Origin of the sequence: Verrucosispora sp. WMMA2044, assembly GCF_027497155.1 — a bacterium.
Classification (GTDB): Bacteria; Actinomycetota; Actinomycetes; order Mycobacteriales; family Micromonosporaceae; genus Micromonospora; species Micromonospora palythoicola.
On record NZ_CP114913.1, the window covers coordinates 399845 to 628921 of the forward strand.

Here is a 229077-nt window from a genome sequence, read left to right on the forward strand (position 1 = left end):
GAAGAAGGTCACCGCGACGATGTGACGGTCGGCGTGGCACGCTGGTCGGCGTGTCAACGCTGCGCGATCTCGCCGAGGAGCACACCCGCCTGCGCCGGGTCGACATCGACCACCTGCACCGCATCGCCGGTGACTGGCAGTTGCTGTCCGACCTCTCCTTCGCCGACCTGCTGCTCTGGGTTCCGGTCGACGGTGAGGGCAGCTTCCTCTGCGTGGCCCAGGTGCGCCCGACCACCGCGCCCACCGCGTACCAGGACGATCAGGTGGGACGGATCGTCGGTGGTCCGGAGGTGGCGCACCTGGAGGTCGCCTACGGGCAGGGGCGCATCTGGCGGGAGGGTGATCCGGTCTGGTACGGCGACGTGCCCGCCCGGCACGAGGCGATCCCGGTCCGGCTGCGCACGGCCGACGGCGAGTCCGGCGAGGTGATCGCCGTGGTGGGCCGGGACACCAACCTCTCCACCGCGCGTACCCCCAGCCAGTTGGAGCTCAACTACCTGACCACCGCCGACGACCTGGCACAGATGATCGCCGACGGCACCTTCCCACCGCCCCGGCACCCGGGCGAGACCACCTCGGCGCCTCGGGTCGGTGACGGGCTGGTGCGGCTGGACGCCGGCGGCAAGGTCACCTACGCCAGCCCCAACGCGCAGTCGGCGTACCGGCGCCTGGGTCACGCCTCACTCCTGGTCGGCGAGGACCTCGCGGTGCTGCACCGGCGGCTGGCCGGCGATCCCCTGGACGGCACCGACGCCGCCAACGGCATCCTTGCCGCGCTGCGCGGCGAGGCGCCGCCCCGCCGGGAGATCGACGCGCGTGGGGCGACCATGCTCACCCGGGCCCTGCCGCTGATGCCCGCCGGCGTGCCGATCGGCGCGCTGGTGCTGGTCCGCGACATCACCGAGGTACGCCGACGCGACCGCGCGCTGATCACCAAGGACGCCACCATCCGGGAGATCCACCACCGGGTGAAGAACAACCTGCAGACGGTGGCGGCACTGCTGCGCCTCCAGGCCCGCCGGGTGGCCATGCCGGAGGCGCGGGTGGCCCTGGAGGAGTCGGTACGCCGGGTGGCGTCGATCGCGCTGGTGCACGAGACGCTCGCCATGTCCAGCGACGAGGCGGTGGAGTTCGACGGCATCGTCGACCGGGTGGCCAACGCGGCGACCGAGGTGGCGGCGACCGAGGTGACCGTCGCGATGCGTCGTACCGGCACCTTCGGCGTGCTGCCGGCCGAGATCGCCACCTCGCTGGTGATGGTGCTCAACGAGCTGCTGCTCAACGCCGTCGAACACGGCTTCCCGCCGGCCGATGACGACGCGCCGGTGCCCGCCGGGCCGCCGAAGCCCGAGGTGGTGGTCTCGGCGCACCGGCTCCGCCGGATGCTCAACGTCACCGTGACGGACAACGGCCGGGGCCTGCCGGCGGGATTCGACGCCGAGGGCGGCGCCAAGCTCGGCTTGCAGATCGTCCGGGCGCTGGTCACCGGGGAACTGCGCGGCACCATCGAGTTGCGTCCCGGTGCCGACGGTGGCACCGAGGCGTTCCTGGCCCTCCCGTTGGCCCGCAGCGCCCCCGAGGGCCGCGGCGGCGGTTGACCTCCTGCCCGTGCTCCGACAGTTCCGGTTCCGGTGCGTTCGCTGTCGGGGAAGGACGAGCCGACGGTCAGCCGCGTCGGGTCAGCAGCGCGAGCGTGATGCCGGAGTGTGGCCACACCCGGGCCACCGCGAAGCGGTCGCGGAGCGCGTCGCCCTTGACGCCGGGCACGGCAGCCAGTGGCTCGGATCGTCGTCCGGCCAGCACCAGCCAGACCCGGTCGACCTCGGCCAGGCACTCCGTCGGCCGGTCACACTCGGCGGCCCACAGGTCACCCCGACGTTCCTGCCCCTCGACCAGCAACGCGTCCTGCGGGGTCCGGCCGCCGAGGTGATAGCGCAGGCCGAGGTCGAGAAAGAGCCAGCTGTCGCGGGGTGAGTAGACCACCGCGTCACCGGGCCGCCGACCGCTCCCGACGATCTCGGCCACCGCCCGGTAGTCCACGGTCGCGCTGCGTGGCCACTCGTGGGTACGGCGCAGCGCGGCCTGGTCGGGCAGGCCGAGCAGGCCGGTCAGGGCCACCACCGCGAGCGCGGCGGGCAGCCGGGCGGAGGCCAGCGCCGCGCCGGCCAGCAGGCAGCCGAAGGGCACCACGAAGACCAGATAGCGGGGCACCCAGAGGGGGACGACCAGTCCGGCGAGAAAGAGCAGCAGCACCGGCGCCAGGACGCAGCTCACCGGCAGCAGCCCCCGGCGGCCCGCCCGAGCCGCGCCGAGCGCGGCGAGTCCGAGCAGCACGCCGCCGACCACACTGCTCTGCGTCACCCCGCCGGCCAGCGCGGCCAGGTCGCCGGGTCGGGCGGCGTCCACCCAGTCGAGCTGCCGGGCCCGCTGGCCCCGGGCGATCAGGGCCAGCGGCACCACCGCCGCGGCCACCGGCACCAGGGCGGCGAACCACCACCGGACCACCCGGCCCGGTACTGGCGGTCGCCGCTGCCCACCGTCGCTCGACCTGTCACTCCGGCCACCGGGTCCGCCGTCGGCCCGGACCGCCCTGGTCGCGGTCAGCACGGCGACCGCGTGGGCGGCGAGCAGGGTGAGGGCCACCAGGTGCGTGAGCCCGAGGGCGGTGGTCGCTGCCGCGTAGCCGGCCCAGCGCCGCCGGCTGGGCCGGCGCAGCGCGTCGACCAGCAGCAGCGTGCTCAGCACCGCGAGCGCGCCGGCCAGGGCGTACGGCCGCGCCTCCTGGCCGTACCGGGAGGTACCCGGGAGCACCGCGAACAGCAGGCCGGCGAGGGTGCCGACGCGGGCGTCCCACAGCCGGTGTCCGAGTACCGCCGTCAGCCCGGCGGTCGCGGCCATGGCCAGGGCGGAGGGCAGGCGCAGGGCGGCCACCGAGTCGCCGGCCACCGCCAGCCAGGCGTGTACGAGCAGGTAGTAGGGGCCGGTGGCGGCGTCGATGGTGCCGGCCAGGCGGAACAGGCCGCTCAGACCTCGGGTCGCCGCACTCCAGGTCGCCAACTCGTCGCGCCACGGCTGGGCGGCGTCCAGGCCGGCAAGCGTCGCCAGCAGGGTGGCCGTCGCCGGCACCAGCCACACCGGCACCGAGCGCAGTCGCCCGCCGCTCAGCCGGACGCCGATCCCAGTAACCGGAATCGACTTGTTGGACAAATCGCCCACATTGCGAGCCTGCCACACGGTGACGCTCGGGGGAGCCGGCAGCGACCGCCCGTGATGTGGGATCGCGCACGTGACCATTGGCCGGCCCGCCCGAGGTGTGGCAGCATGACGTTCATGACTGCCGCTGTCGTGCGCCGCTTCGTGGCTCGACGCCACGTTGATTACGGCCGCGTGCGTAGCGCCATCTGTCCGGCTCACTGACGACGCCCGACCATCCCTGCCTCGGGCACGCAGCGCGCCGGCCGTGCAGAGACATCGCTGTCCACGGTCCCTCCGGGAACCGGTCGTCGCGCCCGCTCAGCCCCACCGAGGCGCAGCAGACAACGGAGGACGCCGCGATGGCAGTCAGCGAGATTCCGGCCCGCCCGCCGCGGGCGCCCCGGCGCCCCCGTGGGGAGGGCCAGTGGGCGCTCGGGCACCGGGAGCCTCTCAACCCCAACGAGCGGATCAAGAAGGACGACGACCCGCTGAACGTCCGGGCCCGCATCGAGAACATCTACGCCCACCGTGGCTTCGCCTCCATCGACCCGCAGGATCTGCGCGGGCGGTTCCGGTGGTGGGGCCTGTACACCCAGCGGAAGGCGGGCATCGACGGCGGACGTACCGCCGTGCTGGAGCCGCACGAGCTGGAAGACGAGTTCTTCATGCTGCGGGTACGCGTCGACGGCGGCCAGCTCGACCTGACCCAGCTGCGCACGATCGCCGAGATCTCCCGGGAGTTCGCCCGGGACACCGCGGACATCACCGACCGGCAGAACATCCAGTACCACTGGATCCGGGTCGAGGACATGCCGGAGATCTGGCGGCGGCTGGAGTCGGTCGGGCTGCAGACCACCGAGGCGTGCGGTGACTGTCCCCGGATCGTGCTGGGCAGCCCGGTGGCCGGGGTGGCCGAGGCCGAGCGGATCGACCCGACCCCCGCCATCGACGAGATCGTCAAGCGGTACGTCGGCGACAAGCAGTTCTCCAACCTGCCGCGCAAGTTCAAGTCCTCGATCTCCTGGCTGGTGGACACCCCGTACGAGGCGAACGACATCGCCTTCCTCGGTGTCGACCACCCGGAGCACGGCCCGGGCTTCGACCTGTGGGTCGGCGGCGGCCTGTCCACCAACCCGATGCTGGCCCAGCGCCTCGGCGTCTGGGTTCCGCTGTCCGAGGTGCCCGACGTCTGGGCCGGCGTGGTGGGCATCTTCCGTGACTACGGCTACCGGCGGCTGCGCCACCGCGCCCGGCTGAAGTTCCTGGTCGCCGACTGGGGGGTGGCGAAGTTCCGCGAGGTGCTGGAGAAGGAGTACCTCGGCCGGACGCTGCTCGACGGCCCCGCACCGACACTGCCGGAGCGGCCGATCGACCACATCGGCGTGCACCGGCAGCGCGACGGCCGTGACTACGTCGGCGCCGCCCCGGTGGTCGGGCGGGTCTCCGGGACCCAGCTCGCCCGGCTCGCGGACGTGGTCGAGGCGCACGGCAGCGAGCGGGTGCGGCTCACGCCGTACCAGAAGCTGCTGGTGCTCGACGTGCCGCCGGAGCGGACGGAGTCGCTGGTCGCCGGCCTGCGGGAGATCGGCCTGGAGGCCCAGCCGTCGGCTTGGCGGCGCGGCACCATGGCCTGCACCGGCATCGAGTACTGCAAGCTCGCCATCGTCGAGACCAAGGCGCGCGGCGAGGAACTGGTGGCCCGGTTGGAGCAGCGACTGCGCGACTTCGACGCGGACATCTCCATCCACATCAACGGGTGCCCCAACGCCTGCGCCCGCACGCAGGTCGCCGACATCGGCCTCAAGGGGCAGTTGGTGACCGGGCCGGACGGGAGTCAGGTGGAGGGCTTCCAGGTGCATCTCGGCGGTGGGCTCGGCATGGCCGAGGGGCGCACCGCCGGCTTCGGGCGCAAGCTGCGCGGCCTGAAGACGACCGCCGAGGAGCTGCCCGGGTACGTCGAGCGGCTGGCCGAGCGCTACCTGGCCGGCCGGACCGAGGGCGAGACGTTCGCCAACTGGGTGATTCGGGTCGACGAGGAGGAACTGCGATGAGTGGTGAGACTCGTTCCGTGCCGCTGTACTGCCCGTACTGCGGCGAGGAGGATCTGCGGCCGAGTGAGACCGGGCATGGCGCATGGGAGTGCCACGCCTGCGCACGGGTCTTCACGGTCCGGTTCAGTGGCCTGCTCTCCCGGGCAGTGAACCGGTGAGCGCCCTGGTCTCCGCCGCCGGCCTGGGCCTGGTCGGCACCACCGCCGTGGCCACCGCCGATCCGTCCCGACGCGATCCGGACGAGCTGCGGGTGCTCGCCGAACGGGCCGGCCGGGAGTTGGAGGGCGCGCCCGCGCCGGAGATCGCGCGGTGGGCGGCGGAGACGTTCGGGGACCGGTTCTGCGTGACCAGCTCGATGGCCGACGCCGTCCTCGCCCACCTGGTCTCGCGGGTCGCACCCGGGGTGGACGTGGTGTTTCTCGACACCGGGCTGCACTTCCCGGAGACCCTGGCCGTCCGCGACGAGGTGGCCCGCACGCTCCCGGTGAACGTCCGCTCCATCCGGCCGCGACTGACCGTCGGCCAACAGGATGGCCAGTACGGACCGCGGTTGTTCAACAGGTCCCCGGACGAATGCTGCCAGCTACGCAAGGTGGAACCGCTGGAGCGGGCGCTCACCGACTATGACGCGTGGGCCGCCGGCCTGCGTCGCGACGAGTCGCCGACCCGCGCCAACACGCCGGTGGTCACCTTCGACGCGCGGCGGGGGAAGGTGAAGGTCAATCCGATCGCGGCCTGGACGCAGGCGGACGTCGACGCGTACATCGCCAGGTGGAACGTGCCGGTCAACGAGCTGTTCCGGCGCGGCTACGGCTCGATCGGCTGCTGGCCGTGCACCCGGCGGACCGGAGCCGGTGAGGACCCTCGGGCCGGTCGCTGGGCGATGTTCGAGAAGACCGAGTGCGGGCTGCACCTCTGACCGGAGGCGCCGGCCCGGCCTTGCCAAGCGACCCTCGGCCGGCCGGCGCGCCGGGTTCGGTTGGTGGTTCCGGGCCGGTTGGCGAGCCGCTGCTGCTGGTCGCCCATGGCAGCCGCGATCCGCGCGCGGCCGACGCGACCAGGGCGCTGGCTCGGGCGGTCGCCGCCGCGCGCCCGCGGGTGCCGGTGTTGGCGAGTTGGCTCGACCACACCGAGCCCGGCCCGACCGAGGCGCTACAGGGGCTGGCCGCAGCCGGGCATTCCCGGGCGGTACTGGTGCCGCTGCTGCTGACCGCCGCCTACCACCGCCGGGTCGACATCCCGGCGGCGGTGGCGGCGGCCCAGCGATCCGGCCCACCGATCGAGGTGCGGGTCAGCGACGTGCTCGGGCCGGTGGGGGGCGAGGTGGACCCGGCGCTGCTGGCCGGGCTGCGGCGACGGCTGGACGAGGCGGAGCCGGGCGCGTGTGACGCTGTGGTGCTGGCTGCCGCGGGCACCCGTGACGCCGCGGCCCGGGGGTCCGTCGGCCGGGTGGCCGCCGCGTTGGGCGCGGCCCTGAACCTCCCGACCCGGGTGTCGTACGCCTCGGCGGCGCCGCCGGATGCCGGCGCGGCGGTGACCCGGCTCCGGGCGGCTGGCGCGCGCCGGGTGGCCGTTGCCGCCTATTTCCTGGCCCCCGGGCTGTTCCATGATGCGGTGACGGCGTCTGCCCGGGCGGCTGGCGCGATCGCCGTGGCGTCCCCGTTGACCGACGCGCCAGACCTGGTGGACCTGATCCTCCGCCGAACCACCCCCACCTGACCACTCTGCCGCTCGGGGGCCGTGCAACTTCAGGGTTGTTGCCGCCTCATTCCCGTCGAGGCAGCACTATCAGGAAATTGTGGGGATCATGAGCGGGCAGCAGAACGCCCCGGCGGGCTGAGCCGGCCGGGGCGTCTCGCTTCGTACGTGTGTGGTGGTCAGGCGGAGTGAGCGCGCAGCACCCGGAGGCCGCCGCGACGCTTGACGGCGCGCCGCTCCTCCTCGCTCATCCCGCCCCAGACGCCAGCGTCCTGACCGGATTCCAGCGCCCACTGCAGGCACTGGTCGGTCACGGAGCAGCGCCGGCAGACGGCCTTGGCCTGCTCGACCTGCAGGAGAGCCGGACCGGACGTCCCGATCGGGAAGAACAGCTCCGGGTCCTCGTCGCGGCAGACAGCATGGTGACGCCAGTCCATGGCGGCAACACTCCTCATTCTGGATGGGTGGCAGATGTTGCTTGTTGGTGCTTTTCCTATATGCATCCGCATTGCCGATGGTGACGGTTCGCGTCCGCCATTTCGGCAGTGCGTGAGCAGGCTGTTGGCCCCGGGGGCCTGCTGGAAAAGCTCAACGTGCCGAGCATGTCCAGGCAATATCCCGGTAACTCAAGTTCGCTTGTGAATACTTTCACGAACTCACGCGATGTCAAGGGTGACGCTCGGAAAAACTCCGGACGGTGAGCAAGCCCACAACCCATTTGTCCGGGTTCCAGATCTCTCCGGCTACCCGTCGTACCACAGTCGAGGATCAATATAGTACAGTCCGCCGAACATTGCTGACATTTCCGGCATCCGTCCCGGGTGTCGCAGTCGTCGCGCCGGGGGTGCCGCCGACCACCTCACCCCGGTGGTACCGGAGACCTAACAGATTACTCTGAGTGCGGCGGGAACGCTTGTGAATCTGACTTTTTCCCGCTCGCCAAGATAGTCACCGTCGAGCTGAAACGCCTGCGGACGGCTCGCGACCAGCGTGAACTCGGCCACGTCGTGCAGCCGCAGCACCTGGCGACCGCGTGGATCGGGCGTCGGCGAGAAGAATTGCGTCACGGTGCGTGTCGTGCTGGCAACGCCTAGCTGGCGCAGGGCCAGGACGTCGAGCCCCAGATCGAACGACGCGCCCGGATTCGGGTTGACCTCCCGGTCCCCGACGTACGTCCACGGGGCGGTGTTCTGCACGATGATCGTGGCCAGCTCACCCTCGGTCGCCTCGCCCGGACGCTCCAACTGGATCGCCGGATGCCGGCGCTCGCTGCCCAGCAGGAACTGCGCGCTGAAGGCCCGGAAGTAGAGCGAGGGGGAGGAGACCCGGCCCCGGCGGCGCGCCTCCTCGACCCGGTGGATCACCGACGCGTCGAGCCCGAAGCCGGCGCAGAAGGTGAAGTAGCGGTCGTCGGCCCGGCCGAGACCGATCGTGCGGCGCCGGCCCAGCCGCAGTCCCTCCATGATCATGCTGGCGCCTTCCGGCCATTCCCGGGGCAGGCCGAGGGCCCGCGCGAAGACGTTCGTCGAACCGCCCGGCACGGTGGCCAGGGCGGGTAGCCGGTCGGCGGTCGGTTCGGCGCCACCCGCGGTGGTCGCGGTCATCAGGCCGTTGACCACCTCGTTCACCGTGCCGTCGCCACCGAGGGTGACCACCGCGTCGACGCCCTCCTCGGCGGCCTCCCGGGCCAGCGTGGTGGCGTGGCCGCGCTGGCGGGTGTAACGCACGGAGAGGTCGACCTCACTGCGCAGCGCTCGGACGAGGACGTCACGCGCACGCTCACTGGTGGTGGTGGCCTTCGGATTGACCAGCAGGACGGCCCGCATGGGCGGCACAATACCCCGCACCGCCACCGGTATCGTGACCGCGTGACCATCGACTCCGACCCGGCCCCCGTCACGCTCCGTTTGGCGGTGCGGCTACTGCGCGGCCAGGCGGTCGCCGTCGGGCTGGTCGCCGCCTGGCTTGTCTTCGCGGATCTGACCGCCACCACCACCGACCTGACGTCGGCGCTGCTGGTGACGGCCTTCGCCATCGGTGCCGCGGCCGCCCTCTGGGCGCTGAGCGGCGCACTGCTGCGTCGGCGGGCCGGTGCCCGCGCGCCGGCCATCGTGCTTCAGCTCATGCTGTTGCCGATCGGCTGGTTCATGATCCAGGGCGGGCTCGGCTGGCTCGGCGTGCCGCTGATCGCGCTCGGCGTCGGTGTCACCTGGTTGCTGGTCAGCCCGCCCACCACCCGCGCTCTGGGCTTCGAGTGACCTGACCGGACCCCGGTCACCAACCGGAGGCGCGCCGGGTGAGCAGCGAGATGGTCGCCCGGCCGTCGGCCGCCCGCGCCCCCGCCGAGGTGGTCAGCGCGGTGAGCACCTTCCACGCGAACGACGACTCCGCCGGCAGCCGGGCACCGGGCACCGTCGGCACGGTCACCTCGACGGTGAGCGCGTCCTCGGTGACCGAGAAGCGGCAGTCCAGCTCGGCATCCGCGGCGGCGATGGCGAGCAGCATCGCGCACGCCTCGTCGACCGCGATGCGCAGGTCCTCGATCTCGTCCAGGGCGAACTGGAGACGGGCCGCGAGGCCGGCGGTGGCGGTTCGGAGCACGCTCAGATAGCCGCCGTCCGCGGGCACGGTGAGGTGCACGATGTCGTCGTCGGTCGTCGGCTGGCCGGTCAGTTGAGTCACCACTCATCCCCCCGGTCGGGGACTCTACCCGCTCGGGCCGCCATACGGTTGATGACGCCTCAGCGCGGCGTGCGAGCGACACGGGTGAACCACATCGGAGCGCCGTTCGGGAGCGGGGCCGAGGACCAACGCGTCGGCGGTCGACGCGTCCGCGAGGGACACGTCGACCGCCGACGCGATGAACCAACCTCAGGTGCCGTACGCGGGCGACGTCACGCCTGCTTGGTCTCCCAGAAGATCTTGGAGATCTCGTCGATCTTCTGGAGCAGCTCGTCCGCCTTGGTCGGGTCGGTGGCACCCTTGGCGCCGGCCGCGCCGGCCAGCTTGGTGGCCTCGTTGAAGAGCTGGTGCAGGTGCGGGTACTTCTCGAAGTGCGGGGGCTTGAAGTAGTCGGTCCACAGCACCCAGAGGTGGTGCTTGACCAGTTCGGCCCGCTGCTCCTTGATCAGGATGGCCCTGGTGCGGAACTCCGGGTCGGTGTTGGCCTGGTACTTCTCGCAGATCATTTTCACCGACTCGGCCTCGATGCGGGCCTGCGCGGGGTCGTAGACACCGCAGGGCAGGTCGCAGTGGGCGCTGGCGCTCACGCGGGGCGCAAGGATGCGTGGAAGTCGCATCGGGATCCTCCATGGGAAGTTTGCGATGATCCAAGACGACATTACTCCTGGACGGTGGTCCCCGAGGCGGCTGGAGGTGAAACCCGTGCCCGCGCCCCGGCTGCGGTGGCCGCTGTCGGCCGTGCTGGTGACCGGACCCTCCATGGTGCCCACGCTGCGCCACGGCGACGCGGTGCTGGTGCGCCGGGGCGGCCGGGCGCCCCGGCCCGGTGACGTGGTGATCGCGGTGTTCCGCAGTCGACCGGACCTGCTGGTGGTCAAGCGGGCGGTCCGCCCCGTCGACGGCGGCTGGTGGCTGGCCGGAGACAACGGCCTGGTCACCGACGACTCCCGCGCGTACGGCGTGGCTGACGTGCGGGGCCGGGTGGTGGCCCGGTACTGGCCCCGGCCCGGCCGGGTGCTGCCAAGACCGTTATGAACCTGCTCACATACTGGACCCCCGAGCGTGGCTATGCTCGGAAGTGCCCGGGTGACCCCCCGCACCGCCGCCGCTCGCTCGCCTCACCGTGCGCCCGACCGGCCGGCCCAGTTGCTCGATTCTTCTGGAGTCACCATGTCTTCGTCCACCGTGGACCCTGCTGATCCCGTCTTCCAACTGCACCGCGGCGGCAAGATGGCCGTCGTCTCGACCGTGCCGCTGACCAGTCGGGACGACCTGTCCCTCGCGTACACCCCGGGTGTGGCCCGGGTCTGCGAGGCGATCGCCGCCGACCCGGACCTCGCCCACGAATACACCTGGGCCTCGCGCGCCGTCGCGGTCGTCACCGACGGCTCGGCCGTACTCGGTCTCGGCAACATCGGCCCGAGCGCAGCGCTGCCGGTGATGGAGGGCAAGGCCGTGCTGTTCAAGCAGTTCGGCGGGGTCGACGCGGTACCGGTCTGCCTGGCCACCCAGGACGTCGACGAGATCGTCGCGGTGGTCACCGCGCTCGCGCCGTCGTTCGGCGGCATCAACCTGGAGGACATCAGCGCTCCCCGGTGCTTCGAGGTGGAGCAGCGACTCGACGAGGCGCTGGACATCCCCGTCTTCCACGACGACCAGCACGGCACCGCGATCGTCGTACTGGCCGCGTTGCGCAACGCCGCGACGCTGCTCAACCGCAAGCTCGGCGACCTGCGGGTGGCCGTCAGCGGCGCGGGAGCGGCCGGCGTGGCGGTGACCAGGATGCTGGTGGCCGGTGGCGTGGACCCGGAGCGGGTGGTGGTCTGCGACTCCCGGGGCATCATCTCCCGGCAACGCACCGGCCTCACCGGGACGAAGGCCGAACTCGCCGAACTGACGAACGCCGACGGCCGGCACGGTGACGTCACCGAGGCGCTGCGCGACGCCGACGTGCTGATCGGGGTCTCCGGCGGGCTGATCCCCGAACGGGCGGTCGCCGGCATGGCTCCGGGCGGCATCGTGTTCGCGCTGGCCAACCCCACTCCGGAGGTGGATCCGGAGGTGGCTGCCCGGCACGTCGCGGTGGTCGCCACCGGCCGCAGTGACTACCCGAATCAGATCAACAACGTGCTGGCCTTCCCGGGCGTCTTCCGGGGTGCACTCCAGGCCCGAGCCAGCCGGATCACCGACGCCATGAAGGTCGCCGCGGCCGACGCGATCGCCTCCGTGGTGGCCGAGTCGCTCACGCCGGAGGCCATCGTGCCCTCGCCGCTGGACCCACGGGTGGCACCGGCGGTCGCCGACGCGGTGGCCGAGGCGGCCCGCCGGGACGGCGTGGCCCGCGCCTGAGTTGTGAGAAGGGCCCTGTCCACGCGTGCACAGGGCCCTTCTTAACGGGCGCTCAGCTTGTTACGGTGCGGATCATGCGTGCCGCCTTCGCCTCCCGTTTCGACGACGCCGACCCGCTCGCCGCGCTCACCGTCGGTGAACAGCCCGAGCCGAGCCTGCCCGACGACGGCTGGGTGACGCTGCGCGTCACGGCCAGCTCGCTCAACCACCACGACCTCTGGTCACTGCGCGGCGTCGGGCTCCGCGCCGAGCAGTTGCCGATGATCCTCGGTTGCGACGCGACCGGGGTGGACCCGGACGGCAACGAGGTGGTCGTGTACCCCGTCGTGCCGACACCTGGCGACCCGCGCGGGATGTCCATCCTCTCCGAGTACTTCCCCGGCACGCTCGCGGAGCGGGTGGCCGTACCCCGGTCGAACCTGCTGCCGTTGCCGGCGGGGCTGCTGGCGACCGACGCCGCGTGCCTGCCGACGGCCTGGCTGACGGCCTGGAGGATGCTCACCACCAAGGGTCGGGTCGACGACGCCGAGGCCGTCCTGGTCCAGGGCGCCGGGGGCGGCGTGGCTACCGCGGCCGTCGCGCTGGCCGCCGCGATGGGCAAGCGGGTCTACGCGACCAGCCGCGACGCCGCCAAGCGCGAACGCATCGCCGAGCTGGGCGCGACCGCCGTGGAACCGGGTGCGCGGCTGCCCGAACGGGTGGACGTGGTGATCGAGACGGTCGGTGCGGCCACCTTCGACCACTCGCTGAAGTCGGCCGCCCTGGGTGCCCGGATCGTGGTCTCCGGCGCGACCGCCGGCCACGAGCCGACTGTCAACCTGCGCCGGGTCTTCGCCATGCAGCTGGAGATCCTGGGCACCTCGATGGGCACTCCCGACGAACTGGCCGCCCTGCTGGCGTTCTGCGCCGAGCGGAAAGTGCGCCCCGTGATCGACAGCGTGGTGCCGTTCAGCCGCGTCGGCGACGCCTTCGCCCGGCTGCACTCCGGTGACGTCTTCGGCAAGGTGGTCGTCGACCACACCGCGTGAGTTCCTCGGGCCGCCTACAGGTGGTCGTCGAGGGTGGCGATGCCGTCGCGGGAGGCGGCGGTGGGGATGCGCTTTCTGGCTTCGGCGTCGCCGTAGAGCGTCCAGCGCAGGAACTCGGTGGTGGTGTCGGCGACCACCCGCAGCGCGGCGCCCTCACCGCGCAGCAGGGCGCGGCCGTGGTCGCCGTTGGGCAGGCTCAGCATCGCCTTCGGCCACGGCACCTTGTCGTACACGGCCTTGCCGGCGGCGTACCGCACGACCTCGTCGGCCTCGCCGTGCACGAACATCTGAGGGGCGGCGGCACCGGCGAAGGCGGTGCCCACCCCCAGGGCGGTACCGGCGAAGACGACTCCGGCGGCCAGCCGCTCGTCACGACCGGCGGTGAACAGCCCGATGGTGGTCACCGCACCCGCCGAGTGACCCGCGGCGGCCACCCGGTCGGTGGCCAGCCGCCCGCGTAGCGGGTCACCGTCGCGGGCGTCGAGGGCGAGCACCCGGGTCAGCGCGTACGACACGTCGGCCGGCTGGTTGAGCACGTCGAGCACGTTGTTCTCGCCGCCACCGCGGGAGGTCTTCGGAAAGGTCGGCGCGGCAACCACGAATCCCGCCGAGGCCCACCGGGTCAGCAGCGACTCGTAGTCGTCGGGACGGCCACCCAGGCCGTGGCTGAACATGATGACCGGGAACTTCCCGTCTGCCGCCTCGGCACCGTTGGCCGGCCGCCCACCGGCCCGGCCGGCCGCCGGGTACCAGACCGTCACCGGTAGCGGTCGGTCGCCGTCGCGGTTCAGCTTCAGCTGCCGTACGCCGAGTGCGAAGGTGTCTGCCGGGGCGCGGCCGGCGGGAACCGCCGGTGCCGAGGGCGCGGCAGAGGCGGTGGGCTGAGGTGTGGGCGCGCCCGCCCCCTCGGTGGGCTCACGGTCGGTGGAACACCCGACCAGAGCGCTGGCGAGGAGGCTGGTGGCGACCAGAACGGAGGCGACACGACGCGACATGGCTCCGATTGTGCCCGCCCCGATCTCCGACACCGCCGTTCCGGTCGCGCCGATCTTGCACTTCTGGTCGGATGAATGTCGGTTTTGCTGATGATTGTCGAGACGGAAAGTGCAAGATCGCGGGTGGTCCGGGGCACGGAGGGCTGGATCGGTTTCGCTAAGGTTCCCGGCATGGCTGAGAACTACACCGACCCGAGCGGCAACACCGAGGCGTTCCGCGCCTTCGCCAACCCGGAGGCCGCTCCGGCGGAGGCGGCGTCGCGTACCGGTCTGATCATCGGCGCGGCCGTGATCGCCACGGTGCTGCTCGCCCTCGCCACCTGGCTCGCCTTCGGCTGACCGGTCGGGCGTCAGCTGCGGGCCGTGACCACGGCCCGGGCGGCGCGGGCGATCTCCCGCTCCTCGTCGGTGCCGATGACGCACACGGCGACCTCCGCGCCGTCCGGCGAGATGAACCGGTCGCCGCTGCCCTCGTTGCGGTCCGGGTCGACCGTGATGCCGAGCCGGTCGAGCCCGGCCAGCGCCGCCGTGCGTACCGGTGCCGCGTGCTCGCCGACCCCGGCGGTGAAGGTGACCGCGTCCACCCGGCCGAGCAACGCGTAGTACGCCCCCACGTAGCCGGTGATCCGGCGGCAGTAGACGTCGAAGGCGAGCGTCGCGGCCTCGTCGCCGGCCGCCCGGCGGGCGAGCAGCTCGCGCATGTCGTTGACCCCACTGAGCCCGAGCAGGCCGCTGCGGTGGTTGAGCAGGTCGTCGATCTCGTCGACGCCCAGGCCGCCCTCGCGGCGCAGGTGGAACACGATCGTGGGATCGAGGTCGCCACTGCGGGTACCCATCACCAGGCCCTCCAACGGCGACATGCCCATCGAGGTGGCGACGCTTCGTCCGCCGGCCACCGCGCACGCGCTGGCGCCGTTGCCCAGGTGCAACGTGACCGTGTTGATCTCCTCGTACGGCCGGTCCAGCAGCTCCGCCGTGCGTCGGGACACGTACGCGTGGGAGGTTCCGTGGAAGCCGTACCGCCGGATCGAGTACCGCTGCGCGACCTCGCGGTCGATGGCGTAGGTGGCGGCGGAGTCGGGCAGCGTGTGGTGGAACGCGGTGTCGAACACGGCGACCTGCGGTACCTCCGGCAGGGCCTGACGGGCCACCTCGATGCCGGCGAGGTTCGCCGGGTTGTGCAGGGGAGCCAGTGGCACCAGGTCGGTGATGGCGGCCAGTACCGCGTCGTCGACGAGCGTCGGTGCGGTGAACCGCCGGCCGCCGTGCACCACCCGGTGCCCCACCACGGCGAGGCCGGTCAGGTCCAGGCCGTCCAGGATCTGCCGGATCGCGCCGGTGTGGTCGCTCGGACCGCCGCCGGGCTCGCCGATCCGTTCCACGGTGCCCCGGTCCAGTACGCGGTCGCCGTCGTACAGCCGGTACTTGACCGACGACGACCCGCTGTTGAGCACCAGCACCTTGCTCACCGGGGCACCTCGGCGAGCGCGGCGGCCTGGATGGCGGTGATCGCCACGGTGTTGACGATGTCCGGCACGGTGGCCCCCCGGGAGAGATCGTTCACCGGCCGGCGCAGGCCCTGCATTACCGGCCCGACGGCCACCGCCCCGGCCGAGCGCTGCACCGCCTTGTACGTGTTGTTGCCGGTGTTCAGGTCGGGAAAGATGAAGACCGTCGCGCGGCCGGCGACCGCGCTGCCCGGCAGCTTGGTGGCCGCCACGGCCGGGTCGATGGCCGCGTCGTACTGGATCGGACCCTCGACGGCCAGTTCGGGTCGGCGTCGCCGGACCAACTCGGTGGCCGCCGCGACCTTCTCCACGTCCTCGCCCGCGCCCGAGGCGCCGGTGGAGTACGACAGCATCGCCACCCGGGGCTCGATGCCGAACCGCGCCGCCGTGTCCGCCGAGGAGATGGCGATGTCGGCGAGCTGGGCGGCGTCCGGATCACGGTTGACCGCGCAGTCGCCGTAGACCAGCACCCGGTCGGCGAGCAGCATGAAGAAGACGCTCGAGGCGACGGAGACCTCCGGCGTGGTCTTGACGATCTCGAAGGCCGGCCGGATGGTCGCCGCCGTGGTGTGCGTGGCGCCGGAGACCATGCCGTCGGCGTGGCCCGCCCACACCATCATGGTGCCGAAGTAGTTCGGCTGGGCGACGATGTCGTGCGCCAGTTCGGCGGTGACGCCCCGGTGCGCGCGCAGCTTCGCGTACGCCTCGGCGAACTCGTCGCGCCATGGGCTGCTCGCCGGGTCCACCACCCGGGCCTCGCCGATGTCCAACCCGAGCTCCCGGGCCCGCCGGGCAACCTCGTCCGACCGCCCGAGCAGGGTCAGGTCGGCGACTCCCCGGCGCAACAGGATCTCGGCGGCGCGCAGGATCCGTTCCTCGGTGCCCTCCGGCAGTACCAGATGTCGCCGTCCGGCCCGGGCGCGGTCGATCAGGTCGTACTCGAACATCAACGGAGTGACCCGAGCGGACCGGCTGACCCGGAGTCGGCCGGCCAGCTCGACGGTGTCCACGTGCGCCTCGAAGGCGCCCAGCGCGGCCTCCACCTTCCGGGGGTTCCCGGTGCTGGGCCGGCCCTCGATCCGGCTCGACGCGGCCACCGTGTGATAGCTGTCGCTGGTTACCGAGAGCACCGCGAGTCGGGCGTTCAGTGCCTCCACCAGACGCATCGCCCGAGGGTCGGGCGGCACCCCGAGGGTGAGCACCAACCCGGCGAGCGACACCTGCCCGGCCACGTGCGCGGCGCTCGCCGCCACCAGCAGATCGTCCCGGTCACCGGGCATGATCAGCAGTGCGCCCTCGGTCAGGTGTTCCAGCAGGGTCGGCACGTGCGCCGCACCGACGACGTAGTCGAGCACGTCACGGGCGAGCGCGGTCTCGTCTCCGGCCAGCAGCGTGGCACCCAACGCGCCCGCCACCTCCGCCACCGTCGGTGCGGACACGCTCGGCACCTCCGGGATGGCGTACGCGGGGACCGGCAACGGGGGCAGCGACATCGCCCCCGGAACCCGGTTGGCCAGCACCGCGAGCACGGTCGCGCCGAGGTCCGCGAGGTCGTGGTAGGCGCCTCGGGCGGCCGCGGCGATCGCCGACGGCTGCTGTCCGTAGCCGTCGACCACCGGTACCACGACGCTGCCGAACTCGGTGGCCAGCCGGGCGTTGAAGGCCAGCTCGCGAGGGCCGGCGGTGTCACCGGCGGTGGCGAAGTCACTGCCCACCACGACCATCGCCGCGAACCGCCGCTCCACCTCCCGGTAACGCTCGACGATCCGGGAGATCAGTTCCTCCCGACGACCGTCGGCGACCAGGGCGGTGGCCTCGGCGTACGTGGTGCCGTTCAGCTCCGCCACCGGTAGGCCCACCCGGTAACGCTCGCTGAGCAGGGTGAGGATCGGGTCGGGGCGATCCTGCGCGACCAGCGGCCGGAACACGCCGATCCCGCCGACCTGTCGGGACAGCAGCTCGGCGAGGCCGAGGGCGATCGTCGACTTCCCCCCGCCCGAGCCGACACTGGTCAGGTAAACGCTCCGGGCCACGGCACTCACGCTACAAGATCAGGGTGGTTCTCGCGTGGGTCCTCGGACCCGCCCACCCGGGCCGTCCGGTGACCGCCCGTCCGACGAGCGCACGGCTGGCCTCCGGCTCGGCCAGGAAGATCTTTATTTCGACCCGACCGCCCAGGGGCGGACGCCGGACCATCCGGTCGGTACGACCGCCGGCACGAGCGCCGCCGGTACGTTCGACCTGCTCGCGGCCGGTTTCGACGAGCCCGGGGAGCCGGGTCGACGCAACCGGCCGCCCACCGGCGGAGGTGATGCTCACCCTCTGCGAGTCGACGCTCACGCCGGCTCGGGTGCTCGTGCGGTGAACTGGGATGTCCGTCCCACCGCCGGGCTCCCGGAGGAAGCCGAGGATTGTTCACTCCTAGACTCCCGGCCATGACTGCGGACCCTCTGACCAGCGCCGATACGGCCAACGGCGGATGGGGCGTCGAGCGACCCACAGCCGCCGAACCGGCCGCGACGCCAGGGCCCGCGGAGCCGCCGACGATGGCACCGCCCGCCGTGGCAGTGGCCTCGACAGCGGTGCGGCCGGCCGCACCGGAAGCGCCTGCGGCGGTACAGCCGGTCGTGCTGGATGCCCCGACCCTCGTGCAGCCGGTCGTGCTGGAGTCGCCGACGGTCACGCAACGGGTGGTGGACGCACCCACGGTGGAGCAGCCGTCGGTACTGGACGCGGCCACGGTGGTGCAGCCGTCGGTACTGGACGCGGCCACGGTGGTGCAGCCGTCGGTACTGGACGCGGCCACGGTGGTGCAGCCGGCCGTGCTGGACGCGGCCACGGTGGTGCTGCCGGGAGACAGCCCCACCACCGTGATGGCCGCCGTACCCCAGTCGCCGCCGGTCTTCGTGGACCCGAGCGGCCGGCGCCGGCGCCGCTTGCGCTGGATCGGGTACGCCCTGGGTCTGGTGGGTCTGCTCTACACCGGCCTGGTCGTGGCGAGCTTCGCGGGCGGCCCGGTGAACGCCGACAGGGTGCTGCCCTTCGTGGAGCCGACCCGCCGGCCCTGGCAACCGCCACCGGCCCCGTCGATCCCCGCCGCGGAGGCGCCGCCGAGCACGGCCGCCTCCCGTACCACGGGCGGTGGTGCGCCGCGCCCGCAGGCCACCCCGACCCGGGCAGCCAGGACGACAAGCATCCCGGCACCACCCAGCCGTGTCTCGTCGTCGCCACCGGCGTCACCGCGACCCTCCCGGTCGACCACACCGGCGGCCACTCCCAGCGTCGAGCCGTCCACCACGGCACCGGCGTCGCCGAGCGTCGACCCGTCGGATGGTGCCGACGAAGCCGCCCCGGCCGATGACTGAGTTGCCGGCGCGCCGGTCCCGCCGGGCGGTGCGAGGTCGGCGGGTCGTGCCACCGCCGAGCTGGACCCTTCTCGGCGTACTCTGCGCGGTGCTCGCCGCCGTGCTGCTCGTCGGCGCGTACGCCAACGCGTCCTTCGCGCCGGATCGTCAGGCCAGCAACGACGGGCAGCGTGCGGTGCCGACGGCGGTGGTCGCCGGTGGTCCGATCATCAGCAGCACCGGTGGGCTGACCCGGTCGTACCGACTGCCCCCGCGCACCGTCGCGCTCACCTTCGACGACGGTCCCGACCCGGTCTGGACCCGCGAGGTGCTGCGGGTGCTGGCCGCCCATCAGGTGCCGGCGACCTTCTTCGTGGTCGGTTCGCAGGTGGCCCGCCACCCGGAGCTGGTTCGGGAACTGGCCGCCGACGGCCACGAGATCGGTGTGCACACCTTCACGCACCCGGACCTGGCCGTCCTGCCCGACTGGCGACGCCGGATGGAGTACACCCAGACCCAGTTGGCCATCGCCAGCGCGGCCGGCGTCCGTACCTCGCTGATCCGGTTCCCGTACTCCTCCTACGCCCAGGCCATCAACGATCTGGACTGGCCGGTGTTCGCCCAGGCCGGCGAGCTGGGTTACCTCAACGTGCTCAACGACACCGACAGCCGGGACTGGGCGCTGCCCGGCGTCGACCAGATCGTCACCAACGCCACGCCGCCCGGATACTCGGGCGCGATCACACTCTGGCACGACGCGGGCGGCGAACGGGCGCAGACCGTCGCCGCGCTCGACCGGTTCATCCCGCTGCTGAAGGAGCGCGGCTACCGCTTCGTCACCGTCACCGGTGGCCTGAACCTCGCGCTCGCCGAGGCCGGCGTGGACCACCGGGTCGACGCCGGTCAGCCGGCCAGCACCGGGGAACGCTGGCGCGGCCGGATGCTCATCTGGGGGGTGCAGGGCGCGGACCGGACGCTGGGCTGGCTCGGGTTCATCTTCCTGGCGGTGGGCGCGCTGACGGTGGCTCGTACCGTCCTGCTGCTGGTGCTCGCCGGCCGGCACGCCCGGCGACGCCGCGCCCCCGACTGGGCCTGGGGGCCGCCGGTGACCGAGCCGGTCTCGGTGATCGTGCCCGCGTACAACGAGAAGGAGGGGATCGCCGCGGCCGTCCGCTCGCTGGCCGGTGGCGACCATCCGGGCGGCATCGAGGTGATCGTCGTCGACGACGGTTCCACCGACGGCACGGCGGCGATCGTCGAGGCGCTGCGGCTGCCGAACGTCCGGGTCGTCCGCAAGGCCAACGGCGGCAAGCCGAGCGCGCTGAACACCGGGGTCGCGCTGGCCCGGCACGAACTGATCGTAATGGTCGACGGGGACACCGTGTTCGAGCACGACTCGGTGCGACGGCTCGTCCAACCCTTCGCGGATCCGCAGGTCGGCGCGGTGGCCGGCAACGTCAAGGTGGGCAACCGGGACAGCCTGATCGCCAAGTGGCAGCACATCGAGTACGTCATCGGCTTCAACCTCGACCGCCGGCTGTACGAGACGTTGCGCTGCATGTCCACCGTGCCCGGGGCCATCGGCGCCTTCCGCCGGCAGGCGCTGCGCTACGCCGGTGGCCTGACCGACGACACGCTGGCCGAGGACACCGACGTCACCATGGCGCTCGGCCGTGCCGGCTGGAAGGTGGTCTACGAGGAGACGGCCCGGGCGTGGACGGAGGCCCCGGCGACGCTGGGGCAGTTGTGGAAGCAGCGGTACCGGTGGAGCTACGGCACCATGCAGGCGATGTGGAAACATCGGCGTTCGCTTGTCGACCGTGGCGCCTCCGGCCGATTCACCCGTCGCTGCCTGTTGTTCCTGAGCCTGTTCGGGGTGCTGCTGCCGCTGCTGGCACCGGTGATCGACCTCCTCGCGCTCTACGGCCTGTTCTTCCTCGACCGGACCGCGACGGCGGTGGCCTGGCTGGTCATGCTCGCCTTGCAGACGCTGACCGCCGTGGTCGCGTTCCGCCTCGATCGGGAGAAGCTGAGCGTGCTGTGGGTGCTGCCGTTGCAGCAGTTCGTCTACCGCCAGCTGATGTACCTGGTGATGATCCAGTCGGTCACGACCGCCCTCACCGGCGGCCGCCTAGGCTGGCAAAAACTCCGCCGCACCGGCCTGCCCCCCACCCCAACCCCCACCAGCTCTCATTGATCATGAGGTTAGCGGGGCATTTTGTCCGTTTCGCCGCCGCTAACCTCATGATCAACGGGGTTGTCCGGGGTGGGCGAGTGAGATGGCGTAGGTGGGCCAGAACTGGCCGGCGGGGGGTTCGCCGGGACGGCAGTCGCCGTCGGACTCGCCGGGGAACTTGATCCAGAGCAGGGCGTCCACCCGGGACAGGCCTGGGTCGGCGGTGGGTTCCTCGCCGATCGCCCGGCCCGGCGGATTGCACCAGCTCGGCGCACCGCCGACGCGTTCGGCCGGGTAGGGGCCGTTGCCGTTACGGCTGGTGTCGATGACGAACGTGGTGTCACCGCCGAGCGCGTCGGAGATCCGGTGGCCGTAGCTGACGTTGTCCGTGGTGCGGACGAAGTTCGCCACGTTGAGTGCGAACCCGTCGGCCTGGTCCACGCCGGCTTGGCGCAGTGCCGCCGCCAACGCCTCGACGTCGCGGATCCACCCCGGATGCCCGGCATCGAGGTAGATCCGGGCGGTGCCGGTGCTGGCGAGCACGGTGACCGCGTCGCGCAGCAGGGCGAGCCGGCCGGCGGCGTCCCGGACGCAGCCGGCCACCGCGTCGGGCAGCGCACCCGGTTCGAGAACGACGATCACCGGACGGCCGGCGACACCGGCCGCGACATCGCGGATCCACGCCTGGTACTCCGCGCCGGTACGGGCGCCCCCCTCGCCCTGCCGGCCGCAGTCGCGTTGCGGCACGTTGTGCAACACCAGCACGGGTGTCTGGCCCGCGATCGCGGCCTGACCCAGGAACGCGTCGACCTCGTCGCGGGCCGGACCACCGGTGAGCCACTTCGCGCTCGGTCGGCTGCCGATCGTGCGCAGCGTCTCCGCTGCGGCCGTGTCACCCCGGGCCGCGCGTTGTTGCGCCTCCACCTCGGCCGGATTGGCCGGGTCGAGATAGAACACCGAGGGCAGGGGTGGCGCGGAGCCGACCGGGTCGGTCACCCGAGGCGGTGCGGGCTGGTCGGCACAACCAGCCAGCAGCAACGCCAGGGCGAACCCGGTCGCCACGACCCTCCGTCGGCACCCCGGGGCGCCGGTCGGCCTCGACAGCGGTCGACGCCACGACCGGGCGCGTCGGCCGTCCGGCCCGATGGCTGGCACGGTGATCAGTCGTCGTCTTCGTCGTCGAGCCGGGCCAGCCAGGTGGCGAACCGTTCGATCGGGGTCTCGAACTCCGGGTTCAGGTCGACGAAGTCACGCAGCCGCGCGCCCAGCCACTCCAGGCTGACCTGCTCGTCGCCGCGCCGCTCGACCAGTTCCTCGATGCCCCGGTCGGTGAAGTACATGGGTCTGCTCGCTTCCTCACCGGAGCCCCGGTGAAGCCGTCCGGTCCCGTCCCACCCTGGGGCGGGACGGGACCGGGTCAGTTCTCGTCAGGGGCGGGGAAGTGCCGCCTCGATCAGCGCGGTCTGCTCGACCTCGTGCATCTTCGCCGACCCGACTGCCGGCGCCGCGGCGGCCGGACGGGAGATGCGGCGAAGCCGAACATCGTCGAGGTGCTCCAGCAGGTTGAGCGCGACGAACGACCAGGCGCCCTGGTTGGCCGGCTCCTCCTGCACCCAGGCGAAGTCCTCCGCGTTCGGGTACTGGGCGAGCGCGGCCCGGATCTCCTCCACCGGCATCGGGTAGAGCTGCTCCAGCCGGATGATCGCCGTGTTGCTGATGCCGCGCTCCTGCCGGGCCTGGAACAGGTCGTAGTAGACCTTGCCCGAGCAGAGCAGCACCCGCTTGACCCGCTCGGCGTTGCCGGCCGCCGGGTCGGCCAGCACCGGGGAGAAGCCGCCGGTGGTGAAGTCCTCCACCGAGGAGACGCAGAGCTTGTGCCGCAACAGCGACTTCGGCGTGAACACCACGAGCGGCTTGCGCTTGGGCGACAACGCCTGCCGGCGCAGCAGGTGGAAGTAGTTCGCCGGCGTCGTCGGGTTCGCCACCCGCATGTTGTCCTCGGCGCAGAGCTGGAGGAAGCGCTCCGGGCGGCCGGAGGTGTGGTCCGGTCCCTGACCCTCGTGGCCGTGCGGCAACAGCAGGGTCACGGCGGAACGCTGGCCCCACTTCACCTCGCCCGAGGAGATGAACTCGTCGATCACGGACTGGGCACCGTTGACGAAGTCACCGAACTGCGCCTCCCAGCAGACCAGCGCCTCCAGGTTCTCCACCGAGTAGCCGTACTCGAAGCCCATCGCGGCGTACTCGCTCAACAGCGAGTCGTGCACGAAGAACCGGGACCGCTCGCCGTCGGCGGTGAGCGACTGCAGTGGCAGGTAGTCGTCGCCGGTCTCCGCGTCGACGATCGAGGCGTGCCGCTGCACGAAGGTGCCGCGACGCGAGTCCTGCCCGGCGAGCCGGACGGTGACCCCGTCGTGCAGTAGCGCACCGAAGGCGATGATCTCGCCGAAACCCCAGTCGATGTTGCCTTCGACGGCCATCCGGGCCCGCCGGTCGAGCAGCTGCCGGATCCGCTTGTGCGGGGTGAAACCGTCGGGCAGGTTGACGTGCGCCTCACCGATGGCCTTGATGACCGAAGCCTCGGTCGCCGTCTCCACCTGCGGCTCGGGCTCGTCCTGCCGGGGTGGGCGGCTCAGCTGACGTGGCGTGCTGGCCGCGTCGCGGGTGGCCTTGAAGACCCGCTCCAACTGCGCCTGGTAGTCGCGCAGCAGTTCCTCGGCGTCTTCCACGGTGATGTCACCCCGCCCGATCAGCTCCTCGGTGTAGAGCTTGCGGACCGAGCGCTTCGAGTCGATGATCCGGTACATCTGGGGGTTGGACATCGAGGGGTCGTCGCCCTCGTTGTGCCCGCGCCGCCGGTAGCAGACCAGGTCGATGACGACGTCCTTGTTGAATGCCTGGCGGTACTCGAAGGCGAGCCGGGCCACCCGGACGACGGCCTCCGGGTCGTCACCGTTGACGTGGAAGATCGGGGCCTGGATCATCCGGGCCACGTCGGTGCTGTAGAGGCTGGAGCGGCTGTACTCCGGCGCGGTGGTGAAACCGACCTGGTTGTTGACCACCACGTGGACCGTCCCGCCGGTGCGGTAACCGCGCAACTGGGAGAGGTTCAGCGTCTCGGCCACCACGCCCTGGCCGGCGAAGGCCGCGTCGCCGTGCACCGCCAGCGGCAGCACGGTGTAGCCCTCCAGCTTGAGGTCGATGCGGTCCTGCTTGGCCCGGACGATCCCCTCCAGCACCGGGTCGACGGCCTCCAGGTGCGACGGGTTCGCCACCACCGACACCTTGACGGCGTGGTCGCCGTCGGGAGTGGTGAACTTGCCGTTCTGGCCCAGGTGGTACTTCACGTCGCCCGAGCCCTGGGTGGAGCGTGGGTCCAGGTGTCCCTCGAACTCGGAGAAGATCTTCTCGTACGGCTTACCGACGATGTTGGCCAGCACGTTGAGTCGACCCCGGTGGGCCATGCCGATGACGACCTCGTCCAGCCCGCCCTCGGCGGCGTTCTCCAGCACCTCACCGAGCAGCGGGATGAGCGACTCGCCACCCTCCAGCGAGAAGCGCTTCTGGCCGACGTACTTGGTCTGCAGGAACGTCTCGAAGGCCTCGGCCGCGTTGAGCCGGTTGAGCACGTGCTTCTGCTCGCCGGCCGGCGGCTTCTCGTACTTGCGCTCGACCCGCTCCTGGATCCAGCGGCGCTCGGCCGGGTCCTGGATGTGCATGTACTCGATGCCGACCCGGCGGCAGTACGAGTCGCGCAGGACCCCCAGGATCTCCCGCAGCTTCATCCGCTGCCGGCCGGCGAAGCCGTTCACCGGGAAGGTGCGGTCCAGGTCCCACAGGGTCAGCCCGTGCTGGAGGACATCCAGATCCGGGTGCTTACGGATCTTGAACTCCAGCGGGTCGGTGTCGGCCATCAGGTGACCGCGCACCCGGTAGGAGTGGATCAGCTCGTGGACCCGGGCGGTCTTGTTGATCTGCCCCTCGCTGTCGACCGCGACGTCGCGCATCCAGCGCACCGGCTCGTAGGGGATCCGCAGCGAGGTGAAGATCTGGTCGTAGAAGCCGTGCTCGCCGAGCATCAGCTCGTGCATGACCTTGAGGAACTCGCCGGACTGCGCGCCCTGGATGATCCGGTGGTCGTACGTGCTGGTCAGCGTGATGACCTTGCTGACCGCCAGCTCGGCCAGGGTGGCCTCGCTCATGCCCTGGTACGGCGCCGGGTACTCCATGGCGCCGACTCCGATGATCGCGCTCTGGCCCTGCATGAGTCGCGGCATCGAGTGCACGGTGCCGATGCCGCCGGGGTTGGTGAGCGAGATGGTGGTGCCGGAGTAGTCCTCCATGGTCAGCTCGTTGCGGCGGGCGCGCCGGACGACGTCCTCGTACGCCTGCCAGAACTGCCGGAAGTCCATCTGCTCGCAGGCCTTGATGGAGGGAACCACCAGGTTGCGGCTGCCGTCGGGCTTGGTCAGGTCGATGGCGATGCCCAGGTTGACGTGCTCGGGGCGGACCATCACCGGCTTGCCGTCGACCTCGGCGAAGGAGTTGTTCATCTCGGGGTGGGCGACGAGCGCCCGCACCAGGGCGTAGCCGATCAGGTGGGTGAAGCTGACCTTGCCGCCGCGTCCCCGGGCGAGGTGATTGTTGATCACGATGCGGTTGTCGACCAGGAGCTTGGCCGGCACGGCTCGGACGCTCGTCGCGGTCGGTACGGCCAACGACGCGTCCATGTTCTGGACGATCTTGGCGGCCACTCCGCGCAGCGGCGTGGTCTGTGGCCCGCCGGTGGTGGGCGCGGTCCGGGTGGGCTGACTCTTCGTCGGCTCGGCCTTGGCGGCGGCGGGCTTGGCAGCGGCGGGCTTCGCGGTGGTCGACTTGGACGCGGCGGACGCCGGCTTCGAGGTCTCCGCCGCCGCGCGGCGGTCGCCCTTGGCTGCCGGCTCGGCCTTGCCCGTCGGCTCGGCCTTGCCCGTCGGCTCGGCCTTGCCCGTCGGCTCGGCCTTGGCCGCCGGTTCGCTCTTGGTGGCCGTCTCGGTCCTGGCCGGGGTCGCGTCCTTGGCGGCGGTGGTGGCCGGCCGCCCGTCACCGGTGCCCGCTGTGTTCTGACCGGGCCGGTAGTCGGCGAAGAAGTCGTGCCAGGCCGGGTCGACGCTGCGGGGATCGGCGAGGTAGCGCTGGTACATCTCCTCGACGATCCACTCGTTCGGGCCGAAACCCGCCAGTGGGTTCTCCTGCGAAGTCTGCTGGGTCGACACGGCCGGTAATCGCCTCTTTCACGCGGGTTTGTGTGTCACGCGGTGCCCGATGCGCCGGGACGGGCGCACAGGACGGTTCCAGGCTACGCCGTAGCCGACTCCGGGGCATTTCCGCCTCCGTCCCGTGGTCGGATTCACAGAAGATGCCAGAAGTTCGGTTAGCGCTGCGTATTCCCTTGATCGCTGCTAAGGCCGACGGGCCCGGTGCGCCGGCTGTCCACCGGTGCACCGGACCCGTCGGGACGGGGCGACCGGGTCGGCCGCCCGGGTGTCAGGAGATGTCGCGGCGCCGGGTGATGAGGATCCCGGCCACGCCGCTGACCACGGCGTAGCCCACCAGTACGAGTGCGCCGACCCACCACACCGGCAACATCTCGTTCTCGCCCGGCGTGATCATGACCTGGGAGGCGGCGGCCGGCCAGAGCACCTGCCACTTGATCACGGCCATGTTGTCCAGCAAGTTGGCCAACAGCAGGAAGAGCAGCCCCACCACCTGGGTGCCGATCAGGTAGAGCACCGAGGCGGTGATCACCGCGCCCAACTGGTTGGTGATCAGCGTGCCGATGCCCACGCCGAGCACCGTCCAGATCGCGTACGCCATCAGGTTGAGCAGCAGGGCCCGCTGGACCTCCCACTCGCCGAGCTGGGTGCCGTAGTCGTTGAGGGACAGGAACGTCGCACCGGCGGCGAGATCGATGATCGTGGTCACCAGCCAGAACGCGAAGCCGAGCAGGCTGGCCGCGACGAGCTTGCTGACGATCACCGAGGTGCGTCGCGGGGTGGCCAGGAACGTCGTGGTCGCGGTCTGGTGGAAGAACTCGTTGGTGACCATGAGGATGCCGATGAGCATCACGAACATCAGCCCCAGGTACTGCCCCGAGGTGTAGAGGTTCGCCGCCTGGGCCGGTGCGGAGGCGGCGTCGCCGGTGTAGCCGAACTCCTCGCCACCGCCGCTGAGCGTCTCGGTGGCCAGCCACGCGTTGAAGGCGAAGGCCAGGGCGATCGACAGGAACGCCCCGATGGCCAACCACCACCAGGTGCTGGTCGTACGGATCTTGAGTAGTTCGGAGCGGACAAGGTTGCTCATCGGATGCCCGCCTTTCCGGCCGTCAGTTCCAGGAACACGCGTTCCAGGTCGGGTCGTTCAGTGGTCAGCTCGTGCAGTTCCACCCCGGCAGTCAGAGCCGTCCGACCCACCGTCGGCGCGTCGACCCCGCCGATCAGCAGGGCACCCTGTCCGTCGTTCTCCACCGTGGCCGGCCCGCCCTTCAGCGCGGCGGTCAGCGCGTCGGCCTGTGGGGTGCGGACCCGCACCCGGACGCCCTGCGCCATCGACCCGATCACCTGCTCCACCGGACCCTGCCGGACCAGCTGTCCGGCCGCGATGATCACCACGTCGTCGGCCAGCAACTGCATCTCGGAGAGCAGGTGGCTGGAGACGAGCACGGTGCGGCCCTCGGCGGCCAGGCCCTTGAGGAACCCGCGCATCCACCGGATGCCCTCCGGGTCCAGGCCGTTGGCCGGCTCGTCGAGGATCAGCACCCGGGGGTCGCCGAGCATCGCCGCGGCGATGCCGAGCCGCTGCTTCATGCCCAACGAGTAACCCTTGAACTTGCGCTTGGCCGCAGGGGTCAGCCCGACCAGCTCCAACGCCTGGTCGGCCCGCTCCCGCGGCAGCCCGGCGGCCGCGCAGATCACTCGCAGGTGGTTGATGCCGGTGCGCCCCTTGTGCGCGCTGGACGCCTCCAGGACCGCGCCGACGTGCCGCAGCGGGTCGGCCAGGTCGGGGTAGCGCCGACCGCCGATGGTGGCCGTGCCGGCGGTCGGGGTGACCAGGTTCAGCAGCATCCGCAGGGTGGTGGTCTTACCCGCACCGTTCGGGCCGAGGAAGCCGGTGACCCGACCCGGTTCGACCGTGAACGACAGGTTGTTGACCGCGACCACGTTGCGGTACCGCTTGGTCAGACCGGAAACCACGATCTGGGCGTCGTTGGTGGGGCTTGGTCGCCCGTCGGTCATCGTTCTCCTCCCGTGTGGCGCCGGGGTGCGCCGTTGCACAGCGTGACGTTAATGGTCAAGTAATTCAATCGGGCTCGTTCGGGAAATCGTGGTCCGTCTCAGGCAGGAGACGTCTCATCCCCAGGTACGAGCCGATCGACCACCGTGTCTACACGGCGATCCAGGTCGCCCGGGCGTGACCGAGCGGGTGGCCGTCCGGGGCGTACAGGCTGGTGTGCACGAACGCCTTGCGGCCCTCGGTGCCGATCACCGCACCGGTCACCACGCACTCGTCGTCGGGGCGGGGCAACGCCTCGATCCGGGCCGCGATCCGGCCCAGCACGTACGGCCGGCCGGCACCGATCACCGCCCAGCCGCCGGGGCAGTCCAGGGCGGCCCAGACCGTGGCGGGGACGACCTGCCGGGGTGCCCGAACCGGCGCGGCCGTCCGGCCGTCCGGCAGCCGACCCGGAAAGATCCGCAGACCGTCGGTGCGCTGCGGACCACAGACGTAGCAGCCGGGGAACGGGTGCTCCACCAGCCCCGGGTACGCCGCCGACGCGGCCCGGGCGGACGCCAGGTCCACCGGGGGGACGGCCTCGCCGAGGTCGCCTGCCGGGCGCAGCTGCGCGATGACCTCGCCGGCCGGGTCGCGCACCTGTGCGTCGACAAGGGTCAGCGGGGTGTCCAGCGGCGGCGGTCGGCGCAGGGTCACCTCGACCGGACCGTGCCCGCCGTACGCGGTGGCGAAGACCCCGGCGCTCCAGCCGCCGTTGCCCGAGCCCGGTGGTCCGTTGAAGCGTCCCTCGATGATCATCAAGCCCTCCGCCCGCCCGGCCTCGTCGCCGACACCGGCAGCCTCGCACGTCGTCGCCGACGCCCGGCGCGGCGGGTCGGCCACCGGTCGCCGACCGGCGTTCACCGGATCGACACCGCTGGTCACCATGGCCGGCAACCGACCGGGCGCTACACAGAGGGCATGGCCGTTCTGCCAGCCGTGGACGTCGCACTGACGACCAGCGGCTACACCCTCTCGATCGCCGACAACCCCAGCCAGGTCGAGGCCGCGCAACGCCTGCGTCATCAGGTGTTCGCCGGCGAGTTGGGCGCCACCGTGTCCACCGACACGGCGGGCCTCGACCGCGACATCTTCGACCCGTACTGCGACCACCTGGTGGTGCGCCAGGAGAGCAGCGGCGAGGTGGTCGGCACGTACCGGCTGCTTCCGCCGGGGCGGACCAGCCGCCGATACGCGGCGGGCGAGTTCGACCTGAGCGCGCTCGACCCGTTGCGGACCCAACTGGTCGAGGCCGGCCGGTCCTGCGTGCACCCCGCGCACCGCAGCGGGGCGGTGATCAACCTGATGTGGGCGGGCATCGCCCGCTACCTGCACCTGCGAGGGCTGCGCTGGCTCGGCGGGTGTGCCTCCGTGCCGGTGGCCGACGGTGGTCTCGCCGCCGCCGAGGTCTGGGCCCAGGCCCGGGCGAAGCACCTGGCACCGGAGCCGTTGCGGGTCCGGCCGCTGCGGCCCTGGTTCGCCGAACCGGGTGTGCCGACCGAGACGATCGCCGGATCGGCCCGGTTGGTCCCGCCGCTGCTGCGCGGCTACCTGCGGCTCGGCGCGCAGGTCTGTGGCGAACCGGCGTACGACCCGGACTTCGGGGTGGCCGACTTCTACGTGCTGCTCTCGATGGACCGGATCAACCCGCGTTACCTGCGGCACTTCCTCGGCGGGCAACCGTGAGCCCGCTGTGGCGGCCCAGCTCCGGCTGTGGTCCGGCCTGTCTCCCCGGCCCGGGCGAGGCACCCGCCATCCCGGTGTTCCGGCAACTGGGCCGTGCCGCCGGCCTGCTCGGCATGCTCGGGCTCGGCATCGGGCTGGCGGCCCTGCTTCCGGCGCTACCGACCCGGGAGCGTCAGGCCGCGCTACGCGGCTGGGCCCGCATCACGGCCCGCGCCTGCGGAGTACGCCTCGAAGTGCGCGGTCGGCTGCCCCGCCGGCGGGTCCTGCTGGTCGCCAACCACGTCTCCTGGTGGGACGTCCTGGCGCTGCTCGCGGTCGCGCCGGCCCGGCTGGTGGCCAAGCAGGAGGTGCGCCGGTGGCCACTGATCGGGCTGCTCGCCCGCGCGGCCGGGACCGTGTTCGTGGATCGCTCCCGGCCTCGCGGGTTGCCCGCCACGGTGGGCCGGGTCGCCTCGGCGCTGCGGTCGGGCCGCTCGGTCGCGGTCTTCCCGGAGGGCACCACCTGGTGCGGCGGCGCGGCGTCCTGCCGTCCGCCGACGGGTTTCCGGCCGGCGATGTTCCAGGCCGCGATCGACGCCGGGGCGCCCGTCGTGCCACTGCGGATCGGCTACCGGTGCGGAGTGACCGGTGAGACCACCACGGCCCCGGCCTTCGTCGGCGACGAGACCCTGCTGCGCTCGGTGCGGCGGATGCTCGCGGTGCGGAAGCTGACGGTCTGCGTCGACATCGCCGCCCCCCTGCACCCGGGACGGTCCGCCGACCGGCGGGCACTCGCCCGGGTCGCCGAATCGGCCGTGCACCTCGTACCGTCGGCGTCGGTGGCGCTGACCGCTCCGGTGGTCGCCGGGCCCGCGCCCGAACAGCCGGTCCGTGCGCCGGCACGGCCCACGGCGACCGTGCTACCGGTGCCGACCCGGTCTCCGGCCGTGACGTCGCCGGCCGGTGCGGCGGCTGGCTCACCCGCCGGGCAGCCGGAACGGGAGCTGCCGCTGGCCGCCTGACCGTCGGTGCCCGGCGACGGGCCCGGTGGCTGAAGCAGCTCCGACACCCGCCGCTCACAGGGTTTTTCCAGGATCCGCCCAGCGGAGGCGCAGTGTCTGCGCGGATGATGGGCGGTATGGCCGCTACCCAGACCGAGGCGCGACTGCTCGTCGTCGAGGACGATCCCAACATCCTCGAACTGCTCTCCGCGAGCCTGCGCTTCGCGGGATTCGACGTGGCCACCGCCACCAGCGGCAGCGCCGCGCTGAGCGCGGCCCGGGATCATCGCCCCGACCTGGTGGTGCTCGACGTGATGCTGCCGGACCTCGACGGGTTCGAGGTGATCCGGATGATGCGCGAGGGCGGCACCCGTACGCCGGTGGTCTTCCTCACCGCCCGCGACGCCACCGACGACAAGATCCGTGGGCTCACCCTGGGCGGCGACGACTACGTGACCAAGCCGTTCAGCCTGGAGGAACTGACCGCCCGGATCCGGGCGGTGCTGCGCCGCACCAGTACCGGCGAGCAGGCACCCGCCCGGCTCACCTTCGCCGATTTGGAGTTGGACGAGGAGACCCACGAGGTGTACCGGGCCGGTCAGCGGGTGCAGCTGTCGCCGACCGAGTTCAAGCTGCTGCGCTACCTGATGCTCAACGCCAACCGGGTGCTGTCCAAGGCGCAGATCCTCGACCACGTGTGGAACTACGACTTCCGGGGCGACGACAACATCGTCGAGTCGTACATCTCGTACCTGCGCCGCAAGGTCGACACGACCGATCCCCGGCTGATCCACACCCTGCGCGGCGTCGGGTACGTCCTGCGCAAGCCGGCGGCGTGAACGCGGTACAGCAGGGCAAGACCCGACTCCGCGCGGTACCGCTGCGGGTCAAGCTGGTCGCGGCCGTGCTGACCCTGGTCGCCGCCGCGTTGCTGGTGATCGCCTCACTGACCACGATCTTTCTTCGTAGCTACCTGGTCGACCAGGTGGACGAGGAGCTGACAAGCGCGGTCGAAACCATCGAGAGCGATCTGGCCGGCAAGCCCTGGGCGGAGGTCTACATCCCGCCCGACTCGGTCATCCCCACCGACTACGTGGTGGTGGTGACCAGCCGCAGCACCGGGCTGGTCAAAGACTACGGGTTCGACGAACGCCGGTTCGACGCTGCCGACCTGCCGCACTGGCCCGAGGACGCCGCCGGCTTCCAGCAACTGGCCGGGAAACCGTTCGATACCCGGGCGCGAGGCACCGACGTGCGCTGGCGGATGCTCTACACCGAGCTACCCAACGGGCAGTGGGCTGCGATCGGGCAGCACCTCACCGACGTGGAGCAGGCGGTGAAGCGGCTCATCTGGATCGACCTGCTGGTCGGTGGGGCGGTGCTGGTGCTGCTCGCCTCGGTCGGCGCGGCGATCGTCCGGACCAGCCTCAAGCCGCTCGTGGAGATCGAACGCACCGCCGCCGCCATCGCCGGTGGTGATCTCAGTCGCCGGGTCCCCGACCCGGAGGACGGCCAACCCTGCCCGACCTCGGAACTGGGCCGGTTGTCCCGGGCCCTGAACGCGATGCTCAGTCAGATCGAGATGGCCTTCACCGCCCGGGCGGCGTCGGAGTCCGCGGCCCGGGAGGCCGCCGAGGGGGCCCGCATTTCCGAGGCCCGGGCCCGCCGCTCCGAGGAACGGATGCGGCAGTTCGTGGCGGACGCCTCGCACGAACTGCGTACCCCGCTGACCACGATCCGGGGCTTCGCCGAGCTGTACCGCCAGGGTGCCGCCCGCGCCCCGGAGCAGACCTCCGACCTGCTGCGCCGCATCGAGGACGAGGCGGCCCGGATGGGACTGCTGGTGGAGGACCTGCTGCTGCTGGCCCGGCTGGATCGCGAACGACCGCTCTCGCTCGCCCCGGTGGAGCTGCCGGTACTGGCCGCGGACGCGGTGGCGGCGGCCCGCGCGACGGCACCGGACCGGCGCATCGAGCTGGAGATCGAGCCGGGCTCCGGGCCGCTCGTCGTACGCGGCGACGACGCCCGGTTGCGGCAGGTGATCGGCAACCTGATGACGAACGCGCTGCGGCACACCCCGCCCGGTGCGGCGGTGACGTTGCGGCTGCGCGCCGAGCCCGGCAGCCTGGCGGTGATCGAGGTGGCCGACACCGGGCCGGGGCTCACCGCCGAGCAGGCGGAGCGGGTCTTCGAGCGCTTCTACCGGGTGGACGCCTCGCGTACCCGGCGGACCGACGGCAACACCGGCACCGGTCTCGGCCTGGCCATCGTCGCCGCGCTGGTGACCGTGCACCAGGGCACGGTGGAGGTGAGCGAGACGCCGGGTGGTGGTGCCACCTTCCGGGTACGGCTGCCGCTCGCACCGGCCACCGACATCGACGATCAGTGATTTTCAGCCAATCCTCAGTTCCGCCCAAGGCGGGACGCAGAGCGATGGGAGAAGGTAGGGGCATGACCGAGTACGAGTCCGACCCGCGGCGGCCGGCCCCCACCGACGCCGAGCCGTCGCAACCCGAGCTGTCCCGCGCCGAGTACGCGCGGTCCGACTCTCCGTCCACTGACCGTCCCGACGCCGACCCGACGGTCGAGGCGCCGACCGTACCGGTCCGGGCCGTCGACCCGTCCTCGGGTGGACCGGACGCCGCACCGAGCCGGCCGGCCCCCGCCGCCGCCGGCTCGACCCCGGCGGCACAGCCGGTTTCCGGTCAGCCCAGTTGGGCGCCGACCGGCGGCCACCAGCACCAGCATCCATACCAGCCGGGCGCCCGCTACCCCGCAAACCCGTGGTATCCCGGCCAGCCGGCCTGGAGCGGCCAGCCGACCGGCCCGGACGTCGCCCAGTCCGGGTATCCGGGGCAGGCCGGCGGCACGCCGGGTGGTTACCCGGGGCAGCCCGGAACGCCGGGCGGGTACCCGGGGCAGCCGGCCCCGTGGGCACCCACTCCGTCCAGCGGCCCCCGCCTCGGCAAGATCGCCAAGCTTGCCGGAGCCGGCGTGGCGGTGTTCGCCCTGATGCTGGGCAGCGGCGTCGCCGGTGGGGCGCTCACCCTGGCGCTCAGCGACGGCGGCGGCATCACCCGCACCTACAGCGCCGCACCCGTGATCGACGGCGCCGACCTGCCGCGCATCGCCGCGTCGGTGCAGGACAGCGTGGTGTCCATCAGCACCGGCAGTGGTGAGGGCTCCGGCGTGGTGCTCAGTGCCGACGGCTACGTGTTGACCAACAACCACGTGATCGCCGGGGGTGGCGACACGGTCCGGGTCTTCTTCGCCGACGGCACCAGCACCCAGGCCGAGGTTGTCGGTACCGACCCGAAGACCGACCTCGCGGTGCTGAAGGCGAACGGGCTGACCGATCTCCAGCCGGCCACCCTCGGCGACAGCGACGCGATGCAGGTCGGCGACCAGGTGCTCGCCCTGGGCAGTCCGCTCGGCCTGCAGGGCTCGGTCACCGCGGGGATCCTCAGCGCCCGGGACCGCACCATCCAGGCCGGCGGGGGGCAGCAGCTCCCCGGCCAGGCGGTCAGCTCGATCTCCGGGCTGTTGCAGACCGACGCGCCGATCAACCCGGGCAACTCGGGTGGCGCACTGGTGAACACCCGCGGCGAGGTGATCGGCATCAACACCGCGATCGCCACCGCGGGGCAGGGCAACACCGGCAACATCGGCGTGGGCTTCGCCATCCCGAGCAACAAGGCCAAGGACGTCGCGGAGAAGCTCCAGCGCGGCGAGAAGATCAGCCACCCGTCGCTGGGGGTCAGCGTGAACGCGGCGCCCGACGGTGGCGCGCTGATCGGCGCGGTGAACCCGGGCAGCGCGGCCGAGCGGGCCGGGCTGCAACAGGGTGACGTCATCACCCGGTTCGGCGACAAGGTGATCAACGACTCCAGCGATCTGGTGGCCGCCGTCCAGGCCGGCAAGGTCGGTGACCAGGTCGAGGTGACGTACCAGCGAAATGGGGCCGAGGCGACGGCAACCGTGACGCTCGCCGAAGCGTCCTAACGAGACAGGACCTGCTTCCTCCCTCCGGGGCGGCGGGTGGCGTGGCCAAGGGGGTTGGCCATGGCACCCGCCGCCCTTCCTCCATCTCGAGCCCGTTCACCCCGACCGGGTGAACCAACCTCACCCTGCCGGTCGGCAACATCGGCGACGGAGACTGCCGCAGCGGAACCGGAGGGTGTCATGACCACGGCGACGGCTACCCGCAGTGACGACCAGATCCAGCGCGACGTGCTCGCCGAACTCGCCTGGGACGCGCAGGTGCGCTCCACCGACATCGGGGTGAGCGTGCGCGACGGAGTGGTGTCGCTGGCCGGCGGCGTGGACAGCGCCGCCCGCAGGTGGGCGGCGGTGCGCGGGGCCCAACGGGTACGCGGGGTGCGGGCGGTCGCCGACGACATCGAGGTACGACCCACCGGTCCGGTCGACATCACCGACGGCGACCTGGCGATCGCGGCCAGCCGGGCCCTGGAGTGGCACAGCTTCGTGCCGGCCGAGCGGCTGGACCTCACCGTCTCCGACGGGTGGCTGATGCTACGCGGCACCGTGGAGTTCGGTTGGCAGCGGCGGACCGCCGAGCGGGAGTTGCGCCGGCTGCGGGGCGTACGCGGCGTCACCAACCTGGTCGAGGTGCGGCCCGCCGCGCCGGCCGACGTCGACCGGATTCGCAGTGACGTGCAACGGGCTCTGATGCGGGGAATCGGCACGGAACGGGTGATCGTCCAGGTACGCGGCGACACGGTGACCCTGAGCGGGGCGGTGCGGTCCTGGTGGGAGCGGGATCAGGCGGAACGGATCGCGTGGTCGGCCGAGGGCGTGTGCATGGTACGCGATCACCTGCTGGTGGGCGGTTGACCCGGCGATCCGGCCCCCGGTTTGTCCATGCCCGGACCGGGAAGACGCTCGATCCCAGCAGGGGAGCCGATCGGGGTCGACGCCCGCACAGCAACGGGGAGGGCACGTGGCCGACAACCTTGCGCGCGAGCAGCGGTTGCGGATCGCCATGGTCGTGCCGCCCTGGCTGTCGGTGCCGCCGCCGGGCTACGGCGGACTGGAACACGTGGTGGCTGGTCTGGTCGACGCCCTGATCGCCCGGGGGCACGCGGTGACGCTGATGGGTGCCGGCGCGGCGCACGGCACCGCCGCCGACTTCCTCGCCACCCTCGACGAGTTGCAGTTCGACCGCCTCGGTGAGGCGCTGCCCGAACTGGCCCACCTGGCCCGGGTCAACCATCTGCTCAGTCCGGCCGATTTCGACATCGTGCACGACCACAGCACGATCGGTCCGCTGGTGGCCGGGCGACGGCAGGTACCCACCGTGGCAACGGTGCACGGCAACCCGGTGGGCGAGTACGGCACGGTGCTCAGCGACACCGACCGGGGGGTTGGCCTGGTGGCGATCTCACACACCCAACGGGGGTTGAATCCGCAGCTGCCCTGGGTCGGCACCGTGCACAACGCGATGAGCCTGGACGGCTTCCCGCGCAAGGAGGCCCCCAGCCACGGGCCCGTGTTGTGGCTCGCCCGGTTCAGCCCGGACAAGGGGCCGGAACTGGCCATCCGCGCCTGCCGTGCGGCCGATCTGCCGCTGGTGCTGGCCGGCAAGTGCAACGAGCCCGCCGAGCGGCGCTACTACGACGAGGTGATCCGGCCGATGCTCGGGCCGGACGTCACGGTGGTGCTCGACGCCGACCGGAAGGCCGTGCTGCGGCTGCTGGTCCAGGCGCGCTGCCTGGTCATGCCGATCCAGTGGGAGGAGCCGTTCGGCATCGTGATGCTGGAGGCGATGGCGACCGGGACGCCGGTGGTGGCGCTGGACCGGGGAGCGGTGCCGGAACTGGTCCGCCCCGGGGTGAGCGGGCTGATCTGCCAGCGGCCGGACGAGCTGCCGGCGGCCCTGCGGCGGGCTGTGGACCTCGACCCGGAGGACTGCGTGGCGCACGTGGCCCGGACCTTCTCCACCGAGCGGATGGCCGCCGGCTACGAGGAGGTGTACCGCCGCTTCCTCGCGGCCGCGACCCCCCGGGCCGCGGTTCGCGAGCCGGCCCGGGTCACCCCGGCCTGACCGGTCGTGCCGCTCAGACCTGCGCGGCACCGAGCGCGGTGATCGCCGCGTCCAACTGCTGCGCGTACGCCGGGCTCAGACCCTTCTCGCGCAGTCGGATGGAGACCTTCTCCCGGAGCCGGGCGACGCCGGGCCCCAGCTCACCCTCGCCCCCGGTCACTTCCCGGGTCAGGTTGCGCAGTTCGTTCCGCAGGTCGATGCCGACATCGTCACGGATGCCACCGTCGGCGAGACCGGCACCGATCACCTGGTCCAGGCGGTTCGCGGCCTCGACGAGGCTGTCGCCGCCACCCGGGGGCGGATTCGGCGCGCCGGTCGTCGCCGCTGGCGTGGCCGAGGTGCTCGACGGCGCGGGGGTCGGCGGCACGCTGGCGGTGGCATCCGGTGGGGCCGGCTCGGACGTCGCCGTCGGTCCGGTCGTGGGTAGCACGGCGGGCGGTCCGGCGTCATCGTCCGGCAGCAGTGCCGGCACCGTCAGCGCCGCGGCGACCAGCGTGACCACGGCCGCCGTGACGAGCAGCGGGCGCCACGGTCGCCGCCCCCGCTGTGGGTCGTCGCCGGTCACCGGTGCCGGGCGCGGTAACCGCCGCCCCCGCCCCGGATCGACCCCGGAGACCGGGACGGACCCGCCGTCGAGCACCCCGGTAGCGGTCTGTGCGTCGCGCCCGGACGGCTGCCCGGCGGCGCCGTCGACCGTGCCACCGGGAGCGACCGAGGTGCCCGCCGGAGCGCCGGAGACGGCCCCGGCGAGGGCAGGCTGCAAAGCGGTGGGGCCGACGGTCGGTAGGACCCAGGCAGGAACCGGGGCGTCGGCCCGGCGTGTGGTGGGCAGCGTGACGGTGGGCGCGAGCATCGTGTTGGCCTGCGGATCAGCGGGCAGCATCTGGTCACGCAGCACGGTGGCCACCTGCCGCGCGGTGGGGCGGTCGGCAGGGTCCCGCGACAGGCAGCGCAGGCAGATCTCGGCCACCGTGGCCGGCAACCCCGGCACCCCGACCAGCGACGGCGGTGGGCGCTCGGCGAGCGCCACGGTGAGTTCGTCCCAGGTGTCCGCCGGGTACGGCACCCGGCCGGTCAGGGTCTCGTGCAGCAGCACCCCGAGCGAGTAGACGTCGGTCGCCGGTTGGGCCGGCGCGCCGTCGAGCCGCTCCGGCGCCACGTACGCGGGGGTGCCGAAGGTGGCACCGTCCTCGTCGTCGTCGGGGGCACCGATCCGGGTGGCGATGCCGAAGTCGAGCACCTTCGCGCCGACCTGGGTCATCATCACGTTGGCCGTGGTGATGTCCCGGTGCACGATGCCGAGCCGGTGGGCGGCGGCCAGCGCGTCGGCGACCTGGGCGCCGATCTCGACCGCCTGTGGCCACGGCAGCGGACCCTCGGTGAGCCGGAACTCCAGCTCCTCACCGGCGAGCAGTTCCATCACCACGAACGAGGTGATGGCGCCGTCCGGCGACACCGTCTCGCCGTAGTCGTGCACCGAGGTGACGTTCGGGTGGACCAGCTGCGCGGCGGCGCGGGCCTCCTCGCGGACCATGTCGCGGAACCTGGCGTCGGCGGCCAGTGACGGGGCGAGCACCTTCAGTGCGACCACCCGGTCGAGTACCTCGTCGTGGGCCCGCCAGATCACCGACATGCCGCCGGAGCCGATCTGGTCGATCAGCCGGTATCTGGTGGCCAGCAACCGGCCGGGCTGCAGCGCTGGCTTCACGGATCGCACCTGCCTCATAGGTGGGAGCGGTATCAGGTTGCGCGAATGTTGCTCACCTGTCAACGGGCCTCGATGCATATCGGTGGGTGCGACTGGCCGGTGGCGTCGCGTAACGGTGGGGGTGCCACGGGGGCGAGGGCGTACGGGAGGGGACCGTCGGTGCCCGGCCGTGCCAGGATGAACGGCATGGCGCGGGGACCGGTGGCTTTCGTGCTCGGCGGCGGGGGCGTCCTGGGCGCGGTCGAGGTGGGCATGTTGCGCGCCCTGTTCCGGGCCGGAATCCGGCCCGACCTGGTCCTCGGCACCTCCATCGGTGCGGTCAACGGCGCCCTGGTGGCGGCCGACCCGTCCGAGGCGGTGACCGACCGGTTGGTACGGCTGTGGGCCTCCCCGGAGGCCAGCGAGGTGTACGGCGACTCGGTCGCCCGGCAGCTGCGACGCTTCGCCGCCCGTACCCATCTGCACTCGCCCCGGCCGCTGCGGAAGCTGTTGGAGAACGAACTCGGCGCCCAGACCACCTTCGCCGATCTGAAGATTCCGTTCCGCTGCTGCGCGGCGAACATCGAGCGGGCCGCCGAGCACTGGTTCGTCAGCGGGCCGGTGGTGCCGGCCGTCCTCGCCTCCGCCTCGGTGCCGGGACTGCTGCCGCCGGCCCGCATCGGTGACCAGCACTACGTCGACGGCGGGATCGTCAACTCCATCCCGATCGGCGAGGCGGTCGCGGCCGGCGCCGGCCGGATCTTCGTACTCCAGGTGGGCCGGATCGAGCGGGCGCTGACACCGCCCCGGCGACCCTGGGAGATCGCCCAGGTCGCGTTCGAGATCGCCCGCCGGCACCGGTTCGCCCGCGAGATGGCCGCCCTGCCCGACGGGGTGGAGGTGCACGTGCTGCCGACCGGCGGGCTGGAGCCACGCGACGACACTCCGTGGGCGTACCGGGACATGGCGGCGGTGGGCCGACGGATCAGCCGGGCCTACTCGGCCTCCCGGCACTACCTGGCCAACCTGGACCGCTGAAATGCCGTTACCGCCGCGTTGGCTGCGCCGACTGCTGCTGGCACCGGGCGTGGTTCTGCTGGCGATCCTGCTGGTCACCACGGTGCCGCTGTGGGCCCTGCTCGCCCTCGCCGTGTCCCCGTTCGTCCCCGGGCACCTCCGTCCCCTGCGGTTGCTCTGGCTCGGCTGCTTCTACCTGGTCTGGGACGCGGCGGCGCTGCTGAGCCTCTTCGGGCTCTGGGTCGGCTCCGGATTCGGCTGGCGGGTGCGCGCGCCGGCCTTCCAGCGGGCCCACTACGTGCTGGCCGGCTGGTTCCTGCGGGTGTTCTTCTGGCAGGCCCGGTCGATGCTGCGGCTGCGCATCGATGTGGTCGGTACCGACCCGGACACCGCCCTGCCGGGCCGACCGGAACTGGTGCTGTGCCGGCACGCCGGTCCGGGTGACTCGTTCATCCTGATCCACGCGTTGGTGAACTGGTTCCGACGGGAGCCACGGATCGTGCTCAAGGACACGCTTCAGTGGGATCCGGCGATCGACGTGCTGCTCAACCGGCTGCCGAGCCGGTTCATCGCGCCGGGGCACGACGGGCGGGGCTCGCTGACCGAGCAGGTCGGGCATCTGGCCACCGGGTTGGACGAGGACGACGCCTTCGTGATCTTTCCCGAGGGCAGCAACTTCACCCCGAAACGCCGATTGCGGGCCATCGCCCGACTGCGCGACCGGGGGCACGAGCGGATGGCGCTGAAGGCGGAGGCGATGCGGCACGTGCTCGCCCCACAGCCGGGTGGGCTGCTGGCGGCGTTGGACGCCGCACCCGACGCCGGGGTGATCTTCGTGGCGCACACCGGACTGGACCGGATGCTCACCGTCACCGACGTGTGGCGGGAACTGCCGATGGACAAGCGGCTGGTGATGCGGTTCTGGTCGGTGCCGCCGGAGGAGGTGCCGACCGGCCGGCAGGAGCGCATCGACTGGCTCTACGAATGGTGGAGTCGGATAGACGAGTGGATCGCGACCAACCGCGACGACGCGACGTAGGGTGCGCGGGTGGAGCAGATCAGCGTGGTGACGACGGTGGTCGACGCGCGGTCGGTCGCCGACCTGCTGGCCGCCGCCGCGGTGGCCGGGCGGTTGGCGGCCTGCGCGCAGGTGGGTGGCCAGGTGGACAGCACGTACTGGTGGCGGTCGGGCGTGGAGACCAGCACCGAATGGTCGGTGCAGTTCAAGACCGCGCCCGACCGGGTCGATGCGTTGGTCGAGCAGTTGCGGGCCAGCCATCCCTACGAGGTGCCGGAGATTCTGGTCACCCGGGTGGAGTGCGGCCATCCCGGGTACGCCGCCTGGGTCTTCGAGCACACCCGCTCCTGAGTACGCGCACTCTGGTGCCGGCGGCGTCCGGCCGTCGAGGATGACGGCGTGGACAACGCCTACCCCTGCCCGGCCTGCGGAAGCCCGGCGAATCTGACCTCCGGCTGCACCGGCTGCGGCCGACCGCCGCACGAGGCCGCCGCCGAGGTGATCCGGCTCGACCGGGAGATCGTCGCGCTGGGCGGTGAGGTGCAGCGGGCCCGTCAGGCGTACGAGGGGCTGACCGGGCGGCTGGATGCGGTGCGGCGACGGCGGGACGAACTGGCCGCCGCGGTCCGGGCCGAGTTCCCGGTGCCCACCGCGCCGCCGGGCCACCGCGCCCCACCGACCGTCGGCGGGCACTCGGCGCCCGCTCCGGTGTCGACCGGCGGCCGGCCCGCTTCCGTCTCGGCGCGCCCGGGTGGCGCGGAGACGTCGACGCGGACCGTGCAGGGCCTGCTCTTCGTCCTGGGTGGACTGCTGCTCGGCACGGCGGCGACGGTCTTCACCGCGGTGGCCTGGGCCTCGGTCGGGGTGGCCGGCCGGGCGGTGATCCTGCTGGCGTTCACCGCGCTGCTGCTGGCCGTGCCGCTCGTCGCCCGCTGGCGGGGGCTGCGTGGCACCGCCGAGACGTTCGCCGCCGTCGGGCTGCTGCTGGTGCTGCTCGACGGGTACGCCGCCTGGACGGTCGACCTGTTCGGGGTGACCGCCTGGCCGGGCAGCCGGTACGCCGCCCTGGTGGCCGCCATCGCCACGGCGGTGGCGATCGGCTACGCCCGACTCAGCCGACTGGCCGTGCCGTGGTTCGCCGCGCTGCTCGTCGGCCAGCCGCTGCTGCCGTTGCTCGCCGCCGAGGCTCGCCCGGGACCGGCCGGCTGGTCGGTGGTCTTCGTCGGGGTGGCACTGGTCGACCTGGCGGTGGTGGTGGCGCTGCGGCGGCGGGCCGGTGTCGGCGCGGACGAGGGGGCCGCGCCGACACCGGCGATGCGGCTGGCCGGCTCAGCGCTGGCCTGGGTCGGGTTCGCCGGTTGGCTGTTGCTCGCCGCGGGCGGTGCGCTGGTGCCGCTGTTGGTCGGCCGGGCGGGTGGCGTACCGCTGCTGGCCGGTGGGCCGATGCTGCTGGTGGCGCTCACCGCGTTGGGTGCGGCGTTGCTGGCCGGCGGCGGGCCGGCGCGGGCGGTGGCGAGCGGCGCGCTGGTGCCGGTGCTGGCAGCGGCGATTCTCCGTCCGGTGGTGGAGTTACGCGCCTCGGTGTGGCTGCTGGTGGCAGCGCTGGTCGCGGCCGGACTGGCCGGCGCGGTACGCCTGCTCCCGCCCAACTGGCGGCCCGGTCCACGCGTGGGGGCGTTGCTGGTGGCCGGCGGTGGCGGGCTGCTGGCGGCACTGGCGGGACTGCTGTTGGCGGGTGCCGCCGTGGGTCGGTCGTTGCCGCCGTGGCGGGGGGCCACGGCGGGGCCGGCCTTCGCGTGGGGGTGGCAACTGCCGGTGGCGGTGACGCTGACCTCGGCGGCGGTGGCGCTGCTGCTGTCCCGGGCGGCGCGGCCGGCGGTGCTGGCGGCCGCTCTCGCGGCGACCGCGTTCGCCGTGCCGGTGGCCTGGGCCGCGTCGTGGCCGGCGGTGGTCGCGATCGACCTCGTGGTGGGTGCGGTGCTGCTGGTCGCGGCGCTGGTCCGCCCGGCGCTGCCCACGGCGGCGGTGCTGACCTCGGCGGCGGCCGGTGCGGTGTTGCTCGGCCACGGGCTGTTGGTGGGTCTGGCCGACCCGATCGGCGCCGGTACCGCCTGCGCGGTGATCCTGGCCGTCGGCCTCGGTGCGGCGGTCGCCGGCCGACGCGGCGATGCGGTGCGGCGGACGGTGGCCGGCTGCGGGTTGGCCGCCGCGGTGCTCGTGGTACCGGCGGGGGCGGCGATCGCGCTGATCGGCGTCGGTGCCCCGCCGTGGTGGCAGGCCCGGGGCGCGCTGGCCGCCGTCGCGCTGCCGGCCGTGGCGCTGCTCGCGCTGCGTCGGTCCTGGCTCGAACTGGCCGGGTACGCCTCGACCGGGCTCGCCGTGGTGGCCGTGCTGACCGGCCTGTCGCCCCTGACCGTGCCGGGTGCGGAGCGGGTGACGGTGTACGCGGCGGTGGCGGCGTCGCTTGTCGCTCTCGCCGCATTCCGGGCCCGCCCGGTGGGGCTGTTGCCGGTGGCCGGGCTGGTTCTGGCCACGGTGGCGACGGTGGTGGCCCTACCGGTGGTGCTGTCCGCCCTGCTGACGCCGTACGGGCCGCCACCCGCCCCATGGTCCGGCGTTCCGGCGACTCGCCTGTCACCGGACGCGCTACCGGTCGGCCTGACCATGGCACTGCTGGCGTTGGCGGCGGCGCTGGCCGTCTGGCCGGCCTCGCGCACCGGCCCCGAGACACGGCGAGTCGACGCCGGCCGGGCCGGAGGCTTCGGCGCGCAGGCGAGTGCCGTGGCCGGCGCTGCTGCGGGTGTCGGTGCTGGTTCGGAGGGCCGTGGCAGCGGCGACGACGCGCGAGCCGCTGCTGGCAGGGGCGCTGGTGGCGGTGGTTGGCGGGTGGCCGGTGCGGTGCTGCCCTTCGTCGCCGCGGCCGGTCCGGTGCTGCTGGTCGCCGCCGCCACGCCGTGGCCGGTGGTGCCGGCGGTGGCGCTGCTCGGCGGGGTGGCTCTGCTGCTGACGGTCGCGCTGTCCCGCCCGGGCGGACGGTTCGGTGCCGTGGCCCTGCCGGTCGGCCTGGTGCTGGCGGTCGCCGGGCTGCTCAACCTGCACGCCACCCGGGCGGGCACCCTGGGCGCGCTGGGACTGCTGGTGGTGGCGGCGACGGTCGTCGGCGTGGCCGCCCGTGCGGTGCCGGTACGCGTACTCGGCTGGCTGGTGGCGGTGGCGGCGGCGACCGGGTTCGCGGTCACCGCACCGCTGGCCGGCGGGCAGCCGCTGCGGGTGGCTGCGTTCGCGGTGCTCGGTGTGGCCGCGCTCACCCTGGCGCTCGCCGCGATGCTGCCGTCGAGCCGGTGGAACCCGCCGCGACCGGCAGGGCCTCCTCCGACTGTTGCGCCGGCGGCGGGGACCAGCCGAACGGCGTCCGGGACATCCGCCGCCCCCGCCGCGGGGGTGTTGCTTGGCCGGGTGCTCGACGTCGCCGCGCAGGCGGTGGCGCTGCTCGCGCTGCTGCTCACCCTTGGCGCACTCCGGCACGCCGCGACGATCTGCGTGCTGTGGGGCGTCGCGATGGGTGTCCGGGTGTTGCGTCGGGACGAGTCGTTCGAGCGGCGCTGGGGTTTCGCCGGTATCGGCGGGGGCAGTGAACTGCTGGCCGTCTGGCTGCTGTTGGCGGCCGGCGGAGTCAGCGTGCTAGAGGCGTACACGGTGCCGCTGGCCGCGGTGGCGCTGGGTGCTGGTGCGGTGGGGCTGCGTACCCGGCCGGGACTGAACAGTTGGCTTGCGCTCGGCCCGGGCCTGGCCGCCCTGCTGCTGCCCAGCCTGACCGTCGTGCTGTTCGGCACCGACCCGGACCCCTGGCGGCGACTGCTGCTCGGCGTCGTCGCGCTCGCCGCGACGCTGCTCGGTGCGGTCCGCCGCTGGCAGGCGCCGGTGCTGCTCGGCGCGGGCACGTTGGCCCTGCTGGCCCTGTACGAGTTGGTGCGCAGCTGGGATCTGCTGCCCCGGTGGGCCTTTCTGGCCGCCGCCGGGCTGGCGCTGATCGGCTTGGCGACCACCTACGAGCGCCGCCGTAGGGACCTGGTCCGGCTGCGATCCGCCGTCGGCCGGATGAGCTGAGAGTGTCCACGTCAACGGCGTGGCGATGGTTCCGGTCGGCACCGGTAGGGTCTGGCCATGGCAGAGGTGCTCACCGCCGAGGCGGTGCGAGACGAGCTGGGTGGGCTGGCGGGCTGGTCGGGGGACCCCGCCGGGATCACCCGAACCGTGGAGCTGGTCAGCTTCCTGGACGCCATCGCAGTGGTCGACCGGGTCGCCGCCACGGCAGAGGAACTGGACCACCACCCCGACATCGACATCCGGTGGCGCACGGTGACCTTCCGCTGCGTGACCCACTCGGTCGGCGGGGTCACCATGCGTGACATCCGACTGGCCCGGCGGATCGACGAGATCGTGGAGAGTGCCTGATGAGGTTCGAGATCAGCAAGGTGCTGGACGCCATCGAGGGTCGGGTCTGCACCGACCCGCAACTGGCCCGCGCGGTGCTCGACCTGGCCGAGATCATCCGCTACCAGGATCTCGACGGTGGGCGGCCGGCCAGTTCGCTGCGCCTCGGCATGGTCATCGACGCGCTGGCGCGCAGCCTGGAGGAGGACAGCGTCCCGGTCTACGCGGTCGTGCACCGGGGGATGCTCTCCGACGCCGATCTCACCTCCAACGAGCGGATGGTGGTGCGTCGGTGGGCCGACGACGGCCTGGTGGAGGTGCTCGACAACCCCGGTGACCGGATGCTGGAGGTGGCCGACCTGCTCGGCCTGCCGGTGCTCAGCCGGGTCCGCTTCGACGGCCTACGTGGGCGGTTCCCCTGGCTGGTGGAGCAGCCGGGCCGGGTCCTCGCCCCGGTGCCGGGTGCTGGCGGCCCGGTCTTCATCGCCCACGTCGGCGGCGGTCACACCCCGGTCTCCGGCCCGCCCTCACCGGCCGGCGCCAAGCTGCTCTCCCGTGAGTGGCGGTGCCCCGAGTCCGGCTGCACCCTGTTCGGCGGTGCCGGTGGCGGCGGAGCCTTCGCCGACCTGGCCCGGATCGACCGCGCGCCGACCGGGCAGCCGCCGCCGTCGCTGCGCAACGGCGTGCCCACCTGCCCCCGGCACGGTTCGCGGCTGCGGGACGCCGGGCCCCGGCCACGCAGTGAGGTTCTCGCGGTACGCGTCGGTGGCCTGATCCGTCGTCGTTTCGTGCTCACCGAGGACCAGCCGGTGATGATCGGCCGGGCACCGGAGGGTTCCGGCGGCATCATGCTCGGCCAGTGGCTCAACGACGAGGCGCGACGCTGGATCAGCCGCAACCACCTGCGGCTGGAGTTGCGCGGCGCGGACGTCGTCGCCACCGACGTCAGCACCAACGGTTCGGGCGTACGGCCGGGCGGCTCCCTGGCGGAGACGGACCGGCTCGCACTGGCCCCACAGCAGTCCCGGGTGCTCGGCACCGGTGACATGGTGGAGCTGTACCCGGGGGTGCAGATCGGTCGCCCGAACGAGTTCCCGGCGGGAGCGCCGTACAACCCGGACTCGGTGATGTCCGAGGCGCCGACCATGGCGATGCGCCTGCCACGCTGACGCCGGTGGCGCCGGGACCGTCGGCCCGGCGCCACCGGCGGTACGACAGCTCAGCCGGCCAGTACGGCGGTCAGCTGCGCCACCGCGTGGTCGATCTCCTCCTCGGTGATCACCAGCGGCGGCGCGAGCCGGATGGTCGAGCCGTGCGTGTCCTTGGCCAGCACCCCACGCTCCATCAGCCGTTCGCAGGCCTCCCGGCCGCTCATCAGCGCCGGGTCGATGTCCAGGCCGGCCCACAGACCTCGGCCGCGTACCGCGACCAGACCCTTGCCGAGCAGACCACGCAGACCGGCGTGCAGCCGCTCGCCGAGTGCGGCGGAGCGGCGCTGGAACTCGCCGGTCGCCAGCAGCCGGACCACCTCGGTCGCCACGGCACAGGCGAGGGGGTTGCCGCCGAAGGTGGAACCGTGCTGGCCGGGCTTGAGTACGCCGAGCACGTCCGCGTCGGCGGCCACCGCGGAGACCGGCACGATGCCCCCGCCGAGCGCCTTGCCCAGCAGGTACATGTCCGGCACGACGCCCTCCTGCTCGCAGGCGAACGTGGCGCCGGTGCGACCCAGGCCGGACTGGATCTCGTCGGCGATAAACAGCACATCGCGTTCGGTGCACAGCCGCCGTACGCCGGGCAGGTAACCCTCGGGCGGCACCACCACGCCCTGCTCGCCCTGGATCGGCTCCAGCAGCACGGCGACGGTGTGCTCGTCGATCGCCTCGGTCAGCGCGGCCAGGTCGCCGTAGGGCACGATCCGGAAGCCCGGCGTGTACGGCCCGAAGTCGGCCCGGGCGTCGGAGTCGGTGGAGAAGCTGACGATCGTGGTCGTACGCCCGTGGAAGTTGCCCTCCGCGACCACGATGTTCGCCTGGCCGGCCGGTACCCCCTTGACCTGGTAGCCCCACTTGCGGGCCACCTTGATGCCGGTCTCCACGGCCTCGGCCCCGGTGTTCATCGGCAGCACCAGGTCCTTGCCGCACAGCGCCGCCAGTTCCCGGCAGAAGTCGGCGAACTGGTCGTGGATGAACGCCCGGCTGGTCAGCGTGAGCTTGTCGAGCTGAGCGTGCGCGGCGGCGATCAGCGTCGGGTGCCGGTGACCGAAGTTCAGCGCCGAGTAGCCGGCCAGGCAGTCCAGGTAGCGGTTGCCGTCCACGTCGGTCACCCAGGCACCCTCGGCCGAGGTGATCACCACCGGCAGCGGGTGGTAGTTGTGTGCGGTGTGCCGCTCCGAGTCCTGCACCGCGGCGGGGGTCCGCAGCATGTCCTCGATCATCGGTCTGCCTTTCCCTGACGGAGTCGCAACGTGCAGCACTTCGGGCCGCCGCCGGCCCGACGCAGCTCGGACAGGTCGACGCCGATCGTCTGGTAGCCCCGGTCGCGCAGCTTGGCGGCCAGGTCGGTGGCCTGCTCGGGCAGCACCACGTGCCGGCCGTCACTGACCGCGTTGAGGCCGAGCACCTCCGCGTCGGCCATGGTGGCGTGCACCGCGTCCGGGAAGAGCCGGCGGAGCACGGCCTGACTGCCGGGCGAGAACGCCTCGGGCAGGTACGCCACGGTGCGTTCGTCGAGCACGGTCAGTGCGGTGTCCAGGTGGTAGAAACGGGGATCGACCAGCTGCATGGTGATCACCGGGTACCCGAAGACCTCCTGGAGCTGGGCGTGCGAGGCGTGCGCGGTGCGGAAACCGGTGCCGGCGAGCAGGTGGTCGCCGGCCAGCAGGACGTCGCCCTCACCCTCGTTGACGTGCTTCGGGTCGTACATCTCGAAGCCTGCGGCCTCGAACCAGGCGCGGTACGCGGGGGCCTCGTCGGCGCGCTGCGGATCGCGGAACTGCACCGCCATCGCCTTGCCGTCGATCACGGTGCCGCCGTTGGCGGCGAAGACCATGTCGGGCAGGCCCGGTACCGGCGCGATCTCCTCGACGGTGTGGCCCAGGTCCAGGTAGACCTGCCGCAGCCGCTCCCACTGCCGTACGGCGAGGTCGGCGTCGACCGGGGCGGTCGGATCCATCCACGGGTTGATCGCGTAGTCGACGGCGAAGTACGTCGGCCGGCACATCAGAAACCGTTGGCGGGTGGCGTCCATCGTCATGTGTCCTGCTCCAAGCCTCGGGCGCGCCCGGCCACCGTCGGCCCACGGGCTGGCGCCGTGGCTCAACGGTATGCGGGCAAGACCGGCAGGATCCACCGCGAACCCTTGCATTCAGCGGCAGATCGTTGCGTTTGGCACCCGACTGGTGCAGATTCATTGCGTATGGCTCGTGAACAGCGGCGGATCGACCCCGGGCATACGTCAGGGGCGGCGAATCGCCGCCCCTGACGAGCGTGTGCGCCCGGCTGGTGAACCACCAGATCTGATCGGGCTACGGTCGGTTCCGCACCGACCGGCACCGGTGAACCACCGGCGGGGCGAAAAGTGCCCGCTACAGGCGATCCACAAACTGTGAATCAAGCCACTCACGGAAGCGGACCACGGTGTCCCCATCGGTGGTCGGCCAGTCGTACTGGCCGGTCATCGCGAGCACGCCCAGGACCACCGCCCCGAGTCCGAACGCGATGCCCAGCAGCGCGTCGGACTTGCCGGCGACGTGCCGCCGGCGGGTGGCCATCAGACCGAGCACGGCGAGCACCGCCCCGATCGCGCCCAGCGCGATGCCGTACCCGGCGAGGGCGCCGGTGAGCACGAACAGGACGCTGCCGACGCCGACGATCAGGCCGAGCGTGGCCAGCATGCTGGCCCGGGGTCGCGGGCCGACGGGTGCCGGCGGTACGTCTCGATCGGCCTCGCCGTCGGGCGTCCGGTCATCCACGGTGCCGTCCCGCTCGACGGTGTCGGCGATCCGGTCACGGTCGGCGCGCCGGTTCTCGTCGACGATCCGGTCGCCCTCGGCGGTGCGGTGGCCGTCGAGAGTGCGGTCGAGGCCCGTGGTGCGGTGGCCGTCCACGGTCGCGTCGCGGTCGGTGGTCTCGGTGGCGGCGCGGCCGCTCCGGCCACCGTGCACGGTGGAGCGGGCGGTGGCGGCCCGGGCCTCGGCGGCCCGCTCCGCGTCGGGCTGGGGAGTCACCCGGTCGGCGTCCGGGCCGGCGCTCCGGTCGGCGGAAGCCCGCCCGGTGACGACGGTGTTGCCGGTCGGCGTTCGGCGCTGCTCGGTGCTGCCGTCGGTGCCGCCCGTGACGTCGGGTCGCGCGTCGGTGCGGGTGTCGGTGGCGACCGTCCCGCTCCGGCCCCGGTCGTCGTCCGTCGGTGCCGCCGATTCGTCCCGGCGCAACAGCGAAGGAAACTTCATGATCTTCACCTCCTGATCGATGCGTGGACGGCGGCATCAGCCCCGTATTCGCCAGCCACGCCACAACATCTCGGAGTTACCCACCCCTCGCCCCACCGACACCCCCTGCCCCACCCCCCACCCCGCCGACAGGGTTTGTGGGTGGGTCAGTGGGGGCGGGTGAGGGGGGCCAGGGCTGCGGTGAGCAGGGCGAGGCGGCGGGGGCGGGAGACTCGGACGGGGCGGTTGCGGACACAGTGCGCGAGAACCTCGACGGCCCGGTCGACCGGGATCATCAGCGGTCGGAACGTGCCCTTGGCCATCTTGGTGTCGACGAATCCGAACCGCACGGTGGTGACGTGCACGCCGTGCCGGCGCAGGGCCGCCGCAAGACCCATCAGGTACGACGACAGCCCCGCCTTCGAACCGGCGTAGCCGGGTGCCTCGCCGGAGACCAGCCGGTCGGCCAGGCTGGAGATCCCGATCAGGTGCCCGTCGCCGGCGGCGAGCATCTTCGGCACCACCACGGCGGCGGTGCGTACCGCGCCCATCAGGTTGACCTCGAAGGTGCGTGTCTGCGGGTCCAGGTCGGCCAGGTCGACGGGTTCGCCGACGCCGGCGGCGTAGACGCACAGGTCCACCCCGCCGAGTTCGTCGATCGCCTTGCTCAGCACCTCGGGATAGTCGGGCGCGGTGACGTCGACGGTGTGGTGGGCGTACGTCGGGACGATGATCGGGTTGTCCCGCCGGGACAGCCCGGTGACCAGCCAGCCGTCGGCGAGCAGCCGGCGGGTGAACGCCAGTCCGATCCCGTCGCTGTTGCCGACCACCACCGCGCGGCGCATCCGATCCGTCACGACTCACCGCCCCATCGAGTCGACGTGCTGCCCGCCGTGCCGGCGGCCCGACCGGCAATTGAACCAGAATCCCGAGGACAATCCCTACCGTCGAGTAACTGTCAGCTGCCGGGCCGGCCGAGCGGCGGGGGAGTCGAGGGTTGCGTCGGGGCGGGGGGGCGACCCGCCGGGGTGCGGGGCGGAGCAGGGTGACGCCGGCCGGCCGGAGACTGCTGCGCCAACCGCTGGCTACGCTTGGCGCCGTGCCAGAGGGACACACGATTCATCGCCTGGCGGCCCGGCACGCCGAGCTGTTCGCCGGGGACAAGGTGCATGCCGCCAGCCCGCAGGGCCGCTTCGCCGACGGTGCCGCCATGGTCTCCGGGACGGTGCTGGACGACACCGAGGCGTACGGCAAGCACCTGCTGCACCACTACGCCGGTGAGTTGACGCTGCACGTGCACCTCGGCCTCTACGGCAAGGTCACCGACGGTGACGGTGAGCCGCCGGAGCCGGTGGGACAGATCCGGCTACGGCTGACCAGTGACCGGCACTGGCTCGACCTGCGCGGACCGACCGCCTGCGAACTGCTCAGCCCGCCCGAGGTGGCCGCGCTCCGGGCGCGACTCGGACCGGATCCGCTGCGCGTCGACGCCGACCCGGAGCGGGCGTACGCCCGGATCTCGCGCAGCGTGACGCCGCTGGCGGCGCTGCTGCTGGACCAGGCGGTGGTGGCCGGCACCGGTCTGATCTTCGTCACCGAGGCGCTGTTCCGCGCCGGTCTGTCGCCGAGGCTGCCCGGCCGGGAACTGACCCGGGCCGGGTGGGAGGTGCTCTGGGCCGATCTGGTGGAACTGATGACGCTCGCGGTCGGCACCGGCCGGATCGACACCGTCCGCGCCGCCCACCTGCCCGAGGCGATGGGTCGTCCGGCGCGAGTCGACCGGCACGGGGGAGAGGTCTACGTCTACCGCCGCCCCGGCCAGCCCTGCCACGTCTGCCGCACCCCGATCAGCCGAGGCACCATCACCGCCCGCAACCTCTACTGGTGCCCCACCTGCCAGTCCTGACCCCACCGGCGTGAATCTTGGTCCGGAACGGCCCTCCAGGGGGCCGTGCTCGACCAAGATCTGACCGAAATGCCACCTCAGTCGAGGAGCCAGCGGACCACCTCGGCGTGGTCGGTGAAGACCCGGTCGCCGTCGATGCTCCAGGCCATCGTCTGACCGATCGTCCAGCCCACGACCCGGTCCCGGTCCAGCCCCAGCTCGGCGCTGAGCCGGTCCAGCCGGCGACGGACGGCCGCCCGGGAGTGACCCAGCTCGGTGCCGCGCACCATCGCCACGACCGAGAACTCCCGCTCGCCGACCAACGGCTTCGGGTCGATCACCAGCCACGGCTCGCGTTCGGCGCGCAGCACGTTGGCGGCGTGCAGGTCCTGGTTGACCAGGACCTGCTCGCCCTGGCTGCCGGCCAACCCGTTGAGCTGGTCGAGCGCGACCTCGACCAGCCGCCGCTCGAACGGCCGTCCGGCCCGCTCCCATTTGGCCGGCAGCCGGGACGCCCAACCGGCGGCGGCCTCCGCCAACGACAGGAACGGCTGACCGGCCGGTACCCAGAGGCGGGGGAGCAGCGCCACCACGGCGTCGAGCGCCTCGTCGAGCGGTACCGCGTGCAGCGGTGTGCCGGGGTCGCAGCGCTCCACCAGCAGTGCCCGCAGGCCGGGGTCGTGGGCGAGCAGCCGGACGGCCCCGGCACCGTCCCAGCTACGCAGCGCCGTCGCCTCGTGCGCGCTCTCCGCGTCGGGAAACTGCACCTTGAGCACCGCCCGGGTGCCGTCCGGCAACTCGGCCGGCACCGCCAGGGAGGCGCAGGCGTACCCGAAGGGCGACCCGAGCCGCAGCGACCAGCGCCGGGCGCAGGTGGCCAGCCGGTCGGGCAGCCCGGCCAACCACTCCGACCCGCCCGGCATGCCGTGCAGCCAGGTCAACCCGTCGGGGACGCGCAGCACGCCGCTCACCGAATCATGATGGCCGAGCCCGGTCGGCCATCACAACGGAGATCAGCGGAGCCGGCGGATGTCGCCGTACGCCCGGTAGAAGCCGCCCCGGCCGGACTCGCGGACCTCGGTGACCAGGTAACGCGCGCCCGGCTCGCGGATGCCCTTGGGGAACTGCACCGACCAGTCCCGGTGGTAGCCGCCGGAGAGCACGTGCATCCGCAGCCGGCCACCCTGCTCGACACACTCCACCACCACGCCGCCGCCGGTGTCGGCGACCACCTCGACCTGGGTCACCGCCGCCGGTTCCGGCAGTCGGGCCGGCGCCTTGACGTCGACCACGTCGGGCACGCTGCCCGCCTCCGCCGCCCGGATGGCGGGCTCGCTGGCGTCGATGCAGGCCAGGTGGCCGCTGGTGGTCACCACGTAGAGGCGCTGGTCGTGGTACTGCATGGAGTAGGCCGACCCGCAGCCGGTGCCGAGCTTCCACAGCCGGGTGCCGTCGGCGGCGAAACAGTAGATCGAGGACTGGCTGTCCCCGGCGAAGACGTAGCGGCCGTCGGCGGCGGTGGCGCAGGAGAAGACCGGGGCGTCGGCCCGGTAGGTGCGCAGCGCCGACCCGCCGTCCTTGCCGATCCGGACCACCTCGCGGGTGGCGGTGCCGGCGAACACGGCGTCGCGTTCCTGCCAGCCGAAGAGCACCGAGCCGGTGCGGGTGTGCCACAGCTCGCGACCGGTGCGCCAGTCGTAGCCGCTCACTCCCGTCGAGTCGCCGTGGTAGACGGCGTCGGCGTCGCAGCGCACCATCCAGGCCGACCGGCCGCGCCCGGCCCGCCGCCAGAGGAACTCGTCCTCGTGGTCGATGGCGGCGATCCCGCCGTCGGCGTCGGAGACACCAAGCACGCCGTCGTGGATGTCGAGCCAGTAGATGTCGATGTCGGGCACGATCGCGTACGCCACCCGGGGGATCTTGCCGGAGAGGTCGTAGACGTTGCCGTCGTCGCAGCCGGCGTAGATCCAGGCGTCGTCGGCGACGATGCACTTGACCCCGTCGGGCAGGCGGACCTGGTCCACCACCCGGGCATCGTGGTCGAGGGTGGTGATCACTCCCCGCTCGTTGCCCACCATGCAGGTGCGTCCGTCGACGAAGATGCCGAAGGCCGGTGCGCCGGAGTCGTACCGCCAGAGCACCGGGGCGGTGCGGGCGGTGGAGCGGGTGCTGACGATCTGTCGCCGGGAGACGGCCCGCTTCTGGCGTACGCCGGGCACGGCCGGGGCGTACCCCTTGCGGATCTTCTCGCCGATCTTCTTCGCCGCGGCGGCCCGCGCCCGGGCGTTGTCGGGATAGCCGGTGGTCTTCACCTGGCCCTGGTCGCCGATCCGCCCATAGCGCACCGTCATCGTGGTGTCGTCGACCGCCACCTCGTAGAACTTGTGCGCCGCACCGTCCACTTCGGACAGTTCGAGGTAGGTCGTCTCCTGCGACATAAGGTTTCCTCCGAGGGTTCGCGTCGGCCCTGACCGGGCGGCGCGCACACGCTAACCCCCGGCACCGACAGAATCCCGCCCCGGAGCCGTCAGCGGGCGAGCGCGTCCACGGCCTTGCGGGCGGCGACCAGCACCGGATCCCAGACCGGGGCGTACGGCGGGGCGTAGCCGAGGTCGAGGGCGGTCATGTCGTCCACCGTCATCTTGTTCCACAGCGCCACGGCCAGGGTGTCGATCCGCTTCGCCGCCTCGGACCAGCCGACGATCTGGGCGCCGAGCAGCCGCCCGCTCGGGCGCTCGGCGATCAGCTTCACCGTCATCAGCCGGGCGCCGGGGTAGTAGCCGGCGCGGTTCGTCGACTCCGCGATCACCGAGACGAACTCGAACCCGGCCATCCGCGCCTCGCGTTCCCGCAGCCCGGTGCGCCCCACCTCCAGGTCGCACACCTTGGTCACGGCGGTGCCGATCACCCCCGCGAAGGTGGCGTACCCGCCGCCGATGTTGATCCCGGCGACCCGGCCCTGCTTGTTGGCGTGGGTGCCCAGCGGAACGTGCACCGGCATGCCGCTGACCTTGTGCAGGGTCTCCACGCAGTCTCCGGCAGCCCACACCCCGGGCACCTCGGACACCCGCATCTGGCGGTCCACCCGGATCCCGCCGGTCGGTCCCAGCGGCAGGCCGGCGGCGGTGGCCAGCTCCGTGTTGGGGCGTACGCCGAGACCGAGCACCACCAGATCGGTCGGGATCGGCCCGTCGTCGGTGACCACCTCGCTCACCCGGCCGTCGCGCTCCGTCAGGCCGGTGACCCGTACGCCGGTGCGGATGTCCACGCCCAGCCCGCGCATCGCCTCGGTGACCAGCCGGGCCATGTCGGGGTCGACGGTGGACATCGGCTGCTCGTCGCGCTCGACCAGGGTGACCGACAGCCCACGGCGGACCAGCGCCTCAGCCATCTCGACGCCGATGTAGCCGCCGCCGACCACCACTGCCCGCCGGGGTCGCGGCTCGGCCTCCAGCCAACCGCGCAACGCCGAACCGTCGTCGAGGGTCTGCACCCCGAACACCCCGGCGGCGTCGGTGCGCGCCCAGGCAGGCTTCTTCGGCACCGCCCCGGCGGCGTACATCAGGTTGTCGAACGGTTCGCGGACGTCGCCGCCGCCGTCCAGGTCGCGGGCGACCACCTCGCGGCGGTCCAGGTCGATCCCGACCACCTCGTGCCGGATCCGCACGTCGATGGCGTAGTCCTCGCGGTGCGTCTTCGGCGACCGGGCCACCAGCTGCTCCCGGTCGGTCACCAGGCCGCTGATCCAGTACGGGATTCCGCAGGCCGAGTACGAGGTGAAGTGCCCCCGTTCGAACACGACGATCTCCAGGTCGTCCGGGCCCCGGCGGCGGCGCGCCTGGGCGGCGGCCGACATGCCGGCGGCATCACCACCGATGACGATCAGCCGTTCCGTCACACCGTCACCTCCTTCCCTCAGGCCGGGTCCTCGCCCCGGGTCTGGCGTGCCACGTCCGTCACCACATCCTCCAACCGTCCGGTCCGGGCGTACACCGAACGCTGCCGTTGGGCGCCGCTGCCGTGCCGGCGCAGCCCTTCCAGCAGGCTGGTCACCTCGGCGAGGTCGCCGTGGCGTTCCAGCGCCGGCCCGAGGCGTCCGACGAGCTGGTGCAGCAGGTCCCAGGCCGGCCGAAGCTCACCGCTGGACAGGTCGACCGCCTCACCCTCCAGTCCGTCGTGGGCGGCCCGCCAGTGCGCGCCGACCAGCAGGTGATGGTCGGTCGGCAGCGGTGGCCGTCCGGCCGCGATGTCGTCGAGCGCGGTCGCCACCAGCCCACGGACCAGCGCGGCGACCAGGACCGCGTCGTCGACGGTCGGGCAGACGTCACCGATGCGCAGCTCCACCGTCGGGTACTTGGCGGACAGCCGGGCGTACCAGTAGAGCATCCCCTCGTCGAGCATCACGCCGCTGGCGATCAGCTGCCGGATCAGCCGTTGGTAGTGGTCGTGGTTGACCAGGTAGGGCGTCGGCGCGACCGAGGGCCAGCGTTCCCACTCGATCGACCGCCAGCTGGCGTAGCCGGTGTCCGCCCCTCGGGAGAACGGCGAGTTGGCGGTGACCGCGTGCAGGATCGGCAGCCACGGCCGCACGTGGTTGAGCACCTGTACGCCCGCGTCGGGGTCCGGAATTCCGACGTGGACGTGCATGCCGTTGTTGCCCGGCCCGGGGACCAGCAGCCGGAACCGGGCGAGCATCCGGTCGAAGCGGGGCTTGTCGACCACGGCGGGCACCGGACCGTCGACCGGCCCGGTGCCGATCGCCAGCAGCCGGGTGCCGGCCCGCTCGGCGGCGTCGGCCAGCGAGGCGCGGAGCAGGCCGAGGGAGTGCCGGATCGAGGAGAGTTCCAATCCCGGCGGGCTGCCGATCTCGATCTGACTGGTCTGGAACTCCCGCTCGACCTGTCCCCGCAGCTCGGCCGGGACCTGCTCCATCACCGCCTCGACAGCGGGCACCGCGACCCCGGTGTCCGGGTCGACGAGCAGGAACTCCTCCTCGACACCCACGGTGAGCAGATCGGTTGCCTCGACCGGTGAGCCCGGTGCCGGTGCCGCCTGTGTGACCATCAGTACCACCGTCCACTTCTGCCGGGCGGTCCGTCCGCACCGGGTCGGCCGGCAATTACCCCCTGTGGTGGCACCGGGAAACTCCGGCCGGTGTGGCGCGGTGTGTCCGCTGGCCGGACCGGCCACATCGATCGACATTGACAACTGCGCGAGGGCGACGTACAACTCCTGAGAGAGCGCTCTCTCACCCGTCCCCGCAGAGAGGCACGTCCATGACATCTGCCCCGGCGGCATCCGCCGCCCCGCCTGTGCGACGCCGGCTGCCGCTGGCGTTGGTCCTGCTCACCGCCGTCACCACCGTCCTGGCCGGGCTAAGCACGACCGCGGACGCCGCCGTGCCACCACCCCCGTCGGGCTGGAGCCTGGTGTGGAGCGACGACTTCACCGGCGCCGCCGGCACCCTCCCGTCCTCCGGCAACTGGATCATCGACACCGGCACCAGCTACCCGGGTGGCCCGCCCAACTGGGGCACCGGCGAGATCCAGACGTACACGAACAGCACCGCGAACGTCAGCCAGGACGGTGCCGGCAACCTGCGGATCACCCCGTTGCGCGACAGTTCCGGCCGCTGGACCTCGGCCCGCATCGAGACCGTCCGCAGCAACTTCAAGGCCCCGGCCGGCGGGATCCTGGCCATCGAGGGCCGCATCCAGATGCCGAACGTCACCGGTGCCGCCGCGTCTGGGTACTGGCCGGCGTTCTGGGCGCTCGGTTCGCCCTACCGGGGCAACTACCAGAACTGGCCGGGCATCGGCGAGTTCGACGTGATGGAGAACGTCAACGGCCTCAACTCGGTCTGGGGCGTACTGCACTGCGGCGTCGCACCGGGCGGCCCGTGCGACGAGTTCAACGGCATCGGCGCCTCCCGGGCCTGCCCGGGCAGCACCTGCCAGTCGGCGTTCCACACCTACCGCTTCGAGTGGGACGCCTCGGTCAGCCCGCAGCAACTGCGCTGGTACGTCGACGGGCAGCTCTACCACACGGTCAGCCAGAGCCGGATCGGTGAGCCGTACTGGTCGCAGATGACCAGCCACGCCGGTTACTTCCTGCTGCTGAACGTGGCGATGGGCGGGGCCTTCCCGAACGGGGTCGCCGGCAGCGCCACGCCGACCTCGGCCACCGTGCCCGGCCGGCCGATGCTCGTGGACTACGTCGCCGTGTACAGCCGGGGTGGTGGCAGCAACCCGCCGCCCACGACGCCGCCGCCGACCACCCCGCCGCCGGGCGGCACCCGGGACGCGTACGCGACCATCCAGGCCGAGTCCTTCAACGCCCAGAACGGCGTGATCGTCGAGGCGTGTTCCGAGGGCGGGCAGAACATCGGGGCGCTGCGCAACGGTGACTGGGTCCGCTTCGACAACGTGGAGTTCGGCTCCGGCGGGCCGCGCGACTTCGTGGCCCGGGTCGCCTCCGGCGCGGCGTCCGGCGTCAGCGGCCTGGTGGAGGTACGGGTGGACAGCCCGACCAGCGCACCCATCGGCAGCTTCGCCATCGCCAACACCGGCGGCTGGCAGAGCTGGCGTTCGGTGCCCGGCAACGTCTCCGGGGTGACCGGACGGCGCACCGTCTACCTCACCTTCACCAGCGGTCAGCCCAACGACTTCGTCAACGTCAACTGGTTCCACTTCCGCCGCTGAGGCGTGCGGCACGGCCCCTGGCGTCGCCTCCGGCGGAACCGGGGGCCGTGCCGATTCCTCCAGGCCAGCCCTGGACAGAAACAGTTAACACTCTTAATAATAGGCGCCAGGTTGATGTTCATGGATTTTCGTCCGGGCTGGAGGGCACATGAAACGGTCCAGAACCCTGGTGCTGTCGGTGGTCGGCGCGCTGGCCGCCGCGCTCGGCGCGGTGTGGCTGGCACCCGCCGCGTACGCCGCCGGAGTCAGCGCGAGCTTCGTCAAGACGTCCGACTGGGGCTCGGGCTGGGAGGGGAAGTACACGATCACCAACGGCGGCGGCACCACGGTCAACGGCTGGAGTCTCGCCTTCGACCTGCCCGCCGGCACCACGGTCGGCACCTACTGGGACGCGCTGCTGACCTCCAGCGGCCAGCGGTACACGTTCACCAACCGCTCCTGGAACGGCACCATCGCGCCCGGCGCCTCGGTCTCCTTCGGCTTCCTCGGCAGCGGTTCCGGCGTACCGGCGAACTGCCGGCTCAACGGCGCGGCCTGCACCGGCGGCACGACGCCGACCACGCCGCCACCCACCACGCCGCCGCCGACGACCCCGCCGCCGACCCCGCCTCCGCCGACGACCCCGCCGCCGACCAGTCCGCCGCCGGTCACCGGGCTGCCGAAACACATCCTCACCGGCTACTGGCACAACTTCGACAACCCGGCCGTCGAGCTGCGGCTGCGGGACGTGCCCACCGAGTACGACCTGGTGGCGGTCGCCTTCGCCGACGCGACCGGGACGCCCGGCGCGGTCGGCTTCGCCATCGACCCCGGCCTGTCCGCCGCCCTCGGCGGGTACACCGACGCCGACTTCTCCGCCGACGTGCGGACCCTCCAGAGCCGTGGCAAGAAAGTGATCATCTCGGTGGGTGGCGAGACCGGCCGGGTCGTGGTCAACAGTTCGGCGTCCGCGGTGGCCTTCGCCGACAGCGTCCACGCCCTGATCCAGCGCTACGGCTTCGACGGTGTCGACATCGACCTGGAGAACGGGTTGAACCCGACGTACATGGCGCAGGCCCTGCGGTCACTGCGGGCGAAGGTGGGCAGCGGGCTGATCATCGCGATGGCGCCGCAGACCATCGACATGCAGAACCCGGCGGGTAGCTACTTCAAGCTGGCGTTGGACATCAAGGACATCCTGACCGTGGTGAACACCCAGTTCTACAACTCCGGGGCGATGCTCGGCTGCGACAACAACGCCGCGTACGCCCAGGGGACGGTCAACTTCATCGTCGCGCTGGCCTGCATCCAGTTGGAGGCGGGGCTGCGGCCCGATCAGGTCGGGCTCGGCCTGCCGGCCGGTCCCGGCGCGGCCGGCGGCGGCATCGTCGCGCCCAGCGTGGTCAACGCCGCGCTGGACTGCCTCACCCGGGGCACCAACTGCGGCAGCTTCCGTCCGCCGCGCACCTACCCCGGCCTGCGCGGCGCCATGACCTGGTCCATCAACTGGGACGTCACCAACAACAACACCTTCGCCCGCACCGTCTCCCCCCACCTCCGCACCCTCCCCTGACACGCTCAAGATCCGGGCAACTTCCCCGATGCGGCTGTCTCGGGCTCGGCTGGGGCAGCAGCATCCCCGAAGTTGCCCGGATCTTGGGCTTGGCGCAGGGGGTGTAGGGGTGCAGGGGCGGTCAGCGGGAGGGGGTTTGGGTGGGGGAGGAGTGGTGGCGGCGGCGGAGTTTTTTGATCACCCAGGTAGCGAGCATGATGGCGAACAGGGCGAGGATGCCGTAGTCGAACCAGGAGCTGTAGCGGTCGATCTGCTGCCAGCGGGAGCCGAGGGCGTAGCCGAGCCCGATGAAGATCCCGTTCCAGATGCCGCTGCCCAGCGTGGTGAGCGTGACGAACTCGACGAGCGGCATCCGGTTCGCCCCGGCCGGCACCGACACCAGGCTGCGGACCACCGGCGCCATCCGGCCGAAGAACACCGCCCAGCGGCCGTACCGCTCGAACCACCGGTCCGCCTTCTCCAGGTCGTCCAGATCGACAAGGGGCAACCTGTCGAGCCACCGTTTGAGGCGGTCCTCGCCGACGACCGCGCCGACCCAGTAGAGGAACAACGCGCCGAGCACCGAGCCCGCGGTCGCCGCCACGGTCACCACGAGCGCGTTGAACTTTCCCTCGCCGGCCAGGTATCCGGCCATTGCCAGGACGATCTCGCTCGGGATGGGCGGGATGATGCTCTCCAGGGCGACCAGCAGGGCGACCCCCACCGCGCCGCTCGCCTCGATCACCCCGGCGATCCAGCCGGTCAGCCCGCCGACCTGGGTGGGGTCGACGTCCTGGGCGAGCGCCATGATGATGCCTTTCGCGGGTTCGGCGTGAACGGAACTCTTACCCCGCCGCAACCGCGAGACACACCCGTCGAACAGATCACTCCGGCGGATGCAGCGCCTCGTCGGCCGGGCCGACGCGCCATCCGGTGAACCGCACCACGAGCCCGCCCCGGCTGGGCGAGCAGCAGTACGGCCCAGCCGCCGCCACCGCGTCGGGAGCCAGCGGAGCGAGCCGAACCAGTCGCCACGACTCACCGGCGACCCGGGCCCGTACGGTGAGCGCGTCGCCCGCGCGGCTGACCCGTACGCTCACCTCCCGGCCCGCCCAGTCCGGGACCGGTGCCACCGACCAGTCGGAGACGTCCCGGGTCACCACCGCGCCCACCTGGGGCTGGCCGTCGCTGACCTCCACGCCCGCCTTCACCCAGTTCCGGTCGTCCACCCGGACCAGCACGCCGGCCTGGTCGAACTGCCCGGTCCAGGCCAGCCGGAAGTCGACCTCCACGGCCGTACCGACGGGAAACGACGCGAGCAGTGCGGGGGCGTCGTCATGCACGAATCCGTAGCTGGTGTGCCGCCACAGGTCGCTGCCGTGAGCCGGCTCGACGGCCAGCGTGCCGTCCGGTTCCTCGGCCACCCGGACCGGCCGGCCGTGCCAGTCGCCGCCGGACCAATCGATGCTGCGCATGCCGGCACCGTACCGAGTCGGGGTTTGCCGACGTCCCGGCCGGGAGAAGGTACGGGGGCATGTCTGACAGGTGGTACTCGGAGGCGGTCGTCTACTGCCTCGACATTGACACGTACGCGGACTCCGACGGTGACGGGGTCGGTGACATCCGGGGTCTGATCGGCCGGCTGGACTACCTCGCCCGGCTCGGGGTGACCTGCCTCTGGCTGCACCCCATCCATCCGTCGCCCAACGACGACGACGGCTACGACGTGACCGACTTCTACAACGTCGACCCACGGTTCGGCACGCTCGGCGACTTCGCCGAACTGCTGCACCAGGCCAACAACCGGGGCATCCGGGTGATCATCGACCTGGTGGTGAACCACACCTCCGACCAGCATCCGTGGTTCCAGTCCGCGCGCTCCTCGCCGGACTCGCCGTACCGCGACTGGTACGTCTGGTCGGAGCAGGAGCCGGCCGACCGGCACCAGGGCATGGTCTTCCCCGGCGAACAGCATGAGACCTGGACCTACGACCGGACCGCGAAGGCCTGGTACTACCACCGCTTCTACAAGTTCCAGCCGGACCTGAACACCATGAACCCGGCGGTACGCGCCGAGATCAAGAAGATCATGTCGTTCTGGATCCAGCTCGGCGTCGCCGGCTTCCGGATGGACGCGGTGCCGTTCATCATCGAGCGCACCGAGCCCGGCGACCCGAGCCCGGAACTGGACTTCGAGTTCCTCACCGAGCTGCGCCAGCACGTGCAGTGGCGGCGCGGGGACGCGGTCCTGCTGGCCGAGGCGAACGTCGAGCCCGACAACCTGCCCGCCTTCTTCGGCGACAGTGGCGGCTCGGCGAACCGGGTGCACATGCTGTTCGACTTCATGCTCAACGGGCGGCTGATGCTGGCCCTGGCCCGGCAGGACCCGGAACCGGTGATCGAGGCGTTGCGGGACACCCCGGCACTGCCCCAGGGCGGGCAGTGGGCGACGTTCCTGCGCAACCACGACGAGATCGACCTGTCCCGGCTCACCGCCGAACAGCGCAACGAGGTGTACGAGCAGTTCGGTCCCGAGGAGCACATGCGCATCTACGACCGGGGCATCCGCCGCCGGTTGGCACCGATGCTGGGCAACGACCGTCGGCGCGTCGAGTTGGCGTACTCCCTGCAGTTCTCGCTGCGCGGCACGCCGGTGCTGCGCTACGGCGAGGAAATCGGCATGGGCGAGGACCTGTCGCTGGACGGCCGGCAGGCCATCCGTACCCCGATGCAGTGGTCCAACCAGCCCAACGCCGGCTTCTCCACCGCGGAGCCGGAGAAGCTCGTCCGCCCGGTCATCGACAAGGGTGAGTTCGGGTACGAGAAGGTGAACGTCACCCTCCAGCGCCGGGACCGGACCTCGCTGCTGGCCTGGTTCGAGCGGATGATCCGTACGCTGCGGGAAGCCCCGGAGATCGGCTGCGGCTCCACCACCCACATCGACGTGCCGATGCCTCCGGGAGTGCTGGCGCACCGCGCCGACGGGCCGACGGGGACGATGGTCTTCCTGCACAACCTCGGCACCACCGACGCCGAGGTGGACCTCAGCAAGCTTCAGCCGGAGGCGGACCTGCCCATCGACGTGCTCGCCGACCGCAACTACGACGACGTCGGCAAGCTGGACAAGCTGCAACTGTCCGGTCACGGCTACCGCTGGATCCGGCTCTGTCGATCCTGGTCGCACTGAGCCGAAGGCCGGGCCGACCCTCGGTCGGTGACCTCCGGGCCGGCGGGCCCGGTCCGGAGGTCGGGATCGACGGGGGTCAGGCCGTCCCGGCGTGGGTTAGGCTCCTGCCGTCGAGCCAAGTTACCGGGAGGTAGGCATGTCGGAAGGGCAGCGGGTCGCCATCGTGACCGGAGCGGCACGGGGAATCGGCGCGGCCACCGCCAGGCGGTTGGCCGCGGACGGGCTGGCCGTCGCGGTGGTCGACATCGAGGAGTCGGCGACGAAGGAGACCGTGGACGCGATCGCGGCGGCCGGCGGCCGGGCGCTCGGCGTCGGTGCGGACGTGGCGGACCGGGCCCAGGTGGAGGCCGCCGTGCAACGGGTGGCCGCCGACCTGGGCGCGCCGACCGTACTCGTCAACAACGCCGGGGTGCTCCGCGACAACCTGCTGTTCAAGATGACCGACGCCGACTGGGACACCGTCCTGGGCGTACACCTGCGGGGGGCGTTCCTGTTCAGTCAGGCCGCGCAGAAGCACATGGTCGAGGCCCGTTGGGGCCGCATCGTCAACCTGTCCAGCACCTCCGCGTTGGGCAACCGGGGGCAGGCCAACTACTCGGCGGCCAAGGCCGGGATGCAGGGCTTCACCAAGACCCTCGCCATCGAGCTGGGCCCGTTCGGGGTGACCGTCAACGCGGTCGCGCCCGGCTTCATCGTCACCGACATGACCGCGGCCACCGCCGCCCGGATGAAGGTGGACTTCGAGGCGATGCAGAAGCACGCCGAGTCGGAGATCCCGGTCCGCCGGGTGGGCCGGCCCGACGATGTGGCGCACACCATCTCGTTCCTGGCCAGCGAGGGGGCGTCGTTCGTGTCCGGCCAGGTCGTCTACGTCGCCGGCGGCCCCCGGGACTGACCGGCCTCGTTCAGTGGGGCCCCTGCCGGCACACCGGTGTCAGGAAGGGGCCCCTGCCGCCCTCCGTCGGGTGTGCCGGAGCCAGGCCAAGCCGAGGACCGGCAGCACCAGCGGTATGTATCCGTAGCCGCTGCCGAAGCCGGACCAGACCGTCTCGTCGGGAAACAGGTCTGGTCGAGCCAGACTGACGGCACCGACACCGACCACGCCGACCAGTTCCAGCGCGCAGCAGGCCAGGGCGATCCGGCGGCCCGCGTGACCGGCCCGCGCCAGCCCGACCGCCGCCACGACGTAGACGATCGCGGCGAGCGCGGAGAGCAGGTACGCCAACGGCGCCTCGTCGAACCTGGTGGCGATCTGGAGGGCGGCGCGGCTGCTGGCGGCGATGGCGAAGAGCAGGTAGACCGCGATCAGCAACCGTCCCGGACCGGCGTTGGTCCGGGGCCGGGCGGTGCTCAGCTCAGCCACCGAGCACCTGCCAGGTCTGCTGAAGCCGGACCACGACCACCGGCGTCACCAGACACACCGCGCACACGATCGCCGAGCCCCACCGGGTCGGTTCCATCCGGGCCAGCACCGCCGCCAGCGGCGGCAGGCAGACCAGCGTGACCAGGTAGCCGAAGAACGATCCCGGTTCGCCCGGACGCTCACCGTCGGCCAGCGCCACGGCGGTCACCAGCACCAGGCCGAGCAGCAGCAGCTCCAGTACGCCCAGCCCGATCAACTGCATCCGGTCCGGCGGCCGGTGGCGCAGCGCGGCCACCAGCGCCCAGGCCGCGACCAGCAGCGACAGCACGATGGCGGCGACGGCCAGGGCCCCGTCGGCCGGCGACCCGGTGGTGGTCGCGGCGGTGGTCACCCGGTCCGTCCGGTGCTCGTTCCGATCACCGGCCCACTCTACTAACCCCCGTAGTAAGAGCGACGCCGACATGTCCCGGCGGGACGGCGGGCGCGGCCGGTCGGCGGGGACTAGCGTGATCACTGTCGCGGATCAGCCGTGGCCAGGCGAGGACGGCGGAGGTACGGGATGCGGTTCGGGTTGTTCGGCACCGGGCACTGGGCGGCGGAGACGCACGCGGCGGCGCTCGAGGCGCACCCGAGAGCGGAACTGGTCGGCGTGTGGGGGCGCAACCCGGACAAGGCCGCCGCGCTGGCCACCCGGTACGGGGTACCGGCCTTCGACGACGTCGACACGCTGATCGAGGCGTGCGAGGCGGTGGCCGTCGCACTGCCGCCGGACGTCCAGGCGGACATCGCCGTCCGGGCCGCCACCGCCGGTCGGCACCTGCTGCTGGACAAGCCGCTCGCGCTCACCGTGGCTGACGCCGACCGCGTGGTCGAGGCGGCCACCGACTCGGGTGTCGCGTCGGTGGTCTTCTTCACCGGCCGGTACCAGCCGGACGTCGCCGGCTTCATCGCCGCGACCGCCGCGGCCGGCGGTTGGCACACCGCAACGGTGATCCGGTTCGCCTCGATCTTCCAGCCCGGCAGCCCGTACGGGCAGTCGCCGTGGCGGCGGGAGCACGGCGCGTTGTGGGACGTCGGCCCGCACGCGCTGGCCGTGCTGCTGCCGGTGCTCGGTCGGGTGGCCCGGGTCGCCGCCACCGATGGTCCCGGCGGCCTGGTGCACCTGCTGCTCAGCCACGCCGACGGGGCCACCAGCACGGTCTCGCTGACGCTTGACGCACCACCTCGTTCGGTCGCCGCCGAGTTCGTCTTCTACGGCGAGAGCGGCATCGAGCGACTGCCGAACGGTGGTGCCAGCCCGGCGACGGCTTTCGGGGTGGCCATCGACCAGTTGCTGGCCGAGGTCGACGCCGGTACCCGGGACCACCGCTGCGACGTGCGCTTCGGCCGCGAGGTGGTGGCGGTCCTCGCCGCCGCCGAGGCCGCCCGCGCGCAGGGCACCATGGTCGACGTGCCGGCCTGAGCGCGGGCGGTAAAGCGGTCGCCACCGGCCGGAGGAGTCGGTAGGGTCGCCGGCATGTGCGTGCACGCCCTGATCAACGCGGTTGCCTCGCCGGCCGCCTACGGGCCGCTGCTGGTGGCCCGCCCGCGCGTCCGGCGTCCGGCCCTGGCCGGCGCGACCCGCGACTGACGCCTTCCGCGCATCCGCCCGCGTCACCCGCACCGCATCGCGCGGTGCCGCTTCCGCGCCATCTCACCAGGGCCGTCCGAGTCCCGATCGCTCGGACAGGCCCCGTCGACGGTCGCCTGTCCGCTCTCGTCGCCACCCGGCGACAGACAAGGACGACGCCATGGCGCCCCGCCGTACCCGCACGACCGGACGCGACCGGTCCCGTCGCGTGCTCTCGCAGAATTTCCTCGCCGACCCGGCCGCCGTCGCGCGGTTCGTCGACGCCGCCCGCCCCGATCCGCACGGACTGGTGCTGGAGGTCGGCGCCGGCCGGGGGCAACTGACCCGCCCGCTGGCCGCGCGCTGCGGCCGGCTGACGGCGTACGAGGTGGATCCCGTCGCCGCGACGGAACTGGCCCGGGTCTGCGCGACCCTGCCGAACGTGACACACCGCCAGGCCGACTTCCTCGCCACCGTGGCACCGGGGGAGGAGTTCTGCGTGGTCGGCAACATCCCGTGGTCGCTGACCGCGGCGGTGGTGCGCTGGTGCCTGGCCGCGCCGCGACTGCTCGCCGCCACCCTGCTCACCCAGCTGGAGTACGCCCGGCGGCGCACCGGTGAGTACGGCCGGTGGACCCGACTGACGGTGCTCAGCTGGCCGGAGTTCGACTGGCGGCTCGCCGGGCGGGTGCCGCGTACCGCGTTCCGCCCGGTGCCCCGGGTCGACGCGGGCATCCTGCGCATCGAGCGGCGGGCAACGCCGTTGCTGCCAACCCGGGCCCTACCGGCGTACCGCCGGATGGTCGAGCTGGGGTTCGGCGGGGTCGGCGGCTCGCTCGCGGCGTCGCTGGCCCGCGAGCACTCGAAGGGGCGGCTGGCTGCGGCGTTGCGCGCCAGCCGGCTCGACCCGGACCTCCCGGTGGGGCATGTCTGGCCGGAGCAGTGGCTGGTGCTGTACCGCCTGCTGCACGCCCGCTAGCCGGCTCAGGGGAGGGTGCCCAGCGCCTCGGTCAGCTCGGTGGGCGAGCTGAACTGGTCCACCGGCAGCGCGCGTACGGCCTGCAACTGCTCGGTGCTCGCGCCGTTCTCCTGACACCAGCGGATCAGATCCTCACGGGAGACGGGATACTCCAGCCCGGCGAGGTACTCGTGCAGGGCGGCACCGCTGTCGGTCATGCTGTGCGAACTACCCGCGTAGCTGCCCCGGCACACCCCCGGCGGACCACCGCGTTTGCCCGTCGGGGTGCCGGGTAGCCGCAGGCATGCTGGTACAGCGGCTCGGCGCGCCGAGCGACCTCGATCCGTTGCTGGAGCGTGTCCGGGACGCGCGGGTGGTGATGATCGGGGAGGCGACGCACGGCAGTTACGACTACTACCGCATCCGGGAGCAGTTGACCCGCCGTCTGGTCGCCGAGTGCGGTTTCTCCTTCGTGGCGGTGGAGGGCGACTGGCCGGACTGCGACCGGGTGCACCGTTCGGTGACCGGTGCCCCGGGAGCGGCGGCCGAGCCGCAGACCGCCCTGGAGGGGTTCGAACGGTGGCCGACGTGGATGTGGGCCAACGCCGAGGTGGCCCGCTTCTGTCGTTGGCTGCGGGCCTGGAACATGGACCGGGCCGAGACCGCCCGGGTCGGCTTCCACGGGCTCGACGTCTACAGCCTCTGGGAGTCGATGCAGGCGATCTTCGACTACCTCGGTGAGGAGGAGCCGGCGTCGCTGGAGATCGCCCAGGACGCCTACCGGTGCTTCGAGCCGTACGGCAAGCGGGTCGAGGAGTACGGCGCGGCGAGCCGGTTCGTCTCCGCCCGGTGCGAGCAGGAGGTGATCCGGCTGCTGGCGCGTACCCGGGAACACGCCGCCGCCGACGGGCCGGACGCCTTCTCGGCCTGGCAGAACGCGGAGGTGGTGGCCGGCGCGGAGCGCTACTACCGGGAGATGGTCGCCGGTGGGCCGGGCTCGTGGAACGTCCGGGACATCCACATGACCGACACCCTGGATCGCCTGCTCGACCGCTACGGGCCGGGCGCCCGGGGTGTGGTGTGGGCGCACAACACGCACGTCGGTGACGCGCGGGCGACCGACATGGCCGCCGACGGGATGGTGAACATCGGCCAGTTGGCCCGGGAACGCCACGGCCCGGACCAGGTGGCGCTGATCGGCTTCGGCAGTTGGCGGGGCACGGTGATCGCCGCGCCGCGCTGGGGTTCGCCGGCGGAGGCGATGGTGGTGCCACCGGCCCGGCCCGGTTCGCTCGAACATCGGCTGCACGAACTGATGCCGGAGCGGGCGGTGCTCGTCTTCGGCGGGCCGGACCAGCCGGGTTGGGTCACCGACACGCTCGACCACCGGGCGATCGGGGTGGTGTACGACCCGTCGTTCGAATCGTGGGGCAACTACGTGCCGACCCGGCTGGGGGAGCGCTACGACGCCTTCATCTGGTGCGACGAGACAACCGCCCTGCATCCGTTGCCCGCCCTGGCCGCCCCGGGCGAGATGGAGACCTACCCGGCCGGCGTCTGAGCCGGCGTCGACCCGGCCCGCCACCCGACGTGCGGTGGAGGGCCGGGTCGACGTGCGGGTCAGGCGCCGGCACCGACCTTGTCGTCGAGCCGGGCGCGCAGCTTCTCGCCCTCGATGTCGACGTTCGGCAGCGCCCGGTCCAGCCAGCGGGGCAGCCACCAGGCCACCTTGCCGAGCAGCGACATCACCGCCGGCACGATGGTCATCCGGACCACGAAGGCGTCGATGGCCACGCCGATGGCGAGCGCGAAGCCCATCGACTTGATCACCGGGTCGTCGAGGAAGATGAAGCCGCCGAAGACCGAGGTCATGATCAGGGCGGCGGCGGTGACCACGCGCGCGCCGTGCCCCATCCCGTTGATGGTGGCCTGCTGGGCGGTGTCGCCGTGGACGAAGTCCTCCCGCATCCGGGAGACCAGGAACACCTCGTAGTCCATGGCCAGGCCGAACAGGATGCCGATCAGCAGGATCGGCAGGAAGCTGATCAGGGGACCGGGAGTGTCCAGGCCGACCAGGTCGGCGAGGTGCCCCTGCTGGAAGACCGCGACCGTGATGCCGAAGGTGGCGGCGACGGTGAGCAGGAAGCCCAGCGCCGCCTTGACCGGCACCAGCACCGAGCGGAACACCAGCATCAGCAGCAGGATCGACAGGCCGACCACCAGCGCCAGGTAGATCGGCAGCGCGTCGGAGAGCTTCTCGGAGATGTCGATGCCGATCGCGGTAACCCCGGTGAGCAGCACGTCGGCGCCCTGGATGTCACCGACGGCGGTGCGGATGTCGTGCACCATCGTCTCGGTGGCCGGGTCGGTCGGACCGGTCTGCGGGATCACCCCGAGCAGCGCGGTCCGGCCGTCCGGGCTGAGCTGCGGCGGGGCCACGGCGAGCACGTTGTCGGTGCGCTGGACCAGGGCGGTGACCTGCGGGATGGCGGCGGCGGTGGCACCGGCGTCGTCGCCGGCGACAACCACCGCGAGCCGGCCGGTGAAGCCCGGTCCGAAGCCCTCCGTGATCAGGTCGTTGGAGACCCGCGCTGCCGAGCCGACCGGCGCGGTACCGGCGTCGGGCAGCGCCAGACGCATGTCCGGCGCCGGCAACGCGAGCAGTCCCAGGCCGAGCAGACCGACCAGGATCACCGGAATCCGGAACCGGGTGATCAGCCGGGCCCACCGGAAGCCGAACGCCGAGGTGTCCTCGCTGCCGTTGGTGGCGGTCTCCGGTGCCGCGCGGTGGGTGGTCACGTCGCTGCGGCGGGCGGCGTCGTCCGGCAGGTCATCGGCGGTCAGCGCCACCGGCACCGACGAGCGCAACCGGCGGGGCAGCACCCGGCGGCCGGCGAAGCCGAGCAGCGCCGGTTGCAGGGTGATCGCCACCAGCACCGCGACGGTGACGGTGCCGGCGGCGGCCAGACCCATCACGGTCAGGAACGGGATGTTCACCACGGCGAGACCGGCCAGGGCGATGACCACCGTGGCTCCGGCGAAGGTCACCGCCGAGCCGGCGGTGCCGACCGCCCGGCCGATCGCCTCGTCCGCCGGCATGCCGTCGAGCAGGTTCTGCCGATACCGCGAGGTGATGAAGAGCGAGTAGTCGATGCCGACGGCCAGGCCGAGCATCAACGCGAGGATGGGTGCGGTGCTGGTCAGCTCGATGACGCCGCTCAGCGCGAAGAGGCCGGCCATGCCGACGCCGACGCCGATGAGCGCGTTGAGCATGGTCATGCCCGCGGCCACCAGCGAGCCGAAGGTGACCACCAGGACGACGAGGGCCACCGCGACGCCGATCGCCTCGGTGGAGCCGACCTCGGGCTCGGTGTTGAGCACCTCACCGCCGGGCGCCACCTGCCAGCCCTGGGCCTCGGCCTGGGCGCCGAGCTGCTCGTACGCCTCCCGCTGTTCCTCGGTGATCTGGTCGGCACCGTCGTTGAACTGCACCTGGATCAGCGCGTACTGGCCGTCGGGAGAGACCGAGCCGACCTGGAACGGGTCGACGGCGGCGAGCACACCGGGGACGGCCGTGGCCTCCTGGACGATCGACTGGATCGCCGCCCGGCCGTCGGGCGTGCCGAGCTGCCCTGGAGCGGGTGCCTTGACCGCGATGGTGCCAGTGGCGCCGGCTGCCGCCGGGAACTGCTCGTTCAGCAGGTCGAGCGCACGCTGTGACTCCGTGCCGGGCATGGTGAAGTTGCTGGCCGTCGGGCCGCGCAGGGTCGCTGCTGCCAGGCCGAGCCCGACGAGTACGACGAGCCAGATCGCGGCGACGAGTCGCCGCCGACGCATCGATCCCCGGCCAAGCCGGTAGAGCAGGGTCGCCATGAGGTCCTTTCCCTCGGTCGTGGATGGTGGGACGGGTCAGTGGGCGGGCGGTTCGAGCGCCCGGCGCAGCAGGGCCAGCAGCGCGTCGCCCAGTTCCTGGTCGGGCACGTCGGCGAACTGGCCGCAGGTCTCGGCGATGCCAGCCAGCAGCACCAGCGCGGTGATCCGGGCGGCGGCCCGCTCGGGCCGCCCGGCGAGCGCGTCGATCAACCGTTCGGAGATCTGCTGGATGTGGGCGAAGCCGGGCTGTTGCAGCAGTTCCGGGAACTCGCCCCGGAGCAGAGCGATCTCACCGCGGAACCGGACCGCGAGGTCGACGAAGCCCTCGGCGGCGACCCGCTGCGCGGCGGCCGGCCCGGGCTGGTCGGCGATCCGGTCGTCGAGTGACCGCAGCACCTCGATCGCGGGTGCCATCAGCTCGGTGAGGATGGCCTCCTTGTTGGCGAAGTGGTACAGCACCGCCGCCTTGGAACAGCCCACCTCGGTGGCGATGTCCTGCAACGACGTGCCCCGGTAGCCGGTGGCGGCGAAGCGTCTCGCCGCCGCCGCGAGGATCTCGCCGTGCGTCTGCGGGGTGGTGCGGGCCATGACTCTCAGCATGCCTGACCGATCGGTCAGAGCTGACCGATCGGTCAGATCAGTGGCGTTTCCCACAACCGGCGATGCCGAATTGGCTCTCCGGACGGGCGCCGAGTCGGGCCGAGAATCGGGTCATGAGCGACTCGACGGCGGCCCGGGCGGTCGCGCTTCGTGCCCTGCACCGCCCCGGCGACCCGCTGGTGCTGCCGAACGTCTGGGACGCCGGCTCGGCCCGGGCGGTGGTCGACGCCGGTTTTCCGGCAGTGGCCACCGGCAGCGCCGCCGTCGCCGATTCGCACGGGTACGCCGACGGCGAGCGAATCCCGCCGGGCGAGATGTTCGCCGCCGTGACCCGGATCGCCCGCGCGGTCGCCGTCCCGGTCACCGCCGACGTGGAGCGGGGCTACGGTCTGCGCCCGGACGAACTGGTCGCCCGGTTGCTCGACGCCGGGGCGGTCGGGCTCAATCTGGAGGATTCGGATCCGCGTACCGGCGTCTTGATCGATGCGGAGGAACAGGCCGACCTGCTGGCCGGGGTGCGGGCCGCGGCGGAGGACGCCGGGGTGGCGGTGGTGGTCAACGCCCGGACGGACGTCTTCCTACGGCCCGGTGAGGAACCGGCCGACCGGCTCGCCGAGGCGATCCGCCGGGCGCGTCGCTACCTGGCGGCCGGGGCAGACTGCGTCTACCCGATCCTGCTGGCCGACCCGACGCAACTGCGGAGCTTCGTGCAGGCCGTGGCGGCACCGGTGAACGTGCTGGCCCGCCCCGACGGACCGGGGCGGACGGCAGTGGCCGCCCTGGGCGTGGCCCGGATCAGCTACGGCTCCGGCCTGTACGCGGCGACCCGCGCCCACACCGCCCGGCTGCTCGCCGCCGTCGCCGCCGGTGAGCCTCGCGGTGGGCGGTCGGGAACCCTCCTCCCATGGAGCCTGTCGAGCTGACGGCGTCAACGGATCACCTGCGGGTTCCGGTTGACCGCAAGGCGTCCGGCCGGGATGGTGATCGGGTGGGGGCTGACGAGACCCGGGACGGGGTCGCGCTTACCAATCTCGACCAGCCGTTGTTCGACGGGTCGGGCGCGAGCAAGCGCGACCTGGTCGACTACCTCGACGCGGTGGCCGACCGGATCGTCCCGCAGTTGCGCGGCCGTCCGCTGTCGGTGGTCCGGGTGCGCCCGGGACAGCCGCAGTTCATGCAGAAGAACCTGCCGCGGTACACCCCGGACTGGGTATCTCGGGTGTCGATCTGGGCCGAGGCGTCCCGCCGGGAGATCGCGTACGCGCTCTGCGACGACCGCCGTACCCTGCTCTGGTTCGCCAACCAGCGGGCCGTCGAGTACCACCCCACCTTGGCCACGGTCGGGGACCTGAGCCGTCCCACCCACCTGGTGCTGGACCTCGATCCGCCGGAGGGTGGTGGGTTCGCGGCCGGGGTGGCGGCCGCGCTGCTGGTCCGGCAGGCCCTCGCCGACGCCGGGCTGGCCGGCGCGGTGAAGACCAGCGGCGCCAAGGGGGTGCACGTCTTCGTCCCGGTCGAGCCCGGCCCCGACGCCGAGGAGCTGGCCGCGGCCACCCGGGCCCTCGCGGTTCGGGCGGAACGACTGGATCCGGCGCTGGCGACCACCGCCTTCATCCGCGAGGACCGGGGCGGCAAGGTCTTCGTCGACCCCACCCGCACCGGCGGCGCCACCGTCGTGTCGGTGTACAGCCCCCGACTGCGTCCCGGCGTGCCGGTCTCCTTCCCGGTGGCCTGGGATGACCTGGCGTCCGTGACCCCGGCGGACTTCACCATCCGGACGGTCCCGGCGCTGGTGACGCAGCGGGATCCGTGGACCGGGCTGATGCCGCCGCCGCAGCGGCTCCCCGCCGACCTGATCGAGGAAGGGCGGGCCATTCCGGTGCCACGGGTGCAGGCCATGCACGAGGGCCGCCGTCGGGCCCGCGCCCGGCGCGCCGCCGCGGACTGAACAGCACGAGCGCCCCCGCCGGTCTTCCTGCCGCAGGCACGCCGATGGGCCGGACCGTGGCGGCGGTCCGGCCCATCGGCTGGTCGAGCGGATCAGAGCATCCAGCGGTGGCGCTGCACGAAGGGCAGGCGGGCCCAGAGCCGGCCCAGACCCCAGGTGTGCCCGGCGTACGCGGCGGCCAGGGCGACCAGGACCACGGCGTAGATCAGGTGGTAGTCGACCACCGGGTTGGTGGAACCGGTCGGGTCGCCACCGGCGGTGAACCGGGCCAACGGGAACTCGGCCAGCCACATCAGCGCCATCATCAGGGTGCCCGAGGCGGCCGCCACCCGCAGGCCGACGCCGGCGATCAGGGCGAGGCCGATGGCGGCCAGCCCGACCATGAAGAGTGCGTTCGCCCACCAGGTTCCGGCGATCGTGTGGGCCACCGACTGCAACGGTCCGACCTCGACGTTGGCGAGGAACCCCTTGGTCGGCGATCCGCCGTTGATCCAGGCCCGCTCGGTCGGGGTGGCGTAGCCCAGACCGAAGGTCTTGTCGAGGAAGGCCCAGAGGAAGACGAGGCCGGTGGAGATCCGCAGCACGGCGAGGGCCCGGGCGGCGGTCGTGGTCAGCATGGCGCCGGGCAGTTCGGCGTGTTCGAGCGGGCGCTCGATCGAGCGGTGGGTGCCCTGGTGGACGGTCATCGTTGCCTCCGTGGTCAGCTTCTTTACCTGACCACTGTCGCCCCCCGGCGGGTCGTCGCGCGCGGGCCGGAACACCCGAAGCCGCCAGGACCAAGGTCCCGACATGGACAGGCCGCTCAGCTGACGGCCGCTACAACAGAGCCGCGATCGTTCTGGCGCACGCGATCGACTCGGTGTGGGTGGTGTCGACCTCCACGTCGTACACCACACCCCGGTGCACCACGTCGGCCTGTGCGGCGGCCATCCCCCGGACCCGGTCGCCCCGGGCGATCTCGCGACCGGTGGCGACCTCCGCATCGCAGCGGACGCCGGCCCACAGCACGTCCAGCCCGTCGAGCACGGTCCGCCACCGCTGCTGCGATCCAGCGCCGCCGAGGAAGACGTCGTCGATGATGACGCGGGCACCGGCTCGGACAGTGGCAGCGACCCCAGCCATCCAAGCCTGCTGCAGCCGGTCGAACTCCGGCCCGATGATGACGGTGCCGTCGGCTGCGAAGTCGATGCTCTCCGGCGAGCGCATGGTCGCAGGCATCGCCTCGATGAGCCGGTCTACCCCAACGGCGAGCCACGGTTCCGGCAGGATCGCCTGCAGGCACCGAACGATTCCGGACTTTCCCGCACTCGATCCGCCATTGAGCACGATCACCTGCGTTGGCATGTGGTCACGGTACGGCTCGGGATGCGGTCGAACCACTGCAAGATCTTCCAGAAGAAGGTGCCCCCGGCAGGATTCGAACCTGCGCCCCCGCCTCCGGAGGGCGGTGCTCTATCCCCTGAGCTACGGGGGCTCAGCGACTGGAGAAGACTAGCAAACGGCTCTCCCGATCGCCCAATCGGTATCGGCGCGTCAGGCGGCGAGTGCGCGTCCGCAACTGGGCAGCGGGTGCGGCACGATGCGCCGGGGGAGTCGGCGTGGCCATTCGTTGCGGGCCCAGGAGCCGTCCACGATCAGGTGTACGGTGCGCCGCTCGGCCCCGCTGAGTCGGTGCACGAACTCCCGGGGCAGTGGTGGGTCGACCGACGGGGTGGTGACCATGAACCGGACCCGCCCTCGCGAGGAGACCGCCGAGATGACGTCGGCCGCCGGCATGGTGCCCCGCAGCCGGACCCGGCCGACCCAGTAGACCTCGGCCAGGTGTTCCTGGGCCGCCCGGGTGATCGCCGGGTACTCGCTGCGGACCCAGCGCTCGACCGCCCCGACGCAGAGCCCGCAGGCCCGTTCGCGGGGCTCGCGCGGACCCAACCCCCAGGCCCGCAGGTACGCCCCGACGACCCCAACGTCCAGCGTCAGGCCGAACTGCTGCTGGATGAGGGCGTGCAGACTCTGGCGGGTCCACAGCTCCTCGTCCAGACCGAACGCGTCGGGGTGGACGCCCCGAAGGGTGTCGATCAGTTCGAGTTCCTGTTCGCGGCTGAGTGTTCCCGGCTCACCCTGCCGCTGTCCGCGACGGACGGCTGCCACCGCTCCGTCACCGCCGATGGTGTGGCGTCGGCACCAACTGGTGACCGAACGCCGCGCGTCTCTGAGTGCAACCCCCACGTCCCGGACAACGAGTGCACTTCGCTCCAAGTAACCCCTAGAGGGAAAATCGGTCTTATGTCCTCAAGGTGGGGCGGAGAAGGCGAACTCGCTGGCACCTGGATGCCTACGCGCCGCCGCCCCGCTCGGTCGACGAGCGGGGCGGCGAGGGTTGGTCAGCCAGACGAGGGGTCAACCGTCGGCAGGGGTCATCCGGCGCAGCTCGTTGATCTCCTTCTGCTGTGCCTGCTTCGATGCCTCGGCCAACCGGACCACCTCGGGCCGGTCCGAGACCTTGAGCACCCCGTCGGCCATGTGCACGCCGCCAAGATGGTGATCGATCATCAGCTTGATGAAGAGTCGGTCGACCTCGACGCCCTGGGCCTCGTGCAGTTGGGTGATCTCCTCGCGGGTCGCCATGCCCGGCATCAGCCCGTCCGGACCCACCGGCACCGCGTCGGGCATCCACTCCATCGCGGGCCGTGAACCGGTGGGCAGCAACTCCCACTCCTGCAACCAGCGCTGCATGTGACCGATCTGAGCCTGCTGGGTCAGGGCCATGTCGTAGCCCATCTGCCGGATCGCCGGATTCTGCGCCTTGGCGTACGCGATCATCGCCATCTCCACCGCCTGGGCGTGGTGTCGGGACATGTCCCGGGCGAAGCCGGCCTCGGCCGAGTCGTCACCTGGAGCCCGGTCCGACACCAGGGTCGCGGCCGTCCACCCGATGCCGAGCAGCAGGACCGCCGCCATGACCAGGGTCAGGTAGCGCAGCGCCCGGGACGGCCGGTGGAGTTCGGTGCCGTTGCGCTCCGCCGGGGTCGCCTCCTGGATAGCGCTGGGCATGTCAGCCACCCGTCGGCGGAGCCAACTCGCGCGGCTCGGTGCCGGTGCCGGTGGTGTAGTTGCCGGAGGAGCAGGGCACGCCCGGCTCGATCGAGGCGTTCTGCGCCAGGGTGGTGACGAACTCCTTGATCCGCGGGTCGTCGGCGCTGTCGACCTTGAGCTGGTAACCCCACGCCTGGAGCGACACGGCGGCGTCCAGCCCCTCGTACGGGCTCATCAGCATGAAGTCGTTGCCCCGGATCACACTTGCCAACTTCTCGACATCGGCCGCGGGCAGGTCGGGGCGGTAGGTGAGCCACACCGCGCCGTGCTCCATGCTGTGCACCGCGTGCTCGGCCGCGATCGGCGCGTCGTAGACGTCGCCGAGGCAGCGCTGCCAGGCGTTGTTGTGCGCGCCGCCGACCGGCGGGCTGTACTTGTATTCGATCTTGCCGGCCTGGTGCGACTCGTAGGTGAGGCTGTCCGGGTCGTCCTGGCGGTAGTTGACGATGCCCGCGATGTCGGCGGCCTTGTCCTCCCAGGACTGGCTGCCCTTGAAAGTCGCCCAGGCGCCGAATCCGATGATCGACGCGGCGAGTACGCCGACGGCGACGAACAGGGCGATCGGTCCCCACGACCGGCCCTGGCTGACCTTCACCGGGGTGATCGGCTTACGTGGCCCCTTGCCGCCCCCCGCGCGCTGGGCCGAGCCGGCCTTGCCCGGGCCAGCCTTGGCTCCGGTCGCCTTGGCGCCGGCGGCCGGCCGTCCCGCCGCCGGCTTCTTGCCGGTGCTGACCACGGTCGGGCGGCGCTCTGGGCCGCCCGGGGTGCTGATACTCATCGTGCCTCGTCAGGTCGGTCGGTCAGGGGCTCTGGCGGGCCGGGTTCGGTTGCTGGGTCGCCGCCGCGGGGACCGAGTCTACCCCCGATAACATGGATCGGTGACTCCTGCAGAACTCGCCGAAGCTGTCCTCGCCGCCGCTCACGCCGTCTTCGCCGACCGAGAGCTGGACCGTTCCGCGCTGCCGGGGCACACGACGGTCGAGCGACCGCGCAACCCGGAGCACGGCGACTACGCGGCCACCCTGGCGCTTCAGCTGAGCAAGAAGGTCGGCCTGCCGCCCCGGGAACTGGCCGCCGCGCTCGCCGCCGAGCTGGCCAGCACGCCGGGGATCAAGTCGGTCGAGATCGCCGGCCCGGGCTTCCTCAACATCCGACTCGACGCGGCCGCCGCGGGACAGCTCGCCCGTTCGATCGTCGAGGCGGGCGACGAGTACGGTCGCGGCGACCGGCTCGCCGGCCTGAAGATCAACTTGGAGTTCGTCTCGGCCAACCCGACAGGCCCCGTGCACATCGGTGGCGTCCGTTGGGCGGCGGTCGGCGACGCGTTGAGCCGGCTGCTGCGAGCGACCGGCGCGGAGGTCGGCACCGAGTACTACTTCAACGACGCCGGTTCGCAGATCGACCGTTTCGCCCGCTCGCTGCTGGCCGCCGCCCGCAACGAGCCGGCGCCGGAGGACGGCTACGGCGGTGCGTACATCGCCGAGATCGCCGAGCAGGTCACCGCCCGGCGGCCCGACGTGCTGACCCTGGACGACGCCGCCGCCCAGGAGGTCTTCCGGGTCGAGGGTGTCGCGTTGATGTTCACCGAGATCAAGTCCTCGCTGCGGGACTTCGGGGTCGAGTTCGACACCTACTTCAACGAGAAGGACCTGCACGATCGCGGCGAGCTGGAGCACTCCCTGACCCGGCTTCGCGAGCAGGGTCACCTCTTCGACTCCGACGGCGCCACCTGGCTGCGGACCACCGACTTCGGCGACGACAAGGACCGGGTGCTGCGCAAGTCCAACGGTGAGTGGACCTACTTCGCCGCCGACTGCGCCTACTACCTCGACAAGCGGGAACGGGGCTTCGACCGGGTCGTGATCATGCTGGGGGCGGACCACCACGGCTACGTCGGCCGGATGAAGGCGATGGCCGCCTGCTTCGGTGACGACCCCGAGCAGACGCTGGAGATCCTCATCGGCCAGCTGGTGAACCTGGTCCGCGACGGCGCGCCGGTCCGGATGAGCAAGCGGGCCGGCACCGTGGTGACCCTGGAGGACCTGGTCGACGCGATCGGGGTGGACGCCTCCCGCTACGCGCTGGCCCGGTACTCCAGCGACTCGCCGATCGACATCGACATCGAGTTGTGGACCCGGGCCACCCGGGACAACCCGGTCTACTACGTGCAGTACGTGGCGGCCCGCACGGCAAGCGTCGGCCGCAACGCCGCCGAGGTCGGCCTCACCCGGGGCGACGCGGCGTCGTTCCGGCCCGAGCTGCTCGACCACGACAAGGAGAACGAGCTACTCAAGGCGCTTGCCGAGTTTCCCGCCGTGGTGGCCGCCGCCGCCGAGCTGCGGGAGCCGCACCGGGTGGCCCGGTTCCTGGAGGACCTGGCCGGGGCGTACCACCGGTTCTACGACAACTGCCGGATCCTGCCCCGGGGCGACGAGGCCGTCACCGACCTGCACCGGGCGCGACTCTGGCTCAACGACGCGACCCGGGTGGTCATCGCCAACGGGCTGCGCCTGCTCGGCGTCTCGGCGCCGGAGCGGATGTAGTCGTGAGCGCGAGAAGTGAGGCCGCGGGTTCCGCGGTCGCGAATCCAGGGAGGCACTGATGCGGGCGCACGAGGCGGGCGCGCTGCACGGCGACATCGGCAACCGGGGGCCGGCCTGGCTGCGTACCCCGGACGACGTCAACGCCCTGGTGCCGCAGTTGTGGCCGCGCCACGTGACGCGCGGCACCGACGGCGCGCTCACCGTCGCGGGCCTGGGCGTACGCGACATCGCCGCCGAGTTCGGCACCCCGGTGTACGTGCTCGACGAGGACGACCTCCGCTCGCGCTGCCGGGACTTCCAGGCGGCCTTCCCGGACGAGGACATCTACTACGCCGGCAAGGCCTTCCTCTGCCGGGCGGTGGTCCGGATGATCGCCGAGGAAGGCATGTTCCTCGACGTGTGCAGCGGCGGGGAACTGGCCGTGGCGCTGGCCGGCGGGATGCCGCCGGAACGGATCGGCTTCCACGGCAACAACAAGTCGGTGGCCGAGCTGAGTCGGGCCCTCGACGTCGGCGTGGGGCGGATCATCGTCGACTCGTTCCACGAGATCGAGCGGCTCACCGCGCTGGCCCGCGAACGCGGCGTACGGCCCCGGGTGCTGATCCGGGTCACCGTCGGGGTGGAGGCGCACACCCACGAGTTCATCGCCACCGCCCACGAGGACCAGAAGTTCGGCTTCTCCCTCGCGGGTGGGGCGGCCCTGACCGCGGCGCTGCGCGTGCTCGACGAGGACGTGCTGGAGCTGCGTGGCCTGCACTCGCACATCGGCTCGCAGATCTTCGACACCAGCGGCTTCGAGGTCTCCGCCCGTCGGGTGCTGGCCCTGCAGGCACAGATCCGCGACGCCCGCGGCGTCGAACTGCCCGAGCTGGACCTCGGCGGTGGTTTCGGCATCGCATACACCTCGCAGGACGATCCCGCCGCCCCGCACGACCTGGCCAAGCGGCTACGCAAGATCGTGGACTCGGAGTGCGCGGCGGAGCGGCTGGCCACCCCGCACCTGTCCATCGAGCCCGGCCGGGCGATCGTCGGCCCGGCCGTGTTCACCCTCTACGCGGTGGGTACGGTCAAGGATGTCGACGGCATCCGGACGTACGTCAGCGTCGACGGCGGGATGAGCGACAACATCCGGACCGCCCTGTACGACGCGTCGTACTCGGCGACCCTGGCCTCCCGGGCGAGCGCCGCCGGGCCGATGCTCGCCCGCGTGGTGGGAAAGCACTGTGAGTCCGGGGACATCGTGGTGAAGGATGAATTCCTGCCCGCCGACGTGCAGCCCGGAGATCTTGTCGCGGTGCCCGGCACGGGCGCGTACTGCCGCAGCATGGCCAGCAACTACAACCACGTGCCCCGCCCCGGCGTGGTCGCGGTGCGCAACGGCCGGGCCCGGCTGATCGTTCGACCGGAGACCGAAGAGGACCTGCTCGCTTTGGATGTGGGATGACGTCACCTGTACGCCTCGCCCTGCTCGGCTGCGGCACCGTCGGTGCCGAGGTGGTCCGGCTGCTGCACGAGCAGTCGGCGGACCTCGCCGCCCGCGTCGGTGCTCCGTTGGAGATCGCCGGCATCGCCGTACGCCGGATCGGGCGCGACCGCGGCGACCTTCCCGTCGACCCGGCCCTGTTCACCACCGACGCGCTCGGGCTGATCAAGCGGGACGACGTCGACGTGGTGGTCGAGGTGGTCGGCGGCATCGAGCCGGCGCGCGGCTGGCTGGTGGAGGCGTTGCGGGCCGGCAAGAGCGTGGTCACCGCCAACAAGGCGTTGCTCGCCGAGGACGGCGGTGCCCTGCACGACGCGGCGGCGGAGGGCGGCGGCGACCTCTACTACGAGGCGTCCGTGGCCGGGGCCATCCCGCTGCTGCGACCGCTGCGGGAGTCGCTGCACGGTGACCGCATCACCCGGGTCACCGGCATCGTCAACGGCACCACCAACTTCATCCTCTCCGCGATGCACGCCACCGGCGCCGGGTTCGCCGAGGCGCTGGAGGAGGCGACCGAGCTGGGGTACGCCGAGGCCGACCCCACGGCCGACGTGGAGGGCTTCGACGCCGCCGCCAAGGCGGCCATCCTCGCCTCGCTGGCCTTCCACAGCCGGGTCGCCGCCGCCGACGTGCACCGCGAGGGCATCACCGAGGTCACCGCCGCGGACGTGGCCAGCGCCAAGGCGATGGGCTGCACGATCAAACTCCTCTGCATCGCCGCGCGTGGTGCCGACGGGCAGGGCCGGGAGGCGGTGAGCGTCCGGGTGCACCCGGCGATGATCCCGGTGACCCACCCCCTGGCCAGCGTCGGCGACGCGTTCAACGCGGTCTTCGTCGAGGCCGAGGCGGCCGGGCAGTTGATGTTCTACGGACGCGGTGCCGGTGGGGCGCCGACCGCCAGTGCGGTGCTCGGCGACGTGGTGGCGGTGGCCCGCAACCGGCTCGCCGGGGTCCGCGCGGCCAGCGAGTCCGCGTACGCCGACCTGCCGGTGCGGCCGATGGGTGAGGCGCTCACCCGCTACCACATCAGCCTCGACGTGGCCGACCGGCCCGGTGTGCTGGAGTCGGTGGCCGGGGTGTTCGCCCGGCACGACGTCTCGATCGCCACCGTCCGTCAGGTGCCGGCCGCCGGTGCCGCCGGGGCGGCCGGTGACGCCGTCCTGGTCATCGTGACCCATGTCGCGCCGGACGCGGCGCTCGCGGCGACCGTGCGGGAACTGCGTGGGCTGGACATCGTCCGGGCGGTGGCGAGCGTGCTGCGGGTCGAGGGCGGGCTGTGAGCGCCCGGGTCAATCGCGGAGGCGAGGAGAGCGTGATGTGGCGTGGTCTGATCGACGCCTACCGGGATCGGTTGCCGGTCACCGAGGCCACGCCGGTGGTCACCCTGCACGAGGGGAACACTCCGCTGCTGCCGGCGCCGGTGCTCTCCGCCCGGCTCGGCTGCGACGTGTACCTCAAGGTGGAGGGTGCCAACCCGACCGGCTCCTTCAAGGACCGGGGCATGACGATGGCCGTCTCCAAGGCGGTCGAGGCCGGCAACAAGGCGATCATCTGCGCCTCCACCGGTAACACCTCCGCCTCCGCCGCCGCGTACGCGGCCCGGGCCGGGATGACCTGCGCCGTGCTGGTGCCGCAGGGCAAGATCGCGCTGGGCAAGCTGGCGCAGGCGCTCGTGCACGGCGCCAAGCTGCTCCAGGTCGACGGCAACTTCGACGACTGTCTGGCGCTGGCCGCCAAGCTCGCCCAGGACTACCCGGTCGCACTCGTCAACTCGGTGAACATCGACCGGCTGCACGGCCAGAAGACGGCCGCCTTCGAGATCGTCGAGGCGCTCGGCGACGCGCCCGACATCCACTGCCTGCCGGTGGGCAACGCCGGCAACATCTCCGCCTACTGGATGGGTTACGCGGAGGACCATGACGCCGGCAACGCCAGCCGGCTACCGAAGATGTACGGCTTCCAGGCGGCTGGGGCGGCGCCGATCGTGACCGGGCAGGTGGTGCCCGAGCCGTCCACCATCGCCACGGCCATCCGGATCGGCAACCCCGCGAGTTGGACGAAGGCCCTGGACGCGCGGGACACCTCCGGGGGCCTGATCGAGGCGGTCACCGACCGGGAGATCCTGGCGGCGTACCGGCTGCTGGCCCGGGAGGTCGGTGTGTTCGTGGAACTGGGCAGCGCGGCGAGCGTCGCCGGCCTGCTCCAGCAGGCCGCCGCCGGCCGGGTGCCGGCCGGGGCGACGGTGGTCTGCACGGTCACCGGGCACGGTCTGAAGGATCCGGAGTGGGCCATCTCGACCGCTCCCGCCCCCGTCACCATCGCCAACGATCCGCTCGTCGCCGCCCGCTCCCTCGACCTCGCCTGACCCCGGCACCTCCCGCCGGCGGAGAGGGACAACGACGATCCGCCGGTGCAGTCAGCTCGACAGCGCGCGGAGTACCTGGTGATGGAGGCGCCGAGCCGGTGCTGCCGTCGGCGTGATCCCCGCCCGCCCCGGAGATCGGCAGACCGACCGGGTCGGGCACACTGCTCGTACCCCTCGACCGTCTCCCTCAGGAGTGAGCCTCGCGATGTCGCTGCTCGCCAGATTCAGCCTCGCCAACCGAGGGCTGGTAGCCCTCATCGCGGTGGTGACCACGGCGTTCGGTGCGTACGCCGTGCCATCACTGAAGCAGCAACTCCTACCGTCACTGGAGTTCCCCGCCGCATTCATCGTGGCCCAGTACCCCGGTGCCGCACCGGAGGTCGTCGAGTCCGAGGTCGCCGAGCCGATCGAGGACAGCCTGCGCGGCATCTCCGGTCTCGACTCGGTCATCTCGACCTCCCGCGAGGGCCTGACCACCATCCAGGTGCAGTACGAGTTCGGTACCGAACTCGACGACATGGTCAGCAGGATGCAGACCGCGATCAACCGGACCAGCCTGCCGGAGGGCGTCGACCCGCAGGTGATCGCGGGCAGCACCGACGACCTGCCGGCGGTGGTGCTGGCCGCGTCCGGCGACGACGACGAGCGGATCCTCGCCGGCAAGCTACGGGACACCGTGGTGCCGGAACTGGCAGCGATCGACGGCGTACGCGGTGTCGAGCTGACCGGAGTCCGGGACGAACTGGTGGTGATCACTCCGGATCCGGCGAAGCTGGCGAAGGCGAAGGTGCAGCCGACCGCGATCGGCGCGGCGTTGCAGGCCAACGGCGTGGCGGTGCCCGCCGGTGCCGTGCTGGACGGCCAGCGCACCCTGCCGGTGCAGGTGGGCGCCCCGCTGACCACCCTGGACGAGCTGCGGGACGTGATCGTCGCTCCGCCGGTCAAGAAGGCCGGACCGGTCCGCCTCGGTGACGTCGCCACGGTCGAGGAGCAACTCGCCCCGGCCACCGCCATCACCCGTACCAACGGCCGGGAGAGCCTCGGCATCGCGGTCACCGCCGACCCGGACGGCAACGCGGTGGAGATCTCGCACGCGGTCGCCGACCGGCTCGCCGACCTGCGGTCCGCCACGGGTGCCGAGTTGACCGTCGTGCTCGACCAGGCGCCGTTCGTGGAGAAGTCCATCAAGACGCTGAGCACCGAGGGCCTGCTGGGTCTGATCATGGCCGTGGTGGTCATCCTGGTGTTCCTGCTGTCGGTGCGTTCCACAGTGGTCACCGCGGTCTCCATCCCGTTGTCGGTGGTGGTGGCGCTGATCGCCCTCTGGATCGGTGACTACTCGCTCAACCTGCTCACCCTCGGCGCGTTGACGGTCGCGGTCGGCCGGGTGGTGGACGACTCGATCGTCGTGCTGGAGAACATCAAGCGGCACCTGACCTACGGGGGGCCGAAACGGCCGGCGATTCTCACTGCCGTCCGCGAGGTGGCCGGTGCGGTGACCGCGTCGACGTTGACCACGGTGGCCGTCTTCGCGCCCATCGCCCTGGTCGGTGGCTTCGTCGGGCAGCTCTTCGCACCCTTCGCGATCACGGTCACCGTGGCGCTGCTCGCCTCGCTGCTGGTGTCGCTGACGGTGATCCCGGTGCTCGCCTACTGGTTCCTCAAGCCGGTCAGCGCCGCGGCCGACGGAGCGGCGGTCCGGCGGGCGGCGGAGGAGCGCGAGCTGCGCAGCCCGTTGCAGCGGGCGTATCTGCCGGTCATCCGGTTCGCCACCGGGCGGCGGGCCTACCGGTGGGCGACCCTGGCGGCGGGACTGCTGGTGCTGTTCGGCACCTTCGGGTTGGCCCGGCAGTTGGAGACGAACTTCCTCGACGACTCCGGTCAGGACACCCTCAACATCCGCCAGGAACTGCCGGTCGGCACCGGGTTGGCCGGCACCGACGCGGCGGCCCGGCGGGTCGAGGCGGTGCTGGCGGACACTCCGGGTATCGACTCGTACCAGGTCACCGCCGGTGGCGGCGACACACCCTGGGCCGGCAGCGCCGGCAACAACGTGGCCAACTACGCCCTGCGGCTCGGCGAAGAGACCGACGCGAAGGCGATGCGGGGCGTGCTGCGGGACCGGTTCACGGCGCTCGGATCCGAAGCCGGCGAGATCACCTTCCCGGCCGGCCAGGGCGGGGCGTCCGCCAACGAACTGGCGGTCATCGTCCGGGCCGCCGATCCCGAGGTGCTGGCCGCCGCCGCGAAGCAGGCCGAGACGGCGCTGACCGGCATCGGCGGGGTCGAGGACGTCTCGACCACCCTGGCCGAGCGGGTACCCCGGATCGACGTGACGGTCGACCGCGTGGCGACCAGCCGGGCCGGGCTCACCGAGGCCGCCGTCGGTCAGCTGGTGTCGCAGTCCTTCCGGGGTACGCCGCTGGGTCAGGTGACCGTCGACGGCGCCGCCCGGGACGTGGTGCTGCGCCTGTCGGCGGCACCGCCGATGACCGTGGCGGAGCTGCGGGCCCTGCCGGTGGGCGGGGTCAAGCTGGACGACATCGCCGACGTCACCGAGACCACCGGCCCGCAACAGGTGCGACGGATCGACGGTGAGCGCAGCGTCTCGGTGACCGGCACGGTCACCGGCTCCGACCTGGGCGCGATCAGCACCGAGCTGCAGAGTCGGCTCGACGCGATCGACGTACCCGGGGCCACGTTCTCCCTCGGCGGGGTCAGCGCCGAGCAGCGGGAGACCTTCGCCGACCTGGGCCTGGCCGTGCTGGCCGCGATCGCGATCGTCTTCCTGATCATGATGGCGACGTTCCGCAGCGTGGTGCAGGCGCTCATCCTGCTGGTCTCCATTCCGTTCGCGGCCACCGGAGCGATCGCCCTGCTGCTGGTCAGCGGCACCGCACTGAGCGTGCCGGCGCTGATCGGTGTGCTCATGCTGGTCGGCATCGTGGTGACGAACGCCATCGTGCTGCTCGATCTGGTCAACCAGTACCGAGCCCAGGGCATGGGTGTGCGGGAGGCGGTGGTCGAGGGTGGACGGCACCGGCTGCGGCCGATCCTGATGACCGCGATCGCCACCATCTTCGCGCTGACGCCGATGGCCTTCGGGCTCACCGGAGAGGGCGGTTTCATCTCGCGACCGCTGGCCATCGTGGTGATCGGCGGCCTGCTCACCTCCACCCTGCTCACGCTGATCCTGGTGCCGACGCTGTACGCCATGGTGGAGGACACCAAGGTCTCGGTGCGGGCGTGGCGACGTCGCCGCCACGGTGACCCGGCCGGTGCACCGGGTGCCGGCGAGGCCGACGACGCCGACGACGCCGACGGCACCGCGCCGGACACCGACCGGACGCCGGTGGGTGCGCAGGCCCGTGCCGGCACGGCGGACACCGGCCGGCGGGAGAGCCGGCCGGTACCGGCGGCGCCCTCCGGGGCATTGATCGAGAACACCGACCAGTTCGAGGTGCTCCGGCTGCCGAAGACCCGCAACTCGCCGTTCCCGCCGAACGGGTGACCCGGGGGTCCCCGGAGGGTCCTCGGGCCCTCCGGGGATGTCCGCGCTCCGACTCGGCCACCGACGGTGGCCGGGTATGGTCCGCTCCGTGGCGTCCACCCTCTCGGTCCTCACCCGCAACCGGAACTTCCGCAATCTCTTCCTGGCCGAACTGGTGGTCTTCGGTGCCGACTGGTTCGTCATGGTGCCGTTGCTGGTGCTGCTGCCGAAGCTGACCGGCAGCGGGGTGTGGGGTGCCCTGGTGCTCGCCGTGGACACCGGCATCGTGGCGCTGTTGCTGCCGTACACCGGCACCATCGCCGACCGCTTCGACCGGCGCACGATCATGATCGTCTCGAACGCCGCCGCGCTCGTCGGCGTCCTGCTGTTGCTCGGCGTACGCGATGCCGGCACGGCCTGGCTGGCGCTGCTCGGTATCGGCGTGGTCGCGGTGGCGAAGGCGTTCTACTCCCCGGCGGCGCAGGCGGCGCTGCCGAACGTGCTCGATCCGGACGAGCTGGCCGCGGGCAACGCGGTGGCCGGTTCGGCGTGGGGCACGATGACCGTCGTCGGCGCGTCGCTCGGTGGGGTGCTCAGCGCGGCCGCCGGGCCGTACGCCTGTTTCTGGGTCGGCGCGGTCGGGCTGGTGATCGCCGCGGGCCTGGCCACGCTCATCCGCCGCCCGTTGCAGGCAACCCGGGAACGGGGTGCGAAGCCGCCGCAGACCTGGGCGGCGATCCGCGAAGCCCTGGTCTACATCGGGCACCGTCCGCGGGTGCTGGCGCTGGTGACGGTCAAGTCGGCGGTGGGTCTCGGCAACGGTGTGTTGACCGTCTTTCCGCTGCTCGCCGGGGTGTACGGGGTCGGCGCGCTCGGTGCCGGCCTGCTGTTCGCCGTCCGTGGTGCCGGCGCGTTGGTCGGTCCGATCATGATGCGTCGGGTGCTGACCAACCGCGCCTGGCTGCTGCCCGGCCTGGCCCTGTCCATGTCGGCGTACGGACTGGCCTACCTCGGTACCTCCGTGGCCGCCTGGTTCCCGCTGGTGCTGGTCCTGGTCTTCGTGGCGCACTTCGCGGGTGGCAGCAACTGGGTGATGTCGAACTTCGCCCTGCAGGGCGAGGTGCCGGACCGGCTACGGGGTCGCGTCTTCGCCACCGACATGATGCTGGCGACCCTGGCGATCTCCGTCAGCCAGCTGGTGGTGGCCGCGGTCGTGGACATCGTCGACGAGCGTGTCGTACTGGCCGGCTGCGGCCTGGTCACCCTGGTCTACGCGATCGGCTGGCGGATCGCGACGCGGGGCCTGTCGCTCGCCGCGTCGCCACCCGCCGTCGCGGAGAACCGGTAGCGAGGTGCGGTCCGCCGGCCGTCGGTGTTCGGCGTCCCAGGTGCCGGGCGATGCTCCCCATCGGTGGCGGCTGTCCCTAGCATGGGCGGGGTGTCGACCACATTCGTCGCCGAACCGGTCCGGGTCCGGGTGCCGGCCACCAGTGCGAACCTGGGGCCGGGCTTCGACGCGCTCGGGCTGGCCCTCGCGCTCCACGACGACGTCGCCGCCGAGGTGACGGCCGGGGGCGTGACGGTGACGGTGACCGGTGAGGGAGCCGGCGATCTGCCGGTCGACGACAGCCACCTGGTGGTACGCGCCATGCGCGCGACCTTCGACGCGCTCGGTGGGCAACCACCGGGGCTGGCGGTGGAATGCGTCAACCGCATTCCGCAGGCGCGCGGGCTCGGCTCCTCGTCGGCGGCGATCGTCGCCGGGGTGCTGCTGGCCCGGGCGCTGGTGGCGGAGGGCGCAAGTCGCCTCGGCGACGACGCGGTGCTGCGGCTGGCCGCCGAGATCGAGGGCCATCCGGACAATGTCGCACCCTGCCTGCTCGGCGGCTTCACCCTGGCCTGGACGGAGCCGGACGGTTCCCGGGCGGTGTCGCTGCCGGTGGCCCACGGCGTACGCCCCACGGTGCTGGTGCCGGCCGAGCGGGGGCTGACCGCCTCGGCCCGTGCGGCGCTGCCGGCCACCGTGCCGCACGCCGACGCCGCGTTCAACGCCGGCCGGGCGGCGCTGCTGGTGCACGCGTTGACCACGCAGCCGGCGCTGCTGCTGCCGGCGACCGCCGACCGGCTGCACCAGGGCTATCGCGCGACGTCGATGCCGGGCACGAACACCCTGGTCAACGAGCTGCGTGCGGCCGGTGTGGCGGCCGTGGTCAGTGGTGCGGGCCCCACCGTGCTCGCCCTGTCCGAGCTGCCCGTAGAATTCGACGCGGGAACAGACTGGCGGCTGCTGCGGTTGCCGGTAGATGTATGCGGGGCGCAAGTCGAACGGGGTAGACTCGGACACGCGGAGCGGGACCCTGTTGCCGCAGGTCGCAAGAGTTGATTACGCTCTAGACTTAGCACAGCCGCGAAGCATGCGATCTCCCTGCGGGTCGGCGCACCCCCGAAGCTTTCGGCGGTAAGCCCGTCACCCCTGCCTAGGCCCACGCCGCACCGCAGTCTTCACTGGTCGCCGCAGACGGCGAAACCCCGCCCACCGCTCCATCTGGTGGGTCGGGAGACCGACCGGCTGCTGTGTTAAAGACTCCCGCGAAGCGTCATGCGAGGCGGGTGTACCGAGGCCGCCCGGCCACCTGTTGTCGATTCCGGGCAGTCCCGGCCTATCGAGGGAAGGAATCCATTGAGCGACACCACCGACGTGACGTCGGATGTTTCCAACGTCGCTGGCGATGCCACCACCGCTGCCCCCGCCCGCCGCCGGCGCAGCGGCACCGGCCTGTCGGCGATGCTGCTGCCGGAGCTGCAGAGCCTGGCCGCGTCGCTCGGCATCTCGGGGACGGCTCGCATGCGCAAGGGCGAGCTGATCAGCGCGATCACCGAGCGGCAGGGCGGCACTGCCGGGGCCCCTCGACCACGGGCCGAGGTCGCGGCGGCCGCCGCACCGGTCCGCGAGGAGGTGCACGCGGAGGTACGGGACGCCGGCGAGCGGCCGGAGGCCGAACGTCGTGGCGCCGAACAGCCGGCGGCGAGCGTCGAGAGCGAGGGCCGTGGCCGTACCCGGCGGAGCCGGACCGCCGTGGCGGAACCGCGCGCCGAGGAGGCCGCCGCCGAGGGCGAGCGGTCCGAGGGCCGGTCCGGCCGTGACCGTGGCGCCGACCGCGCCGACCGTGCCGAGCGGGGCGACCGTGCCGAGCGCGGTGAGCGTGCCGAGCGGGGCGACCGTGCCGAGCGCGGTGAGCGTGCCGAGCGGGGCGACCGTGCCGAGCGCGGTGAGCGTGCCGACCGTGCCGAGCGCGGTGAGCGCGGTGAGCGCGGTGACCGTGCCGAGCGCGGTGAGCGTGCCGAGCGCGGTGACCGGAGTGACCGAGGCGAGCGCGCCGACCGTGGTGACCGCGGCCAGCGCGGCGAGCGGGACAACGACGGTGACGACGACGGCGACAGCGGCGGTCGGCGCAGCCGGCGCAGCCGTTTCCGGGACCGCCGGCGGGGCCGGGGTGACCGCAACGATTCCGGCGGCGACGGCGGCCGTGAGCCGCAGGTCGGCGAGGACGACGTGCTCGTGCCGGTGGCCGGCATCGTCGACGTGCTGGACAACTACGCCTTCGTCCGGACCACCGGCTACCTGGCCGGTCCCAACGACGTCTACGTGTCGATGTCCCAGATCAAGAAGTACGGCCTGCGGCGCGGTGACGCGATCACCGGCGCGGTCCGGGCGGCCCGCGACGGCGAGCAGCGGCGGGACAAGTACAACCCGCTGGTCCGGCTGGACACCATCAACGGGATGGAGCCGGACGAGGCCAAGCGCCGGCCGGAGTTCTACAAGCTCACCCCGCTGTACCCGCAGGAGCGGCTGCGGTTGGAGACCGAGCCGCACATCCTCACCACCCGGGTCATCGACCTGGTCATGCCGATCGGCAAGGGGCAGCGGGCGCTGATCGTCTCGCCGCCGAAGGCCGGTAAGACCATGGTGCTGCAGGCGATCGCCAACGCCATCACGCACAACAACCCGGAGTGCCACCTGATGGTGGTGCTGGTGGACGAGCGACCCGAAGAGGTCACCGACATGCAGCGGTCGGTCAAGGGCGAGGTCATCGCGGCCACGTTCGACCGCCCGCCGCAGGACCACACCACCGTCGCCGAGCTGGCGATCGAGCGGGCCAAGCGCCTGGTCGAGCTGGGCCACGACGTCGTCGTGCTGCTCGACTCGGTGACCCGGCTCGGTCGGTCGTACAACCTGGCGGCACCGGCCAGCGGCCGGATCATGTCGGGTGGTATCGACTCGACGGCGTTGTACCCGCCGAAGCGGTTCCTCGGCGCGGCCCGCAACATCGAGAACGGCGGCTCGCTGACCATCCTCGCCACCGCCCTGGTGGAGACCGGTTCCATGGCGGACACGGTCATCTTCGAGGAGTTCAAGGGCACCGGTAACGCGGAGCTGAAGCTGGACCGGAAGATCGCCGACAAGCGGACCTTCCCGGCCATCGACATCCACCCGTCCGGCACGCGCAAGGAGGAGATCCTGCTCGCGCCGGAGGAGTTGGCCATCGTGCACAAGCTCCGCAAGGTGCTGCACTCGCTGGACTCGCAGGCGGCGCTCGACCTCCTGCTGGACCGGCTCAAGCAGTCCCGTACCAACATCGAGTTCCTGATGCAGATCGCCAAGTCGACGCCGGGGGAGTAACTCCCGCCGACGAAGACCGACGAAGGGGCGTGGCCGGATCCGGCCACGCCCTTCTCGGGTGGATCGGCCGCAGGAATGCTCGGCCCGGCGGCGGGAATGCGTACGTGAGGCCAGATGTTGCTACCGGCGACCAGCCGACGCGGCCCGCCTCCAGGGCCCACCGAAGCCCATGGCAGACTGGTCAATCGGCCACCGGTTCCGGTTCACGCCCCCATCGGCAGGCAGGCCAGGGGCGACCCGGCGACCACAGACGAGAGGACCGAGGCGACATGAAGCCCAACATCCACCCGGAGTACGTGACCACCGAGGTCAGCTGCTCCTGCGGCAACACCTTCACCACCCGCAGCACCGCCAAGGGCGGCTCGATCCACGTCGAGACGTGCAGCGCCTGCCACCCGTTCTACACGGGCAAGCAGCGCGTGCTGGACACCGCTGGTCGGGTCGCGAAGTTCCAGCAGAAGTACGCCAAGGTTCAGGGCAAGAAGGCCAAGTAGCTCCTCGTCTGACGCCCGCGTCCGGTTCACCGCCGGACGCGGGCGTCGTCCGTCTGTGTCCGGTCTCAAGGAGCGATCCCCAGCATGAGCAGTGAACGCCTGGCCGCCCTCCTCGACGAGTACGCCGAGTTGGAGAAGCGGCTGGCCGACCCCGCGATCCACGCCGACCAGGGCACCGCCCGTCGGGTCGGCCGTCGCTACGCCGAGTTGGTGCCGCTGCACAAGGCCGCCGCCGAACTGGAGCAGGCCCGCGCCGATCTCGCCGCGGCGCGCGAACTGGCCGCCGAGGACGCCTCCTTCGCCGCCGAGGCCGAGACGATCGCGGCGACGCTGCCGGTGCTTGAGGAGCGTCTCGCCGAACTGCTCATCCCTCGTGACCCGCACGACGCCAAGGACGTCATCGTCGAGATCAAGGCGGGTGAGGGCGGTGAGGAGTCCGCGTTGTTCGCCGGTGACCTGCTGCGCATGTACACCCGGTACGCGGAGCGGCGCGGCTGGGTCACCGAGGTGATCGACGCTCAGGACTCCGACCTCGGTGGCGTCAAGGACGTCTCGCTGGCGATCAAGGCGAAGGGTGTGCCGGAGGGCGGCAACGGCGTCTGGTCCCGGTTGAAGTGGGAGGGTGGCGTGCACCGGGTGCAGCGGGTCCCGGTCACCGAGTCGCAGGGACGCATCCACACGAGCGCGGCCGGCGTACTGGTGCTGCCGGAGGCCGAGGAGGTCGACGTCACCATCGACCCGAACGAGTTGCGCATCGACGTGTTCCGTTCGTCCGGGCCCGGGGGACAGTCGGTGAACACCACGGACTCGGCGGTGCGGATCACCCACCTGCCCACCGGCATCGTGGTCTCCTGCCAGAACGAGAAGTCCCAGCTGCAGAACCGGGAGCAGGCGATGCGGATCCTGCGCGCCCGGCTGCTGGCCGCCGCGCAGGAGCAGGCCGACGCCGCCGCGTCGGACGCCCGCAAGGCCCAGGTGCGTACGGTGGACCGCTCGGAGCGGATCCGCACCTACAACTTCCCGCAGAACCGGATCACCGATCACCGGATCGGCTTCACCGCGTACAACCTGGATCTGGTGCTCGCCGGGGAGTTGGACGGCGTGCTCGACGCGCTCGGCGAGGCGGACCGGGCCGCGCGGCTGGCGGGCGACGCGGAGCTGACCCGCCGCTGAGACGCTGCCGTCGGTCAGGCGGTACGCGGCCGGACCTTGGCCCGCAGCATCTCCCGGTCGGCGGCCTCGAAGGCGGCGCCGAGCGCGTCCCGCTGGCCGGGGCCGCCGGCTCCCACCTCGGCGAAGCCGATGCTGACCCCGACCGGAGTGCCCGGTACCAGCGACTCCCAGTCCTCGGTGCGGACGGCCGCGTCGATCCGCCGAGCCACCTCGGCCGCCTCGGTCATCCCCGCTTCCGGCAGCACCACCACGAACTCGTCGCCGCCGTAGCGGGCGACGAAGTCGCCCCGACGCATCACCCGGTTGATGACTCCGGCGACACGTTGCAGGACCAGGTCTCCCGAGTGGTGCCCGTGCCGCGTGTTGACCGCCTTGAACCCGTCCAGGTCGCAGACGCCGATCACCACCCGCTCGCCCCGGGCGACCACGGCCGCGATGTAGCGCTCCAGCCGGCGCCGGTTGGGCAGCCCGGTCAGCGGGTCGGTCAACGCCTCCCCCTCGAACCGGGCCGCCTCACGGCGCATCTCCTCGTGGTCGATCCGGGCGGCGATGCCGTCGATGTAGACGTCACGGAGCCGGTCGTGGCGCTGCGCGGCGAGCCGGAAGGCCAGCCGGTCGGCCCGGTGCGCGGCGGCGTGGTCGCCGGCTCGTCCGAGCGCCATGCTGCGCAGCCGGGCCGGCTCGGCCGCGCCGAGCGTCTCCGCGGACACGTGGACGGTGTCCAGCCGGGTGACCGCCTCGATGGGGCGTCCGCTGGCGATGGCGAGACACACCTGGCCGAGCTGGCGCATGTCGCGGGCCCGGGCACTGTCCGCGCCGCAGCCGAGCAGCCGGGCCGGGTCCAGGCCCGGGACCGGGTCGATGTCGTCGCCGAGGGCGCACCGGCGGGCGGCGGCGTAGCCGTAGGCGGCCAGGCTGCTGGGGCGCAGCCGGTCGGCCCGTCCGGCGGTGACGAACCGGCCCAGGTCGCCGCCGACATCCCGCAGTACGCGCAGACATCCGTCGCTGTCACCGGTGTGGTCCAGGGCGACCGCGTTGCGCAGCCGGATGCCCGGTGCGGCGAACGTCTCCTCGGGGATGCCGGCGGCGGTGCCCAGTTGCCGGGCGCGTTCGATCGCGCCCAACGCGTATCCGTGGAAGCTGAGGTACGAGTACGCCATCGCCAGGTCGTGCCAGCCCCAGGCGGTGTCCCGGTCCGCCTCCTCCACCGCTCCGAGCGCCCGGGCGGCCTTGACCAGGTGCGTCACGCAGCGGTCCAGCGCGCCCTGATGGTGGGCGGCCAGCGCGGCCAGGGCGTTGAGGTGCCCGTGCAGATAGGGCTCGGCGAGGTCGCGTACCGCCGCGGACGCCTCCTCGATGGCGCGGGTGTACTCGGCGGTGCGCCCGAGGTTGATCAGGGCCGAGAGCCGCTGCACGAGCGCGTCGGCGCGGGCGTGCGGGTCGCTGGTGGCACGCAGCACCTGCTCCAGGAGCCCGTACGCCTCGGTGGAACGGCTCACCTCCTGCAACGCCCGCGCCTTCGTCAGGGCGTCAACCTGGTCCTCGACCCGGTCGAGCCAGCCCACCCGCGACCTCCTGTCGGTGTGCCGCTGCACCCGCTTATGCACGTGCACGGCGACGCCTCATGATTATTGCGTGACCACCGCACCGCAACACCCGTCCGAAGGGACGAGACGTCACCGTCCTACGCCCGTGATCGCCGACGCGGCCCGTACTCTCGCCACCGCCGGCGTGACCTCGGCCCGCACGGAGGCCGAGGTGCTGGCCGGGCATGTGCTCGGGATCCCTCGCGGGCGGTTGGCGCTGGCGGACGGCTTCACCGACGAGCAACTCGACGGTTACCGAGCGCTGGTGACCCGCCGGTCCCGACGGGAACCGTTGCAGTATCTCACCGGCACCGCCGGCTTCCGGCACCTGGAGCTGGCCGTCGGGCCGGGTGTCTTCGTGCCGCGCCCGGAGACCGAACTGCTCGCCGGGTGGGGCGTCGACCATGCCCGGCGAATCGCGGGCGACGACGGCGGGCAGGCCGACGGGCGGTCGGAGCCGCTGGTGGTGGACCTGTGCAGTGGGTCCGGGGCGATCGCCCTGTCGGTGGCCTCCGAGGTGCCGCAGGCCCGGGTGGTGGCGGTGGAACGCTCGCCGCGGGCGCTGTCCTGGCTGCGGCGCAACGCGGCGGATCGGGTCGCCGCCGGTGACCGGCCGATCGAGGTGGTGGCGGCGGACGCCACCGAACCGGCGCTGCTGGCCGAGCTGGCGGGTCGGGTGGACGTGCTGCTGTGCAACCCGCCGTACGTCCCACTCGCGGTGGCCGTACCGCCGGAGGTGGCCGACCACGACCCGGCGGAGGCCGTGTTCGGTGGGGCGGACGGGCTGGACGTCATCCGCCGGGTGATCGACCGCGCGGGTTTCCTGCTGCGTCCCGGCGGTGTCCTCGGCATCGAACACGACGACAGCCACGGCGTGGTGGTGCCGGGTCTGCTCGCCGCCGACGGTCGGTACGCCGCGATCGTCGACCATCGCGACCTCGCCGACCGGCCGCGTTTCGTCACCGCGTCCCGCCTCGCGGACCGCCCGCCACCCGGTGCCACCGCGACGTGGCAGACTGGCTCCTCGTGATGCTCTACGACTGCCGGTCGCTCGCCGACCGGGACCGCGGCATCGCTGCGGCCATCGAGGCGGTCCGCAACGGCGAGCTGGTGGTCCTGCCGACCGACACGGTCTACGGGATCGGCGCCGACGCGTTCACCCCGTACGCGGTCAAGGCGTTGCTGGACGCCAAGGGTGTCCCGCACGCCCCGCCGCCGGTGCTCATCGGTTCCCGGCACACCCTCGACGGCCTGGCCTACACCCTGCCCGCCGCGGCGCGTGATCTGGTCGAGGCGTTCTGGCCGGGGGCGCTGACCATCGTGGTGAAGCACTCGGCGAGCCTGCGGTGGGATCTCGGCGACGACAGCGGCACGGTGGCGGTACGGATGCCGCTGCACCCGGTGGCGCTGGAGGTGCTCCGCGAGACCGGGCCGATGGCGGTCGCGTCGGCCAACAAGCTCGGTCAGCCGGCCGCGCTCACCGCCGACCAGGCACGCGACCAACTCGCCTACTCCGTGCGGGCCTACCTGGAGGCGGGGCCGGCGGTGGATCCGGTGCCCAGCACGATCGTGGACCTGACCGGCGACGAGCCGGTGCTGGTCCGGGAGGGCGCGATCGACCTGGCCCGGCTCCGCGAGGTGGTACCGGAGCTGCGTGAGAGCCAGGTGGTGTAGGTGCCTCCCTTCACCGTCCTGCACGTCTGCATGGGCAACATCTGCCGCTCTCCGATGGCCGAGCGGCTGCTCACCCTCGCCGTGGCCGATCGGCTGGCCCGGCGCGAGGTCGACCCGGCCCGGGCGGAGGAACTGCTGCACAGCCACAGCGCGGGCACCGGCGGTTGGCATGCCGGTGAGGAGATGAACCCGCCGGCCGCCCGTCAGGTCACCAACCGGGGCGGCGACACCGCCGGTTTCGCCGCCCGCAAGCTGCGCTCCGATCACATCGACGCAGCCGACCTGGTGCTGACCGCCACCGCGGATCAGCAGGAGTACGTGACCGCGCTGCGGCCCGACGCCGCCGCCCGCACGTTCGTCCTCGGCGAGTTCGGCCGGTTGCTGGCCGCTCTCGACCCGGCCGGGTTGCCGGCGGCCGAGGCCACCGCCGACGCGGTCCACGCCCGTGGCGTGGCGTTGGTCGAGGCGGCGCACGAGGCCCGTCAGGACGCCACCGCGCTGCCCACCGACGACCTCGACGATCCGTGGGGGCGCGGTGACCAGTGCTTCAGCCGGGTCGCCGACGAGATCGAGGAGACGGTGCAGCCGCTCGCCGCGCTGCTGCTCCCCTGATCGGCGAATTTCATCCGGGTTTGGGGGAAAGGCGCGGCAGAAAGGGTGATTAGCGCCATCCTGGGGGAGTCCTGACGGCTCCTGCGGGGAGAGCTGATGACCCGGGCGTTCCTGCCGAAGATGTTCACCGTCCTGCTGGCCGGCACGCTTGCCGGCCTGGTGCTGGCGGTGGCGGCGCTGCCGGCCGCGCTGGTGTTCGGCATCGGATTCTCGGCGCTCTCCGCGCCCTACGCGGAGCTGCCCAACACGCTGCGGACACCGCCGACGGCCCAACGATCGAACCTGTACGCCAGCGACGGCACCACGCTGATCACCTCCTTCTACCAGGAGGACCGGGTGGACGTGCCGCTGGACGAGGTGGCGCCGGTGATGCGGCAGGCCATCATCGCCGCCGAGGACGCCCGCTTCCACGAGCACAGCGGGGTGGACCTGCGGGGCATCGTGCGCGCCTTCACCGCCAACCGGCGCGACGGCGCCACCCGGCAGGGCGCCTCCACGCTGACCATGCAGTACGTTCGCAACGTGTTGAGCACCGACCCCCGGCTCAGCGAGGCGCAACGCGCCGCGGCCACCGAGGTGAGTACCGCCCGCAAGATCCAGGAGATCCGGTACGCGCTGGCGCTGGAGCGGGAGCTGACCAAGGAGCAGATCCTTGCCCGTTACCTGAACATCGCGTACTTCGGCGCCGGCGCGTACGGCATCGCCGCCGCCAGCAAGCGGTACTTCTCCACCGCACCGGCGAAGCTCACGCTGGCCCAGGCGGCGCTGCTGGCCGGGCTGGTCCGCTCCCCGGACAGCGACGACCCGATAAACGGCGACGCCGACAGCGCGACCGCCCGGCGTGGCTACGTGCTGGACCGGATGGTCGAATCGGGCGTGGCCGCGCCGGAGGAGGCGGCCCGGATCGCGGCCCAGCCGTTGAACCTGCGGCCCAGCGAGACACCGAACGACTGCACCGCGGTGCCCGAGGGGCACAACGACTGGGGCTTCTTCTGCGACTGGTTCACCCGGTGGTGGAACAGCCAGAAGGCGTTCGGCGGCAGCGTCGACGAGCGGCAACGCACCCTGCGCCGGGGCGGGTTCAGCATCGTCTCCTCACTCGACCCCGGTGTGCAGCGGGCCACCACCGAACAGGTGCGGCGGATCTACCCGGCCGAGCACCCACACGCCATGCCGACCGCGGTGGTCCAGCCCGGCACCGGGCGGGTGCTCGCCATGTCGGTGAACCGCACCTACAGCGTGGCCGCGAACCCCGGCGGGCAGCAGAACCACCCCAACACCGTCAACCAACTCGTCGCCGGCGGCGGCACCATCGTCGGCTACCAGGGCGGTTCCACGTTCAAGCTCTTCACCATGCTGGCCGCGCTGGAGGCCGGACTGCCCCTGAACACGGTCTACGACGCGCCTCGGCGGATCGTGACCGACTTTCGGGTCAGCGGCACCGAGGCGAGCTGCGGCGGGTACTGGTGTCCGCAGAACGCCAGCGCCTCGATGAGCGGCCGGCACGACATGTGGACCGCCTTCGGCGACTCGGTCAACACGTACTTCGCCTGGCTCACCGAGCGGGTCGGGGCGGACCGGGTGGTGGAGATGGCCGAACGGCTCGGCATCGTGTTCCGGGCCGAGGACGACGCCCAACTGGCCCGGCACGGCGCCCGGGAGTGGGGTCCGTTCACCCTGGGGGTGTCCGCGACCACCCCGCTCGACCTGGCCGGTGCGTACGCGACGTTGGGCGCGGAGGGCACCTGGTGCGCGCCCACGCCGGTCACCTCGATCACCGACGCGGACGGCCGCCGGGTGGCCGCCGGGCAGCCGGACTGCCGGCAGGTGCTCGACGTCGACGTGGCCCGGGCGGCGGCGGACGCCGCCCGCTGCCCGGTCGGCGACCAGTCCATGTACCAGGGCTGCGCCGGCGGCACGGCGACCGAGCTGCGCGGTCAGCTCGACCGGCCGGTGGTGGGCAAGACGGGCAGCTCCGAGCGGTACGCCACGGAGACGGTCGTGGCCCTCACCCCGCAGGTGGCGGTGGCGGCGATGGCGGCCAACCCCGACGAGCCGCGCGACGCCGTCGGCCGGGCGGTGCAGACCGCCATGGTGGAGGCGGTCGGGGAGATCCTCTCCTTCGCCCTGCGCGACGAGCCGGTCCGCGACTTCGTGCCGCCGAGCGAGACGACCGCCTGGCGGGTCACCGGGCAGCGCACCGGCAACTGACCGCCTCAGCCGGTGGCCGGTCCGCGGACCGGGGCGGCCGCCGCCAACCGCTCGGCACCCTCGGCGATGTTGCGGGCCATCCCACCGAAGACCACCGCGTGGAACGGCGTCACCGCAGCCCAGTACGCGTGCCCGACCAGACCCCGGGGCAGGAAGACCGCCCGCTGCCGGTAGCTGACCTGTCCCGCGTCGTCGGTCTGCACCCGCATCTCCAGCCAGGCCCGGCCGGGCAGCCGCATCTCGGCGCGCAGCCGCAGCAGTTCGCCGGGGACGATCTCCTCCACCCGCCAGAAGTCAAGTGCCTCGCCGACCCGCAACTGGTGCGGGTGACGCCGGCCCCGCCGCAGCCCCACCCCGCCGACCAGCCGGTCCAACCAGCCGCGCACGGACCAGGCGAGCGGGAACGAGTACCAGCCGTTCTCCCCGCCGACCCCCTCGATCACCTGCCACAACGCCTCCGGCGGGGCCGCCACCGTCTGCTCCCGCAGGTCGGTGTAGGCGGTGCCGCCGCTCCAGTGCGGGTCGCTCGGCAGCGGCTCGGCGGGGGCGTCCGCACCGGCCGCGTTCGACCACCGGGTCTCCACCTCGGCGTCGCGCACCTTGGCCAGCGCCAGCTCGACGGCCCGGTCGAAACCGGTGAGCCCGTCCGGCGGGTCCGGCAGGTACTCCGCGATGTCGTGCTCGTGCGCGACCGCCTCGTGCACCAGGCTCTCCACCAACGGCCGGGCGAGCGCGTTCGGCACCGGGGTGACCAGTCCCACCCAGTACGACGACAGCGTGGGCGTCAGCGGCCGTACCGGCAGCAGGAGACGGCGGGAGAGCCCGGCGACCCGGGCGTAGCGCTGCATCATGTCGCCGAAGGTCAGCACATCCGGACCGGCGATGTCGAAGGCCCGGTCGACCTCCGGCGGCAGCGCCGCGCAGCCGACCAGGTAGCGCAGCACGTCGCGGACCGCGATCGGTTGGATCCGGTTGCTGACCCAGCGCGGAGTGACCATCACCGGCAGCCGCTCGGTCAGGTAACGCAGCATCTCGAACGACGCCGAACCGGAACCGATGATCACAGCTGCCCGCAGCACCACCGTCGGCACGCCGCTGTCCAGCAGGATCCGCGCCACCTCGGCGCGGGAGCGCAGGTGCGCCGAGGCGACGTCGTCGGGCGCCGGCTCCGGCCCACCCAGGTAGACGATCCGGCGTACGCCCGCGGCGCGGGCCGCCTCGGCGAAGGTTGTCGCGGCCTGTCGGTCGGCGGCCTCGAAGCCGGCCTGGCCGAGCGAGTGCACCAGGTAGTACGCCACGTCGACGCCGTCGAAGACCCCGGCCAGGCTCTCCGGCCGGCTCAGGTCGCCCTCGACCACCTCGACCTGCGCGGCCCACGGCACGTCGCGCAGCCGATTGGCCCGCCGCGCCAGGCAGCGCACCGCGTATCCCTCGGCCAGCAGGCGTGGCGCCAGGCGCCCGCCGATGTATCCGGTTGCTCCGGTCACCAGGCATCTCACGCCTCCAGTCTGCGGTCTCCTAGACTCTGGCGCTGTGGAGACCGCCGAGGGCACCTTCTGGGGGCCGGACTTCGAGCAGCTCAGCACGGCCGACCCGGAGATCGCGGAGGTGGTGCTGGGCGAGCTGGACCGGCTGCGCGGCGGGTTGCAGCTGATCGCCAGCGAGAACCTCACCTCGCCGGCCGTGCTGGCGGCGCTGGGCTCGACGCTCACCAACAAGTACGCCGAGGGCTATCCGGGCCGGCGCTACTACGGCGGCTGCGCGCAGGTGGACCGGGCCGAGGAGCTCGGCATCGCCCGGGCGAAGGACCTTTTCGGCGCCGAGCACGCCAACCTTCAGCCGCACTCCGGCGCGAGCGCCAACCTGGCCGCGTACGCCGCGCTGGTCCAGCCGGGTGACACGGTGCTGGCGATGGAGCTGCCGCACGGCGGGCACCTCACCCACGGCAGCCGGGTGAACTTCTCCGGCCGGTGGTTCAAACCCGTCGGCTACACCGTCCGGCAGGACACCGAGCTGATCGACTACGACGAGGTACGGGATCTCGCCCGCACCCACCAGCCGAAGATGATCATCTGTGGGGCGACCGCGTACCCACGGCTGATCGACTTCGCCCGGTTCCGGGAGATCGCCGACGAGGTGGGCGCGTACCTGATGGTGGATGCCGCGCACTTCATCGGGCTGGTCGCCGGGCAGGCGATCCCGTCGCCGGTGCCGTACGCCGACGTGGTCTGCGCGACCACCCACAAGGTGCTGCGCGGCCCGCGCGGCGGCATGATCCTCTGCCGGGAGGCGGTGGCCGAGCGGATCGACAAGGCGGTCTTCCCGTTCACCCAGGGCGGCCCGCTGATGCACGCCGTGGCGGCCAAGGCGGTCGCGCTGCACGAGGCGGCGCAACCGGCGTACCGCAGTTACGCCGCGCAGGTGGTGGCGAACGCCCGGGCGCTCGCCGCCGGGCTGGCCGCCGAGGGGATGCGCCCGGTCTCCGGCGGCACCGACACCCACCTGGCTCTGATCGACCTGCGGGAGATCGGGGTCACCGGCGCCGAGGCGGAGGCGCGGTGCGACGCGGCGACCATCACGTTGAACAAGAACGCGATCCCGTACGACCCGCAGAAACCGTTTGTCGCCTCCGGGATCCGGGTGGGTACGCCCAGCGTCACCACCCAGGGCATGGGGGAGGCGCAGATGCGTCAGGTCGCCGTGCTGATCGCCCGGGCGGTGCGGACCGACCCGTCCGCCCCGGGTGGCGTCGACGAGTTGGCCCGGATCGCCGCCGACGCGGCCGAACTGGCGGCCGAGTTCCCGGCGTACCCCCGATGAGCGCGCCTCCGGAGGGATCCGGCGGACCCCGGGCGACCGCGCCCCGGGCCGGGGAACCCGGCGCCATCCGGGCCCGGCTGCCGTACCTGCGCCTGCCGCTGCTGGCCTGTGCCGCGCTGGCGGTGGTCGCGGTGCCGGCCGCCGCCGTGCTGCGCGGCCCGACCGGTGCGGCGGGGGTGGCCGCCGGCATCGCCCTGGTGGTCGTCAGCTACCTGATCTCGGGTCTCTCGGTGGCCTGGGCGGACGCGGTCCACCCGCGACTGATCATGTCGGTGGGGTTGGTCACCTACGCCACGAAGATCGTCATCCTGGGGGTGGCGATGGCGGCCGTGGCGGCCACCGGCTGGCCGGGGCTGCCGGACATGGGTGCGGCCATCATCGCGGCCGTGGTGGTGTGGACCGGTGCCCACCTGACCTGGGCGTTGCGTTCCCCGCTGCCCAGCGTGGACCGTCCGTCGGATCACTGACCGTACGGCTGGAGTTTCCCCGGCGTTTCGTCGGCCTGTCCGGTTGGCCGGACAGGAGTAGGCTAACCCCGGCTTGACGCGCCGCACCCGCCGCCCGCACGCTGCTCGCAGTGTGGGGGGTGCCGCACACTCGCGAAACACCCGGCTGATAGTGTTCGCCTCGTCATGGCCGACAACCCACACCGCAGAAGCCCCGACGAACACTCGTCGGAAGGTGTCGCCGGAGCCGTCCTCGGCTACCTGCTCGCCGGCATCGTGGTGTGGGGATTCCTCGGCTGGTTGGCGGGGGAGTTCCTGGGCCTGCCGACCGGCGTCGGAATCGCCGTGGGCATGATGCTCGGCGCAGCCGGAGCGATCTACCTGATCATGAAGAGGCTCAGTGCCTGAGTGCCGGCACGCGCGGGTCTGTCGAGTGCGGAGGATGACACGGTGAGCGGACAGCTTGTCGCCGCAGAGGGCCTTCCCTGGCCCCCCAGCGTCGGAGACTTCTACCCGCCGGATCTCGCCGGCCCGTGGGTCACGAAGTTCACGCTGATGATCTGGCTGGCCGTCGGGCTTCTGATCATCTTCTTCATGGCCACCTACCGGAACCCGAAGCTGGTGCCGAGCAAGGGCCAGTGGATGGCCGAGTCGATCTACGGTCTGGTCCGGGACAACATCGCCCGGGAGCAGATGGGCAAGGACGGCATCCGGTTCGCGCCCTACTTCACGGTGCTGTTCTGCTTCATCGCGGTGACCAACCTCTTCGGCGTCACTCCCGGGTTGCAGATCTCCCCGAACTCGCACATCGCCTTCCCGATCGTGCTAGCCGCGATCACCTACGTGATGTACCTCTACATCGGTGTCCGCAAGCAGGGTCTGGGCCGCTACCTCAAGCAGAGCCTGATCATCCCGGGCGTGCCGTGGCCGATGCACGTCCTGCTGATCCCGATCGAGTTCCTGCAGAACTTCATCAACCGACCCGTCACGCTGGCGGTACGACTCTTCGCCAACATGTTCGCCGGGCACCTGATCCTGCTGGTCTTCACGGTCGGCGGCTTCGTGATGCTCGCCTCGGACAACGTCTTCGTCCAGGTGACCTCGGTGTTCTCGTTCCTGATGGCGATCCTGATGGCCTTCTTCGAGGTGCTCGTCGCGCTGTTGCAGGCCTACGTCTTCGTCACCCTGACCGCCAACTACATCGGCACGTCGCTCGCCGACGGGCACTGATCCACAGACCTCGGCGGGCCGCCCGGCCCGACCAAGCTTCCGGTACGACCGCGTACGCGTGAGGACTCACGCGTCTACTAGGAGGAATACCCGCAATGGACGTTATTGCCGCCATCGATGGCAGCGTCAACACCATCGGTTACGGTCTCGCCGCCATCGGCCCCGGCATCGGTGTCGCCCTGGTCTTCGCGGCCTACATCCAGGCCAGCGCCCGCCAGCCGGAGTCCGCCGGCTACAACCGCACCTGGCTGGTCCTGGGCTTCGCGCTGGTCGAGGCGCTCGCCCTGTTCGGCCTGGTGCTCGCGTTCGCAGTCTGACGTAGCCCGACGCGACCCGGAGGTCTGACATGTATGTCGCCGCTGAAGGTGTAGAGCACCACCCGCTCGTGCCGATCTGGCAGGAGCTCGTCATCGGGTCGATCGCCTTCGCCCTGCTCTGCTTCGTGCTGCTGAAGTTCGTGATGCCGCGCATGGAGGCGATGTACCAGGCGCGGGTCGACGCGATCGAGGGCGGCCTCAAGCGTGCCGAGGCTGCTCAGGCCGAGGCCAACCAGCTGCTGGAGCAGTACCGGGCCCAGCTCGCCGAGGTGCGTACCGAGGCGGCCCGGATCCGGGACGACGCCCGAGCCGACGCCGAGTCGATCCGGACGGAGATCCTGGCCAAGGCCCGGGAGGAGTCCGACCGGATCATCGCCGCCGGCCGGGAGTCGCTGGCCGTGGAACGCCAGACCATCGTGCGCGAGCTGCGCGCGGAGGTCGGCGGCCTCGCGGTCGACCTGGCCAGCCGGATCGTGGGCGAGTCGCTCGCCGACGAGGCCCGCCGCAAGGGCACCGTCGAGCGGTTCCTCACCGACCTTGAGAGCGCGGGGGCCCGCTGATGCAGGCCGCCAGCCGGGAGTCCTACGCCGCCGCGCTCGCGCGGCTGGAGGAGTACGTCGCCGGTGCCGAGCCGTCGACCGTGGCCGGCACCGGTGCGGAACTGCTCGCCGTCGCGGACCTGCTGCGGCGGGAGGTTCGGCTGCGCCGGGCGCTCTCCGACCCGGCCCGCGCCGGTGCGGACCGCACCGGCCTGGTGAACTCGGTGCTCTCCGGCAAGGTCGGCGCGGACACGCTCGACCTGCTCGGGACCCTCGTCGCCGGTCGCTGGTCCGCGCCGTCGGAACTGCTCGACGGCGCGGAGAGCCTCGGTGTGCAGGCACTGCTCGCCAGCGCGGACCGCGCCGACGAACTGGGCGAGGTGGAGGACGAGCTGTTCCGCTTCGGCCAGGTGGTCGCCGCGGATCCGCAGCTGTCCAACGCCCTGTCCGACCCGATGGCGCCGGTGGCGCAGCGGGCCGAACTGGTCGGGATGCTCCTGACGGGCAAGGCCCGGCCGGTGACGGTGCGGTTGGCGGAGGCGGCGCTGGCCGGCTTCGGTGGCCGGTCGTTCACCGCCGCGTTGTCCCGGCTGGTGGAGTTGGCGGCGGAGCGGCGAGACCGGCAGGTCGCGTACGTGACGGTGGCTGCTCCGATCACCGAGGAGGAGGAGCGGCGCCTGGGCGATCGGCTTTCCGCCATATACGATCGACAGGTTGCTGTCAAGCTTACGGTTGACCCGACGATCCTCGGTGGAGTGAGCGTACGGGTGGGTTCGGACCTCTACGACGGGACGATCCTGCGCCGCCTCAACGAGACCCGCAACGCGCTCGCGAAGCGCTGACCAGCACCCGCGAAGCGCCCGGAAAGACAGTCGACCCGAGGACCGGTCGGTACTAGGTATCCCGGGCCCCTGATACTTAAGGAAGCAGAGGATGGCCGAGCTGACCATCTCGACGGAGGAGATCCGCGGCGCCCTGGAGCGCTATGTCTCCTCCTACTCGCCCGACGTCTCCCGTGAGGAGGTCGGCACCGTCGCCGACACCGGCGACGGCATCGCCCACGTCGAGGGCCTGCCCTCGACCATGACCAACGAGCTGCTGGAGTTCGAGGACGGCACGCTCGGCGTGGCGCTGAACCTCGACGTCCGGGAGATCGGTGTCGTCGTCCTCGGCGACTACTCCGGGCTGGAGGAGGGGCAGCGCGTCAAGCGCACCGGCCGGGTGCTCTCGGTGCCGGTGGGCGACGCCTTCCTGGGCCGCGTGGTCAACGCGCTCGGCCAGCCGATCGACGGTCTCGGTGAGATCGCCGACGAGGGCTACCGCGAGCTGGAGCTGCAGGCCCCCAACGTGATGGCCCGGCAGTCCGTCTTCGAGCCGATGCAGACCGGCATCAAGGCCATCGACGCGATGACCCCGATCGGCCGGGGCCAGCGGCAGCTGATCATCGGTGACCGGAAGACCGGCAAGACCACTGTCGCCCTGGACACCATCCTCAACCAGCGCGAGAACTGGGCCTCCGGCGACCCGAAGAAGCAGGTTCGCTGCATCTACGTCGCCATCGGTCAGAAGGCCTCCACCATCGCCGGCATCAAGGGCATCCTTGAGGAGGCGGGCGCGATGGAGTACACCACCATCGTCGCCTCCCCGGCGTCGGACCCGGCCGGCTTCAAGTACCTCGCCCCCTACACCGGCTCGTCCATCGGTCAGCACTGGATGTACGGCGGCAAGCACGTCCTCGTGGTCTTCGACGACCTGAGCAAGCAGGCCGAGGCGTACCGTGCCGTGTCGCTGCTGCTGCGCCGCCCGCCGGGCCGCGAGGCGTACCCGGGTGACGTCTTCTACCTGCACTCCCGGCTGCTGGAGCGCTGCGCGAAGCTCTCCGACGAGATGGGTGGCGGCTCGATGACCGGCCTGCCGATCATCGAGACGAAGGCCAACGACATCTCGGCCTTCATCCCGACGAACGTCATCTCGATCACCGACGGCCAGATCTTCCTGGAGACCGACCTGTTCAACCAGGGCGTCCGGCCGGCGATCAACGTCGGTACCTCGGTCTCCCGGGTCGGCGGTGCCGCCCAGGTGAAGCCGATGAAGAAGGTCTCCGGTTCGCTGCGGCTGAACCTGGCCCAGTTCCGTGAGCTGGAGGCGTTCGCCGCCTTCGCCTCCGACCTGGACAGGGCCTCCCGCGCCCAGCTGGACCGCGGTGCCCGCCTGGTGGAGCTGCTCAAGCAGCCGAACTACTCGCCGTACCCGGTGCAGGAGCAGGTGGTGGCCGTCTGGGCCGGCACCGAGGGCAAGCTGGACGACGTCCCGGTCGGCGACGTACGGCGCTTCGAGACCCAGTTCCTGGAGCACCTGCGGCGCAAGCACAACGCCACGCTCCAGGCGATCGCCGACAACAAGTGGGACGACGAGATCATCGCCACCCTCGATTCGGCCGTCACGGAGTTCAAGCAGGGCTTCCTCGGCCGTGAGGACGAGCGCACGATCAACGAGGCGCCGGCGGCGCCGCTGGAGGGCGAGGCCGAGCACGAGACGGTCACCCGCTACAGCGGCGAGGCTCCGGCCGAGAAGCAGTAGGGCCGGGCCATGGCGGCGCAGGTACGTGTTCTTCGTCAACGGATCCGCTCGGCGAAGGGGATGAAGAAGATCACCAAGGCGATGGAGCTCGTGGCGACGAGCCGGATCGCCAAGGCCCAGGCCCGGGTGGAGGCGTCCCTGCCGTACGCCCAGGCCGTCACCGGCGTGCTCACCGCGCTGGCGTCCAACGCCTCGGTCGACCACCCGCTGCTCACCCCGCGCGAGCGGGTGCGGCGGGCGGGCGTGCTGCTGGTGACCTCCGACCGGGGCCTGGCCGGCGGCTACAGCTCCAACGCCATCCGGACGGCGGAGTCGTTGATCGCCCGGCTCCAGGCCGACGGCAAGGAGCCGGTGCTCTACGTCATCGGGCGCAAGGGCGTGTCGTTCTACCGGTTCCGCAACCGGCCGATCGAGGCCAGCTGGACCGGCTTCTCGGAGCAGCCGTCCTTCGCCGACGCCCGCGAGGTCGGTGAGACCTTGATCAAGGCGTTCACCGCCGGTGCGGACGACACCGACGGCGATCCGGGCCCGGACGGGGTACGCGGCGTGGACGAGTTGCACATCGTCTACACCGAGTTCAAGTCCCTGATGACCCAGAACCCGGTCACCCGCATCATCGGCCCGTTGCAGATCGAGGAACGGCCCCGCTCGGAGGGCGTACTGCCCGCGTACGAGTTCGAGCCGGACGCGGAGGCGCTGCTCGACGCGCTGCTGCCGAAGTACATCAACACGCGGATCTACGCGGCGTTGCTGGAGTCGGCGGCCAGCGAGTCGGCCGCCCGGCGGCGGGCGATGAAGAGCGCCACCGACAACGCCGAAGAGATGATCGACAAGTACACGCGTGAGATGAACTCGGCCCGCCAGGCCGGGATCACCCAGGAGATCAGTGAGATCGTCGGCGGCGCGAACGCGCTGGCCGCGTCGGGAAGTGAAGTGTGATGACTGTTTCCACCGCTGCTGGAGGACCAGCCGAGACCAAGACGGCCACGGGTCGCGTGGTCCGGGTCATCGGCCCGGTCGTCGACGCCGAGTTCCCGCGCGACGCCATGCCGGACCTCTACAACGCGCTCAACGTGAACGTGACGCTGTCCGGTGGCGAGAAGACGCTGACCCTGGAGGTTGCCCAGCACCTGGGTGACAACCTGGTCCGCGCCATCTCGATGCAGCCGACCGACGGCCTGGTGCGCGGTGCCGACGTGCGGGACACCGGCTTCCCGATCCGGGTGCCGGTCGGCGACGCGGTCAAGGGCCACGTCTTCAACGCCATCGGTGAGTGCCTCAACCTGGCCGAGGGCGAGACCATCCAGGCCGACGACCACTGGGGCATCCACCGCAAGGCACCGGCCTTCGCGGACCTGGAGCCGAAGACCGAGATGCTGGAGACCGGCATCAAGGTCATCGACCTGCTCGCCCCGTACGTCAAGGGCGGCAAGATCGGCCTGTTCGGCGGTGCCGGTGTGGGCAAGACGGTGCTCATCCAGGAGATGATCACCCGGGTCGCCCGTAACTTCGGTGGTACCTCGGTCTTCGCCGGCGTGGGCGAGCGCACCCGTGAGGGCAACGACCTCATCCACGAGATGACCGACTCCGGCGTCATCGACAAGACCGCTCTGGTCTACGGCCAGATGGACGAGCCGCCGGGCACCCGGCTGCGGGTCGCGCTGTCCGCGCTGACCATGGCGGAGTACTTCCGGGACGTGAAGAAGCAGGAGGTGCTGCTCTTCATCGACAACATCTTCCGCTTCACCCAGGCCGGATCGGAGGTCTCCACCCTGCTGGGCCGGATGCCCAGCGCGGTGGGTTACCAGCCGACCCTGGCCGACGAGATGGGTGAGCTGCAGGAGCGGATCACCTCCGTCCGGGGCCAGGCCATCACCTCGATGCAGGCGATCTACGTGCCGGCGGACGACTACACCGACCCGGCCCCGGCCACCACGTTCGCCCACCTGGACGCGACCACCAACCTGGAGCGGTCCATCTCCGACAAGGGCATCTACCCGGCGGTGGACCCGCTGGCCTCCTCCTCCCGGATCCTGGCCCCCGAGTTCGTCGGCCAGGAGCACTTCCAGGTGGCCAGCGAGGTGAAGCGGATCCTCCAGCGCTACAAGGACCTGCAGGACATCATCGCCATCCTCGGTATCGAGGAACTCTCCGAGGAAGACAAGATCACGGTCCAGCGGGCCCGGCGGATCGAGCGCTTCCTGTCGCAGAACACCTACGCGGCGGAGCAGTTCACCGGCGTGCCGGGCTCGACGGTCCCGATCAAGGAGACCATCGAGGCGTTCCGCAAGATCAGCGAGGGGGAGTACGACCACTTCCCCGAGCAGGCGTTCTTCATGTGCGGTGGGCTCGACGACCTGGAGAAGAAGGCCGCCGAGTTGATGAAGGGCTGACCCTTCGTTTCCTCCGCGAGACACGAAAAAAGAAGGCCGTCCCGGTAACCCCGGGGCGGCCTTCTGTTCATCTTCGCGACGTACCATCGCCGCTGCCGGTTTCCCGTGCTCGGCGATCACGCCGACTGCGAGATACCGTCGGTGCGATGTCCAGGAAGGCAACCCGAGCCGGGCCGAGGCACGGCCCGGCGCATGTCGTCGGACACCGCACAGCCACGCTCATGCGCCGATGAGCGTTGATTGGTTAAACCATTCGGCCCCGCGCGCCCGTACTTCCCCCCGGGGGCGTGACGAACGGAGATGCTTGTGGGTAAGGCCGGCAGACGCGGCAAGCGTGGTGGGCGCTCGTCGGTGTGGCGGGGCGTGCCCCGCTGGGCGCAGCTCTGCACCATCTTCGGCGTTGTCCTGATGGTGCTCAGCGGGACCAGCCTGGTGGGCGCGGAAGCGCTGATGGCCCGCTACGAGGGCGCAGTCGGCAAGGCGGACCTCTTCGGCGACCAGGCGGCCGGCGCCACTGCCAAGAGCGACATCAAGGGCCCGCTCAACATCCTGCTGGTCGGCATCGACCCGCGCGACAAGGACACCCCGCCGCTGTCCGACGCGATCATGGTGCTGCACGTGCCGAAGGAGATGGACCGGGCGTACCTCTTCTCCCTGCCGCGCGACCTCTACGTGGAGATCCCGCCGTTCGAGAAGGCCGACTTTCCCGGCGACACCACAAAGCTGAACGCCGCGATGTCGTACGGCAGCCGGGTGCCCGGTGGGAAGCCGGACGCGGCGAAGGGCTTCGAACTGCTCGCCATCACCGTGCAGCGGGTCACCGGCATCAAGCGGTTCGACGCCGGCGCGATCATCAACTTCTCCGGCTTCCAGAAGATCGTCGACGCCATGGGCGGCGTCACGATGAAGATCGAGCGGGAGGTCCGCTCGGAGCACCGGGAGCCGAACGGCAAGCACCGCCAGGGCAACCCCAACGGCGAGGGTTACATCGGGCCGCAGGCGGTCTACCCGAAGGGTAAGCAGCACCTGAGCGGTTGGCAGGCGCTGGACTACGTCCGCCAGCGGTACCCGGAGAACGGTGTCCCCGACGGCGACTACGGCCGGCAGCGGCACCAGCAGCAGTTCGTCAAGGCGATGGCCGGTCAGGCGCTGAGCGCCGACGTGGTGACCAACCCGGTGAAGCTGGACAAGGTGCTCCGTGCGGCCGGCGAGTCGCTGATCTTCAGCGGCCGGGGGCACAGCGTGGTCGACTTCGCCGTCGCGCTCAAGGACATCCGTCCCGGCAACATTCAGATGATCAAGCTGCCGGGTGGCGGAATCAAGGAGAACGGCAAGTACCTCGGTGAACAGTTCGCGCCCGAGGTGGACGACTTCTTCGTCGCTCTGGAGCGGGACCTGTTGGACCCGTTCCTGCTCGAACATCCGAAGCTGGTGAACAGGAGCTGATCGTGGCCGCGGGTCTTGGCACCCGCCTGAAGAACAGGTCCCGGGCGCGACTAGAATTTCCCCAATCCGCCGCCTCAGCAAGGAGACAGCGTGGCAGAGCAGCTTAACGTCCAGCTCGTGGCCGTCGAGGAAAAGGTCTGGTCCGGCACGGCCGAGATGGTCATGGCCCGGACGACCGAGGGTGAGCTGGGTGTGCTGCCGGGGCACGCGCCCCTGCTCGGCCAGCTCGCCGAGCCCGGCCAGGTACGCATCAAGCTCCCCGGGGGTGAGCAGCTCAGCTACGACGTGGCTGGCGGCTTCCTGTCGGTCAGCGAGCAGGGCGTGACCGTACTGGCCGAGACCGCCACTCCGGCCGCCGCGGCTTCCGGCAACTGAGCCGACCCGCCGATGGAGATCGTCGAAGGGGTCGGGATCGGCGTCGCCGTGCTCCTCGGCGCGTTCCTGTTTCTCTTCGTCCGGCGGGCTCTGGTCACCCGTAGCGGAGGCATAATCCGGCTGAGTGTCCGGACCTCCACCATGCTCGACGGTCGCGGCTGGTCACCCGGTTTCGGCCGCTTCGTCGGCGACGAACTCCGCTGGTACCGGATGTTCAGTTTCGCTGTACGCCCCAAGCGGGTGCTGTCCCGTGAAGGGCTGGCGGTCGAACGACGGCGACTGCCCGAGGGGCAGGAACGAATGTCCATGCCGGCCGACTGGATCATCCTCCGCTGTACCAGTCGACACGCCCCGGTCGAGATCGCCATGGCACGATCCACCGTCACCGGGTTCCTCTCCTGGCTCGAGGCCGCCCCTCCGGGGGCGGTCTCGCCACGTATGGCCTCCCAAGATTGGCCCGCCGCCTAACCCCAGCCCCACCCCCGCCGCTTCCCGCTACTCACCCCCGCTCCCCGCAGCTCGCCGCCTTCCCTGTTGATCATGAGGTTGGCGGCGTTTTTGATCTCTAAAACTGCCGCTAACCTCATGGTCAACACTGTGGGTGCTGTGGGGTGTGGGGCGCTGCCGGGGGAAGGTTGGGTGTTGTGCCCGGCTTTGGGTGGTCAGGCTTGGCCCCGGGGCCGGGTGCGGCGGTGCGGGTCGCACCCTTCCTTGTCGTGCGGGAGGGGTCAGCGTTTGGTGTGGATCTTGGTGCGGTTGTGCCCTTTGGGGGGCGTTGTCGGACCAAGATTGCGGGTTGTCGGGGGCGGTTGTCGGGGTTTGGGGGTGGGTGTCGGGTTCCGGGCGTGGGCTCGGGGTGGAATGGGTGCGGGCCCGGGGGCGTTGTGCACGGGTGAACGGCCGAGGAAGACACCGCCCGCCAGGGTGGGTGCGGGCCCCCGGGAATGATGGCGGGCCGGTGGTCGTTGGACATGGTCCCGGCGATGCGAAGCGGCGATACGCCCCGCGTGCCGGAGGACTTTCCCCCCTTTTTGTTTGGGCGCCTTTGTGGTGCTTGCGTACGCGCGCCCCGTCCCCCCCTGTGGGTGTGTGTGCGTCGACCCCCGAATGGAGCTTCTGTGATGAACACGATGCTGCGGAAGAGCGTGCTGGGTATCGCGGGTCTGGCGTTCACCGGTGGTCTGTTCGCCGGTCCGGTGGCCGCTCACGCCGACACCACCCCGGTCACGAGCAACCCGGTCGCGGCGGTGCAGGCCGACGTGGTGCGGGCCGACAAGCCGGACATGGGCCGGCTGCTGCCGCACGGCACCCCGTCCAACCAGTCGCACGTCGAGCTGAACGACGAGCAGATCGACAACGTCAAGGCGATCATCGCGGCGACGAAGAAGGCCGGCATGGACGAGCGTGCCGCCGTGGTGTCGATCGCGACCGCGTTGCAGGAGTCGAAGCTGGAGAACCTGGGTCACCTGGGTGACCGCAACGACCACGACTCGCAGGGCCTGTTCCAGCAGCGCCCGTCCTCCGGTTGGGGCACGGTGGAGCAGATCACCGACCCCGAGTATTCGACCCTGGCGTTCCTCAAGGGGTTGAAGCAGGTCGACGGCTGGCAGGACATGCCGCTGACCCAGGCCGCGCAGACGGTGCAGGTGTCGGCGTACCCCGACCACTACGCCCAGTGGGAACAGCAGGCCGCCGACCTCGTCGCCCAGCACTGGACCAGCTGACAACCGACCAGGCGACAACCGAAGACATTCCTCCACAAGGGGGAGCAGAAAACCGCTGGCCGGCACCCGAACCCGGGTGCCGGCCAGCGGCGTATCCGCACACCGAAGCAACCGACCACAGACCGCAGCCCCACCGCAGCAGACCCACCCCGGGCTGGCCTCCGCCCGGACGAGGTCCGACCAGGTCAGGCTGGGGGCGACCGTGCCCGGCGCAGGGATCAAGCCTGACCGCCCGAAGCCGGGCACGGTCGCCCCCAGCCCCACCGCAACCACCCACGAGCCGGACACGGTCAGCCCCAGCCCCAAACAGCAACCAAACCCGAAGACAAGCTCAGCCCGAGGCCACCAACTCCACCTCGTACCCCTGCCCGTCCGCCAGATACCCGGCGTACGTGTCGGGCCCGCCGGCGTACGGGTGCCGGTCGGCGAAGAGCAGCTCCCAGCCGTACGCCGGCGCCTGCTCGACCAGCCGGTCCACGGCGGCGGCCGGGCCGGCGTGGAAGGCCAGGTGGTTGAGGCCCGGCGCGCGCCGGTCGTGCCGGATGCCGGTGAGTGCGGGTGATGCCTCCAGCACCAGGTATGTCGGGCCGAGTCGCCAGGAGTGGCCGACCGGCCACTGCTGGAACGACGTCCAGCCCAACTCGCCGAGCAGCCAGCCCCAGCTACGCATTGCGGCGTTCAGGTCGGGTATCCAGACCTCCACGTGGTGCAGTGCACCGAAGGTCACCGGCCTCCGCCGGGCACCCATAGCACGTCTCCGTCCGGATTTGCCGTTCTTGACAGGATAAAGAGCAGATCCGACAGCCGGTTGAGATACTTTGCCGGGAGGTGGCTGGTCCGGTCGGGGTCGTGGGTGATGAGGGCCCACGCCGACCGCTCGGCGCGCCGGGCGATCGTCCGCGCCGCGTGCAGCAGCGCCGCGCCCGCGGTGCCGCCGGGGAGGATGAAGGAGTCGAGCTTGCTCAGGCGCGCGTTGTACTCGTCGCACCAGCCCTCGAGGCGCTCGACGTACTCCTCGGTGACCCGCAGCGGCGGGTACTTCGGGTCCGGTTCGACGGGCGTGGACAGGTCCGCGCCCACGTCGAACAGGTCGTTCTGGATCGACGCCAGCACCGCGCGGAGCCCGTCGGGTAGCTGGCCCAGGGCGAGTGCCACGCCGAGTGCGGCGTTGCACTCGTCGACGTCGGCGTACGCGGCGATCCGCGGATCGTTCTTCGGCACCTGCTCGTTGTTGCTCAGCCTGGTCATGCCGGCGTCGCCGGCCTTGGTGTAGATGCGCGTGAGGTGGACGGCCATGACGCACAGCCTACGGATACCGGACCTGACGATCCCGGCCCGACCGGACGACGGCGCGGGTTGGCCGGCGGGCGTCGGCCCGGGTGACGCCGGTGACGCCGCGCTCGCCGACGTCGACGTCATCCGGGTGCGCGGTGGCGCCCGGCTCGCCGGCACCGTGCACGTGGTCGGTGCGAAGAACTCGGCGTTGAAGCTGATGGCCGCCGCGCTGCTCGCGCCCGGTCGTACGGTGATCACGAATGTGCCCCGGATCACCGACATCGCGATCATGGGTGAGGTGCTGCGCCGCCTCGGTTGCGGCGTACGGTTCGACGCCGACGATCCGGTGGACCCGATGGTGGCGGTCGGCGGGGTGGCCCGGTCCCGTTCGGTCACCATCGACGTGCCGGAGCAGCCCGGCGTCGAGGCCGATTACGACCTGGTCCGCCGGCTGCGGGCGTCGATCTGCGTGCTGGGTCCGTTGCTGGCCCGACGCGGGTACGTGCGGGTGGCCCATCCGGGTGGTGACGCGATCGGCTCCCGGGGCCTGGACATGCACATCTCCGGGTTGACCCGGATGGGTGCCGACATCTCCGGCGAGCACGGCTTCGTGATCGCCTCGGCCCCGGACGGGCTGCGGGGCGCGGAGATCGTGCTGGACTTTCCCAGCGTCGGGGCGACCGAGAACCTCGTCATGGCGGCGGTGCTGGCGGAGGGCACCACCGTGATCGACAACGCGGCCCGGGAGCCCGAGATCGTCGACATCTGCACGATGCTCCAGCGGATGGGTGCGCTCATCGACGGTGAGGGCACCTCGACGATCACCATCGTCGGCGTACCCCGGCTGAGTCCGGTCCGGCACGCCACGGTGGGGGACCGGATCGTCGCGGGAACCTGGGCGTTCGGCGCGGCGATGACCCGTGGCGACGTGACCGTGACCGGCCTCGACCCCGCGTTCCTGGAGGTCGCGCTCGACAAGGTGGTCACGGCCGGCGGCATGGTGGAGACCCGGGCGGACAGCTTCCGGGTACGCATGGACGACCGGCCCCGCGCGGTGGACGTGGTCACGTTGCCCTATCCGGGCTTCGCCACCGACCTGTTGCCGATGGCGATCGGGCTCGCCGCGCTCAGCGAGGGCGCCTCGCTGATCACCGAGAACATCTTCGACGGCCGGTTCATGTTCGCCAACGAGATGATGCGGCTGGGCGCGGACATCAAGACCGACGGGCATCACGCGGTGGTACGCGGCCGGGAGCGGCTCTCCGGCGCGCCGGTCCGCGCGACCGACATCCGGGCCGGCGCCGGGCTCATCATCGCCGGGCTCTGCGCCGACGGGGTGACCGAGGTGTCCCACGTGCACCACGTGGACCGGGGCTATCCCGACTTCGTGGCCGACCTGCGGGCGCTGGGCATCGAGGTGGAGCGGGCGACCGCGCCGGAGGAACCCGAGCTGACCATCTGAGCGACTTAGCCATCGTTCAGGCTCGCCGACTAGGGTGCAGGCAGACACTCATTCGCAGCGAGGGAGTAGCAGCATGGCGGGTCGACTCGCGGTCATCGGTGCCGGTCTGATGGGTTCGGGCATCGCCCAGGTGGCGGCGCAGGCCGGCTGGCAGGTGGTGCTGCGGGATCTGGACGAGACGGCGACGACGCGTGGTCTGGACGGCATCCGGCGGTCGCTGGCGAAGTTCGCGGAGAAGGGCAAGCTCTCCGACGACGAGGTCGAGGCGACGCTCGGGCGGATCACCACCACCACCGAGCTGGAGGCGGCCGGCGACGCGGACATCGTCGTCGAGGCGGTCTTCGAGAAGCTGGAGATCAAGCACGAGGTGTTCCGCGCGCTGGACAAGATCTGCAAGGCGGACGCGGTGCTGGCTACCAACACCTCGGCGATCCCGGTGACCCAGATCGCGACGGCCACCGAGCGCCCGGAGGCGGTCGTCGGCACCCACTTCTTCTCGCCGGTGCCGATGATGAAGCTCTGCGAGCTGGTGCGTGGCTACAAGACCAGCGACGCCACCCTGGAGCGGGCGAAGTCCTTCGCCGAGGAGATCGGCAAGACCGTCGTGGTGGTGAACCGCGACATCGCCGGCTTCGTCACCACCCGGTTGATCTGCGCCCTGGCCATGGAGGCGGTCAAGCTGGTCGAGGCCGGCGTGATCTCCGCCGAGGACCTGGACACCGCCTGCCGGCTCGGCTTCGGGCACGCGATGGGTCCGCTGGCCACGGTCGACCTGACCGGTGTCGACGTGCTGTTGAACGCCACCCGCAACATCTACACCGACACCGCCGACGAGAAGTTCTTCCCGCCGGAGCTGTTGCAGCGCATGGCCACCGCGGGCGATCTGGGCCGCAAGACCGGCCAGGGCTTCTACTCGTACTGACGCCGCCGTGGGGGAGGGCCCGGCGGGCCCTCCCCATGGCTCAGCCGTCGCGGCGGGTGGTCCACCGGAAGGTGGTCAGGCAGAGCACCAGGCCGATCACGCACCAGACGCCCAGCACCACGGCGACGCGGGTCAGCTCGAACGAGCCGCCGGGCTCGTCCGCGCCGAAGCTCTCCGGCAGGAAGACCGCCCGTAGCCCCTGGCACATCCACTTGAGTGGGAACAGCGCCGCCACCTGCTGCATCCAGCTCGGCAGGTTGGTGAAGACGAAGAACACCCCGGAGATGAACTGGAGCACCAGCGCGACCGGGGTGACCACCGCCGAGCCGCTGCGGGCGGTCCGGGCCAGCGACGAGATGGCGATGCCGCAGAGCGTGCAGGCGGTCACCCCAAGGGCGCTGACCCAGCCGAAGGTCACCCAGGCCGTGGTGGTGGTCGGCAGCTCCAGGTCGAACAGCGTCACCGACACCGCGAGCAGCAGCGCGGTCATCACGACACCGGTCACCAGCACCATGATCACCTTGCCGGCGAACCAGACCCACTTCGGCATCGGCGTGCCCCGGTAGCGCTTGAGCACCCCCCGGTCCCGCTCGATCGGGATCCAGATGCCGAGGTTCTGGAAGCTGACCGTCATCAGGCCGGTCGCGATCATGCCGGTGATGAAGTACTGCGTGTAGCTCACCCCGGGGGCGATCTCCTCGTCGAAGATCGACGCGAAGATCAGCACCATGATGAGGGGGAAGCCAAGCGTGAACACGACGGACTCGCGGCTGCGCAGGAACTGCCGGATCTCCAGCCGCCCCTGCCGCAGGGCGAGGCCGGCCGGACCGCTCCGCCGGGCCGGAGCTGCCGCGGTGACCGGCTCCGCCGGTCTCGTCGTGGTGGTCATCGGTGTCCGATCATCGTCAGGTAGATGTCTTCGAGGGTGGGCCGGGTGACGGTCAGGCCGGGCACCTCGCCGCCGAAACGCGCGGCGAGGTCCGCCACCAGCGCCGTCGGCGTCGCGCTCTGCGCGCTGTCCAGCGTGCCGTCCGGAGTACGCCAGGAGACCGTGGCCAGCGCCTCCTGCCGGTTGCCGAGCTGGTTCGGTGCGGCGACCTCGACCAGCCGGCCGCCGGTGATCACGCCCACCCGGTCGGCGAGCGCCTCGGCCTCGTCCAGGTAGTGCGTGGTCAGCACGATCGTGGTGCCGGCGGCGGCGAGATCACGGATCAACTCCCAGAACTCCCGCCGGGCCTCCGGGTCGAAGCCGGTGGTCGGCTCGTCCAGGAAGAGCAGTTCCGGGCGGCCGATGATGCCGAGCGCCACGTCGAGCCGGCGCTTCTGTCCGCCGGAGAGGGTGTGCGTCCGGGCGCGGGCCTTGCCGGTCAGCCCGACCCGTTCGATCACCTTGTCGGGGTCGTCGGCGTCGGGGTAGAAGCCGGCGAAGTGGTGCACCACCTCGGCGACGGAGAGTTCGTCGAACTCACCGGTGCCCTGGAAGACGATGCCGACCCGCCCCCGCCAGTCACGCGTCGGGTTGGCCGGGTCGACGTCGAGAACGCGTACCTCGCCGGCGTCGCGCTGGCGGTAGCCCTCCAGGATCTCCACGGTGGTGGTCTTGCCGGCGCCGTTCGGCCCGAGCAGGGCGAACACCTCGCCCCGGTGGACGTCCAGGTCCAGCCCGGCGACCGCGGGGCTGCCGCCGTACGTCTTGCGCAGCCCTCGGACGCGGATCGCGACGTCGTCACTCATGCCGTCAAGTGTGCGGCCCGCCGTGACCCGGCGTCCGCACCGGGGGTGGTGGAGGTTGTGTGGTTTTGCACAACCCGTTCTACTGAACGGTAACTTAGACTCCGGCCATGGACGAGAAGGCACTCATGGGCCGGCTGCCGGAGCGGGACCGTCCCTGGGTGATGCGGACGTACGCGGGGCACTCCTCGGCCGCCGCGACGAACGCGCTCTTCCGTCGAAACCTGGCCAAGGGGCAGACCGGCCTGTCGGTCGCCTTCGACCTGCCCACCCAGACCGGGTACGACCCCGACCACGAACTCGCCACCGGCGAGGTCGGCCGGGTCGGCGTCCCGGTGTCGCACCTGGGCGACATGCGGGCGCTCTTCGACGGCATTCCACTGGCCGACATGAACACCTCGATGACCATCAACGCGCCGGCGATGTGGCTGCTCGGCCTCTACGGCACGGTCGCCAGCGAACAGGGTGCCGAACCGGCCCGCTGCGCCGGCACCACCCAGAACGACATCATCAAGGAGTACCTGTCCCGGGGAACGCACATCTTCCCGCCGGCCGCCTCGCTGCGACTGACCGCCGACGTGATCGCGTACACGCTGCGCGAGATGCCGCGCTGGAACCCGGTGAACATCTGCTCGTACCACCTCCAGGAGGCCGGGGCCACGCCGGTGCAGGAGGTGGCGTTCGCGCTGGCCACGGCGGTGGCGGTGCTCGACGCGGTGCGCGAGGGCGGCCAGGTGCCGGCGCGGCGGATGGGCGACGTGGTGCAGCGGATGTCGTTCTTCGTCAACGCCGGGGTGCGGTTCGTCGAGGAGATCGCCAAGATGCGCGCGTTCGGCGCGCTGTGGGACCAGCTCACCCGCGACCGGTACGGCGTGACGGACCCGCGGCAGCGCCGCTTCCGGTACGGCGTGCAGGTCAACTCCCTCGGCCTGACCGAGGCGCAGCCGGAGAACAACGTGCCGCGGATCGTGCTGGAGATGCTCGGGGTCACCCTCTCCCGGCAGGCACGGGCGCGGGCGGTGCAGCTGCCGGCCTGGAACGAGGCGCTCGGCCTGCCCCGACCGTGGGACCAGCAGTGGTCGCTGCGCATGCAGCAGGTGCTCGCCTACGAGTCGGACCTGCTGGAGTACCCGGACCTGTTCGACGGCTCGCACGTGATGACCGCGCTGGTCGACGAGATCGTCACCGGTGCCCGGGCCGAGCTGACGACGGTGCTGGAGATGGGCGGCGTGGTCGCCGCGGTGGAGACCGGCTACCTCAAGAGCGCCCTGGTGGCCTCCCTGGCCGAGCGGCGGCGACGGATCGAGACCGGCAGCGATGTGGTGGTCGGCGTCAACCGGTTCACCGAGACCGAGCCGTCGCCGCTGACCGCCGCCGGTGCCGAGGCGGTCGAACAGGTCGATCCCGCCGTGGAGATCGCCGCCTCGGCGGCCGTACGCGCCTGGCGGGCCGACCGCGACGCGGCGGCGGTGGACGCCGCCCTGGCCCGGCTGCGCGCGGACGCCGCGACCAGGGCGAACCTGATGACGGCCACGCTCGAGTGCGTTCGGGTGGGAGTGACCACGGGGGAGTGGGCGGCGGCCCTGCGCCAGGTCTTCGGCGAGTACCGGGCACCCACCGGTCTGGTGGGCGGGTCCGCGAGCGGCGGTGACGACGGGCTGGCCGAGGTCCGCGCCCGGGTCGCCACCACCGCCCGCGAACTGGGCAACGCGCGGCTGCGACTGCTCGTCGGCAAGCCCGGCCTGGACGGGCACTCCAACGGCGCGGAGCAGATCGCGGTCCGCGCCCGCGACGCCGGCTTCGAGGTGGTCTACCAGGGCATTCGGCTCACCGCCGGGCAGATCGTGGCCGCCGCGGTGGAGGAGGACGTGGATCTGGTCGGGCTCTCCGTGCTCTCCGGCTCGCACCTGGCGGCGGTGCCGGCGGTGCTCGACGGGTTGCGGGCCGCCGGCCGACCGGATCTGCCGGTGGTGGTCGGCGGCATCATTCCCACCCGGGACGCCGATCAGCTGCGCGCGGCCGGGGTGGCTCGGGTGTTCACCCCGAAGGACTTCGCGCTCACCGAGATCATCGACGAGCTGGTCACCGTCATCCGGCAGGCGAACGAGCTGTGACGCGCGGACCCCGGCGGGTGGCCGGGATCCGCGCGGACGGCGCGCTCAGCGGTGGTCGTAGGTCATGCAGTCGGCCATGTCGGCGTCGGGACCGACCCGGATCGCCGGTGCCTGGCACTCCAGTTGCTCGTTGTGCCGGCAGTCGGCGCGCTGGCACGCCCCGACCTGGGCGATCTGCCCGTCGAGACCGGCCCGGACGGCGGGCATCTCGATGAAGGTGTGGCAGTGGGCGTGGTCCAGGCTGCCGATGGTGATGGCGAAGGCGTGGCAGTCGCCGGTGTGGTTGTACGCGCACGCGGCGACCACGCACTCCTGGACCCGGGGCATCTCCATTGCTGCGGTCATGACCCAACCTCCTCCGTTGATTGCCCCAATTTTAGGCTTTAGGGCGGGTTGAGGAGGTGATTCGGTCGAGCCGGCGGCCCGGGCTCAGACGCGGAAGCCCGCCTCGCGTGCCGCCTGCCGCTCCCGACGCCGGTCCGCCCGGCGGCGCAGCAGCCACGGAAGGACGAGCACGAGGCCGACCAGGAACGCCAGCACCAGCACCGGCAGGATGATCGCGACGAGCGACATGACCACGCTCGTGGCATCCTCGGCGGTGCTCGCCACCGGCGCCCCCAGGCCCGCCGTGGTGGCGTTGATGACCGGCCGCGCGGTCGACTTCAGCAGGTGGACGCCGAGCGCGATGAGCACCCCGACCAGCACCGGCAACCACTGGCCGCCACTGGCGAAGAAGCTGTCCGGGTCGCTGACCGTCACCGTCTCGGACGCCGAACCGGCCCCGAACGCCAGCCCGCCGGCCGTCGGCCGGACGACCGTCTGCACCATGTCGTTGACGTGGTCCACCACGGGCACCTTGTCCGCCACGACCTCGACCACGAGCAGCACCGCGAGGATGCCCAGCACCCACTCGTTGCCGAGCCACTGCCACCCGCCAGGCAGGTCTATCACGCTGGTGTAGCGGGCCAGCAGGCCCGTCACCAGCAACGGAATGTAGGCGTTCAGCCCCGCCGAGGCGGCGAGGCCGGTACCGGTGAGCACTTCGAGCACCAGCCCAGCATGGCACCGGCACGCCAGCGCCGCTCGGTGGCGACGGCCGGTGACTCCGCTACCCTGCTCGGGTGCGGTTGGTGATTGCGAAATGCTCGGTGGACTATGTCGGACGGCTCTCGGCCCACCTGCCGCCGGCCACCCGGCTGCTGATGGTGAAGGCGGACGGATCGGTCTCCATCCACGCCGACGACCGGGCGTACAAGCCGTTGAACTGGATGAGCCCACCGTGCCGGCTGGAGGAGGCCCCGGGCGTCTGGCGGGTGGTGAACAAGGCCGGCGAGGAACTGCGGATCACCCTGGAGGAGATCTTCCAGGACACCTCGTACGAGCTGGGTGTCGATCCCGGGCTGCGCAAGGACGGCGTGGAGGCCCACCTCCAGGAGTTGCTGGCGGCCAATCCCGAGACGCTGGGTGACGGGTACACCCTGATCCGCCGCGAGTACATGACCGCGATCGGCCCGGTCGACCTGCTCTGCCGGGATGCCAACCAGGGCACGGTCGCCGTCGAGGTGAAGCGCCGTGGCGAGATCGACGGAGTCGAGCAGCTCACCCGCTACCTGGAACTGCTCAACCGTGATCCGCTGCTCGCACCGGTCGCCGGGGTCTTCGCCGCGCAGGAGATCAAGCCGCAGGCCCGGGTGCTCGCCACCGACCGGGGAATCCGCTGCGTGGTGGTCGACTACGACCGGCTGCGGGGCATCGAGCGCGACGAACTGACGCTCTTCTAGCCGGTCACCGGCCGTAGATCAGCTTGACCGCCTTCACCAGCCGGCTCACGTCGGCCTCGGTGCGCTCGAAGGTGGTCGACGGCAGCAGCGAACGCCCCCGGCGGCGGGTGACCGCCTTGGCCCGGGCGAACTCGCGCAGCCCGTCCTCGCCGTGGATGCGGCCGAAGCCGGACTCGCCGACCCCGCCGAACGGCAGGGTGGACATGCCGGCGAAGGTGAGCGTCGAGTTGACCGAGGCCATCCCGGAGCGCAACCGCCGGGCGATCGCGACCGCGCGCCGCTGACCGAAGACCGAACCGCCCAGCCCGTACGGCAGGGCGTTGGCCCGGGCGAGCGCCTCGTCGGCGGTGCGGACCCGGTTGATGGTCAGGGTGGGGCCGAAGGTCTCCTCGCGTACGGCGGCAGCCTCCTCCGGCACCTCGACCAGCACGGTCGGGTGCGCGTACGGCGGGCGTACCGCGTCCGGCCCGCCGAGCACCGCCCGACCACCACGGGCCACCGCGTCCTCGATGTGCCGCCGGATCACGTCGAGCTGACTCGGCATGGTGATCGGGCCGATGTCGGCGTGGTCGGGGCCGACGGTGAGCCGGCCCGCGCGCTCGACGACCCTGTCGACGAACGCGTCGAAGACCGGCTCCACGGCGTAGACCCGTTCGATGCCGATGCAGGTCTGCCCGGCGTTGGTCATCGCTCCCCAGACGCAGGCGTCGGCGGCGGCGTCCAGGTCGGCGTCGGCGTCCACGATCATGGCGTCCTTGCCGCCGGCCTCCACCAGCACCGGGGTCAACGACTCGGCGCACGCCGCCATCACCTTCTTGGCGGTGGCCGTCGAGCCCGTGAAGGCGAGCTTGTCGACGCCGGCCCGGCACAGGGCGGCGCCGACGTCGCCGAGCCCGTGCACCGCGGTGAGGACCGGATGTTCGGGCACCACCTCGGCGAAGCTGTCGACGAGCCACTGACCGACGACCGGGGTGTACTCGCTGGGCTTGAAGACCACCGCGTTACCGGCCGCCAACGCGTACGCGATGGAGCCGATCGGGGTGAAGACGGGATAGTTCCACGGACCGATCACGCCGACCACGCCGTGCGGCTGGTACTCCAGGTGGGCCGAGAACTCGGCGAGCACGAGCCGCGAGCGGACCCGCCGGGGGCCCAGCACCCGCCGGGCGTTACGGGCCGCCCAGTCCACGTGCTCCACCGTGGTCACGATCTCGACGAGTGCGTCGGCGACCGGCTTGCCACCCTCGGCGTGCATCAGGGCGGCCAACTGTTCCATCCGCTGGGCGAGCAGCCGCCGCCAGCGCAGCAGCCGCTCCCGTCGCCCGGTGAAACCGAGCCCCGCCCACCACTGGCCGGCGGCGCGGGCCCGCTCGACGGCGCGTTCGACGTCGACCGAGGTGGCGACCGGGACGCGCCCGGCTTCGTCGCCGGACGCCGGGCTGGTCGAGATCAGTTGGTTGCCCTGGACCGCTGGGGTGCCGGGGGGTAGCACAGCCGTCATGGCGGAAGTCTAGACGCGAGAATTACTCGCCGGTAGGGGTCGGGAAACGGGCGAATCCTCCCAGCCGTCCGGTCGGTTGAATCGGACGAACCTCTCGTCCCGCCCGGTAGTTCCGTCGCCGGGCGCCGTGGAATATGTGAACACAAAGCAGCCGGACGGTTACCGGTACGCATCCGGCTGGATGGTGGAGGTGGACGCCCGGTGGTGAAACGCTGACCCGGGATCGTCACACGGGTGGAGGGGCTGACCGTCCATGGAGGAACATCCGCAACTGATGCCGCTGCTGACGGTGGCTGCCGGGCCGATGCGGGGGTGGCGCTTCCGGCTGCCGCGCCGGCCGCAGGTGATCGGCCGTGATCCGGCGGTCGACATCGTGGTTCACGACCCGCATCTGAGTCGGCGGCATGTCGAGATCTGGCGGGCCGGCGAGGGTGCCTCTCTGGTGGATCTCGGGTCTACGAACGGCACCTGGGTGAACGACCTCCGGGCAACCGAGGTCGTCCGGCTCAGCGACGGCGACGTGATCCGGATCGGCCGTACCGAGCTTAGGTTCTTCGACCCCGGCGTGGCCCGCACGGATCCGGTGGGCCTGAGCTTCGAACTGCCGCGCCAGGAGCGACGACCGATCCGTCCGTTGCCCGCCACGGTCGCGACACCGGTGGTGCCCGGGCAGGCCGGAGTGCCGGACGCGGCGGCGGTGGTCGGCGTCCACCGCTGACGACCGAGTCCCGGTCCCGGCTGTTGCATGCCGGCCTGCACGCGTGGTTTCCGGCCACAAGTTCCGCCCGGGACGCGTGGGTGTCCGCCACCCGAGGGGGCCCGGCCTCGTGGGTGCCGGCCATATGGACCGGTGGTGTCGATCGTGGCAGCATGCCGCGGATGGAGAGCCAGCAGCGCACCGTGACCGCGAACGGAATCACCCAGGCCGTCCGGGTGGCCGGACCCGCCGACGGCGTGCCGGTGCTGCTCGTGCACGGCAACTGCTCCTCGGCCGCCTTCTGGGAGCCGCTGGTGCGCCGCCTGCCGGCGACCCTGCGGGTGGTCGCGCCGGACCTGCGTGGCTACGGCGCCACGCAGACCGCCCCGGTCGACGCCACCCGGGGCCTGACCGACTTCGCCGACGACGTGGCGGCTTTGCTCGACGAGCCGTCGCTCTTCGCCGAGGGCACCCGGCCCGTGGTGGTCGGCCACTCGCTCGGCGGCGGAGTGGCGATGCGCCTGCTGGTGGACCACCCCGACCGCATCGTCGGGCTGCTGCTCGCGGCACCGGTGTCCCCGTACGGCTTCGGCGCCACCCGCGACCTGGCCGGCACGCCGACCACGCCCGACCGGGCCGGCTCCGGCGCCGGCACGGCGAACGGTGACTTCGTCGCGCGGCTGGCCGCCGGTGACCGCAGCGCGGAGGCCCGGACCAGCCCGCGCAGCGTGCTGCGGGCGGCCTACGTGGCGGACCCCGCCTGCCTCGGCGACGACGAGGAACCGCTGCTCGACAGCGTGCTCTCCACCGCCACCGGCCCGGACAACTACCCCGGCGACGCGGTTAGCTCGCCGAACTGGCCGGGTAGCGCGCCGGGCGGCCGTGGCGTGCTCAACGCGCTGGCGCGGTTCCGGGTCGCCGAGGAGCTGGTGGCCGTGACACCGAAGCCCCCGGTCACCTGGATCCGCGGTGACTCTGACGTGATCGTCTCGGACACCTCACTGTTCGACCTGGCGCAGCTGGGGGCGCTGGGCCTGGTGCCCGGCTGGCCCGGGGCGCAGGAGTGCCCACCGCAGCCGATGATCGGGCAGACCCGCGCGGTGCTCGACCGGTACGCCGAGACCGGCGGCAGCTACCGGGAGGTGGTGCTGTCCGGCTGCGGACACAGCCCACACCTGGAGCGCCCGGCGGAGTTCGTCGCCGAACTGCTCGCCCTCGCCGGGGTCGACCCTCACTGAGCCGGGTCCGCTGCCGACCCGGGCCTGGTCGACCGCCGACCGGGTCGGGCGGGTAAACCGGGACATCGGTGACATGTGCCACGACGCCTCGACAACGGTGCGTCACGTGGCAGACTCGCGCGCATAACCTTAGCGGCCGTTAACGTTCGGTCGTGTCGTTGCGCACAGGGGAGGCCGGGTCGTGACGCGCGAGTTCGCCAGCGTGGGTGTGGTGGGTCTGGGCACCATGGGTGCCGGCATCGTCGAGGTATTCGCCCGCAACGGCATCGACGTGGTGGCCGTGGAGATCTCCGACGCCGCGCTCGACCGTGGGCGGGCGAACCTGACCGGCTCGACGAACCGGGCGGTGGCCAGGGGCAAGCTCGCCGAGGCCGACCGGGACGCGCTGCTGGGCCGGGTCACCTTCGCCGTCGGGCTGGACGCGCTGCACTCGGTGGACCTGGTGATCGAGGCGGTACCCGAGCACCTCGATCTGAAGCAGCGGCTCTTCGCCGAGCTGGATCGGGTCTGCAAGCCCGAGGCCATCCTCGCCACCAACACCTCGTCGCTGAGCGTGACCGAGATTTCCGTGGCCACCGCGCGTCCCAACCAGGTCGTCGGCATCCATTTCTTCAATCCGGCGCCGGTGATGAAGCTGGTCGAGGTGGTACGCACGGTGGTCACCTCCGCCGACGTGGTGGCCGACGTGGAGGCGCTCTGCAAGCGGCTCGGCAAGGTCGACGTCACCATCAGCGACCGGGCCGGGTTCATCGCCAACGCCCTGCTCTTCGGCTACCTCAACCACGCCGTCGACCTGTTCGAGTCCCGGTACGCCACCCGCGAGGACATCGACGCGGCCATGAAGCTCGGCTGCGGACTGCCCATGGGTCCGCTCGCGCTGATGGACCTGATCGGCCTGGACACCGCGTACGAGATTCTGGACACCATGTACCGGCGTGGCGGCCGGGACCGTCGGCACGCCCCGGTGCCGTTGCTCAAGCAGATGGTGACCGCAGGGCTGCTCGGGCGGAAGTCCGGCCGGGGCTTCTACACCTACGAGCGGCCCGGCTCGCCGAAGGTCGTACCGGACGAGCAGACCCCGACCACGACGGAACCGGCGGCGTCCGACCAGGCTGTTACCAAGATCGGCATCGTGGGTTCCGGGACCATGGCGACCGGGATCATCGAGGTCTTCGCCAACGCCGGCTACGAGGTCGTGTCGGTGACCCGGGGCGCGGAGCAGTCGGCCAAGGTCTTCGAGGCGGTGCGGACGTCGCTCAACAAGGGCGTGGTCCGGGGCCGGCTCAGCGAGGTCGACCGGGATGCCGCGCTCGGTCGGATCAACTGGTCGGCGACGCTGGACCACCTGGCCGACGTGGACCTGGTGGTCGAGGCGGTGGTCGAGGAACTCAGCGTCAAGAAGGCCCTCTTCGCCAGCCTGGACGAGATCTGCAAGCCGGGTGTGGTGCTGGCGACCACCACCTCGTCGCTGCCGGTGATCGAGATGGCGATGGCCACCCAGCGCCCGGCCGACGTGGTGGGTCTGCACTTCTTCAACCCGGCCCCGGCGATGCCGCTGGTGGAGATCGTCCGGACGATCCGTACCTCCGCCGAGACCGTCACCACCGCGCAGGTCGTCAGCGCCACGCTGGGCAAGACCGGCGTGGTCTGCGGCGACCGGTCCGGTTTCATCGTCAACGCGCTGCTGTTCTCGTATCTCAACGACGCGGTGCGGATGTTGGAGGCCAGCTACTCCACCGCCGACGACATCGACCACGCGATGAAGCTGGGCTGCGGCTACCCGATGGGGCCGTTCGAGCTGCTCGACGTGGTGGGCCTGGACGTGGCGCTGGCCATCCAGCGGGAGCTGTACCTGGAGCTGCGCGAGCCCGGGTTCGCCCCGGCACCGCTGCTGGAGCACCTGGTCACCGCCGGCTACCTGGGCCGCAAGACCGGTCGGGGGTTCCGCGACCACACCCGCCGCTGACCGGGTCGCGACGGCTCGACCGTACGCTTGACGACGTGAGTCCCCGTCGTAACCGTCCCCGCCGCGACGACGCGGTGCGCCTCGACGCCGAGCGCGCCCGGCACGGCGTCGCCGCGGTCCAGCAGTGGCGGGACGGGGAGTGGCAGGTGCGCGGCATCAGCGGCGGCGCGTCCACCAAGACGTACCGCTGCCCTGGTTGCGACCAGGAGATCCGGCCCGGTGTGGCGCACGTCGTGGCCTGGCCGGCGGACGGCCGGGGCGATCTCACCGACCGTCGGCACTGGCACACCGGTTGCTGGCGTGCCCGCGACCGTCGGGCCCCGGTGATCCAGCGGGGGCGGCGAAACGGGAGACTGGAGGCATGAGCGCACCGATCCGTGCCTCCTCGATCCTGCCCGGGCATCGAGAGGACATCGAGCTGCACACCGCGGACGACCTGCGGTTGGTCGGCGAGTTGGCCCGCCCGGTCGACCGGGAACCGGCCGCTACCCTGGTCTGCCTGCATCCGTTGCCCACCCACGGCGGAATGATGGACAGCCACCTGTTCCGCAAGGCGGCCTGGCGTCTGCCCGCCCTGGCCGACCTGGCCGTGCTCAGGTTCAACACCCGGGGCACCAGCAGTGTGCGCGGCACCAGCGAGGGCAGCTTCGACTCCGCCGTCGGTGAGCGCTTCGACGTCGCCGCCGCCATCGAGTACGCCGAGTTCCACGAACTGCCGAACGTCTGGTTGCTGGGTTGGTCGTTCGGCACCGACCTGGCGCTGCGCTACGGCTGCGACCCGGCGGTGACCGGCGCGATCCTGCTCTCCCCGCCGCTGCGCTATTCCGGCCCGGCCGATCTGGCCCAGTGGGCCGAGTCGGGAAAGCCGGTCACCGCCCTGGTGCCGGAGTTCGACGACTACCTGCGCCCGGAGCAGGCCCGCGAGCGGTTCGCGGCGATCCCGCAGGCGGAGGTGGTCGGTGTGCCCGGCGCCAAGCACCTCTGGGTCGGTGACGCCGAGACCGCGCTGGACGAGGTGGTGCGGCGGGTCAACCCGGCGGTGCCGGTGCCGCTGCCGACCACCTGGGACGGCCCGATGGAGACCGGCGACGCCAGCGCGTACGCCGACCGGACGGTCGCCGCGTTCGCCGACGTCCCGGTGTCGGGCCCACCGCAGCGCCAGGCCGACTGAACCGCGCTGGCGGGCCTCTGCCGGTCCGCCCTGGCCCGGCAGGTCAGCGGGCGTCCTGGCGGGGGAGGACCACCTCACGGAGGATGAGCTGGATGGCGGCGACCGTCGGGATGGCGATCAGTGCGCCGATCACCCCCACCAGCGAAACCCCGAGCAGCGCGGCCACCAGCGCGGCGACCTCGTTCACCTGCACCGACCGCCGCATGATCTTGGGGTAGATGAGGTAGTTCTCGACCTGCTGGTAGACCACGAAGAAGATCACGCAGGCGATGCCGACCGAGGGATCGGTGGCGAAGCCGACCAGGCTGACGATCACCGCGCCGAGGGTGGCGCCGATCTGCGGGATGAGGTCGGTCACCGCGACGACCACGGCCAGGGCGAACGGGTACGGCAGGCCGACGATCAGCGCGAACACGAAGGTGCTCGCTCCGGCCAGCACGGCGATGGCGAGCGCGCCGACCATGTACGCCCCGACCTTGGTCAGGACCTCGTCACCGATCAGCTGCACCCGCTGCCGACGGGAACGCGGCACCAACGCGTACGCCAGGTTGCGGAGCCGGTCGAAGTAGACCAGGAAGTAGATGGTCAGCACCAGCACGGTGAGCACCCGGAAGACGGTGCCGAACACCAGTTGGGCACCGCCGAGCACCCCGCCCAACGCCCGGCCGACCATGTCCGCGCTGGTCGCCTCCTGGGCGCGGCGCATCAGGTCGAACTGCTCGACCAGGTCGTTGACCGTCTCGTTGCGGCGCAGCGACTCCAGGTAGCTCGGCAACTGCTCGACGAACTGCCCGGACTGGGTCACGATCGGTGGCACCAGCGCCAGCACCCCGGCCGCCAGCAGCGCCAGCACGATCAGCACGACCGTCGCCACGGCCAGCCCGCGCGGAAACCCCCAGGACCGTAACCGGACCACCGCCGGGTGCAGGCCCACCGCGAGGAAGAGCGCGATCACCACCAGGACCAGGATCCCCGCGGCGTTGCGCACCCCCAGGTAGACCGCGTACGCGAGCAGTACGCCGAGCGCACCGGTGAAGCCGACCAGGAAGCTGTTGCGCCGCAGCGGTCGCCCGGGGATGCCGAAGCGGCCGACGTCGGCACCTGCCGGACGCTGCTGCGTCGCGTCGGTCGCGTCGTCGGCTCCCGGCGCTGCCCCTGGCGGCTTCGAGTCGTGCTGTTCCCGCTCGGCAGGTCTCGGCGCGGCCTCATCGGGTTCGTGTTGCGCCATCCGGTCTCCCCGTCGGCTGTTCCGGCGGTGCCGCCGGGTCGAAATGAGCCCGCCGGGCCGGCGAGCCGGCGGCCCTGTTCGGCAGGGTAGTGCCGTTGCCTCGTGGTGATGATGCGGGCACGCTGTCGAGCTGAGGGCGTGGGTGGTTCAGCGCGAGCCGCCGCGGCGAGTCAGGTCCGCTTGAGCGTTGCGACGAAGGACCGCCAGGTCGACGGGGTGAACGCCAGCACCGGGCCCCGCCGGTCCTTGCTGTCCCGGACGGCCACCAGGCCGGGCAGGTTGTCGGCCACCTCCACGCAGTCGGTGTTGCCGCTGCGGGTGGAGGTGCGCCAGGTCGCGCCGTTCAGGGCCATGACTTCACCATCTCGTTGAGGAGTGCGATCGACTGCTGGCGGGACAGTGCCTCGTTGCGCACCGTCTCCCAGCGCGCCAACAGGGTAGCCAGATTCGCCTCGTTGTCGGTCGGCGCAGCGGTCAGTTGGGTCTCCTGGCTCGCCACCCAGCCGCCGTCCGCGCCCCTGGCCAGCGAGAACGGCCCGGACAGGCCGATATGCAGCCCGACGCTGAGCGGTACGACGTGGACGCTCACGCTGGGGCGCTCGGCGCAGGCGATCAGGTGCTCGATCTGGTGCCCCATGAGCGTCCGGAAGCGCTCGTCCCGCCGGTGCAGGATCGCCTCGTCGACGACCGCGATGAGCTGCGGCGGGTCGGGCTGGTCGAGGATGGCCTGCCGGTCCAGCCGGGCGGCCACCCGCTGCTCCACCTCGTCGTCGCTGAGCAGGTCGTCGCAGCGGATCACCGCGCGGGCGTAGCCCTCGGTCTGGAGCAGCGCGGGGACCAGCGTCGGCTGGAAGACCCGTAGCTGCCGGGCCTGGCGTTCGGCGTCCAGCCAGGGCAGAAACCAGGACGGCTGCCCCTCCCGCTCGGCGATCCGCAGCAGCGACCCCAGCAGCCCGTCCGAGGTCAGCACCTCGTCGGCCCGGGCCAGGAGCTGGCGATCGTACGGCCGGGCGCCGGTCTCCACGGCGGAGACCATCGACGCCGAGTAGTGCACCAGTTTCCCGAACTCCTCCTGGCTCAACCCGGCGGTGACGCGTAGCCGGCGTAGCTGGGACCGGATCAGGTCCGCCGTGGTCTGCTCCACACTGCCTCCACAATCGCCGGCCGAGAACCACTCGGCATTCCTCGGCGGCCTCCGCATCCCGCACCAGGGCCACCACCAGCCTCGATGCCTTCCGACAGTAGTGGTCCCGTCACCAAACTGTCAGCCATGCCGGATTCGTTCGTTGCCCGGAGGGCGCGGACGGGTTCAGGCGGGGGCCGCCCGCAATCCCCCTGCGGGCGGCCCTACCGAACCCGCTCCGGGTGCGTCTGTCGTCGCCAGGGCAGCGACAGACGCACCCGGGAGCCGTCCTTGCGGAGCTTGCTGTGTCACCTGAGCGCGCGGTCCGACCAGGTCGACCGCCACACACGCCGTTGCGGCCGACCTGGTGCTGCCGTACCGACGGGCAGCCCTGGCCCTGCGGGGAGGCGCGACTGGTGCTGCGGGCGGAGTACGAACACAACCCGACCGGTCTGTCCGTCTACCTCGCCGGCCTGATGTACGAGGCCATGCGCGACCTCTATCACCTCAACCCGTACGACGCCCCCGCGCCGCAGGCCCTCTTCGCCCGCTTCCTCGCCTGGACCAGACCCCGCCACCACCCCCCACCCACACGCCGATCATGCAGTTGTGGCAGGTGATTTGTCCTCAGTAGAACGCTTTGTAACCGCCACAACTGCATGATCGCCGCTGGGTGGGCTGCGGGGCGTTGCGGGTCACGGGTGTGGTGGTGGCGCGGCTGAAGGTGGTCGGTGGGAGGGGCGATGCGTTCACGCTCTCAGCTCGACAGGCGGGGACACCATCAGCATCCCGTGCGGGGACAGGCTGGTCACTGCCAGGACGGCTGTCACCGCACCGGGGGAGCCAGCCGCGAGCGAGCCGGTGCCGCCTACGAGGCGTCAGTCGGAGGTGACCTTGCTGGGCTTGGCGGTGCGCTCGTCGGTGGTCGGCTTGGTGGGGCGCTTACCGTTCTCGCCGGTGCTGGTGATCTTCGTCGGGGTGGCACCTCGGCCGCCCTCGCCGGGAACCGCAGCCACCGTCGGCTCGCCGTCCAACCCTTCGCTCGCCGTGCCGCCGTCGGCGCTCGTCGGCTCGGCCGCCGGGCGGGTCGGGGCGGGATCCTCCACAGTGGTGACCGGCTCCGCCACCGGCTTCGTCGCCGGCCGGGCATCGTCCTCGCCCGGACGGTCACCGGTCCGGCCGCCCGCCGCCGGGGCATCGTCGCCGGAGGGTCGAGCACCGTTCGCTGAGACGCCGACGGGGCGTGCCCCGTTCGTGGCCGAAGCTGCCACCGCAGGCGCGGCCGACGCGGCGGGAGCCGAGGTGGCCTGGAGCCGCAGGCCGAGCAGCTTGCGCTCCAGCTCGTCGGACTCCTGCCGGGACTTCCACGTCTCCTGGCGCAGGTCGGCGAGCTGCTGCTGGGCCTTGGCGATCTCCAACATCACCTGGGCGAGCTGCTGCCGGCTGGCCGCCGCCTCCTGCTGGGTGGCAGCGAGGTGCTGCTGGGTGGTGGCCAGGTGCTGCTGCGTGGTGGCCGCGTACTCCTCGAACTGGCGGCGGGACGCCGCGACGTGCTCGTCCGCCTCGCGCCGCACGGCGGTGACGTGCTCGTCGGCCTCCCGCCGGGTGGTGTCGGCGTACTCGTCGGCGTCGCGTCGGACGGTGGCGACGTACTCGTCGGCCTCGCGTCGCTTCGCGGACGTCTCGGTCTCCGCCTGGCGCAGCAGCTCGCCGGCCTGCTCCTCGGCCTGCCCTCGGACCGTGGCGGCCTCCTGCTCGGCGGCCTGGCGGATCTGGTCGGCGCCCTGCTCGATCTCGTTCTTCCGCGCGGTGTACTCGGACTCCAGCTGGGATCGCCGGGCCTCGAAGCCGGACTCCAGCTCGGCGGTACGGGTGCGGATCCGCTCGTCCAGCTCGGCGTTGCGGGTCTTGTACTGCTTCTCGAGCTGATCGCGGCGGGCGGTGAACTCGCGTTCGACGGTGGCCTTGCGCTCGGTCAGCTCCCTGTCGGCCGCCTCGCGGCGGCTGTTCACCTCCTGCTCCACCCCGGCCCGCCAGGCGCCCAGCTCCTGCTGCGCCTGCGCCCGGGCGTGCTGCACGTACGCCTCGGTCTCGCCGCGCATCCGCTGGGCGTACGCCTCGGTCTCGGCGCGGGTGCGCTTGGCCGCCTCGGTCGCCTGGGTGCTCAGCCGCTCGGCCTCCTTGCGGGCCTTGTCACGGGCGGCCCGGCCGGCCTCGGCGGCGTCGTCGATGATCTGCTTGGCCTCCTGTTGGGCCTTGGCATGGGTGGCCCGGCCCGCCTCGGTGGCCTGGTCGACCAGCCGTCGCGCCTCCTGCTGGGCGTTCGCGTGCACCTCCTTGGCGGCGTCGCGCAGCTGGGTGGCCTCCTGCTGGGCGGTGGCGAGCGCCTCGCGGGCCGCGTCGCGCAGCTTGGTCGCCTCCTGCTGGGCCCGACTGTGGATCTCCTTGGCCGCGTCCCGGAGCTGGGTGGCCTCCTGCTGGGCCCGGTCCAGGGATTCCTGGGCGGCCTTGCGCAGCCGGGCGGCCTCCTCCTTCGCCGACTTCGCGGCGGCTTCCGACTCGGCCCGGCGAGCGGTGGCCTGCCGCTCCTCCTCGGCCCGGCGGGCGGCCAGGGCGATCTCGAAGTCCTTGAGCGCGGTGGCCGCCGAGACGCGGGCCTCCTCGATGATGTGCTCGGCGGCGGCGCGGCGGGCCTCGATCTCCTCGTTGGCGGCGGAGAGGATGTCCTCGGCCTGCTCCTCGGCCAGCGTGAGGATCTGCTCCACCCGGGGGCCGAGATGCCGGAAGGCGGCCCGGTCGACGACCGGCGCATGCTTGCGCAGCTGGGCCAGGTCGCGTTGCAGCACCTCGACCTGACCGGCCAGCTTGTGGATCTGGGTGTACGCCTGTTCCCGTTCGGCCGCGAGCGCGGCGATCTCGTGCTCCGCACGAGCGACGTATCGGTCGACCTGTCGTTTCTCGTACCCCCGCAGGGCGGACTCGAAGCTGGGCTCCGTGGTCACGTCCCCGCCGAGCGCGAACAGTTCCTCGCCGTGCGACATGCTCCCATCCTCACACGCATCGGGCCCTCCTGGGGCGATACGGACGCCGTGGATTGGAGGTACTTCACACGGATCGCAGCGGGTGTGGGACGCATGACGGCGTGAGGTGCCACCGGTGTCCCGGTGTTACCTCACGCCGTAAATCATGCCCCGGTACGGGAGGCGGCTCAGCTGGCCGACTCGGCGGCGACGGGCTTCTCGGAGCCCTCCGCCTTGGTGTCCTCCGCCTTCGTGGCCTCGACCTTGGCGACCACCGCGTCGGCCACACCCGGCACCAGACCGGCGAGGCCGGCGAGGCTGGAGCGGATCTGGACGAGCTGGGCGGTGACGGCGTCCTTCTGCCGGGTCAGGTCCTCGACCTCGCGGCTGGCCGCCTGGGTGGTCAGCTCGGCCTCGGTGCGGGCCTCGCTGAGCAACCGCTGCGACTCGGCGCGCGCCTCGTTGAGCGTCCGCTCGGCCAGGGCCTTGGCCTTCTCCACCGTCTCGGTGGCGTTGCGCTCCGACTCGACCCGGCGGGCCTCGGCGCGCTGCTCGATCTCCTTGGCCCGGTCCTGCGCGGCGCGGGCCCGCTGCTCGGCCTCGTTGACCAGCTTCTGGGTCTGCGCGACCTGGGCGGCGTGCCGCTCCGACTCCTCGCGCTCGGCCTTCTCCCGGCGCTCCGCGAGCTGCAGCTCCAGGGCCTGGAGATCCTTGTCGCGCTTGTCGCGGGCGTCGGTGAGCAGCTTGGTCGCCTCGGCGCGCTTCTCCTCGGCCTCGCGGGCGGCCTTGGCCCGCTGCTGGGTGATCTCGCGCTCGGCGGTGGCCCGCAGGGTGGCGACCTCGCGCTCCACGGTGGACTTCAGCTCGGCGACCTCGTGGGCGGTCACCGTACGCAGCTGCTTGGTCTCCCGATCCGCGTCGGCGCGCAGCGTGTCGGCCTCGCGTCGGGCCTGGACGCGCACCTCGGCGGCCTCGCGCTCGGCGGCGGTCCGGACGTTGCCCGCCTCCCGCTCGGCGGTCGCCTTCATGGCCGCGGCCTCGGCACGCGCCTTGTCGGTGATCTCCCGCGCCTCGAGGCGGGCGGCGGAGAGGATGCCCTCCGACTCGCGCTTGGCCTCGTTGCGGTGGTCGTTGGCCTGCTCCTCGGCGAGCCGGAGGATCTGCTCGACACGGGTGCCGAGGCCGGACAGCGTGGGCCGGCTGTTCTCCTCCAGCTGCTTGCTGGTGTCGGTGAGCTTCTGCTCAAGGGCGGTGAGCCGCTGCTCGGACTGCCGGAGCCGGCGCTGCGCGTCGTTGAGCGCCTGCTCGGCGTCGGCGCGGTCCTTGTTGGCCTGGCTCAGCGCGGCGTTGAGCCGGCCGATGAAGTCGTCGACCTGACCGGTGTTGTATCCGCGCAGGCCAACCGTGAAATCTGGCTGCGAGTTCGCGTTATCGAAGAACGCGAGAGGGGAGGACTGCTGCTGGGGCATTGGGACATACTGGCAGACCCCCTGGGGTGCTTCGCAAGAGCGTGCCGCCCTTTGCCGTCCGCATTACATGGTCAACTCCGGGCGGTGATCGACCACCCGGGCGACAGGCGATCTTGCCAGCTCCGGGGCGAGCCGGATGGTACGGAGCGTGACGTGGAAAAGGACCGTGGCGGGATCGCGCACGGCCCCTTTGTTTCCGCGTCGCTCTCTCACACGAATGGGCCTCAGGCCGCCCGTGTGTAAAGCCAATCGGCGATCACCGAATGGCCACCGGCACCTCGGCCGTCAGGTCAGCGCCCACGGAACCGGTTGATGGCCTCGACGTGGCGGGCGCGTAGCTCGGGGTCGCGGACACCGAGTCCGTCCGCAGGGGCCAGACAGCGCACACCGACCTTGCCCTGGTGGGCGTTGCGGTGCACCTCGTAAGCGGCCTGGCCGGTCCGCTCCAGCGGGTACGTCCTGGACACGGTGGGGTGGATCCTTCCCAGCGCCACCAGCCGGTTGGCCTCCCACGCCTCGCGGTAGTTGGCGAAGTGACTGCCCACGATCCGCTTCAGGTGCATCCACAGGTAGCGGTTGTCGTACTGGTGCAGGAAGCCACTGGTGGAGGCGCAGGTGACGACGGTGCCACCGCGCTTGGCGACGTAGACGCTGGCACCGAAGGTCTCCCGGCCCGGGTGCTCGAAGACGATGTCCGGGTCCTCGCCGCCGGTGAGTTCCCGGATCCGCTCGCCGAAGCGGCGCCACTCGTCCGGGTTCTGGGTCTCCTCGTCCGACCAGAACCGGAAGCCCTCGGCGGAGCGGTCGATGACCAGCTCGGCGCCCATCCGTCGACACAGCTCCGCCTTCTCCGGAGAGGAGACGACACAGACCGGGATGGCGCCGCCGTTGAGCGCCAGCTGGGTGGCGTAGCCGCCCAGGCCGCCCGAGGCGCCCCAGATCAGCACCACGTCGCCCTGCTTCATGTTCGCGCCGTGGTGTGACACCAACTGCCGGTACGCGGTCGAGTTGACCAGCCCGGGGCTGGCCGCCTCCTCCCAGCTCAGGTGCGCCGGCTTGGGCATCAGCTGGTTGGCCTTGACCACGGCCAGCTCGGCCAGGCCACCGAAGTTGGTCTCGAACCCCCAGATCCGCTGCTGCGGGTCGAGCATCGTGTCGTCGTGGCCGGCCGCGTCCTCCAGCTCGACCGACAGGCAGTGGGCCACCACCTCGTCGCCCGGACGCCAGCGGCTCACCCCGGCACCGACCCGGAGCACCACCCCCGCCGCGTCGGAACCGACCACGTGGTACGGCAGGTCGTGCCGACGGGCCAGCTCCGAGGTGCGGCCGTAGCGGGTGAGAAACCTGAAGGTGGACAGCGGCTCGAAGATGCTGGTCCAGACGGTGTTGTAGTTGATGGCGCTGGCCATCACCGCGACAAGTGCCTCCCCCGGGCCGAGTTCCGGCGTCGGCACCTCCTGTAGGTGCAGAGCCTTGCGGGGGTCCTTGTCCCGGGTGGCCATGCCGTCGAATATCCCGGTCTCCTCGGCCCGGACGACCACGCCCCGGTAGCTCTCCGGTACCGGCAGCCCGGCGACGCCGGCCAACTCGCGCGCCGGGTCGGCCGACCCGTCCGCGGCCATGATGGCTTCGAGAATCTCCTGCACGGTGACCTCCGGTTCTCGCCGCGCCAGCGGCGGGCCTGGGCTGCCATCGTCGACGCCGTTCGGCGGCCGTCACCATGTCGGCCGCCGCCACATACCGCGCCATCGGGCTACCTGTGAGGCCGGAGGTTACTGAACGGTAGCTAAGGCTGGAAAGCCTCCTGTGAGAAAGTGCATCGGCCACTGCGCGGAGGTGCATGCCTGCCCGGGCAAGCGCACACCTCCGGGCTCGCGGCTTGTCAGGTCGGGTGGGCGCGGGTCGGGTCAGTGGGACGCGGCCGGTTGCACCAGTTCGATCAGCACGCCGCCGGCGTCCTTCGGGTGCACGAAGTTGATCCGGGAGTCGGCGGTGCCGCGCTTCGGGGTCTCGTAGAGCAGCCGTACGCCACGCTCGCGCAGCGCCGCGCAGGCCGCGTCGATGTCGGCCACGGTGTACGCCACCTGCTGAACGCCCGGGCCGTTGCGGTCCAGGAACTTCGCGATCGTCGACTGCGGGGTCAGCGGTGCGAGCAGTTGCACGCAACCGCCCTCGGCACTCGGCCCGACCGTCAACATCGCCTCCCGGACACCCTGCTCGGTGTTGGTCTCGGTGTGCACGCAGCGCATTCCGAAGGTGCGCTGGTAGAAGTCGATGGCGACGTCGAGGTCGGGCACCGCGATCCCGACATGGTCGATGCGGCGCAGCCCGATGTCTGTGACATAGTCGGCAGCGGGCTCGGCGGGGGAGTTCTCAGGCATGACGTTAGTCTGGCCGAACATTCGTTAAGGCGTACAGTGCGGCATCCCCTCGGAGGCAGGTATGGCTTCGGTGATCGTCAGCGGCGCGCGGACCCCGATGGGGCGCCTGCTGGGCAACCTCAAGGACCTACCGGCGACCAAACTCGGCGGCATCGCCATCTCCGCCGCGCTCGAACGGGCGGGAGTCGCACCCGACCAGGTGCAGTACGTGATCATGGGTCAGGTGCTCCAGGCCGGCACCGGGCAGATCCCCGCCCGGCAGGCGGCCGTCGAGGCCGGCATCCCGATGTCCGTACCGGCCCTGACGATCAACAAGGTCTGCCTCTCCGGCCTCGACGCGATCGCCCTTGCCGACCAGTTGATCCGGGCCGGCGAGTTCGACATCGTGGTGGCCGGCGGCATGGAGTCGATGACCAACGCCCCGCACCTGCTGCTCGGTCAGCGTGCCGGCTACAAGTACGGCGACGTGGTGATCAAGGACCACATGGCGCTCGACGGGCTGACCGACGCCTGGGACTGCTGCTCGATGGGTGCGTCCACCGAGCGGCACGGCGGCGCCCGCAGCATCACCCGCCAGGAGCAGGACGAGTTCGCGGCCGGCAGCCACCAGCGTGCCGCCGCCGCCCAGAAGAACGGCCACTTCGCCGAGGAGATCACCCCGGTGGTCATCCCGCAGCGCAAGGGTGACCCGCTGGTGATCAGCGAGGACGAGGGCATCCGGCCGGACACCACCGCGGAGTCCCTGGCCAAGCTCCGTCCGGCGTTCGCCTCCGACGGCACCATCACCGCCGGCAGTTCCTCGCCGATCTCCGACGGCGCCGCCGCCGTGGTGGTGATGAGCAAGGCGAAGGCCAAGGAGCTGGGCCTGCCCTGGCTGGCCGAGGTGGGCGCGCACGGCAACGTGGCGGGTCCGGACAACTCCCTGCACTCGCAGCCGTCCAACGCCATCCAGCACGCCCTGCGGAAGGGTGGCCTGGCCGTCTCCGACCTCGACCTGATCGAGATCAACGAGGCGTTTGCCCAGGTCGGCATCCAGTCGATCCGCGACCTCGGCGTCAGCCCGGACAAGGTCAACGTCAACGGCGGCGCGATCGCGCTCGGCCACCCGATCGGCATGTCCGGCGCCCGGCTCGTGCTGACCCTCGCGCTGGAACTCAAGCGGCGTGGCGGCGGCACCGGCGCGGCCGCGCTGTGCGGCGGCGGGGGCCAGGGCGACGCGCTCATCATCCACGTTCCCGACCCCAGCGAAACCGATCTGTGAGCGAGTCGAACACCCGCGTCCCGACGGCGGCCACCGGCTCGGTGCGCCGCAGCCGGGACGTACCGATGCTCGTCGAACGGGCCCGCGACGGTGACCCCCGGGCGGTCGCCCGGCTGATCACCCTGGTCGAGTCGGGCGACGACACCGTGCCGGCAATCGCCGCGGCGCTCGCCCCGTACACCGGACGGGCCCAGGTGGTCGGCCTGACCGGCTCGCCAGGGGTGGGCAAGTCCACCACCACGAACGAGTTGGTCCGGGCCCTACGGGCCCACGGTCACCGGGTGGGGGTGCTGGCCATCGACCCGTCCAGCCCGTTCACCGGCGGTGCGATCCTCGGTGACCGGGTGCGGATGCAGGACCATGCCACCGACCCCGGCGTCTACATCCGCTCGATGTCCAGCCGGGGGCATCTCGGTGGGCTCTCGGCGGCCACCCCGCAGGCGGTGCGGGTCCTGGAGGGCGCCGGCTGCGACGTGGTGCTCGTGGAGACCGTCGGCGTCGGGCAGGCGGAGGTCGAGGTGGCCTCCCTGGCCGACACCACGCTGGTGCTGCTCGCGCCCGGGATGGGCGACGCGATCCAGGCGGTGAAGGCCGGCATCCTGGAGATCGCCGATGTCTTCGTGGTCAACAAGGCCGACCGGGACGGCGCCGACGCCACGGTCCGCGACATCCAGGGCATGATTGCCCTCGGCGAGCGCGCGCCGGGTCAGTGGCGTCCGCAGGTGGTGCGGACGATCGCCGCGCGCGGTGAGGGCATCGACGACGTGGCCGCCGCGATCGACAAGCACCGCGCCTGGCTGGTCGAGCACGACGAGCTGCGGCGGCGGCGCGAGGCGCGGGCCGCCGCCGAGGTCGAGGCGATCGCGCTGGGCGTGCTCCGCGCCCGGATCGGTTCGCTGCGCGACGGTACGCAGCTGCCCGCGCTCGCCGCCGAGGTGGCGTCCGGTGCCACCGATCCGTACGCGGCGGCCGAGGCGTTGCTCGCTCAGCTCTCCGGATGACCGAGTCCACTGCGGACCGCCGGAGACGGTTAGGCTCGCACCGCCGCGCGGTTGCGCGGATGCCGCGACGGCCGCTGGGGGACTTATGGATCACGAGATGACGCAGGAGTTGGCGATGACGCCGGACGCGGTCGCGGGCGGGCGTACCCACATCTCGGACGAGGTGGTGGAGAAGATCGCGGTGGCCGCGGCGAAGGCGGTGCCGGGCGTGGTGGAGCTGGGTGGCGACATCGCCCGGTTCTTCAACGCGGTGCTGGACCGGGTCGGGCTCGACCAGGTCGGCGACGCCCGGCGGGGGTGTTCGGCGCACGTGACGAACGGCGGTGCCGTGATCAACCTGGTGATCGTGACCGACGCCGGGCATCCGGTGCCCGAGGTGACCACCGCGGTGCGGGTCGAGGTGACCCGGGCGGTCGAGGCGTACGGGCTGCGGGTCGACGAGATCAACATCCGGGTCGACGACGTGGCCATCGACGGTCCCGCCGGCTGAGTTCGGGCAGCTCAGGTTACCGGCCGGTACGAACTACCTTATCGATCGTTCAGGTAGGGGCTCTACACTCGATCGCAGTCGAGGACTCGAGGAGGAGCCCGGAGATGAACGCCGACGACATCGCGGCCGGGCGGGCCCGCTGGCAGGCCCGCTACGACTCCGCGCGCAAGCGGGACGCCGACTTCACCACGCTCTCCGGAATGCCTGTCGAGCCGGTCTACGGCCCGCCCGAGGGCGTCGCGTACCCGGGCTTCGAGCGGATCGGCTGGCCCGGGGAGTTCCCCTACACCCGGGGCCTGCACCCGACCGGCTACCGGGGGCGGACCTGGACCATCCGCCAGTTCGCCGGGTTCGGCAACGCCCGGCAGACCAACGAGCGCTACAAGATGATCCTGGGCGCCGGCGGCGGCGGGCTCTCGGTCGCCTTCGACATGCCCACCCTGATGGGGCGCGACTCCGACGACCCGCAGTCGCTCGGCGAGGTGGGCCACTGCGGGGTGGCGGTGGACAGCGCCGCCGACATGGAGGTGCTCTTCGACGGCATCGACCTGGCCGGGGTCACCACGAGCATGACCATCTCCGGCCCGGCGGTGCCGGTGTTCTGCATGTACCTGGTCGCCGCCGAGCGGCAGGGCGCCGACCTGTCGAGCCTCGACGGGACGTTGCAGACCGACATCTTCAAGGAGTACATCGCGCAGAAGGAGTGGCTGTTCGACCCGGAGCCGCACCTGCGCCTGATCGGCGACCTGATGGAGTACTGCGCGGCCGAGATCCCGCGCTACAAGCCGCTGTCGGTCTCCGGGTACCACATCCGGGAGGCCGGCTCGACGGCCGCGCAGGAGCTGGCGTACACGTTGGCCGACGGCTTCGGCTACGTCGAGCTGGGGCTGTCGCGCGGGCTCGACGTCAACGTCTTCGCCCCCGGCCTGAGCTTCTTCTTCGACTCGCACGTCGACTTCTTCGAGGAGATCGCCAAGTTCCGGGCCGCCCGCCGGATCTGGGCCCGCTGGCTGCGTGACGTCTACGGCGCCACCAGCGAGAAGGCGCTCTGGCTGCGTTTCCACACCCAGACCGCCGGCGTGTCGCTGACCGCGCAGCAGCCGGTCAACAACGTGGTACGCACCGCCGTCGAGGCGCTCGCCGCGGTGCTCGGTGGCACCAACTCGCTGCACACCAACGCCCTGGACGAGACCCTCGCCCTGCCCACCGACTCCTCCGCCGAGATCGCCCTGCGTACCCAGCAGGTGCTGATGGAGGAGATCGGGGTGACCAACGTGGCCGACCCGCTGGGCGGCTCCTGGTACGTCGAGGCGCTCACCGACCGGATCGAGGCCGAGGCGGAGGAGATCTTCGCCCGGATCCGCGCGCTCGGTGGCGACGGACCGCACCAGATCGGGCCGATGACCTCCGGGATCCTGCGGGGCATCGAGGACGGCTGGTTCACCGGACAGATCGCCGAGGCCGCGTTCGCGTACCAGCAGGCGCTGGAGAAGGGTGACAAGAAGATCGTCGGCGTCAACTGCCACACCGGGACGGTCGCCAAGGAGCTGGAGATCCTGCGCATCTCGCACGAGGTGGAGTTGGAACAGCGCCGGACGCTGGCCGAACGCAAGCGCGGTCGGGACGATTCCCGGGTACGTGCCGCGGTCGAGGCGATGGTGGCGGTGAGCCGTACCGGGGGGAACATGATCCCGGCGATGCTCGACGCCGTCCGGGCGGAGGCGACTCTCGGCGAGATCTGCGACGCGCTTCGGGCCGAATGGGGCGTTTACCGCGAGCCCGCACGGTTCTGACCTTCGGCCCACCAGGGCGGCTGGGCAGGGGTGACAGTGGCAACTGCGCGGGCCGAGGCTGATCCGAGTTCGGCGGACTGCGTGCGAGACTAGATAACCATGAGCGACCCACGGATCACCTCGTCGATCTTCACCCGCGGCGCGGTCGACCTCAGCGCGCTGCGCACCCCTGCCCCCAGTTCCACACCGGCTCCGGTCCAGGCCGGCCCGCCCGCCGGGGCACCCGGCGGCGCCGTCGGCGGGGTCACCGTCATCGACGTGACCGAGGCGACCTTCCAGTCCGAGGTCCTGGAGCGCTCGCTGACCACACCCGTCGTGATCGACTTCTGGGCCGAGTGGTGTCAGCCCTGCAAGCAGCTCTCCCCGGTGCTGGAGCGGCTGGCGGTGGAGGGTGGCGGCGCCTGGGTGCTCGCCAAGGTCGACGTGGATGCCAACCCGAGGCTCGCGCAGATGTTCCGGGTCCAGGGCATTCCGATGGTGTACGCGGTGGTCGGCGGGCAGCCCGTCGACGCCTTCTCCGGCGTGGTGCCCGAGGCACAGCTGCGCCAGTGGCTCCAGGCCGTACTCAAGGCCGGCGGGGTGAGCGTGGCCGAGCCGGAGGATCCACGGCTCGACGAGGCGGACGACGCGCTGATGAGTGGCGACCTGGACGCCGCCGAGCAGGCGTACCGGAAGATCCTCGCCGAGACCCCGGCGGACGCCGCCGCCGAGGCCGGGCTGGCCCAGGTGGGGCTCGCCCGCCGGGTGGCCGGCGCCGATCCGCAGGCCGCGCTCACCGCCGCGGCGGCCAAACCCGACGACGTCGACGCCCAACTGCTCGCCGCCGACATCGAGGTGCTCAGCGGTCTTGCCGATCAGGCGTACCAGCGCCTGGTCGGATTGGTCCGCCGCACCGGTGGTGACGACCGGGAGAAGGTACGCCAGCACCTGGTCGGCCTGTTCGCCATCGCCGGGCCGGACGACCCTGCCGTCGCCTCGGCCCGCCGGGCGCTGGCCAGCGCCCTGTTCTGAGTACCTGCCACGCCAGCGCGGGCCGGCGTGTCGCCGGCCCGCCTCCACACCGAGAGGACGGGAGCCCATATTGCGCCGGATCGCCGTCCTCGACGCGCCGAGCAACCTCGGCCTGCGCCCGCCCACGCCCACCTCCGTTCCGGGCTGCGGGAAGGCGCCCGGTGCGCTCCGGGACCAGGGGCTGCTGCCCCGGTTGCGGGCCCGCGACGCGGGTTGCCTGACCCCGCCCCGCTACGACGCCGGTGACTGGCGACCCGGCGACGGCGTCTGCCACGCGCGGGAGATCGCCGACTACTCGGCGGCACTGGCCGACCGGATCGGCGCGATCATCGACCGGGGCGAGTTCCCCGTGGTCCTCGGCGGCGACTGCTCGATCCTGCTCGGCTCGGCGCTGGCCATGCACCGCCTCGGCGAGGCGGTGGGTGGCCGGATCGGGCTGGTCTTCGTCGACGGCCACTCCGACTTCCGGCACCCCGGGAACGCGTCGTACGTGGGTGCGGCGGCGGGTGAGGATCTCGCTCTGGTCACCGGTCGGGGCCAGGCCGACCTGGCGGGCATCGAGGGACGGCGACCCTACTTCCGGGACGTCGACGTGGTGGTGCTCGGCATCCGTGCCCAGGACGAGTACCGGCTCGACCTGCAGGCCGCCGGGATCATCACCCGACCGGTGCCGGCGCTGCGCGCCGAGGGTGCGGCGCGTACCGCCCAGTGGGCGCACGAGCAACTGGCCGACTGCGCCGGCTACTGGGTGCACGTCGACGTGGACGTGCTCGACCCCGCCGTGATGCCGGCGGTCGACGCGCCCGACCCGGGTGGCATCGCCTTCGCCGAGCTGGAGATCCTGCTCGCCGGTCTGGTCGACACCCCACACTGCCTCGGTGTCGAGCTGACCGTCTTCGACCCCGACTACGACCCGGACGGCGCGTACGCCGCGGAGATCGTCAACACCGTGGTGTCCGGCCTGCGCCCGGTGACCGCCCCCGGCTCGGCGCCCTCCCGGCTGCGTGCCGAGCGGACGCCTGCTTCCACTCCCACTCCCGGCCCGCGCCGGAGCACCGATCAGTTCGGACCACCGGACTCACCGGCACCGGTCGACCACGGTCAGGTCCACGACGGGGCCGCGAGCGGCGCAGACGTGGCCGACGGTGGCCCGGCTGACTATGACCTCGCCGATGACGACCTGGGCGGCTCAGGTGTCTCGACGGAGACCACTCGTCCGGCGACCGCCACCGGCGGGCCGGCCGCCTGACCCCGCACGACCGTCGCCGGCCGGCGCGCTCTCAGCCGCTCAGTCGGCCAGGGCACGGAGGAAGCGCTCGGCGATCGGTACCGCGGTGCCGCTGCCCGAGCCGCCCTTCTCGACGAAGACGGCGAACGCGACGTCGTCCTGCCAGCCGACGAACCAGGCGTGGGTGTTCTCCGGGTTGTCGTCGTACTCGGCGGTGCCGGTCTTGCCGTGCACCGGCTCACCCGGGACGTCCCGCAGGGCGGTGCCGGAGCCGCTGGTGACCACCTCGCGCATCATGTCCTGGACGGCCGTGACCGCCTCGGGCTTCAACTGTGGCCCTGGCTCGGCGGCCCGTTCCGGCGCGGGGTCCACGAGCAGCTGCGGTGGCAGGAACCTGCCCCGGGCCACCGCCGCGGTCGCCGCCGCCATGGCCAGCGGGCTGACCACAGTGGTGCCCTGGCCGATCGCCGCGGCGGCCTGTTCGGTGGCGCCGCCGTTCGCCGAGACCTTGCCGGTGAACGCGTCGAGGCCCAGGTCGCCCCACTCGCCTTCCAGACCCAGGGTGCGTCCGGCGGCGGCCAGACCGTCCGCGCCCAGTTGGGGGGCGAGCGCGGCGAAGGCGGTGTTGCACGACTTGGCGAAGTCGGTGCGGAACGGCACCTCGCCGAGGGCGAAGTCGTCGGAGTTCTTGAAGGAACGCCCGTCCACGACGAACCGCTTCGGGCAGGCGACGGTGGTGTCGGGGGTGACCGCGCCTCGCTCGATCAGCCCGAACGCGCTGACCATCTTGAAGGTCGAGCCGGGTGGCACCTGCGCGGTGAAGGCCAGGTTCTCCCCGGCCGCACCGGGACCGTTGGCCGCGGCGAGCACGGCACCGTCGGTGATCCGTACGGCCACCAGGGCGGCCCGCCGGCGTTCCGCGCGCAGCGCCCGGTCCGCGGCGTTCTGGGTGGCCACGTCGAGGGTGGTACGAACCGGCTGGCCGGGGCGGGGTTCGCTGCGGAACACCTCGGTGCCGGTCGACTCGACGGTGCCGTCCGGCCCGGCCCGGTTCACGACGACGGCCAGACCCGGTACGCCGCGCAACCGTTCGTCCCAGCGGCCCTGCAGCCCACCGTGACCGACGAGGTCCCCCGGGGAGTAGCGGTCGGGATGGTTGGCGAGGTCCTCGGCGTACGCGGGGTCGACGGTGCCGAGCACCGCCCTGGCGAACTCGCGGGTGGGTGCGAGGTCCAGCTTGTCGGTCGGGAACTTCGTCCCGGGCAGGGGGTGGATCCGGGACTTGATCTGTCGGTACGCCTCGTCGCGCAGGGTGACCACCTCGACGAACGCGTCCGGTTTCGCCTCCTTCAGCCGCTTCGGCAGATCCGACAGGTCGACCGGCGGGGTGATCACCGGCCGGATGGCGCGAAACGCGGCGTCCAACTCGCGGACCGTGGCCTTGACGTCGGTCACCTCGCTGGGCCGCAAGCCCACCCGGACCACGTCGCGGGGCGCCACGATCGGCTCGCCGGCACCGTCGAGCACGGTGGCCCTGCTCGCCCGGTCCCGCCGCAGCCCCAGCCGGTCGCCACGGGTGAGCTGTTCCTGGACGATCTGCGGCTCCCAGATGACCTGCCACTGGTCGTCGCGGCCCTGGGTCAGGCGCACCGGCCGGTCGTACGCCCAGGTCGTCCCGCCCGGTAGCGTCCACTCCGCCCGGATGCTGGCGGTGGCGGTGTTCTGGACCACCTCGGGATCACCCTGGCGGGTCAGCGCGAGCGGCGCGTCGACGAGTTCGCCGGAAAGCTCCCGGATCTCCTGGACGACGGTGCCGGCGGGGATCTTCGCGCCGGTCGGGTCGACGAAGCCGACCGCGTTCAGGTCGCCCTCGCGCCAACCTTCGAGGAAGGCGTCGACGGTGCGCTGCGGGCCGTCCTCACCGGAACAGGCGACCAGGCTGGCCGCTGCCACCAGGCAGGTGGCGGCGATGGTCAGTGACGACCGACTGCTGCGGTGTCGGCGCGGAACGTACATCTGGTGCTTCCTCCTGGTCGGCTGCTCCGCACGCTAGTACGCCGAAACGCCGGCCACTGTCCCGGTCGGGCCTGGTCAGGTGAAAAGACGGTCTCGTGACGGTGTGATGAACAACATCAGGCGGGGTACTCCGAACCCGGTCGAACCTCGTACCGCAACGGGTGAAAGGACGGCGTCGGAGATCCGGACGTCCGGCCGGTGGTCCGCCGACGGAGGAACCGATCGGTCGGCCTAGGCTTGGCGGCAGAGTGACCCACAGCGCTGTGGGTCGAGGGGAGTGGCACCGATGGACCGGCGTCCGGCGATCAAACCGGAACCCGACCTCCGGCAGGTTGACACCGGCCGGGACGACAGTTTCGACACGACGACCGACGGGGACGGTTTCGGTCGGCTAGACACAGGTGCGACCGGAATGACCGGTTCGAGCATCGACACCCTCTACGATCTGGGGCTGCCTCCGGAGGCGCTCGCCGACGACGCGGAGGACGCCGAGTTCGACGAGCCGGTGCCCAACGCCGAGCGACTCGTTGCCCAGGCCGTGTCGCTGGCCGGCGACGACCACGACGCGGCGACCCTGGTGGGCAGGTTCTGGCGGTTCGCGCCGGACGAGGAACTGATCGGGTTCACCGCCGAGGAGATGCTCGACGCCGCCCGGGCGCACCGGGAACTGGCCCGGCAGCGGGTGCCGGGCGAGTTGAAGCTGCGGATCCACTCGCCCGACGCGGAGCAGCACCACAGCGTCGTCGAGATCGTCACCGACGACATGCCGTTCCTGGTCGATTCGGTGACCGCCCTGCTCAACACCCACCATCTGGACGTCCACCTGCTCGTGCACCCGCTGGTCGTGGTGCGTCGGGAGCCGTTGGGGCGGCTGGTCGAGGTCGCCGCCGACGTGGAACCGGACGACGCGATCTCCGGCGACCTGGTCGAGAGCTGGATGCGGATCGAGATCGACCCGGTCCGCGACCCGGAGGAACGGGACAAGCTGCGCCGGGAACTGCAACGGGTGCTGACCGACGTGCGGGAGGCCGTCGAGGACTGGCCGAAGATGCGCCAGCGCGCCCTCGCCCTCGCCGACGAGCTGGCCGCCGCGCGGACCAGTGACAACCGGCCACCGGTGCCGGAGAAGGACATCACCGACTCGGTCGAGCTGCTGCGCTGGCTCGCGCACGACCACTTCACCTTCCTCGGCTACCGGGAGTACCGGCTGGTGCCGAACTCGCCCGAGGACGGGCCGGCGTTGGAGGCGGTGCTCGGCACCGGGCTGGGCATCCTGCGGCAGGACTCGCCGGAGGCGCGGACGCTGTCCTCGATGACGCCCGAGGCGCACGAGAAGGTCACCGAGAAGCGTCTGCTGATCATCACCAAGGCGAACTCGCGGGCCACCGTGCACCGTTCGGCGTACCTCGACTACATCGGTTTCAAGATCTTCGACGAGAACGGCGAGGTGGTGGGCGAGCGCCGTTTCCTGGGCCTGTTCTCCACCGCCGCGTACCGGACCAGCGTCCAGGAGTTGCCGGTGGTCCGGCGCAAGGTCGCCGAGGTGCTGGACCGGTCGGGCCTGAGCCTGCGCAGCCACTCCGGCAAGGATCTGATGCAGATCCTGGAGACGTACCCGCGCGACGAGCTGTTCCAGATCAAGACCGACGACCTGTACCACGCGGTCATCGGGGTGCTGCGGATGGCCGGCCGCCGGCAGTTGCGGGTCTTCCTGCGCCGGGACGCGTATGGGCGGTTCATCTCCTGCCTGATCTATCTGCCGCGGGACCGGTTCACCACCCAGAACCGGCTGCGGATGCAGGACATCCTGCTGCGTGAGCTGAACGGTGTCGGGGTGGACTACACCACCCGGGTGACCGAGTCGATGCTGGCGCGGGTGCACTTCATCGTGCGCACCGACCCGACGAGCCCGCCCGGCGACATCGACGCCGACCTGCTGGCCGAGGAGTTGGCCGACGCCACCCGGTTGTGGGACGACGACTACCGGCTGGTGCTGGAACGCAAGCTCGGCGACGAGCAGGCCAAGCACCTGTTCGGCCGGTACGCCGACGCGTTCCCGGAGGGCTACAAGGACGGGCACACGCCGTACGAGGCGATGAAGGACCTGGCCAAGCTGGAGCTGCTGGAGGAGCCCGGCCAACTGGAGATGCACCTGTTCCGCAAGCAGTTGGCGCCGCGTGCCGGTGGCCGGGGTCCGGACGTCGACGAGTCGATGGACGTGCGGTTCAAGGTGTACCGCTACGGCGAGCCGATGATGCTCTCGGCGGTGCTGCCGGTGCTGCACTCGCTCGGCGTGAAGGTGGTCGACGAGCACCCCTACGAGGTGGAGCGGGTCGACGGCCGGATCTGGCTGTACGACTTCGGGCTACGACTGCCCGAGGGGCACCAGGAACTGGCCGAGGTGCGTCCGCACGTGGAGAACGCCTTCGCGGCGGCGTGGCGCGGCGAGGCCGAGGTGGACCGCTTCAACGAGCTGGTGCTGCTCGCCGGGCTGACCTGGCGCCAGGTGGTGGTGCTGCGGGCGTACGCGAAGTACCTGCGGCAGACCGGCACGGTCTTCTCACAGGACTACATGGAGTCGACCTTCATCGCGTACCCGCACCTGGCCACGCTGCTGGTGCAGTTGTTCGAGGCGCGGTTCGAGCCGGGCCCGGTCGCCGCCGAGCAGCGCCAGCGACGTGGTGCCGAGCTGGTGGCCGAGATCCGTACCGCGCTCGACGACGTGGCCAGCCTCGACCAGGACCGGATCCTGCGCTCGTACCTCTCGTTGATCCAGGCCACCCTGCGGACCAGCTTCTACCAGCGGCCGGTGGGTGGGCGACCGAAGCCGTACGTGGCGTTCAAGCTCGATCCGCAGGCGATACCCGAGCTGCCCCCGCCCCGACCGAAGTTCGAGATCTTCGTGTACTCGCCCCGGTTCGAGGGCGTGCACCTGCGGTTCGGGCCGGTGGCCCGCGGCGGCCTGCGCTGGTCCGACCGGCGGGAGGACTTCCGTACCGAGGTGCTCGGCCTGGTCAAGGCGCAGATGGTGAAGAACGCCGTCATCGTGCCGGTGGGTGCCAAGGGCGGCTTCGTGCTGAAGCAGAAGCCGGGTGACCGGGACGAGGCGGTGACCTGCTACCAGGAGTTCGTCTCGGCGCTGCTGGACGTCACCGACAACATCGTGGCCGGTGAGATCGTGCCGCCCGACGACGTGGTCCGCCACGACGGCGACGACCCGTACATGGTGGTGGCGGCGGACAAGGGCACCGCGACCTTCTCCGATACCGCCAACGAGATCTCGACGGCACACAACTTCTGGCTGGGCGACGCCTTCGCCTCCGGCGGCTCGGCCGGCTACGACCACAAGAAGATGGGCATCACCGCCCGCGGCGCGTGGGAGTCGGTCAAGCGGCACTTCCGGGAGATGGGGCACGACACCCAGAGCCAGGACTTCACCGTGGTCGGAGTCGGCGACATGTCCGGTGACGTGTTCGGCAACGGCATGCTGCTGTCGGAGCACATCCGGCTGGTGGCCGCCTTCGACCACCGGCACATCTTCCTGGACCCGGACCCGGACCCGGCCACCTCGTACGCGGAACGGAAGCGGCTGTTCGAGCTGTCCCGGTCCACCTGGGAGGACTACAACGCCGAGCTGATCTCGGCCGGTGGTGGGATCTATCCGCGTACGGCGAAGTCGGTGCCGATCTCACCACAGGTCCGTGCCGTGCTCGGGCTCGACGACGACGTCGACCAGTTGAGCCCGCAGGAGCTGATGAAGGCCATCCTCACCGCGCCTGTCGACCTGTTCTGGAACGGCGGCATCGGCACCTACGTCAAGGCGTCCAGCGAGACCAACGCCCAGGTCGGCGACAAGTCCAACGACGCGATCCGGGTGGATGGTCGCAGCCTGCGCTGCCGGGTGGTCGGCGAGGGTGGCAACCTCGGCTTCACCCAGCACGGCCGGATCGAGTACGCCCAGGCGGGCGGCCGGATGTACACCGACTTCATCGACAACGCGGCCGGGGTGGACTGCTCCGACCACGAGGTGAACATCAAGATTCTGCTGAACACCGCGGTCGCCGACGGCGAGCTGACCATTCCCGAGCGGGACGAGCTGCTCGCCCGGATGACCGACGAGGTCGCGGAGCTGGTGCTGCGGGACAACTACGACCAGGCCAGGGCGATCAACAACTCCCAGGCGCAGGCCACCTCGCTGCTTCCGGTGCACCGCCGGATGATCACGGAGCTGGAGCGCGCCGGGGTGCTGGACCGGTCGTTGGAGGCGCTGCCGCCGGACGAGGAGCTGGCGGTACGCACCGAGTCCGGGCTGACCGCGCCGGAGTTCGCCGTGCTGTTGGCGTACGTGAAGATCGCCCTGGAGAAGGAGATCCTCACCGACGCGCTGCCCGACGAGGAGTGGACCGGTGAGGTGCTGGTCAACTACTTCCCGACGCCGATGCGGCAGGGGTTCGCCGACCGGATGGAGCGGCACCGGTTGCGTCGCGACATCGTGACCACGGTGCTGGTCAACGAGGCGATCAACCGGGGTGGGATCTCCTTCGTCTTCCGGGTGGTGGAGGAGACCGCCGCCACGGCGGCGGACGTGATCCGGGCGTACGTGGTGGTCCGTGAGGTCTTCGGACTGCGCGAGCTGTGGGACGAGGTCGAGGCGCTGGACAACCGGATCGATCCGGAGTTGCAGACGAACGTCTATCTGGACACCCGACGTCTGCTCGACCGGGCGGTCCGGTGGCTGGTGACCAACCGCCGCTCGCCGATCGACGTGCCGGCGGAGATCGCCCGACTGCGGGACGGGATCGCCCGGCTGCTGCCCGGGATGGAGACACTCTTCTACGGCAGCGAGCGCGAGTCGATCGCGGCCCACATCGACTCCATGACCGAGCGTGGCGTGCCGCGTGAGCTGGCCCAGCGCAGTACCCGACTGATGTACAGCTTCGGCCTGCTGGACGTGGTGGAGACCGCCGCGAGCACCGGACGGGACGTCGGCGAGGTCGCCTCGGTCTACTTCGTGCTCTCCGACCGGTTCCGGGTGGACTCGTTGCTGTCGAAGATCTCCCTGCTGCCGCGCGAGGACCGGTGGCAGACGTTGGCGCGGATGGCGTTGCGCTACGACCTGTACGCCGCGCTCGCCGCCCTCACCGCGGAGGTGCTGGACTCCACGCCGGGTGACCTGCCGCCGCAGGAGCGGGTACAGCAGTGGGAGCAGTCGAACGCCACCTCGATCCACCGCGCCGAACGGGCGATGGGCGAGTTCGACGAGTCCCGCGCCGACCTGGCGGCCCTGTCGGTGCTGCTGCGCCAGATCCGCACCCTGGTCCGCACCTCCGCCGCCACCTGACCGCGCCGACCTGCGCGATCATGCAGTTGTGGCACCCCGAACGCGTGGATTCGCGGCGTTCGTCGGGTGCCACAACTGCATGATCGGCGGGGTCAGGTGGTGAGGGTGGCGAAGACGATCACGTTGTCGGGGTAGTCGCCGGTGGCCTCGTCGAACTGGCCGCCGCAGGTGACGACCCGCAGTCCCGGGCGGTCGCTGGGGCCGTACACCTGCTCGGTGGGGAAGGCGTCCTTCGGGTACGAGGCCACCGAGTCCACCCGGAAGGTCGCCGTCCGGCCGTCGGCCCGCTCGACGCTCACGGTGTCACCGGGTTGCAGGGCGCCGAGGGAGAAGAAGACGGCGGGGCCGATCGCGGCCGAGTCGACGTGTCCGACGATGACGGAGTTGCCCGGCTCACCCGGGCTCGGGCCGGGCTCGTACCAACCGGCGAGCAGCGCCTGGTCCAGCGGCGGCACCTGGACGGTGCCGTCGGGGTTGGTACCGAGCGCCATGATGCCGGCGCGGACTCCGATGCGGGGGATGTCGATCCTGGTGGGCGCGGCCCGGGGGAGTCCGGTGGGTACCCGCCGCGCGTCGAGGTCGGCTTCGGCGAACGGGCCGTGGGGGGACCGGTCGCTCGTACCGGCCACGGGCTGTGGTGGGCGCGCGGCGTCGGTGGTCTTCAGCGACGCGCCGATGAGCCCGGAACCCATCATGGCGAGCAGGACGACGACGGCGGCGCCGACGGCACGCCACGGTCTACCGTGGCGGCCGCCGGCCCGTCTCGTCGTCGCGTCAGGCCGCGAACTCATCGACCCGACGACGGCGCATCAGCACGAGGCCGCCGAGGGCGGCCGCGCCGACCAGGCTCGCCCCGGCGGCGGCCAGACCACGGTCGGCGCCGGTGGCGATGCCGCCGTCACCGCCGTCGACCCCGCCGTTCGGCAGGACGACCAGCTCGCCCGTGCCGCAGGAGCCCTCCAGCTTGTACGTGCCGGGGGCGGCGTCCTCGGCGACCTGGGCCTCGCCGTAGTAGACGAAGTCCTTCTTGTGCTCCCAGCCGCGCTTGCCGGACCAGTCGCTCTCGCCCGACTCGCCGGACCGGTCGTCCTTGCCGGACCAGTCGCTCTCGCCCGACTCGCCGGACCAGTCGCCCTTGCCGGACCATTCGCTCTCGGCGGAGTCCGAGCCGTTCTCGTGCCGGCCGGACCAGCCGCCGGTGGACTCCTCGGCGGCCGCGTCGCTCTCCTCGGCCTGGCCCTTCCAGTCCTTCTTGCCGTGGTCCTTCGCGTCGCCGCCCTCGGCGTCCTGGCCGTGCTCCTCGCCCTTCCAGTCGTCGCGGGCGTCAGCCGCGCCGCCGCCCCAACCGCTGCCGGACTCGGCTTCGGCAGGCTGCGAACGTTCGTGGCCGGACCAGCCCTCGCTGTCCGCGCCTTCGGCGGCGCCGTTCTCCTCGCGCCAGTCCTTGTGGTCGCCACGCGAGTCGCCGCCCCGAGCCGGTTCGAGCTTGACCTTCCCGGTGACCTTGGACCAGACGAAGGGGTGCTCCTGCTCCTCGGGGCAGATCTGCACCAGCTTGACCTCGTCGCCAGCCTTGACAGCGTGCGGCTTGGCGTAGACCTTGCCCTCGTCCGTCTGTGCTTGGCCGTCGGCGTACGCGGCCCCCGGCGCGAACACCAGCAGGGAAGCGCTGCCGAGGGCAGCACCCGCAACCACCTTCCCCAGCATCTTCTTAGCCATGACCTGTGTCACTCCATCCCTGTTGTCCTGCGGCCGGCAACAACCGAGCCAGAACCGACGTTAGACCGTTTCATGACTTATGCAGGGAAAATTCGTGTTCTGGCATTAGTTCGGTATGCCGGGTTCTACCGGTTCGCTTGCCCCGGGACCCGCCGGCTTGTCCGGTGCCTGGGTGGATGGGTGGCGTAGTGCTTGCCAGGGCGGCCCGCTCGCGTTGTAGTGGAGTTGGGGGTTTTGCCCGGTAGGGTTTCGAAAATATCGAACCATTGCCATGGAAGCGCTCCCATGCAAGAATCGCAGGACGCGGTGAGCAGAGCCACACCGCGTAGGCAGGTGTCGAGGGCATCCGGTTCGCCGGACGACCACCTAGCCGCCGACCGGCGACGCCGGTCGTCGCACCACCACCAACGCCCGTCCGGGTCGGGCGCTCCCGAAGAATCCCGTTGGCACCGGCGGCCGTCCGCGCAGGACGTCCCTCGGGCCACGTGCCGGGCCGTACGCGGATCCGGTCTCGCCCAAGGAGATCAGTGGCATGAATGTGTGGAGAAGGCTGTCCGGTCGACGCCGGGCCGTCGCGCTGGCCGGCGCGAGCGCGCTGGTCGCGGGCGGTTTGGTGACGCTACCGGTGACCGCGGCGCACGCGGCGACGCAGTGCGACGTGACGTACACGACCAACGACTGGCAGGGTGGGTTCACCGCCAACATCACCATCAGGAACGTCGGCGACGCGATCAGTAGTTGGACGCTCGGCTTCACGTTCCCCGACGCCAACCAGCGTCTCGTGCAGGGCTGGTCGGCGCGGTGGAGCCAGTCGGGCCGGAACGTGACCGCGCAGAGCGAGTCCTGGAACGGCAACCTGGCCACCGGCGCCAGCACGAGCATCGGCTTCAACGGCTCGTGGAGCGGCAGCAACCCCAAGCCCACCTCGTTCGCAGTCAACGGGGTGACCTGTAACGGCGGCACGCCGCCGACCACCACGCCGCCGACGACGACGCCGCCGACGACGACGCCGCCGACGACGACGCCGCCGACGACGCCGCCGCCCACCACGACGCCGCCGACGACGCCGCCCGGCACCAAGGTGGACAACCCGTACGTAGGCGCCCGGGGGTATGTGAACCCGGAGTGGAAGGCCAAGGCCGAGTCGGTAAGCGGTGGCAACCGCATCTCGAACACGCCGACCGGCGTGTGGCTGGACCGGATCGCGGCGATCGAGGGTACCGACAACAGCCAGTCCAACGGCCCGATGGGGCTGCGTGACCACCTGGACGAGGCGCTGCGACAGAACGCGCAGTACATCCAGGTCGTCATCTACAACCTGCCTGGCCGGGACTGCGCCGCACTCGCCTCCAACGGCGAACTGAAGGCCGACGAGCTGCCGAAGTACAAGGCGCAGTACATCGACCCGATCGCGGCGATCCAGGCGGACCCGAAGTACCGCAACCTGCGGATCATCAACATCATCGAGATCGATTCACTGCCGAACCTGGTGACCAACACCTCGGGCAACCCCGGTGGCACCGCGATGTGCGACACGGTCAAGGCCAACGGCGCGTACGTCAACGGTGTCGGCTACGCCCTGGCCAAGCTGGGCGCGATTTCGAACGTCTACAACTACATCGACGCCGGGCACCACGGCTGGCTCGGTTGGGACAGCAACTTCACCCCGACCGCCCAGATCCTGCGGCAGGCGGCCGGCGCCTCCGGTGCCACCGTCAACCACGTGCACGGCTTCATCACCAACACCGCGAACTACTCGGCGCTGCGAGAGCCGTACGCGAAGGTCACCGACTCGGTGAACGGGCAGTCCGTGCGGCAGTCGAAGTGGATCGACTGGAACCAGTACAACGACGAGCTGAGCTTCGCCCAGGCGTTCCGTCAGGAACTGGTCCGGCAGGGCTTCCCCAACAGCATCGGCATGCTTATCGACACCTCCCGTAACGGCTGGGGTGGCCCCAACCGGCCCACCGCTGCCGGCCCGACGACCAACGTGAACACCTACGTGGACGGTGGCCGGATCGACCGTCGCATCCACAAGGGCAACTGGTGCAACCAGTCCGGTGCGGGTCTGGGCGAGCGGCCGAAGGCCGCGCCGGAGTCGGGTATCGACGCCTACGTCTGGATCAAGCCCCCGGGTGAGTCGGACGGCTCCAGCCGCGAGATCCCGAACAACGACGGCAAGGGCTTCGACCGGATGTGCGACCCGACCTACACCGGTAACGCGCGCAACGGCAACAGCATGAGCGGTGCCCTGCCGGACGCACCGATCTCGGGTGCCTGGTTCCCGGCGCAGCTTTCCGAGCTGATGCGCAACGCCTACCCGCCGCTGTCCTGACGGGCACAGGCATACCCGCCGCCGACAGTAGGTGAGGCGCTGCGGCGGCAGGTCACCCGGGCCCCTGGTCCGACCGCACCGGTCGGACCAGGGGCCCCTCGCGCCGCCTGCGCCACGGTTGCCGTCACCCGCCCGGCGGCGGTGCAACGCCGCAACCGGCTACCGCTGTCCGGGTGGGGGCGCACCGGGGCGCGGGCGGATCAGGGAACCGTCTTCTCGATCGCCGCGCGTCCGGTCTCGGCCAGTTCGCGTCGGGCCCGCTCGATGTTCTCGGCGGTGAGGTCCTGCCCTCGGGCCATCACCAGATCCTCCGGCTCCCAGGGCTGCTCGGCGCCGGTACGGATGTTGTCCCCGCCCGCGCCGGTACCGGTTCCCGTCGCGCCGGTGCCGGCGGCGTACGGGTCGGCGATGATGTCGTCGGTCGGCCCGCCTTCGGGCCGGTCGTCCGGTTCGGCGAACGCCGGATTGTCCCGGTCGGGTCCACCTCCGGTCATCAGCTGCGGCACTGTGCTGTCGTCGTCGACCGCCGCAGCCGCCTCGGGGCGCTCCTCCAGCGGTCGTTGCCGATCACGATCCGTCATCGTTGCTGCCCTCCTGTCCGCGGCGATCTCCGGCCCCTGTTGGGCGTACCCGCCTCACCGGTGGCCATGCCTGGCGGTGGTACGCCGAGGGCGGGTGCCCCGGATCGGAGACACCCGCCCTCGGGCGGTACGGCTGCGCGGAGTCAGCGGCCGAGCACCCGGTCGAGGAAGTCCCGGTACTCGCGCACGGCCACCCGCAACTGCTCGGTGTCGGACGAGCCGGCCTCCTGCCAGCCGCCGAGCTTGTCGCGGTGCGCGGCAAGGGCGGCGGACAGCGCCTCCATGGCCTCCTCCACCAGCGACTGCGCCTCGCCCGCCGCCGCCCGGGGATCGTCCACGAAGCGCAGCTGGACGTCGCGCCAGCGGTCCCGGAAGCCCTGCGCCGTCGCGTCGTCGAACAGGGTCGCCGCGCCGGCCGGGACCGCCGCCCCGGAACCGGACGGGCCCTCGCCCGAGGTCTCGGTGTCGGGGTCGACCATCGCGGGGGCGGCACTCCCGTAGCCGGGACCACCCGCCGCCGTGCCGTCAGCGTCCGTCACCGCCGTCGGTCGGTTGTCGCTGTCGGCCGCGTCCACGTCGTCGTCGGTGAGCCGGTCGTCCGTCGGGTCGTCGCCGATGGCCGAAGCCCGGTCGTCGGCGACATCGGCTGCGGAATCGTCGACCGGGTCGGTCCGGTCGACCTCGTCGGCCGTACCGCCGAACTCCGCCGTCGGGTCCGCCCGGCGTCCCTCACGCTCCCCGTCGACGGCGCCGTCACCAGGTCGGGCGGTGTCCTCGTCACGCGGGTCGCGCTCGTCCTCGGGGCGCGGGCTGGCCAGCGCGGACGCGGCGACCGCGCCACCGACCGTGGTCGCGCCGAAGGTGGTCGGCACCGGACCGGGCTCGTGGAACTCGGTGCGCTCGCCATCGGAGCCGGGACGGCCGTCCCAGGGGCGGCCGCGGTCGGCCTCCGACCGGTCCCGATCCGTCGGCTCGTCGACGGTGTCGACCTCGTCGCCCGGCTCCCGGTCGTCCTCGGTGGTCGGCACCGCCACCGGGGCGGAGCGTACGGCCTCCGGGTGGTCGTTGTTGAGCTGCTGCTCTTCCTGCCGCATGGTGATCTCCTCAGCGGTTGGTGGCGTCGTGGGCGGCATCGGGGTGGCGCTGTTCCGGCATCCCCGCAGCGACCGGCGACTCCTCGCCGAGCAGGTCGCTGAAGAGGGCGCGATAGTGGACGACGGCCTGGCGGAGATCCTCGGTGCTGGCCTCGCCCCGGGAGTTGCGCAGGTGGATCTCGTGCGCGTCGCGGTAGTGGCCCAGCGTGCGCGCGTGCTCGACGGAGAGGTGGGCGATCTGGTCATCGAACTCACCGGTGGGGTATCCGCGTTCGGCGATCAGCCGGCTGACCAGTTCGTCGGCCTGCCCGACGGTTTCGGCGGGAGCGTCGACGAAACGTACCTGAAGCTCCTCCCACGCCTCGGCGTACCGGGCACGGGACTCGGGGGTGAGCGGGACCAGTTCGAGCTCGGCGTGCCGGCGTTCCCGGTCCCGCAGCTCGCGCTCGGCGGCGCTGCGGCTGTCCTGCTCGGCGACGACGTGGTCGTACTCGGGGCCGAAACGCTGCCGGAGCGCCCGGCGGCGGCCGGCCACGACGACGGCGGCGGCGATGGCGGCGACCACCAGGATGACGAGGACGGTGACGACTATCTGCGTGGGCGACATGGCTCCTCCTTCGCCTGCAGGTATTCCCGCCACGCACTGATCGCCAATCCCGTTTCGGAGCACTTTCCTGGCCCGACCTGGCGGCCGGCGGGGCGGAAACCGACAGGCGGTTCGTCGCCGGGACGTTCGGCAAAGTACCGGTCGTCTCGACGGACGGTAGTGCGACCGGCGCGGATTACGTATCCTGCCCAAGGCGCCCGAGCCGGCGTCCCGGCGGGACAACCGGGGTGCGCCCCGGCGACGGCGCTGCCCGGCTGTGCCGGAGCCCTTCCAGCCACCCTTCCGGGCGAGGTCCGATTGAACACCCGCGACTGGCCGATCCGCTCGAAACTGACCGCGTTGGTCGTCGTGCCGGTGACCGCGCTGCTGGCACTGTGGATCTTCGCGACCACGCTCACTTTCGGGCCGGCGCTCGACCTGCTCGCCGCCCGTACTCTCCTGTACGACCTCGGCCGGCCGGGTGAGACCGTGGTGGCCGAGCTGCAACGGGAACGACGGCTCTCCGTGGTCCATCTCGCCTCGCCGCGCACCGAGTGTGGACAGCCGCCGGCCAACTGCGTGCTACCGGCCCTGGTGGAACAACGGGCCCGCACCGACGCGGCAATCGCCGAGTTGCGTCGGCGGGTCAGTGGGGAGCAGTTGCGGGACGCCGCCGGAGAGCTGCTCGAAGCTCGGCTCGATCGCTTCATCGGCGAGCTGGACGCGCTGCCGGCCGGGCGCGGCTTCATCGATCGTCGGGATCTCGACCGCGCCGGTGCGGTCGGCCTCTACAGCGGAATGATCACCTCCGCCTTCCAGACCTTCACCGCCCTGGCCAACCTTCCGGACCACGACCTCAACCGTGAGGCGTTGGCGCTGACCAGCCTCGGTCGCTCGCGGGAACTGCTGGGCCAGACCGACGCGCTGCTGGCCGGTGTGTTGACGGCCGGCCGGTTCGCCGAGGGTGAGCACACCCTGCTCGTGCAGGGTATCGGTAATCAGCGGTTCCTGGCCGAGGCCGCGGTGGCCGACCTGCCCGAGGCGGACCGGACCGCGTACCAGCGGCTGACCGAGCAGGAGGCGTTCGGCCGGCTCCGGGAGATGCAGGACGACGTCGTCGCCGCGGATCCGTCGGCCCGGCTCAGGCTCGACCCGCAGGTGTGGCAGACGAGCTACGACACGGTGCAGCAGTCGCTGCGGGACTTCGAACTGACCCAGGCGGACGGCCTGGCCGACCGGTCGGTGCCGATGGCGGTACGGACCCTGGTGCGGCTGGCCGCGGCGGGACTGCTCGGCCTGATCGCCGTCGTGCTCTCGCTGGTGGTGGCGGTCCGGGTCGGCCGCTCTCTCGCCCAACGGCTGACCCTGGTACGCGGCACGCTCGCCGACGCCGAGCGGCGCCTGCCGGAGGTGGTGGACCGGCTGCGCAAGGGTGAGCAGGTCGACCTGGCTCGGGAGGCATCGGTGGCCGACCGGGGCGCCGACGAGATCGGCCAGGTCGCGCAGGCGTTCACCGAGGTGCACAAGGTCGCCATCCGTTCGGCCATGGTCGAGGTGAGCCTGCGGCGTGGTCTCAACGACGTCTTCCTGAACATCGCGCGCCGCAGTCAGGGGCTGGTGCACCGGCAGATCGCGCTGCTTGACCGGCTCGAACGCGACGCGGAGGACCCCGACCACCTGGCCGAACTGTTCCGCGTCGACCACCTCGCCACCCGACTGCGTCGACACGCGGAGGATCTGGTCATCCTCGCCGGTGCCGCACCGGGTCGAGGCTGGCGCAACCCGGTCGCCATGGTGGACCTCATCCGAGGGGCGATCTCCGAGGTCGAGTCGTACGACCGGGTCGACATCACCACGGTGCAGCCCGCCGGCACGGTCGGCCGGGTGGTGGGGGACATCATCCACCTGCTCGCCGAGTTGATCGAGAACGCCACCGTGTTCTCCCCACCCGACTCCCGGGTCGAGATCTCCGGTGAACACGTGGCGCACGGCTATGCCCTCTCCGTCACCGACGAGGGTCTCGGCATGAGCGAGGCGGCCATCGACGAGGCGAACCGGAAGCTGGCCCGGTCGCCGGAGTTCGATCCCAGCGAGACCGTCCGGCTCGGTCTGTTCGTGGTGGCGCGACTGGCCGCCCGGCATGACGTCCGGGTCCGCTTGCGACGGTCGAAGGGAACCGGCCTCACCGCCGTGGTGCTCATCCCGACCGAACTGATCACGGAGGAACCGTCGCCGTTGCCCGGCCCGGAGGCGCTGGCGGGCGACGACAAGGGCGCCACGCCGGAGCAGCGCAGACTGGCCCGGGCGACCCGACTGACCACGGTGCCCCGGCCCCGGAGCCGCACCGTCCCGCGCGACGCGGCCGCATCCGCCGGTGGCCCGGCCGGAGGCGGCCCGGTCGGCGACACGACGGCCCGGACCCAGGTCGGCAGCTCGACGGTCGGGCCGGCGGAGGCCGATGGCCTGCCCCGGCGGATCCGCAGCCGCGGCACCGCCGCCGCATCGCCCAGCGCCGAGCCGGCGCCGTCGAGCACCGATTCCGGCAACGGCGCCCCGTCCAGCGCCGAGGTGGCTCCCGTCGTCCGGGCCGGACCGGAACCTCAACCCGCATCGGCGCGGCCGTCGGGCACCGATTCACCCGGAAGCGGTGCCGACGCGCCGGCCGGACCGGTCTCCGGGCACCGGGACGTGCCCGGTGCCGACCCCGCGCTGGACGCGCCCACCGTGCAACTGCCGGCGATGACCGCCCGGCCCGCACGGACGGCCGCGATCGACGGCCCGACCGTCCGACAACCGGTGGTCGCGTCCCGGACCCTGTCCCGGCCGCAGCGTGATCCGGCGCCGCGCAGCCCGGAGGAGGCACGTCGGGTCATGTCGGCGTTGCAGGCGGGCACCGCGCGGGGTCGGCTGGCCGCCGCCCGAACCCCGAACCCTGACCCGGGCGGACCGGTCCCCGGCAGCGGGACCGACCAGACCGAGCCGTCGCCGCCGCAGCCGAACCACCGGTCCGGTGCGGCTGCGGCTGACCCGACCGACCGGGCCGGCTCCGCCGTGCCGGCTCCCGAGCCGGCCGGAACGGGCCCGGTGGGTCAAGACAGCAGCACCGCGCCGCCCGGCGCCCTGCCGGCCACCGAATCGGCGCCGGCGAATTCCCCGACCGTGACTGAGAGGGACGCCTGATGCAGTCGACGAGGCAGAACGCAGATCTCGACTGGTTGCTGGACGATCTGCTGGAGCGGGTGCCGACCGCGCGGCAGGCCGTGGTGCTGTCGGCCGACGGACTCCTGCTGGGCTCCTCCGCGGGCCTGGGCACCGCCGATGCCGAGCACCTCTGTGCGCTGGCGTCCGGCCTGTCCAGCCTGGCCCGGGGCGCGAGCCGGCACCTCACCGGTGGACCGGTGCGGCAGACCGTCGTGGAGATGGAGTCCGCGTACCTCTTCGTCACCGCGGCGGGCCAGGGCGCGTGCCTGGCGGTCGCCAGCGACGCCGACGCGGACATCGGTCTGGTGGCGTACGAGATGGCGATGCTGGTGACCCGGGTGGGCGAGAACCTGGGGGCGCCGGCCCGGGCGGCTGCGGGTACCGCCGATGCGGACTGAGCTACCCGGGCACCGGCATGAGTGGCTCGATGACGATGCCGGGCCGGTGGTGCGGCCGTACACGCTGACCGGCGGGCGGGCCCGCCCCAGCACCGACGGGCTCGATCTGGTCGCGTACGTGTTGGCGAAGCCGGATCCGGACCTCGCGGCCTACCCGGAGCTGCATCCTGAGCACCGGCTGCTGGTGGAACTGGCCGGCCGCGGTACCCCGGTCGTGGAGCTCGCCGCGGACCTCGACCTGGCGATCGGCGTGGTCCGGGTGCTGCTCGGTGATCTGTTGTCCCGCGGACTGGTCGCCGTGCACCAGCCACCGCGCGCCACGTACCTACCCGACAACGACATCCTCAAGGCGGTGGTCGATGGACTCCGTGCGTTATGACGGCGAGCGACGGGGCAACCGGGTTCCCATCGCGCTGAAGATCCTCATCGCCGGCGGCTTCGGTGCCGGCAAGACGACGCTGGTGAGCGCGTTGAGCGAGGTCCGGCCGTTGCAGACCGAGGAGATCCTGACGGACGCCGGCATCGACACCGACGATCTCTCCGGAGTGGAGACCAAGACGACCACCACGGTGGCGATGGACTTCGGACGGATCACCATCAACGACGACCTCCAGCTCTACCTCTTCGGTACCCCGGGACAGGACCGGTTCTGGTTCCTCTGGGACGAACTGGCCTTCGGGGCGCTCGGCGCGGTGGTGCTCGCCGACACCCGACGGCTGGCCGACTGTTTCCCCTCGATCGACTACTTCGAGCAGCGGGGCATCCCGTTCGTGGTGGGGGTGAACTGCTTCGACGACGCCCGGCGGTTCAGCCTGGAGGCCGTGCGCCGGGCCCTGGATCTGGACCCGGACGTGCCGATGGTGCTCTGCGACGCCCGCGATCGGCAGTCCGGCAAGACCGTGCTGATCTCCCTGGTCGAACACGTCGCGCGGCACCGGGGCGAGCCGGTACCGACAGCCTGAGCCGACCGGCGCACCCCGGGTCGCGGTGCAGAGGTCTAATCCGGGGGTGTCGGGGGAAGGCTGTTGAGGTGGATTCGACGGAAACGAGCGGAGGGCGGCAACCGGTGGCAGGTCGAGGCGAGATCGTTCACATCGGCGGGTACACCGCGCCCAGCGGTGGGCGCGGCACCGGCATCGTCGCCGCCCGGCGGGATCCGCGTACCGGCGAGCTGACGTCGCTGGGCACCGTCGCGGTCACCGACTCGCCCTCCTTCCTCGCCCGCCACCCGACGCGACCCGTGCTGTACGCGGTGAACGAACTGCCCGACGGCCGGATCAGCGCATGGCTGGCCGGGACCGACGGTGAGCTGTCCCCGATCGGCTCGTGGCCTACCCGCGGAGCGGAGCCGTGTCACCTGGCGGTCGCGCCCGACGGTGGTCACCTGTTCGTGGCCAACTACGGCGGCGGCAGCGTGACGGTCTTCCCGCTCGACGCCGACGGGGTGCCGGGCGAGCGCACCGATGTGGTGGCGCATCAGGGACACGGGGCCGACCCCGAACGCCAGGAGCGGGCGCACGCCCACATGGTCTCGCCGGGCACGGGTGCGTCGCCGTTGCTGGCGGTCGATCTGGGCACCGACTCGATCTACCGGTACGACCTGGACAGCGCCACCGGACGACTGGTGCCACGCGCGCCCCGGGTGCGAACCGCGCCCGGGGTTGGCCCCCGGCACCTGGCCCGGCACCCCGACGGGCGGCGTTGCTACGTCTCGGGGGAGCTGGACGGCTCGGTGCTGGCCTACGAGCTGACCGACGGGGCGCTGCACCAACGTGGCCGGGTCGACGCCAGCGACCGGGGCGGGCATGTCCAGCCGTCCGAGATCGGAATCGGTCCGGACGGCCGCTTCCTCTACGTCGCGAACCGGGGCGTCGGCACGGTGACGGTCTTCGCCCTCGGCGCGGACCTGCCGGAACTGGTGGCGGAGGTGGAGACCGGCGGCGAGTGGCCCCGTCACTTCGCCCTGATCGGCGAACACCTGTACGTCGCCGACGAACGGGCGGACATGGTGCGCACGTTCCGGGTCGAACCGGCCACCGGTGTGCCGGTGGCCATCGGCGAGCCGCTACCGATTGCGAGCCCTACTTGCGTTCTGCCCTGATCGTGTGGCTCGGACATAGATACATCCACATTGCGCCGCTGACTCATCACTCAAAGTAACCGAATCGCGGTGAACTGTTTCTCCTCTGTAACTTTCGTCCGAACGGCCATGGCAGTACAACGGTCGGATACGCAAGATGGTCTGCGTGTCAGCAGGCCGCCATCGCATGCGTTCAAGTATTCACGGTGCCGCCGCCGCAGCAGCGGTCGGCGTACTCGTCGTCACCGCTGGCGGGTGGGTCGGCTATCGCCAACTCGCCGGCCAGGACTGCTCGGGCAAGATCGAGCTGTCCGTCGCGGTGGCCAGCGAGCTCGCCCCGGCGGTCGACCAGGCGGCCACCGAGTGGGAGGAGAAGGGGGCCGCAGTCGATGGAACGTGCATCGATGTGACGGTCGCCGCCTCCGACCCGGTCGAGGTGGCCGCGGTGGTGTCCGCCAAGCACGGCGCGATCCTGGCCGGGGTGGGCCAGGCCAGTGGCACTGCGGTGAGCCCGGACGTCTGGATCCCGGACTCCTCGACCTGGCTGCTGCGACTCAAGACCGGCGGCGCGGCGGCGTTCGAGCCCGGCAACGGCTCGTCCATCGCGAGCAGCCCGGTGGTGGTCGCCATGCCGGAGCCGATCGCCACCCGGTTGGGCTGGCCGCAGCAGGAGCTCGGCTGGACCGACCTGCTGACGCGCCTCAACAGTGATCGGCCGCTGAAGACCGGCATCGTGGAGCCGACCCGGGACGCCGCCGGACTGTCCGGCCTGTTGTCGATGATGACCGCCGCGGCGTCGACCGGTGGCGAGACCGCCGAGCAGGAGCGCGTCGGCGCGCTGCGGGCGTTGGCCGCGGGCGCCTCGGCGCTGCGCCAGGACCTGCTCGCCAAGTTCCCGACGGCCAGCGACGCCACCACCCTGGCCAGCGCCCTCGGTGCGGCGGCGCTGTCCGAGGAGGACGTCATCCAGTACAACGCCCGGAAGCCTCCGGTGCCGCTGGCGGCGCTCTACCTGAAGCCGGCGCCACTGCCGCTGGACTACCCGTACGCGGTGCTGCCCGGGATCGAGCCGGCCAAGGCGTCCGCCGCCGGGGTGCTTTTCGAGGCGCTGACCACGACGTCGTTCAAGGACAAGCTGGCCGCGCAGTCGCTGCGGGCGCCGGACGGCAACTGGGGCACCGGTTTCGACGCGCCGCAGGGCGCGCCGAGCCCGGCCGGTGGGGACGCTTCCGTCGCGCCTCCGGCCCAGGGCGGCGTCGCCGCCGGTGGGCTGGCGCCGGACGCGGTGGAGCGCGCGGTCTCCAGCTGGTCCATCGCCACCCTGTCCGGCCGGATGCTCTGCATCATCGACGTCTCCGGCTCGATGAAGAACGAGGTGCCGACCGCCAACGGGGCGACCCGACAGCAGGTCACCACGGAGGCGGCCCGGCGCGGGCTGAACCTGTTCGACGACTCCTGGTCGATCGGCCTGTGGGTCTTCTCGACGAACCTGGTGGGCTCGCGGGACTACCAGGAGTTGGTGCCGATCGCGCCGTTGTCGCGGCAGCGCAGCGAGTTGGAGCGGGGCCTGGACCGGGTCGACTCGTCCAGCGGCGACACCGGCCTGTACGACACGCTGCTGGCCGCGTACAAGGACGTCCAGGCGAACTGGGAACCAGGCAAGGTCAACTCGATCGTGCTGTTCACCGACGGCAAGAACGAGGACGCCGACGGCATCTCCCAGAAGGCCCTGCTCGCCGAGCTCAAGCGGATCAAGGATCCGGAACAGCCGATCCAGGTGATCATCATCGGTATCGGCACCGAGGTCAGCAAGTCGGAGCTGGACACCATCGCGAAGAGCGCCGGTGGCGGTGCGTTCGTCGCCACGGATCCCACCAAGATCGGTGACATCTTCCTCCGGGCGATCGCGCTGCGGAAGGCACCCGCCTGACCTGAGACACCCCGAAAAGGGGCCTGTGGTACCGATTCCGCCGGTACCACAGGCCCCTTTCTCGTTGTCCTACGCCTTGGAAACTGACGGCAATACGTCGGAAGCAATTGGTAGTCATGGTTGTCAAGGCAGGATGTCGTCGTGCATCGGCAGACCCGACCTTCCCGGCCGGGCCCGTGCCGTCGGCGAGCGAAGTGGGAGGGCCGGTGACCTCGGCGACGCTGTTGACCCCGGTCAGATCGTCATCGCGACCGCAGAATGCCCCGGCGCCGGGGCGACCGGTGCGCACCGACCAGCGGGCGTACGTCCGGACGCTCGTGGTGCTGGACACCGCCGTGCTGGCGGTGGCGGTGCTGGTCGGCTACGCCGTCCGGTTCGGTGAGGCCGCACCCCGCGGCCCGGTGCCGTACGTCCTGGTCGCCCCGGCGCTCGTGCTGGCCTGGCTGGTCTCGCTGAAGGCCCTGCGCTGCTACGACGACCGGGTGGTGGGTTACGGTGCGGACGAGTACCGGCGGGTGAGCATGGCGAGTCTGCGGCTGGCCGGCGCCACCGCGATCGCGGGCTACGTCGCCGACGTCGGGGTCTCCCGGGGCTTCCTGGCCATCACCTTCGCGGTGGGCACGATCGGTCTGGAGGTGGCCCGGTTCGCCGCCCGTAAGCGCCTGCACCGCGCGCGATCGCAGGGGTCGGGCTGGTCGCGGCGGGTGCTGGTGGTCGGTGACACCGCCCACGTGCTGGAGCTGGTGCACACCCTGCGCCGCGAGCCCTACGCCGGCTACCAGGTCGTCGGTGCCTGCATCCCGGACGCCCTGCTCGCCCCGGTCGCCCAGCGGCTCGGCGACGTGCCGGTGGTCGGCTCGTTCCGGGCCATCCCGGAGGCCGCCGCCGCGATCGGCGCGGACACGGTCGCCGTCACCGCCTGCGGGGAGCTGACCGCGACCCGGCTGCGTCGGCTCGGTTGGCAACTGGAGGGCACCGGCATCGACCTGGTGCTGGCTCCGGCGCTGACCGACGTGGCCGGCCCGCGCATCCACACCCGGCCCGTCGCCGGCCTGCCACTGATCCACGTGGAGGCCCCCGAGTTCCGTGGTGTCCGCAAGCTGGTCAAGGGGTTCGTCGACCGGTCGATGTCGCTTGTCGCCCTGGCCCTCTTGCTGCCCCTGCTGGTGGTCATCGCGTTGGCCGTGAAACTGGACAGCCGAGGCCCGGTGCTGTTCCGCCAGATTCGGGTCGGGCAGGGCGGCCAGGAGTTCGGCGTCTTCAAGTTCCGCACCATGGTGGTCAACGCGGACGTGCTGCTGGCGGAGTTGGCCGCCCGCAACGAGACCGACGGCCTGTTGTTCAAGATGCGGGACGACCCCCGGGTGACCCGGGTCGGTCGGCTGTTGCGCAAGTGGTCACTGGACGAGTTGCCGCAACTGGTGAACGTCCTGCTGGGGCAGATGAGCCTGGTCGGTCCCCGGCCGCCGCTGCCCTCCGAGGTCGCCCGTTACGACGGCGACGTCGCCCGTCGGCTACTGGTCAAGCCGGGGATGACCGGGCTCTGGCAGGTCAGCGGCCGCTCCGATCTGAGCTGGGAGGACGGCATCCGGCTCGACCTCTACTACGTGGAGAACTGGTCGCTCGCCGCCGACCTGACGATCCTGTGGAAGACCGTCGGCGCGGTGGTGAACAGCCGCGGCGCGTACTGACCCGGCGGGCAGGTCTCACGGCTGCGGGCCGAGCCAGTCCAGGCAGACCACGACGGCGTCGTCGGTGAGATCACCGGCGACGAAGGCCCGTAGGTCGCCGAGCAGGGAGCGGACGGCGTCCAGCGCCGCCATCGGTGCGGTCCGGCGCAACATCCGGTCCAGCGCGGTCTGACCGTACTGCTCGGCGCTCCCGGCCGCCTCGATCACCCCGTCACTGATCATGAACAGTCGGTCGCCGCGCTGGAGCTGGACGAACTGCTCGCGGTAGTTGGTTCCCTCGAACATGCCGAGCGGGAACTGCTCCTCCAGCGGCTGGATGCTGACCTCGCCGTCCCGGAGCAGCACGAGCCGGGGCGAGCCGGCGTCGACGGCGGTGAGCCGCCCGGTGCGCAGATCCAGTTCGAGCAGCAGGGTCGCGAGGTACTGCTCACCCCGGTGCAGGTCGTAGATCGCCTGGTCGGCGAGGGCGGCCTGGTCGGCCAGGGGAATGCCGGCCCGGCGGGCGTTGCGCAGCGCACAGGTCGCGAGGGTGGTGAGCATGGACGCGGCGACCCCCTCACCCATCCCGTTGATGGTGGCCAGCCAGACCCGCTCCCCGTCGTCGGACCAGTCGAAGCTGTCGCCACGCACCGCGTACGCCGGCTCCAGCTGACCGGCGAGGCTGAAGGAGGGACGCAGCCGGCTACGCCCCGGCAGCAGTTCCCACTGCACCTCGGCGGCGAGGGTGAGTCGGCGACTGCGCCGGGCCACCCGGTACACGTCCGTGCCGGCGTCGACGGCGGCCAGCTCGTGGGCCAGCGCGGTGGCGACCTCCGCCAGCTCGGCAAGTCGGGCTTCGGTGACCGGCGTGACCCGGAGCACACCCCGCCGTTCGCCACGCATGCTCACCGGCAGGTACCCGATGCCGTCGGCGTGGGTCGGGCTCTGGTGGTCGAAGCAGCGCCAGGCCGGGTGCCCGGGCGTGGTCACCGCGTCCCCGCCGCCCAGCGGCAGCAGCGCCGCCAGCCGGTAGTCGACCTGGAGGAGATCGGTGTCGGTGATGCCGTACTCCCGCTCGAACAGCTCCCCGACGCGCGTCACGAGGAGGTCCACGGGCGCGGCGGTGATGGCCGCGCGGCCCTTGTCGACCGGCTCGCTCATGGTCCCTCCTTGATCACAAGCCCAACCACCGACGGAATCGGGGTACGCTCAGGCGCACCATGGCGGAACTGCATGGTCCACCGGGACCCGAGATGAGTATGGCTGCCGAGCTGGATGCCGCGGCAGGTGCCCTGCTGACGGTCTGGGACGGTGCGCGGGAACGGACGGCCAACCGCATCTCCACCGCCCAGCTTCGCGCCGTCATGCTCGTCGAACGGCATGACGGGATAAACCTGCGGCGCCTCGCCGCCGGTCTGGACATGCTGCTCTCGTCGGCCAGCCGACTGTGTGACCGGCTGGTCGCCGCTGGAATGCTGGAGCGGGAGCCGGGCCGCGCCGATCGGCGGGAGATCTCGCTGCATCTGACCGCCGAGGCCTGCCGGTTGCTGGCTGAGCTGCGCGACGACCGTCGTCAGCACCTGGCGGCGATCCTGGCCGACATGACTCCCGAAGCCCGGGAGGCGCTGCTACGCGGGCTCCGTGCCTTTGACGAGGCCGCCCGCGCTCGGGTCGTACGACCGGTGTCGCCGCTGGTGCCGCAGCCCGAGGAACCACGTGCGGAACAGCCGGAAGGCCGGGAGGCCGTCGAGGCGGCACCGCGTGGCTGGGCAGCGGGGGAGGCCTCCGTCTTCCGGACGGCCTGACCGGGCCGGCTACCGTCGGTGCTGCCGCCCGGGTCAGTCCGCGGGACCGATCGCCAGCATCGCGATGTCGTCGTGGCGGTGCCCGGCACACCACGTGTCGATCTCCCGAAGCACGCGGTCGACGAGCGTCGCCGGGGGCAGCCCGGCGCCGGCCGCCAGCGTCCGGCGTAGCCGCCGCTCGCCGAAGACCTCCGCGCCGTGCGGGCCGCCCCGGGCATCGGCGACCCCGTCGGTGCGGGTGAAGAGCAGTTCGCCGGGGCCCAGCCGAAGGTCGGCGGCGGCGAACCGGGCACCGGGCAACGCACCGACCGGCATTCCGCCCACCTGAAGTGCGGCCACCGTTCCGTCGGCACGCACCACGAGGGGTGCCGGATGCCCGCCCCCGGCGATCCGCAACCGCAGTTCGCCCTCGGGTCCGACGCGCAGGGCGCCCAGCAGCAGGGTGGTGAACTGTCCGCGCCGGTTCGTGTCCGGCAGGTCGAGCAGTGCCCGGTCGAGCAGCCGGAGCAGTTCCTGCGGTTGCCGTTCGACCAGTCGTAGGGTCTGCAACGACTGGCGTACCCGGCCGGTGAGCACGGCCGCACCCACGCCCTTGCCGCAGACGTCGCCGACGGCGAACAGCGCACCGTCGCCGGTCGGCAGGACGTCGTAGAAGTCGCCACCGATGCGCAGTCCGTCCCCGGCCGCGCGGTAGCCCCCGGCCAGGCGCACGCCGGCCACCGTGGGCAGCCGCGGCGGCAGCAGGCTGTGCTGGAGAACCCGGGCGAGGTGGCTCTGTTCGTCGTGCAGTTGCGCGGTGGCCAGGGCGGCACCGGCTCGGGCGGCGAACTCCCGGACCAGCTCGACGTCGCGGCGGTCGAAGCCGGCCCGCCCCGATCGGCGGAGCAGCACCAGGGCGCCGGCCGTCCGACCGGCGCCGGGGATCGGGCTGACCAGCAGGGCGCTCGGGTCGAGCTCCGCCGGGACCAACTGGTCGATTCCCTCCCGTGCGATGGCCGGCCAGGGTCGTGGGTCGGCGGGCTCGCCGTCGAGGGCCTCGACGAGTCCGGGTACGGCAGTGACCACGTCCCAGCCGACCGTTCCGCTGGCCGGCGCGCTGTGGTCAACGGTCTGCCGGACCCAGTGCGGCCGATGCTCGGTGGGTGTCGGTGGCAGGTACACCACCAAGGCCAGGTCGGCCAGGTAGGGCACGGGCAGGGTGGCCACGGCGTGCAGCGCCTGGTCACCCTCCAGTGCCAGGCCGAGCTGACGGCCGGCGTCGGCCAGGAACCGGGTACGCCGGCGCTCGGCGAGCAGCTCCGTCTCGCGGGCGTGCTCGTCGGTGACGTCCCGCACGTACCAGGCGGACCGGTTACCACCGAGCGTGCGGCGGACCCCGCGCAGTCGCCGACCGAGGTGCTCGGCATCGAAGTCGTCCGCACCGGTGGCGGTTGCGGCCGCCAGGGCCGCGAGCGGACAACCGGTCAGGTCGGTGCCGACGACGATCTCCGGCAGCAACTCTCCGGCCATCGCGTTCACCAGCACGACCAGCCCGGCGTCGTCGGTGGTCAGCACCGCCTCACCGAGCCCGTCGAGGAGCTCACGGGCGAGGTCGGCGTCCACGGGTGACGTGGGGCGCGGCGCCTCGGCGGCGGTGTGCTCCGACCGGTCTTCGCCGGCCACGCCGGCGATGGGGCCGGGTCGGGTGCTGGTCATCGGCGGACGCCCGGCTCCAGGCACTGTCGACCAGTACGCATACCGGTGGTGCACTCCTCGGGGGGTCACGGTTGGTTGCCTGCGAACAAGCGTACCGAGCCGTTGCCGAGGTGCCCCGGTCGAGCGCGTCAGAGCCGGGCCAGCCAGCCGCCGGGGCGAGCGATGATTCGACGTACCACCGAGCCGGCCGCTCCCACCGCCGCGGCGGTGGCGCCCAGGGTGGCCGGTCGGACGGTGACCGGCGACCACGCCGCGGTGAGCACCCGGCGTTCGATCTCGGCGAGTACGGGCGGCCGGAGCCAGCCGGTGAGCGGGGCATAGCCACCGCCGAGCACCACCGTGTCGAGGTCCAGCAGGTTGACCACGCTCGCCACGGTGACCCCGATCGCCGTACCGGCCTCGGCCAGGGCGCGCAGCACGGCGGGATGCTCGGCGACGGCGAGCTGGGTCAGCCGGGTCGAGGCCCGGTCGGCGGGCAGGTCCGCGCCGGCCAGGCCGGCGGCGGACAGGATCGCCTCCTGCCCGGCGTAGAGCTCCAGACAGCCCCGGCCGCCGCAGCGGCAGGGTGGCCCGTCCGGGCGGACCGGGATGTGCCCGATCTCGCCGCTCCAACCACGGGTCCCCCGGAACAGCGCGCCGTCGAGGACGATGCCCGCACCGATGCCGACCTCGCCGGAGATGTGCAGGAAGCTGCCCGGCGCGGCACCGGCATGCAGCTCGCCCAACGCGGCGAGGTTGGCCTCGTTGTCCACCACCAGGGGCGGCACCCCGTCGACCCGCTCGGTCAGTGGGGGATGGTCGGCCAGCAGTTCCGGCACCGGTACGTCTCGCCAGCCCAGGTTCGGCGCGAGGCGGACCCGCCCGGCGTCGTCGACCAGGCCGGGCACCCCCAGGGCGGCACCGGCCAGGGTCAAACCGTGGGCCTCGGCGTCGACGCGGGCCCGGCGGGCCAGCTCGGCGAGCTGGCCGAGAGCCTCGGCCGGTGACACGGGTCGCAGGTCGGCCCGGTGCACGGTGTGGTGCCGGACCTGACCGGAGAGGTCGACGACGCACGCGGCGAGGTAGTCGACGTTGATCTCCAGGCCGAGACCGGCCGGACCGTCGCCGGCCAGCATCAGACCGCGCGCCGGACGACCGGCACCGGCCCGTGGCGTCGGATCCGCCTCGGTGACGAGCCGGCCGGCGACGAGGTCCTCCACCACGGCCGACACAGTGGCCCGGGTGAGGCCGGTGTCGGCGGCCAGCGCCGCCCGCGACGGGGGGCGACGGGCGGCGGCGATGCGGCCGAGCACGAGGGCGAGATTCAGCTCACGCAGGCTGCCCTGCCGCACCGCGCCGGCCGGGGCTGCGGGTGAGGTCACCCCTTGACACTGCCACACCGCAGTCATTTAATTCAACCACTGAACAAATAGCGGATGACACCACCGGAGGTCTGCCATGGCACCCCGTCCCACCCCTGCCGACAAGTTCTCCTTCGGGCTCTGGACGGTCGGCTGGCAGGGCCGCGACCCGTTCGGCCACGCCACCCGAGCCGCGTTGGATCCGGTGGAGTCGGTGCACCGGCTCGCCGAGCTGGGCGCGTACGGCGTCACCTTCCACGACGACGACCTGGTGCCGTTCGGCGCGGACGCCGCCACCCGGGACGCCCAGATCGCCCGGTTCCGCAAGGCGCTCGACGAGACCGGCCTGGTGGTACCGATGGTCACCACCGACCTGTTCCAGCAGCCGGTCTTCAAGGACGGTGGCTTCACCAGCAACGACCGCGACGTCCGGCGGTACGCGTTGCGCAAGGTGCTGCGCAACATCGATCTCGCCGCCGAGCTGGGCGCGAAGACCTTCGTCATGTGGGGCGGCCGGGAGGGCGGCGAGTACGACGTCGCCAAGGACGTCCAGGCCGCGCTGGAGCGCTACCGCGAGGCGGTGGACCTGCTCTGCCAGTACGTCATCGACCGCGGCTACGACCTGCGCTTCGCGCTGGAGCCCAAGCCGAACGAGCCGCGCGGTGACATCCTGCTGCCCACCGTCGGGCACGCCCTGGCGTTCATCTCCACCCTCGCCCACCCGGAGCGGGTCGGCCTGAACCCGGAGGTCGGCCACGAGCAGATGGCCGGGCTGAACTTCGTCCACGGCATCGCCCAGGCGCTCTGGCAGGGCAAGCTGTTCCACATCGACCTCAACGGTCAGCGTGGCGTCAAGTACGACCAGGACCTGGTCTTCGGTCACGGCGACCTGCTCAACGCCTTCGCCCTGGTCGACCTGCTGGAGCACGGCGGCACGGCCGGCGGCCCCGGCTACGACGGCCCCCGCCACTTCGACTACAAGCCCTCGCGCACCGAGGACGTCGACGGTGTCTGGGCCTCGGCCGCCGCGAACATGAGCACCTACCTGCTGCTCAAGGAGCGGGCCGCGGCGTTCCGGGCCGACCCGGAGGTGGCCGAGGCGCTGGCCGCGAGCAAGGTCGCCGAGCTGGGCGTGCCGACCCTCGGCGAGGGCGAGGGCTACACCGAGCTGCTCGCCGACACCAGCGCGTTCGAGGAGTTCGACGTCGACGCGGTGGCCGCCAAGGGCTTCGGTTTCGTCCGGCTGAACCAGCTCGCCGTCGAGCACCTGCTCGGCGCGCGCTGAGGCGGTCGGCATGCCGCTCGTCGCCGGGGTGGACTCCTCCACCCAGTCCTGCAAGGTGGTCGTCCGGGACGCGGAGACCGGTGCCCTGGTCCGGCAGGGCCGGGCACCGCACCCGGACGGCACCGAGGTCGACCCGTCGGCCTGGTGGTCGGCCCTCCGGACGGCGATCGACGCCGCCGGCGGGTTGGCCGACGTCGCCGCGGTCTCCGTGGCCGGCCAGCAGCACGGCATGGTCTGCCTCGACGAGGCCGGCGAGGTGATCCGGCCGGCGCTGCTGTGGAACGACACCCGGTCGGCCGGTGCGGCGGCCGAGCTGATCCAGGAGGCGGGCGAGGGGGAGGCCGGCCGCCGGTTCTGGGCCGACGCGGTGGGCAGCGTGCCGGTGGCCAGCTTCACCGTCACCAAGCTGCGCTGGCTGGCCCGCAACGAGCCCGCGAACGCCGATCGGGTGGCGGCGGTCTGCCTGCCGCACGACTGGTTGACCTGGCGACTGGCCGGTGCTCCCGGGCTGGACGCGCTGCGTACCGACCGCAGCGACGCCAGCGGCACCGGCTACTGGTCCCCGGCCACCGGTGAGTACCGGCCGGACCTGCTGGAACGGGCGCTCGGCCGGGCGGTGCGGGTGCCCACGGTGCTCGGCCCTGCCGAAACCGCCGGCCGGTTGGCTCCGGCGGCGTTGTCCGGTGCCGTTTCCGCCGCCGACCCGAACGGGGCGCTGCTCGGGCCGGGCGCGGGCGACAACGCCGCCGCCGGCTTCGGCGTCGGTGCCCGCCCGGGCGACGTGGTGGTGTCGATCGGTACCTCCGGCACGGTCTTCAGCATCGCGGACGCCCCGGCGGCCGATCCGAGCGGCATCGTCGCCGGCTTCGCCGACGTGACCGGCCGGTTCCTGCCGCTGGTCTGCACGCTGAACGCGGCCCGGGTGCTGGACGCCGCCGCCGCGATGCTGCGGGTCAGTCTGGACGAGCTGGCCGACCTGGCGCTGTCCGCGCCGCCCGGCGCGGACGGGCTGGTCATGGTTCCGTACCTGGAGGGGGAACGGACCCCGAACCGGCCGGACGCCACCGGTGCGGTGCACGGGCTGACCCTGCGCACCTCGACCCCGGCGCACCTGGCCCGGGCCGCCGTGGAGGGGATGCTCTGCGCCCTCGCCGACGGGCTCGACGCGCTCGCCGCCCACGGCGCGACAGTACGTCGGGTGATCCTGGTCGGTGGCGGCGCCCGCTCGGCGGCGGTGCGTCGCATCGCGGCGCAGGTTTTCGGCTGCCCGGTGGTGGTCCCACCGCCCGGCGAGTACGTCGCCGACGGTGCCGCCCGGCAGGCCGCGTGGTTGGCCCTGGGCACGGGGGAGCCGCCGTCCTGGACACCGTCCGGCACGCAGGAGTACGCCGCTGAACCGATGCCCGGCATCCGGGAGCGCTACGCGCAGGCCCGGGAACGCCATCTGGACCGGTTGTCCCAGGGCTGAACACGCCCGCTCCCGGGTCGGGTGGCCCGCACGTGACGAGGAGCCACCCGATCCGGGACCGAGCACGATCTCGGCCGCACCGCGAGGTGACCCGGTGATCGGCTCGTTATCCCGCCCTGGTTGGCTGCCCGCATGACCTTGACCAGACGCGGACCCGTGCGGGGGTGGGGCAGCAGTGCGCCGCGCCGGCTCTACAGCGTCGTGGTCTTCGTGCTGCTCGCCTCGCTGGACAACGTGGCGATCGGTCTGGTGCCGCCGCTGTACGGCGCGATCGCCGACTCCTTCGAGGTGCCGCAACGGCTGCTCGGCCTGGTCACCGCGATCAGCTTTCTGATCAGCGCGGTGGCGGCGGTGGGTTGGGCGTACTTCGGAGACCGGACCAACCGCAAGCCGTTGCTCATGATCGGCACACTGCTCTGGGTGGCCGGGTTGGGCGGCAGCGCACTGGCCGGCAACTACCCCACCTTCCTGGCCGCGCAACTGCTCGCCGCGGTGGGTCTCGGTGCGGTCGGGTCGGTCGGTTACTCGGTGGTCACCGATCTCATCACGCCGCGCCGTCGAGGCCTGGTGATGAGTTTCTGGGGGCTCTCCCAGGGGGTCGGCACCCTGGCCGGCACCCTCGTCGGCGGGCTGCTCGGCGCGACCGACTGGCGTCGGCCGTTCCTGGTGCTCACCGTGGTCGGGTTGGCCGCCACGGCGGCCTACCTGTTCACCTACGACATCCGGCGCGGTCAGAGCGAGCCGGCACTTGCCGCCGCGCTCGCCGCCGGCGACGACTACGACTACCGGATCAGCCGGGCCGACCTGCCCGTCATCCTGGGCCGACGGACCAACCGTTGGCTCATCCTCCAAGGCCTCACCGCGCAGGCCGCCTTCGGATCGCTGGTCTGGCTGCCGGTGCTCTTCCGCGAGCGGGCCGAGGACCAGGGCTACACCGCGGCGACCGCCATCGTGGTGGGCAGCGTCTTCGCCACGCTGTTCCAACTCGGTGGGGTCTTCTCCATCGTCGGCGGGTTGATCGGCGACGCGCTGCAACGGCGTACGCCCTCGGGCCGGGCGATGGTCGCCTCCGTCGGCATCTTCGCGGCGCTTCCGTTCTACCTGGTGTTGTTCTTCGTACCGATGCGCATCGACGTGCCCGACGGGGCCGGCACCGGCGCGATCGTCGGTGCGGTGCTGGCCAGCGTGGTGAGCGAACCGACGGTCGGGCTCAGCCTGCTCGCCGCGGTGCTGGCCCTGGCGCTCACCTCGGCGAACTCGCCGAACTGGTTCGCGCTGATCGCCGACGTCAACCCGCCGGAGAACCGGGGCACCGTCTACAGCCTCGGCAACCTGGTCAACGGGGTGGGGCGGGCGGCCGGCAACGGCCTGGTCGGGGTGGCGTTCCACGGGCTGCGGGTGGCCTTCCCGCCGCCGCTGAACTACGCCGTCGGGCTGGCCGCCTTCCAGCTCTTCTTCATCCCCACCGGCGTCATGTACTGGCTCGCCGCCCGCACCTCACCCAAGGACATCGCCGACGTCCGACAGCTGCTGCACGCCCGCGGCCGAAAGGATCCTGGTGCGGAACCGCCCGCGTAGGGCAGTTCCGCACCACGCTCTCGCCTAGACCTCGACCCAGACGGTCACGTCGGTGGGCACGGAACCGTCCTCGTTCAGCGGGCCGCTGCTGTGCACCACCTCGCCCTCGGGCACCGGGGCGGCGGCGGCCCCGAAGTTGGTGAACACCACCAGGTCACCGTTGCGGAAGGACAGCACCTCGTCGCCGGAAGCGAGCCACTCCAGGGTGCCCCGAGCGAGTCCGTACGCGCGGCGCAGCCGCAACGCCTCCCGGTACAGCTCGTACGTCGAGCCGGGCACCCCGCGCTGACGGTCCAGCGCGTACTCGGCCCAGACCGGCGGCTGCGGCAGCCAGCTCGCGTCGGTCGGCCCGAAGCCGTACGAGGGCGCGTCGGCCTCCCACGGAATCGGCACCCGGCACCCGTCGCGGCCCCGCTGGGTGTGCCCGCTGCGCTCCCAGGTCGGGTCCTGCCGCGCCGCGTCGGGCAGGGTGGTGTGCTCCGGCAACCCGAGCTCCTCACCCTGGTAGAGGTAGGCCGAGCCGGGCAGGGCCAGCATCAGCAGGGTGGCCGCCCGGGCTCGCCGCAGCCCGGTGGCGGCGTCCGGCTGCTCGTCGCCGACACCGATGCCGTTGCGTCGGGGCTTACCGATCGGCAGCCCGAGCCGGGACGCGTGGCGTACCACGTCATGGTTGGAGAGCACCCAGGTGGTGGGCGCGCCGACCGAATCGGTGGCCTCCAGCGATCGGGTGATCACCGCGTACTGGGCGGGAGCCGTCCACGCGGCGAGCAGGTACTCGAAGTTGAACGCCTGGTGCATCTCGTCGGGGCGTACGTAGCGGACCAGCCGCTCCGCCGGCTCCACCCACGCCTCGGCCACCAGGATCCGCTCGCCGGGGTAACCGTCCAGCAGCCGCCGCCACTCACGGTAGACCTCGTGCACGCCGTCCTGGTCCCACATCGGCGGGCGGGGCTTGTCCGCCTCCTGCCCGGAGAGGATCTCCTGCGGCTCCTGCCAGTCGGCCAGGTCGGCCTGCTTGATAAGACCGTGCGCCACGTCCACCCGGAAGCCGTCGACGCCACGGTCCAGCCAGAACCGCAGCACGTCCAGGAACTCGGCGGGGACCTCGGGATTGTCCCAGTTCAGATCGGGCTGCGCGGTGTCGAACAGGTGCAGGTACCACTGGCCGTCGGGCACCCGGGTCCAGGCCGGGCCGCCGAAGACGCTCTGCCAGTCGTTGGGCGGCTCGGCACCGCCCGGTCCGCGGCCCTCGCGGAAGATGTACCGCTCCCGCTCGGCGCTGCCCGGACCGGCGGCCAGGGCGGCCTGGAACCAGGCGTGCGCCGCGGAGGTGTGATTGGGCACCAGGTCGACGATGACCCGCAACCCGTTGGCGTGGGCCTTCGCGATCAGGTCGTCGGCGTCGGCGAGCGTGCCGAACAGCGGCTCGACGTCCCGGTAGTCGGCCACGTCGTAGCCGGCGTCGGCCTGCGGGGACGGATAGAAGGGGGAGAGCCAGACGGCGTCGACGCCCAACTCCGCCAGATGGCCGAGGCGGGCGGTGATCCCGGGCAGGTCGCCGATGCCGTCGCCATCCGAGTCGGCGAACGAGCGGGGATAGATCTGGTAGATCACCGCCTCCGTCCACCAGCCGGTTGCGGGGTTCTGGTGCGTCGCGTCGTGGTTCAGAGCGTGCTCCCATGGTCGAGCCGTCCGGGCCCGGTCGGCCCCGACGGCGTGCTGGCTGTCGTTCAGTTTGCCCGGGCGGGCGCGGTCGAATCACGTACGACCAGCCGAGTGTCCAGGATCACCGACGAATCGGGTTTGCTCACGTCGGCGTCGAGGGCTCGTCCGCAGAGGGGGTCGAGCAGCAGTTGAGCGGCCAACCGACCCTGCTCCACCGCAGGTTGGGCGATGGTGCTCAACCCCAGCACCCCGGAGAGGGCGTGGTCGTCGATGCCGATCACGCTGACGTCCTGAGGCACCCGCAGACCGGCGTCGCGCAGCGCGGTCAGCGCGCCCATCGCCATCTCGTCGCAGGCGGCGAAGATGGCCGTCGGTGGGTCGCCCCGGCGGAGCAGTTCCTCGGTGGCCCGGGTGCCGCCGGCGATGTCGAAACTCGACTCCACGTCGAGGCTCGGGTCCGGCTGCAACCCGGCCGCGCGCAACGCCTCCTGATGCCCCCGGCGCCGGTCCAGATGAGCGCTGAAGGCGAGTTCGTCGTCGGGGTCACCGGAGATGTGCGCGATCCGGCGGTGCCCCAGATCCAGCAGGTGCCGGGTGGCGGTCCGCGCCGCCGCCACGTCGTCGATCCGCACGCAGGGCCAGCCCGGCACGGTGGTACCGGAGCTGATGGTGACGCCGGGCAGGTCGAGCGCGGCCAGGGCGGTCACGTCGGTGGCCCGCAGCGGGGTGGCGACCAGCATGATCGCGTCCACCCGCTTGTGCAGGTGGGTGGCGTACAGGACGCGCTGCCGGTTCTGCTCCCGCCCACCCAGGTTGTACAGCAGCAGGTCGTATCCGGCCCGGTGGAAGAAGTCCTCGGCCGCCTCGACGACCACCCCGAAGAACCACCGGGTGATCCGGGGAACCACCACCGCGACGGTGCCGGTCCGGCCACCGGCCAGCCGTGAGGCGCTCGGCGACACGGCGTACTGCAACTGCTCGGCGGCGGCGAGCACCCGGCTGCGGGTCGCCGCCGACACCGTCGGCAGCCCGCGCAACGCGCGGGAGACGGTGGCCGTGGAGACGCCGGCCAGCCGGGCGACATCGTCGATCTTCGTCACGTGACACCCCGCTCACGTCCCGCCTGGTGCCGCCGCCGATGGCGACGGCACCACGGCGGATCAACCCTTGACGCTGCCGGCGAGCAGCCCACGAACGAAGTAGCGCTGCAACGACAGGAACACGATCAGCGGTACGACGATCGAGACGAACGCTCCGGCGGTCAACCGTTGCCACTCGTTGCCACGGGTGCCCGCCAGTTCGGCGAGGCGGACGGTGAGTGGCGCGGTGCCCTCGCCGCCGCCGGCGAAGATGAGCGCCACCAGCAGATCGTTCCAGACCCAGAGGAACTGGAAGATGCCGAACGCGGCAAGCGCCGGGGCAACCAGGGGCAGCACGATGGTGCGGAAGATCCTGGGGTGGGTGGCCCCGTCGACCCGGGCCGCCTCCATCAGATCCTTCGGCAGTTGCGAGATGAAGTTGTGCAGCAGGAACACGGCGAAGGGCAGCGCGAAGCAGGTGTGCGCGAACCACACCTGGGCGAAGTTCTGCGCGCCGTCGAGGTTCCAGGCGGGCAGCAGGGTGACGCCGCCCAGGCTGACTCCGCGGGAGAAGAAGCTCAGCAGCGGCACCAGGGCCATCTGCAGCGGCACGATCTGGAGCGCGAAGATGCCGATGTACAACCAGTCCCGGCCCCGGAAGTTGATCCACGCGAGTGCGTACGCGGCCAGCGCCGCGAACGCGAGCGGGAACAGCACCGACGGCACGGTGATCACCAGCGAGTTGATGAAGTAACTGGCGAGCCTGCCCGAGGAGGCGGACTGCCCGAACAGCACGTCCTGGTAGTTCTGGAGCGTGAACTGCGGATCGCGGAAAAAGGTCCACCAGCCGGTGGTCTTGAGCTGATCCTCCGGCCGGAACGAGGAGACGAACAGACCGAAGGTCGGGATCGTCCAGACGATCGCGATGACGATCGCGCACACGGTCGCGATTCGGGTGTTGAGCCGCTTGCGTACCCGGGACACCCGGGTGGACCGCTTGTCCACGGCCTGGGTGCCGGCGGCGACCGGGGGAGTGGTGGTGGTCATCTCAGCCCTCCCGCCGCTGCTGACGCAGGTTGCGGATCTGGAAGATCACGATTGGGATCACGAGCACGAAGAGGAAGACCGCCAGTGCGGAGCCCTGCCCGTTCTGGCCGTACCGGAACGCCTGGTTGTACATCTCGTTCGCGATCACGCTGGTGTCGTAGTTGCCGTTGGTCGAGGTGCGGACGATGTCGAAGACCTTCAGTGTGGCGATCGAGATGGTGACCACCACCACGATCAGTGCGGGCCGGATGCTGGGCAGCGTGACCTGCCAGAACATCTGCCAGGGATTCACCCCGTCCAGGCGGGCCGCCTCGACGATGTCGGCCGGGATGGACTTGATCGCCGCGGAGAGCACCACCATCGCGAAACCGGCCTGGATCCACACCATGATCACGATGAGCAGCAGCGTGTTCAGCGGCGAGTCGAGCAACCACTGCCGGGGTTCGGCGCCGAGGCTGACCATGATCTGGTTGAGCAGACCGATCTGCTCCTCTCCCTGCCCCCGGTAGGCGTAAACGAACCGCCAGATGATGCTGGCGCCGACGAACGAGATGGCCATCGGCATGAAGATCAGCGATTTCGCCACCACCTCCAGCCGGGCCCGGTCGACCAGGACGGCGTAGAGCAGGCCGATCGAGGTGGCGACGAGCGGAACGAGGGTCACCCAGACCAGGGTGTTGAGCAGCACCCGCACGATCGAGTCGTCGGCGAACATCCAGCGGTAGTTGTCCAGACCGACGAAGTTCTGGCTGCCGCCGTCCATGAAGGACAGCAGGGTGGTCCGGAGCGCCGGGACGACCAGGCCGATCAGCAGCAGCACCACCGTCGGTAAGAGGAAGAACGTGGCGAACAGCCCCTCGCGGGACCTGGGCCGCCCGGGCGGCGGTGCCCCGTTGGCGGTGGCGGCCACGAACCGCGCCTCGCGTCGCCGCGCGAAGAAGGCCGGCACCGCGTCGAGCAGCACCAGCAGGCCGCCGATCACCACCGCGAAGGCGACCAGCCCCCACAGCAGCATGATCAGTTTGGGTGCCTGCTCGGCAAAGTCGAACTCCATCAACCCTCCCCGGGTCCTCAAAAGAGCCGGTGGGCCGGTCCGCCCAGGCGGACCGGCCCACCGCCGGAATTACTTCCAGCTGCTCTCGATGCCCTGCAGGACGTTGGCGGTGTTCCCGCCGTTGATCCACTCGACCATGCCCTTCCAGAAGGTCCCGGCACCGACGGCGGCGGGCATCAGGTCGGAACCGTCGAACCGGAAGACCGTGCTGTCGTCCTGGAGGAGCTCCACCGACAGCTTGTCGATCGGGTTGGCGACGTTGGCCAGGTCGAGCTTGTTGTTCGCGGACACCCAGTCGCCGATCTTCGCGCGGCTGTTGGCGTGCTCGCCGGAGGCGAGGTACGTCTGCACCGCCTGCACCTCGGGACGGTCGGCGAAGGCCGTCACGAATTCGCCGCCGCCGAGTACCGGCTTACCCTTGGCCGGGTCGATGGCCGGGAAGTAGAACGCGAAGACGTCGCCGTCCTCGGCGACCTTGGTGCCCTCCGGCCACTGGTTGGCGTAGAACGACGCCTGCCGGTGCAGCGCGCACTTACCCTGAGTGATCGGCAAGCCACCGTCCTGGAAGGCCGTGGTGGCGATACTGCGTACGCCGCCGAATCCACCGTTGACGTACTTCTCGTTCTTCAGGATGGTGCCGGCGCGGTCTACCGCTTCGGCGACCCGGGGGTCGTTGAACGGGATCTGGTGGGTCGTCCACTGGTCGTAGACCTCGGGGGTCTGCGTACGGAGCATCAGGTCTTCGATCCAGTCAGTGGCCGGCCAGCCGGTGGCGTCACCGGACTCGATGCCGGCGCACCACGGCTTGATGCCGCTGTCCGCGATCGTGTCGCTGAGCTTGATCAGGTCGTCCCAGGTGGTCGGGACGGACCAGCCCTTCTCCTGGAACATGGCCGGCGAGTACCAGACGAACGACTTCACGTTCGAGCCGAGCGGTGCGGCGTAGAAGGTGCCGTTGACGGTGCTGTACTTCAGCCAGTCGGCCGGGTAGTTGGCCTCGGCCATCGCCTTGGTCTCGGCGCTGGCCGCCTTGATCTGGCCCTGCTCAGCGAACCGCTGCAGCAGACCGGGCTGGGGGATGAAGGCCAGGTCGGGGGCGTTGCCGCCGTCGACCCGGACGGGGAGTTGCGCCTCGAACTCGGCGTTACCCGTGTGGTCGATGTCGATGCCGGTGCAGTCCTCGAACTGCTTCCACGATTCCGCGAGGCGTTCGGCCTCGATCTCCCGGATGGACGAGTAGATCGTCACCTTCTTGCCCTCGTGGCCCTGGTAGTTCTCGTACGGGGCGCACTCCGCGGAACCGGCGTTGCTGCTGCCGCCGTCATTGCTGCTGCTTCCGGTGCCGCAGGCGGTGGCGCTGAGCGCCAGCCCCAGGACGCCGGTGATCGCGAAAGCCTGGCGCAGTCTGGCAGACGCCATGCTGTTCTCCTTCCTTGCCGGCGCTTTCGGAGAGCCGTACATGCGCCGGTCCGATAGGTCGTCCCCACATGTAAGCGTTTGCATTCGCTCGGGTCCACCCCCTTACCGGACACGGCGCGGTAACAATCCGGCAATGTTCACCGAGCTCGGCGGCGGTTTGCCCGCCAATGGCCGTCGGGTCGACGGTCCGTCCCGGTTGCCGCGACCGACCGTGGCGGGCCGCCTCGAGCGGGTCACGGCTCGGCCCTGGCGAGTTCCGGCTCCCGGCCCTGTTCCGTGGTCTCCCGTACGGCGGAGGCGGTCACCGCTCCCTCCCGGCGGAGGAACAGCGAGGCGACGGCCGCACCGAGCGCCAGCACAGCGGCGGCGCCGAAGCCGGCGCGTACCCCGTCCACCGTGACCGAGGTGGCCACGCCGCCGCTCTCCGCGGCGGAGCTGCCGATCGCGACGGCGGCTGCCATCGCGGCCAGGGCGATCGTGTTCGACACCTGCTGGGTGGTGTTGTAGAGACCCGACGCGAGCCCGCTGTCGTCGCCGACATCCTCGACGGCGGCCCCGGTCACCGGGATGTACGCGATCGGAGCGCCCGCACCGGTGATGGCGAAGGCCGGCAGCACGGTGCCGAGCAGGCTGCTGTCCGGGCCGACGGTCAGGAAAAGTAACAGGCCGGTCGCCTGCAGGGCGAAGCCGAGCGCGGCGGTGCGCCGGCGACCGAGCCACCCCAACAGGCGTGCCGCGACCGGACTGAACACGGTGACCGGCAGCGCGAGGGCCAGATACGTCAGACCGGTCTCCCACGGTGTCAGACCGCGGATTGCCTGCAGGTACTGGGTGGCGATGAACATCATCGCGCCAAGTCCGACCGGCAGCCCTGCGGCGGCGATGTTGGCACGAACGATTCCCGGCACCCGCAGCAGGCGTAGCGAGACGAGCGGGTGAGCGGTACGACTCTCGATCGCGGCGAAGATGGCGAGTAGCAGGATCCCGACAGCCAGCGGCACGACGAACCCCGCCGCGCCGCCGAGAATGGTCGGCGCGCCACGCAGCATCGGTTCGAGCTGGGTCAGCGCGAGGATCAGTGCCGCCAGGCCGCCGGTGACGGTCGCCGCGCCGGGCAGGTCCAGGTGGCGCTGGGCCCGGGGGAGCTTGCTCTCCTCAAGACTGCGCAGCGCCAGCAGACCACCGATCACTGCGGCGGGTACGTTGATCAGGATGACCCAGCGCCAGCCCCAGGCGCCCGCGACCAGCCCGCCCAGCAGCGCACCGGAGGGAATACCGATCGAGCCCGCGGCGGCCCAGACGCCGAGCGCCCGGTCCCGCGCCCGGCCGCTCGGAAACGCCACAGTCAGCAGCGACAGCCCGGCGGGGGTCATCGCCGCCGCGCCGAGACCCTGGATCGCCCGGCTGGCGATCAGCATCCAGGCGCTGTCGGCCAGCCCGCCGAGCAGCGCGCCGACCCCGAACAGCGCGTAGCCGATCAGCAGGAGCAGGCGGCGTCCGTACAGGTCGGCGATCCGGCCGGCCAGCAGCATGCAGCCGGCGAAGACCAGGACGTACCCGGTGACCACCCAGCCCAGGTCGGCCTGGGAGAACCCGAGTTCGCGCTGGATGTCGGGGAGGATCACGGTGACGAGGAGACCGTCGAGCATGACGAGGAAGTCGGTCACGGCCAGAGCGACGAGCGCCGCGACGCCAGCGCTCCTCGCGGTGGTTTCCGGCTGCATGGCAAGGAACCTCCGTAACAGATCAGTGTGCGAGCGGCAGGGCAGCGTCGGTGGCGGCGGCCAACCGGCGGGCGTCCGCCAAGGTGCGGGCGATGGCGATGTACTCAACGGTTCCGGTGCTTGCGACGGCCTCGGCGGCGAAGACGATCCCCTCGGTCCGCCCGTGGTCGAACAGCAGGCCGGCGTCCGCCAGTGCCCGCAGGGCTTCGCTGAACGACGACACGCGTACCCGGTTGCGGGTGACCAGGGCATGGGTGCGGGCGTATCGAGGTCCCAGCAGGGCGCGGCACAGCACGTCGATGTGCGTGCAGCCGCCCATCCGCCCGTTGATCTCGCTGAGCATGACGTCCCCGCCTGCGGTCAGCAGGGAATCCACGTTGAGGTACCCGTAGAACCCCCGCTCGCCGGCGGCTCGGGCGATCTGCGCGCACTGGGCGACCATCATGGCGGAGTCCACGTCGCTGACGGTGCCGCCGTGCAGCTCCAGGCCGACGAAGACCGGTGCCATCCGCATCTCGCCGAAGTTCAGCAGATCCGGTGCCCGTCCCGGACCGTGGACGAAGAACTCGCAGCACAGCGGGCGGGCGTCGGGAAAGTAGGACTCCACCACCACCCGGGTGTTGAGACCGATGGCGACCGAGGGCCAGAGTCGTGCCGCGACGGCCGGCAGGTCGGCATCGTCGTCCACCCGTAGGGTGCTGCGGGAGCCGGCGAAGTCACGACGCTCGCTCCGGGTGACCACGGTGTTGCCGACGCCGCCCAGGTTTATGTCCTGCTTGATGATCACGTGGCCAGTGGCCGGAAGCAGCTCGACCATGGCGTCGGCCAGCTCGGCGGGGTTGGCGGCGATTCGGCCGGGGGCCAGCGGTGCGCCGGAGGCCGCGGCGATCTCCCGGAACACCACCTTGCTGTTCAGTGACTCCGCCCCACCGGAGCGCAGGTAGCCCGCGGTGGCGGGCAGACGCAGGCCGAGCGTGTCCGCGAGGGTGATCGCGGGCCGGTCGAGGAAGAACGCGACCAGGTCCCAGCCCTGCACCGACCCGACGCGGCGCTCGATTTGGCGTCGTACGTCACCGTCGTTGAGCGCTTGGTGCGACCAGATCAGCCCATCGTTGCCGCCGGCGGGAACGATGACCTGCTTGTCGCTGACGCTGCGACCGAGCAGGGCGTTGGTGTAGGCCAGGAAAGCCGGTGACGGCTGCTGCGGCAGCACGATCAGGTCCTCCTCGGTGACCATGACCAGCAACCGTTCCGCGGCCATCGCGCTGTACCGGTAGTCCTCCTCGTCACGCGGGCTGCCGCTCATCGCCAGCCCGTCGACGTTGGCGAGAATCAGCTTGGGCATCGGTCCTCCTGTTGGTACTAGCGGTGGTTGACGACGGCTTCGGCGGAGAGGAGTTCGTGCAGGATCTCGGCGAGAACGTCGAGACCGTCGATGCTCAGCACCGACTCGGGGTGGAATTGCAGGGACTGGAAACGGGCGGCGCGGAGGCTGTGGATCTCTCCGGTTCGCGGATCGAAGCTCGCCTCCACCGGCCCGTACTCTTCGTCCGGCTGCGACGTGGTGGCCAGGGCGGCGAAGGTGTTGTAGAAGCCAACCCGGCGTGGCCGTCCGAACAACTCGATGGTGGCCTGACGGCCCTGGTTCGGCGCTGATTTGCGAATCAGCGCGTAGCCGAGCAGATCAGCGAGTACCTGATGGCCCAGGCAGATGGAGACGAACCGGCGTTCGGTGGACAGCAGCTGGGCGGTGAGTGAGCGGAGGCGAGCGATCTTCGGGTTGTCGTACTGACGCGGGTCGCCCGGCCCGGGACCGACAACCACCAGATCGGCCGCGTCGAACTCGACCGGCCGATGCCACGGCACCACTGTCACCTGCGGGCCGAGCGATCGGAACTGCTGGGCGAGCATCGTGGTGAACTGGTCCTCAGCGTCGATCACCAGGATCCGCCGGTCGGTGAGCCGTCCGGACTCTGGGTGGCGCCGGTCCGGATCGTCCAGCCAGAAGCGGGCGAGGCGCCGATTGCGGCGGCGCAGCGCCCGGCGCACATGCGGAATGTCACTCAGCTCGGGTGCCGTCCGGGCGGGGGCGGGGCGGGGCGTACGGGCGGAGCCCTGGAGCGCATCCAGCAGGGCGGCGATCTTGGCGTGGGTCTCGGCTACCTCGGCGTGCGGATCGGAGTGCCGGACGAGTGTGGCACCGACCCCGATTGACAACTCGCCGCCCGGGTTCAGATGCATCGTCCGAATCATGATCGCCGAGTCGAGCGTCTGCCGTCCGGCACCGTCGAGCCCGATCAGTGCCAGGACCCCGCTGTAGTAGCCCCGACCGGTCGACTCGTGTCGACTGATGACCCGGAACGCGCTCTCCACCGGGCTGCCGGTGACCGTCGGCGCGAACATCGTTTCCCGCAGCAGGTCCCGTACGTCGAGGCCGCTCCGTCCGGCCAGCAGGTACTCGGTATGCGCGATCCGGGCCATCTGCTTGAGGTAGGGCCCGATGACCCGACCCCCGCGGTCACAGATGCGGGCCATCATCTTCAGTTCCTCGTCGACCACCATGAACAGCTCGTCGACTTCCTTCTCGTCGGCGAGGAAACGCAGCACCTCGTCCGGGCTTGGTCCGGTCGATCCGAACCGGTAGGTGCCGCTGATCGGGTTCATGGTCACCTGTCCGTCGACCACGCCCACGTGCTGTTCCGGGCTGGCGCCGACGAAGGTGTGCCCGCCCGCGCGGACCAGGAACGTCCAGTAGGCGCCGTGCTCGGCGGAGAGCAGCCTGCGAAACACGCTGAGCGCTGTGTCGATCGAAGCGTCCGACAGGAGGGCACGGAACGTCCGGCGGATGACGAAGTTCGCCCCCTCGCCGCGGCCGATCTCGTCCCGGACGACGCGGCGGATGGTCTCGGCGTATTCGTCGTCGCCGTCATCGAAGCCGCCGTCGGTCAACCCGACCGGAGCGTTGGGCAACTGGCGCAGCAGCTCCGACCGGCTCGTCATCCCGGTTGCCCGCACGTTCAGCACGAGCAGCGGGCTCCCGTCGTCCCGGCAGTCGTAGCCCTGCTCGTGCGCCTGCCGGAAGGGCACCACCACCAGCGAATGGATCCCCGCCTGGTCGGCCTCGGTCGGCGCGGGTAGCTCGGCCAGCCGCTCGATGCGGCCTACTGTGCCCGCCAGGAGTTCGACCTGGTCGCCGTTGGCCTGGGGACGGTACAGCAGTGCAAAGTCCTCGTACTGCCCTGCGCGGAGCGCCGGCAGATCGACGGTGGGTGTCTCTCGCACAGCGGTTGCCTCCTCTCGTCATCGGTGTCCCATGACAGGTTGTCCGGCGCAGACCGGGCCGTCCCTACGCGATCGGGTAGCGCCGGCGGCGGGAGGCCGTGGCGGGGCCCGGACGTGTCTACCCACGGGGGTAGGTGACGGCGGCCCTCGACTCGTTAGCGTTCTTTCTGCCTGTCGACAGGGCTGGATCTCGTCCGCATCACCAGATGGAGGAGTCAACGACATGGCATTACAGACGGTTGCCCCTCGATCGGTCTCGACAGCACCTCTCGGGGCTGATACCGCGCCACGGCTTGCCCCCCCGGCGGCCCGTGCGCAGCGCCTGCCCGCCGCCCAACAACCGCCCTGGGCGGATCCGGATCTCGTCGACCGGACCCGGATCGAACTGCTGCGACAGCCGCCGCTGGTCGAGCCGGATGAGACACGGGTGCTGCGCGCTCTGCTCGCCGATGTGGCGCAGGGGCGGATGCATGTGGTGCAGGCCGGTGACTGCGCCGAGGATCCGGCCGAGTGCACGCCGGAGCACGTCGCTCGCAAGGTGGGGCTGTTGCAGGCACTGGCCGGAGTGGTCCAGATGCGGACCGCGCTACCCGTGCTGAAGGTCGGTCGGATCGCTGGGCAGTTCGCCAAGCCCCGCTCGGCTGCGACGGAGTGGGTGGACGGACAAGCGCTTCCGGCCTACCGGGGGCCGCTGGTCAACGACCCGCGCCCCGACCCGGCGGCCCGCCGTCCGGATCCCACTAGGATGCGGCTCTGCTTCGAGGCCGCCCGTCGGGCCGCGCGTCAGCTGTGGCACCCGGTGCCGGAGGCGCGGGTGTGGACCAGTCACGAGGCCCTCGTGCTGGCCTACGAGGCACCGCAGGTACGCCGGCACGACGACGGAGCGTACTACCTCACCTCGACGCACTGGCCCTGGATAGGCGAGCGGACCCGTGACGTGAATGGTGCGCACGTCAACCTGCTGGCCGCACTGGCCAATCCGGTTGCCTGCAAGATCGGCAAGACGGCCACTCCGGCGGAGGTGCTCGCCCTGGCCGATCGGCTGGATCCGCAGCGGGATCCGGGACGGTTGACCTTCATCTCCCGCCACGGTGCCGAGGCGGTCGGAACTCGACTGCCCCGACTGGTCGCGGCCGTGCGGGCCGCCGGCCACCCGGTCATCTGGCTCTGCGACCCGATGCACGCCAACACCGTGAGCGCGGCGGACGGCCGCAAGACGCGGATGCTCAACGCCATCCTCCGCGAGGTCGACGAGTTTCAGGCGGCGGTCGCGGCGGCCGGTGGCGTCGCGGGCGGGCTACACCTGGAAACCACCCCTTTCGAGGTACGCGAGTGCGTGGCCGACGAGACCGAGCTGAGCAGCCCGGTCGAGCGGTACACCACACTGTGTGATCCCCGGTTGAATCCAGAGCAGGCGCTCGCTGTGGCAGGTGCGTGGAGGTGACCATGACGACCATCGCCGAGCCGAGGCGGGCCGCCATCCCGCCGATCGCGGCATATTCCATGCCCACCGCCGACGAGCTTCCGCCGCAGGTCGTGCCCTGGCGGCCGGACTCCCGGCGGACGGTACTGCTGATCCACGACATGCAGCGGTACTTCCTGGCGCCGTTTCCGGAGCGGGTGGCACCGACGGTCGACCTGCTCAGGAACGTGCGAGAACTGCGCGACGAGTGCACGCGGCAGGGCGTACCGGTGGTCTACACCGCGCAGCCAGGCTCGATGAGTCAACAGGATCGGGGGCTGCTGGCGGATTTCTGGGGACAGGGAATGAGCGCGGCGCCCGAGCACCGGGCGATCGTGGATGAGCTGGCGCCCGACGTGGCGGACACGGTACTGACCAAGTGGCGATACAGCGCCTTCCACCGCACGCCGCTGCTCGATCTGCTCCGCTCGTGGGGTCGGGACCAACTGCTCGTGTGCGGTGTGTACGCCCACATGGGATGTCTGGTGAGCGCGCTGGACGCCTTCTCGCACGACATCCAACCCTTTCTGGTGGCCGACGCCGTCGCCGACCTGACCGTGGCGTACCACCGGCTGGCGCTCACCCTCGCGGCCGAGCGATGCGCGGCAACCCCGCTCACCGCGGCAGTCCTCTCCGATCTGGACAGCCGTCGCCGCTCATTCCATGAGCTGAGGCCGTAGTGCCACGAGCTCCAGACGGGAGGTGATGTCGAGCTTCCGGTAGATGCCGCGGAGGTGGTAGTTGACGGTGTGCGACGACACGTTGAGCTGAACGGCTGCCTGGCGGTTGGTCAAACCTGCGGCCACAAGTCGGGCGACCCGCAGCTCGGTCGCGGTCAGCGTGGTCAGCCGGACCGGCGGTCGGTCATTCCCCGCCGGTCCGTCTGGCCTGCCCCGTTCCAGCCGCAACACGAGCGTCTCAAGATCCGTTCGAGCAAGATCGCGAGCCCACTGATCCCGGTGTTCCACCGCCGCGTGGGCGATGCCCGCCAACGTTCCCTCGTGGGCGCTGCTGGCGTGTCTTGCGGCTGTCGCGACAGTCGGAAAGTCGGGATTGGCCGCAGCCAGGGACTCCACCGCAGCCACTGCGAGAGCGGCCAACTGCGGGTCGTCGGCGGCCTGGGCCGCGCGGACACACCACGCGGACGCGGCCGGTTCCTGCAGCAGCAGCGGGATCCGCCGGACCAGCCCGACCATCGGGCCGCCGAGCAGCTTGCCGGCGCAGCCCAACCCGTCCCGTGCGGCAACCACGAGCAGTTCGACGAAATCGAACTGCGGAGAGTGGGGATACCCCTGCCCGGAGGCTGACCTGCGCCGGTACTGTCGCAGATACTTCTCGGCGTTCCGCAAGTTGCCGGAGAGCAGCGCAAGCCGGGCGAGCACGGTATATGCCAGCGGCACGAGCAACAGGGTGTTGAATCGATCGCCGATGGTCACCGCGTGTCTGGCGTGCTGCTCGGCCTCGTCCAGGTGACCGGACCGGAACCGGGCCATCGCGCGGATGGTCGCGCACGGGACGAGGTACGCCCTGAGGTGCTGGCGTGCCAACTGTGCCTCGGTGGCGTCCAGGATCGCCTCGGCCTCGGCGAATTCCCCGATTCCCACCAGCTTGTCCGCCAGCGCTAGGCGCGGCCAGGGCACGGTCTCGTCCGACGACCGGGCCGCAGCCCGCCCCAGCCGCAGTCCCGCCGCGATGTCTCCGGCAGTCCACGCGATATCCGAGCGGACTGCCGTCGCCATCGCGCCGAGCGGCCCGATGGGTCGCGTCGTGGTTTCGCCTCTTTCGTCGTCGATCGCGGTGTGCGCGAGTGCGGGGTTGAGGCAGAGGAGCCCGAGCAGCCGGGTGGCCCCGACGGCCTCAGCCAATTCGTGGCTGAGGCCCGGGGTGGCAAGGGCGGCCTCAGCTTCCCGGACACCGGCCTGAGCCTGCCCGCTGACAACCAGCAGCTCGGCCTGCACGGATCGGATCTCGGCGGCCAGCGCAGGCTCCATCGGACTGTCGAGTACCCGCCGGGCGAGGTCGATGGCCTCCCGTACGTATCCCGCGGCGACGAGGCTGCGCACCGCGTCCACCGTCCCCGCTGGGCGGAGGTCCTGGAGAGCGGGTTCGGTGGCCGCCGACTCCGGGGTGTTCACGAGTTGCGCGATCTCGTGGCTCAGTGCCCGGCGGACCGGCAGCGGGATGGCGTCCAGCACCGCCATCCGAATGATCCGGTTGTGGAAGGTGACGTGCTCGTCCTCGTACCGCATCAGGCCCGCACCCATGACCTCGGCGAGCGGCACCAGCAGGGAAGCGGTGCTGGTGTCCAGGGCGCGGGCGACGTGTTCGAGTAGGAGCGAGTGCCCGACCACGGCACCCACCCGGGTCACCTGCTGGGCCTGCACCGAAAGCCCGGCCAGGACCCGGTTGACCGAGCGCCGCACCCGGGCCGGCACCCGATGCGCGTCGTCGGAGTCGAGCCGGCCCTCCTCGCGCAACCCTTCGACCAGGTCGATGACCAGCCTCGGATTGCCACCGGCGTTGGCCGCCAGGCCCAGCACCGCCGGTGGCGGCGGCCCGCCCAGCAGATCGCCGACGAGTTCGTGCACGGCGTCCTCGGAGAGCACGTCCAAGCTGACCCGGTCGATCAACTCGTCGTACGCGGCGAGTGCGCGGTCCAACTCGGGTGGACCCAAGCCCGGAGTACGGGACATGAATAGGGCCATGGGACGTTCGGCCAGCCGCCGTAGATGCAGATTGAGAGTGCGGACGAGCGTCGGGTCGACCGAGTGGGCATCGTCAATAATGATCAGTATCGGCTGTTCCGGGGGCTGCTGACCGAGCGGACGCCCGCCGGTGCCCAGCTCGATGCTCGAGAAAGTGTCGATGGACGCGACGACTATGCCCAACTCGACCGCGAACTGCCGGGAAATTTTCAACAGCGTCGTCTTGCCGGTGCCCGGGGCGCCTTCGATCAGGAGTACCCGGCTGGCACCTTGTGCGACGTCACGGAGCAACTGGTGGGTTAGGTCTCGTTCGTACGCACGGTCATAGAGTCTGACGGGCTCTGACACCAGCGCTCCCCCGCATTGATGGCGACTGCTCGACGATTGTGCCACCAATCAGTGACGAAGCGTGCATTGGCTGTGACGAATTGTGAGACCTCTTCGGGCCGGGGCCACGGTGACCGGCACCGACGGTGATTGAGAGATCTTCGGTAGGCAGAATGATCAGCGCCGCCGGACGGTTGGCCCGCCGAAACAACGCCAGATCGTTGCGGTGGCTGCCGTGGTCGCCGTTCGGCGGCTGGCCCGCCCCCGGTCAGGTGTTGAGCTGCCAGATCGAGTAGTTGAGGGCCGCGGCGAAGGTCACCCACGCCCAGTAGGGCAGCAACAGCACCGCCGCCACCCGACTCGCCCGGGCGAACAGCAGGACGGTCACGCCGATCGCCAGCCACAACAGGATGATCTCGGCGAAGGCCAACCCGTACCGGTCACCGGCGAAGAAAAGCGGCGTCCAGGCGGCGTTGAGCACGAGTTGGACCACCCACGCGCCGAGGGCCACACCGAAGCCCACCCGGCGCCAGACCAGCCAGGCGGCTACCGCGATCGTCGCGTAGAGGATGCTCCAGACCGGGCCGAAGAGCCAGGACGGCGGCGACCACGCGGGCCGGTCGAGGTTCGCGTACTGGTCGGCGGCGCCCGAGGCGGCCAGGTTGCCGATCACGGCGGCGGCCAGGACGGCCACCGCGAAACCGGCGAGCGCCCACCACTTGCCGGCACCGTTTCGTCGGGTCTGCTCCGTACTCGTCCGCATGGTCGGTGGTTCTCCGCCGAGTCGGGGCGGCAAACCTTCCGGAGGGTCCTCGTCGGGCCCAAGGGCCATCTTCAGTGTGCTCGGACAGCACGGTGGCCGGCTCAGCTGTTGATTTACCCGAAGCTGTCGACCCGGGGCGCGGTGGATAGGCCCGCCGAGGCAATCAGGGCCAACCTGTCCGCGTCGTCTGACCCGGCGTCTGCGTGGTACACGACGAGCATCAGGTGCTCGGCCCCACCGATGCCCAGTCGTTCTCGGTTCAGGGTCAGCCCGCCGACCTGCGGATGGTTGATCCGGATCGTCGTCCCACGCTGCCCGCGTACCTCGTGGCGGGCCCAGAGTTCGCGGAACAGGACACTGCCCTGGGAGAGTTCACCAGCGAGTTCGACGAAGCGCGGATCGTCGATGTCGTTGCCCACGGCCTGTCGGAGGTTGGCGATCAGGCACTCCGTCATGCTCTCCCAGTCCGGGTGCAGAGCCTGTTCGGCCGGATCCAGGAACATGTCTCTCAGTTGGTTGCCGCCTACGGCGAGGCGGGGGGAGAGCGCCCTGGCATGAGCGTTCGAGGCCAGGATGTCGAAGTAGCGCCCCTCGATGAAGGCGGGCTGGACGAGGGAGTCCAAGAGTTTGAGCGCGCCGGGCGGCGGCGTCTCCGGGTGTCGTCTGGCCCGGCGTTGCCGGGGTGTCTGCGACACCAGTGTCCGCAGATGGGCGACGTGGTCGCCGTTGAGGCGGAGCACGCGGGCGATCGATTCGAGCACCTGCGCGGACGGGTTGCGGTCGCGGCCCCGCTCCAACCGTAGGTAGTAGTCGGCGCTGATGCCCGCCAGCATGGCGACCTCCTCACGCCGCAGCCCGGGCACGCGCCGTACGCCGACGTCGGGGATGCCGGCCTGCTGAGGTGTGACCAGCTCGCGTCGCGCCCGCAGGTACGCACCAAGAGCGTTCTTCGTCGCGTTCACGCGGCCAGCCTAGGGCTGTGCGCGGCGGGCAGAGGGGGTCCTGTCACACCCCGGGTTCGACGGGGCTCCGGCTGTGGCGAGTAGCTGCCCATACCGTTTCGAACGGTCCGCACGGGCCGCGTATTTCGGGAGGAAGAGCATGAGCGTCACGCTGATCACCGGGGCGAACAAGGGAATTGGCTTCGAGACCGCCAGGCACCTACTGGAATTGGGTCACGCCGTTTACGTCGGCGCGCGTGATGTCGGGCGCGGGGAGAAGGCCGCCGCAGCGCTCGGCGCGCGGTTCGTGCAACTCGATGTGACCGACGACGCCTTGGTGACCAGCGCGTTGGCGGCGATCGACGCCGCCGAGGGTCGGCTCGACGTGCTGGTGCACAACGCGGGCATCCTCGGCGACGGCGTCACCGACGGTCCCACGGCACTGCGGGTCTTCGACACCAACGTGGTGGGAATCGTGCGCGTCACGGAGGCGGCACTTCCCCTGCTACGCAGATCCGCGAACCCTACGGTGGTCACCGTGTCGAGCAGTGCGGGTTCGTTCTGGGCAGTGAACAATCCCGAACGGCCGGAATTCCATCTGTCGGTTCCGCTCTATTCGGCGTCCAAGACGGCGGCCACCATGCTGACGGTCCAGTACGCCAAATCCCAGCCGGGCATCAGGTTCAACGCACTCGAGCCGGGCTTCACCGCCACCGATCTGACCGCGGCGGTCGGCGGCGGACGACCTGCGGCGGAAAGCGCCAGAACGGTCGTGCGACTGGCGACCCTCGGCGTCGACGGTCCGACCGGTACCTTCCAGGACGAGGCCGGGGAGCTGCCCTGGTAAGGCCGCAGACGGGGGGCCAGGCCGTCCTGTCGCGGGGCGGGTCGACGGCGACCGGGGCGGGCGCGGTCCCCCGACCGACTGACGACAAGCACGCCGGGGCCGCCACGTCCGGTGACTCCTGTCGGGAGGACGGAGTACCGGTCGCGACGACCCCGGCGGGTCCGGTGAGCGACGCCCTGCGTCGCCAGGTCAACTGAAGATGCTGACCCCACCCGGGCCGACGAGCAGCCCGACGACGATGAGGACGATGCCCCAGAGGATCTGCCGGCGGAACAGCGCGAGGATGCCGGCGACCACCAGTACGACTGCGAGAATCCAGAGAATCAGCTCCATGGTTGCTGAATACCCCCGGCGGCGACTCCGGAAACCTCGCCTTGATCAAGGTGATCGCCCAGGTGGAAGACGCTGTACGCCTGCTTGATGACCGGGTGTGCCACGTTGCGGACGCGGACCCCGCCCGGGGTGGTGCCCCGCTCGGTGCCGTGATGGGCGTGCCCGTGCAGGGCGAGCGCGGTCGGCGCGGCGTCGACGGCCTGCCCCAGCTGGTAGCAGCCGAGGAACGGGTAGATCTCCAACGGCTCGCCGGCCAGGGTGTCCGGCACCGGGGCGTAGTGGGTGAGGGCCACCAGCACGTCGCAGTCCAGCGAGCGCAGTGCCTCGCTCAGCCGGTCGGCGCTCTCGGTCGTGGTGCGTACGAACGCCTTCATCTCCGGCTCGCCGAAGTCGCTGGCGCACCGGCCGGCGAAACCGCCACCGAAGCCCTTCACCCCGGCGACGCCGAGGCGGCCACCCGGGCAGTCCAGCACCACCCCGTCGCCCTCCAGGACGGTGATGCCCGCCTCCTCCAACGCCCCGATCACCTGGGGCACCTGGTCGCACTGATGATCGTGGTTGCCCAGCACGGCGATCACCGGCACGCCCAGGCCGCCGAATTCCCGGGCCACGCAGCGGGCCTCGGCCTCGGTGCCGTGCCGGGTCAGGTCGCCGGCGAGCAGCAGCGCGTCGACGTTGCCCGGTAGTTGCTCAAGTGCCGGCCGGAACCGGCCGACCACGTCCTCGTCCAGATGCACGTCGCCCACGGCGGCGATCCGGATAACCATCGAACCTCCTCAGGGCAGTTGCTCGATCTCCGTGGGCGCCTGCGTGCGGACCACCCCGATGTCACTGGTGATCGGCACGTCCGGGAAGCGATCGGCCACCCGGCGCAGGATCTCCTCCCGCCGGTGCGCGCTCTCGACCTCGCCGTGCAGCACGAGAGCGCGTTCAGTACGGACCACGGTGATTCCCTGTTCGGCGACGGCCGGATCCTCGGTGAGCAGCCGGTGGATCTCCGCCTCGACGTACTCGTCCGGCGGCCCGGCGCCGGAGTCGCGGTGCGCGGTCACGGTCTCCCCTTCCCGTCGGCCGTGCCGGAGTAGGGCACGACGTCCAGCCTGTCCAGCAGCACCAGGAACGACTCGGCGTACGGCGAGTGCTGCGTCTCCTTGCGTACCCGTTCCCAGTCGATCTGCTCACGCAGCGAACGGGCCAGCGGCAGCCCGCGGGCGAAGTCGCAGTAGTGCTGGGAGAAGCTGAGCAACTTGTGCACCATCAACTGGGTGGCCGACAGCACCGGCATGTGGATGGCGTCGACCGGGCGTACGACCGTGTCGGCGAAGGTCTCCTCGGTCACCGGCGTCTCGATCGGGCGGTGGATCAGGTCCACCATCCGGCCACCGTCGAAGACCTTCACCAGCCAGTCCTCCGGTGGCCGCTCGGCGGTGAAACCGGCCTGCCCCAGCGCCTCCAGCGCGGGTTCGACGTCGGACTCGCGGATGAGGAAGTCGACGTCGTGCTCGCTGGAGTGCCCGCCGTGCGCGTACACGGCGAAGCTGCCGCCGAGCGCGAACGGGATCTCGGACTGTTTGAGCACGGCGGCGACCTTCTTGAGGGTGTGTAGGAGAGTCTCGTCGTCGCGCTCGGCCATCTCGCCTCTCCCGTCGACTCGTCGGGGGTGCCATCCGGTGGGATCTCCGATCGGTACCCGGCATTCCGGTCGCCCACACCTGCGCGGCGCGCGCAAGGGGATGAACAGGGCGCAAACCGGATCTATGGTGCGGCCGTCGTGCGGCTGTCGGATAACCTTTCGAGGGTGGCCAGATCGACGGGAGCGCCCGATTCGACGGGAGTCCGCTGCGGCAGGGGGCGGCTCCGTACCATCGCCTTGATCGGCATCGACGGTTCGGGCAAGACCACCCAGGCGTACCAGCTCGCCGAGGCACTCACCGCGGCCGGGCACCCAGCCACCTACCACCGCAACGCCGGTGGCCGGCGCTGGCTCGGCCGGGTGGCGCACCGACTCGGTCGGTCGGATGCCCAGAGTCTCCTCGGCCGGGACGGAATGCTCCTGGTGGAGTCCGTGCTGCGCTGGCTGGCCATCGCGATGACACTGCTCGGTGGCCTGTGCACCGGTCGGGTGGCCGTGATGGACCGCTACGCGGCCTGCCAGTACGCCAGTCTGCGGGCACACGGCGGGCACCGCTGGGAGCGGATGATCCGGGCCACCTACCGACTCTTCCCCCGACCGCAGCTGACGTTCCTGCTGACCGTCGAGCCGACCGAGGCGTACCGGCGCATCGAGCGTCGGGGCACCGACCACGAGAGCCTGGGCTTTCTGGCCGCCGCCGACCTGGCCTACCGCACGCTGCCGGAGTATCCGACGTTCGTGCCGGTCGACGCGGATCTCCCGGCCGAGGAACTGGCCCGGGAGATCCGCGAGCACCTGAACGCCTGGCTGACGGCCGGGAACGAGCCGACCGCTACGTTGCCGGCAGGGGCGGCCGCGCCGGTGACGGAACTGGTCCCACTTCAGGCCCGTCCGTAGACCGGTACGGCGGCGCCGCTGGTGGGTGCCGACTCGTCCGAGGCGAGGAAGCGGATCACCGACGCGATCTCGGCCGGGTCCACCCAACGGGTGTGGTCGGCGTCCGGCATCGCGTCGCGGTTGGTCGGGGTGTCGATGACACTCGGCAGCACCGAGTTGCAGCGGACCCCGGCCGCCTTGTACTCCGTCGCGACCGCGGCGGCGAAGCCGAGCACGGCGGCTTTCGCCGTGACGTAGCCGGCGACCCCGGGAAAGGGCGCGAGAGCCGCCCGGGCCGCGACACAGACCACCGCGCCACCGCCGGCGGCGACCAGGTGGGGCAGCGCGGCACGGGTGACCAGGTGGGTCGGGCGGAGATTGATGGTCAGCATCCGTTCGAAGTCCTCGATCGGCGTCTCGTGCAACAGGCCGCCGCTGGCGTATCCGCCGACCAGATTGACCACCGCGCGCAGCGGCGCCTCGGGATCGCCGGCCGCGACCTCGGCCACCCGGGCGGCGTCCTGCGGGTCGGTCAGGTCCGCGACGATCCGGACCGGAGCGTCGCCCTCGGGTCCGTCCACCGGGTCCGGTCGTCGGCGCTGGGGCGCGACCACGCGCCACCCCGCCGCCGAGAAGGCGGCGCTGACCGCCGTGCCCAGCCCGCCCGTGGCCCCGGTGACCAACACACTGCGATTCGCCATGACCTGAGGTTAGTGCGATGGCCGGTCGTCGGGAGCTGGGCCCCGACGGTCGCCCTGACCGAACTGGAGACGCCGATCGCCCGCGCCGGTGACGTCCTCATCCGGGTGGACACCGGACCGCAGGTGGTGGGCCGGTCCTCGCGTCGGAAACGGGACAGCCGGCCGATGCGCGCTGTCGCCGCGGGCATAGAACCGGCGCACGGATTGTTCACCAGGGCGTGGGGTATTACCACCGGCGTGGATGAACCGAGCGGTCCACGTACGCGTATCAGGCAGTGACCAGGATCGCAGCACGGTGGTGACCCGGGTCGCTGCGACTGTCGGCCGGGCAGTGCTGCCATGGACCGGGACGGACGTCGATCCGTCGATCCGTCGACCTCACGAGGTGCCGGCCGGCGACAGCCAGGCAGGGTGCTGACAGCAAACATGGACGCTGCTCTCAGCGGATTATCAGGCATTCGTGACACTTTCGACCCACGACATGGAATCCCCGACACGTCTCATCTGTTGTGTAGATGTCAGCACCGATGGGCACAGCGGAGGTTACGGGGGAGGGCTGATGGGCGTGGGGATGGCAAGGAACCGGGCAACCGGCGCGAGCGAGGGGACCGTGGGCACCGTGGACAAGAACATCGGAATGCGAACTGACGAGGTCGCCGAGGAGCGCGACCTGGTCGGAGTCTACCTGCACGAGATCTCCCGGACGCCGCTGCTGGACGCCGCCAAGGAGGTCGATCTCTCCAAGGCGATCGAGGCTGGCCTCTACGCCGAGCACCTGATCGGCGAGGACCGCGCCCCCGACGGGGTCACCCGGGAGGAACTGGAGCGGCTGGTCGCCGACGGGGAACGGGCCAAGGACCTGTTCATCCGGGCGAATCTGCGCCTGGTCGTGTCGATCGCCCGACGTTACGTCCGCTCCGGCATGCCGATGCTGGATCTGATCCAGGAAGGCAACACCGGTCTGGTCCGGGCGGTCGAGAAGTTCGACTACGAACGCGGGTACAAGTTCTCGACCTATGCGACGTGGTGGATCCGCCAGGCCATCAGCCGGGCGATCGCCCAGCAGGAGCGCACCGTGCGGCTGCCGGTGCACCTGGTCGAGGACGTCAACCGGATGCGTAACGTGGCCCGGCAGCTCACCCGTGAGCTGGGCGGCGACCCGGAGCCGGAGCAGATCGCGGCGGCGCTGGGGGTCACCGTCGAGCGGGTCAACGAACTGGTCCGCTGGTCGCAGGACACCGTGTCGCTGGACACGCCGGTCGGCGACGACGGCGACACCAACCTCGGCGACCTGGTCGCCGACAGCGACGCTCCGTCCCCGGAGGAGATCGTGCTCACCGGGTTGGAGCGGCAGCGGATCGAAGGGCTGCTCAACCACCTGGACGACCGTTCGGCCGGCATCATGCGGGCCCGGTACGGGCTGGAGGACGGCCGTGAGCACTCGCTGACCGAGGTGGCCTCGCGATTCTCGCTGTCCCGTGAGCGGATCCGGCAGTTGGAGATCCAGGCGCTCGGCCGGCTCCGCGAGCTGGCCCGAGCGGAGGGTCTGCAGGCGGCCTGAGCGGGAGACAATAACGGCGAACGGCCGGCGTCCGATAGGGGGACGCCGGCTGTTCGCCGTCTGTCGTTGGCGGCCGGGACGCCGCCGGATCGGCTCGTCGAGGCCGGTGGGTCAGCGCACCCGCCCGTACCCGTACGGCGACATCAGGTCCACGGATCGCTTCTCCACGTTGCGGCCGAAGGTCGGTGCGTGGATGACCTGCCCGTCGCCGACGTAGATGGCGACGTGACCGAGGCTGCGGTAGAAGACCAGATCGCCGGGGCGCAGCTCACCGCGACTGATGTGGGCCACCGCTCCCCACTGCATGCGGGTGTTGTGTGGCAGTGATCGGCCGGCCGCCCGCCAGGCCGCCGAGGTCAGCCCGGAGCAGTCGTAACTGCCCGGCCCGTCCTGGCCCCAGGCGTACGGCTTGCCCAGCGCGCCGTAGGCGTACCGGACGGCGACGCCGGCCTTGCCGGAGACGGCGGGTGCGTCCTGGGCGCTGCTGGCCCGGTTCGTCGGTCGTTCGGTCGCCCGGCCGTACGCCTGCCGGCGCAGCTCGTAGAGCTTGGCGAGATCGCGCTCGATGCGCTTCTTCGCCGAGGACAGCTCGCGTGACTGCGCCGCCTGCCGGCTGAGCGTGACGTCCAGCCGGGTCTTCTCGTCGAGCAGCCGCCGCTGGTCGGCGGTGTAGCCGGCGATGGTGGCCTGCCGCTGCCGGGTCAGGTGGTCCAGCGTGCCGAGCCGGTCCAGTACTGCGGTGGAGTCACCACCGTGCAGCAGCGCGTCGACGGTGCCCAGGGTGCCGGTCTTGTACGCGGTCACCGCCATCTCGCCGACGTCCGCCCGGCTCTGCTCGGCCTGCTGCTCCAGCGGACCGATCCGGTCCTGCAACCGCTCCACCGCGGCACGGTTGTCCTTGATCTTCTCCCGCAGCTCGTTGTGGGCCTCCACCACGCGTTCCAACTCGACGGAGGACTTCTCGATCCGCCGGGTGAGTTCGGCGGGGGAAGGCTCGGCCCGAGCCACCGTCGCCGGCATGAGCAGCGCCAGGGTGAAGGCGGCGGCCGTCAGGGCGCGCAGCGTGTGCGTCAGGGACGACAAGAGCCCGAATGCTCCTCTCCCGGCGGCCGGCGCGGGCGGCTGAGGCTCCGCGGCGGCGACGGCCCGGTGCCGTCCCGGTGGACGGCGGCCGGCCGGACCGACCCGCCCAACCTAGTACGGGACGGGTGTCATCCGCAGAGAAAGTCGGGACCAATGGTGGCGCTGTGGCGGAGGACGCAGGCCACGAACAGCGCCAAGGCGGTTATCGGCGATATGTCGGACTGGTCGCTCCCGGCATATGACGTCGGATGCCGGGGCGTTTTGACCGACAAGCCGGACTTGGTGCGCCGTTTCCGGCACCACATGTCACTGGCAGGCCTCTGACCATCGGAAACGCCCGAGCCGGAGTGGCGCGGGCGGCCCACAATGAATCGCGCGGCCGGGAATCCCGTCAACCGGTGTCGATGTCTCCGGCTGGCGGTGATCCACCCGATGCCAGCCGTGGAAGGAGGGGTCGTGAATCCTGATGGCGCGACGACGCGACCGCCACGGACACCCCGAGGCACCGGCACCGGGCCGCCGTTGCTCTACGCGCGGCCCGGGATCATCGTCACGGTCGACCGGTTCACCGTCGGGCGCAGCAGTTGGCGCGTCGCCGAGCTGACCCATCTGCACAGCACCCGGGGGCCACACGACCGGGCGGCGACCCGGGCCGTGCTGACCTCGACGGTGGTGATCGGCGGGGTGGGACTGCTGCTCGGGTTCACCGGCGGGCTGCAACGGCTCACCGCCGGGGCGTACCTCCTGCTCGGCGCCGTGTTTCTCGTGCCGGTGCTGCTCGCGGTGGCGGGCGACCGCTGGCGCCCACCGGCGTACGAGCTGTGGGGTCGCCGGGCGGGCAGCGACGAACTGTTGTTCAGCAGCGACGACGAGCACCAGTTCGGCCAGGTGAGCCGGGCGCTGCGCCGGGCCCGCGAGATGAACAGCTACGGCGGCTGGGAGGACCCGCTGGCGGGTGCCGAACCGTGGCGACCGCGACGGTGAGGGCGGGTCGCTAGCCGGCGATCGGCTCGGGCGCGTGCTCGCGCTCCCGCTGCTCGGCGGTGACCAGCGCGCTCACCCGCCGCTCCGCCCAGAAGGAGACGAACGGAACGGTGCCGGCCAGCATCACCAGGATCATCCGCTTGAGCGGCCAGTCGGCCCGCCGGGACAGGTCGAACGCGGCGACGAGATACACCATGTAGAGGAAGCCGTGTGCCTGGCCCACGGTCTCCACCACGACCGGGTTGTGGAAGCCGTACTTGAGCGGCATGCCGATCACGACCAGCAGGATCAGCACCACGCCGACGACCCAGGCGATCACGCGGTAGCGGGTGAGGGCAGCGCGCACTTCTCGTCCGTCCTTCCGGGCCCGGTTCAGCCGGGATAGTCGCCGGGCTTCGCGCCCGGATTGGCGTTCAACCATGACAGGTAGCGGTTGTAGGCGGCCAGCTCGGCGTCGTCCGCAACGGGCCCGGCGCCGACCCGGGCGACCCGCACCGGACGTCGGATCCCCGGCCGTGACGGCTTGGCGTCGATCGCGTCGGCCGCGGTGACACCGTCGGGCCCGGCGGCCTCGCCCCGGTGATCGGCGGACGCCGGCGCGGCCGCGTCCTCGTCCTGCGCAGCGGCCGTTCGTAGCGTGTGGCGCACCTCGCGCCACCAGACGAAGACCACGAAGCCCGCGAAGATCGGCCACTCCACGGCGTAACCCCAGCTGATGGCGTTGCCCGCCGCTGCGCGGCTGACCTGCCACCAGCCGAGGCCGAGGAAGGTGGTCACCAGCACGACCATGGCCACGTGGCGAGCGATCCACGCCGGGGTCCAGAGCCGCTTCATGCCACGAGGGTACCGAAGCCGGCCGCCTTCTCCGACGCGGTGTCGTAGTGCCTCGTGGTTTGGCCACACCCGAGGTGGGCAACCGTACAGACGCCAGCCCAGGACGGACGAGGGGGCGAGATGACGGCATCGGGACGACCGGACGGATTTCCCACCGGCGGTACGGAGGTGAGCCCCGAGCAGCGGATTCCTGAGTGGGGCGACGACCGGACGCCGACGCCCGCGCCCGAGGCGGATCTGCTCGGCATCGATCCGGCGGAACTGGGCGAAGAGGATCTCATCCGGGAGATGCAGAGCCTGCACCGCACCCGACTGGACACGCTGCGCCACGCCACCGATTCGGCGCTCGCCAATCACCTGCGCCGCACCGCCGAGCTGGAGACCGAGTACCTCGCCCGCCATCCGGGGCGTGAGGTCGACCCGAGCCGGCTGCGGGACGCGTGATGGCGGACGCCGAGCGGGGGGTGTCCGCGCCTCCGGAGGTCGTGTTCAACACGGCCACCGATCCCGACCGGATCTCCTCGTGGCTGCCCGAGCCGTTGCTGTCGAACGACCCGGCCCAGGAGGTCGAGGCCGAGCAGCTGCGCGCCCGTTGGACCGCCCGAGGCGCCGACTGGTCGGCCGAACTGCGGGTGGAGCCGGTCGACGCCGGTGGCTCCCGCCTCCGGCTGGAGATTGGCGGGGGCGGCGAGGACGTCGACCGGCTGGCGGACGAGGCACTTGACAGCCTGGCCCGCGAGGTGGCCGACAACCTGCAGGCCGGCTGATCCGAGCAGACCTGCCGCCGGACCGCGGCGGAGTCGAAGCGTGACCCGAAGAGGAGGCCGGGTGAGCGATCTGAAGCAGAAGGTGGCGCGGTTGCGCCAGGCGTACGCGCCGCACGAGCACCGCCCGCTGGGTGGTTACCTGGCGGCGATGGGGACCTACGCCGCGGTGACCGGTGCGATCGCCGGCGTGGTGCGGGTGACCGGGCGGACCGTGCCCGAGCGACCCGCCACGTCGGACGTGGTGCTGCTCGCCATCGCCACCCACAAGCTCAGTCGGCTGCTGTCCAAGGACGCGGTGACCAGTCCGTTGCGTGCCCCGTTCACCCGCTACGACCGGCCGATCGGCAGCGGCGAGGTGATGGAGCAGGTACGCGACTCGGGCAGTTCCACCCGCCACGCCATCGGCGAACTGCTCAGCTGCCCGTTCTGCCTGGCCGTGTGGGTGGCCACCGGCCTGACCGGCGGACTGGTGCTCGCGCCACGACTGACCCGGCTCGTCGCCACGGCGCTGACCGCGGTGGCGGCCTCCGACTTCCTGCAGATGGGGTACGCGGTGGCCCAGCAGGCAGCCGAGGGTGGCGGCGGGGAGGATTGACGGACGGCAGGTACCTACGACGAGGTCGGCCCGAATCGCGGGCCGACCTCGTTCCGACCGGCCGACCGGATCTCCGGCGGCCCGGCCGGCAACTCAGCGCTGCATGCCGGACCAGCCGCGGGGCGACTCCGGTTCCCGCTCGTCCTCGTCGGCACCGGTGACGATGTCCCGGTCGACGGCGGTGCGGTCGTGCTCGTTGGCGAAGTCTGGCTCCGGCAGGGTGTCCGTCCCCTCCGGTGGCTGGCCGAGCGCGGGCGGGTGGGGGTGCTGATCTTCCTCGCGCTGCGTCATCGCGTTCCTCTCCTCGTCGCCGGCAGCGGCCGGCCGGTCATCCCGCCGAGCCACCCAGCAGGTCGGTCACCTCGTCGACCGCGTACTCGCCCGGTGGCAGCGCGTTGAGCCGGGACAGCAACTGCGCCGGCAGTTCCGCGGCGACCGCGTGGCGGTAGATGTCCACCTGACTGATCCGCTCCTGACCGTGGTAGAGGTCGTCGAGCAGTTCGTCGAGCGGACGGGTGTCCACCTGCTCGGTCTCCACCTCGTCCCCGACCGCGGCGGCCGTGCCGGGCAGGTCGGTGGTGGGCGGATCGAGCGCGGCGGTGTCCACCACGGGCACGTCGGCCAGGATGGCCTCGGGCAGCCGAGCCTGCGTCGTGGGTTCCGTGGCTGCCTCGGTCACGGGTACGTCGTCACTCACCCCCGTGACCTACCCACCCCCGACCCCCCAAAACACCCCCACCCACCCGTCCACCTGCGTTGATCATGAGGTTGGCGGCACCGTGGAGATCGACCACTGCCGCTAACCTCATGATCAACACGGCTGTAGGTGAGGGTCAGGCGGGGGTGGGGAGGGAGGGGGCGGCGGCGCGGCGGGTGCGGACGGCGGCGGCCAGCTCGGCGAGCACCTCGTCGGTGGTGTCCCAGCCGATGCAGGCGTCGGTGACCGACTGGCCGTAGGTGAGTTCGCGGGTGGGGTCGAGGTCCTGTCGACCCGGTACCAGGAAGCTCTCCAGCATGATCCCCACGATGCCGCGCTGGCCGGTGGCGATCTGCCCGGCCACGTCGGCGGCGACCGCGGGCTGGTTGCGGTGGTCCTTGCCGCTGTTGGCGTGGCTGGCATCCACCACCAGCCGCTCCGGCAGCCCCGCGGCGCGTAGCAGGTCCAGCGCACCGGCCACCGACTCGGCGTCGTAGTTCGGCCGGCCGCCACCGCCCCGCAGCACCAGGTGGCCGTCCGCGTTGCCCCGGGTGTGCATGATCGCCGGCGTGCCGGAGACGTCGATGCCCGGGAAGACGTGTGGTACGCCGGCCGCCCGGATCGCGTCGACCGCGGTGGCGATGCTGCCGTCGGGACGGTTCTTCATGCCGATCGGCATGGACAGCCCGGAGGCGAGCTGGCGGTGCACCTGGCTCTCCACGGTGCGCGCCCCGATCGCCCCCCACGCGACGGTGTCCGCGATGTACTGCGGGGTGATCGGGTCGAGGAACTCGCAGCCCACCGGCAGACCGAGACGCAGCACGTCGAGCAGCAGCGCCCGGGCGCGGCGCAACCCCGTGTTGACGTCACCCGAGCCGTCCAGCCCGGGATCGTTGATCAGCCCCTTCCAGCCCACCGTGGAACGCGGCTTCTCGAAGTACACCCGCATCACGACGAGCAGGTCCTCGTTGACCCGCTCGGCCGCCGCGCGGAGCCGGTGCGCGTAGTCGAGGGCGGCGGCGGGGTCGTGGACCGAGCACGGCCCGACCACCACCAGCAGGCGGTCGTCGGTGCGGTCGAGCACCTGGCCGACCGCCCGACGGCCAGTCAGTACGGCCGCCGTGAGGGCGTCGTCCAGGGGCAGCTCGTGCAGCAGCAGGGCCGGGGTGGTCAGCGGTACGACACGGTCGATCCGCTGGTCGATGACCCGGTGGTTCTCCGGGGTCGTCACGGTGGGCATCCTTCCGCCGACCGCACCCGGGGCCGGTGCCCGGGTCGAGCCGGCTGCTCGTACGCGAAAGGGCAGGAACGAAAGCTCCTGCCCGGCCGGCTCGAATTCGGTGACGTCAGATCATGGTGAGGTCACCGGCCGAGCCGGCTGCCTAAACCATCGATACGAGCGCGTCACGGCGGTAAGCGTACCCGACCATGCCCGAGCGCTCATCCTCCCGTCGACAAAGCCTCGCCTCGTGTTCACCGACATCGATAAAACCGCCGGTAATTTCAGCGCCACCGAACGCTGCTCCTCCGGAGGTCCCCGATGGATCGTCGTACCGTCCTGCGTGCCACCGTCGCCGGTGGCGCCGCCGCCTTCTCCGGCAGCCTCTGGGCGGGCGCCGCCGTGGCCGCACCCGCCCAGCCCGGCCCCAGCCCCTACGGCTCACTGCGCAGCGCCGACAGCAACGGCATCCAGCTGCCCACCGGATTCACCAGCCGGGTGATCGCCCGGTCCCGTCAGGCCGTCTCCGGGACGTCGTACACCTGGCACGACGCGCCCGACGGGGGCGCCTGCTTCGTCGCCGGCACGGGCTGGATCTACGTCTCGAACTCCGAGATCACCCCGGGCGGCGGTGCCTCGGCGGTGCGCTTCAACGCCGACGGCAGCATCGCCTCGGCGTACCGGATCCTCGCCAACACCAACCAGAACTGTGCCGGTGGGGCCACGCCGTGGGGCACCTGGCTCTCCTGCGAGGAGGTCAACCGTGGGTTCGTCTACGAGACGTACCCGCAGGGCGGTACCGCGGCGGTGCAGCGGCCGGCGATGGGACGGTTCAAGCACGAGGCCGCCGCGTGCGACCCGGACCGTCGGGTGATCTACCTGACCGAGGACGAGAGCAACGGCTGCTTCTACCGGTTCCGACCGAACAGTTGGGGCAACCTCTCGGCCGGGACGCTGGAGGTGCTGGTCGCGGGGTCCGCCACCAGCGGCCCGGTGACCTGGGCGCGGGTACCGGACCCGGACGGGTCGCCGACGGTGACCCGCAGTCAGGTCTCCGGCGCCAAGCGGTTCAACGGTGGCGAGGGCTGCTGGTACGACGACGGCACCTGCTGGTTCACCACCAAGGGCGACAACCGGGTGTGGGCGTACGACGCGGTCAACCAACGCATCGACCTGGCGTACGACGACTCCCTGGTCTCCGGCACCGCACCGCTGACCGGGGTGGACAACATCACCGGCACCGGCTCGGGTGACCTCTACGTGGCCGAGGACGGCGGCAACATGGAGATCAACATCATCACGCCGGCCGGGGTGGTCGCCCCGTTCCTGCGCATCACCGGTCAATCCTCCTCGGAGATCTGCGGGCCGGCCTTCTCACCGGACGGCACCCGGCTGTACTTCTCGTCCCAGCGCGGCACCTCCGGCTCCTCGTCCGGCGGCATCACCTACGAGGTGCGTGGCCCGTTCCGCTGACCACGGGTTTGTGCGGTGGTCGGGAGGGTCCCTCGGACAACGCGAGGGGCCCGTCCGCGCCGGAGTGGGGGAGACGGGGGCGGGGTAAGAGGAGCGCCATGACTGACGAGCGAAGCGACCAGGAGCGGGTGGAGTCCCGCGCCCACCTGCTACCGGAGGAGGCGGCCGCCGGCAGCGACGACGCGCAGGCCCAGGCCGACGCGATCCTCACCGAGTCCGACGCCCGGGAGGCCAACCAGAACGTCGCCCCCGACACGGTGTTGGAGCGGCGCACCTCGGATCAGACCGTCAACCCGGTGGAACCGCCGGACTGAGCGGTGGCGCCACGCCCTCGGCGGGATCCTCGGTAGGTGTGCTGGCGCAGCCAGGCCAGCGGTCCGGCCAGGCGCAGCTCCTCCGGGAGGTTGCCGACCGGGTCGAAGGCCAGCCCGGCGTCCTCCCGCGCGCTGAGCTGATCGCCGATCGTGACCTGCCCGAACGGCCGCCACGGTCCGGCGGCCGAGGCGACGGCGAGGACCAGCCTCGGCCGGCCGGCCGCCACCGCGGCGGACAGGCCGGCCAGGTCCTGGCCCAGGTCGGGTGACTCCGGGTCGGCCAGCGCGGCCAGCCAGAGCCGCCGCCGACCGGCACGGTAGGACATGACCGAGCTGTACGTGCCGGTGAACCGGCGTCGCGGCAGCGGCAGATGCCGCAGCACCGGTGCCGTGGCGCTGGAGCTGACCAGGAGGTCGAACGGCCGTCCGGTCGGTCGGTGGAACCGCACGGCCAGGCCGAGCACGTCGGGCCAGGTGCCCGGGGTGGGCGTCCCCTTGGAGAGCCGGACGGTGGCCGGATACTGTCCGGGCCGGTCGAGCAGCCGGACACCGGTTGGCCGGCCGGACGTACCCCAGACGAGCACCGCACCGGCGAAGGACCGGCCGGCCGGGTGCAGCATCCGGTCCCGGCGCAGCCGGGCCACGGCCCGTGCCGCTCGTTCGGTGAGGACGGCGGGCGGCGGCCAGGACATCGTCGGCATGTCTTCCGCATACCCAGGGCCCTGTCGTCGATGCCGCCATCCGCTCCGCGGACCCGTCCGTCGACGCGGCTCGCCGGTGGGGCGTCCCGCGGCCTGCCGAGGCGGAAGATCGGATAGCGTCGGTGCCATGCCCGACAGCGGTTATCCCTGGCCGATCTCGACGACCCGACTGGACAACGGCCTGCGCGTGGTGGTCAGCGAGGACCGCACCGCCCCGGCGGTCGCGGTCAACCTCTGGTACGACGTGGGTTCCCGGCACGAGCCGGCCGGACAGACCGGCTTCGCCCATCTCTTCGAGCACCTGATGTTCGAGGGCTCGACGCACGTGGCGAAGACCGAGCACATGAGGCTGGTCCAGGGGGCCGGCGGCTCGCTCAACGCCACCACCAACCCGGACCGCACCAACTACTTCGAGACGGTCCCGGCGGAGCACCTCGAGTTGGCGCTCTGGCTGGAGGCGGACCGGATGGGCGGGCTGGTGCCGGCACTGACCCAGGAGACGCTCGACAACCAGCGGGACGTGGTCAAGAACGAGCGTCGGCAGCGGTACGAGAACGTGCCCTACGGCGACGCCTGGTTGCGGCTGCTGCCGCTGCTCTACCCGCCAGGTCACCCGTACCATCACGCCACCATCGGCTCGATGGCCGATCTGAACGCCGCCGACCTGGCCACCTTCCAGGCGTTCCACCAGACCTACTACGCGCCGAACAACGCCGTGCTCAGCGTGGTCGGCGACACCACCGTGGACGAGGTCGTCGCGCTGGCCGAGAAGTACTTCGGCGGCATCCCGCCCCGGCCGGAGATCCCGGCGGCACCCGACGGTCGGGTCGTGCCGCCCACCGGAGTCCCCGCCGAGGAGACGGTGGTCACCGAGGTACCGGCACCCCGGGTGTACGTGGCGCACCGCACCCACCCGTTCGGCAGCCCCGGCTACGACGTGGTGACCGTGCTGGCCACCGTGCTCGGCAGCGGTCGGGGCAGCCGGCTCTACCAGCGGCTCGCCGATGGCGAACGGATCGCCCAGCCCGATCTGGTCGGTGCGTACGGGGTGGATCTGGCGCACGCACCGGCACCGCTGATCGCCACCGCCACCGCCCGTCCCGGAGTGAGCGGTGAGCGGTTGGCCGCCGGGCTCGCCGAGGTGGTCGACGAGCTGGCGACCGTGCCGGTCACCGCCGCCGAGCTGGACCGGGCGAAGGCGTTGCTGACCACCGCGTGGTGGCGACAGATGTCCACGGTGGACGGTCGGGCGGACGCGCTGAGCCGGTACGCCACCCAGTTCGACGACCCGGCCACGGTGGCCGAGCGGTTACCGGCCTGGCTCGCGGTGACCGCCGAGCAGATCGCCGAGGTGGCCGCCGAGGTGCTCGGCGCCGACGACCGGGCGACCCTCACCTACCTTCCGCAGGACAAGCAGTGAACGCCAGCAGCGGGCGACGTCGCCCGGTGGGGTGCTGTGGGCGGGCATCCGTGAGCCCCGCAGTCGCGAACGAGAGGATCGTCCGGTGACCCTGATCGCTGATCGTCCCGGTCCGGGTACGGCCCGCCCCTACCGCTTTCCCCAGGTGGTCCGCCGCTCCGTCGCTGGTGGCGACGTCGTTGCCGCGCACCTGCCCGGGCAGAACCTCGCCGTGGCGATGCTGCTGCTCGACGCGGGCGCCGGTCGGGAACCGGTGGGCCGCGAAGGGCTCGGCGGGGTGCTGGCCAAGGCGCTGGAGGAAGGCACCACCCAGCGTGACGCCACCGCGTACGCGCTGGCGATCGAGGCGCTCGGCACCGAGTTGGTGACCGGGCTGGACTGGGACACCTTCCAGGCGAGCGTGCAGGTGCCGGTGGGTCGCCTGGGCGCGGCGGTGGAACTGCTCGCCGAGGCGGTGCGTACCCCGAGGCTGGACCCGGACGACGTGCGGCGGGTCCGCGACGACGAGGTGACCGCGCTGCGGATGGACTGGGCCAACCCGGGGCCACGGGCCGACGCGGCGTTGCGCGCCGACCTGTTCGGGGCCGGCAACCGTTGGGGCCGTCCGATGTACGGCGACCCCGACTCGGTGGCCGGCCTGGACGTGGAGGACGTGACCGTCTTCCACTCGGAGTGGTTCATCCGTCCGGGCACCCTCGTCGTCGCCGGTGACCTGGACCGGCTCGACCTGGACGCCCTCGCCGCCACGGCGTTCACCGGCACCGGCGGTGGGCCGGTGGACCGGGGGACGCCGATCGAGGTGCCGGTGCGTTCCGAGCGACGGATCATCCTCGTCGACCGGCCCGGATCGGTGCAGTCCACGCTGCGGCTCGGTCATCCCGGACCGCACCGGGCACACCCGGACCACGTGCCGATCGCGCTCGCCGGCACGGTGCTCGGCGGCGCGTTCACCTCCCGCCTCAACCACCTCATTCGGGAGGTCCGCGGCTACACGTACGGCATCCGGGGCGACTTCGCCTCGTCCCGTCGGTTCGGCCGGTTCGCGGTCAGTTCGAGCGTGCAGACCGCCGTCACCGCACCGGCGCTGGTCGAGGCGGTCGGCGAGATCGCGCGTACCCAGGCCGGCGGGGTGACCGAGGACGAGCTGGCGGTGGCCCGGTCCTGGCGGGCGGGCCAGCTCTCGGTCGAGTTGCAGAGCCCTCGGGCGATCGCCGGGGCGCTGAGCACGCTCGTGGTGCACGACCTGCCGGACGACTATCACGCCCGGCTGCGGGAGGAGCTGCTCGGCGCCCAGGTGGACCAGGTCTCGGCGGCCGCCGCCACGCACCTGCGTCCGGAGTCGCTGACCCTGGTGGTGGAGGGCGACGCCGCGGTGATCAGGGACGAGCTGCTGGCCACCGGTCTCGGCGAGCTGACCGATCACCCCTCCGGGACGTGATCGACCACCCGCTGGGCCGAAAGTGTGACGTCGGTCGCGGCGAGGATGGCGGGGCTGAGATGCTGCGGCCGGCGAGGGCGGCGCGACGATGTTCTTGCGGCGGAACCGGCCGGCGAGGGGCGACTGTCCTGGACCGGTCCGGTCCGGCCCTGCCGTCGGGATCCCCGCCAGTGGGAAAGCGTTCCCGATCCGGGCGCCGGGCTGGGTAGCCTCGCGGGCATGAGGATCGGCATTGTGGGTGCCACCGGCCAGGTCGGTGGCGTGATGCGGCAGGTGCTGGCGGAGCGGAACTTCCCGGCGGAGCAGCTGCGGCTGTTCGCCTCGGCGCGGTCGGCCGGGCGCACGCTCGCGTGGCGCGGCGAGGAGATCACGGTCGAAGACGCGGCCACCGCGGACTACTCGGGGCTGGACATCGTGCTCTTCTCGGCCGGCAAGGGTTCCGCCAAGGAGTTGGCACCACGGGTCGCCGCCGCGGGTGCGGTCGTCATCGACAACTCCTCGGCGTTCCGGATGGACCCCGAGGTGCCGTTGGTCGTCGCCGAGGTCAACCCACACGCCGCCGCGGCCCGGCCAAAGGGCATCATCGCCAACCCGAACTGCACCACCATGGCCGCGATGCCGGTGCTGCGCCCGCTGCACGCCGAGGCGGAACTGGTCGCCCTGGTCGTCGCCACCTATCAGGCGGTCTCCGGCGCCGGCCTGGCCGGCGTCGCCGAACTGGACGAGCAGGTTCGCAAGGTCGCCGAGACCGCCACCGGGCTCACCTTCGACGGCGGCGCGGTGGAGTTCCCCGCGCCCCGCTCGTTCGCCCAGCCGATCGCCTTCAACGTGCTGCCGCTGGCCGGCTCGATCGTCGACGACGGGTCGGCGGAGACCGACGAGGAGCAGAAGCTCCGCAACGAGAGCCGCAAGATCCTGGAGATCCCCGACCTGAAGGTCTCCGGCACCTGCGTGCGGGTCCCGGTCTTCACCGGTCACTCGCTTGCGCTCAACGCCCGGTTCGCCCGGCCGATCAGCCCGCAGCGGGCGTACGAGCTGCTCGCCGACGCGCCGGGTGTCGCGCTCTCCGACGTGCCGACCCCGTTGCAGGCGGCCGGCCAGGACCCGACGTTCGTCGGCCGGATCCGGGCCGACGAGACGGTCGAGCACGGTCTGGCGCTCTTCTGTTCCGGCGACAACCTGCGCAAGGGCGCCGCGCTCAACGCCGTGCAGCTGGCCGAGCTGGTCGCCGCCGAGGGATGAACCACTGTCCGACCGATCGGAGAAGGTTGTGACCGACGAGCACGTCCGGAACGCCCTCAGTGACCTCGTCGCGAGTCGGTCGCTGGGGGTGCTGGCGACCATCAGACGCGACGGGCGGCCACAGCTGTCGAATGTGGTCTACGCCTATGACCGTCCGAACGGGCTGATCCGGGTGTCGGTCACCGACGGGCGGGCGAAGACCGCCAACCTGCGTCGCGACCCCCGGGCCAGCTTCCACGTGTCCAGCGACGACGGCTGGTCGTACGCGGTGGCGGAGGTGCGGGCCGAGCTGACCCCGGTCGCGGCGGAGCCCGGCGACGACACCGTCGCCGAGCTGGTCGATCTCTACCGGGCGGTGCGGGGGGAACATCCGGACTGGGACGACTACCGCCGGGCCATGGTGGCCGAGGGGCGGCTGGTGCTGCGGCTGCGCGTGGAGCGCCTGTACGGCATCCCGCCGCGCGGCTGACCGGTCACGTTACTGCCCGCGGTGGTCGGGTAGACCCCTGGTTGCCCGACACCCAGAGGGAGGCGCCATGACAACGGTCGGAGAGTTCATGACGACCCGGTTGGTGACCATGGACGGCAACGCCACGCTCGTCGCGGCGGCCCAGGAGATGCGCGACTCCGCGATCGGTGACGTGGTGGTGACCGACGGCGACAACGTGGTCGGCATCGTCACGGACCGGGACATCACGGTCCGAGGCGTGGCGGAGAGCATGGACCCGGACACCACCCGACTGAACCAGATCACCACCAAGGACGTGGTGACGGTGAGCCAGTACGACGACGCCGTCGCCGCCGCCGACCTGATGCGGACGTACGCCGTGCGGCGGTTGCCCGTGGTGGAGGACGGCCGACTGATCGGCCTGGTGTCCATGGGCGATCTGGCGGTCGAGCGGGAGCCCCAGTCGGTGCTGGCCGACATCAGCGCGGACGACCCCAACAACTGACCGCCTCCGTCGAGGCGAAGGTCGAGACGAAGCCGGTTCCCGAGCCGTCGGGAGCCGGCTTCGTGCCGCTCGAGCGTCGACCGCCCGTCGTCACCGCCGGTGACCCGATCCTCGGGCCTCACCCCAAGCGGGTGAGGTTGAGCCACCGGGCCTCGGGGACCCCTCCTGCGGAGCATGAGCGACTGGGAGGAGGGGCCCGATGGCGGACGCGACCACGCGGTTTTTCGAGGACCTCGACCAGCAGGGGTACGAGCCTCTGCTGGCGAAGACCTCCGGAGCCCTGCGCTTCGACCTGCACGAGGGGCCGCAGACCACGCACTGGCTGATGCGGATCGACCGGGGCAACGTCCAGGTCAGCCGGCAGGACCTGGAGGCCGACACGGTGGTCGGTACCAGCCCCGCGCTGTTCGAGGAACTGGTCACCGGCCGGGAGAACGGGCTGGCGGCGCTGCTGCGGGGGGACATGACGGTCACCGGTGACGCCCGCCTGGTGGTGCAGGTCGAACGGATCTTCCCCGGGTCGCCGTACGCCAGGGGACCGCAGCGCTACCGGAAGGGGGTGCAGTGATGGCGCCCAGCCACACCGTACGGATCCTCGACGGCAACAACTTCGTCGTCAGCGAGGCGACCGGGGACATCGAGGCGACACCGACCGAACCGACGGGACTGTTCTCCATCGACACCCGCTTCCTCTCCAAGTGGGTGCTCACGGTCAACGGCGAGCGGCTGAACGCCCTCTCCTACGACGACCTCCAGTACTACGAGTCGCGCTTCTTCCTGGTGCCCGGGCTGGCCACCCACTACGTCGACGCGAAACTGTCGATCATCCGGGAGCGGGCGGTCGGTGGGAGCTTCCGGGAGGACATCACCATCCTCAACCACGATGAGAAGGCGGTCGACCTGGAGATCCGGATGGACGCCGCCTGTGACTTCGCCGACCTGTTCGAGGTCAAGGACGAGATTCTCAACAAGAAGGGCGAGATCTACTCCGAGGCCGAGCCGGACCGGCTGCGCCTGGGCTACCGGCGCGGCAACTTCAAGCGCGAGACGATCATCTCGTCCTCCGCGCCGGCCCGGTACGACCGCAACGGCTTCGCGTACTCCATCCACCTGGAACCGAACGAGCAGTGGGACACCCACATCGACGTGCAGACCCTGGCGGTCGGCCCGGGCGGTCGGGATCTGCGTCTCGGGTTGCAGGCGCACGGCACCGAGCGGCTCGCCCTGCAACACGACCTGGAGGAGTGGATCGCCAAGGCGCCGACGGTGAACAGCGAGCACGACCGGTTGGCAGCCACGTACCGCAAGTGCATCGTCGACCTGGCCGCGTTGCGCTTCTCGCCGCTGTCGCTGGGTGGTCAGACCCTGCCCGCCGCCGGTCTGCCGTGGTTCATGACCATGTTCGGCCGGGACAGCATCCTGACCTGTCTGCAGACGCTGCCGTTCACCCCGCAGCTGAGCGCGACCACGCTGCGGATCCTCGCGGCGCTGCAGGGCACCCGGTTCGACGACTTCCGGGAGGAGGACCCCGGGCGGATCCTGCACGAGATGCGGTACGGCGAGAGCGCCGCGTTCGAGGAGCAACCGCACTCGCCGTACTACGGCGCGGTCGACTCGACGCCGCTGTTCGTGGTGCTGCTCGACGAGTACGAGCAGTGGAGCGGAGACGCCGCGCTGGTCAAGGAGTTGGAGCAGGAGTGCCGCCGGGCCTTCAAGTGGATCGACGACTACGCCGATCTGGTCGGCAACGGCTACATCTGGTACGAGCGGCGGAACACCGACACCGGTCTGGAGAACCAGTGCTGGAAGGACTCCTGGGACTCCATCTCCTACCGCGACGGCACCCTGCCGCCGTTCCCCCGGGCCACCTGCGAGGTGCAGGGGTACGCGTACGACGCGAAGATGCGCGGCGCGCGGCTGGCCCGCGAGTTCTGGGACGACCCGGCGTACGCCGACCAGTTGGAGCGGGAGGCCGCGGCCCTGAAGGAGCGGTTCAACCGGGACTGGTGGGTCGAGGACGGCGGCTACTACGCGCTCGCGCTGGACCCGGACGGACGACAGTGCGACGTGCTCAGCTCCAACATCGGCCACCTGCTCTGGAGCGGGATCGTCGACGACGAGCGGGCCGAGCAGATCGCCCACCACCTGGTCGGGCCACGGCTGTGGAGCGGCTGGGGGGTGCGGACCCTGGCCGAGGGCGAGGTGCGTTACAACCCCATCGGCTACCACAACGGCACCGTCTGGCCCTTCGACACCTCGTTCTGCGCCTGGGGTCTGCGCCGGTACGGCTTCGCCGAGGAGGCCGCCATGATCGCCAACGGCATCCTGGACGCGGCCCGGTACTTCGACGGACGGCTGCCCGAGGCGTTCGGCGGTTACCCGCGTGAGCAGACGAAGTTCCCGGTGGAGTACCCGACGGCGTGCAGTCCGCAGGCGTGGTCGACGGGTGCCCCGCTGCTGTTGCTGCGTACGATGCTCGGTCTGGAGCCGCACGAGGGGCACCTGGCGGTCGAGCCGCGGCTGCCGGTCGGCATGGGTCGGATCGAGGTGTTGGACATCCCCGGTCGCTGGGGGCGGGTGGACGCCTTCGCCCGTGGCCGGGTGGACCTGCACTCGCGCGGCGGGTGACCGGCGTGGCCGGGTCGCCCGACCGGGCGACGGGTGATCCGGCCACGTTCCGGCGGACCACGGCGACCACCGTCCCTACCGGTGCGTAACCTACTCGGGGTAAAGTTCCGGAATGCCGGAACTCGTGTACCCGCCCGTTATCGCCGCCGCCAAGACGATGTTCCGGGTCCTCGACCTCAGGCTCACCGTCGAGGGCGACCACCACGTTCCCCGTACCGGCGGGGCGGTGCTGGCCAGCAACCACGTCAGCTACCTGGATTTCATCTTCTGCGGACTTGGTGCCCTCGAGTCACGGCGACTCGTCCGGTTCATGGCCAAGGAGTCGGTGTTCCGGCACCGGGTGTCCGGGCCGTTGATGCGCGGCATGCGGCACATCCCGGTGGACCGGCGCGCCGGCGCCGACTCGTACGCCGCCGCGGTCGCCGCGCTGCGCTCGGGTGAGGTGGTCGGCGTGTTTCCCGAGGCGACGATCAGCCGCTCCTTCACCGTCAAGGAGCTCAAGAGCGGAGCCACCCGGATGGCCCGCGAGGCGCAGGTACCGGTGCTGCCGGTCGCGCTCTGGGGCACTCAGCGGCTGTGGACGAAGGGACGTCCGCGTACGCTCACCCGCCGGCACACCCCGATCACCATCCTGGTCGGCGAGCCGATGGACCCGTCCGGCTACCCGGACCCCGCCACGATGACAGAGGAACTGCGTACCCGGCTGAGCGCGCTTGTCGACCGGGCACAGCGGGAGTACCCGGACCAGCCGGCCGCACCGGCGGACCGGTGGTGGTTGCCGGCGCACCTCGGCGGCAGCGCGCCGACCCCGCAGGAGGCGGCGGCGCTCGACGCCGCCGACCGGCGCTCCGCGCCCCGCTGAACAGGTCGAGCCTGCGGGGGGGGGCCGGCGGCCTACCGCTGGCCGGACGCCGCGTCGTACGGCTGCGCGTCGGCGTGCCTCGGCCGGTAGTAGTCCTCGCGGGAGTGGAACTCCACCGGCAGGGCACCGGGCAGCAGCACCCGGCCCGTGCCGCTGAGCGACGCGGTCCGGGTCAGCCGGGCCAGCGCGTCCCGCTCCGGCGGGGACAGGTCCACCAGCTCCGGCCGGACCAGCCGGAACGTGGCGATCGCGTGGCGCAGCTGCCGGGCGAGTTCGCCGATCCGGTCGCCGGGACCGACCAGGGCGAGCGCCGGCTGCCGGATCGTCCGCAGCGCGTCACAGACCACCAGCAACGTCGCCGGGTTGCCGCCGGTGGCGGGCGCCAACTCCAGCCGGGACGGCCACTGCCAGCGGATCTGTCCGCTGACCAGTGCGGGCAGGCGGGCTGTCCCGCGCCGCCTGGCACCCAGGTCGGTGCGCTGCCGGTCCCCGCCGACGTACGTCAGCCGGTGGTCGGTGACGGTGAGCGCCACCGGAGCGGGCAACGACCAGGCGCGGTAGGCGTCGCTGGGACCGAGCAGATACCCGGCCACGTCCACCCGGTGGCGGTCGAGCACGTGCTCGCCGCTCGCCGGGACCAGCTCGTGCCGCCGGTCCAGCACCGGGCCGGTACCGTCGTCCACCGCGTCGAACCGATGCGGCGCGATGAAGAACGGAGACGCGTCATCGTGCATCGTCGGAAACCTCCGGTGCGGACGGCTGCTACGCATGAGCCTCGCCGAGACGTCCGCCGCTGTCATGACGCCCGTTAGGGGGTCGGCCGATCGGTCGACGCCCGCGACCGGTAGATACCAATTTCCTCCGGTCGGACGAGTCCGTCCTCGATCGCCCGGGCGAGCAGCGCCGCCTTCGTGGCGGCCGGGCGGCCGGCCCGCGTGTACTTGATCCGCGCCCGGTCGACGTACTGCTTGACGGTGTGCTCGCTGATCCGCATCCGCCGAGCCACCGACGCCTTGGACATCGACTGGAACCACAGCAGCAGCGCCTCACGTTCCTTGTCGGACAGCACCGGCCGGTCCGGTCGCGGATCGCCGACCATCGCGCCGGCCAACGCCGGCGCGACGTACGGCCGGTCGCTCGCCGCGTCCAGCACGGTCGCCACGCAGTGTTCCCGTCCTTCGTGCTTGGCGAGGAACGCCACCGCCCCGGCGTCCAACGCGGCGAGCATCGTCGCCGGGTCGGAGTGTTCGGAGTAGACCACCACCCGCCGTCCGGCGGAACTCAGCTCGGCGAGCTTGTCCAGCACCAACCGTCCGTGCAATCGCAGGTCGAGGAGGATCACGTCGGCCTGCGGTGCCGCTCGCAACACCTCGTCCGGATCGTCACCGGTGGCCAGCACGGTCAGTCGGGGCTCGGTGGCGAGCCAGGCGCGTACCCCGTCGATGACCACCGGGTGGTCGTCCACGATCGCCACACCGACGGGCCGTCCCGGCGTCACCGGTGCCAGCTCGTCTGCGTCCATCTGATCTTCCCGTCCCGTTCGTAGAGGTGCTCCACCTGCCCGTCGTCGTCCTGCACCGGATGCCCGGGGTCGTCCGGGCCCTCCCGGTCGGGGGTGACGAGGCTGACCACCACCTCGTCCGGGCTGGAGACGACGGTCAGCCGGGCCCAGTCCCGTGCGTCCGCGAGCCCGGCGGTGAGCGGATCCGCCAGGCTCCGGCGGATCCGCACCGGCAACGGTGGCGGTGAACCAATTGTGACCAGGTCGATCGGCAGGCCGTTGCGCTCGGCCAGATCGGCTGCGGCGCGCAGTTCGTGCAGTAGCGGGTGGGGCACGTCGTCGGACTCGGCGATCAGGCGACGCAGCCGAGCGGCAGCGCGTACGCAGCGGCGCTGGACCTCCGGGTCGGCCGGATCGGCCTGCCCGCGGGCCAACTCGGTGAGCACCTCGCTGGCGGCGCGACTGACCAGGTTCAGCCGCTCGCCCCGCTCGTGCCGGGCGCGTTCGGCGGCTTCCCGCTCGGCCACCATCGCGTTCGTGGTCGCCGCCGTGGCGGCCCGCTGCCGGGACAGCGCGGCGAGCGCCGCCGCCCCGGCGAAGACCGCCACCGGCAACGACGACGTGCCGTAGAGAGCCATCGTGGCCCGGGCCAGATCGGCGGCGTGCGTCGCGCCGTGCAGCACGACGGCGGTCAGCGCGGTGGCCGCGTGCGCGGCCAGCAGGACCAGCAGCCGGCCCACCGGCCGCCCCCAGAGCACCACCAGGAAGAACCAGGCGAGGGTGCCCCACACCCAGTTCGCCGGGCTGAACAGGTGCGACCGACCGACCGTGGCGAAGACCGCCACGTCCACCACGAGCAGCAGGCCGGCCAGTGGCGCCGCCGGCAGCGGCGTGTCGCGTAGCAGTCGGATCCCGGCGATCACACCGAGCGCCGCCACGAGCAACCAGCCACCCAGCACCACCTCGGGCACGGCCAGCGCCGACCCGGCGGCCAGCACCGCGGGCAGCCCGATGGCCAGGTGCCAGACCAGCGCGATGGTGACCGCGACGATCCGGGCGCCCCGGTCGGAGGTGCGGGCCACCGCGGCGGCCGCCCGGACCGCACCGATCTCGTCGGACGCCGGACTCAGCCGCTGGGCCGGCACCGGACCTGGCCGGGTCCGCCACGGGAGGAACACCGCTCTGCCGGACCGTGGCCGAAACCCGGTCTCGCTCGCCCCGGGGCCGCCCGGCAACCGCTCAGCCGACATCCGACCACTCCAGCCGGATCCGGGTGCCCCGACCGGGAGCGGAGTCGATGTCGGCGTGGCCTCCGATCGTCGCCATCCGGCCTCGTACCGACTCGCGCAGGCCGTACCGGTGCGCCGGCACGCTGCCCGGGTCGAAACCGGGACCGTCGTCGCTCACCTCGACCGTGACGGTGCCGGCGAACCGACGCAGTCGCAGTGTCGCCCGCGCGCGGGGAGCGTGATTCACCACGTTCGCCAGCGCGGCGTGTGCGCTCTCCGCGACGGCCTCCGCGACCGGCGCCGCCACCGTGCAGGGTGGTAGGTCGGCGGCGACCGGTAGGCCGGGCAGCCGCGCGAGCACCGCCCGGAGGCGCTCGTCCAGCCGGGCCGTCGCGTCGTGCGGCACGGAGCGCGCCTCCGCCAGGGCGGCGAGGCTACGCAAGTCGGTGGCACACCGCTCGCGTAGCGCGGGGGACGGCTCGCTCACCGCGCCCTGCCCGACCATGGTGAGCGTCGCCAGCACCGTGTCGTGCAGGTCGCGGTTCTGCTGTCGTTCCGCCTCCCGCGCGATCCGGGCGACCGTGGCGTTACGGGTGGCGCGCTGCGCGGCCACGAACGCGGTGTCGGCGCGGGCGATACGTCGGCGCATCACCGCGGTCATCATCGCCGTGCAGCCGGTCTGGACCAGCAGGGTGACCGCGTGGGCCCGCGCCTCGGTCGAGTTCCCGGCGGCGTGCGCACCCGTGGCGTACGCGGCGACGACCAGCAGCCCGGCCGGAATGGACAGCCGGGCCGGAGCGGTAGCCTGAGCGTTGATCACGGTGGTGCTCGCCAGCACCGCGATCCAACTCGCCTCGCCGGGCAGCACCTCAGGCGCGACCAGGATCGGAATCGCCAGGCATGCGGCGCTGGTCAGCGCCACGTCGACGGCGACGAGTGGGTTGCCGAGGTCGTACCGCCAGGCGCGCAACGCGTACCAGAGCGACCAGGCGGTCAGCACCGCCACAGCCGGTAGCAGCAGTTCCGGACGTACCGGTGGGGTACGCACGGCGAGCGCCACCGGGAGGCAGAACAGCCCGCAGGAGAGCCGCAGCAGCGCCGGCAACCGGGTGAAGATGAACGCGAACGCGCCAGCGGCCGGGCGGTCCACCGTGGCGGGTGACATGATCGGGTTGGGCAGGGCCGGCATCGGGAAGGCGTCCTTTGCGACAAACGACCCGATCCGGGTGCGCGCTGCGGAGATCGACGCCGGAGAATAACACACGGCAGTGGCGATGATGACCGTCGGTGACGTCGAGATGGACGCTACGTCGCCCATCCGTCACACTCAGCCGCTGTCGTCCTCGCGGAGCCCCACACAGTCCTGCTGCCAGAAGGTGTCCGAGTAGACGAACGTGCCGGTCATCCACGGCTCGTAGCCGGAGAGTCTGGCCACCTGGAAAGCGGGGGCCGGAATGCGCAGCGACGGTCGACGAAAGCCCAGGTCGCCGCCGGCGGCGAAGCCGAAGCGGGAGTAGAAGCGGGGGTCGCCCTCCAGGAACACCGCCGGCACGCCCCGCTCGTCGAGCAGGCGCAGCCCGTGGGTGACCAGAGCGCCGCCGATGCCGCGCCGCTGCCGGTCCGGTGCGACCGCGAGCGGGCTGAGCACCTGCACCGGTACGAGGCGACGCGGCGCGTCGAGCAGGCTGCGGGTGAACAGCACGTGCCCCACGACCTCGTCGTCCTCCTCGGCGACCAGGCTGAGGGCCTCCGGATCGTCGTCCCGCAGCGCCTGCACGAGCGCCGCCACCACCTCGCCGTGGCTGCCGAAGGCCAGCCGGTGCAACTCGTGCACGGCATCCCGATCGGCTACCAGTTCCTCGCGCAGGCGCATGGCGTGGACCGTACGGCCTGCGGGTTGCCCGGGCCAGCGATATCCGGCGTCGGCCGGGGCATCGTGTTAAATTTACCAACATCTATGCACTGGGGGGTGGCATGAAGATCCGACTCGCGGTCGGGGCCGTACTCACCGCCGGTCTGGTCGCCGGCAGCGTCGCCGGCCTGGCCGGCGCGGTCCCGAACGCCGAACGTCCATCCGACGCCCTCGGTGACGCGGCACCCGCGTTGCTCGCCGTCGGCGACTTCGACTTCTCCCGGCCCGAGACGGTTGCCACCGGCCTGCAGGTGCCGTGGGGGATGGACTTCCTGCCCGACGGCAGTGCCCTGGTCGCCCAACGACCCACCGGGCAGGTGGTGCGGGTCCGACCCGGCCAGGCACCGGAGCCCGTGGTCACCATCTCCGGCGTGACTCCGGTGAGCGAGGGCGGCCTGCTCGGGCTGGCCGTGTCACCGACCTACGCCCAGGACGGCTGGATCTACGTCTACTTCACCACCGCGACCGACAACCGGATCACCCGGTTCCGGCTCACCGCACCGCAGACCCAGCAACCTGTCCTCACCGGGCTGAACCGTGCGGCGATCCACAACGGCGGCCGGATCGCGTTCGGACCCGACGGCATGCTCTACGTCGGAGTGGGCGACGCCGGACAGACCGCGTCGGCGCAGGACCCGCAGAGCCGCAACGGCAAGATCCTGCGCATCCGACCCGACGGCACCGTTCCGCCGGACAACCCGACCGCCGGCTCGCCGGTCTACAGCCTCGGCCACCGCCACGTGCAGGGGCTGGCCTGGGACGCCCAGGGCCGGCTGTATGCCACCGAGTTCGGTCAGAACACCTGGGACGAGATCAACCTGATCGTCGCCGGCGGCAACTACGGATGGCCCACGGTGGAGGGTAGGGCCAACGACCCCCGCTTCCGTGACCCGCTGCTCACCTGGACCCCGGCGGAGGCGTCACCGAGTGGTGCGACGATCGCCGGGAACCGGCTCTTCGTGGCCAGCCTGCGCGGCAACCGGCTGTGGAACGTGCCGCTGAACGGCTCCGGCGGGGTCGGCACTCCCACCGCCGAACTGGCCGGCAGCTACGGGCGACTGCGCACCGTCGAGTACGGTCCGGACGGTTGGCTCTGGGTCACCACCAGCAACCGGGACGGCCGAGGCACGCCGGCCGCCACCGACGACCGCATCCTGCGCTTCCCACCCCGCGACGGCACCACGCCACCGCCGACCACGCCACCGCCGACCACGCCACCCCCGACGACGCCGCCCCCTACGACGCCCCCGCCCACCACGCCGCCTCCCACGACGCCCCCGCCGACCACCGGGCCCGCGGCCTGCGCGGTGAGTTGGACGGCCAACCAGTGGAACAGCGGCTTCACCGCGGACGTCCGAGTCACCAACCGGGGCGCCGCCCTGACCGGCTGGACCGTGACCTGGTCCTTCGGCGGCAATCAGCAGGTCACCAACGCGTGGAACGCACAGGTCACCCAGTCCGGCAGGAACGTGACCGCGCGCAACGCGGCCTGGAACGGCAGCCTGCCGACAAACGGCACGGTGAGCTTCGGCTTCCAGGCCACCTACTCCGGCACCAACGACCGCCCCACCGACTTCCAGCTCAACGGCACCCCCTGCCAGCCCAACTGACCACCGGCCTCAGACGCCGCATGCCAGACCGAGCCAATCTTGGACAGTTTCCGTTACGCGCTAACGGAAACTGTCCAAGATTGACGGTGACGTGGCCTGGCGGCGGCTGTTCGGTCCGCGCGCCTGGGTGCGGAAGGATGGCGGCATGCTGCGATCGCCCCGCGCGCTCCTGTTGGACTTCGGCGGTGTTCTGGCCGACGCTCCACGACAGCCACCGGCACCACCGGAACTGGTGCGTCGGTTGTTCGACCTGATCGGCGGCATCGTGTCGGCCGAGCAGATCGCCGCCGACCTGACCGAGGGCGGCCGGGCGTACGCGCGGTGGCGCGACGACGCCGGCCGCTCGGATGATCCCGTCGAACTGCCGCACGCGCAGGTGTGGGCGAACTTCGTCACCAGCACCTGGCCCGGAGCGGCGCGCACGGCGGTCGAGGAAGCGGCGACCCCGCTGGCGTACGCCTGGGCGTGGCGATCGGAGTGGCAGGTCCGTCCGGGCATTGCGGAGGCGTTGCGGGCCGCGGCCGAGGCGGATCTACCGATGGCGGTGGTCAGCAACGCGCTCTGCGGGGCGGCGCATCGGGACTTCCTCGCCGCTGCCGGACTGTCCGACCTGTTCGTGGCCGAGTTCTACAGTGACGAGGCCGGGCTCCGCAAGCCCAATCCCCGCCTGGCCTGGCTGGCGGCCGACGCCGTCGGCGTACCGATCGGCGACTGCTGGTTCGTCGGCGACAGCGTGCACCGCGACGTGGCCTGCGCCCGTCGGGCCGGTGCCGGCGCCGCGATCCTGATGCGCTCGCCCCGCACCGACCGCGAACCGTCCCCACCCGACCTGCGACCGGACGCCCGGGTCGAGGACGGTCACGGCCTCCTCGCCCTCCTGCGGCAGCGCGGGCGCGTTGCCGCAGGCTGACGACGAGGAGACGTGGTGCGCGCCCGGCAGGATTCGAACCTGCGGCCTTGGGATTAGAAGTCCCCTGCTCTATCCGCTGAGCTACGGGCGCAATGTGGTATCGCGCGAGAAGGGTACCGCCGTCCGGCCCTCGCCCGGTGAAACGGGTGGTCAGGCCGGGCGTAGCGGCCGGGTGTCGGCGAGGATCAGGCGTCCGCGGGAGAGTGGGTCGGCGTCGGGTGTTCCTCCTCGGCCGAGGGCCGGGGCTGCGGCAGGGTCGGGTGGGTCGTCGTCGGTCCGGCGCCGAGGAAGGCGTCGGCCCACCGGCCGACCTCGGCGAAGACCTTCTCCCGTACGGCGGGGCCGGAGAGCGTGAGGTCGTGCAGGCCGCCGTCGAAGCGGGACACGGTGACGTGCTGGCCGAGGCGGGGTGCCCAGCGGACCATGTGTTCGACGTCGAGGACGGCGTCGGCCAGGGTCGCCGCGTCCTGCCATTTCGTGCCCCGGAACGACCGGGTCGAGCAGGCGAGCAGCACCGGCACCGGGATGTCCAGGCCGGCGCGCAGCCGCCGCTGGCCGGTGCGGATGGCATCCAGCCAGCCGGCCCGGACAGGGAAGCCGGCAAGTGGCTTCCAGGCCAGGTCGTACGTCCACTCGCCGCGATGGTCGGCGTGCAGGCTCTCGCCGTACACGGTGCCGAGCGAAAAGGGGAGGATGCGGTGCGGCGCCCTGCGGCCCAGGCGGGCGACGGCGGCCGCGAGGGGTCGCCGTACGAACCAGGGGGCGTTGAGGTCGAAGAAGGGACTGTTGAGGAAGAGCCCGTCGACGAGCCCGGCGTCGCGGCGGGCGTCGGCCCACAGGGAGAGGATCAGGCCGCCGGTGGAGTGGCCCATGGCCAGCAGGGTCTCGTGCCCGTCCCGGTCGCGGACGAGCTGTGCGGCGGCGTCCAGCTCCGGGTAGTAATCGGCGAGGTCACGGCAGAAGTTCGGGGTCTGGTGCGGCAGCAGGCTACGACCGTACTTGCGCAGGTCGAGGGCGTAGAAGTCCCAGCCGCGCGCGGCGAAGAAGTCGGCCACGTGGGTCTGGAAGAAGTAGTCGACGAAGCCGTGCACGTAGAGCACGGCCCGTCCGGTGGGGCGCTCGGCCCGGCGCCGGACCAGCGTCGCCACCACCGGGCCCTCGTCGTCCCGGCCCAGGTCGATGATCTCCCGCTCGTAGGGCGGGCCAAGCACGTCCGGTTCCACCTCGCCGACGGTACGCCGGCTGGCTACCGGGCGGTAGCCCCCGTCCGCCGGCACCCGGCGGACGGGGGCTGTTCGCTGGTCAGTCGCCCACGGCCTCCCGGCCGGACGGCTCCTGCGAGGTCGTGGCCCGCCCCCGATCGGGACCGTACGGCGACACCTGGTCGACCGGCACCGAGCGGTGCTCCCGCCGGGCCGAGGACGAACCGCCCTCGATCGGGCCGTCGCTGTCCTGGACCAGCCGGGTCTCGCCGCTGCGGCGCATCTCGGGCTGCTGCACGTTGGGCATGTCGTTCACCTCCACGGTGGCGTGGCCGGGGCTTGCGTCGCCCCGGCCCGGCGCTCACCTCTCGTCGGTCGTCGTCCCGGCGCCGGCCAACTCGTCGGTTGGCGTGGCGGGGCCGGGCGGTTCGTTGACCCGCAGGTGCTTGTTGTTGCGGGGCTCCTGCCGGGTCTTCGCGTCGTTCAACTGGCGACGCAGGTCGTCGCGGACGTCGTTGAGCGCGGCGTGCAGGTCCTCCTCGGTCGAGGTGGCCACGACCCGTTGCCGGCCGGCGATCCAGCACTCCAGGGTGACCTTCTGGCCCTTGGCCTCCCGGTCCTTCACCGACAACTCCATGTCGGTGGCGTCGGCGTGGAAGCCGGCCAGGCGGGCGTCGAGCGTGGCGAACTGCTCGACGATGCGGTTCCGCTCCCGGTCGGAGAAGCCCGCACCCAGCCTGAGGCACGTGGCCACGGTGGCGGGGTTCTGCACGGCGCTCATCGCCGCACCTGCCCGGTGGGGCGGGCGGAACGGGTGACGGTCATCATCATGATCGCTGACCTTTCGTTCGACGTCGTGCTCACGCGTGCGGTTGTAGGGATCCCTACCCAGGTCGGCTCCGTCCGGAACGTGACCATTTCCGCTTCCTATTGATCATCGATGGCCGGTCGCCCGGCGGGCAGGGGCGATCGGCCTACCACATCAGGACCTTGATCAGGCGTTTGTCCACAGCTGGTCCGGTCGTCCACAGGTGCCACCTGCTGGGCTGTTCGGGGCGGCCGCAAGACCGCAGGCTCGGTGGCGAGTCGACTCGCCGATGCCAGGCCCCGGACCCCCCAAGGAGGGACGATGTTCGATACCTACATGACGATTGTCGGAAATGTTCTGACTGCGCCGGAATGGCGCCGCACCGCCCAGAGCAACACCCTGGTGGCCAACTTCAAGGTCGCCTCAACGGCTCGACGCCTCGATCGGGACAGCGGACGCTGGGTCGACGGCAACAGCCTGCGGGTACGCGTCAACTGCTGGCGCAAGCTCGCCGAGGGAGTCGCCGCCTCGGTGATGGTCGGCGACCCGGTGGTGGTCTGCGGCCGGCTCTACACCCGTGACTGGGTCGACGACGCCGGCAACCACCGCACCCTGTACGAGCTGGAGGCCGTCGCGGTCGGCCACGACCTGTCCCGGGGACGGGGAAGGTTCCTGCGCAACCGGCCCACCCTGGCCACCAGCGCGGTCTCCGACGCCGACGCGGAGCGGCGGGTGCAGGGAGAGCCGACCGAGCCGGTTCCGGATGACGAGGCGCCCGCCCGGCTCGACCACCGCCCGGTCGACGACGACTTCGAACTGGCCGACATGTCCGGCTTCGGGGCTGGTTCGGCCGGCGAACGTCACCCTGGTCGGCCCGGTGGCTTCGACCCGGGCTCGACGGTCGGCTTCGATCCGGGATCGGCGGTCGGTGCCTTCGACCCGGGCTCGGCGGTCAGGTCCGACTCGACGCCCGGCTCCGAGACGTCGAGCGACGACCACCTCTCGCCGGAGTTCGACGACTTCGCCGACGCGGGCGAAGGCGTCGCCGACGAACTGGCTCCGGTGCCCGCCGACGCCACCGCGACCGAGTCCGAGCTGGCGGTGCGCCCGGAGGAATCGGGGGCGGGCGATGCCGCGACCGGGCGTGGTCGTCGAGGGCGCGGCCGGCTGCCACAGCCCGTCTGACATCCCGGAAGCTCGCCGGCGACGATTGGTGACCGGGCACCCCGCCCGACGGTGTACGGCTCGCCGATCGGCGCCCGGTGCCGAGGTGACCGGGTCTCGGCGACGGGCCCGGTCACCCATCGGCCGACGTGGCGCCACCGGGTACGGCCGCGGCGTGGGCGGGCTCCGCCGGGCACGATCCGGGCGGCACGGCTCGGCTAGGCTGACCGCCCGGGGGTGACATGCCGTGCGACACGCGGGTGCGGTGGCGAACGCGACGGGACTGGTCGCGGGCTACGCGCTGGACGCGCTGTTCGGTGACCCGCGCAGAGGGCACCCGGTGGCCGGATTCGGCCGGGCCGCCGCCGCCCTGGAACGTCGCCTCTACCGCCCGGAGCGGCTGGCCGGTGCGATCTTCACCGCGCTCTGTGTGGGCGCGCCGGTGGCGATGGGGGTGGCTGCCACGGTGGGCACCCGGCGTCGGCCGGCGGCCCGCGCCGTGCTCGTCGCCGCCGGCACCTGGGCGGTGCTGGGCGGGCGCAGCCTGCGCCACGAGGCGAAGACGATGGGCCGGTCGTTGCGCGGCGGCGACCTGCCGGCGGCCCGACAGCGGCTCGGGCATCTCTGCGGGCGGGACCCGTCGACGCTCGACGAGCCCGAGATCGCGCGCGCGACGGTGGAGTCGGTGGCGGAGAACACCTCCGACGCGGTGGTCGCCCCGCTGGTCTGGGGTGCGGTCGCCGGGCTGCCCGGCCTGCTCGGCTACCGCGCGGCGAACACTCTCGACGCGATGGTGGGCCACCGCAATGTTCGGTACGCCCGGTTCGGCACCCCGGCTGCCCGCCTGGACGACCTGCTCAACCTGGTGCCGGCCCGGCTGACCGGGCTGCTGACCGTGGCGCTGGCGCCGGCCGGCAAGGGCGACCGGGCCCGGGCCTGGCGGGTGTGGCGGCGGGACCGCGACGACCATCCCAGCCCCAACGCCGGGCAGTGCGAGGCGGCGATGGCCGGGGCGTTGGGCGTACGGCTGGGTGGGCGCAACGTGTACTTCGGTCGCGTGGAGGTGCGTCCGTTCCTCGGTGACGGGCCACGTCCCGAGGCACGGCACCTGGCGCGGGCCGCCCGCATCTCCCGGGCGGTCGGGCTGGCGACCCTCGGTCTCGCGGTGGCGTACCCGTTGACCGCGGGTCGCCTGGTGGCTGCCGCCGCCCGCCGGGCCGGTCCGCTGGCCGGCAACGCGGCTCGGCGGGTGGGGCGACGGTGAGCGGTGGGCTGCTGGTGGCCGGGACGACCTCGGATGCCGGCAAGAGTGTGCTCACCGCCGGCATCTGCCGGTGGCTGCACCGGCGAGGCGTGAAGGTGGCGCCCTTCAAGGCGCAGAACATGTCGAACAACTCCGCCGTGGTGCTCGGGCCGGACGGCCGGGGCGGCGAGATCGGCCGCGCCCAGGCGATGCAGGCGGCGGCCTGCGGGCTCGCGCCGGACCTGAGATTCAACCCGGTGCTGCTCAAGCCGGGCAGCGACCTGGCCAGCCAGGTGGTACTGCTC

The 229077-nt window shown here is 71.7% G+C and carries 207 protein-coding genes, 2 tRNA genes and 1 pseudogene (2 of these 210 only partly in view); 117 read left to right on the plus strand and 93 right to left on the minus strand.

Annotated elements, in window-relative coordinates; translation table 11 throughout:
* Both O3597_RS01875 and O3597_RS01880 read left to right on the plus strand, forming a co-directional pair.
* On the plus strand, positions 1-25 hold the final stretch of the coding sequence (locus O3597_RS01875) for an SIS domain-containing protein (protein WP_164447922.1). Its footprint begins 1007 nt before the window's first position; only the last 25 of its 1032 coding nucleotides appear in the window; its start codon lies off the left edge, out of view; it ends in the stop codon at positions 23-25.
* Positions 26-50: 25 nt separating this feature from the next.
* Positions 51-1598, plus strand: a complete 1548-nt coding sequence (locus tag O3597_RS01880) for a PAS domain-containing sensor histidine kinase (protein ID WP_281603097.1) — start codon at positions 51-53, stop codon at positions 1596-1598.
* A 67-nt stretch (positions 1599-1665) separates the two neighbouring features.
* Here the strand turns inward: O3597_RS01880 and O3597_RS01885 are convergent, their stop codons facing one another.
* Complete coding sequence (locus O3597_RS01885) at positions 1666-3165, minus strand: glycosyltransferase family 39 protein (RefSeq protein ID WP_281604448.1); 1500 nt, start codon at positions 3163-3165, stop codon at positions 1666-1668.
* A 389-nt stretch (positions 3166-3554) separates the two neighbouring features.
* Between O3597_RS01885 and O3597_RS01890 the strand changes: the two genes are divergently transcribed.
* The 4 genes from O3597_RS01890 (at position 3555) to O3597_RS01905 (ending at position 6965) form a co-directional block, all read left to right on the plus strand.
* Positions 3555-5246: a nitrite/sulfite reductase gene (locus O3597_RS01890; RefSeq protein WP_164447720.1), complete on the plus strand. Its 1692-nt coding sequence runs from the start codon at positions 3555-3557 to the stop codon at positions 5244-5246.
* On the plus strand, positions 5243-5404 hold the full coding sequence (locus O3597_RS01895; protein WP_166458566.1) for a hypothetical protein: 162 nt from the start codon (positions 5243-5245) through the stop codon (positions 5402-5404). Before O3597_RS01890 ends, O3597_RS01895 begins: the two co-directional genes overlap by 4 nt.
* Complete coding sequence (locus tag O3597_RS01900) at positions 5401-6165, plus strand: phosphoadenylyl-sulfate reductase (RefSeq protein WP_164447719.1); 765 nt, start codon at positions 5401-5403, stop codon at positions 6163-6165. The genes O3597_RS01895 and O3597_RS01900 overlap by 4 nt, the downstream gene beginning before the upstream one ends.
* 89 nt (positions 6166-6254) lie before the next feature.
* Positions 6255-6965 (plus strand): CbiX/SirB N-terminal domain-containing protein, encoded by a 711-nt coding sequence (locus O3597_RS01905; RefSeq protein ID WP_281604449.1) that lies wholly within the window; start codon positions 6255-6257, stop codon positions 6963-6965.
* A gap of 158 nt (positions 6966-7123) precedes the next feature.
* On the opposite strand, the gene O3597_RS01910 is transcribed toward O3597_RS01905, so the two are convergent.
* Together O3597_RS01910 and O3597_RS01915 are read right to left on the minus strand one after the other, a co-directional pair.
* Positions 7124-7381 (minus strand): WhiB family transcriptional regulator, encoded by a 258-nt coding sequence (locus O3597_RS01910; protein ID WP_007072794.1) that lies wholly within the window; start codon positions 7379-7381, stop codon positions 7124-7126.
* A gap of 444 nt (positions 7382-7825) precedes the next feature.
* Positions 7826-8770: a diacylglycerol kinase family protein gene (locus O3597_RS01915; protein ID WP_164447718.1), complete on the minus strand. Its 945-nt coding sequence runs from the start codon at positions 8768-8770 to the stop codon at positions 7826-7828.
* A gap of 42 nt (positions 8771-8812) precedes the next feature.
* On the opposite strand from O3597_RS01915, the gene O3597_RS01920 reads away from it, so the two are divergent.
* Positions 8813-9202, plus strand: coding sequence for a hypothetical protein (locus tag O3597_RS01920; protein WP_164447717.1), 390 nt, complete (start codon positions 8813-8815; stop codon positions 9200-9202).
* A gap of 16 nt (positions 9203-9218) precedes the next feature.
* Here O3597_RS01920 and O3597_RS01925 read toward each other — a convergent pair whose 3' ends face one another.
* Positions 9219-9626: an anti-sigma regulatory factor gene (locus O3597_RS01925; RefSeq protein WP_164447716.1), complete on the minus strand. Its 408-nt coding sequence runs from the start codon at positions 9624-9626 to the stop codon at positions 9219-9221.
* A 212-nt stretch (positions 9627-9838) separates the two neighbouring features.
* Positions 9839-10243 (minus strand): superoxide dismutase, Ni, encoded by a 405-nt coding sequence (gene sodN / locus O3597_RS01930; protein ID WP_093405250.1) that lies wholly within the window; start codon positions 10241-10243, stop codon positions 9839-9841.
* A gap of 25 nt (positions 10244-10268) precedes the next feature.
* Here sodN and O3597_RS01935 point away from each other — a divergent pair, with 25 nt between their 5' ends.
* From O3597_RS01935 to O3597_RS01945, 3 genes are all read left to right on the plus strand, one after another.
* On the plus strand, positions 10269-10661 hold the full coding sequence (locus tag O3597_RS01935) for a S24/S26 family peptidase (protein WP_281603098.1): 393 nt from the start codon (positions 10269-10271) through the stop codon (positions 10659-10661).
* Between the two features lie 135 nt (positions 10662-10796).
* Positions 10797-11975, plus strand: a complete 1179-nt coding sequence (locus tag O3597_RS01940) for an NADP-dependent malic enzyme (protein WP_281603099.1) — start codon at positions 10797-10799, stop codon at positions 11973-11975.
* Positions 11976-12040: 65 nt separating this feature from the next.
* A complete protein-coding gene (locus O3597_RS01945; protein WP_281603100.1) occupies positions 12041-13003 on the plus strand; it encodes a zinc-binding dehydrogenase in 963 nt (320 codons plus the stop codon).
* A 14-nt stretch (positions 13004-13017) separates the two neighbouring features.
* Here O3597_RS01945 and O3597_RS01950 read toward each other — a convergent pair whose 3' ends face one another.
* Positions 13018-13998: a chlorophyllase gene (locus O3597_RS01950; protein WP_164447712.1), complete on the minus strand. Its 981-nt coding sequence runs from the start codon at positions 13996-13998 to the stop codon at positions 13018-13020.
* A gap of 171 nt (positions 13999-14169) precedes the next feature.
* Here O3597_RS01950 and O3597_RS01955 point away from each other — a divergent pair, with 171 nt between their 5' ends.
* The gene (locus O3597_RS01955; protein WP_281603101.1) at positions 14170-14337 is read left to right on the plus strand and encodes a hypothetical protein; all 168 of its coding nucleotides are present in this window, start codon (positions 14170-14172) and stop codon (positions 14335-14337) included.
* Between the two features lie 11 nt (positions 14338-14348).
* On the opposite strand, the gene O3597_RS01960 is transcribed toward O3597_RS01955, so the two are convergent.
* Both O3597_RS01960 and pta read right to left on the minus strand, forming a co-directional pair.
* A complete protein-coding gene (locus tag O3597_RS01960) occupies positions 14349-15467 on the minus strand; it encodes an acetate kinase (RefSeq protein ID WP_164447711.1) in 1119 nt (372 codons plus the stop codon).
* Entirely contained in the window at positions 15464-17548 is a 2085-nt protein-coding gene (pta, locus tag O3597_RS01965) for a phosphate acetyltransferase (RefSeq protein ID WP_281603102.1), read from the minus strand. The genes O3597_RS01960 and pta overlap by 4 nt, the downstream gene beginning before the upstream one ends.
* Before the next feature lie 393 nt (positions 17549-17941).
* Here pta and O3597_RS01970 point away from each other — a divergent pair, with 393 nt between their 5' ends.
* Positions 17942-18871 (plus strand): hypothetical protein, encoded by a 930-nt coding sequence (locus tag O3597_RS01970; protein ID WP_281603103.1) that lies wholly within the window; start codon positions 17942-17944, stop codon positions 18869-18871.
* Positions 18864-21047, plus strand: coding sequence for a glycosyltransferase (locus O3597_RS01975; protein ID WP_281603104.1), 2184 nt, complete (start codon positions 18864-18866; stop codon positions 21045-21047). The genes O3597_RS01970 and O3597_RS01975 overlap by 8 nt, the downstream gene beginning before the upstream one ends.
* 51 nt (positions 21048-21098) lie before the next feature.
* Here O3597_RS01975 and O3597_RS01980 read toward each other — a convergent pair whose 3' ends face one another.
* The 6 genes from O3597_RS01980 to O3597_RS02005 all read right to left on the minus strand — a co-directional run bounded on the left by O3597_RS01980 (position 21099) and on the right by O3597_RS02005 (position 29096).
* Complete coding sequence (locus O3597_RS01980; protein WP_281603105.1) at positions 21099-22088, minus strand: glycoside hydrolase family 6 protein; 990 nt, start codon at positions 22086-22088, stop codon at positions 21099-21101.
* Between the two features lie 98 nt (positions 22089-22186).
* Positions 22187-22366, minus strand: coding sequence for a DUF6104 family protein (locus O3597_RS01985; protein WP_164447706.1), 180 nt, complete (start codon positions 22364-22366; stop codon positions 22187-22189).
* 87 nt (positions 22367-22453) lie between these two features.
* Positions 22454-26281, minus strand: a complete 3828-nt coding sequence (locus O3597_RS01990; RefSeq protein ID WP_281603106.1) for a multifunctional oxoglutarate decarboxylase/oxoglutarate dehydrogenase thiamine pyrophosphate-binding subunit/dihydrolipoyllysine-residue succinyltransferase subunit — start codon at positions 26279-26281, stop codon at positions 22454-22456.
* 271 nt (positions 26282-26552) lie between these two features.
* Positions 26553-27368: an ABC transporter permease gene (locus O3597_RS01995; protein WP_164447704.1), complete on the minus strand. Its 816-nt coding sequence runs from the start codon at positions 27366-27368 to the stop codon at positions 26553-26555.
* The gene (locus O3597_RS02000) at positions 27365-28300 is read right to left on the minus strand and encodes an ATP-binding cassette domain-containing protein (RefSeq protein ID WP_164447703.1); all 936 of its coding nucleotides are present in this window, start codon (positions 28298-28300) and stop codon (positions 27365-27367) included. Before O3597_RS02000 ends, O3597_RS01995 begins: the two co-directional genes overlap by 4 nt.
* A 148-nt stretch (positions 28301-28448) precedes the next feature.
* A complete protein-coding gene (locus tag O3597_RS02005; protein ID WP_281604450.1) occupies positions 28449-29096 on the minus strand; it encodes a hypothetical protein in 648 nt (215 codons plus the stop codon).
* Positions 29097-29258: 162 nt separating this feature from the next.
* Between O3597_RS02005 and O3597_RS02010 the strand changes: the two genes are divergently transcribed.
* The 7 genes from O3597_RS02010 to O3597_RS02040 all read left to right on the plus strand — a co-directional run bounded on the left by O3597_RS02010 (position 29259) and on the right by O3597_RS02040 (position 37067).
* Complete coding sequence (locus O3597_RS02010) at positions 29259-30023, plus strand: GNAT family N-acyltransferase (protein ID WP_164447702.1); 765 nt, start codon at positions 29259-29261, stop codon at positions 30021-30023.
* Positions 30020-31024, plus strand: a complete 1005-nt coding sequence (locus O3597_RS02015; RefSeq protein ID WP_281603107.1) for a lysophospholipid acyltransferase family protein — start codon at positions 30020-30022, stop codon at positions 31022-31024. Before O3597_RS02010 ends, O3597_RS02015 begins: the two co-directional genes overlap by 4 nt.
* 116 nt (positions 31025-31140) lie before the next feature.
* Positions 31141-31842 carry a response regulator transcription factor gene (locus O3597_RS02020; protein ID WP_099853003.1) on the plus strand — a complete coding sequence of 234 codons (702 nt, stop codon included), beginning with the start codon at positions 31141-31143 and terminating at the stop codon, positions 31840-31842.
* Positions 31839-33392, plus strand: a complete 1554-nt coding sequence (locus O3597_RS02025) for a HAMP domain-containing sensor histidine kinase (RefSeq protein WP_281603108.1) — start codon at positions 31839-31841, stop codon at positions 33390-33392. The genes O3597_RS02020 and O3597_RS02025 overlap by 4 nt, the downstream gene beginning before the upstream one ends.
* A gap of 62 nt (positions 33393-33454) precedes the next feature.
* Positions 33455-35005, plus strand: a complete 1551-nt coding sequence (locus O3597_RS02030) for a trypsin-like peptidase domain-containing protein (protein ID WP_281603109.1) — start codon at positions 33455-33457, stop codon at positions 35003-35005.
* 180 nt (positions 35006-35185) lie between these two features.
* A complete protein-coding gene (locus tag O3597_RS02035; protein WP_281603110.1) occupies positions 35186-35857 on the plus strand; it encodes a BON domain-containing protein in 672 nt (223 codons plus the stop codon).
* A 148-nt stretch (positions 35858-36005) separates the two neighbouring features.
* Positions 36006-37067, plus strand: coding sequence for a glycosyltransferase (locus O3597_RS02040; RefSeq protein WP_281604451.1), 1062 nt, complete (start codon positions 36006-36008; stop codon positions 37065-37067).
* Between the two features lie 13 nt (positions 37068-37080).
* On the opposite strand, the gene O3597_RS02045 is transcribed toward O3597_RS02040, so the two are convergent.
* Positions 37081-38775, minus strand: a complete 1695-nt coding sequence (locus tag O3597_RS02045) for a serine/threonine protein kinase (RefSeq protein WP_281603111.1) — start codon at positions 38773-38775, stop codon at positions 37081-37083.
* Positions 38776-38961: 186 nt separating this feature from the next.
* Between O3597_RS02045 and O3597_RS02050 the strand changes: the two genes are divergently transcribed.
* From O3597_RS02050 to O3597_RS02075, 6 genes are read left to right on the plus strand one after another with little or no spacing between them, the layout of a single operon-like run.
* Positions 38962-39792 carry a patatin-like phospholipase family protein gene (locus tag O3597_RS02050; protein ID WP_164447695.1) on the plus strand — a complete coding sequence of 277 codons (831 nt, stop codon included), beginning with the start codon at positions 38962-38964 and terminating at the stop codon, positions 39790-39792.
* Between the two features lies 1 nt (position 39793).
* The gene (locus O3597_RS02055; protein WP_164447694.1) at positions 39794-40810 is read left to right on the plus strand and encodes a 1-acyl-sn-glycerol-3-phosphate acyltransferase; all 1017 of its coding nucleotides are present in this window, start codon (positions 39794-39796) and stop codon (positions 40808-40810) included.
* A gap of 9 nt (positions 40811-40819) precedes the next feature.
* Positions 40820-41140 (plus strand): divalent-cation tolerance protein CutA, encoded by a 321-nt coding sequence (cutA, locus tag O3597_RS02060; RefSeq protein WP_269738116.1) that lies wholly within the window; start codon positions 40820-40822, stop codon positions 41138-41140.
* Between the two features lie 48 nt (positions 41141-41188).
* On the plus strand, positions 41189-44896 hold the full coding sequence (locus tag O3597_RS02065; RefSeq protein ID WP_281603112.1) for a hypothetical protein: 3708 nt from the start codon (positions 41189-41191) through the stop codon (positions 44894-44896).
* Positions 44897-44953: 57 nt separating this feature from the next.
* Positions 44954-45244 (plus strand): 4a-hydroxytetrahydrobiopterin dehydratase, encoded by a 291-nt coding sequence (locus tag O3597_RS02070; RefSeq protein ID WP_164447688.1) that lies wholly within the window; start codon positions 44954-44956, stop codon positions 45242-45244.
* On the plus strand, positions 45244-46392 hold the full coding sequence (locus O3597_RS02075) for an FHA domain-containing protein (protein WP_281603113.1): 1149 nt from the start codon (positions 45244-45246) through the stop codon (positions 46390-46392). Before O3597_RS02070 ends, O3597_RS02075 begins: the two co-directional genes overlap by 1 nt.
* 50 nt (positions 46393-46442) lie before the next feature.
* Here O3597_RS02075 and rocD read toward each other — a convergent pair whose 3' ends face one another.
* The 4 genes from rocD to O3597_RS02095 all read right to left on the minus strand — a co-directional run bounded on the left by rocD (position 46443) and on the right by O3597_RS02095 (position 50506).
* A complete protein-coding gene (rocD, locus tag O3597_RS02080; protein ID WP_164447687.1) occupies positions 46443-47657 on the minus strand; it encodes an ornithine--oxo-acid transaminase in 1215 nt (404 codons plus the stop codon).
* Positions 47654-48469: a dimethylargininase gene (gene ddaH, locus O3597_RS02085; protein WP_208020905.1), complete on the minus strand. Its 816-nt coding sequence runs from the start codon at positions 48467-48469 to the stop codon at positions 47654-47656. Before ddaH ends, rocD begins: the two co-directional genes overlap by 4 nt.
* Positions 48470-48806: 337 nt before the next feature.
* The gene (locus O3597_RS02090) at positions 48807-49670 is read right to left on the minus strand and encodes a thrombospondin (protein ID WP_281603114.1); all 864 of its coding nucleotides are present in this window, start codon (positions 49668-49670) and stop codon (positions 48807-48809) included.
* Positions 49671-49816: 146 nt separating this feature from the next.
* A complete protein-coding gene (locus tag O3597_RS02095; protein WP_164447683.1) occupies positions 49817-50506 on the minus strand; it encodes an SDR family NAD(P)-dependent oxidoreductase in 690 nt (229 codons plus the stop codon).
* A 242-nt stretch (positions 50507-50748) separates the two neighbouring features.
* On the opposite strand from O3597_RS02095, the gene O3597_RS02100 reads away from it, so the two are divergent.
* Entirely contained in the window at positions 50749-51555 is an 807-nt protein-coding gene (locus O3597_RS02100; RefSeq protein ID WP_164447682.1) for a DNA-formamidopyrimidine glycosylase family protein, read from the plus strand.
* A 77-nt stretch (positions 51556-51632) separates the two neighbouring features.
* Here O3597_RS02100 and O3597_RS02105 read toward each other — a convergent pair whose 3' ends face one another.
* The 4 genes from O3597_RS02105 to O3597_RS02120 form a co-directional block, all read right to left on the minus strand.
* Positions 51633-52505: an aminoglycoside phosphotransferase family protein gene (locus O3597_RS02105; RefSeq protein WP_281603115.1), complete on the minus strand. Its 873-nt coding sequence runs from the start codon at positions 52503-52505 to the stop codon at positions 51633-51635.
* Between the two features lie 42 nt (positions 52506-52547).
* Complete coding sequence (locus O3597_RS02110) at positions 52548-53972, minus strand: WGR domain-containing protein (protein WP_281603116.1); 1425 nt, start codon at positions 53970-53972, stop codon at positions 52548-52550.
* 89 nt (positions 53973-54061) lie between these two features.
* Complete coding sequence (locus O3597_RS02115) at positions 54062-55432, minus strand: FAD-dependent oxidoreductase (RefSeq protein ID WP_281603117.1); 1371 nt, start codon at positions 55430-55432, stop codon at positions 54062-54064.
* Positions 55433-55449: 17 nt separating this feature from the next.
* The gene (locus tag O3597_RS02120; protein WP_164447679.1) at positions 55450-56598 is read right to left on the minus strand and encodes a glutamate--cysteine ligase; all 1149 of its coding nucleotides are present in this window, start codon (positions 56596-56598) and stop codon (positions 55450-55452) included.
* Between the two features lie 212 nt (positions 56599-56810).
* On the opposite strand from O3597_RS02120, the gene O3597_RS02125 reads away from it, so the two are divergent.
* Positions 56811-58235 (plus strand): carbohydrate-binding protein, encoded by a 1425-nt coding sequence (locus tag O3597_RS02125; protein WP_164447678.1) that lies wholly within the window; start codon positions 56811-56813, stop codon positions 58233-58235.
* Positions 58236-58383: 148 nt separating this feature from the next.
* A complete protein-coding gene (locus O3597_RS02130; protein ID WP_281603118.1) occupies positions 58384-59787 on the plus strand; it encodes a cellulose binding domain-containing protein in 1404 nt (467 codons plus the stop codon).
* A gap of 121 nt (positions 59788-59908) precedes the next feature.
* Here O3597_RS02130 and O3597_RS02135 read toward each other — a convergent pair whose 3' ends face one another.
* Together O3597_RS02135 and O3597_RS02140 are read right to left on the minus strand one after the other, a co-directional pair.
* Complete coding sequence (locus O3597_RS02135; RefSeq protein ID WP_164447677.1) at positions 59909-60574, minus strand: DedA family protein; 666 nt, start codon at positions 60572-60574, stop codon at positions 59909-59911.
* Positions 60575-60650: 76 nt separating this feature from the next.
* Positions 60651-61241, minus strand: coding sequence for a DUF1349 domain-containing protein (locus O3597_RS02140; RefSeq protein WP_164447676.1), 591 nt, complete (start codon positions 61239-61241; stop codon positions 60651-60653).
* 59 nt (positions 61242-61300) lie between these two features.
* Between O3597_RS02140 and O3597_RS02145 the strand changes: the two genes are divergently transcribed.
* Complete coding sequence (locus tag O3597_RS02145; RefSeq protein ID WP_281603119.1) at positions 61301-62953, plus strand: alpha-amylase family protein; 1653 nt, start codon at positions 61301-61303, stop codon at positions 62951-62953.
* Between the two features lie 136 nt (positions 62954-63089).
* Positions 63090-63848 carry a 3-oxoacyl-ACP reductase FabG gene (fabG, locus tag O3597_RS02150; RefSeq protein WP_164447674.1) on the plus strand — a complete coding sequence of 253 codons (759 nt, stop codon included), beginning with the start codon at positions 63090-63092 and terminating at the stop codon, positions 63846-63848.
* 39 nt (positions 63849-63887) lie between these two features.
* On the opposite strand, the gene O3597_RS02155 is transcribed toward fabG, so the two are convergent.
* Together O3597_RS02155 and O3597_RS02160 are read right to left on the minus strand one after the other, a co-directional pair.
* Positions 63888-64316 (minus strand): hypothetical protein, encoded by a 429-nt coding sequence (locus O3597_RS02155; protein ID WP_164447673.1) that lies wholly within the window; start codon positions 64314-64316, stop codon positions 63888-63890.
* The gene (locus O3597_RS02160) at positions 64309-64707 is read right to left on the minus strand and encodes a hypothetical protein (RefSeq protein WP_164447672.1); all 399 of its coding nucleotides are present in this window, start codon (positions 64705-64707) and stop codon (positions 64309-64311) included. The genes O3597_RS02155 and O3597_RS02160 overlap by 8 nt, the downstream gene beginning before the upstream one ends.
* Before the next feature lie 168 nt (positions 64708-64875).
* Here O3597_RS02160 and O3597_RS02165 point away from each other — a divergent pair, with 168 nt between their 5' ends.
* Together O3597_RS02165 and erm are read left to right on the plus strand one after the other, a co-directional pair.
* Positions 64876-65778: a Gfo/Idh/MocA family oxidoreductase gene (locus O3597_RS02165; RefSeq protein ID WP_164447671.1), complete on the plus strand. Its 903-nt coding sequence runs from the start codon at positions 64876-64878 to the stop codon at positions 65776-65778.
* A 328-nt stretch (positions 65779-66106) separates the two neighbouring features.
* The gene (erm, locus tag O3597_RS02170) at positions 66107-66904 is read left to right on the plus strand and encodes an ErmE/ErmH/ErmO/ErmR family 23S rRNA (adenine(2058)-N(6))-methyltransferase (RefSeq protein ID WP_281603120.1); all 798 of its coding nucleotides are present in this window, start codon (positions 66107-66109) and stop codon (positions 66902-66904) included.
* Positions 66905-66909: 5 nt separating this feature from the next.
* On the opposite strand, the gene O3597_RS02175 is transcribed toward erm, so the two are convergent.
* A complete protein-coding gene (locus O3597_RS02175; RefSeq protein ID WP_164447670.1) occupies positions 66910-67101 on the minus strand; it encodes a DUF2795 domain-containing protein in 192 nt (63 codons plus the stop codon).
* Positions 67102-67187: 86 nt separating this feature from the next.
* Here O3597_RS02175 and O3597_RS02180 point away from each other — a divergent pair, with 86 nt between their 5' ends.
* On the plus strand, positions 67188-68444 hold the full coding sequence (locus O3597_RS02180; RefSeq protein ID WP_164447669.1) for an erythromycin esterase family protein: 1257 nt from the start codon (positions 67188-67190) through the stop codon (positions 68442-68444).
* A gap of 59 nt (positions 68445-68503) precedes the next feature.
* Here the strand turns inward: O3597_RS02180 and O3597_RS02185 are convergent, their stop codons facing one another.
* Together O3597_RS02185 and O3597_RS02190 are read right to left on the minus strand one after the other, a co-directional pair.
* A complete protein-coding gene (locus tag O3597_RS02185; protein WP_281603121.1) occupies positions 68504-70756 on the minus strand; it encodes an MMPL family transporter in 2253 nt (750 codons plus the stop codon).
* Positions 70757-70792: 36 nt separating this feature from the next.
* Positions 70793-71344 (minus strand): TetR/AcrR family transcriptional regulator, encoded by a 552-nt coding sequence (locus tag O3597_RS02190; RefSeq protein WP_164447667.1) that lies wholly within the window; start codon positions 71342-71344, stop codon positions 70793-70795.
* 125 nt (positions 71345-71469) lie between these two features.
* On the opposite strand from O3597_RS02190, the gene O3597_RS02195 reads away from it, so the two are divergent.
* Positions 71470-72279 carry an isocitrate lyase/phosphoenolpyruvate mutase family protein gene (locus O3597_RS02195; RefSeq protein WP_281603122.1) on the plus strand — a complete coding sequence of 270 codons (810 nt, stop codon included), beginning with the start codon at positions 71470-71472 and terminating at the stop codon, positions 72277-72279.
* A 65-nt stretch (positions 72280-72344) separates the two neighbouring features.
* Positions 72345-73304 carry an ATP-dependent DNA ligase gene (locus O3597_RS02200; RefSeq protein WP_281603123.1) on the plus strand — a complete coding sequence of 320 codons (960 nt, stop codon included), beginning with the start codon at positions 72345-72347 and terminating at the stop codon, positions 73302-73304.
* Positions 73305-73396: 92 nt separating this feature from the next.
* Here the strand turns inward: O3597_RS02200 and O3597_RS02205 are convergent, their stop codons facing one another.
* The 6 genes from O3597_RS02205 to O3597_RS02230 all read right to left on the minus strand — a co-directional run bounded on the left by O3597_RS02205 (position 73397) and on the right by O3597_RS02230 (position 77175).
* Positions 73397-73990, minus strand: a complete 594-nt coding sequence (locus tag O3597_RS02205) for a DoxX family membrane protein (RefSeq protein ID WP_164447664.1) — start codon at positions 73988-73990, stop codon at positions 73397-73399.
* A gap of 130 nt (positions 73991-74120) precedes the next feature.
* Positions 74121-74648 carry a chloramphenicol phosphotransferase CPT gene (gene cpt / locus O3597_RS02210; protein WP_281603124.1) on the minus strand — a complete coding sequence of 176 codons (528 nt, stop codon included), beginning with the start codon at positions 74646-74648 and terminating at the stop codon, positions 74121-74123.
* A 58-nt stretch (positions 74649-74706) separates the two neighbouring features.
* Positions 74707-74778, minus strand: a tRNA-Arg gene (locus tag O3597_RS02215).
* 59 nt (positions 74779-74837) lie between these two features.
* Positions 74838-75530, minus strand: coding sequence for a winged helix-turn-helix domain-containing protein (locus tag O3597_RS02220; protein WP_093405373.1), 693 nt, complete (start codon positions 75528-75530; stop codon positions 74838-74840).
* A 171-nt stretch (positions 75531-75701) separates the two neighbouring features.
* On the minus strand, positions 75702-76355 hold the full coding sequence (locus tag O3597_RS02225; RefSeq protein WP_164447662.1) for a DUF305 domain-containing protein: 654 nt from the start codon (positions 76353-76355) through the stop codon (positions 75702-75704).
* A gap of 1 nt (position 76356) precedes the next feature.
* On the minus strand, positions 76357-77175 hold the full coding sequence (locus tag O3597_RS02230; RefSeq protein WP_164447661.1) for a DUF3105 domain-containing protein: 819 nt from the start codon (positions 77173-77175) through the stop codon (positions 76357-76359).
* A 100-nt stretch (positions 77176-77275) separates the two neighbouring features.
* Here O3597_RS02230 and argS point away from each other — a divergent pair, with 100 nt between their 5' ends.
* The 10 genes from argS to prfA all read left to right on the plus strand — a co-directional run bounded on the left by argS (position 77276) and on the right by prfA (position 92626).
* Positions 77276-78940: an arginine--tRNA ligase gene (gene argS, locus O3597_RS02235; RefSeq protein ID WP_281603125.1), complete on the plus strand. Its 1665-nt coding sequence runs from the start codon at positions 77276-77278 to the stop codon at positions 78938-78940.
* A 58-nt stretch (positions 78941-78998) separates the two neighbouring features.
* Complete coding sequence (gene lysA / locus O3597_RS02240; protein WP_281603126.1) at positions 78999-80384, plus strand: diaminopimelate decarboxylase; 1386 nt, start codon at positions 78999-79001, stop codon at positions 80382-80384.
* A complete protein-coding gene (locus O3597_RS02245) occupies positions 80381-81703 on the plus strand; it encodes a homoserine dehydrogenase (protein WP_281603127.1) in 1323 nt (440 codons plus the stop codon). The genes lysA and O3597_RS02245 overlap by 4 nt, the downstream gene beginning before the upstream one ends.
* A 35-nt stretch (positions 81704-81738) precedes the next feature.
* On the plus strand, positions 81739-82788 hold the full coding sequence (thrC, locus tag O3597_RS02250; RefSeq protein WP_281603128.1) for a threonine synthase: 1050 nt from the start codon (positions 81739-81741) through the stop codon (positions 82786-82788).
* 205 nt (positions 82789-82993) lie between these two features.
* Positions 82994-86299 (plus strand): efflux RND transporter permease subunit, encoded by a 3306-nt coding sequence (locus O3597_RS02255; protein ID WP_281603129.1) that lies wholly within the window; start codon positions 82994-82996, stop codon positions 86297-86299.
* Between the two features lie 88 nt (positions 86300-86387).
* Positions 86388-87626, plus strand: coding sequence for an MFS transporter (locus O3597_RS02260; RefSeq protein ID WP_164447655.1), 1239 nt, complete (start codon positions 86388-86390; stop codon positions 87624-87626).
* A gap of 90 nt (positions 87627-87716) precedes the next feature.
* Positions 87717-88661, plus strand: a complete 945-nt coding sequence (gene thrB / locus O3597_RS02265; RefSeq protein WP_281603130.1) for a homoserine kinase — start codon at positions 87717-87719, stop codon at positions 88659-88661.
* Between the two features lie 297 nt (positions 88662-88958).
* Positions 88959-90959: a transcription termination factor Rho gene (rho, locus tag O3597_RS02270; RefSeq protein ID WP_281603131.1), complete on the plus strand. Its 2001-nt coding sequence runs from the start codon at positions 88959-88961 to the stop codon at positions 90957-90959.
* Positions 90960-91228: 269 nt separating this feature from the next.
* Positions 91229-91453, plus strand: coding sequence for a 50S ribosomal protein L31 (rpmE, locus tag O3597_RS02275; protein ID WP_093405395.1), 225 nt, complete (start codon positions 91229-91231; stop codon positions 91451-91453).
* An 84-nt stretch (positions 91454-91537) separates the two neighbouring features.
* The gene (prfA, locus tag O3597_RS02280; protein WP_164447653.1) at positions 91538-92626 is read left to right on the plus strand and encodes a peptide chain release factor 1; all 1089 of its coding nucleotides are present in this window, start codon (positions 91538-91540) and stop codon (positions 92624-92626) included.
* A 14-nt stretch (positions 92627-92640) separates the two neighbouring features.
* On the opposite strand, the gene O3597_RS02285 is transcribed toward prfA, so the two are convergent.
* A complete protein-coding gene (locus tag O3597_RS02285) occupies positions 92641-94191 on the minus strand; it encodes a GGDEF domain-containing protein (protein WP_164447920.1) in 1551 nt (516 codons plus the stop codon).
* Between the two features lie 70 nt (positions 94192-94261).
* Here O3597_RS02285 and prmC point away from each other — a divergent pair, with 70 nt between their 5' ends.
* From prmC to O3597_RS02305, 4 genes are all read left to right on the plus strand, one after another.
* Positions 94262-95242, plus strand: a complete 981-nt coding sequence (gene prmC, locus O3597_RS02290; RefSeq protein ID WP_281603132.1) for a peptide chain release factor N(5)-glutamine methyltransferase — start codon at positions 94262-94264, stop codon at positions 95240-95242.
* Positions 95242-95886, plus strand: a complete 645-nt coding sequence (locus O3597_RS02295; protein ID WP_164447919.1) for an L-threonylcarbamoyladenylate synthase — start codon at positions 95242-95244, stop codon at positions 95884-95886. The genes prmC and O3597_RS02295 overlap by 1 nt, the downstream gene beginning before the upstream one ends.
* Positions 95887-96498: a phosphotyrosine protein phosphatase gene (locus tag O3597_RS02300; protein ID WP_281603133.1), complete on the plus strand. Its 612-nt coding sequence runs from the start codon at positions 95887-95889 to the stop codon at positions 96496-96498.
* Positions 96499-96594: 96 nt separating this feature from the next.
* Positions 96595-98709, plus strand: a complete 2115-nt coding sequence (locus O3597_RS02305) for a transglycosylase domain-containing protein (RefSeq protein ID WP_281603134.1) — start codon at positions 96595-96597, stop codon at positions 98707-98709.
* 5 nt (positions 98710-98714) lie between these two features.
* Here O3597_RS02305 and O3597_RS02310 read toward each other — a convergent pair whose 3' ends face one another.
* Positions 98715-100208 carry an SDR family oxidoreductase gene (locus O3597_RS02310; protein ID WP_281603135.1) on the minus strand — a complete coding sequence of 498 codons (1494 nt, stop codon included), beginning with the start codon at positions 100206-100208 and terminating at the stop codon, positions 98715-98717.
* Positions 100209-100242: 34 nt separating this feature from the next.
* Between O3597_RS02310 and glyA the strand changes: the two genes are divergently transcribed.
* The 14 genes from glyA (at position 100243) to O3597_RS02380 (ending at position 112579) form a co-directional block, all read left to right on the plus strand.
* The gene (glyA, locus tag O3597_RS02315) at positions 100243-101529 is read left to right on the plus strand and encodes a serine hydroxymethyltransferase (RefSeq protein WP_164447648.1); all 1287 of its coding nucleotides are present in this window, start codon (positions 100243-100245) and stop codon (positions 101527-101529) included.
* Complete coding sequence (locus O3597_RS02320) at positions 101526-101996, plus strand: hypothetical protein (protein ID WP_281603136.1); 471 nt, start codon at positions 101526-101528, stop codon at positions 101994-101996. The genes glyA and O3597_RS02320 overlap by 4 nt, the downstream gene beginning before the upstream one ends.
* 165 nt (positions 101997-102161) lie before the next feature.
* On the plus strand, positions 102162-102383 hold the full coding sequence (locus O3597_RS02325; protein WP_093405421.1) for a hypothetical protein: 222 nt from the start codon (positions 102162-102164) through the stop codon (positions 102381-102383).
* The gene (atpB, locus tag O3597_RS02330; RefSeq protein WP_164447646.1) at positions 102384-103205 is read left to right on the plus strand and encodes a F0F1 ATP synthase subunit A; all 822 of its coding nucleotides are present in this window, start codon (positions 102384-102386) and stop codon (positions 103203-103205) included. It begins immediately after the preceding gene.
* 95 nt (positions 103206-103300) lie between these two features.
* Positions 103301-103522, plus strand: a complete 222-nt coding sequence (atpE, locus tag O3597_RS02335; RefSeq protein WP_164447645.1) for an ATP synthase F0 subunit C — start codon at positions 103301-103303, stop codon at positions 103520-103522.
* Between the two features lie 29 nt (positions 103523-103551).
* Complete coding sequence (locus tag O3597_RS02340; protein WP_093405427.1) at positions 103552-104082, plus strand: F0F1 ATP synthase subunit B; 531 nt, start codon at positions 103552-103554, stop codon at positions 104080-104082.
* Positions 104082-104903, plus strand: a complete 822-nt coding sequence (locus O3597_RS02345) for a F0F1 ATP synthase subunit delta (protein ID WP_164447644.1) — start codon at positions 104082-104084, stop codon at positions 104901-104903. The genes O3597_RS02340 and O3597_RS02345 overlap by 1 nt, the downstream gene beginning before the upstream one ends.
* Before the next feature lie 91 nt (positions 104904-104994).
* Positions 104995-106641, plus strand: coding sequence for a F0F1 ATP synthase subunit alpha (atpA, locus tag O3597_RS02350; RefSeq protein ID WP_164447643.1), 1647 nt, complete (start codon positions 104995-104997; stop codon positions 106639-106641).
* Between the two features lie 9 nt (positions 106642-106650).
* Positions 106651-107580 (plus strand): F0F1 ATP synthase subunit gamma, encoded by a 930-nt coding sequence (locus tag O3597_RS02355; RefSeq protein WP_164447642.1) that lies wholly within the window; start codon positions 106651-106653, stop codon positions 107578-107580.
* Positions 107577-109034: a F0F1 ATP synthase subunit beta gene (gene atpD, locus O3597_RS02360; RefSeq protein WP_216592889.1), complete on the plus strand. Its 1458-nt coding sequence runs from the start codon at positions 107577-107579 to the stop codon at positions 109032-109034. Before O3597_RS02355 ends, atpD begins: the two co-directional genes overlap by 4 nt.
* A 300-nt stretch (positions 109035-109334) precedes the next feature.
* The gene (locus tag O3597_RS02365) at positions 109335-110480 is read left to right on the plus strand and encodes an LCP family protein (protein WP_164447640.1); all 1146 of its coding nucleotides are present in this window, start codon (positions 109335-109337) and stop codon (positions 110478-110480) included.
* A 90-nt stretch (positions 110481-110570) separates the two neighbouring features.
* Positions 110571-110855 carry a F0F1 ATP synthase subunit epsilon gene (locus tag O3597_RS02370; RefSeq protein ID WP_164447639.1) on the plus strand — a complete coding sequence of 95 codons (285 nt, stop codon included), beginning with the start codon at positions 110571-110573 and terminating at the stop codon, positions 110853-110855.
* Between the two features lie 12 nt (positions 110856-110867).
* A complete protein-coding gene (locus O3597_RS02375) occupies positions 110868-111323 on the plus strand; it encodes a DUF2550 domain-containing protein (RefSeq protein ID WP_164447638.1) in 456 nt (151 codons plus the stop codon).
* A gap of 653 nt (positions 111324-111976) precedes the next feature.
* Positions 111977-112579 carry a hypothetical protein gene (locus O3597_RS02380; protein ID WP_281603137.1) on the plus strand — a complete coding sequence of 201 codons (603 nt, stop codon included), beginning with the start codon at positions 111977-111979 and terminating at the stop codon, positions 112577-112579.
* 331 nt (positions 112580-112910) lie between these two features.
* On the opposite strand, the gene O3597_RS02385 is transcribed toward O3597_RS02380, so the two are convergent.
* Positions 112911-113327, minus strand: a complete 417-nt coding sequence (locus O3597_RS02385; RefSeq protein ID WP_281603138.1) for a VOC family protein — start codon at positions 113325-113327, stop codon at positions 112911-112913.
* Positions 113303-113875, minus strand: a complete 573-nt coding sequence (locus tag O3597_RS02390) for a cob(I)yrinic acid a,c-diamide adenosyltransferase (protein ID WP_164447635.1) — start codon at positions 113873-113875, stop codon at positions 113303-113305. The genes O3597_RS02385 and O3597_RS02390 overlap by 25 nt, the downstream gene beginning before the upstream one ends.
* Here O3597_RS02390 and murA point away from each other — a divergent pair.
* Both murA and O3597_RS02400 read left to right on the plus strand, forming a co-directional pair.
* Positions 113874-115316: a UDP-N-acetylglucosamine 1-carboxyvinyltransferase gene (murA, locus tag O3597_RS02395; protein ID WP_281603139.1), complete on the plus strand. Its 1443-nt coding sequence runs from the start codon at positions 113874-113876 to the stop codon at positions 115314-115316. The genes O3597_RS02390 and murA overlap by 2 nt on opposite strands.
* A gap of 73 nt (positions 115317-115389) precedes the next feature.
* The gene (locus tag O3597_RS02400) at positions 115390-116238 is read left to right on the plus strand and encodes a 3-hydroxyacyl-CoA dehydrogenase family protein (protein ID WP_281603140.1); all 849 of its coding nucleotides are present in this window, start codon (positions 115390-115392) and stop codon (positions 116236-116238) included.
* 40 nt (positions 116239-116278) lie between these two features.
* Here the strand turns inward: O3597_RS02400 and O3597_RS02405 are convergent, their stop codons facing one another.
* Positions 116279-117127, minus strand: a complete 849-nt coding sequence (locus tag O3597_RS02405) for an ABC transporter permease (RefSeq protein WP_164447632.1) — start codon at positions 117125-117127, stop codon at positions 116279-116281.
* Complete coding sequence (locus tag O3597_RS02410) at positions 117124-117972, minus strand: ABC transporter ATP-binding protein (protein WP_281603141.1); 849 nt, start codon at positions 117970-117972, stop codon at positions 117124-117126. Before O3597_RS02410 ends, O3597_RS02405 begins: the two co-directional genes overlap by 4 nt.
* Before the next feature lie 107 nt (positions 117973-118079).
* On the opposite strand from O3597_RS02410, the gene O3597_RS02415 reads away from it, so the two are divergent.
* The gene (locus tag O3597_RS02415) at positions 118080-120083 is read left to right on the plus strand and encodes a protein meaA (RefSeq protein WP_281603142.1); all 2004 of its coding nucleotides are present in this window, start codon (positions 118080-118082) and stop codon (positions 120081-120083) included.
* A gap of 45 nt (positions 120084-120128) precedes the next feature.
* On the opposite strand, the gene O3597_RS02420 is transcribed toward O3597_RS02415, so the two are convergent.
* Together O3597_RS02420 and O3597_RS02425 are read right to left on the minus strand one after the other, a co-directional pair.
* Positions 120129-120428: a DUF1540 domain-containing protein gene (locus O3597_RS02420; RefSeq protein ID WP_164447629.1), complete on the minus strand. Its 300-nt coding sequence runs from the start codon at positions 120426-120428 to the stop codon at positions 120129-120131.
* An 84-nt stretch (positions 120429-120512) separates the two neighbouring features.
* Positions 120513-121133, minus strand: a complete 621-nt coding sequence (locus O3597_RS02425) for a DUF4126 domain-containing protein (protein ID WP_164447628.1) — start codon at positions 121131-121133, stop codon at positions 120513-120515.
* A gap of 71 nt (positions 121134-121204) precedes the next feature.
* On the opposite strand from O3597_RS02425, the gene nucS reads away from it, so the two are divergent.
* A complete protein-coding gene (nucS, locus tag O3597_RS02430) occupies positions 121205-121864 on the plus strand; it encodes an endonuclease NucS (RefSeq protein WP_281603143.1) in 660 nt (219 codons plus the stop codon).
* Between the two features lie 4 nt (positions 121865-121868).
* On the opposite strand, the gene O3597_RS02435 is transcribed toward nucS, so the two are convergent.
* A complete protein-coding gene (locus tag O3597_RS02435; protein ID WP_281603144.1) occupies positions 121869-123365 on the minus strand; it encodes an aldehyde dehydrogenase family protein in 1497 nt (498 codons plus the stop codon).
* A gap of 253 nt (positions 123366-123618) precedes the next feature.
* On the opposite strand from O3597_RS02435, the gene O3597_RS02440 reads away from it, so the two are divergent.
* From O3597_RS02440 to O3597_RS02460, 5 genes are all read left to right on the plus strand, one after another.
* Positions 123619-124083: an FHA domain-containing protein gene (locus tag O3597_RS02440; RefSeq protein ID WP_281603145.1), complete on the plus strand. Its 465-nt coding sequence runs from the start codon at positions 123619-123621 to the stop codon at positions 124081-124083.
* Between the two features lie 161 nt (positions 124084-124244).
* Positions 124245-125300: an alpha/beta hydrolase gene (locus O3597_RS02445; RefSeq protein WP_281603146.1), complete on the plus strand. Its 1056-nt coding sequence runs from the start codon at positions 124245-124247 to the stop codon at positions 125298-125300.
* Positions 125301-125481: 181 nt separating this feature from the next.
* Positions 125482-127266 carry a 3-hydroxybutyryl-CoA dehydrogenase gene (locus tag O3597_RS02450; protein ID WP_281603147.1) on the plus strand — a complete coding sequence of 595 codons (1785 nt, stop codon included), beginning with the start codon at positions 125482-125484 and terminating at the stop codon, positions 127264-127266.
* A gap of 74 nt (positions 127267-127340) precedes the next feature.
* On the plus strand, positions 127341-127631 hold the full coding sequence (locus O3597_RS02455; protein ID WP_164447918.1) for a hypothetical protein: 291 nt from the start codon (positions 127341-127343) through the stop codon (positions 127629-127631).
* Complete coding sequence (locus tag O3597_RS02460; RefSeq protein ID WP_164447623.1) at positions 127628-128437, plus strand: alpha/beta hydrolase; 810 nt, start codon at positions 127628-127630, stop codon at positions 128435-128437. The genes O3597_RS02455 and O3597_RS02460 overlap by 4 nt, the downstream gene beginning before the upstream one ends.
* Positions 128438-128480: 43 nt before the next feature.
* On the opposite strand, the gene O3597_RS02465 is transcribed toward O3597_RS02460, so the two are convergent.
* The 3 genes from O3597_RS02465 to O3597_RS02475 form a co-directional block, all read right to left on the minus strand.
* Positions 128481-129665, minus strand: a complete 1185-nt coding sequence (locus O3597_RS02465) for an AI-2E family transporter (protein ID WP_164447622.1) — start codon at positions 129663-129665, stop codon at positions 128481-128483.
* Positions 129666-129835: 170 nt separating this feature from the next.
* Positions 129836-130018, minus strand: coding sequence for a DUF397 domain-containing protein (locus O3597_RS02470; RefSeq protein WP_164447621.1), 183 nt, complete (start codon positions 130016-130018; stop codon positions 129836-129838).
* Positions 130009-130809, minus strand: coding sequence for a helix-turn-helix transcriptional regulator (locus O3597_RS02475; RefSeq protein ID WP_281603148.1), 801 nt, complete (start codon positions 130807-130809; stop codon positions 130009-130011). Before O3597_RS02475 ends, O3597_RS02470 begins: the two co-directional genes overlap by 10 nt.
* A 284-nt stretch (positions 130810-131093) precedes the next feature.
* On the opposite strand from O3597_RS02475, the gene O3597_RS02480 reads away from it, so the two are divergent.
* Positions 131094-131408 carry a hypothetical protein gene (locus tag O3597_RS02480; protein WP_281603149.1) on the plus strand — a complete coding sequence of 105 codons (315 nt, stop codon included), beginning with the start codon at positions 131094-131096 and terminating at the stop codon, positions 131406-131408.
* Positions 131409-131666: 258 nt separating this feature from the next.
* On the opposite strand, the gene O3597_RS02485 is transcribed toward O3597_RS02480, so the two are convergent.
* From O3597_RS02485 to mce, 4 genes are all read right to left on the minus strand, one after another.
* Positions 131667-133829 carry a hypothetical protein gene (locus O3597_RS02485; RefSeq protein WP_281603150.1) on the minus strand — a complete coding sequence of 721 codons (2163 nt, stop codon included), beginning with the start codon at positions 133827-133829 and terminating at the stop codon, positions 131667-131669.
* 167 nt (positions 133830-133996) lie between these two features.
* Positions 133997-135277 (minus strand): DivIVA domain-containing protein, encoded by a 1281-nt coding sequence (locus O3597_RS02490; protein ID WP_164447617.1) that lies wholly within the window; start codon positions 135275-135277, stop codon positions 133997-133999.
* Between the two features lie 290 nt (positions 135278-135567).
* A complete protein-coding gene (gene ccrA / locus O3597_RS02495) occupies positions 135568-136923 on the minus strand; it encodes a crotonyl-CoA carboxylase/reductase (RefSeq protein ID WP_281603151.1) in 1356 nt (451 codons plus the stop codon).
* A 261-nt stretch (positions 136924-137184) separates the two neighbouring features.
* Positions 137185-137658 carry a methylmalonyl-CoA epimerase gene (gene mce / locus O3597_RS02500; protein WP_164447615.1) on the minus strand — a complete coding sequence of 158 codons (474 nt, stop codon included), beginning with the start codon at positions 137656-137658 and terminating at the stop codon, positions 137185-137187.
* A gap of 61 nt (positions 137659-137719) precedes the next feature.
* Between mce and O3597_RS02505 the strand changes: the two genes are divergently transcribed.
* The 6 genes from O3597_RS02505 to O3597_RS02530 all read left to right on the plus strand — a co-directional run bounded on the left by O3597_RS02505 (position 137720) and on the right by O3597_RS02530 (position 144463).
* Positions 137720-138919 carry an acetyl-CoA C-acetyltransferase gene (locus O3597_RS02505; RefSeq protein ID WP_281603152.1) on the plus strand — a complete coding sequence of 400 codons (1200 nt, stop codon included), beginning with the start codon at positions 137720-137722 and terminating at the stop codon, positions 138917-138919.
* A gap of 65 nt (positions 138920-138984) precedes the next feature.
* Positions 138985-139920 (plus strand): methylmalonyl Co-A mutase-associated GTPase MeaB, encoded by a 936-nt coding sequence (gene meaB, locus O3597_RS02510; RefSeq protein ID WP_281604452.1) that lies wholly within the window; start codon positions 138985-138987, stop codon positions 139918-139920.
* A gap of 97 nt (positions 139921-140017) precedes the next feature.
* On the plus strand, positions 140018-140410 hold the full coding sequence (locus tag O3597_RS02515; protein WP_281603153.1) for an Asp23/Gls24 family envelope stress response protein: 393 nt from the start codon (positions 140018-140020) through the stop codon (positions 140408-140410).
* A 104-nt stretch (positions 140411-140514) separates the two neighbouring features.
* A complete protein-coding gene (locus tag O3597_RS02520; RefSeq protein ID WP_164447611.1) occupies positions 140515-142203 on the plus strand; it encodes a methylmalonyl-CoA mutase family protein in 1689 nt (562 codons plus the stop codon).
* 99 nt (positions 142204-142302) lie between these two features.
* Positions 142303-143214, plus strand: a complete 912-nt coding sequence (locus tag O3597_RS02525) for a tetratricopeptide repeat protein (RefSeq protein ID WP_281603154.1) — start codon at positions 142303-142305, stop codon at positions 143212-143214.
* Between the two features lie 67 nt (positions 143215-143281).
* Positions 143282-144463 carry an arginase family protein gene (locus O3597_RS02530; RefSeq protein ID WP_164447917.1) on the plus strand — a complete coding sequence of 394 codons (1182 nt, stop codon included), beginning with the start codon at positions 143282-143284 and terminating at the stop codon, positions 144461-144463.
* A 39-nt stretch (positions 144464-144502) separates the two neighbouring features.
* Here O3597_RS02530 and O3597_RS02535 read toward each other — a convergent pair whose 3' ends face one another.
* On the minus strand, positions 144503-146458 hold the full coding sequence (locus O3597_RS02535; protein ID WP_281603155.1) for a penicillin-binding transpeptidase domain-containing protein: 1956 nt from the start codon (positions 146456-146458) through the stop codon (positions 144503-144505).
* 286 nt (positions 146459-146744) lie between these two features.
* On the opposite strand from O3597_RS02535, the gene O3597_RS02540 reads away from it, so the two are divergent.
* On the plus strand, positions 146745-151799 hold the full coding sequence (locus tag O3597_RS02540) for an NAD-glutamate dehydrogenase (protein WP_281603156.1): 5055 nt from the start codon (positions 146745-146747) through the stop codon (positions 151797-151799).
* A gap of 92 nt (positions 151800-151891) precedes the next feature.
* Here the strand turns inward: O3597_RS02540 and O3597_RS02545 are convergent, their stop codons facing one another.
* Together O3597_RS02545 and O3597_RS02550 are read right to left on the minus strand one after the other, a co-directional pair.
* Positions 151892-152590 (minus strand): class F sortase, encoded by a 699-nt coding sequence (locus O3597_RS02545; RefSeq protein WP_281603157.1) that lies wholly within the window; start codon positions 152588-152590, stop codon positions 151892-151894.
* On the minus strand, positions 152574-153518 hold the full coding sequence (locus O3597_RS02550; protein ID WP_281603158.1) for a hypothetical protein: 945 nt from the start codon (positions 153516-153518) through the stop codon (positions 152574-152576). Before O3597_RS02550 ends, O3597_RS02545 begins: the two co-directional genes overlap by 17 nt.
* A 532-nt stretch (positions 153519-154050) precedes the next feature.
* Between O3597_RS02550 and O3597_RS02555 the strand changes: the two genes are divergently transcribed.
* A complete protein-coding gene (locus O3597_RS02555) occupies positions 154051-155853 on the plus strand; it encodes a glycoside hydrolase family 6 protein (RefSeq protein WP_164447605.1) in 1803 nt (600 codons plus the stop codon).
* 200 nt (positions 155854-156053) lie between these two features.
* Here the strand turns inward: O3597_RS02555 and O3597_RS02560 are convergent, their stop codons facing one another.
* The 3 genes from O3597_RS02560 to O3597_RS02570 form a co-directional block, all read right to left on the minus strand.
* Positions 156054-156434 carry a hypothetical protein gene (locus O3597_RS02560; protein ID WP_164447604.1) on the minus strand — a complete coding sequence of 127 codons (381 nt, stop codon included), beginning with the start codon at positions 156432-156434 and terminating at the stop codon, positions 156054-156056.
* A gap of 143 nt (positions 156435-156577) precedes the next feature.
* The gene (locus O3597_RS02565; protein WP_281603159.1) at positions 156578-157528 is read right to left on the minus strand and encodes a hypothetical protein; all 951 of its coding nucleotides are present in this window, start codon (positions 157526-157528) and stop codon (positions 156578-156580) included.
* A gap of 10 nt (positions 157529-157538) precedes the next feature.
* Positions 157539-158135, minus strand: a complete 597-nt coding sequence (locus O3597_RS02570; RefSeq protein WP_281603160.1) for a hypothetical protein — start codon at positions 158133-158135, stop codon at positions 157539-157541.
* 297 nt (positions 158136-158432) lie between these two features.
* Between O3597_RS02570 and O3597_RS02575 the strand changes: the two are divergent.
* From O3597_RS02575 to O3597_RS02605, 7 genes and pseudogenes are all read left to right on the plus strand, one after another.
* Positions 158433-161042, plus strand: a pseudogene (locus O3597_RS02575) (nitrate- and nitrite sensing domain-containing protein); the annotation flags it as partial.
* 251 nt (positions 161043-161293) lie between these two features.
* Positions 161294-161713: a roadblock/LC7 domain-containing protein gene (locus O3597_RS02580; protein ID WP_208020898.1), complete on the plus strand. Its 420-nt coding sequence runs from the start codon at positions 161294-161296 to the stop codon at positions 161711-161713.
* Positions 161703-162092, plus strand: a complete 390-nt coding sequence (locus tag O3597_RS02585; RefSeq protein ID WP_281603161.1) for a DUF742 domain-containing protein — start codon at positions 161703-161705, stop codon at positions 162090-162092. The genes O3597_RS02580 and O3597_RS02585 overlap by 11 nt, the downstream gene beginning before the upstream one ends.
* The gene (locus O3597_RS02590) at positions 162073-162675 is read left to right on the plus strand and encodes an ATP/GTP-binding protein (RefSeq protein WP_164447599.1); all 603 of its coding nucleotides are present in this window, start codon (positions 162073-162075) and stop codon (positions 162673-162675) included. Before O3597_RS02585 ends, O3597_RS02590 begins: the two co-directional genes overlap by 20 nt.
* 104 nt (positions 162676-162779) lie before the next feature.
* Complete coding sequence (locus O3597_RS02595) at positions 162780-163814, plus strand: lactonase family protein (protein ID WP_281603162.1); 1035 nt, start codon at positions 162780-162782, stop codon at positions 163812-163814.
* Between the two features lie 145 nt (positions 163815-163959).
* Positions 163960-165723: a substrate-binding domain-containing protein gene (locus tag O3597_RS02600; protein ID WP_164447597.1), complete on the plus strand. Its 1764-nt coding sequence runs from the start codon at positions 163960-163962 to the stop codon at positions 165721-165723.
* 206 nt (positions 165724-165929) lie between these two features.
* Entirely contained in the window at positions 165930-167414 is a 1485-nt protein-coding gene (locus O3597_RS02605; RefSeq protein ID WP_164447596.1) for a sugar transferase, read from the plus strand.
* A 15-nt stretch (positions 167415-167429) separates the two neighbouring features.
* Here O3597_RS02605 and O3597_RS02610 read toward each other — a convergent pair whose 3' ends face one another.
* Complete coding sequence (locus O3597_RS02610) at positions 167430-168554, minus strand: PP2C family protein-serine/threonine phosphatase (RefSeq protein ID WP_281603163.1); 1125 nt, start codon at positions 168552-168554, stop codon at positions 167430-167432.
* A gap of 92 nt (positions 168555-168646) precedes the next feature.
* Between O3597_RS02610 and O3597_RS02615 the strand changes: the two genes are divergently transcribed.
* On the plus strand, positions 168647-169198 hold the full coding sequence (locus O3597_RS02615) for a MarR family winged helix-turn-helix transcriptional regulator (RefSeq protein WP_235944782.1): 552 nt from the start codon (positions 168647-168649) through the stop codon (positions 169196-169198).
* 33 nt (positions 169199-169231) lie between these two features.
* Here the strand turns inward: O3597_RS02615 and O3597_RS02620 are convergent, their stop codons facing one another.
* On the minus strand, positions 169232-170893 hold the full coding sequence (locus O3597_RS02620; RefSeq protein ID WP_281603164.1) for a PP2C family protein-serine/threonine phosphatase: 1662 nt from the start codon (positions 170891-170893) through the stop codon (positions 169232-169234).
* Positions 170894-171021: 128 nt separating this feature from the next.
* A complete protein-coding gene (locus tag O3597_RS02625) occupies positions 171022-172281 on the minus strand; it encodes an ROK family protein (protein ID WP_281603165.1) in 1260 nt (419 codons plus the stop codon).
* 49 nt (positions 172282-172330) lie between these two features.
* Here O3597_RS02625 and xylA point away from each other — a divergent pair, with 49 nt between their 5' ends.
* The 3 genes from xylA to O3597_RS02640 all read left to right on the plus strand — a co-directional run bounded on the left by xylA (position 172331) and on the right by O3597_RS02640 (position 176564).
* Entirely contained in the window at positions 172331-173518 is a 1188-nt protein-coding gene (xylA, locus tag O3597_RS02630; RefSeq protein WP_281603166.1) for a xylose isomerase, read from the plus strand.
* A 10-nt stretch (positions 173519-173528) separates the two neighbouring features.
* Positions 173529-174986 carry a xylulokinase gene (xylB, locus tag O3597_RS02635; protein ID WP_281603167.1) on the plus strand — a complete coding sequence of 486 codons (1458 nt, stop codon included), beginning with the start codon at positions 173529-173531 and terminating at the stop codon, positions 174984-174986.
* A gap of 132 nt (positions 174987-175118) precedes the next feature.
* Positions 175119-176564: an MFS transporter gene (locus O3597_RS02640; RefSeq protein WP_281603168.1), complete on the plus strand. Its 1446-nt coding sequence runs from the start codon at positions 175119-175121 to the stop codon at positions 176562-176564.
* 24 nt (positions 176565-176588) lie between these two features.
* Here O3597_RS02640 and O3597_RS02645 read toward each other — a convergent pair whose 3' ends face one another.
* The 8 genes from O3597_RS02645 to O3597_RS02680 form a co-directional block, all read right to left on the minus strand.
* Positions 176589-178232 (minus strand): glycoside hydrolase family 13 protein, encoded by a 1644-nt coding sequence (locus tag O3597_RS02645; RefSeq protein WP_281604453.1) that lies wholly within the window; start codon positions 178230-178232, stop codon positions 176589-176591.
* A gap of 62 nt (positions 178233-178294) precedes the next feature.
* On the minus strand, positions 178295-179329 hold the full coding sequence (locus tag O3597_RS02650; protein WP_164447592.1) for a LacI family DNA-binding transcriptional regulator: 1035 nt from the start codon (positions 179327-179329) through the stop codon (positions 178295-178297).
* A gap of 60 nt (positions 179330-179389) precedes the next feature.
* Positions 179390-180355, minus strand: coding sequence for a carbohydrate ABC transporter permease (locus tag O3597_RS02655; protein ID WP_164447591.1), 966 nt, complete (start codon positions 180353-180355; stop codon positions 179390-179392).
* A 1-nt stretch (position 180356) separates the two neighbouring features.
* On the minus strand, positions 180357-181409 hold the full coding sequence (locus tag O3597_RS02660) for a sugar ABC transporter permease (protein WP_164447590.1): 1053 nt from the start codon (positions 181407-181409) through the stop codon (positions 180357-180359).
* A 69-nt stretch (positions 181410-181478) separates the two neighbouring features.
* Complete coding sequence (locus O3597_RS02665) at positions 181479-182828, minus strand: ABC transporter substrate-binding protein (protein WP_164447589.1); 1350 nt, start codon at positions 182826-182828, stop codon at positions 181479-181481.
* A 233-nt stretch (positions 182829-183061) separates the two neighbouring features.
* The gene (locus tag O3597_RS02670) at positions 183062-184552 is read right to left on the minus strand and encodes an MFS transporter (protein WP_164447588.1); all 1491 of its coding nucleotides are present in this window, start codon (positions 184550-184552) and stop codon (positions 183062-183064) included.
* 22 nt (positions 184553-184574) lie between these two features.
* The gene (locus O3597_RS02675; protein ID WP_164447587.1) at positions 184575-185897 is read right to left on the minus strand and encodes a peptide ligase PGM1-related protein; all 1323 of its coding nucleotides are present in this window, start codon (positions 185895-185897) and stop codon (positions 184575-184577) included.
* A gap of 17 nt (positions 185898-185914) precedes the next feature.
* The gene (locus tag O3597_RS02680; protein ID WP_281603169.1) at positions 185915-187834 is read right to left on the minus strand and encodes a chorismate-binding protein; all 1920 of its coding nucleotides are present in this window, start codon (positions 187832-187834) and stop codon (positions 185915-185917) included.
* A gap of 223 nt (positions 187835-188057) precedes the next feature.
* Between O3597_RS02680 and O3597_RS02685 the strand changes: the two genes are divergently transcribed.
* A complete protein-coding gene (locus tag O3597_RS02685; RefSeq protein WP_164447585.1) occupies positions 188058-189278 on the plus strand; it encodes a 3-deoxy-7-phosphoheptulonate synthase in 1221 nt (406 codons plus the stop codon).
* 2 nt (positions 189279-189280) lie between these two features.
* Positions 189281-189976 carry an isochorismatase family protein gene (locus O3597_RS02690; RefSeq protein WP_164447912.1) on the plus strand — a complete coding sequence of 232 codons (696 nt, stop codon included), beginning with the start codon at positions 189281-189283 and terminating at the stop codon, positions 189974-189976.
* Here O3597_RS02690 and O3597_RS02695 read toward each other — a convergent pair.
* The 3 genes from O3597_RS02695 to O3597_RS02705 form a co-directional block, all read right to left on the minus strand.
* Positions 189953-192349 (minus strand): LuxR C-terminal-related transcriptional regulator, encoded by a 2397-nt coding sequence (locus tag O3597_RS02695; RefSeq protein WP_281603170.1) that lies wholly within the window; start codon positions 192347-192349, stop codon positions 189953-189955. The genes O3597_RS02690 and O3597_RS02695 overlap by 24 nt on opposite strands.
* Positions 192350-192596: 247 nt before the next feature.
* Entirely contained in the window at positions 192597-193091 is a 495-nt protein-coding gene (locus tag O3597_RS02700) for a TspO/MBR family protein (RefSeq protein WP_164447582.1), read from the minus strand.
* A 113-nt stretch (positions 193092-193204) separates the two neighbouring features.
* Positions 193205-194053 carry a helix-turn-helix transcriptional regulator gene (locus O3597_RS02705; protein WP_281603171.1) on the minus strand — a complete coding sequence of 283 codons (849 nt, stop codon included), beginning with the start codon at positions 194051-194053 and terminating at the stop codon, positions 193205-193207.
* Between the two features lie 139 nt (positions 194054-194192).
* Here O3597_RS02705 and O3597_RS02710 point away from each other — a divergent pair, with 139 nt between their 5' ends.
* Positions 194193-194879 (plus strand): SDR family NAD(P)-dependent oxidoreductase, encoded by a 687-nt coding sequence (locus tag O3597_RS02710; RefSeq protein ID WP_164447580.1) that lies wholly within the window; start codon positions 194193-194195, stop codon positions 194877-194879.
* Between the two features lie 189 nt (positions 194880-195068).
* Here the strand turns inward: O3597_RS02710 and O3597_RS02715 are convergent, their stop codons facing one another.
* Genes O3597_RS02715 through O3597_RS02730 form a run of 4 tightly spaced genes read right to left on the minus strand, consistent with a single transcriptional unit; the run spans position 195069 to position 196896 of the window.
* Positions 195069-195212, minus strand: a complete 144-nt coding sequence (locus tag O3597_RS02715) for a GPGG-motif small membrane protein (protein ID WP_018786997.1) — start codon at positions 195210-195212, stop codon at positions 195069-195071.
* Positions 195203-195979: a metallophosphoesterase gene (locus O3597_RS02720; protein WP_164447579.1), complete on the minus strand. Its 777-nt coding sequence runs from the start codon at positions 195977-195979 to the stop codon at positions 195203-195205. The genes O3597_RS02715 and O3597_RS02720 overlap by 10 nt, the downstream gene beginning before the upstream one ends.
* Before the next feature lie 9 nt (positions 195980-195988).
* Positions 195989-196264: a hypothetical protein gene (locus O3597_RS02725; RefSeq protein WP_164447578.1), complete on the minus strand. Its 276-nt coding sequence runs from the start codon at positions 196262-196264 to the stop codon at positions 195989-195991.
* Positions 196261-196896, minus strand: coding sequence for a nucleotidyltransferase (locus O3597_RS02730; RefSeq protein WP_281604454.1), 636 nt, complete (start codon positions 196894-196896; stop codon positions 196261-196263). The genes O3597_RS02725 and O3597_RS02730 overlap by 4 nt, the downstream gene beginning before the upstream one ends.
* Before the next feature lie 180 nt (positions 196897-197076).
* Here O3597_RS02730 and O3597_RS02735 point away from each other — a divergent pair, with 180 nt between their 5' ends.
* Positions 197077-197742 carry a thymidylate kinase gene (locus tag O3597_RS02735; protein ID WP_164447911.1) on the plus strand — a complete coding sequence of 222 codons (666 nt, stop codon included), beginning with the start codon at positions 197077-197079 and terminating at the stop codon, positions 197740-197742.
* Here the strand turns inward: O3597_RS02735 and O3597_RS02740 are convergent.
* On the minus strand, positions 197727-198422 hold the full coding sequence (locus tag O3597_RS02740) for an SDR family NAD(P)-dependent oxidoreductase (RefSeq protein WP_281603172.1): 696 nt from the start codon (positions 198420-198422) through the stop codon (positions 197727-197729). The two genes, O3597_RS02735 and O3597_RS02740, sit on opposite strands and share 16 nt — an antisense overlap.
* Positions 198423-198993: 571 nt before the next feature.
* Here O3597_RS02740 and O3597_RS02745 point away from each other — a divergent pair.
* The gene (locus O3597_RS02745) at positions 198994-199983 is read left to right on the plus strand and encodes a sigma-70 family RNA polymerase sigma factor (protein WP_208020903.1); all 990 of its coding nucleotides are present in this window, start codon (positions 198994-198996) and stop codon (positions 199981-199983) included.
* A gap of 111 nt (positions 199984-200094) precedes the next feature.
* Here the strand turns inward: O3597_RS02745 and O3597_RS02750 are convergent, their stop codons facing one another.
* A complete protein-coding gene (locus tag O3597_RS02750) occupies positions 200095-201003 on the minus strand; it encodes a C40 family peptidase (RefSeq protein ID WP_164447910.1) in 909 nt (302 codons plus the stop codon).
* Between the two features lie 519 nt (positions 201004-201522).
* On the opposite strand from O3597_RS02750, the gene O3597_RS02755 reads away from it, so the two are divergent.
* Entirely contained in the window at positions 201523-202050 is a 528-nt protein-coding gene (locus O3597_RS02755) for a DUF6232 family protein (RefSeq protein ID WP_281603173.1), read from the plus strand.
* 10 nt (positions 202051-202060) lie between these two features.
* Here O3597_RS02755 and O3597_RS02760 read toward each other — a convergent pair whose 3' ends face one another.
* Entirely contained in the window at positions 202061-202396 is a 336-nt protein-coding gene (locus O3597_RS02760; RefSeq protein ID WP_164447573.1) for a DUF3817 domain-containing protein, read from the minus strand.
* 26 nt (positions 202397-202422) lie between these two features.
* Positions 202423-202884 (minus strand): hypothetical protein, encoded by a 462-nt coding sequence (locus tag O3597_RS02765; protein WP_281603174.1) that lies wholly within the window; start codon positions 202882-202884, stop codon positions 202423-202425.
* A 120-nt stretch (positions 202885-203004) separates the two neighbouring features.
* On the opposite strand from O3597_RS02765, the gene O3597_RS02770 reads away from it, so the two are divergent.
* The 3 genes from O3597_RS02770 (at position 203005) to O3597_RS02780 (ending at position 204246) form a co-directional block, all read left to right on the plus strand.
* Positions 203005-203328 (plus strand): DUF6158 family protein, encoded by a 324-nt coding sequence (locus O3597_RS02770; RefSeq protein WP_164447571.1) that lies wholly within the window; start codon positions 203005-203007, stop codon positions 203326-203328.
* Positions 203328-203651 (plus strand): hypothetical protein, encoded by a 324-nt coding sequence (locus O3597_RS02775; RefSeq protein ID WP_164447570.1) that lies wholly within the window; start codon positions 203328-203330, stop codon positions 203649-203651. Before O3597_RS02770 ends, O3597_RS02775 begins: the two co-directional genes overlap by 1 nt.
* 61 nt (positions 203652-203712) lie before the next feature.
* Entirely contained in the window at positions 203713-204246 is a 534-nt protein-coding gene (locus O3597_RS02780) for a DUF1360 domain-containing protein (protein WP_281603175.1), read from the plus strand.
* A gap of 93 nt (positions 204247-204339) precedes the next feature.
* Here the strand turns inward: O3597_RS02780 and O3597_RS02785 are convergent, their stop codons facing one another.
* The 3 genes from O3597_RS02785 to O3597_RS02795 all read right to left on the minus strand — a co-directional run bounded on the left by O3597_RS02785 (position 204340) and on the right by O3597_RS02795 (position 206183).
* A complete protein-coding gene (locus O3597_RS02785; RefSeq protein WP_164447568.1) occupies positions 204340-204537 on the minus strand; it encodes a hypothetical protein in 198 nt (65 codons plus the stop codon).
* A 37-nt stretch (positions 204538-204574) separates the two neighbouring features.
* Positions 204575-204817: a hypothetical protein gene (locus O3597_RS02790; protein WP_166458610.1), complete on the minus strand. Its 243-nt coding sequence runs from the start codon at positions 204815-204817 to the stop codon at positions 204575-204577.
* Positions 204818-205079: 262 nt separating this feature from the next.
* The gene (locus O3597_RS02795) at positions 205080-206183 is read right to left on the minus strand and encodes a 3-deoxy-7-phosphoheptulonate synthase (protein WP_164447567.1); all 1104 of its coding nucleotides are present in this window, start codon (positions 206181-206183) and stop codon (positions 205080-205082) included.
* A 300-nt stretch (positions 206184-206483) separates the two neighbouring features.
* On the opposite strand from O3597_RS02795, the gene O3597_RS02800 reads away from it, so the two are divergent.
* Both O3597_RS02800 and O3597_RS02805 read left to right on the plus strand, forming a co-directional pair.
* Positions 206484-207635, plus strand: coding sequence for an alkaline phosphatase PhoX (locus tag O3597_RS02800; protein WP_164447566.1), 1152 nt, complete (start codon positions 206484-206486; stop codon positions 207633-207635).
* 98 nt (positions 207636-207733) lie between these two features.
* Positions 207734-207949: a hypothetical protein gene (locus tag O3597_RS02805; protein WP_164447565.1), complete on the plus strand. Its 216-nt coding sequence runs from the start codon at positions 207734-207736 to the stop codon at positions 207947-207949.
* On the opposite strand, the gene O3597_RS02810 is transcribed toward O3597_RS02805, so the two are convergent.
* A complete protein-coding gene (locus O3597_RS02810; RefSeq protein ID WP_281603176.1) occupies positions 207916-208650 on the minus strand; it encodes a phosphodiesterase in 735 nt (244 codons plus the stop codon). The two genes, O3597_RS02805 and O3597_RS02810, sit on opposite strands and share 34 nt — an antisense overlap.
* A gap of 127 nt (positions 208651-208777) precedes the next feature.
* Here O3597_RS02810 and O3597_RS02815 point away from each other — a divergent pair, with 127 nt between their 5' ends.
* The 8 genes from O3597_RS02815 to O3597_RS02850 all read left to right on the plus strand — a co-directional run bounded on the left by O3597_RS02815 (position 208778) and on the right by O3597_RS02850 (position 217193).
* Entirely contained in the window at positions 208778-210070 is a 1293-nt protein-coding gene (locus O3597_RS02815) for a pitrilysin family protein (RefSeq protein WP_164447564.1), read from the plus strand.
* An 85-nt stretch (positions 210071-210155) separates the two neighbouring features.
* The gene (locus O3597_RS02820; RefSeq protein ID WP_281603177.1) at positions 210156-211508 is read left to right on the plus strand and encodes a pitrilysin family protein; all 1353 of its coding nucleotides are present in this window, start codon (positions 210156-210158) and stop codon (positions 211506-211508) included.
* A 219-nt stretch (positions 211509-211727) separates the two neighbouring features.
* Positions 211728-212750, plus strand: coding sequence for an aspartate-semialdehyde dehydrogenase (locus O3597_RS02825; RefSeq protein WP_164447562.1), 1023 nt, complete (start codon positions 211728-211730; stop codon positions 212748-212750).
* A 28-nt stretch (positions 212751-212778) separates the two neighbouring features.
* Positions 212779-213219: a PPOX class F420-dependent oxidoreductase gene (locus O3597_RS02830; RefSeq protein ID WP_164447561.1), complete on the plus strand. Its 441-nt coding sequence runs from the start codon at positions 212779-212781 to the stop codon at positions 213217-213219.
* Positions 213220-213286: 67 nt separating this feature from the next.
* Positions 213287-213703, plus strand: a complete 417-nt coding sequence (locus O3597_RS02835; protein ID WP_093410484.1) for a CBS domain-containing protein — start codon at positions 213287-213289, stop codon at positions 213701-213703.
* A gap of 199 nt (positions 213704-213902) precedes the next feature.
* Positions 213903-214271 carry an SCP2 sterol-binding domain-containing protein gene (locus O3597_RS02840; RefSeq protein ID WP_281603178.1) on the plus strand — a complete coding sequence of 123 codons (369 nt, stop codon included), beginning with the start codon at positions 213903-213905 and terminating at the stop codon, positions 214269-214271.
* Positions 214271-216331 (plus strand): glycogen debranching N-terminal domain-containing protein, encoded by a 2061-nt coding sequence (locus O3597_RS02845; RefSeq protein ID WP_164447559.1) that lies wholly within the window; start codon positions 214271-214273, stop codon positions 216329-216331. Before O3597_RS02840 ends, O3597_RS02845 begins: the two co-directional genes overlap by 1 nt.
* Positions 216332-216443: 112 nt before the next feature.
* Positions 216444-217193 (plus strand): lysophospholipid acyltransferase family protein, encoded by a 750-nt coding sequence (locus O3597_RS02850; RefSeq protein WP_164447558.1) that lies wholly within the window; start codon positions 216444-216446, stop codon positions 217191-217193.
* 32 nt (positions 217194-217225) lie between these two features.
* Here the strand turns inward: O3597_RS02850 and O3597_RS02855 are convergent, their stop codons facing one another.
* From O3597_RS02855 to O3597_RS02875, 5 genes are all read right to left on the minus strand, one after another.
* Positions 217226-217927, minus strand: a complete 702-nt coding sequence (locus O3597_RS02855; protein WP_164447557.1) for a hypothetical protein — start codon at positions 217925-217927, stop codon at positions 217226-217228.
* 74 nt (positions 217928-218001) lie between these two features.
* Positions 218002-218715: a response regulator transcription factor gene (locus O3597_RS02860; RefSeq protein ID WP_164447556.1), complete on the minus strand. Its 714-nt coding sequence runs from the start codon at positions 218713-218715 to the stop codon at positions 218002-218004.
* Entirely contained in the window at positions 218688-219839 is a 1152-nt protein-coding gene (locus tag O3597_RS02865; protein WP_281603179.1) for a hypothetical protein, read from the minus strand. The genes O3597_RS02860 and O3597_RS02865 overlap by 28 nt, the downstream gene beginning before the upstream one ends.
* A 94-nt stretch (positions 219840-219933) precedes the next feature.
* A complete protein-coding gene (locus O3597_RS02870) occupies positions 219934-221112 on the minus strand; it encodes an ATP-binding protein (RefSeq protein ID WP_281603180.1) in 1179 nt (392 codons plus the stop codon).
* A 138-nt stretch (positions 221113-221250) separates the two neighbouring features.
* The gene (locus tag O3597_RS02875; protein WP_281603181.1) at positions 221251-221796 is read right to left on the minus strand and encodes an N-acetyltransferase; all 546 of its coding nucleotides are present in this window, start codon (positions 221794-221796) and stop codon (positions 221251-221253) included.
* Positions 221797-221897: 101 nt separating this feature from the next.
* Here O3597_RS02875 and O3597_RS02880 point away from each other — a divergent pair, with 101 nt between their 5' ends.
* Complete coding sequence (locus tag O3597_RS02880) at positions 221898-223445, plus strand: PQQ-dependent sugar dehydrogenase (protein ID WP_281603182.1); 1548 nt, start codon at positions 221898-221900, stop codon at positions 223443-223445.
* Between the two features lie 145 nt (positions 223446-223590).
* Positions 223591-224355, plus strand: a complete 765-nt coding sequence (locus O3597_RS02885) for an HAD family hydrolase (RefSeq protein ID WP_281603183.1) — start codon at positions 223591-223593, stop codon at positions 224353-224355.
* 18 nt (positions 224356-224373) lie between these two features.
* Here the strand turns inward: O3597_RS02885 and O3597_RS02890 are convergent.
* The 4 genes from O3597_RS02890 to O3597_RS02905 all read right to left on the minus strand — a co-directional run bounded on the left by O3597_RS02890 (position 224374) and on the right by O3597_RS02905 (position 226338).
* Positions 224374-224446, minus strand: a tRNA-Arg gene (locus tag O3597_RS02890).
* Between the two features lie 94 nt (positions 224447-224540).
* Complete coding sequence (locus tag O3597_RS02895; RefSeq protein WP_281603184.1) at positions 224541-225578, minus strand: alpha/beta hydrolase; 1038 nt, start codon at positions 225576-225578, stop codon at positions 224541-224543.
* A 79-nt stretch (positions 225579-225657) separates the two neighbouring features.
* A complete protein-coding gene (locus tag O3597_RS02900; protein WP_269737888.1) occupies positions 225658-225864 on the minus strand; it encodes a hypothetical protein in 207 nt (68 codons plus the stop codon).
* A 54-nt stretch (positions 225865-225918) separates the two neighbouring features.
* Entirely contained in the window at positions 225919-226338 is a 420-nt protein-coding gene (locus O3597_RS02905) for an HPF/RaiA family ribosome-associated protein (protein ID WP_164447469.1), read from the minus strand.
* Positions 226339-226686: 348 nt separating this feature from the next.
* On the opposite strand from O3597_RS02905, the gene O3597_RS02910 reads away from it, so the two are divergent.
* From O3597_RS02910 to O3597_RS02920, 3 genes are all read left to right on the plus strand, one after another.
* Entirely contained in the window at positions 226687-227550 is an 864-nt protein-coding gene (locus tag O3597_RS02910; protein WP_281603185.1) for a single-stranded DNA-binding protein, read from the plus strand.
* 226 nt (positions 227551-227776) lie between these two features.
* A complete protein-coding gene (locus tag O3597_RS02915) occupies positions 227777-228793 on the plus strand; it encodes a cobalamin biosynthesis protein (protein ID WP_281603186.1) in 1017 nt (338 codons plus the stop codon).
* Positions 228790-229077 carry the start of a cobyric acid synthase gene (locus tag O3597_RS02920; RefSeq protein WP_164447467.1) on the plus strand. 1254 nt of this gene lie beyond the right edge of the window, so only the first 288 of its 1542 coding nucleotides appear in the window; the start codon lies at positions 228790-228792; the stop codon falls past the right edge of the window. Before O3597_RS02915 ends, O3597_RS02920 begins: the two co-directional genes overlap by 4 nt.

Bases quoted from the DNA above. Each gene is read 5' to 3' on its own strand.
- O3597_RS01890 (WP_164447720.1), top strand. From the start codon at position 3,555: ATGGCAGTCAGCGAGATTCCGGCCCGCCCGCCGCGGGCGCCCCGGCGC.
- O3597_RS01895 (WP_166458566.1), top strand. From the start codon at position 5,243: ATGAGTGGTGAGACTCGTTCCGTGCCGCTGTACTGCCCGTACTGCGGC.
- O3597_RS01910 (WP_007072794.1), bottom strand. From the start codon at position 7,381: ATGGACTGGCGTCACCATGCTGTCTGCCGCGACGAGGACCCGGAGCTG.
- O3597_RS01915 (WP_164447718.1), bottom strand. From the start codon at position 8,770: ATGCGGGCCGTCCTGCTGGTCAATCCGAAGGCCACCACCACCAGTGAG.
- sodN (WP_093405250.1), bottom strand. From the start codon at position 10,243: ATGCGACTTCCACGCATCCTTGCGCCCCGCGTGAGCGCCAGCGCCCAC.
- O3597_RS01935 (WP_281603098.1), top strand. From the start codon at position 10,269: ATGATCCAAGACGACATTACTCCTGGACGGTGGTCCCCGAGGCGGCTG.
- O3597_RS01940 (WP_281603099.1), top strand. From the start codon at position 10,797: ATGTCTTCGTCCACCGTGGACCCTGCTGATCCCGTCTTCCAACTGCAC.
- O3597_RS01950 (WP_164447712.1), bottom strand. From the start codon at position 13,998: ATGTCGCGTCGTGTCGCCTCCGTTCTGGTCGCCACCAGCCTCCTCGCC.
- O3597_RS01955 (WP_281603101.1), top strand. From the start codon at position 14,170: ATGGCTGAGAACTACACCGACCCGAGCGGCAACACCGAGGCGTTCCGC.
- O3597_RS01970 (WP_281603103.1), top strand. From the start codon at position 17,942: ATGACTGCGGACCCTCTGACCAGCGCCGATACGGCCAACGGCGGATGG.
- O3597_RS01975 (WP_281603104.1), top strand. From the start codon at position 18,864: ATGACTGAGTTGCCGGCGCGCCGGTCCCGCCGGGCGGTGCGAGGTCGG.
- O3597_RS01985 (WP_164447706.1), bottom strand. From the start codon at position 22,366: ATGTACTTCACCGACCGGGGCATCGAGGAACTGGTCGAGCGGCGCGGC.
- O3597_RS01995 (WP_164447704.1), bottom strand. From the start codon at position 27,368: ATGAGCAACCTTGTCCGCTCCGAACTACTCAAGATCCGTACGACCAGC.
- O3597_RS02000 (WP_164447703.1), bottom strand. From the start codon at position 28,300: ATGACCGACGGGCGACCAAGCCCCACCAACGACGCCCAGATCGTGGTT.
- O3597_RS02005 (WP_281604450.1), bottom strand. From the start codon at position 29,096: ATGATCATCGAGGGACGCTTCAACGGACCACCGGGCTCGGGCAACGGC.
- O3597_RS02010 (WP_164447702.1), top strand. From the start codon at position 29,259: ATGGCCGTTCTGCCAGCCGTGGACGTCGCACTGACGACCAGCGGCTAC.
- O3597_RS02020 (WP_099853003.1), top strand. From the start codon at position 31,141: ATGGCCGCTACCCAGACCGAGGCGCGACTGCTCGTCGTCGAGGACGAT.
- O3597_RS02030 (WP_281603109.1), top strand. From the start codon at position 33,455: ATGACCGAGTACGAGTCCGACCCGCGGCGGCCGGCCCCCACCGACGCC.
- O3597_RS02035 (WP_281603110.1), top strand. From the start codon at position 35,186: ATGACCACGGCGACGGCTACCCGCAGTGACGACCAGATCCAGCGCGAC.
- O3597_RS02040 (WP_281604451.1), top strand. From the start codon at position 36,006: ATGGTCGTGCCGCCCTGGCTGTCGGTGCCGCCGCCGGGCTACGGCGGA.
- O3597_RS02050 (WP_164447695.1), top strand. From the start codon at position 38,962: ATGGCGCGGGGACCGGTGGCTTTCGTGCTCGGCGGCGGGGGCGTCCTG.
- O3597_RS02055 (WP_164447694.1), top strand. From the start codon at position 39,794: ATGCCGTTACCGCCGCGTTGGCTGCGCCGACTGCTGCTGGCACCGGGC.
- O3597_RS02070 (WP_164447688.1), top strand. From the start codon at position 44,954: ATGGCAGAGGTGCTCACCGCCGAGGCGGTGCGAGACGAGCTGGGTGGG.
- O3597_RS02075 (WP_281603113.1), top strand. From the start codon at position 45,244: ATGAGGTTCGAGATCAGCAAGGTGCTGGACGCCATCGAGGGTCGGGTC.
- rocD (WP_164447687.1), bottom strand. From the start codon at position 47,657: ATGATCGAGGACATGCTGCGGACCCCCGCCGCGGTGCAGGACTCGGAG.
- ddaH (WP_208020905.1), bottom strand. From the start codon at position 48,469: ATGGACGCCACCCGCCAACGGTTTCTGATGTGCCGGCCGACGTACTTC.
- O3597_RS02090 (WP_281603114.1), bottom strand. From the start codon at position 49,670: ATGAAGTTTCCTTCGCTGTTGCGCCGGGACGAATCGGCGGCACCGACG.
- O3597_RS02110 (WP_281603116.1), bottom strand. From the start codon at position 53,972: ATGTCGCAGGAGACGACCTACCTCGAACTGTCCGAAGTGGACGGTGCG.
- O3597_RS02120 (WP_164447679.1), bottom strand. From the start codon at position 56,598: ATGGTCACACAGGCGGCACCGGCACCGGGCTCACCGGTCGAGGCAACC.
- O3597_RS02125 (WP_164447678.1), top strand. From the start codon at position 56,811: ATGACATCTGCCCCGGCGGCATCCGCCGCCCCGCCTGTGCGACGCCGG.
- O3597_RS02130 (WP_281603118.1), top strand. From the start codon at position 58,384: ATGAAACGGTCCAGAACCCTGGTGCTGTCGGTGGTCGGCGCGCTGGCC.
- O3597_RS02135 (WP_164447677.1), bottom strand. From the start codon at position 60,574: ATGGCGCTCGCCCAGGACGTCGACCCCACCCAGGTCGGCGGGCTGACC.
- O3597_RS02140 (WP_164447676.1), bottom strand. From the start codon at position 61,241: ATGCGCAGCATCGATTGGTCCGGCGGCGACTGGCACGGCCGGCCGGTC.
- O3597_RS02145 (WP_281603119.1), top strand. From the start codon at position 61,301: ATGTCTGACAGGTGGTACTCGGAGGCGGTCGTCTACTGCCTCGACATT.
- fabG (WP_164447674.1), top strand. From the start codon at position 63,090: ATGTCGGAAGGGCAGCGGGTCGCCATCGTGACCGGAGCGGCACGGGGA.
- O3597_RS02165 (WP_164447671.1), top strand. From the start codon at position 64,876: ATGCGGTTCGGGTTGTTCGGCACCGGGCACTGGGCGGCGGAGACGCAC.
- erm (WP_281603120.1), top strand. From the start codon at position 66,107: ATGGCGCCCCGCCGTACCCGCACGACCGGACGCGACCGGTCCCGTCGC.
- O3597_RS02175 (WP_164447670.1), bottom strand. From the start codon at position 67,101: ATGACCGACAGCGGTGCCGCCCTGCACGAGTACCTCGCCGGGCTGGAG.
- O3597_RS02180 (WP_164447669.1), top strand. From the start codon at position 67,188: ATGCTGGTACAGCGGCTCGGCGCGCCGAGCGACCTCGATCCGTTGCTG.
- O3597_RS02185 (WP_281603121.1), bottom strand. From the start codon at position 70,756: ATGGCGACCCTGCTCTACCGGCTTGGCCGGGGATCGATGCGTCGGCGG.
- O3597_RS02190 (WP_164447667.1), bottom strand. From the start codon at position 71,344: ATGGCCCGCACCACCCCGCAGACGCACGGCGAGATCCTCGCGGCGGCG.
- O3597_RS02195 (WP_281603122.1), top strand. From the start codon at position 71,470: ATGAGCGACTCGACGGCGGCCCGGGCGGTCGCGCTTCGTGCCCTGCAC.
- O3597_RS02205 (WP_164447664.1), bottom strand. From the start codon at position 73,990: ATGACCGTCCACCAGGGCACCCACCGCTCGATCGAGCGCCCGCTCGAA.
- cpt (WP_281603124.1), bottom strand. From the start codon at position 74,648: ATGCCAACGCAGGTGATCGTGCTCAATGGCGGATCGAGTGCGGGAAAG.
- O3597_RS02225 (WP_164447662.1), bottom strand. From the start codon at position 76,355: ATGCCCAGCGCTATCCAGGAGGCGACCCCGGCGGAGCGCAACGGCACC.
- O3597_RS02230 (WP_164447661.1), bottom strand. From the start codon at position 77,175: ATGAGTATCAGCACCCCGGGCGGCCCAGAGCGCCGCCCGACCGTGGTC.
- lysA (WP_281603126.1), top strand. From the start codon at position 78,999: ATGCGGGCGCACGAGGCGGGCGCGCTGCACGGCGACATCGGCAACCGG.
- O3597_RS02245 (WP_281603127.1), top strand. From the start codon at position 80,381: ATGACGTCACCTGTACGCCTCGCCCTGCTCGGCTGCGGCACCGTCGGT.
- thrC (WP_281603128.1), top strand. From the start codon at position 81,739: ATGTGGCGTGGTCTGATCGACGCCTACCGGGATCGGTTGCCGGTCACC.
- O3597_RS02255 (WP_281603129.1), top strand. From the start codon at position 82,994: ATGTCGCTGCTCGCCAGATTCAGCCTCGCCAACCGAGGGCTGGTAGCC.
- rpmE (WP_093405395.1), top strand. From the start codon at position 91,229: ATGAAGCCCAACATCCACCCGGAGTACGTGACCACCGAGGTCAGCTGC.
- prfA (WP_164447653.1), top strand. From the start codon at position 91,538: ATGAGCAGTGAACGCCTGGCCGCCCTCCTCGACGAGTACGCCGAGTTG.
- O3597_RS02295 (WP_164447919.1), top strand. From the start codon at position 95,242: ATGCTCTACGACTGCCGGTCGCTCGCCGACCGGGACCGCGGCATCGCT.
- O3597_RS02305 (WP_281603134.1), top strand. From the start codon at position 96,595: ATGACCCGGGCGTTCCTGCCGAAGATGTTCACCGTCCTGCTGGCCGGC.
- O3597_RS02320 (WP_281603136.1), top strand. From the start codon at position 101,526: ATGAGCGCGCCTCCGGAGGGATCCGGCGGACCCCGGGCGACCGCGCCC.
- O3597_RS02325 (WP_093405421.1), top strand. From the start codon at position 102,162: ATGGCCGACAACCCACACCGCAGAAGCCCCGACGAACACTCGTCGGAA.
- atpE (WP_164447645.1), top strand. From the start codon at position 103,301: ATGGACGTTATTGCCGCCATCGATGGCAGCGTCAACACCATCGGTTAC.
- O3597_RS02340 (WP_093405427.1), top strand. From the start codon at position 103,552: ATGTATGTCGCCGCTGAAGGTGTAGAGCACCACCCGCTCGTGCCGATC.
- O3597_RS02345 (WP_164447644.1), top strand. From the start codon at position 104,082: ATGCAGGCCGCCAGCCGGGAGTCCTACGCCGCCGCGCTCGCGCGGCTG.
- atpA (WP_164447643.1), top strand. From the start codon at position 104,995: ATGGCCGAGCTGACCATCTCGACGGAGGAGATCCGCGGCGCCCTGGAG.
- O3597_RS02355 (WP_164447642.1), top strand. From the start codon at position 106,651: ATGGCGGCGCAGGTACGTGTTCTTCGTCAACGGATCCGCTCGGCGAAG.
- O3597_RS02365 (WP_164447640.1), top strand. From the start codon at position 109,335: ATGCTTGTGGGTAAGGCCGGCAGACGCGGCAAGCGTGGTGGGCGCTCG.
- O3597_RS02375 (WP_164447638.1), top strand. From the start codon at position 110,868: ATGGAGATCGTCGAAGGGGTCGGGATCGGCGTCGCCGTGCTCCTCGGC.
- O3597_RS02380 (WP_281603137.1), top strand. From the start codon at position 111,977: ATGAACACGATGCTGCGGAAGAGCGTGCTGGGTATCGCGGGTCTGGCG.
- O3597_RS02385 (WP_281603138.1), bottom strand. From the start codon at position 113,327: ATGGGTGCCCGGCGGAGGCCGGTGACCTTCGGTGCACTGCACCACGTG.
- murA (WP_281603139.1), top strand. From the start codon at position 113,874: ATGACGCACAGCCTACGGATACCGGACCTGACGATCCCGGCCCGACCG.
- O3597_RS02390 (WP_164447635.1), bottom strand. From the start codon at position 113,875: ATGGCCGTCCACCTCACGCGCATCTACACCAAGGCCGGCGACGCCGGC.
- O3597_RS02400 (WP_281603140.1), top strand. From the start codon at position 115,390: ATGGCGGGTCGACTCGCGGTCATCGGTGCCGGTCTGATGGGTTCGGGC.
- O3597_RS02405 (WP_164447632.1), bottom strand. From the start codon at position 117,127: ATGACCACCACGACGAGACCGGCGGAGCCGGTCACCGCGGCAGCTCCG.
- O3597_RS02410 (WP_281603141.1), bottom strand. From the start codon at position 117,972: ATGAGTGACGACGTCGCGATCCGCGTCCGAGGGCTGCGCAAGACGTAC.
- O3597_RS02415 (WP_281603142.1), top strand. From the start codon at position 118,080: ATGGACGAGAAGGCACTCATGGGCCGGCTGCCGGAGCGGGACCGTCCC.
- O3597_RS02420 (WP_164447629.1), bottom strand. From the start codon at position 120,428: ATGACCGCAGCAATGGAGATGCCCCGGGTCCAGGAGTGCGTGGTCGCC.
- O3597_RS02435 (WP_281603144.1), bottom strand. From the start codon at position 123,365: ATGACGGCTGTGCTACCCCCCGGCACCCCAGCGGTCCAGGGCAACCAA.
- O3597_RS02440 (WP_281603145.1), top strand. From the start codon at position 123,619: ATGGAGGAACATCCGCAACTGATGCCGCTGCTGACGGTGGCTGCCGGG.
- O3597_RS02445 (WP_281603146.1), top strand. From the start codon at position 124,245: ATGGAGAGCCAGCAGCGCACCGTGACCGCGAACGGAATCACCCAGGCC.
- O3597_RS02460 (WP_164447623.1), top strand. From the start codon at position 127,628: ATGAGCGCACCGATCCGTGCCTCCTCGATCCTGCCCGGGCATCGAGAG.
- O3597_RS02465 (WP_164447622.1), bottom strand. From the start codon at position 129,665: ATGGCGCAACACGAACCCGATGAGGCCGCGCCGAGACCTGCCGAGCGG.
- O3597_RS02470 (WP_164447621.1), bottom strand. From the start codon at position 130,018: ATGGCCCTGAACGGCGCGACCTGGCGCACCTCCACCCGCAGCGGCAAC.
- O3597_RS02485 (WP_281603150.1), bottom strand. From the start codon at position 133,829: ATGTCGCACGGCGAGGAACTGTTCGCGCTCGGCGGGGACGTGACCACG.
- O3597_RS02490 (WP_164447617.1), bottom strand. From the start codon at position 135,277: ATGCCCCAGCAGCAGTCCTCCCCTCTCGCGTTCTTCGATAACGCGAAC.
- mce (WP_164447615.1), bottom strand. From the start codon at position 137,658: ATGCCTGAGAACTCCCCCGCCGAGCCCGCTGCCGACTATGTCACAGAC.
- O3597_RS02505 (WP_281603152.1), top strand. From the start codon at position 137,720: ATGGCTTCGGTGATCGTCAGCGGCGCGCGGACCCCGATGGGGCGCCTG.
- meaB (WP_281604452.1), top strand. From the start codon at position 138,985: ATGCTCGTCGAACGGGCCCGCGACGGTGACCCCCGGGCGGTCGCCCGG.
- O3597_RS02515 (WP_281603153.1), top strand. From the start codon at position 140,018: ATGACGCAGGAGTTGGCGATGACGCCGGACGCGGTCGCGGGCGGGCGT.
- O3597_RS02520 (WP_164447611.1), top strand. From the start codon at position 140,515: ATGAACGCCGACGACATCGCGGCCGGGCGGGCCCGCTGGCAGGCCCGC.
- O3597_RS02525 (WP_281603154.1), top strand. From the start codon at position 142,303: ATGAGCGACCCACGGATCACCTCGTCGATCTTCACCCGCGGCGCGGTC.
- O3597_RS02535 (WP_281603155.1), bottom strand. From the start codon at position 146,458: ATGTACGTTCCGCGCCGACACCGCAGCAGTCGGTCGTCACTGACCATC.
- O3597_RS02540 (WP_281603156.1), top strand. From the start codon at position 146,745: ATGGACCGGCGTCCGGCGATCAAACCGGAACCCGACCTCCGGCAGGTT.
- O3597_RS02545 (WP_281603157.1), bottom strand. From the start codon at position 152,590: ATGAGTTCGCGGCCTGACGCGACGACGAGACGGGCCGGCGGCCGCCAC.
- O3597_RS02550 (WP_281603158.1), bottom strand. From the start codon at position 153,518: ATGGCTAAGAAGATGCTGGGGAAGGTGGTTGCGGGTGCTGCCCTCGGC.
- O3597_RS02555 (WP_164447605.1), top strand. From the start codon at position 154,051: ATGAATGTGTGGAGAAGGCTGTCCGGTCGACGCCGGGCCGTCGCGCTG.
- O3597_RS02560 (WP_164447604.1), bottom strand. From the start codon at position 156,434: ATGACGGATCGTGATCGGCAACGACCGCTGGAGGAGCGCCCCGAGGCG.
- O3597_RS02565 (WP_281603159.1), bottom strand. From the start codon at position 157,528: ATGCGGCAGGAAGAGCAGCAGCTCAACAACGACCACCCGGAGGCCGTA.
- O3597_RS02570 (WP_281603160.1), bottom strand. From the start codon at position 158,135: ATGTCGCCCACGCAGATAGTCGTCACCGTCCTCGTCATCCTGGTGGTC.
- O3597_RS02580 (WP_208020898.1), top strand. From the start codon at position 161,294: ATGCAGTCGACGAGGCAGAACGCAGATCTCGACTGGTTGCTGGACGAT.
- O3597_RS02585 (WP_281603161.1), top strand. From the start codon at position 161,703: ATGCGGACTGAGCTACCCGGGCACCGGCATGAGTGGCTCGATGACGAT.
- O3597_RS02590 (WP_164447599.1), top strand. From the start codon at position 162,073: ATGGACTCCGTGCGTTATGACGGCGAGCGACGGGGCAACCGGGTTCCC.
- O3597_RS02610 (WP_281603163.1), bottom strand. From the start codon at position 168,554: ATGAGCGAGCCGGTCGACAAGGGCCGCGCGGCCATCACCGCCGCGCCC.
- O3597_RS02615 (WP_235944782.1), top strand. From the start codon at position 168,647: ATGAGTATGGCTGCCGAGCTGGATGCCGCGGCAGGTGCCCTGCTGACG.
- O3597_RS02620 (WP_281603164.1), bottom strand. From the start codon at position 170,893: ATGACCAGCACCCGACCCGGCCCCATCGCCGGCGTGGCCGGCGAAGAC.
- O3597_RS02625 (WP_281603165.1), bottom strand. From the start codon at position 172,281: ATGACTGCGGTGTGGCAGTGTCAAGGGGTGACCTCACCCGCAGCCCCG.
- xylA (WP_281603166.1), top strand. From the start codon at position 172,331: ATGGCACCCCGTCCCACCCCTGCCGACAAGTTCTCCTTCGGGCTCTGG.
- xylB (WP_281603167.1), top strand. From the start codon at position 173,529: ATGCCGCTCGTCGCCGGGGTGGACTCCTCCACCCAGTCCTGCAAGGTG.
- O3597_RS02640 (WP_281603168.1), top strand. From the start codon at position 175,119: ATGACCTTGACCAGACGCGGACCCGTGCGGGGGTGGGGCAGCAGTGCG.
- O3597_RS02655 (WP_164447591.1), bottom strand. From the start codon at position 180,355: ATGACCACCACCACTCCCCCGGTCGCCGCCGGCACCCAGGCCGTGGAC.
- O3597_RS02660 (WP_164447590.1), bottom strand. From the start codon at position 181,409: ATGGAGTTCGACTTTGCCGAGCAGGCACCCAAACTGATCATGCTGCTG.
- O3597_RS02665 (WP_164447589.1), bottom strand. From the start codon at position 182,828: ATGGCGTCTGCCAGACTGCGCCAGGCTTTCGCGATCACCGGCGTCCTG.
- O3597_RS02670 (WP_164447588.1), bottom strand. From the start codon at position 184,552: ATGCAGCCGGAAACCACCGCGAGGAGCGCTGGCGTCGCGGCGCTCGTC.
- O3597_RS02675 (WP_164447587.1), bottom strand. From the start codon at position 185,897: ATGCCCAAGCTGATTCTCGCCAACGTCGACGGGCTGGCGATGAGCGGC.
- O3597_RS02685 (WP_164447585.1), top strand. From the start codon at position 188,058: ATGGCATTACAGACGGTTGCCCCTCGATCGGTCTCGACAGCACCTCTC.
- O3597_RS02690 (WP_164447912.1), top strand. From the start codon at position 189,281: ATGACGACCATCGCCGAGCCGAGGCGGGCCGCCATCCCGCCGATCGCG.
- O3597_RS02700 (WP_164447582.1), bottom strand. From the start codon at position 193,091: ATGCGGACGAGTACGGAGCAGACCCGACGAAACGGTGCCGGCAAGTGG.
- O3597_RS02710 (WP_164447580.1), top strand. From the start codon at position 194,193: ATGAGCGTCACGCTGATCACCGGGGCGAACAAGGGAATTGGCTTCGAG.
- O3597_RS02715 (WP_018786997.1), bottom strand. From the start codon at position 195,212: ATGGAGCTGATTCTCTGGATTCTCGCAGTCGTACTGGTGGTCGCCGGC.
- O3597_RS02720 (WP_164447579.1), bottom strand. From the start codon at position 195,979: ATGGTTATCCGGATCGCCGCCGTGGGCGACGTGCATCTGGACGAGGAC.
- O3597_RS02740 (WP_281603172.1), bottom strand. From the start codon at position 198,422: ATGGCGAATCGCAGTGTGTTGGTCACCGGGGCCACGGGCGGGCTGGGC.
- O3597_RS02745 (WP_208020903.1), top strand. From the start codon at position 198,994: ATGGCAAGGAACCGGGCAACCGGCGCGAGCGAGGGGACCGTGGGCACC.
- O3597_RS02750 (WP_164447910.1), bottom strand. From the start codon at position 201,003: ATGCCGGCGACGGTGGCTCGGGCCGAGCCTTCCCCCGCCGAACTCACC.
- O3597_RS02765 (WP_281603174.1), bottom strand. From the start codon at position 202,884: ATGAAGCGGCTCTGGACCCCGGCGTGGATCGCTCGCCACGTGGCCATG.
- O3597_RS02770 (WP_164447571.1), top strand. From the start codon at position 203,005: ATGACGGCATCGGGACGACCGGACGGATTTCCCACCGGCGGTACGGAG.
- O3597_RS02775 (WP_164447570.1), top strand. From the start codon at position 203,328: ATGGCGGACGCCGAGCGGGGGGTGTCCGCGCCTCCGGAGGTCGTGTTC.
- O3597_RS02785 (WP_164447568.1), bottom strand. From the start codon at position 204,537: ATGACGCAGCGCGAGGAAGATCAGCACCCCCACCCGCCCGCGCTCGGC.
- O3597_RS02795 (WP_164447567.1), bottom strand. From the start codon at position 206,183: ATGCCCACCGTGACGACCCCGGAGAACCACCGGGTCATCGACCAGCGG.
- O3597_RS02800 (WP_164447566.1), top strand. From the start codon at position 206,484: ATGGATCGTCGTACCGTCCTGCGTGCCACCGTCGCCGGTGGCGCCGCC.
- O3597_RS02805 (WP_164447565.1), top strand. From the start codon at position 207,734: ATGACTGACGAGCGAAGCGACCAGGAGCGGGTGGAGTCCCGCGCCCAC.
- O3597_RS02810 (WP_281603176.1), bottom strand. From the start codon at position 208,650: ATGCCGACGATGTCCTGGCCGCCGCCCGCCGTCCTCACCGAACGAGCG.
- O3597_RS02815 (WP_164447564.1), top strand. From the start codon at position 208,778: ATGCCCGACAGCGGTTATCCCTGGCCGATCTCGACGACCCGACTGGAC.
- O3597_RS02825 (WP_164447562.1), top strand. From the start codon at position 211,728: ATGAGGATCGGCATTGTGGGTGCCACCGGCCAGGTCGGTGGCGTGATG.
- O3597_RS02835 (WP_093410484.1), top strand. From the start codon at position 213,287: ATGACAACGGTCGGAGAGTTCATGACGACCCGGTTGGTGACCATGGAC.
- O3597_RS02840 (WP_281603178.1), top strand. From the start codon at position 213,903: ATGGCGGACGCGACCACGCGGTTTTTCGAGGACCTCGACCAGCAGGGG.
- O3597_RS02845 (WP_164447559.1), top strand. From the start codon at position 214,271: ATGGCGCCCAGCCACACCGTACGGATCCTCGACGGCAACAACTTCGTC.
- O3597_RS02850 (WP_164447558.1), top strand. From the start codon at position 216,444: ATGCCGGAACTCGTGTACCCGCCCGTTATCGCCGCCGCCAAGACGATG.
- O3597_RS02855 (WP_164447557.1), bottom strand. From the start codon at position 217,927: ATGCACGATGACGCGTCTCCGTTCTTCATCGCGCCGCATCGGTTCGAC.
- O3597_RS02860 (WP_164447556.1), bottom strand. From the start codon at position 218,715: ATGGACGCAGACGAGCTGGCACCGGTGACGCCGGGACGGCCCGTCGGT.
- O3597_RS02870 (WP_281603180.1), bottom strand. From the start codon at position 221,112: ATGCCGGCCCTGCCCAACCCGATCATGTCACCCGCCACGGTGGACCGC.
- O3597_RS02875 (WP_281603181.1), bottom strand. From the start codon at position 221,796: ATGCGCCTGCGCGAGGAACTGGTAGCCGATCGGGATGCCGTGCACGAG.
- O3597_RS02880 (WP_281603182.1), top strand. From the start codon at position 221,898: ATGAAGATCCGACTCGCGGTCGGGGCCGTACTCACCGCCGGTCTGGTC.
- O3597_RS02885 (WP_281603183.1), top strand. From the start codon at position 223,591: ATGCTGCGATCGCCCCGCGCGCTCCTGTTGGACTTCGGCGGTGTTCTG.
- O3597_RS02900 (WP_269737888.1), bottom strand. From the start codon at position 225,864: ATGCCCAACGTGCAGCAGCCCGAGATGCGCCGCAGCGGCGAGACCCGG.
- O3597_RS02905 (WP_164447469.1), bottom strand. From the start codon at position 226,338: ATGAGCGCCGTGCAGAACCCCGCCACCGTGGCCACGTGCCTCAGGCTG.
- O3597_RS02910 (WP_281603185.1), top strand. From the start codon at position 226,687: ATGTTCGATACCTACATGACGATTGTCGGAAATGTTCTGACTGCGCCG.